The organism is Streptomyces sp. NPDC002817, assembly GCF_053592055.1.
This window is the reverse complement of the sequence record NZ_JBSFUY010000001.1, coordinates 57,672-281,916: the sequence shown is the minus strand read 5'-3', so window position 1 is coordinate 281,916 and position 224,245 is coordinate 57,672. Positions and strand designations below refer to the sequence as shown.

At 70.1% G+C, this 224,245-nt stretch carries 205 protein-coding genes, 6 tRNA genes, 1 other RNA gene, 1 pseudogene and 1 riboswitch (1 of these 214 running past the window's edge); of the genes and pseudogenes, 94 read left to right on the top strand and 119 right to left on the bottom strand.

The annotated features are described in order from the left end of the window. Window positions 1–57: 57 nt before the first annotated feature. Window positions 58–1,647: a beta-N-acetylhexosaminidase gene (locus ACWD3I_RS01295; RefSeq protein WP_451084003.1), complete on the bottom strand. Its 1,590-nt coding sequence runs from the start codon at window positions 1,645–1,647 to the stop codon at window positions 58–60. A 195-nt stretch (window positions 1,648–1,842) separates the two neighbouring features. On the opposite strand from ACWD3I_RS01295, the gene ACWD3I_RS01290 reads away from it, so the two are divergent. Together ACWD3I_RS01290 and ACWD3I_RS01285 are read left to right on the top strand one after the other, a co-directional pair. After that, window positions 1,843–3,357 (top strand): RICIN domain-containing protein, encoded by a 1,515-nt coding sequence (locus tag ACWD3I_RS01290; RefSeq protein WP_365400389.1) that lies wholly within the window; start codon window positions 1,843–1,845, stop codon window positions 3,355–3,357. A 44-nt stretch (window positions 3,358–3,401) separates the two neighbouring features. Next, a complete protein-coding gene (locus tag ACWD3I_RS01285; protein ID WP_365400386.1) occupies window positions 3,402–4,295 on the top strand; it encodes a DUF4429 domain-containing protein in 894 nt (297 codons plus the stop codon). A gap of 38 nt (window positions 4,296–4,333) precedes the next feature. Here ACWD3I_RS01285 and ACWD3I_RS01280 read toward each other — a convergent pair whose 3' ends face one another. Beyond that, the gene (locus ACWD3I_RS01280) at window positions 4,334–5,902 is read right to left on the bottom strand and encodes a purple acid phosphatase family protein (RefSeq protein ID WP_365400485.1); all 1,569 of its coding nucleotides are present in this window, start codon (window positions 5,900–5,902) and stop codon (window positions 4,334–4,336) included. Between the two features lie 174 nt (window positions 5,903–6,076). Between ACWD3I_RS01280 and ACWD3I_RS01275 the strand changes: the two genes are divergently transcribed. Further along, window positions 6,077–6,334, top strand: a complete 258-nt coding sequence (locus tag ACWD3I_RS01275) for a hypothetical protein (protein WP_365400383.1) — start codon at window positions 6,077–6,079, stop codon at window positions 6,332–6,334. Window positions 6,335–6,375: 41 nt separating this feature from the next. After that, window positions 6,376–8,193 carry a glutamine--fructose-6-phosphate transaminase (isomerizing) gene (gene glmS / locus ACWD3I_RS01270; protein ID WP_365400380.1) on the top strand — a complete coding sequence of 606 codons (1,818 nt, stop codon included), beginning with the start codon at window positions 6,376–6,378 and terminating at the stop codon, window positions 8,191–8,193. Window positions 8,194–8,346: 153 nt separating this feature from the next. Here the strand turns inward: glmS and ACWD3I_RS01265 are convergent, their stop codons facing one another. Together ACWD3I_RS01265 and ACWD3I_RS01260 are read right to left on the bottom strand one after the other, a co-directional pair. Beyond that, a complete protein-coding gene (locus tag ACWD3I_RS01265; RefSeq protein ID WP_365400377.1) occupies window positions 8,347–8,907 on the bottom strand; it encodes a GPR1/FUN34/YaaH family transporter in 561 nt (186 codons plus the stop codon). 150 nt (window positions 8,908–9,057) lie between these two features. Then, entirely contained in the window at window positions 9,058–9,585 is a 528-nt protein-coding gene (locus tag ACWD3I_RS01260) for a universal stress protein (protein ID WP_046260901.1), read from the bottom strand. 310 nt (window positions 9,586–9,895) lie between these two features. Between ACWD3I_RS01260 and ACWD3I_RS01255 the strand changes: the two genes are divergently transcribed. The 5 genes from ACWD3I_RS01255 (at window position 9,896) to ACWD3I_RS01235 (ending at window position 13,248) form a co-directional block, all read left to right on the top strand. Continuing rightward, entirely contained in the window at window positions 9,896–10,201 is a 306-nt protein-coding gene (locus ACWD3I_RS01255; RefSeq protein ID WP_365400374.1) for a hypothetical protein, read from the top strand. 377 nt (window positions 10,202–10,578) lie between these two features. Next, window positions 10,579–11,772 carry a helix-turn-helix domain-containing protein gene (locus tag ACWD3I_RS01250; protein WP_365400371.1) on the top strand — a complete coding sequence of 398 codons (1,194 nt, stop codon included), beginning with the start codon at window positions 10,579–10,581 and terminating at the stop codon, window positions 11,770–11,772. Window positions 11,773–11,891: 119 nt separating this feature from the next. After that, window positions 11,892–12,494 carry an oligoribonuclease gene (gene orn / locus ACWD3I_RS01245; RefSeq protein WP_046260903.1) on the top strand — a complete coding sequence of 201 codons (603 nt, stop codon included), beginning with the start codon at window positions 11,892–11,894 and terminating at the stop codon, window positions 12,492–12,494. Window positions 12,495–12,609: 115 nt separating this feature from the next. Further along, window positions 12,610–12,682: transfer RNA gene (locus tag ACWD3I_RS01240), tRNA-His, on the top strand. 65 nt (window positions 12,683–12,747) lie between these two features. Continuing rightward, the gene (locus tag ACWD3I_RS01235) at window positions 12,748–13,248 is read left to right on the top strand and encodes a GNAT family N-acetyltransferase (protein ID WP_365400368.1); all 501 of its coding nucleotides are present in this window, start codon (window positions 12,748–12,750) and stop codon (window positions 13,246–13,248) included. A gap of 46 nt (window positions 13,249–13,294) precedes the next feature. Here ACWD3I_RS01235 and ACWD3I_RS01230 read toward each other — a convergent pair whose 3' ends face one another. After that, window positions 13,295–14,350 (bottom strand): LacI family DNA-binding transcriptional regulator, encoded by a 1,056-nt coding sequence (locus ACWD3I_RS01230; RefSeq protein WP_365400365.1) that lies wholly within the window; start codon window positions 14,348–14,350, stop codon window positions 13,295–13,297. A gap of 392 nt (window positions 14,351–14,742) precedes the next feature. Between ACWD3I_RS01230 and ACWD3I_RS01225 the strand changes: the two genes are divergently transcribed. The 4 genes from ACWD3I_RS01225 (at window position 14,743) to ACWD3I_RS01210 (ending at window position 19,533) form a co-directional block, all read left to right on the top strand. Continuing rightward, a complete protein-coding gene (locus ACWD3I_RS01225) occupies window positions 14,743–16,065 on the top strand; it encodes an ABC transporter substrate-binding protein (protein ID WP_365400362.1) in 1,323 nt (440 codons plus the stop codon). A gap of 5 nt (window positions 16,066–16,070) precedes the next feature. Beyond that, the gene (locus ACWD3I_RS01220) at window positions 16,071–17,081 is read left to right on the top strand and encodes a carbohydrate ABC transporter permease (protein ID WP_365400359.1); all 1,011 of its coding nucleotides are present in this window, start codon (window positions 16,071–16,073) and stop codon (window positions 17,079–17,081) included. Between the two features lie 11 nt (window positions 17,082–17,092). Next, a complete protein-coding gene (locus ACWD3I_RS01215) occupies window positions 17,093–17,998 on the top strand; it encodes a carbohydrate ABC transporter permease (RefSeq protein WP_365400356.1) in 906 nt (301 codons plus the stop codon). Between the two features lie 95 nt (window positions 17,999–18,093). After that, the gene (locus tag ACWD3I_RS01210; RefSeq protein WP_365400353.1) at window positions 18,094–19,533 is read left to right on the top strand and encodes a GH1 family beta-glucosidase; all 1,440 of its coding nucleotides are present in this window, start codon (window positions 18,094–18,096) and stop codon (window positions 19,531–19,533) included. Between the two features lie 86 nt (window positions 19,534–19,619). Here ACWD3I_RS01210 and ACWD3I_RS01205 read toward each other — a convergent pair whose 3' ends face one another. The 3 genes from ACWD3I_RS01205 to ACWD3I_RS01195 form a co-directional block, all read right to left on the bottom strand. Next, on the bottom strand, window positions 19,620–21,074 hold the full coding sequence (locus ACWD3I_RS01205; protein WP_365400350.1) for a glycoside hydrolase family 18 protein: 1,455 nt from the start codon (window positions 21,072–21,074) through the stop codon (window positions 19,620–19,622). 107 nt (window positions 21,075–21,181) lie between these two features. Continuing rightward, window positions 21,182–22,588 carry a sensor histidine kinase gene (locus tag ACWD3I_RS01200; RefSeq protein ID WP_365400347.1) on the bottom strand — a complete coding sequence of 469 codons (1,407 nt, stop codon included), beginning with the start codon at window positions 22,586–22,588 and terminating at the stop codon, window positions 21,182–21,184. Continuing rightward, window positions 22,585–23,274 (bottom strand): response regulator transcription factor, encoded by a 690-nt coding sequence (locus ACWD3I_RS01195; protein WP_365400344.1) that lies wholly within the window; start codon window positions 23,272–23,274, stop codon window positions 22,585–22,587. The genes ACWD3I_RS01200 and ACWD3I_RS01195 overlap by 4 nt, the downstream gene beginning before the upstream one ends. A gap of 100 nt (window positions 23,275–23,374) precedes the next feature. Here ACWD3I_RS01195 and ACWD3I_RS01190 point away from each other — a divergent pair, with 100 nt between their 5' ends. Continuing rightward, a complete protein-coding gene (locus tag ACWD3I_RS01190; RefSeq protein WP_266891991.1) occupies window positions 23,375–23,884 on the top strand; it encodes a hypothetical protein in 510 nt (169 codons plus the stop codon). 22 nt (window positions 23,885–23,906) lie between these two features. Here ACWD3I_RS01190 and ACWD3I_RS01185 read toward each other — a convergent pair whose 3' ends face one another. Next, window positions 23,907–24,776, bottom strand: coding sequence for a spermidine synthase (locus tag ACWD3I_RS01185; RefSeq protein ID WP_365400340.1), 870 nt, complete (start codon window positions 24,774–24,776; stop codon window positions 23,907–23,909). A gap of 78 nt (window positions 24,777–24,854) precedes the next feature. After that, complete coding sequence (locus tag ACWD3I_RS01180) at window positions 24,855–25,268, bottom strand: hypothetical protein (RefSeq protein WP_451084002.1); 414 nt, start codon at window positions 25,266–25,268, stop codon at window positions 24,855–24,857. Window positions 25,269–25,556: 288 nt separating this feature from the next. On the opposite strand from ACWD3I_RS01180, the gene ACWD3I_RS01175 reads away from it, so the two are divergent. Beyond that, window positions 25,557–26,996, top strand: a complete 1,440-nt coding sequence (locus tag ACWD3I_RS01175) for an ATP-binding protein (RefSeq protein WP_365400337.1) — start codon at window positions 25,557–25,559, stop codon at window positions 26,994–26,996. On the opposite strand, the gene ACWD3I_RS01170 is transcribed toward ACWD3I_RS01175, so the two are convergent. Continuing rightward, window positions 26,993–27,589 (bottom strand): histidine phosphatase family protein, encoded by a 597-nt coding sequence (locus ACWD3I_RS01170; RefSeq protein ID WP_365400334.1) that lies wholly within the window; start codon window positions 27,587–27,589, stop codon window positions 26,993–26,995. The two genes, ACWD3I_RS01175 and ACWD3I_RS01170, sit on opposite strands and share 4 nt — an antisense overlap. Window positions 27,590–27,780: 191 nt before the next feature. Between ACWD3I_RS01170 and ACWD3I_RS01165 the strand changes: the two genes are divergently transcribed. From ACWD3I_RS01165 to ACWD3I_RS01135, 7 genes are all read left to right on the top strand, one after another. Further along, window positions 27,781–28,734 carry a phosphatase PAP2 family protein gene (locus ACWD3I_RS01165; RefSeq protein WP_365400331.1) on the top strand — a complete coding sequence of 318 codons (954 nt, stop codon included), beginning with the start codon at window positions 27,781–27,783 and terminating at the stop codon, window positions 28,732–28,734. Continuing rightward, entirely contained in the window at window positions 28,685–29,851 is a 1,167-nt protein-coding gene (locus ACWD3I_RS01160) for a hypothetical protein (RefSeq protein ID WP_365400328.1), read from the top strand. The genes ACWD3I_RS01165 and ACWD3I_RS01160 overlap by 50 nt, the downstream gene beginning before the upstream one ends. Beyond that, window positions 29,842–31,443: a hypothetical protein gene (locus tag ACWD3I_RS01155; protein ID WP_365400325.1), complete on the top strand. Its 1,602-nt coding sequence runs from the start codon at window positions 29,842–29,844 to the stop codon at window positions 31,441–31,443. The genes ACWD3I_RS01160 and ACWD3I_RS01155 overlap by 10 nt, the downstream gene beginning before the upstream one ends. Then, a complete protein-coding gene (locus ACWD3I_RS01150) occupies window positions 31,440–32,774 on the top strand; it encodes an AAA domain-containing protein (RefSeq protein WP_365400322.1) in 1,335 nt (444 codons plus the stop codon). Before ACWD3I_RS01155 ends, ACWD3I_RS01150 begins: the two co-directional genes overlap by 4 nt. 265 nt (window positions 32,775–33,039) lie before the next feature. Next, the gene (locus ACWD3I_RS01145) at window positions 33,040–33,405 is read left to right on the top strand and encodes a hypothetical protein (protein ID WP_266891973.1); all 366 of its coding nucleotides are present in this window, start codon (window positions 33,040–33,042) and stop codon (window positions 33,403–33,405) included. Window positions 33,406–33,512: 107 nt separating this feature from the next. Further along, window positions 33,513–34,109: a bifunctional DNA primase/polymerase gene (locus ACWD3I_RS01140; RefSeq protein ID WP_365400319.1), complete on the top strand. Its 597-nt coding sequence runs from the start codon at window positions 33,513–33,515 to the stop codon at window positions 34,107–34,109. Further along, window positions 34,100–34,173, top strand: a tRNA-Lys gene (locus tag ACWD3I_RS01135). Before ACWD3I_RS01140 ends, ACWD3I_RS01135 begins: the two co-directional genes overlap by 10 nt. Before the next feature lie 348 nt (window positions 34,174–34,521). Here ACWD3I_RS01135 and ACWD3I_RS01130 read toward each other — a convergent pair. Beyond that, complete coding sequence (locus ACWD3I_RS01130; protein ID WP_365411072.1) at window positions 34,522–35,787, bottom strand: M6 family metalloprotease domain-containing protein; 1,266 nt, start codon at window positions 35,785–35,787, stop codon at window positions 34,522–34,524. 312 nt (window positions 35,788–36,099) lie between these two features. Here ACWD3I_RS01130 and ACWD3I_RS01125 point away from each other — a divergent pair, with 312 nt between their 5' ends. Next, window positions 36,100–37,917 (top strand): putative bifunctional diguanylate cyclase/phosphodiesterase, encoded by a 1,818-nt coding sequence (locus tag ACWD3I_RS01125; RefSeq protein WP_365411075.1) that lies wholly within the window; start codon window positions 36,100–36,102, stop codon window positions 37,915–37,917. Here ACWD3I_RS01125 and ACWD3I_RS01120 read toward each other — a convergent pair. The 3 genes from ACWD3I_RS01120 to ACWD3I_RS01110 form a co-directional block, all read right to left on the bottom strand. Beyond that, the gene (locus ACWD3I_RS01120) at window positions 37,896–38,984 is read right to left on the bottom strand and encodes an LLM class flavin-dependent oxidoreductase (protein WP_365411078.1); all 1,089 of its coding nucleotides are present in this window, start codon (window positions 38,982–38,984) and stop codon (window positions 37,896–37,898) included. The two genes, ACWD3I_RS01125 and ACWD3I_RS01120, sit on opposite strands and share 22 nt — an antisense overlap. Before the next feature lie 277 nt (window positions 38,985–39,261). After that, window positions 39,262–39,993, bottom strand: a complete 732-nt coding sequence (locus ACWD3I_RS01115; protein ID WP_365411081.1) for a maleate cis-trans isomerase family protein — start codon at window positions 39,991–39,993, stop codon at window positions 39,262–39,264. Further along, window positions 39,990–40,790, bottom strand: coding sequence for a maleate cis-trans isomerase family protein (locus ACWD3I_RS01110; protein ID WP_365411122.1), 801 nt, complete (start codon window positions 40,788–40,790; stop codon window positions 39,990–39,992). Before ACWD3I_RS01110 ends, ACWD3I_RS01115 begins: the two co-directional genes overlap by 4 nt. Window positions 40,791–40,922: 132 nt before the next feature. Between ACWD3I_RS01110 and ACWD3I_RS01105 the strand changes: the two genes are divergently transcribed. Both ACWD3I_RS01105 and ACWD3I_RS01100 read left to right on the top strand, forming a co-directional pair. Next, complete coding sequence (locus ACWD3I_RS01105; RefSeq protein ID WP_365411083.1) at window positions 40,923–41,870, top strand: D-2-hydroxyacid dehydrogenase; 948 nt, start codon at window positions 40,923–40,925, stop codon at window positions 41,868–41,870. 34 nt (window positions 41,871–41,904) lie between these two features. Next, window positions 41,905–43,290, top strand: coding sequence for an amidase (locus tag ACWD3I_RS01100; protein WP_365411086.1), 1,386 nt, complete (start codon window positions 41,905–41,907; stop codon window positions 43,288–43,290). On the opposite strand, the gene ACWD3I_RS01095 is transcribed toward ACWD3I_RS01100, so the two are convergent. Further along, a complete protein-coding gene (locus ACWD3I_RS01095; protein ID WP_365411089.1) occupies window positions 43,271–43,765 on the bottom strand; it encodes a DUF3830 family protein in 495 nt (164 codons plus the stop codon). The two genes, ACWD3I_RS01100 and ACWD3I_RS01095, sit on opposite strands and share 20 nt — an antisense overlap. Before the next feature lie 96 nt (window positions 43,766–43,861). Here ACWD3I_RS01095 and ehuB point away from each other — a divergent pair, with 96 nt between their 5' ends. From ehuB to ACWD3I_RS01065, 6 genes are all read left to right on the top strand, one after another. Further along, window positions 43,862–44,791 (top strand): ectoine/hydroxyectoine ABC transporter substrate-binding protein EhuB, encoded by a 930-nt coding sequence (ehuB, locus tag ACWD3I_RS01090; protein ID WP_451084001.1) that lies wholly within the window; start codon window positions 43,862–43,864, stop codon window positions 44,789–44,791. After that, complete coding sequence (gene ehuC / locus ACWD3I_RS01085) at window positions 44,788–45,507, top strand: ectoine/hydroxyectoine ABC transporter permease subunit EhuC (protein WP_365411095.1); 720 nt, start codon at window positions 44,788–44,790, stop codon at window positions 45,505–45,507. Before ehuB ends, ehuC begins: the two co-directional genes overlap by 4 nt. Then, window positions 45,504–46,154, top strand: a complete 651-nt coding sequence (gene ehuD / locus ACWD3I_RS01080; protein ID WP_365411098.1) for an ectoine/hydroxyectoine ABC transporter permease subunit EhuD — start codon at window positions 45,504–45,506, stop codon at window positions 46,152–46,154. Before ehuC ends, ehuD begins: the two co-directional genes overlap by 4 nt. 19 nt (window positions 46,155–46,173) lie before the next feature. Beyond that, complete coding sequence (gene ehuA, locus ACWD3I_RS01075; protein ID WP_365411125.1) at window positions 46,174–46,935, top strand: ectoine/hydroxyectoine ABC transporter ATP-binding protein EhuA; 762 nt, start codon at window positions 46,174–46,176, stop codon at window positions 46,933–46,935. A 193-nt stretch (window positions 46,936–47,128) separates the two neighbouring features. Further along, window positions 47,129–47,887 (top strand): IclR family transcriptional regulator, encoded by a 759-nt coding sequence (locus ACWD3I_RS01070; protein ID WP_365411101.1) that lies wholly within the window; start codon window positions 47,129–47,131, stop codon window positions 47,885–47,887. A 97-nt stretch (window positions 47,888–47,984) separates the two neighbouring features. Next, a tRNA-Lys gene (locus ACWD3I_RS01065) sits at window positions 47,985–48,058 on the top strand. Here the strand turns inward: ACWD3I_RS01065 and ACWD3I_RS01060 are convergent. From ACWD3I_RS01060 to ACWD3I_RS01035, 6 genes are all read right to left on the bottom strand, one after another. After that, the gene (locus ACWD3I_RS01060; RefSeq protein WP_365411104.1) at window positions 48,024–49,673 is read right to left on the bottom strand and encodes an AMP-binding protein; all 1,650 of its coding nucleotides are present in this window, start codon (window positions 49,671–49,673) and stop codon (window positions 48,024–48,026) included. The genes ACWD3I_RS01065 and ACWD3I_RS01060 overlap by 35 nt on opposite strands. A 55-nt stretch (window positions 49,674–49,728) precedes the next feature. After that, on the bottom strand, window positions 49,729–50,244 hold the full coding sequence (locus ACWD3I_RS01055; protein ID WP_365411107.1) for a DUF3592 domain-containing protein: 516 nt from the start codon (window positions 50,242–50,244) through the stop codon (window positions 49,729–49,731). A 76-nt stretch (window positions 50,245–50,320) separates the two neighbouring features. Then, window positions 50,321–50,752, bottom strand: a complete 432-nt coding sequence (locus ACWD3I_RS01050) for a DUF3592 domain-containing protein (protein ID WP_365411110.1) — start codon at window positions 50,750–50,752, stop codon at window positions 50,321–50,323. Between the two features lie 25 nt (window positions 50,753–50,777). Then, on the bottom strand, window positions 50,778–51,383 hold the full coding sequence (locus tag ACWD3I_RS01045) for a lytic polysaccharide monooxygenase auxiliary activity family 9 protein (protein ID WP_365411113.1): 606 nt from the start codon (window positions 51,381–51,383) through the stop codon (window positions 50,778–50,780). Between the two features lie 98 nt (window positions 51,384–51,481). After that, window positions 51,482–52,621 (bottom strand): SPFH domain-containing protein, encoded by a 1,140-nt coding sequence (locus tag ACWD3I_RS01040; RefSeq protein ID WP_365411116.1) that lies wholly within the window; start codon window positions 52,619–52,621, stop codon window positions 51,482–51,484. A gap of 64 nt (window positions 52,622–52,685) precedes the next feature. Beyond that, window positions 52,686–53,960, bottom strand: a complete 1,275-nt coding sequence (locus ACWD3I_RS01035; RefSeq protein WP_365411119.1) for a peptidoglycan-binding protein — start codon at window positions 53,958–53,960, stop codon at window positions 52,686–52,688. Between the two features lie 224 nt (window positions 53,961–54,184). Between ACWD3I_RS01035 and ACWD3I_RS01030 the strand changes: the two genes are divergently transcribed. Both ACWD3I_RS01030 and ACWD3I_RS01025 read left to right on the top strand, forming a co-directional pair. Beyond that, a tRNA-Lys gene (locus ACWD3I_RS01030) sits at window positions 54,185–54,258 on the top strand. A 440-nt stretch (window positions 54,259–54,698) separates the two neighbouring features. After that, the gene (locus ACWD3I_RS01025) at window positions 54,699–57,815 is read left to right on the top strand and encodes a BTAD domain-containing putative transcriptional regulator (RefSeq protein WP_451084000.1); all 3,117 of its coding nucleotides are present in this window, start codon (window positions 54,699–54,701) and stop codon (window positions 57,813–57,815) included. Between the two features lie 65 nt (window positions 57,816–57,880). Here the strand turns inward: ACWD3I_RS01025 and ACWD3I_RS01020 are convergent, their stop codons facing one another. Continuing rightward, on the bottom strand, window positions 57,881–58,717 hold the full coding sequence (locus ACWD3I_RS01020) for an ABC transporter permease (RefSeq protein ID WP_365411895.1): 837 nt from the start codon (window positions 58,715–58,717) through the stop codon (window positions 57,881–57,883). Window positions 58,718–58,753: 36 nt separating this feature from the next. Then, on the bottom strand, window positions 58,754–59,713 hold the full coding sequence (locus tag ACWD3I_RS01015) for an ATP-binding cassette domain-containing protein (protein ID WP_365411898.1): 960 nt from the start codon (window positions 59,711–59,713) through the stop codon (window positions 58,754–58,756). 230 nt (window positions 59,714–59,943) lie between these two features. On the opposite strand from ACWD3I_RS01015, the gene ACWD3I_RS01010 reads away from it, so the two are divergent. The 3 genes from ACWD3I_RS01010 to ACWD3I_RS01000 all read left to right on the top strand — a co-directional run bounded on the left by ACWD3I_RS01010 (window position 59,944) and on the right by ACWD3I_RS01000 (window position 64,896). Next, window positions 59,944–60,660, top strand: coding sequence for a FadR/GntR family transcriptional regulator (locus ACWD3I_RS01010; RefSeq protein ID WP_365411901.1), 717 nt, complete (start codon window positions 59,944–59,946; stop codon window positions 60,658–60,660). A gap of 316 nt (window positions 60,661–60,976) precedes the next feature. Then, window positions 60,977–62,962, top strand: a complete 1,986-nt coding sequence (locus tag ACWD3I_RS01005) for a glycosyltransferase family 2 protein (RefSeq protein WP_365411904.1) — start codon at window positions 60,977–60,979, stop codon at window positions 62,960–62,962. Then, on the top strand, window positions 62,959–64,896 hold the full coding sequence (locus ACWD3I_RS01000; RefSeq protein ID WP_365411907.1) for a radical copper oxidase GlxA: 1,938 nt from the start codon (window positions 62,959–62,961) through the stop codon (window positions 64,894–64,896). Before ACWD3I_RS01005 ends, ACWD3I_RS01000 begins: the two co-directional genes overlap by 4 nt. Window positions 64,897–64,951: 55 nt before the next feature. Here ACWD3I_RS01000 and ACWD3I_RS00995 read toward each other — a convergent pair whose 3' ends face one another. After that, window positions 64,952–65,971, bottom strand: coding sequence for a glycoside hydrolase family 6 protein (locus ACWD3I_RS00995; RefSeq protein ID WP_365411910.1), 1,020 nt, complete (start codon window positions 65,969–65,971; stop codon window positions 64,952–64,954). Window positions 65,972–66,136: 165 nt separating this feature from the next. On the opposite strand from ACWD3I_RS00995, the gene ACWD3I_RS00990 reads away from it, so the two are divergent. Continuing rightward, window positions 66,137–66,907, top strand: coding sequence for a GAF and ANTAR domain-containing protein (locus ACWD3I_RS00990; protein ID WP_365411913.1), 771 nt, complete (start codon window positions 66,137–66,139; stop codon window positions 66,905–66,907). 266 nt (window positions 66,908–67,173) lie between these two features. Here ACWD3I_RS00990 and ACWD3I_RS00985 read toward each other — a convergent pair whose 3' ends face one another. The 5 genes from ACWD3I_RS00985 to ACWD3I_RS00965 all read right to left on the bottom strand — a co-directional run bounded on the left by ACWD3I_RS00985 (window position 67,174) and on the right by ACWD3I_RS00965 (window position 71,270). Further along, complete coding sequence (locus ACWD3I_RS00985) at window positions 67,174–67,827, bottom strand: class F sortase (protein WP_365411943.1); 654 nt, start codon at window positions 67,825–67,827, stop codon at window positions 67,174–67,176. Between the two features lies 1 nt (window position 67,828). Beyond that, window positions 67,829–68,353 carry a hypothetical protein gene (locus ACWD3I_RS00980; protein WP_365411916.1) on the bottom strand — a complete coding sequence of 175 codons (525 nt, stop codon included), beginning with the start codon at window positions 68,351–68,353 and terminating at the stop codon, window positions 67,829–67,831. 103 nt (window positions 68,354–68,456) lie between these two features. After that, entirely contained in the window at window positions 68,457–69,236 is a 780-nt protein-coding gene (locus ACWD3I_RS00975) for an HAD-IIA family hydrolase (RefSeq protein ID WP_365411919.1), read from the bottom strand. Between the two features lie 82 nt (window positions 69,237–69,318). Further along, window positions 69,319–70,044, bottom strand: a complete 726-nt coding sequence (locus ACWD3I_RS00970) for a hypothetical protein (RefSeq protein WP_365411922.1) — start codon at window positions 70,042–70,044, stop codon at window positions 69,319–69,321. 125 nt (window positions 70,045–70,169) lie between these two features. Then, the gene (locus ACWD3I_RS00965) at window positions 70,170–71,270 is read right to left on the bottom strand and encodes an ROK family transcriptional regulator (RefSeq protein WP_365411946.1); all 1,101 of its coding nucleotides are present in this window, start codon (window positions 71,268–71,270) and stop codon (window positions 70,170–70,172) included. Between the two features lie 68 nt (window positions 71,271–71,338). On the opposite strand from ACWD3I_RS00965, the gene ACWD3I_RS00960 reads away from it, so the two are divergent. Together ACWD3I_RS00960 and ACWD3I_RS00955 are read left to right on the top strand one after the other, a co-directional pair. After that, window positions 71,339–72,424 (top strand): Gfo/Idh/MocA family protein, encoded by a 1,086-nt coding sequence (locus ACWD3I_RS00960; protein WP_365411925.1) that lies wholly within the window; start codon window positions 71,339–71,341, stop codon window positions 72,422–72,424. Then, window positions 72,421–72,930, top strand: a complete 510-nt coding sequence (locus ACWD3I_RS00955) for a heme-degrading domain-containing protein (RefSeq protein ID WP_365411928.1) — start codon at window positions 72,421–72,423, stop codon at window positions 72,928–72,930. Before ACWD3I_RS00960 ends, ACWD3I_RS00955 begins: the two co-directional genes overlap by 4 nt. Window positions 72,931–73,028: 98 nt before the next feature. Here ACWD3I_RS00955 and ACWD3I_RS00950 read toward each other — a convergent pair whose 3' ends face one another. The 4 genes from ACWD3I_RS00950 to ACWD3I_RS00935 all read right to left on the bottom strand — a co-directional run bounded on the left by ACWD3I_RS00950 (window position 73,029) and on the right by ACWD3I_RS00935 (window position 75,764). Continuing rightward, entirely contained in the window at window positions 73,029–73,886 is an 858-nt protein-coding gene (locus ACWD3I_RS00950) for a fumarylacetoacetate hydrolase family protein (RefSeq protein ID WP_365411931.1), read from the bottom strand. 128 nt (window positions 73,887–74,014) lie between these two features. After that, the gene (locus ACWD3I_RS00945) at window positions 74,015–74,713 is read right to left on the bottom strand and encodes a YidC/Oxa1 family membrane protein insertase (protein ID WP_266891899.1); all 699 of its coding nucleotides are present in this window, start codon (window positions 74,711–74,713) and stop codon (window positions 74,015–74,017) included. A gap of 165 nt (window positions 74,714–74,878) precedes the next feature. Next, the gene (locus ACWD3I_RS00940) at window positions 74,879–75,181 is read right to left on the bottom strand and encodes a DUF6412 domain-containing protein (protein ID WP_365411934.1); all 303 of its coding nucleotides are present in this window, start codon (window positions 75,179–75,181) and stop codon (window positions 74,879–74,881) included. A gap of 55 nt (window positions 75,182–75,236) precedes the next feature. Next, complete coding sequence (locus tag ACWD3I_RS00935; RefSeq protein ID WP_365411937.1) at window positions 75,237–75,764, bottom strand: winged helix-turn-helix transcriptional regulator; 528 nt, start codon at window positions 75,762–75,764, stop codon at window positions 75,237–75,239. Window positions 75,765–75,833: 69 nt separating this feature from the next. Here ACWD3I_RS00935 and ACWD3I_RS00930 point away from each other — a divergent pair, with 69 nt between their 5' ends. Together ACWD3I_RS00930 and ACWD3I_RS00925 are read left to right on the top strand one after the other, a co-directional pair. Next, complete coding sequence (locus tag ACWD3I_RS00930; protein ID WP_365411940.1) at window positions 75,834–77,282, top strand: MFS transporter; 1,449 nt, start codon at window positions 75,834–75,836, stop codon at window positions 77,280–77,282. A 402-nt stretch (window positions 77,283–77,684) separates the two neighbouring features. Next, window positions 77,685–78,245 carry a hypothetical protein gene (locus ACWD3I_RS00925; protein ID WP_365398554.1) on the top strand — a complete coding sequence of 187 codons (561 nt, stop codon included), beginning with the start codon at window positions 77,685–77,687 and terminating at the stop codon, window positions 78,243–78,245. 22 nt (window positions 78,246–78,267) lie between these two features. Here the strand turns inward: ACWD3I_RS00925 and ACWD3I_RS00920 are convergent, their stop codons facing one another. Then, complete coding sequence (locus ACWD3I_RS00920; protein WP_365398557.1) at window positions 78,268–79,035, bottom strand: class E sortase; 768 nt, start codon at window positions 79,033–79,035, stop codon at window positions 78,268–78,270. A gap of 96 nt (window positions 79,036–79,131) precedes the next feature. Between ACWD3I_RS00920 and ACWD3I_RS00915 the strand changes: the two genes are divergently transcribed. Both ACWD3I_RS00915 and ACWD3I_RS00910 read left to right on the top strand, forming a co-directional pair. Next, window positions 79,132–79,569 carry a DUF3592 domain-containing protein gene (locus tag ACWD3I_RS00915; RefSeq protein WP_365398560.1) on the top strand — a complete coding sequence of 146 codons (438 nt, stop codon included), beginning with the start codon at window positions 79,132–79,134 and terminating at the stop codon, window positions 79,567–79,569. A gap of 231 nt (window positions 79,570–79,800) precedes the next feature. Next, on the top strand, window positions 79,801–81,273 hold the full coding sequence (locus ACWD3I_RS00910; RefSeq protein ID WP_365398563.1) for a glycoside hydrolase: 1,473 nt from the start codon (window positions 79,801–79,803) through the stop codon (window positions 81,271–81,273). A gap of 41 nt (window positions 81,274–81,314) precedes the next feature. Here the strand turns inward: ACWD3I_RS00910 and ACWD3I_RS00905 are convergent, their stop codons facing one another. Then, entirely contained in the window at window positions 81,315–82,133 is an 819-nt protein-coding gene (locus ACWD3I_RS00905) for a hypothetical protein (RefSeq protein WP_365398566.1), read from the bottom strand. Between the two features lie 162 nt (window positions 82,134–82,295). Here ACWD3I_RS00905 and ACWD3I_RS00900 point away from each other — a divergent pair, with 162 nt between their 5' ends. Then, window positions 82,296–83,312, top strand: a complete 1,017-nt coding sequence (locus ACWD3I_RS00900) for an SEC-C domain-containing protein (protein ID WP_365398568.1) — start codon at window positions 82,296–82,298, stop codon at window positions 83,310–83,312. Between the two features lie 21 nt (window positions 83,313–83,333). Further along, on the top strand, window positions 83,334–83,828 hold the full coding sequence (locus ACWD3I_RS00895) for a DUF3592 domain-containing protein (RefSeq protein ID WP_365398571.1): 495 nt from the start codon (window positions 83,334–83,336) through the stop codon (window positions 83,826–83,828). 452 nt (window positions 83,829–84,280) lie between these two features. On the opposite strand, the gene ACWD3I_RS00890 is transcribed toward ACWD3I_RS00895, so the two are convergent. The 7 genes from ACWD3I_RS00890 to ACWD3I_RS00860 all read right to left on the bottom strand — a co-directional run bounded on the left by ACWD3I_RS00890 (window position 84,281) and on the right by ACWD3I_RS00860 (window position 94,574). Then, window positions 84,281–85,633 carry a DNA cytosine methyltransferase gene (locus ACWD3I_RS00890; RefSeq protein WP_365398574.1) on the bottom strand — a complete coding sequence of 451 codons (1,353 nt, stop codon included), beginning with the start codon at window positions 85,631–85,633 and terminating at the stop codon, window positions 84,281–84,283. Window positions 85,634–85,642: 9 nt separating this feature from the next. Then, a complete protein-coding gene (locus ACWD3I_RS00885; RefSeq protein WP_365398577.1) occupies window positions 85,643–87,460 on the bottom strand; it encodes a DNA cytosine methyltransferase in 1,818 nt (605 codons plus the stop codon). Continuing rightward, window positions 87,460–88,287 (bottom strand): hypothetical protein, encoded by an 828-nt coding sequence (locus ACWD3I_RS00880; RefSeq protein WP_365398580.1) that lies wholly within the window; start codon window positions 88,285–88,287, stop codon window positions 87,460–87,462. Before ACWD3I_RS00880 ends, ACWD3I_RS00885 begins: the two co-directional genes overlap by 1 nt. 65 nt (window positions 88,288–88,352) lie before the next feature. Further along, window positions 88,353–90,326: a hypothetical protein gene (locus tag ACWD3I_RS00875; protein ID WP_365398583.1), complete on the bottom strand. Its 1,974-nt coding sequence runs from the start codon at window positions 90,324–90,326 to the stop codon at window positions 88,353–88,355. Then, complete coding sequence (locus ACWD3I_RS00870) at window positions 90,323–91,348, bottom strand: PD-(D/E)XK motif protein (protein WP_365398586.1); 1,026 nt, start codon at window positions 91,346–91,348, stop codon at window positions 90,323–90,325. Before ACWD3I_RS00870 ends, ACWD3I_RS00875 begins: the two co-directional genes overlap by 4 nt. Then, a complete protein-coding gene (locus tag ACWD3I_RS00865) occupies window positions 91,345–93,906 on the bottom strand; it encodes a Z1 domain-containing protein (RefSeq protein WP_365398589.1) in 2,562 nt (853 codons plus the stop codon). The genes ACWD3I_RS00870 and ACWD3I_RS00865 overlap by 4 nt, the downstream gene beginning before the upstream one ends. A gap of 275 nt (window positions 93,907–94,181) precedes the next feature. Further along, window positions 94,182–94,574 (bottom strand): very short patch repair endonuclease, encoded by a 393-nt coding sequence (locus ACWD3I_RS00860; protein ID WP_365398773.1) that lies wholly within the window; start codon window positions 94,572–94,574, stop codon window positions 94,182–94,184. Window positions 94,575–94,730: 156 nt separating this feature from the next. Between ACWD3I_RS00860 and ACWD3I_RS00855 the strand changes: the two are divergent. The 5 genes and pseudogenes from ACWD3I_RS00855 to ACWD3I_RS00835 all read left to right on the top strand — a co-directional run. Further along, window positions 94,731–94,915: pseudogene (locus tag ACWD3I_RS00855) on the top strand (hypothetical protein); the annotation flags it as partial. A 141-nt stretch (window positions 94,916–95,056) separates the two neighbouring features. After that, window positions 95,057–95,698 carry an HAD family hydrolase gene (locus ACWD3I_RS00850; RefSeq protein WP_365398592.1) on the top strand — a complete coding sequence of 214 codons (642 nt, stop codon included), beginning with the start codon at window positions 95,057–95,059 and terminating at the stop codon, window positions 95,696–95,698. A gap of 99 nt (window positions 95,699–95,797) precedes the next feature. After that, window positions 95,798–96,985, top strand: coding sequence for a helix-turn-helix transcriptional regulator (locus tag ACWD3I_RS00845; RefSeq protein ID WP_365398595.1), 1,188 nt, complete (start codon window positions 95,798–95,800; stop codon window positions 96,983–96,985). Window positions 96,986–97,077: 92 nt separating this feature from the next. Further along, window positions 97,078–97,536: a hypothetical protein gene (locus tag ACWD3I_RS00840; RefSeq protein ID WP_365398598.1), complete on the top strand. Its 459-nt coding sequence runs from the start codon at window positions 97,078–97,080 to the stop codon at window positions 97,534–97,536. 409 nt (window positions 97,537–97,945) lie between these two features. Then, complete coding sequence (locus tag ACWD3I_RS00835) at window positions 97,946–98,443, top strand: peptidylprolyl isomerase (RefSeq protein ID WP_266891870.1); 498 nt, start codon at window positions 97,946–97,948, stop codon at window positions 98,441–98,443. 69 nt (window positions 98,444–98,512) lie between these two features. Here ACWD3I_RS00835 and ACWD3I_RS00830 read toward each other — a convergent pair whose 3' ends face one another. After that, window positions 98,513–98,848, bottom strand: coding sequence for a hypothetical protein (locus ACWD3I_RS00830; protein ID WP_365398601.1), 336 nt, complete (start codon window positions 98,846–98,848; stop codon window positions 98,513–98,515). Window positions 98,849–99,058: 210 nt separating this feature from the next. Here ACWD3I_RS00830 and ACWD3I_RS00825 point away from each other — a divergent pair, with 210 nt between their 5' ends. After that, window positions 99,059–99,820 carry a hypothetical protein gene (locus ACWD3I_RS00825; protein WP_365398604.1) on the top strand — a complete coding sequence of 254 codons (762 nt, stop codon included), beginning with the start codon at window positions 99,059–99,061 and terminating at the stop codon, window positions 99,818–99,820. A gap of 12 nt (window positions 99,821–99,832) precedes the next feature. Here ACWD3I_RS00825 and ACWD3I_RS00820 read toward each other — a convergent pair whose 3' ends face one another. Then, window positions 99,833–100,393, bottom strand: coding sequence for a GNAT family N-acetyltransferase (locus tag ACWD3I_RS00820; RefSeq protein ID WP_365398607.1), 561 nt, complete (start codon window positions 100,391–100,393; stop codon window positions 99,833–99,835). Window positions 100,394–100,425: 32 nt separating this feature from the next. Then, window positions 100,426–101,232 carry an alpha/beta fold hydrolase gene (locus ACWD3I_RS00815; RefSeq protein ID WP_365398610.1) on the bottom strand — a complete coding sequence of 269 codons (807 nt, stop codon included), beginning with the start codon at window positions 101,230–101,232 and terminating at the stop codon, window positions 100,426–100,428. A 200-nt stretch (window positions 101,233–101,432) separates the two neighbouring features. On the opposite strand from ACWD3I_RS00815, the gene ACWD3I_RS00810 reads away from it, so the two are divergent. The 3 genes from ACWD3I_RS00810 to ACWD3I_RS00800 all read left to right on the top strand — a co-directional run bounded on the left by ACWD3I_RS00810 (window position 101,433) and on the right by ACWD3I_RS00800 (window position 103,153). Then, a complete protein-coding gene (locus ACWD3I_RS00810) occupies window positions 101,433–101,942 on the top strand; it encodes a hypothetical protein (protein WP_365398613.1) in 510 nt (169 codons plus the stop codon). A gap of 127 nt (window positions 101,943–102,069) precedes the next feature. Continuing rightward, window positions 102,070–102,372 carry a hypothetical protein gene (locus ACWD3I_RS00805; protein WP_365398616.1) on the top strand — a complete coding sequence of 101 codons (303 nt, stop codon included), beginning with the start codon at window positions 102,070–102,072 and terminating at the stop codon, window positions 102,370–102,372. Between the two features lie 109 nt (window positions 102,373–102,481). Then, window positions 102,482–103,153, top strand: a complete 672-nt coding sequence (locus ACWD3I_RS00800; RefSeq protein ID WP_365398619.1) for a hypothetical protein — start codon at window positions 102,482–102,484, stop codon at window positions 103,151–103,153. Here ACWD3I_RS00800 and ACWD3I_RS00795 read toward each other — a convergent pair. Continuing rightward, on the bottom strand, window positions 103,150–103,509 hold the full coding sequence (locus tag ACWD3I_RS00795; protein WP_365398622.1) for a VOC family protein: 360 nt from the start codon (window positions 103,507–103,509) through the stop codon (window positions 103,150–103,152). The two genes, ACWD3I_RS00800 and ACWD3I_RS00795, sit on opposite strands and share 4 nt — an antisense overlap. A 93-nt stretch (window positions 103,510–103,602) precedes the next feature. Between ACWD3I_RS00795 and ACWD3I_RS00790 the strand changes: the two genes are divergently transcribed. Continuing rightward, on the top strand, window positions 103,603–105,075 hold the full coding sequence (locus tag ACWD3I_RS00790; protein ID WP_365398625.1) for an alginate lyase family protein: 1,473 nt from the start codon (window positions 103,603–103,605) through the stop codon (window positions 105,073–105,075). A 202-nt stretch (window positions 105,076–105,277) separates the two neighbouring features. On the opposite strand, the gene ACWD3I_RS00785 is transcribed toward ACWD3I_RS00790, so the two are convergent. Together ACWD3I_RS00785 and ACWD3I_RS00780 are read right to left on the bottom strand one after the other, a co-directional pair. Next, window positions 105,278–106,762: an MFS transporter gene (locus ACWD3I_RS00785; RefSeq protein WP_365398628.1), complete on the bottom strand. Its 1,485-nt coding sequence runs from the start codon at window positions 106,760–106,762 to the stop codon at window positions 105,278–105,280. Between the two features lie 91 nt (window positions 106,763–106,853). Further along, window positions 106,854–108,230, bottom strand: coding sequence for a DUF445 domain-containing protein (locus ACWD3I_RS00780; protein WP_365398631.1), 1,377 nt, complete (start codon window positions 108,228–108,230; stop codon window positions 106,854–106,856). A 187-nt stretch (window positions 108,231–108,417) separates the two neighbouring features. Between ACWD3I_RS00780 and ACWD3I_RS00775 the strand changes: the two genes are divergently transcribed. Further along, window positions 108,418–109,755: an SGNH/GDSL hydrolase family protein gene (locus ACWD3I_RS00775; RefSeq protein ID WP_365398634.1), complete on the top strand. Its 1,338-nt coding sequence runs from the start codon at window positions 108,418–108,420 to the stop codon at window positions 109,753–109,755. Between the two features lie 65 nt (window positions 109,756–109,820). Here the strand turns inward: ACWD3I_RS00775 and ACWD3I_RS00770 are convergent, their stop codons facing one another. From ACWD3I_RS00770 to ACWD3I_RS00755, 4 genes are read right to left on the bottom strand one after another with little or no spacing between them, the layout of a single operon-like run. Further along, entirely contained in the window at window positions 109,821–110,633 is an 813-nt protein-coding gene (locus ACWD3I_RS00770) for a DUF1707 SHOCT-like domain-containing protein (protein ID WP_365398637.1), read from the bottom strand. A 33-nt stretch (window positions 110,634–110,666) separates the two neighbouring features. After that, window positions 110,667–111,632 (bottom strand): ABC transporter ATP-binding protein, encoded by a 966-nt coding sequence (locus tag ACWD3I_RS00765; RefSeq protein WP_365398776.1) that lies wholly within the window; start codon window positions 111,630–111,632, stop codon window positions 110,667–110,669. An 18-nt stretch (window positions 111,633–111,650) separates the two neighbouring features. Beyond that, window positions 111,651–112,526 (bottom strand): ABC transporter permease, encoded by an 876-nt coding sequence (locus tag ACWD3I_RS00760; RefSeq protein WP_451084019.1) that lies wholly within the window; start codon window positions 112,524–112,526, stop codon window positions 111,651–111,653. 10 nt (window positions 112,527–112,536) lie between these two features. Further along, window positions 112,537–113,337, bottom strand: a complete 801-nt coding sequence (locus ACWD3I_RS00755; protein WP_365398640.1) for an ABC transporter permease — start codon at window positions 113,335–113,337, stop codon at window positions 112,537–112,539. A gap of 213 nt (window positions 113,338–113,550) precedes the next feature. Here ACWD3I_RS00755 and ACWD3I_RS00750 point away from each other — a divergent pair, with 213 nt between their 5' ends. Then, on the top strand, window positions 113,551–115,926 hold the full coding sequence (locus ACWD3I_RS00750; RefSeq protein ID WP_365398643.1) for a transglycosylase domain-containing protein: 2,376 nt from the start codon (window positions 113,551–113,553) through the stop codon (window positions 115,924–115,926). Here the strand turns inward: ACWD3I_RS00750 and ACWD3I_RS00745 are convergent. The 3 genes from ACWD3I_RS00745 to ACWD3I_RS00735 all read right to left on the bottom strand — a co-directional run bounded on the left by ACWD3I_RS00745 (window position 115,920) and on the right by ACWD3I_RS00735 (window position 117,158). Next, window positions 115,920–116,240: a DMT family transporter gene (locus tag ACWD3I_RS00745; protein WP_046259004.1), complete on the bottom strand. Its 321-nt coding sequence runs from the start codon at window positions 116,238–116,240 to the stop codon at window positions 115,920–115,922. The genes ACWD3I_RS00750 and ACWD3I_RS00745 overlap by 7 nt on opposite strands. A gap of 33 nt (window positions 116,241–116,273) precedes the next feature. Continuing rightward, window positions 116,274–116,339, bottom strand: a riboswitch (guanidine-III (ykkC-III) riboswitch). Window positions 116,340–116,433: 94 nt separating this feature from the next. Then, window positions 116,434–116,736, bottom strand: coding sequence for a GroES family chaperonin (locus ACWD3I_RS00740; RefSeq protein ID WP_266899574.1), 303 nt, complete (start codon window positions 116,734–116,736; stop codon window positions 116,434–116,436). A gap of 92 nt (window positions 116,737–116,828) precedes the next feature. After that, window positions 116,829–117,158: a DUF3618 domain-containing protein gene (locus ACWD3I_RS00735; protein WP_307030122.1), complete on the bottom strand. Its 330-nt coding sequence runs from the start codon at window positions 117,156–117,158 to the stop codon at window positions 116,829–116,831. Window positions 117,159–117,253: 95 nt separating this feature from the next. Between ACWD3I_RS00735 and bcp the strand changes: the two genes are divergently transcribed. Beyond that, on the top strand, window positions 117,254–117,721 hold the full coding sequence (gene bcp / locus ACWD3I_RS00730; protein WP_365398647.1) for a thioredoxin-dependent thiol peroxidase: 468 nt from the start codon (window positions 117,254–117,256) through the stop codon (window positions 117,719–117,721). On the opposite strand, the gene ACWD3I_RS00725 is transcribed toward bcp, so the two are convergent. Continuing rightward, the gene (locus tag ACWD3I_RS00725) at window positions 117,718–118,245 is read right to left on the bottom strand and encodes a GNAT family N-acetyltransferase (protein ID WP_365398650.1); all 528 of its coding nucleotides are present in this window, start codon (window positions 118,243–118,245) and stop codon (window positions 117,718–117,720) included. The two genes, bcp and ACWD3I_RS00725, sit on opposite strands and share 4 nt — an antisense overlap. A gap of 162 nt (window positions 118,246–118,407) precedes the next feature. Here ACWD3I_RS00725 and ACWD3I_RS00720 point away from each other — a divergent pair, with 162 nt between their 5' ends. From ACWD3I_RS00720 to ACWD3I_RS00710, 3 genes are all read left to right on the top strand, one after another. Beyond that, a complete protein-coding gene (locus ACWD3I_RS00720; protein ID WP_365398653.1) occupies window positions 118,408–119,049 on the top strand; it encodes an HNH endonuclease signature motif containing protein in 642 nt (213 codons plus the stop codon). Then, a complete protein-coding gene (locus ACWD3I_RS00715) occupies window positions 119,046–119,711 on the top strand; it encodes an HNH endonuclease (protein ID WP_365398656.1) in 666 nt (221 codons plus the stop codon). Before ACWD3I_RS00720 ends, ACWD3I_RS00715 begins: the two co-directional genes overlap by 4 nt. Before the next feature lie 45 nt (window positions 119,712–119,756). Continuing rightward, window positions 119,757–119,840, top strand: a tRNA-Leu gene (locus tag ACWD3I_RS00710). A 48-nt stretch (window positions 119,841–119,888) separates the two neighbouring features. Here ACWD3I_RS00710 and rdgB read toward each other — a convergent pair. The 4 genes from rdgB to ACWD3I_RS00690 form a co-directional block, all read right to left on the bottom strand. Then, the gene (gene rdgB / locus ACWD3I_RS00705; RefSeq protein WP_365398659.1) at window positions 119,889–120,491 is read right to left on the bottom strand and encodes an RdgB/HAM1 family non-canonical purine NTP pyrophosphatase; all 603 of its coding nucleotides are present in this window, start codon (window positions 120,489–120,491) and stop codon (window positions 119,889–119,891) included. A 34-nt stretch (window positions 120,492–120,525) separates the two neighbouring features. Beyond that, window positions 120,526–120,924 carry a prefoldin domain-containing protein gene (locus ACWD3I_RS00700; RefSeq protein WP_266891829.1) on the bottom strand — a complete coding sequence of 133 codons (399 nt, stop codon included), beginning with the start codon at window positions 120,922–120,924 and terminating at the stop codon, window positions 120,526–120,528. 142 nt (window positions 120,925–121,066) lie between these two features. Next, window positions 121,067–121,804 carry a ribonuclease PH gene (rph, locus tag ACWD3I_RS00695; protein ID WP_365398662.1) on the bottom strand — a complete coding sequence of 246 codons (738 nt, stop codon included), beginning with the start codon at window positions 121,802–121,804 and terminating at the stop codon, window positions 121,067–121,069. 78 nt (window positions 121,805–121,882) lie between these two features. Beyond that, window positions 121,883–122,116: a glucose PTS transporter subunit EIIB gene (locus tag ACWD3I_RS00690; protein ID WP_171144364.1), complete on the bottom strand. Its 234-nt coding sequence runs from the start codon at window positions 122,114–122,116 to the stop codon at window positions 121,883–121,885. A gap of 127 nt (window positions 122,117–122,243) precedes the next feature. Here ACWD3I_RS00690 and ACWD3I_RS00685 point away from each other — a divergent pair, with 127 nt between their 5' ends. Beyond that, window positions 122,244–123,536, top strand: coding sequence for a PTS transporter subunit EIIC (locus tag ACWD3I_RS00685; RefSeq protein WP_365398667.1), 1,293 nt, complete (start codon window positions 122,244–122,246; stop codon window positions 123,534–123,536). 111 nt (window positions 123,537–123,647) lie between these two features. Next, on the top strand, window positions 123,648–124,898 hold the full coding sequence (locus ACWD3I_RS00680; protein ID WP_365398670.1) for a PTS transporter subunit EIIC: 1,251 nt from the start codon (window positions 123,648–123,650) through the stop codon (window positions 124,896–124,898). Between the two features lie 75 nt (window positions 124,899–124,973). On the opposite strand, the gene ACWD3I_RS00675 is transcribed toward ACWD3I_RS00680, so the two are convergent. Next, window positions 124,974–125,726 carry an MBL fold metallo-hydrolase gene (locus tag ACWD3I_RS00675; RefSeq protein WP_266891822.1) on the bottom strand — a complete coding sequence of 251 codons (753 nt, stop codon included), beginning with the start codon at window positions 125,724–125,726 and terminating at the stop codon, window positions 124,974–124,976. Between the two features lie 238 nt (window positions 125,727–125,964). Here ACWD3I_RS00675 and ACWD3I_RS00670 point away from each other — a divergent pair, with 238 nt between their 5' ends. Continuing rightward, window positions 125,965–126,420, top strand: coding sequence for a type II toxin-antitoxin system PemK/MazF family toxin (locus ACWD3I_RS00670; RefSeq protein WP_307030098.1), 456 nt, complete (start codon window positions 125,965–125,967; stop codon window positions 126,418–126,420). A 24-nt stretch (window positions 126,421–126,444) separates the two neighbouring features. On the opposite strand, the gene ACWD3I_RS00665 is transcribed toward ACWD3I_RS00670, so the two are convergent. The 8 genes from ACWD3I_RS00665 to clpS form a co-directional block, all read right to left on the bottom strand. Then, complete coding sequence (locus ACWD3I_RS00665; protein ID WP_365398675.1) at window positions 126,445–127,395, bottom strand: PLP-dependent cysteine synthase family protein; 951 nt, start codon at window positions 127,393–127,395, stop codon at window positions 126,445–126,447. Window positions 127,396–127,400: 5 nt separating this feature from the next. Continuing rightward, the gene (locus ACWD3I_RS00660) at window positions 127,401–127,679 is read right to left on the bottom strand and encodes a MoaD/ThiS family protein (protein WP_171144370.1); all 279 of its coding nucleotides are present in this window, start codon (window positions 127,677–127,679) and stop codon (window positions 127,401–127,403) included. Window positions 127,680–127,792: 113 nt separating this feature from the next. Then, on the bottom strand, window positions 127,793–127,888 hold the full coding sequence (locus ACWD3I_RS00655; RefSeq protein WP_310736469.1) for a putative leader peptide: 96 nt from the start codon (window positions 127,886–127,888) through the stop codon (window positions 127,793–127,795). Window positions 127,889–127,990: 102 nt separating this feature from the next. Continuing rightward, complete coding sequence (locus tag ACWD3I_RS00650) at window positions 127,991–129,013, bottom strand: LacI family DNA-binding transcriptional regulator (RefSeq protein ID WP_365398679.1); 1,023 nt, start codon at window positions 129,011–129,013, stop codon at window positions 127,991–127,993. A 40-nt stretch (window positions 129,014–129,053) separates the two neighbouring features. Then, the gene (locus tag ACWD3I_RS00645; RefSeq protein WP_365398683.1) at window positions 129,054–129,476 is read right to left on the bottom strand and encodes a M67 family metallopeptidase; all 423 of its coding nucleotides are present in this window, start codon (window positions 129,474–129,476) and stop codon (window positions 129,054–129,056) included. A gap of 195 nt (window positions 129,477–129,671) precedes the next feature. Beyond that, the gene (locus tag ACWD3I_RS00640) at window positions 129,672–131,102 is read right to left on the bottom strand and encodes an amino acid permease (protein WP_365398686.1); all 1,431 of its coding nucleotides are present in this window, start codon (window positions 131,100–131,102) and stop codon (window positions 129,672–129,674) included. Window positions 131,103–131,458: 356 nt separating this feature from the next. Next, entirely contained in the window at window positions 131,459–132,061 is a 603-nt protein-coding gene (locus tag ACWD3I_RS00635) for a DUF2017 domain-containing protein (RefSeq protein WP_365398689.1), read from the bottom strand. A gap of 14 nt (window positions 132,062–132,075) precedes the next feature. Continuing rightward, a complete protein-coding gene (clpS, locus tag ACWD3I_RS00630; RefSeq protein WP_046259019.1) occupies window positions 132,076–132,393 on the bottom strand; it encodes an ATP-dependent Clp protease adapter ClpS in 318 nt (105 codons plus the stop codon). A 57-nt stretch (window positions 132,394–132,450) separates the two neighbouring features. Between clpS and ACWD3I_RS00625 the strand changes: the two genes are divergently transcribed. Both ACWD3I_RS00625 and ACWD3I_RS00620 read left to right on the top strand, forming a co-directional pair. Beyond that, window positions 132,451–133,797 carry a nicotinate phosphoribosyltransferase gene (locus ACWD3I_RS00625; protein ID WP_365398692.1) on the top strand — a complete coding sequence of 449 codons (1,347 nt, stop codon included), beginning with the start codon at window positions 132,451–132,453 and terminating at the stop codon, window positions 133,795–133,797. 75 nt (window positions 133,798–133,872) lie between these two features. Continuing rightward, entirely contained in the window at window positions 133,873–134,466 is a 594-nt protein-coding gene (locus ACWD3I_RS00620; protein WP_365398695.1) for an isochorismatase family protein, read from the top strand. An 11-nt stretch (window positions 134,467–134,477) separates the two neighbouring features. Here the strand turns inward: ACWD3I_RS00620 and ACWD3I_RS00615 are convergent, their stop codons facing one another. The 4 genes from ACWD3I_RS00615 to ACWD3I_RS00600 all read right to left on the bottom strand — a co-directional run bounded on the left by ACWD3I_RS00615 (window position 134,478) and on the right by ACWD3I_RS00600 (window position 138,676). Further along, on the bottom strand, window positions 134,478–134,828 hold the full coding sequence (locus ACWD3I_RS00615) for a hypothetical protein (protein WP_046258982.1): 351 nt from the start codon (window positions 134,826–134,828) through the stop codon (window positions 134,478–134,480). Between the two features lie 121 nt (window positions 134,829–134,949). Then, on the bottom strand, window positions 134,950–137,289 hold the full coding sequence (locus tag ACWD3I_RS00610; RefSeq protein WP_365398699.1) for an immune inhibitor A domain-containing protein: 2,340 nt from the start codon (window positions 137,287–137,289) through the stop codon (window positions 134,950–134,952). A gap of 161 nt (window positions 137,290–137,450) precedes the next feature. Next, window positions 137,451–138,266 carry a hypothetical protein gene (locus tag ACWD3I_RS00605; RefSeq protein WP_365398702.1) on the bottom strand — a complete coding sequence of 272 codons (816 nt, stop codon included), beginning with the start codon at window positions 138,264–138,266 and terminating at the stop codon, window positions 137,451–137,453. Window positions 138,267–138,298: 32 nt separating this feature from the next. After that, window positions 138,299–138,676: a zinc metalloprotease gene (locus ACWD3I_RS00600; RefSeq protein ID WP_365398704.1), complete on the bottom strand. Its 378-nt coding sequence runs from the start codon at window positions 138,674–138,676 to the stop codon at window positions 138,299–138,301. 46 nt (window positions 138,677–138,722) lie between these two features. Here ACWD3I_RS00600 and ACWD3I_RS00595 point away from each other — a divergent pair, with 46 nt between their 5' ends. Next, window positions 138,723–138,848, top strand: coding sequence for a hypothetical protein (locus ACWD3I_RS00595; RefSeq protein ID WP_365398707.1), 126 nt, complete (start codon window positions 138,723–138,725; stop codon window positions 138,846–138,848). Window positions 138,849–139,133: 285 nt separating this feature from the next. After that, a complete protein-coding gene (locus tag ACWD3I_RS00590; RefSeq protein WP_365398710.1) occupies window positions 139,134–139,424 on the top strand; it encodes a hypothetical protein in 291 nt (96 codons plus the stop codon). A 21-nt stretch (window positions 139,425–139,445) separates the two neighbouring features. On the opposite strand, the gene ACWD3I_RS00585 is transcribed toward ACWD3I_RS00590, so the two are convergent. After that, on the bottom strand, window positions 139,446–140,126 hold the full coding sequence (locus ACWD3I_RS00585; RefSeq protein ID WP_365398713.1) for an RDD family protein: 681 nt from the start codon (window positions 140,124–140,126) through the stop codon (window positions 139,446–139,448). Between the two features lie 89 nt (window positions 140,127–140,215). Beyond that, entirely contained in the window at window positions 140,216–141,847 is a 1,632-nt protein-coding gene (locus ACWD3I_RS00580) for an RDD family protein (protein ID WP_365398716.1), read from the bottom strand. 211 nt (window positions 141,848–142,058) lie between these two features. On the opposite strand from ACWD3I_RS00580, the gene ACWD3I_RS00575 reads away from it, so the two are divergent. Further along, window positions 142,059–142,532 (top strand): SsgA family sporulation/cell division regulator, encoded by a 474-nt coding sequence (locus ACWD3I_RS00575; RefSeq protein WP_266891794.1) that lies wholly within the window; start codon window positions 142,059–142,061, stop codon window positions 142,530–142,532. Between the two features lie 13 nt (window positions 142,533–142,545). On the opposite strand, the gene ACWD3I_RS00570 is transcribed toward ACWD3I_RS00575, so the two are convergent. Next, window positions 142,546–143,952 (bottom strand): FAD-binding oxidoreductase, encoded by a 1,407-nt coding sequence (locus ACWD3I_RS00570; protein ID WP_365398720.1) that lies wholly within the window; start codon window positions 143,950–143,952, stop codon window positions 142,546–142,548. 92 nt (window positions 143,953–144,044) lie between these two features. On the opposite strand from ACWD3I_RS00570, the gene ACWD3I_RS00565 reads away from it, so the two are divergent. Next, window positions 144,045–145,484, top strand: a complete 1,440-nt coding sequence (locus ACWD3I_RS00565) for a tetratricopeptide repeat protein (protein ID WP_365398723.1) — start codon at window positions 144,045–144,047, stop codon at window positions 145,482–145,484. Here ACWD3I_RS00565 and nthA read toward each other — a convergent pair. The 5 genes from nthA to hppD all read right to left on the bottom strand — a co-directional run bounded on the left by nthA (window position 145,481) and on the right by hppD (window position 148,768). After that, window positions 145,481–146,065 carry a nitrile hydratase subunit alpha gene (gene nthA / locus ACWD3I_RS00560; protein WP_365398726.1) on the bottom strand — a complete coding sequence of 195 codons (585 nt, stop codon included), beginning with the start codon at window positions 146,063–146,065 and terminating at the stop codon, window positions 145,481–145,483. The genes ACWD3I_RS00565 and nthA overlap by 4 nt on opposite strands. Continuing rightward, window positions 146,055–146,342, bottom strand: a complete 288-nt coding sequence (locus ACWD3I_RS00555) for an SH3-like domain-containing protein (RefSeq protein ID WP_266891786.1) — start codon at window positions 146,340–146,342, stop codon at window positions 146,055–146,057. Before ACWD3I_RS00555 ends, nthA begins: the two co-directional genes overlap by 11 nt. Continuing rightward, window positions 146,335–146,616: an SH3-like domain-containing protein gene (locus ACWD3I_RS00550; protein WP_046258974.1), complete on the bottom strand. Its 282-nt coding sequence runs from the start codon at window positions 146,614–146,616 to the stop codon at window positions 146,335–146,337. The genes ACWD3I_RS00555 and ACWD3I_RS00550 overlap by 8 nt, the downstream gene beginning before the upstream one ends. A 20-nt stretch (window positions 146,617–146,636) precedes the next feature. Continuing rightward, window positions 146,637–147,491, bottom strand: coding sequence for a phage baseplate protein (locus tag ACWD3I_RS00545; RefSeq protein WP_365398731.1), 855 nt, complete (start codon window positions 147,489–147,491; stop codon window positions 146,637–146,639). 131 nt (window positions 147,492–147,622) lie between these two features. After that, complete coding sequence (gene hppD / locus ACWD3I_RS00540; RefSeq protein ID WP_365398734.1) at window positions 147,623–148,768, bottom strand: 4-hydroxyphenylpyruvate dioxygenase; 1,146 nt, start codon at window positions 148,766–148,768, stop codon at window positions 147,623–147,625. 126 nt (window positions 148,769–148,894) lie between these two features. Here hppD and ACWD3I_RS00535 point away from each other — a divergent pair, with 126 nt between their 5' ends. Genes ACWD3I_RS00535 through ACWD3I_RS00515 form a run of 5 tightly spaced genes read left to right on the top strand, consistent with a single transcriptional unit; the run spans window position 148,895 to window position 153,049 of the window. Then, window positions 148,895–149,374, top strand: coding sequence for an Lrp/AsnC family transcriptional regulator (locus ACWD3I_RS00535; protein ID WP_365398737.1), 480 nt, complete (start codon window positions 148,895–148,897; stop codon window positions 149,372–149,374). Window positions 149,375–149,408: 34 nt separating this feature from the next. Next, window positions 149,409–150,056 (top strand): ABC transporter permease, encoded by a 648-nt coding sequence (locus ACWD3I_RS00530; RefSeq protein WP_365398740.1) that lies wholly within the window; start codon window positions 149,409–149,411, stop codon window positions 150,054–150,056. After that, on the top strand, window positions 150,049–151,281 hold the full coding sequence (locus tag ACWD3I_RS00525; protein ID WP_365398743.1) for a betaine/proline/choline family ABC transporter ATP-binding protein: 1,233 nt from the start codon (window positions 150,049–150,051) through the stop codon (window positions 151,279–151,281). The genes ACWD3I_RS00530 and ACWD3I_RS00525 overlap by 8 nt, the downstream gene beginning before the upstream one ends. Continuing rightward, window positions 151,278–152,087 carry an ABC transporter permease gene (locus tag ACWD3I_RS00520; protein ID WP_365398746.1) on the top strand — a complete coding sequence of 270 codons (810 nt, stop codon included), beginning with the start codon at window positions 151,278–151,280 and terminating at the stop codon, window positions 152,085–152,087. Before ACWD3I_RS00525 ends, ACWD3I_RS00520 begins: the two co-directional genes overlap by 4 nt. Beyond that, window positions 152,084–153,049: a glycine betaine ABC transporter substrate-binding protein gene (locus tag ACWD3I_RS00515; RefSeq protein ID WP_365398749.1), complete on the top strand. Its 966-nt coding sequence runs from the start codon at window positions 152,084–152,086 to the stop codon at window positions 153,047–153,049. Before ACWD3I_RS00520 ends, ACWD3I_RS00515 begins: the two co-directional genes overlap by 4 nt. Before the next feature lie 16 nt (window positions 153,050–153,065). On the opposite strand, the gene ACWD3I_RS00510 is transcribed toward ACWD3I_RS00515, so the two are convergent. The 5 genes from ACWD3I_RS00510 to ACWD3I_RS00490 form a co-directional block, all read right to left on the bottom strand. Next, the gene (locus ACWD3I_RS00510; protein ID WP_365398752.1) at window positions 153,066–153,857 is read right to left on the bottom strand and encodes a YlbL family protein; all 792 of its coding nucleotides are present in this window, start codon (window positions 153,855–153,857) and stop codon (window positions 153,066–153,068) included. Between the two features lie 9 nt (window positions 153,858–153,866). Further along, on the bottom strand, window positions 153,867–154,013 hold the full coding sequence (locus ACWD3I_RS00505) for a hypothetical protein (RefSeq protein ID WP_365398755.1): 147 nt from the start codon (window positions 154,011–154,013) through the stop codon (window positions 153,867–153,869). A gap of 69 nt (window positions 154,014–154,082) precedes the next feature. Next, window positions 154,083–154,724 carry an IclR family transcriptional regulator gene (locus tag ACWD3I_RS00500; protein ID WP_046259016.1) on the bottom strand — a complete coding sequence of 214 codons (642 nt, stop codon included), beginning with the start codon at window positions 154,722–154,724 and terminating at the stop codon, window positions 154,083–154,085. Between the two features lie 330 nt (window positions 154,725–155,054). Further along, entirely contained in the window at window positions 155,055–156,845 is a 1,791-nt protein-coding gene (locus ACWD3I_RS00495) for a DEAD/DEAH box helicase (RefSeq protein ID WP_365398758.1), read from the bottom strand. A 151-nt stretch (window positions 156,846–156,996) separates the two neighbouring features. Next, the gene (locus ACWD3I_RS00490) at window positions 156,997–157,917 is read right to left on the bottom strand and encodes a LuxR C-terminal-related transcriptional regulator (RefSeq protein ID WP_365398761.1); all 921 of its coding nucleotides are present in this window, start codon (window positions 157,915–157,917) and stop codon (window positions 156,997–156,999) included. A 232-nt stretch (window positions 157,918–158,149) separates the two neighbouring features. On the opposite strand from ACWD3I_RS00490, the gene ACWD3I_RS00485 reads away from it, so the two are divergent. The 6 genes from ACWD3I_RS00485 to ACWD3I_RS00460 are packed head-to-tail and all read left to right on the top strand — an operon-like array spanning window position 158,150 to window position 172,904. After that, entirely contained in the window at window positions 158,150–159,460 is a 1,311-nt protein-coding gene (locus tag ACWD3I_RS00485; protein ID WP_365398764.1) for an MFS transporter, read from the top strand. Between the two features lie 50 nt (window positions 159,461–159,510). Then, a complete protein-coding gene (locus tag ACWD3I_RS00480; RefSeq protein ID WP_365398767.1) occupies window positions 159,511–162,672 on the top strand; it encodes a type I polyketide synthase in 3,162 nt (1,053 codons plus the stop codon). Then, complete coding sequence (locus ACWD3I_RS00475) at window positions 162,669–168,998, top strand: MupA/Atu3671 family FMN-dependent luciferase-like monooxygenase (protein WP_451083999.1); 6,330 nt, start codon at window positions 162,669–162,671, stop codon at window positions 168,996–168,998. The genes ACWD3I_RS00480 and ACWD3I_RS00475 overlap by 4 nt, the downstream gene beginning before the upstream one ends. A gap of 4 nt (window positions 168,999–169,002) precedes the next feature. Beyond that, on the top strand, window positions 169,003–170,295 hold the full coding sequence (locus tag ACWD3I_RS00470) for a M18 family aminopeptidase (RefSeq protein ID WP_365406710.1): 1,293 nt from the start codon (window positions 169,003–169,005) through the stop codon (window positions 170,293–170,295). A 42-nt stretch (window positions 170,296–170,337) separates the two neighbouring features. Continuing rightward, window positions 170,338–171,078 (top strand): thioesterase II family protein, encoded by a 741-nt coding sequence (locus ACWD3I_RS00465; protein ID WP_365406707.1) that lies wholly within the window; start codon window positions 170,338–170,340, stop codon window positions 171,076–171,078. Beyond that, window positions 171,075–172,904, top strand: coding sequence for a non-ribosomal peptide synthetase (locus ACWD3I_RS00460; protein ID WP_365406704.1), 1,830 nt, complete (start codon window positions 171,075–171,077; stop codon window positions 172,902–172,904). Before ACWD3I_RS00465 ends, ACWD3I_RS00460 begins: the two co-directional genes overlap by 4 nt. Window positions 172,905–172,913: 9 nt before the next feature. Here the strand turns inward: ACWD3I_RS00460 and ACWD3I_RS00455 are convergent, their stop codons facing one another. Next, on the bottom strand, window positions 172,914–174,368 hold the full coding sequence (locus ACWD3I_RS00455) for an MFS transporter (protein WP_365406700.1): 1,455 nt from the start codon (window positions 174,366–174,368) through the stop codon (window positions 172,914–172,916). Window positions 174,369–174,583: 215 nt separating this feature from the next. Between ACWD3I_RS00455 and ACWD3I_RS00450 the strand changes: the two genes are divergently transcribed. Continuing rightward, a tRNA-Cys gene (locus tag ACWD3I_RS00450) sits at window positions 174,584–174,658 on the top strand. Between the two features lie 104 nt (window positions 174,659–174,762). Here ACWD3I_RS00450 and ACWD3I_RS00445 read toward each other — a convergent pair. From ACWD3I_RS00445 to ACWD3I_RS00390, 12 genes are all read right to left on the bottom strand, one after another. After that, window positions 174,763–175,926: an SUKH-4 family immunity protein gene (locus tag ACWD3I_RS00445; protein ID WP_365406697.1), complete on the bottom strand. Its 1,164-nt coding sequence runs from the start codon at window positions 175,924–175,926 to the stop codon at window positions 174,763–174,765. 167 nt (window positions 175,927–176,093) lie between these two features. After that, window positions 176,094–176,624: an AAA family ATPase gene (locus tag ACWD3I_RS00440; RefSeq protein WP_365406694.1), complete on the bottom strand. Its 531-nt coding sequence runs from the start codon at window positions 176,622–176,624 to the stop codon at window positions 176,094–176,096. After that, window positions 176,624–176,746 (bottom strand): hypothetical protein, encoded by a 123-nt coding sequence (locus ACWD3I_RS00435; protein ID WP_365406691.1) that lies wholly within the window; start codon window positions 176,744–176,746, stop codon window positions 176,624–176,626. Before ACWD3I_RS00435 ends, ACWD3I_RS00440 begins: the two co-directional genes overlap by 1 nt. After that, window positions 176,743–179,052: a xanthine dehydrogenase family protein molybdopterin-binding subunit gene (locus ACWD3I_RS00430; protein WP_365406688.1), complete on the bottom strand. Its 2,310-nt coding sequence runs from the start codon at window positions 179,050–179,052 to the stop codon at window positions 176,743–176,745. The genes ACWD3I_RS00435 and ACWD3I_RS00430 overlap by 4 nt, the downstream gene beginning before the upstream one ends. Then, the gene (locus tag ACWD3I_RS00425; RefSeq protein ID WP_365406685.1) at window positions 179,049–180,620 is read right to left on the bottom strand and encodes a 2Fe-2S iron-sulfur cluster-binding protein; all 1,572 of its coding nucleotides are present in this window, start codon (window positions 180,618–180,620) and stop codon (window positions 179,049–179,051) included. Before ACWD3I_RS00425 ends, ACWD3I_RS00430 begins: the two co-directional genes overlap by 4 nt. Continuing rightward, on the bottom strand, window positions 180,617–181,510 hold the full coding sequence (locus tag ACWD3I_RS00420) for an FAD binding domain-containing protein (protein WP_046258932.1): 894 nt from the start codon (window positions 181,508–181,510) through the stop codon (window positions 180,617–180,619). The genes ACWD3I_RS00425 and ACWD3I_RS00420 overlap by 4 nt, the downstream gene beginning before the upstream one ends. A 252-nt stretch (window positions 181,511–181,762) precedes the next feature. Beyond that, window positions 181,763–183,382, bottom strand: coding sequence for a beta-N-acetylhexosaminidase (locus ACWD3I_RS00415; protein ID WP_365406682.1), 1,620 nt, complete (start codon window positions 183,380–183,382; stop codon window positions 181,763–181,765). 1 nt (window position 183,383) lies between these two features. Then, window positions 183,384–184,157, bottom strand: a complete 774-nt coding sequence (locus ACWD3I_RS00410) for a carbohydrate ABC transporter permease (RefSeq protein WP_365406715.1) — start codon at window positions 184,155–184,157, stop codon at window positions 183,384–183,386. Window positions 184,158–184,237: 80 nt separating this feature from the next. Continuing rightward, a complete protein-coding gene (locus ACWD3I_RS00405; RefSeq protein WP_365406679.1) occupies window positions 184,238–185,239 on the bottom strand; it encodes a carbohydrate ABC transporter permease in 1,002 nt (333 codons plus the stop codon). Next, on the bottom strand, window positions 185,236–186,537 hold the full coding sequence (locus tag ACWD3I_RS00400; RefSeq protein ID WP_365406676.1) for an extracellular solute-binding protein: 1,302 nt from the start codon (window positions 186,535–186,537) through the stop codon (window positions 185,236–185,238). Before ACWD3I_RS00400 ends, ACWD3I_RS00405 begins: the two co-directional genes overlap by 4 nt. A gap of 205 nt (window positions 186,538–186,742) precedes the next feature. Beyond that, window positions 186,743–187,042 carry a DUF3039 domain-containing protein gene (locus ACWD3I_RS00395; protein WP_046259009.1) on the bottom strand — a complete coding sequence of 100 codons (300 nt, stop codon included), beginning with the start codon at window positions 187,040–187,042 and terminating at the stop codon, window positions 186,743–186,745. A gap of 29 nt (window positions 187,043–187,071) precedes the next feature. Next, window positions 187,072–187,644 carry a YqgE/AlgH family protein gene (locus ACWD3I_RS00390; protein ID WP_046258927.1) on the bottom strand — a complete coding sequence of 191 codons (573 nt, stop codon included), beginning with the start codon at window positions 187,642–187,644 and terminating at the stop codon, window positions 187,072–187,074. A 253-nt stretch (window positions 187,645–187,897) separates the two neighbouring features. Between ACWD3I_RS00390 and murA the strand changes: the two genes are divergently transcribed. After that, the gene (gene murA / locus ACWD3I_RS00385) at window positions 187,898–189,244 is read left to right on the top strand and encodes a UDP-N-acetylglucosamine 1-carboxyvinyltransferase (RefSeq protein ID WP_046258926.1); all 1,347 of its coding nucleotides are present in this window, start codon (window positions 187,898–187,900) and stop codon (window positions 189,242–189,244) included. Window positions 189,245–189,340: 96 nt separating this feature from the next. Here murA and ACWD3I_RS00380 read toward each other — a convergent pair whose 3' ends face one another. The 6 genes from ACWD3I_RS00380 to ACWD3I_RS00355 all read right to left on the bottom strand — a co-directional run bounded on the left by ACWD3I_RS00380 (window position 189,341) and on the right by ACWD3I_RS00355 (window position 196,452). Then, a complete protein-coding gene (locus ACWD3I_RS00380) occupies window positions 189,341–189,622 on the bottom strand; it encodes an HU family DNA-binding protein (RefSeq protein ID WP_007382399.1) in 282 nt (93 codons plus the stop codon). A 332-nt stretch (window positions 189,623–189,954) separates the two neighbouring features. Then, window positions 189,955–191,367, bottom strand: a complete 1,413-nt coding sequence (locus ACWD3I_RS00375) for an NAD-dependent malic enzyme (RefSeq protein WP_365406670.1) — start codon at window positions 191,365–191,367, stop codon at window positions 189,955–189,957. Window positions 191,368–191,665: 298 nt separating this feature from the next. Further along, the gene (locus ACWD3I_RS00370; RefSeq protein ID WP_365406667.1) at window positions 191,666–194,119 is read right to left on the bottom strand and encodes a HelD family protein; all 2,454 of its coding nucleotides are present in this window, start codon (window positions 194,117–194,119) and stop codon (window positions 191,666–191,668) included. 69 nt (window positions 194,120–194,188) lie between these two features. Beyond that, on the bottom strand, window positions 194,189–195,016 hold the full coding sequence (locus tag ACWD3I_RS00365; protein WP_365406664.1) for a zf-HC2 domain-containing protein: 828 nt from the start codon (window positions 195,014–195,016) through the stop codon (window positions 194,189–194,191). Continuing rightward, the gene (locus ACWD3I_RS00360; RefSeq protein ID WP_010039908.1) at window positions 195,016–195,537 is read right to left on the bottom strand and encodes a sigma-70 family RNA polymerase sigma factor; all 522 of its coding nucleotides are present in this window, start codon (window positions 195,535–195,537) and stop codon (window positions 195,016–195,018) included. Before ACWD3I_RS00360 ends, ACWD3I_RS00365 begins: the two co-directional genes overlap by 1 nt. A 318-nt stretch (window positions 195,538–195,855) precedes the next feature. Further along, window positions 195,856–196,452, bottom strand: coding sequence for a CGNR zinc finger domain-containing protein (locus ACWD3I_RS00355; protein ID WP_365406660.1), 597 nt, complete (start codon window positions 196,450–196,452; stop codon window positions 195,856–195,858). A 195-nt stretch (window positions 196,453–196,647) separates the two neighbouring features. On the opposite strand from ACWD3I_RS00355, the gene ACWD3I_RS00350 reads away from it, so the two are divergent. Next, window positions 196,648–197,130 (top strand): anthrone oxygenase family protein, encoded by a 483-nt coding sequence (locus ACWD3I_RS00350; protein WP_365406657.1) that lies wholly within the window; start codon window positions 196,648–196,650, stop codon window positions 197,128–197,130. 233 nt (window positions 197,131–197,363) lie between these two features. Here ACWD3I_RS00350 and ACWD3I_RS00345 read toward each other — a convergent pair whose 3' ends face one another. The 3 genes from ACWD3I_RS00345 to ACWD3I_RS00335 all read right to left on the bottom strand — a co-directional run bounded on the left by ACWD3I_RS00345 (window position 197,364) and on the right by ACWD3I_RS00335 (window position 201,165). Continuing rightward, window positions 197,364–198,518 carry a uroporphyrinogen-III synthase gene (locus ACWD3I_RS00345; protein ID WP_365406654.1) on the bottom strand — a complete coding sequence of 385 codons (1,155 nt, stop codon included), beginning with the start codon at window positions 198,516–198,518 and terminating at the stop codon, window positions 197,364–197,366. Window positions 198,519–198,641: 123 nt separating this feature from the next. Further along, a complete protein-coding gene (locus tag ACWD3I_RS00340; protein ID WP_365406651.1) occupies window positions 198,642–200,027 on the bottom strand; it encodes a nitrate/nitrite transporter in 1,386 nt (461 codons plus the stop codon). 217 nt (window positions 200,028–200,244) lie between these two features. Continuing rightward, window positions 200,245–201,165 (bottom strand): hypothetical protein, encoded by a 921-nt coding sequence (locus ACWD3I_RS00335; protein WP_365406648.1) that lies wholly within the window; start codon window positions 201,163–201,165, stop codon window positions 200,245–200,247. Window positions 201,166–201,318: 153 nt separating this feature from the next. On the opposite strand from ACWD3I_RS00335, the gene ACWD3I_RS00330 reads away from it, so the two are divergent. The 3 genes from ACWD3I_RS00330 to ACWD3I_RS00320 all read left to right on the top strand — a co-directional run bounded on the left by ACWD3I_RS00330 (window position 201,319) and on the right by ACWD3I_RS00320 (window position 202,964). Beyond that, complete coding sequence (locus ACWD3I_RS00330) at window positions 201,319–202,017, top strand: hypothetical protein (protein WP_365406645.1); 699 nt, start codon at window positions 201,319–201,321, stop codon at window positions 202,015–202,017. Between the two features lie 87 nt (window positions 202,018–202,104). Then, on the top strand, window positions 202,105–202,728 hold the full coding sequence (locus ACWD3I_RS00325) for a hypothetical protein (RefSeq protein ID WP_365406642.1): 624 nt from the start codon (window positions 202,105–202,107) through the stop codon (window positions 202,726–202,728). Next, a complete protein-coding gene (locus tag ACWD3I_RS00320; protein ID WP_365406639.1) occupies window positions 202,728–202,964 on the top strand; it encodes a helix-turn-helix domain-containing protein in 237 nt (78 codons plus the stop codon). The genes ACWD3I_RS00325 and ACWD3I_RS00320 overlap by 1 nt, the downstream gene beginning before the upstream one ends. 149 nt (window positions 202,965–203,113) lie before the next feature. On the opposite strand, the gene ACWD3I_RS00315 is transcribed toward ACWD3I_RS00320, so the two are convergent. The 4 genes from ACWD3I_RS00315 to ACWD3I_RS00300 form a co-directional block, all read right to left on the bottom strand. Further along, on the bottom strand, window positions 203,114–204,343 hold the full coding sequence (locus tag ACWD3I_RS00315; protein ID WP_365406637.1) for an acyltransferase family protein: 1,230 nt from the start codon (window positions 204,341–204,343) through the stop codon (window positions 203,114–203,116). A 17-nt stretch (window positions 204,344–204,360) separates the two neighbouring features. Beyond that, on the bottom strand, window positions 204,361–206,556 hold the full coding sequence (locus ACWD3I_RS00310) for a glycosyltransferase (RefSeq protein ID WP_365406635.1): 2,196 nt from the start codon (window positions 206,554–206,556) through the stop codon (window positions 204,361–204,363). Beyond that, window positions 206,556–207,293: a hypothetical protein gene (locus tag ACWD3I_RS00305; RefSeq protein ID WP_365406632.1), complete on the bottom strand. Its 738-nt coding sequence runs from the start codon at window positions 207,291–207,293 to the stop codon at window positions 206,556–206,558. The genes ACWD3I_RS00310 and ACWD3I_RS00305 overlap by 1 nt, the downstream gene beginning before the upstream one ends. A 311-nt stretch (window positions 207,294–207,604) precedes the next feature. After that, window positions 207,605–208,576, bottom strand: a complete 972-nt coding sequence (locus ACWD3I_RS00300; protein ID WP_365406629.1) for a LysR family transcriptional regulator — start codon at window positions 208,574–208,576, stop codon at window positions 207,605–207,607. A 127-nt stretch (window positions 208,577–208,703) separates the two neighbouring features. Here ACWD3I_RS00300 and ACWD3I_RS00295 point away from each other — a divergent pair, with 127 nt between their 5' ends. From ACWD3I_RS00295 to ACWD3I_RS00265, 7 genes are all read left to right on the top strand, one after another. Beyond that, window positions 208,704–209,960: an MFS transporter gene (locus ACWD3I_RS00295; protein WP_365406626.1), complete on the top strand. Its 1,257-nt coding sequence runs from the start codon at window positions 208,704–208,706 to the stop codon at window positions 209,958–209,960. A 384-nt stretch (window positions 209,961–210,344) separates the two neighbouring features. After that, entirely contained in the window at window positions 210,345–211,616 is a 1,272-nt protein-coding gene (locus tag ACWD3I_RS00290) for an ABC transporter substrate-binding protein (protein WP_365401919.1), read from the top strand. Continuing rightward, window positions 211,613–212,557: a carbohydrate ABC transporter permease gene (locus tag ACWD3I_RS00285; RefSeq protein WP_365401922.1), complete on the top strand. Its 945-nt coding sequence runs from the start codon at window positions 211,613–211,615 to the stop codon at window positions 212,555–212,557. The genes ACWD3I_RS00290 and ACWD3I_RS00285 overlap by 4 nt, the downstream gene beginning before the upstream one ends. After that, complete coding sequence (locus tag ACWD3I_RS00280) at window positions 212,554–213,378, top strand: carbohydrate ABC transporter permease (RefSeq protein WP_365401926.1); 825 nt, start codon at window positions 212,554–212,556, stop codon at window positions 213,376–213,378. The genes ACWD3I_RS00285 and ACWD3I_RS00280 overlap by 4 nt, the downstream gene beginning before the upstream one ends. Before the next feature lie 11 nt (window positions 213,379–213,389). Further along, window positions 213,390–215,639 carry an alpha-xylosidase gene (yicI, locus tag ACWD3I_RS00275; RefSeq protein ID WP_365401929.1) on the top strand — a complete coding sequence of 750 codons (2,250 nt, stop codon included), beginning with the start codon at window positions 213,390–213,392 and terminating at the stop codon, window positions 215,637–215,639. Further along, complete coding sequence (locus tag ACWD3I_RS00270) at window positions 215,639–216,649, top strand: LacI family DNA-binding transcriptional regulator (protein ID WP_365401932.1); 1,011 nt, start codon at window positions 215,639–215,641, stop codon at window positions 216,647–216,649. Before yicI ends, ACWD3I_RS00270 begins: the two co-directional genes overlap by 1 nt. A 59-nt stretch (window positions 216,650–216,708) precedes the next feature. Next, the gene (locus tag ACWD3I_RS00265; RefSeq protein WP_365401935.1) at window positions 216,709–219,615 is read left to right on the top strand and encodes a glycoside hydrolase family 3 protein; all 2,907 of its coding nucleotides are present in this window, start codon (window positions 216,709–216,711) and stop codon (window positions 219,613–219,615) included. A 25-nt stretch (window positions 219,616–219,640) separates the two neighbouring features. Here the strand turns inward: ACWD3I_RS00265 and dacB are convergent, their stop codons facing one another. From dacB to ACWD3I_RS00235, 6 genes are all read right to left on the bottom strand, one after another. Beyond that, window positions 219,641–221,197, bottom strand: coding sequence for a D-alanyl-D-alanine carboxypeptidase/D-alanyl-D-alanine endopeptidase (dacB, locus tag ACWD3I_RS00260; RefSeq protein ID WP_365401938.1), 1,557 nt, complete (start codon window positions 221,195–221,197; stop codon window positions 219,641–219,643). Window positions 221,198–221,243: 46 nt separating this feature from the next. Continuing rightward, the gene (locus ACWD3I_RS00255) at window positions 221,244–222,209 is read right to left on the bottom strand and encodes an extracellular catalytic domain type 1 short-chain-length polyhydroxyalkanoate depolymerase (protein WP_365401941.1); all 966 of its coding nucleotides are present in this window, start codon (window positions 222,207–222,209) and stop codon (window positions 221,244–221,246) included. A 99-nt stretch (window positions 222,210–222,308) separates the two neighbouring features. Further along, a complete protein-coding gene (locus ACWD3I_RS00250) occupies window positions 222,309–222,857 on the bottom strand; it encodes a hypothetical protein (RefSeq protein WP_365401944.1) in 549 nt (182 codons plus the stop codon). Window positions 222,858–222,931: 74 nt separating this feature from the next. Next, window positions 222,932–223,319: a transfer-messenger RNA gene (gene ssrA / locus ACWD3I_RS00245) on the bottom strand. 98 nt (window positions 223,320–223,417) lie between these two features. Continuing rightward, window positions 223,418–223,960, bottom strand: a complete 543-nt coding sequence (smpB, locus tag ACWD3I_RS00240) for an SsrA-binding protein SmpB (RefSeq protein WP_365402056.1) — start codon at window positions 223,958–223,960, stop codon at window positions 223,418–223,420. A 58-nt stretch (window positions 223,961–224,018) separates the two neighbouring features. Next, window positions 224,019–224,245, bottom strand: the final stretch of a protein-coding gene (locus ACWD3I_RS00235) for a S41 family peptidase (RefSeq protein ID WP_365401947.1). 943 nt of this gene lie beyond the right edge of the window; the window shows 227 of its 1,170 coding nt (coding positions 944–1,170); the start codon falls outside the window, past its right edge; it ends in the stop codon at window positions 224,019–224,021.

Sequence of the window (224,245 nt, the reverse complement as noted above, 5' to 3'; positions counted from 1 at the left end):
CGCCCCTTCAGGGGCGCGGGGAACTGCGCGACCAGCCCCCACCGGCCCGCAGATCAATCACCGGCTCTCAGCGGAGCGCCAGGGCACCTGCGGCGACCGGTAGTAGCTGATCCCCAGTGCCTCCCACCGCTCCCCCTGCGCCGCGAGCCGCACCTTGTACCGGTCCCAGTCGTGCGTGGCCGCCGGCGACCACCCCAGCTCCGCGGCGCCCGCCAGCCTCGGGAAGGCCATGTACTCGATGTCCGCGGACTTCGTGAGCGTCTCCGTCCACATCGGCGCCTCGACCCCGCGGATCGCCGACGCGGGCACGCCCGGAAGGTAGGTGCCGGGATCCCAGTCGTACGACCGCTTGACCTCGACCAGACCGGCCCAGTCCAGCCCCAGCGGAGTGTCCGCCGTGTACTTCATGTCGAGGTAGATCCGGTCGGCGGGCGACAGCACGATCCCGGTCCCGTTGCGCGCGGCCGCCGCGACCCGCTCCTTCTCCTCGGCACTCGTGTCATCGAGCCCCCAGTACTGAGCCACCGCCCCCTTCGCGGGCGTCGCCCCGGTCAGCTGATGCCAACCCACCACGGTTTTCCCGTACTTGGCGACGACCGGCTGCACCCGGTCCATGAACTTCACATAGTCCTCGTGACTCGTGGAGTGCGCCTCGTCCCCGCCGATGTGCAGATACCGGCCCGGCGTGAGCGCGGCGAGCTCCCGGATCACGTCGTCCACGAAGTCGTACGTGATCTCCTTCGACACACACAACGAGCTGAAGCCGACCTCGGTGCCGGTGTACAACGGCGGCGCCACGCCGTCGCAGTTGAGCTCGGCGTAGGAGGCGAGGGCCGCGTTGGTGTGGCCCGGCATGTCGATCTCGGGGACGACCTCCAGATAGCGGGAGGCGGCGTACCGGACGATCTCCTGGTAGTCGGCCTTGGTGTAGTGGCCGCCGGGGCCGCCACCGACCTGTGTGGAGCCGCCGTACGAGGCGAGGCGCGGCCAGGAGTCGAAGGCGATCCGCCAGCCCTGGTCGTCGCTCAGGTGCAGATGCAGCTTGTTGACCTTGTACAGGGCGAGTTGGTCGACGTACCGCTTGACCTGGTCGACGGTGAAGAAGTGCCGGGACACGTCCAGCATCGCGCCGCGCCAGCCGTAGCGCGGGGTGTCCTTGATCGTGCCGCCGGCGACCAGCCACGGGCCCGGCTGCACCGAGTCCTTCTCGACGGCGGCCGGCAGGAGCTGGCGCAGGGTCTGGACGCCGTGGAAGAGGCCCGCGGGCTGGGCGGCGGTGATGGTGACACCCTTGGCACCACTGTCGAGGCGGTAGCCCTCGGCTCCGAACGGCCCCTTGGCCAGGCGCAGTTGGATGCCTCCCTTGCCCCGGGAGGTGACCGGCAGCGGATAGCCCGTCGAGGGGCGCAGGACGTCCGCGACGTACTCGCCGATACGGCGGACCGCACGGGAGTCGTCGACGCGGATGCGGGTGGCGCGGGTGATGCGGTACGGCGATCCGCCCGGCTCGACCGAGGCGGGCGCCGGAACGACCTCACCGAGCCGCCGTGTGCCGGCCTCGGACTCCGAAGGCGGCGCGGGGGTCGCCCCCACGGCGAAGGAACCGGCCGCCGCGACCAGCAGCAGCGAGCCGAGCAGTCGGGTCACACGGGGAGTCGGTCTGTGGTGCGGTCTCACATCTAGCTCCCTCCAGCCCTGAAATTGGTAGAGACCACTCTGCGGTGGCGGTGGCACGGGAGTCCACCCCTCTGCCCCGCTGGTCACACAGGCACACAGGTCCGTCACAGGGAGTACCACTACGGTCCACACCTTGCCGTGCCCGCTCCATCGGGAGAGACGAAGATGTCCGAGCACATCGCACAGCAAGACAGCACCGCCCCCACCCTCGCACCGGGGATCGCACCGGCGATCCCCCCGGAGGACGTCACAGCGGTGCGCGCCTACGCGGGCGCGTTCTGCGGTAAGCAGCAGGCCGCCGCCGAACTGGCCGCCGAGGTCCTCTCCCGCGCGGCGCGACAGCAGACGCCCGTCGGCCGCCTCGCCCTGCTGACCGGCGTACGGCGGACCGCCGACGCCTGGGTCCGCGACGAACGGGCCGGGCGGGTGCGCCCGGGGTTCCGGTCCTGGGCCCGGCGCGCGACCGACAGCTTCGGCCCCACGGACACACTGCGGCGGGTCGAGCACAGCTCGCTGCTCCTGGCCGCCTTCCGGGAGCTCGCCGAACAGCCGCAGACCGCCCTCTGGCTCTGTCTGGCCGAGCACGACACGGCCGCTGCCGCCCAAGCCCTGGGCACGTCCGAGGAGTTCGCCGCGTCCATGGCGGAGACGGCGAAGGGCCGCCTGGCCGACGCGTTCCTGCGGCTGCGGGCCGAGCGCACCGCCGAGGCCCGGTGTGTGCACTACGGCACCATGCTCGGCGCGATGACCCGCGGCACCCACCGCGACATCCCCGACGACCTCCAACAGCACCTGGACACCTGCAAGTTGTGCACGCACGACTTCGCGCTGCTGCGGGCGCTCACCGCGGGCGGCCCCGAGGAGCTGCGCGCCATGCTCGTCGACCAGATCCTGGTGTGGGGCGGTCCCGCCTACCGGGAGGCGGGAGGGGCCCGGCCGGACGGCCGGGCGGAGCCGGCACGGGACCAGGCGGCCGGCCCGGCCCGGAGCGCCACCGCCCCCGCGCCCGACCCTGGGCCCGAGACCGCGGCTCCCCTCCCGCGGAAGCCCCGCCGTCGCCGGCCCGTGTTCGCCGTGGCGGTGGCGGTCGTCCTCACCGCCGCGGCCACCACCGGCGTCCTGAACTGGACGGGCGAGGAGGAACCGGCCCAGGCGGCGAGCGCCGTCTCCCCCACCGTGACGGCCGCCCCCTCCCCGGTTCCGACCCCGTCCGCCACCGCGGACGGCGCCCTCGCCACCGTCGTACTGGAGAACACCGGCAGCGGACGCTGCCTCACGGCCGACGCCGGCGAGTCCCCGGACAACGTCCCCGAGCCCACCGTCTGCGCGACCGGCGAGACCCAGCGGTGGCGGGTCGTCGCCACCGGGAAGAGCGCCTACGCCCTGGTGCACGCCGCCTCGGGGTTCTGTCTCGACATCGCCGGCGACCGCATCCAGGGCGACCCCATGCAACTCCGCCCCTGCGCCTACCGGCAGGGCGACGACGCCCCCTACCCGGAGGACCAGGCGTTCCTGCTCAGGGCCCGCACCGACGGCACCTTCACGGTGGTCTGCCAGGAGAACCCACGGATCGCGGTGGGGGTGCGCTCGGGCGAGGTGAGGATGCTGTCGGCCACCGGCGCCGCCAAGGCGATCCGCTTCGTCCTCGACGACGGGCTGGCGAAGGCGCTGGGCAACTGAGCCCGGGCACTGGGCAACCGGGTCTGGAATGCCAGACTTTACCCATGGCGGAAATCATCCAGAAGGACGGCACCTGGACCTTCGACGGCGACGCCCTGCGGCTGACCCCGGGGCGCGACAAGAACGTCAGCCTGTTCCGCAAGACCTTGGGTGAACTGGTCGTCCCGCTGGGCGCGTTGGCGGGCGTCTCGTTCGAGCAGGGCCGCAAGGCCGGGCGGCTCAGGTTACGGCTGCGCGACGGCGCCGACCCGCTGCTGCACGCCACCGGCGGCCGGCTGACCGAGCCCAACGACCCGTACCAGCTGTTCGTGGAGTCCGACCGCTACGGCGTCGCCGAGTACTTCGTGGACGAGGTCAGGAACGCCCTGCTGCTCGACCAGGTCCCGTCCGCGCCGGTCGCCGAGTATCTGCTGCCGGGCCCGGCCGTCCCGCTGTCCGTGTCCGCCGGGGACGGCACCGCCGGCTTCGACGGCGAGCGGGTCCGGCTGGAGTGGAACTGGAAGACGGAGGACGCCAAGGCCGCCGCCGGCATCCGCACCCTCGCCGTCACCGACCTCGACGCCGTGGAGTGGCACCCGGCGGTCGGCCTGGAGAACGGCTGTCTCCGCTTCAGCGTGAGGAACGCGCCCACCAAGGCGCCCCCGAAGTACGACCCCAACTCGGTGGAGCTGTGGGGTTTCAAGAAGGACCCGCTGATGGCCCTGATCGCGGCGGCCGTCCAGGCCCGGCTTCCTCACCCGGCCAGGGCGGCCGCCACGGACGTACGGGACACACGCGAGGGACGACCGGAACTGCCCTCCGCTCCGGTCGCGTCCACCGAGGACGACCACGACGCCCTCCTGCGCCGTCTGCGCGAGCTCGGCGAGCTGCGCCGCACGGGTGTGCTGACGGACGAGGAGTTCACGCTGGCCAAACAGGCGGTCCTCAAGCGGATGTGATCCCCACGGGCCCCTCGGGCTCCACGGCCCCCTCGGGGCTACTTGGCCTTGCGGGCCACCGTGAAGCGGTCGACCTCCTCGCCCGTCTCGGCGATGCCGCGCACCGTCAGCGTGGCCGTCCGGCCCTTGGCCGCGGGCGTGACGTCGACCCGCAGGAACGAGTAGTCGAGGTAGCGCACCCGGGACCAGGTGACGGTCTCGTTCTGCTTGCCGTCCTTGGTGTTGATGAACGAGGCGACGGAATCGACCTCGTTCTCATGCCCCTCGTAGGACTCCGCCGCGCTGAACGCGTACAGGCTGCGGCCCGCCGCACCCGCCGTCACGTACACCACGCCCTCGCTCTCGGGGTACGCCGTGCCGCCGATCGGCAGCTTCTTGGCGACCTCGCCCGCCTTGATGACGTCGGTGCGCTCGTACTGGTGGTTGTGGCCGTTGATGACCAGGTCCACCGTGTACTTCTCGAACAGCGGCACCCACTCCTGGCGCACGCCCCCCTCCGAGGCGTGCGCGGTGGAGGTGCAGTAGGCGCAGTGGTGGAAGAAGACCACGACGAAGTCGATGTCGTGCGCCGCCCGGAACTTCTTGAGCTGCGCCTCCAGCCACGTGGTCTGGGTGCCGCCGGAGAGGCCGAGGTTGGCCGGGATCTCGTACGAGATGTCGTTGGCGTCGAGCGAGATGACCGCGGTGTTGCCGTAGACGAAGGAGTAGACGCCCGGGAGGTTCTTGGCGTCGGGTCCGTTGGCGGGGAGGTTCCAGCGGGCCTCCTCGCCGCCGTAGCCGTTGGGCGAGTACCAGGCCTCCATGTCGTGGTTGCCGTAAGCCGGCATCCACGGCACGGACTTGGCGACGGACTCGGTCTGAGCCAGGAACTGGTCCCACACGCGCGAGTCGAAGCCGGTGTCGGCGGTCTTGCCCTGGCCCGCCGGGTCGGCGTACGCGATGTCGCCGGCGTGGAGGTGGAAGGCCGGGTTCTGGCCGAGGAGCAGGCTGTTGTTGGCGAGGCCGTGGTAGCCGACGCCCTCGTCGCCGAAGGCGGTGAAGGTGAACGGCTTCTTGTGCGCGGGGGCGGTGGTGAAGGTGCCGAGGGTGCCCAGGAGGTGCGGCTCGGCGGGGTCGAAGCCCTGGTGGCCGACGCCGTAGTAGTACGTCCTGCCGGGCTTGAGCCGGCTCAGCTCGGCGTGCACGTAGTACTGCGTGTGGTCGCCGCTCGCGCCGACGCCGGCCGGTGTGTAGAGCGTGCGGACCTCGGCCTCGATCTTGCGGGAGAGGTCCCAGGGGTGGACGCCGATGCGGAGGAAGGGCTTCTTGACAGCGACCGGGACCTGCCAGGAGACGGTGAGCTCGGTGCGCGGGTCGGCGCCGAAGGCGAGGTGGCGGCCGAAGGGGGCGACGAGGGAGCCGTCGACCGTCTCGGTGCGCGGCGTGGCCGAAGGGGTGGCCAGGGGTGTCGCCTGTGCGGTGGCGCCCGGCACGAACACGCCGCCCGCGACGGCGCCCAGTGTGACGGCGCCGCCTCTGATCATCGTGCGCCGGGAGAATCTGGCGTGCAGGTACTCGTGCTGCTCGGCCATGCTCATGCGCTCGGCGAGCTGCTCGGGTACGCCCATACGAGGAATGTCCATGGCTCCACAAGCTGCTGGTCGGACACATCGGCCCGGGGAACAGCCGGCCAACGGACTCCCATGGGCAACCCATAAGTGTTCTAAGTGCCCGAACAGCCTCCTGCCCGAAATCGGGCAGGATTCTTGCGAAAGCCGTGCCCGTCCTTCAGGATCTACCGGGTGCACGACGAACTTGTTGATCATCTGACACGCTCCACGCCCCTCCAGCGGGGCGAGGCACTGCGGGTGATCCAGGACGTGCTCGCCTACTTCGACGAGACGACCGAGGACTACGTCCGTCGCCGCCACCGCGAACTCCAGGCCCAGGGCCTGGTGAACGCGCAGATCTTCGAACGGGTCGGGGCGGATCTGAAATACCGGGCGGTCGCGCCGCCGGAGCTTACGCTCAGGCAGCTGCGCCGCATCGTCTACGGCTGAGACGGCTGAGTCGCAACGGCCGAGGAACGGAATACATATATATGTGCGGAATCGTCGGATACATCGGGAAGCGTGATGTGGCCCCCCTCCTTCTGGAGGGCCTCCAGCGCCTGGAGTACCGCGGCTACGACTCGGCGGGCATCGTCGTCACGTCCCCGAAGACGGCGGGCCTGAAGATGGTCAAGGCCAAGGGCCGGGTCCGTGACCTGGAGGCCAAGGTCCCGGCGCGTTTCAAGGGCACGACCGGTATCGCCCACACTCGCTGGGCCACCCACGGCGCCCCCTCCGATGTGAACGCCCACCCGCACATGTCGGCCGACCTCAAGGTCGCCGTGGTCCACAACGGGATCATCGACAACGCCTCCGACCTGCGCCGCAAGCTGGAGGCGGACGGCGTCGAGTTCCTCTCCGAGACCGACACCGAGGTCCTCGTCCACCTCATCGCCCGCTCCCAGGCCGAGAAGCTCGAGGACAAGGTCCGCGAGACGCTGCGCGTCATCGAGGGCACGTACGGCATCGCGGTGATGCACGCCGACTTCAACGACCGCATCGTCGTGGCCCGCAACGGCTCCCCGGTCGTCCTCGGCATCGGCGAGAAGGAGATGTTCGTCGCCTCGGACATCGCCGCCCTGGTCGCCCACACGCGGCAGATAGTGACTCTCGACGACGGCGAGATGGCCACCCTCAAGGCCGACGACTTCCGCACGTACACGACGGAGGGCACCCGTACGACGTCGGAGCCCACCACCGTCGAGTGGGAGGCCGCCTCCTACGACATGGGCGGCCACGACACGTACATGCACAAGGAGATCTTCGAGCAGGCCGACGCCGTGGACCGCGCCCTGCGCGGCCGCATCGACGACCGCTTCTCCACCGTGCACCTCGGCGGCCTCAACCTGGACGCCCGTGAGGCCCGCCAGATCCGTCGCGTGAAGATCCTCGGCTGCGGCACCTCGTACCACGCGGGCCAGATCGGCGCCCAGATGATCGAGGAGCTGGCCCGCATCCCCGCGGACGCCGAGCCGGCCTCCGAGTTCCGCTACCGCAACGCGGTCGTGGACCCCGAGACGCTGTACGTGGCGGTCTCCCAGTCGGGCGAGACGTACGACGTCCTCGCCGCGGTCCAGGAGCTGAAGCGCAAGGGCGCGCGGGTCTTCGGCGTCGTGAACGTGGTCGGCTCGGCGATCGCCCGCGAGGCGGACGCCGGCATCTACGTCCACGCGGGCCCCGAGGTCTGCGTGGTCTCCACGAAGTGCTTCACCAACACCACGGTCGCCTTCGCCCTCCTGGCGCTCCACCTGGGCCGCACCCGCGACCTCTCGGTCCGCGACGGCAAGCGCATCATCGAGGGCCTGCGCAAGCTGCCGGAGCAGATCACCGAGATCCTCGACAACGAGGCGGAGATCAAGAAGCTGGCCGAGCAGTACGCCGACGCCCGCTCGATGCTCTTCATCGGCCGCGTCCGGGGCTACCCGGTGGCCCGTGAGGCCTCCCTGAAGCTCAAGGAGGTCTCGTACATCCACGCCGAGGCCTACCCGGCCTCCGAGCTCAAGCACGGCCCGCTGGCCCTGATCGAGCCCGCCCTCCCCACGGTCGCGATCGTCCCCGACGACGACCTCCTGGAGAAGAACCGCGCCGCCATGGAGGAGATCAAGGCCCGCAGCGGCAAGATCCTCGCGGTCGCCCATCAGGACCAGGAGAAGGCCGACCACACGATCGTCGTCCCGAAGAACGAGGACGAGCTGGACCCGATCCTCCTGGGCATCCCGCTCCAACTCCTGGCGTACCACACGGCGTTGGTACTCGGCCGCGACATCGACAAGCCGAGGAACCTCGCCAAGTCCGTGACGGTGGAGTAGGACGCGCCCCATAGGGGCGCGGGGAACCGCACGAGCAACCACCACGCTCCCGCACGGGCCCGACAACGGAACGGGCCCCCACGTGTGCCACTTGCACGTGGGGGCCCGTTCTGATGCGCCGGGGCCGCCCAATACCCCGGCGTCGGCTGCCCGTTAGCCGGTGGCCGTCACCCCCCGGCCGGCAGCACGCTTCGGAAGTACCGTCGGCCAGTGAGCCATCGCGGCGGTCGCCGCATACCAGGCCACCGCACCCGCGGCGACGGCGAACCATCCACCCACCTTGGTGAGCCCGTCGTTGTCGGCGAACTGGGCGATGGCCATGAGTACCAGCGCCACGAAGAACAACCCATAGGCGCCCTGCCCGAGTTGGTCCCCGCCCGCGAGGGTGAGAGACAGTGCCACGAGGGCGAAGAGCAGCAGGAACAGCCCGGCCGCGTTGGCGGAACCGGCGTCCGAGACGGCCCACGTGAACCACAGCGCACCCAGCGCCGCGAAGGCCGTGCCGTTGGCGGTGTCACGGTCACGGAAGGCCATGAGACCCGCGACGAAGAGGGCGATTCCGCCCACGTACTGGGCAATTGACACCGCGTCAGCGGCTGTCACGCCGTCGATCACGTCGGTGTGGCCGAGGCCGAACGCCAGGAGGGTGATCCCGAGGGCGAGTCGGCCGACGATGGTGGTGGTGGTTGCTCCCGCGGAGACGTCATTGTCCACGGCGGGCTCCCTTCATGCTGTGCAGTTGTGCGGTGTGCGATATATGCCCTTCACAAGCGCACAAACACCTCTACGCGCCAGTAGATTTACGCACTGCACAAGGGGCGCCCGGCCCTTCCCAGGCGGCATCTCACCTGGGACAACGGCGAGTTACGGAATCACAACGACAGGGCGCTTCGCCCGCTTGGCGAGCCGCCCCGCGACGGACCCGAAGATCCGCCCGACGAGTCCGTGCGTGGAACCGACGACGATCGCGTCCGCCTCGTACTCCCGCCCGACCTCTTCGAGTTCATGGCAGATGTCGCCGCCGCGCTCGACGAGGATCCACGGCACCTCGGCGAGATAGTCCGCGCAGGCGAGCTCGAGTCCGAGCACCTCGGTGCGATGGTCCGGCACATCCACGAAGACCGGTGGCTCGCAGCCGGCCCACACGGTCGTGGGCAGCCGGTTGGCGACGTGGACGATGATCAGGCCCGAGCCGGAGCGGTGGGCCATGCCGATGGAGTACGCGAGCGCGCGCTCACTGGATGTGGAGCCGTCGAAGCCGACCACTACGCCGTGCTTGAAGGCGGGGTCGCAGGAATGGCGTGGCTCTTCCGCCGCCAGGGGCTCGGCCGCCGTGGGGTCGGCGACGGGCCGCTTGCGGTCCGCGGGTTCAAAGAATTCGTGACCGGCCATGGCTGTCTCGGCGTTGTGATCCTTTTTGGGAGGGACGACAGTGTGCGGCGGAGCTGTGTCCGGGAATCATCTTCCCAACCCCATACCCCCAAGGGTACGGCGGCACGCCTCCTTAGCCCAGATCCCGCGCACGGTCGGTGGGGGTTCCAGGGAGCATGCACGAGGGTGCGCCCGTAACGCAATGGTTGCTGCGCTGTACAGGCGGTTTGCACAGGATTCACGCCACCGTACGGTCCTGACGGCCGTACGCGCAGTGACCGACCGCTCGAACACGCGTTGAACCCGGCAGTCACGCCCCAGGGAGCAACAGATGTCCGGACACCGACCCCCCTCCGAGGACTCCGCCACGGACGTGGTCCGCTGGGCGGTGTTCAGCTGCGTCCTCGTCCCCGTGGTCCTTCTCTGGTACGGCACCTCGCTCGCCGGCGCGGCGGGCACGGCCCTCGGCCTGGCCGCCGTCACGGCCGTCTGCCGGGTGCTGCTGCGCCAGTCGGAGCGCGGTGCGGCCCGGCTGCTCGCCGAGGAGAGCGCGCCCCATCGTGGCCGTCATCACAGGACCGGAACCGGGGCTCATCGAGGCGGTCGTCACACTGGGGGAAACTCACCGGTCGCTTGACCGGTTTCCGCGCACGGACCCGTATCTTTTCAGCCAACTTCCGGCTACCGCGCATCCGTTGCCCCCACCACCCCCCACCCCCCGTTCGACCTGCACGGAAAGGGTCTCCGAGGCCCCTCGCACCCTACGTGGATTGGCCACTACGACGAGGCGCACTTCCCTGCACGGCCCACGAGTGCAACGCTTCGTGATCGAATGCTTCACGCCAAGTTGCCATGTCGACAATGTGCCGGTTGCCGAACTGGTCACCCCGGCACCACTGGACACAGTAGATTCGATCTTGACGTCTTACGGCGGGGGACTCGTGCAGGACCGAGGGGAAACGTGCAGGAGCGACACAACCGAGGAGCCGCGACCACCGAGGGGGGCTTAGCAGTATGAGCCACGACTCCACTGCCGCGCCGGAAGCCGCGGCCCGGAAACTTTCCGGGCGACGCCGCAAGGAGATCGTCGCGGTGCTGCTGTTCAGCGGCGGCCCCATCTTCGAGAGTTCCATACCGCTGTCGGTGTTCGGGATCGACCGCCAGGACGCCGGCGTGCCGCGCTACCGCCTACTGGTGTGCGGCGGCGAGGAAGGCCCACTGCGGACCACAGGGGGCCTGGAACTCACCGCGCCACATGGCCTGGAGGCGATCTCACGGGCAGGCACGGTCGTCGTGCCGGCCTGGCGTTCGATCACCTCGCCACCACCGGAGGACGCGCTCGACGCACTGCGCCGGGCGCACGAAGAGGGCGCCCGCATCGTCGGGTTGTGCACCGGCGCCTTCGTCCTGGCCGCGGCGGGGCTGCTGGACGGCCGTCCCGCGACGACACACTGGATGTACGCACCGACGCTGGCCAAGCGCTATCCGTCGGTACACGTGGATCCACGCGAACTGTTCGTCGACGACGGCGACGTACTGACATCGGCCGGTACCGCGGCCGGAATCGATCTCTGCCTCCACATCGTGCGGACGGACCACGGCAACGAGGCGGCGGGCGCGCTGGCCCGGCGTCTGGTGGTCCCCCCGCGCCGCTCCGGCGGTCAGGAGCGCTATCTCGACAGGTCTTTACCAGAGGAGATCGGCGCCGACCCGCTCGCCGAGGTCGTCGCCTGGGCGCTGGAGCACCTCCACGAGCAGTTCGACGTGGAGACGCTCGCCGCGCGCGCCTACATGAGCCGTCGCACGTTCGACCGCCGCTTCCGCTCGCTCACCGGCAGCGCGCCGCTGCAGTGGCTGATCACCCAGCGGGTGCTCCAGGCGCAGCGGCTGCTCGAGACGTCGGACTACTCGGTGGACGAGGTCGCGGGGCGCTGCGGCTTCCGTTCGCCGGTGGCGCTGCGCGGGCACTTCCGCCGTCAGCTGGGCTCGTCGCCGGCGGCGTACCGCGCGGCGTACCGGGCGCGGCGTCCGCAGAGCGACAGGCCGACCGAGAGCGACGGAGCCACGGGCCCGGTGGGCCCGACACCCGTCCTCCATCCGGAGGGCGGCCCGGTCCCGCTCCAGACCCGGCGTACGGCGGCGGCGAGCTCGATGGGCCCGGCGACCCAGCTGTCGGCGAGCCTGCCGGGACAGCGCAGCGGATCGTAACGACGTACCCGAACGCCGGACGGGATGACCGACTCATCCCGTCCGGCGTTCGGGCGTGCGCTCAGGTCCGCCGCACCGCCGGGCCTCCCAAAAGGCGACGTCAGCTTTAGGGTGGTCGCATGAACGATCGCATGGTGTGGATCGACTGCGAGATGACCGGCCTCTCGCTGTCCGACGACGCGCTCATCGAGGTTGCCGCCCTCGTCACCGACTCCGAGCTGAACGTACTCGGCGAAGGAGTGGACATCGTCATCCGACCGCCGGATCAGGCGCTGGAGACGATGCCGGAGGTGGTGCGTCAGATGCACACCGCGTCCGGGCTCCTCGACGAGCTCGCCGGCGGCACGACGCTGGCCGCCGCCGAGGAGCAGGTCCTCTCCTACATCCGGGAACACGTCAAGGAGGCCGGCAAGGCCCCCCTGTGCGGCAACTCCGTGGGCACCGACCGCGGCTTCCTGCTCCGGGACATGCCGACGCTGGAGGACTACCTCCACTACCGGATCGTCGACGTCTCCTCGGTGAAGGAGCTGGCCCGGCGCTGGTACCCGCGGGCCTACTTCAACAGCCCCGAGAAGAACGGCAACCACCGCGCCCTCGCCGACATCCGCGAATCCATCGCGGAGCTGCGCTACTACCGCGAGGCCGTGTTCGTGCCGCAGCCCGGCCCCGACTCGGACACCGCGAAGACGATCGCCGCGAAGTACGTCCTGCCTGCTCAATAGGTGCGTCAGGGTCCGCCGAAGGGGCGCCGTAAAAGCCGTGCACGAGCACCCCCTCGGACCCTGTACACTTTTTCTCGGCCGGTCAGGGAAACCTGAAGCAGTAAATCCGGTCGTGGTGGGTGTAGCTCAGCTGGTAGAGCACCTGGTTGTGGTCCAGGAAGTCGCGGGTTCAAGTCCCGTCACTCACCCTTAGTGATCAGCCGGTGACCTTGATACAGAGGTCACCGGCTGATTCGTTTTCCCGGGAGCCCACGTGCACACCGAACTCATCCGCACGGCCCGTCTCGACCTCCTCCCCCTGCGCGTGGACCACGCCGAGGAGATGTCGGCCGTACTCGCCGACCCGGCCCTGCACACCTTCATCGGCGGAACGCCCCTGACCGTCGAGCAGCTACGAACGCGCTACGGACGTCTGGTCACCGGCTCCCCCGACCCGGCCGTCTCCTGGCTCAACTGGGTCCTGCGCCGGCACGCGGACGAAACCCTCATCGGCACCGTCCAGGCCACGGTCACGGGTAAGCACCGGGCGGAGATCGCCTGGATCATCGGCACCCCCTGGCAGGGCCAGGGCCTGGCCTCGGAGGCGGCCCGGGGGCTGGTGACCTGGCTGGTCCGCCATTACGTCCGGACCGTCACGGCGCACATCCACCCGGACCACACCGCGTCAGCGGCGGTCGCCACCGCCGCGGGCCTGCTCCCCACCGACGAACAACACGACGGCGAGACGCTCTGGCGCCTGTCGCTGGGCGCCTGAAGCGGACCACCAACCGCCTTGCGCTCCTGCGGGGTTGGCGGCCGCCCTACGACGACGTACGCTCCACCAGCTCCGTGGCCAGCACCACCTGCCGCCTCTCCAACCCCCGCGACACCGCCGGGCGGCGGTCCGCGATCTCGGTGAGGAGAAGGTCGATCATGTGGCGGCCCATCTCGGCGATGGGCTGGCGGACGCTGGTGAGGGGCGGGTCCATGTGGCGGGCGATGGCGGAGTCGTCGTAGCCGACGAGGGCGACGTCGTCGGGGATGCGGCGGCCCGCCTCGCGGAGCGCCTGGCGGGCACCGGCCGCCGTGACGTCCGAGGCGGCGAAGACCGCGTCCAGGTCGGGAACGCGGGCCAGCAGCGCGGCCATCGCGCGGGTGCCGCCCTCCTCCGAGAAGTCACCCGCTTCGATCAGGTTCTCGTTCGCCTCCAGGCCCGCCTCGCGCAGCGCGTCCCGGTAACCGTCGATACGGCGCTGGGCACCGTACACATCGAGGCGTCCCGTGATGTGCGCTATGCGGGTGCGACCACGGGACAGCAGGTGCTCCACCGCCTGCCGGGCGCCGCCGTAGTTGTCCGAGTCCACCGAGGGAAGCGTTTCCGCCGCCGAGCGCGGACCGCTGATCACCGACGGTATCTCCAGCTGGGCCAGCAGATCCGGCAGCGGGTCGTCCGCGTGCACCGAGACCAGCAGCACCCCGTCCACGCGATGCGCCGCCAAGTACTGGGCCAGCCGCTGCCTTTCACGGTCGTTGCCCGCGAAAATCAGCAGCAGCTGCATCTCCGTGTCGGAGAGCTCGGCCGCGACGCCCTTCAGCATGTCCGAGAAGTACGGCTCGGCGAAGAACCGGGTCTCCGGCTCGGGGACGACCAACGCGATCGCGTCCGTCCGGTTGGCCGCCAGCGCACGCGCCGCCGTGTTCGGGACGTAGCCGAGCTCCGCGACCGCCGCCTCCACCGCCGCGCGGGTCGCGTCACTGACCCGGGGCGAGCCGTTGATCACCCGGGAGACCGTGCCGCGGCCGACTCCGGCACGCGCGGCCACCTCTTCGAGGGTCGGCCGGCCACCGCTCCGGCCCCGCGCTCCGTGGGTTGCCATGGGCTCCGCCTTCCCGCCGTATGTTGACGCTGGCCTGGAATGTAACAGTCCTGTCCATCACAGCGAGCGTCCCTGGGGGCTGCCGTCCCCAGACCTCCGAGTCGGCCCGAAGGGCCTCGTCCTCACATGCCGGACAGGCCGAAAAGGATCGGCCGGTGTCCGACCCCCGAGTTAGTTAACAGGCCGATAACTGAAGACATATCTCCTCGCCGACTCCCTTGACACCCCCGCCAAGACCGACGACTCTTCAACTCATCACTGATGGGAGCGCTCCCACAGTACCTGACACATACACATCCCGCACGTTCCCCGCCCGAGCCGCCGCGAGAACTAACGGGCCCAACACTGCAGTTGGCCGGGGGGTCGGCACGTCAGGGCAACAGGAGGACTCAATGCGAGCACGTACCCGAACCGCCCGTCGCAGGGTGGTGGTCCTCGCGGCCGTCGCGTCGCTGGGCGCCGGGCTGCTGGCCGGCTGTGCCGACGACGGTAAAGACGACGACGGAGGCTCGTCGTCGGAGGGCGGCGGCGGCAAGACCAAGATCACTCTCGGCCTCTTCGGCACCGCCGGCTTCGAGGAGTCCGGCCTGTACAAGGAGTACGAGAAGCTCCACCCGGACATCGACATCCAGCAGACCGTCGTCGAGCGCAACGAGAACTACTACCCGGCGCTGATCAACCACCTCACCACCAACAGTGGTCTCCAGGACATCCAGATGGTCGAGGTCGGCAACATCGCCGAGATCGTCGGGACCCAGTCCGACAAGCTGCTCGACCTGTCGAAGTACGGCAAGAAGAGCGACTACCTGGAATGGAAGTGGGAGCAGGCCACCACCAAGGACGGCGCGACCATCGGTGTCGGCACCGACATCGGCCCGATGGCCATCTGCTACCGCACGGACCTGTTCAAGGCGGCCGGTCTGCCCACCGACCGCGAGGAGGTCGGCAAGCTGTGGGCCGGCGACTGGAACAAGCTCATCGACGTCGGCAAGCAGTACAAGGCGAAGGCACCCAAGGGCACCACGTTCCTGGACTCCCCCGGTGGTCTGATCCAGTCGATCCTCAGTGGTGAGAAGGACCGGTTCTACGACGCCTCCGGCAAGGTCATCTACAAGACGAACCCGGCCGTCAAGGACGCCTTCGACCTCACCGCGCAGGCAGCCGAGGACGGACTGATCGGCAACCAGACCCAGTTCCAGCCGGCCTGGGACACCACGATCGCCAACAGCAAGTTCGCCGCGATGTCCTGCCCGCCGTGGATGCTCGGCTACATCAAGGGCAAGTCGAAGCCCGAGGCGGCCGGCAAGTGGGACATCGCCCAGGCGCCGAAGTCCGGCAACTGGGGCGGGTCCTTCCTGACCGTGCCCAAGTCCGGTAAGAACACCGAGGAGGCCGCGAAGCTGGCCGCCTGGCTGACCGCACCCGAGCAGCAGGCCAAGCTCTTCGGCGTCCAGGGCAGCTTCCCGAGCACCCCGGCCGCGTACGACTCGACCGAGGTGAAGAGCGCGAAGAACGACATGACCGGTGACGCGCCGATCGGCACGATCTTCGCCGAGGCCGCCAAGAACATCCCTGTCCAGACGATCGGCCCGAAGGACCAGATCATCCAGCAGGGTCTGACCGACAACGGCGTCATCCTGGTGACCCAGGGCAAGTCCGCCAAGGACGCCTGGGACAACGCCGTGAAGACCATCGACAACAACCTGGACCAGTGACCCGTATGACCACTGGGCACGAAACCGCTGCCGCGCCCCCCACCAAGGAGGGGGGCGCGGCCCCGGCCCGCCCGCCCGCGGGGCCCTCCGACGACGAGCGCCGCCGGGCCCGGCTGTCCCGCCGCTGGCAGCGGGACATGCGCTGGAGCCCGTACGCCTTCGTCTCGCCGTTCTTCCTGCTGTTCCTCGCGTTCGGCCTGTTCCCGCTGATCTACACCGGCTGGGCCTCGCTGCACCAGGTGGAGCTGACCGCGCCCACCGACATGAACTGGGTGGGCTTCAAGAACTACACCCGGATCTTCGACGACGACTTCTTCTGGAACGCGGCGAAGAACACGCTGACCATCGGGATCATCTCGACGGTGCCGCAGCTGCTGATGGCGATGGGCCTCGCGCACATCCTCAACTACAAGCTGCGCGCCTCGACCTTCTACCGGGTCGCGATGCTCGCCCCGTACGCGACGTCGATCGCCGCCGCCTCGCTCGTCTTCGTCCTGCTCTTCGGCCGTGACTACGGCATGATCAACTGGGCGCTGAACCAGGTCGGCATAGACAACATCGACTGGCAGAACGACAAGTGGCCCTCGCAGATCGCGGTCTCCACCATCGTCATCTGGCGGTGGACCGGGTACAACGCGCTGATCTACCTGGCGGCGATGCAGGCGATCCCGCAGGACCTGTACGAGTCCGCCGCCCTGGACGGGGCCAGCCGCTGGAAGCAGTTCCTGCATGTGACGCTGCCCGCGCTGCGGCCGACGATCCTGTTCACGGTGGTCGTCTCCACCATCGGCGCGTCCCAACTCTTCGGCGAGCCGCTGCTGTTCGACGCCAGCAAGGGGGCCTCCGGCGGATCCCAGCACCAGTTCCAGACGCTCGGCCTGTATCTGTACGAGCAGGGCTGGGTCAACCACCACCTGGGCCGTGCCTCCGCGATCGCCTGGACGATGTTCCTGATCCTCATCGTCATCGGGATCGTCAACTACGTCATCTCGCGCCGGCTGCGCGCCAGTAGTTAGGAGAACCGGCCGTGACGACGACACTGACTCCGCCCACCGACACGCCCCCGCAGAAGACCAAGCGGGTACGGCGTCCCAAGGCCGCCCGGGCGGGCGGCACCCTGCACGGCGGACCGATCGCGTATCTGATCCTGATCGTGTTCACGCTCGTCTCGCTGTTCCCGCTGGTGTGGACGGCGATCGCCGCTTCCCGCGACAACCAGCGGCTCGCCGAGAACCCGCCGCCGTTCTGGTTCGGTTCGGGACTCTTCGACAAGCTCGAACTCGCCTGGACCGACGCCAACCTGGGCGAGGCGTTCATCAACACCACGTTCGTGGCGGGGGTTTCGGCGATCACCATCGTGATCCTGTCGACGATCGCCGGGTTCGCCTTCGCCAAGCTGCGGTTCAAGGGCCGTAACGCCCTGATGCTGATCGTGATCGGCACCATGATGGTGCCGCCGCAGCTGAGCGTGATCCCGCTGTACATGATGGTCGCCAAGCTCCAATGGGCCGACCAGCTGCAGGCGGTGATCCTGCCCTCGCTGGTCAGCGCGTTCGGCGTGTTCTTCATGCGGCAGTACCTGCTCCAGGCGCTGCCCGACGAGATCATCGAGGCGGCCCGGGTGGACGGCGCGAGCAGCTGGCGGGTGATCTGGCACGTGGTGTTCCCGGCCGCCCGGCCCGCGATGGCCGTGCTCGGCATGCTGATGTTCGTGCAGACCTGGAACGACTTCCTGTGGCCGTTCCTGGTGCTCACCCAGAACGGCAGTCCGACCGTGCAGGTCGCGGTCGCGGGCCTGGGCCGCAGCTACACGCCCGACACTGCCCTGATCATGGCCGGCGCGCTGCTCGGCACGCTGCCGCTGCTGGTCGTCTTCGCGATCTTCGGCAAGCAGATCGTCGGCGGCATCATGCAGGGCGCCGTCAAGGGCTGACCTCTGCTTCCGGGGGCCGGGTCATCGCCGCCTCGGCCCCTTTACTTCCCCCCATCTACCCGTCGGTCTCCACGACCTCCAATGGGAGCGCTTCCATGCCTGAGCCCGCTACGCCGGCGACCCCGGTGACCTTTCCCCCCGCCTTCCTCTGGGGCGCCGCCACCTCGGCGTACCAGATCGAGGGGGCGGTGCGGGAGGGCGGCCGTACGCCCTCGATCTGGGACACCTTCAGTCATACGCCCGGCAAGACCGCCGGCGGCGAGCACGGTGACATCGCTGTCGACCACTACCACCGCTACCGCGACGACGTGGCGATGATGGCGGACCTCGGCCTGAACGCGTACCGCTTCTCGATCTCCTGGTCCCGGGTGCAGCCGACGGGCCGGGGCCCGGCGGTCCAGGTCGGTCTGGACTTCTACCGGCGTCTGGTGGACGAGCTGCTCGCGGCCGGCATCAAGCCGGCCGTCACCCTGTACCACTGGGATCTGCCGCAGGAACTGGAGGACGCGGGCGGCTGGCCGGAGCGTGACACGGCCTACCGTTTCGCCGAGTACGCGCAGATCGTCGGCGAGGCGCTCGGCGACCGGGTGGAGCAGTGGATCACCCTCAACGAGCCCTGGTGCAGCGCCTTCCTGGGCTACGCGTCCGGGGTGCACGCGCCCGGCCGCACCGACCCGGCGGCCTCGCTGAAGGCGGCCCATCACCTGAACCTGGCGCACGGGCTGGCCACTTCGGCCCTGCGGTCGGCGATGCCGGCCCGCAACTCGGTGGCGCTGAGCCTCAACTCCTCGGTGGTGCGGCCGGTTTCGCAGGACCCGGCGGACCTGGCCGCGGCCCGGAAGATCGACGACCTGGCCAACGGGGTCTTCCACGGTCCGATACTGCACGGGGCGTACCCGGATTCGCTGTTCGCGGCGACGGAGCTGATCACGGACTGGTCCTACGTCGAGGACGGCGACCTGCGGGCGATCAACCAGCCGCTGGACGCGCTGGGCCTCAACTACTACACGCCGGCGCTGGTGTCGGCGGCGGACAACGATCTGAGCGGTCCACGCGCGGACGGCCACGGGGCGAGCGAGTTCTCCCCGTGGCCGGGCGCGGACGACGTCGCCTTCCACCAGACTCCGGGCGAGCGCACGGAGATGGGCTGGTCGATCGACCCGACGGGCCTGCACGAGCTGATCATGCGCTACACACGCGAGGCCCCGGGCCTGCCGCTGTACATCACGGAGAACGGCGCGGCCTACGACGACAAGCCCGACCCCGACGGCCGGGTCCACGACCCGGAGCGCATCTCCTACCTCCACGGCCACCTCGCCGCGGTCCGCCGCGCGGTCTCGGACGGCGCGGACGTGCGCGGCTACTACCTGTGGTCGCTGATGGACAACTTCGAGTGGGCGTACGGCTACGAGAAGCGGTTCGGCGCGGTCTACGTCGACTACGCGACCCTCGCGCGTACGCCGAAGTCCAGTGCGCTCTGGTACGGGCAGGCGGCCCGCACCGGAACGCTTCCGCCGGTGGCGGTGGCCGAGTAGGGGCGGCCCCACCACCATCTCGGGGGGAAACCGGGGGAGGGGCGCGGCATCCGAGGGGGATGCCGCGCCCCGGCCCGTGGGGGGCGTCAGTTGTAGGCCGCGAACGCCTTCGAGAACGCGTGCTGGTCCTGGACGATCGAGCTGCAGGTGGCGTCGGCGTAGTTCTTCGCGCCGCCGGGGCACTGCTTGTCGCGGGTGGCCGACCACATGGACAGCCGGCCGAGGCCCTTGGACTGGGCGAAGTTCACCAGCTGGGTGGCGTCGTCGACCTTGAAGATCTCGGTGGTGACGTCGTTGACGCCGATCATCGGGGTGACGGCCACGGCCTTCCAGGCGGCGCTGTCGGAGAGACCGAGGACGCTCTTGACCTGGGCCTGGGTGGCGGTGGCGGCCTGTTCGGCGTAGGTGCCCATGTCGCCGCTGTAGGCCGGGCCGTAGTCCATCGCCATGATGTTGACGGTGGTGATGTCGACACCGTTCTTCCTGGCGTCGGCGAGCAGGTCCACGCCCGCCTGGGTCAGGCCCTCCGGCATCACCGGGATGGTGAAGGAGACATCCAGGTCCGGGTGGTTCTTCTGGAGTTCGGCTATGGCCTGGGCGCGGCGCGTGTTCGCCGCGGTGTCGGGCAGCGCGCCGCCCTCGACGTCGAAGTCGACCTGGGTGAGGTCGTAGGCGGCCACGGCCTTCTCGTACGCCGCCGCCAGTGCGGCCGCCGACGAGCACGTCGTCGCCAGCTCCGAGCCCGCCGCGCCGCCGAACGACACCCGGACGTCGCCGCCCTTGGCCCGCAGCTCGCCGATCTGGGCGGCCACGGCGTCGCTCGCGAGGTCGGTCACACCGCCCCACTTCGGGGTGCAGCCGCCGCCGTCGGTGACGAAGGCGAGGTTGTAGTCCTTGACGCCGGTGGCCTCGGCGGTGGCAACCAGGTCGAACGCCGGGTAGAGGGAGGTGTCGACGTAGGGGGCGAAGCCGGCGCTCGTCGTGGTGCCGGTGCCGCTGCTGGTCGAGGGGGATGCGGTGGCCGTGGGGGTGCCGGTCGCCGTCGGGGCCGGGGTGGCCGTCGGGGTCGGGGTCGCCGTCTCGGTCGGGCGGCCGCTGGGCTCCGGCGTGGCACCGTCGTCGGCGGAGCACGTGGCATCGTCGATGAGACAACCGGCCGGGTCGCCGGTGCCGTTGACCACGAAGCCGACGGTGACGGACTTGCCGGGTGCCAGGCCTTCGGTGTCCCACTTGGCCGGCCGCACGGTGACGTGCTGCCCGCTGACGCTCGACTCGGCGTTCCAGAGCGAGCTCAGCCCGGACCCGGACGGCAGGTCGAACTCCAGCGTCCAGTCCTTCTCGGTCTCCCCGCTGTTGTTCGTCACGACGTACTGGGCGGTGTAGCCGGTCGACCAGTCACTGGTCCTGGTGTACGCGGCGCCGACCCCGGCCGCCTGAGCCGTACCGGTGAGCAGGATCGCGCCGCCGCCGACCACGGCCGCGGCGACAGCCCCGGCGATCACCTTGTTTCTGCCGCTCACCTTGCGCCGGTGCGTGCTCATGACGTGCCTGCCTTTGTTGTTCGGGGGTGGGGTGCGGCAGCACGCTAGCGAGCTCGAATCGGGCAAACGGCCTGTTCGGGACGGGGGTTGAGGATCTTAGGGTGCGCTTAAGGAAGGGATCGGGACCGATTAAAGGTCGAGACCAATCTGCCGCGCCGACGGCGTCGTACGCCTCCTCGGTGCCCCCGCCCGGGTGTGCGCTCGCGCCCGGCCGGCTGGATCCAGATCCGCACCTCGGTGCCGCCCAGCACCGACGCACCGATCCGCACGTCCCCGCCGGTCTCCTCCGCGAGCCGGCGCACGATGTCCAGGCCGAGCCCGGTCGACCCCGCGCTCCCGGACCCACGCCCACGGGCCATCGCCGCCTCGGGATCGCGTATGCCGGGCCCCGCGTCCGAGACCAGCACGATCACCGCGTCCTCGCCGTTGTGCACGTCGACCGCGAAGGCGGTGCCCTCGGGGGTGTGCCGGAAGACGTTGCCGAGCAGGGCGTCCAGCGCGGCCGCGAGGTCGGCGCGGGCCACGGGTATGCGCACCGGCCGCTCCACACCGGCCACCCGCACCTTGCGCCCCTCGTCCTCGGCGAGCGCCGACCAGAACGCCATCCGCTCCCGGACCACCTCGGCGGCATCGCATCCGGCGCCGGGCCCGGCGGCCGCGGTCTGCGGCTTGGCCTCCCTCGCCGTCCGGATGATCGTGTCGACCTCGCGCTCCAGCTGGGCCACCGCGGCCCGGGTCTGCTCGGCGGCGGGCCCGTCACCGAGCGAGGCCGTGTTGAGCCGCAGCACGGTCAGGGGTGTACGCAGCCGATGGGAAAGGTCGGCCGCCAGCTCCCGCTCGTTCGCCAGCAGTTGTACGACCTGGTCGGCCATGGAGTTGAACGCCGCCGCCGCGAGCCGCAGTTCGGTCGGCCCCTCCTCGGGCACCCGGGAGCCCAGCTTTCCCTCCCCCAGTTCGTGCGCGCCCTCGACGAGCCGCTGGGCGGGCTGCACCATCCGTACGCCCAGCCGGTCCGCGACCGCGACCGAGCCGACGATCAGCGCGACGCCGACACCGGCGAGCACCGCCCATGCCGTGGCGACGCCGTTGCTGACCTCGGACTCCGGGACGTAGACCTCGACGACCGCGATCTCGCCGGAGCTGAGCGCGACCGGCTGGAGCAGCGTGGAGCCGCCGTCCACCTCGCTGGTGGAGGCACGGCCCAGCTTCCGTACGGTCGCGATGTCCCCGTCGGCGGCGCGCTGTCGCCCGATGTCGACGGCCTGGGCGCCGCCGCCCGCCGGTATGTGCACGGCCATCTCGGCCTCCGAGCCGGCGGAGGCGACGACCCGCTCCAGCTGGTCCCGGTCGGTGGTGATGGACAGGGCGGGCGCGACGGCCGCGGCCTCGCGCTCGGCGTTGGAGAAGGCGCGGTCCCGGGCCATCTCCTTGATGACCAGGCCGAGGGGGACTGCGAAGGCGACCACGACCATGGTGGTGACCGCGAGGCAGACCTTGACGAGTGCCCATCTCACAGCGGCGGCTCCAGCTTCACGCCGACACCCCGCAGGGTGTGCAGATAGCGCGGGCGCGCGGCGGTCTCTCCCAACTTCCGGCGCAGCCAGGACAGGTGGACGTCGATGGTCTGGTCGTCGCCGTACGACTGCTGCCACACCTCGGCGAGGAGTTCCTTGCGGGGGACGACGACGCCGGGGCGGCCGGCGAGGAAGGCGAGCAGGTCGAACTCGCGGCGGGTGAGGTCGAGGCGGGCACCGTCCAGTTCGGCCTGGCGGCGCAGCGGGTCGACGACGAGGCCGCCGACCCGGATCACGGACTCCGGCTGCGCCTCACCGACGCCGGCCCGGGACCGCCGCAGGACGGCGGCCATCCGCGCGGACAGGTGCTCGACGGAGAACGGCTTGGTCAGGTAGTCGTCCGCGCCCGCGTTCAGCAGCCGGACGATCTCCGCCTCGTCGTCCCTCGCGGTGGCGATGATCACGGGGACGTCGGTGATGCCGCGCAGCATCTTCAGTGCCTCGGATCCGTCCAGGTCGGGCAGACCGAGGTCGAGGATGACCACGTCGAAACGGAGATGGGCGACCTCGCGCAGCGCCTCCAGTGCCGTACCGACACTGCGCACCGTGTGTGCGGCGTCGGTGAGATGCCGGATCAGCGCCGAGCGTACGAACTGGTCGTCCTCGACCACGAGCACACTTGCCATGCGCCGCACCGTACGCCATGCGGGGGAGGCCCATCCGGCGCCTGTGGATAACTCTCACCTGTGGACAACGCATGGGACAGGTGAGGCAGTATGGCCCGCGATGCGCAGAGGACTCATACACGTACTGGCGTGGTCGCTCGCCACGGGCGCGGCGGTCACGCTGTCGTGGTGGGGCGTCCACACGGTGATGGCGGGCACGGCCTACGACCCCCCGCGCGCACTGCCGATCACGGCGGCCGACGCGACGACGCAGGAGTCCAAACCGCTGGCGTCGTCGACGGCGCGGGCGACACCGTCGACGAGCCCGTCGCGCACACCCTCCCGCACCCCGACACCGTCCCCCTCGAAGACGCCGACGAAGACCCCCAGCCCCTCCCCCTCCACATCGGGCCAGGTCAAGAGCTACGACACCGAGGGCGGCCGCGCGGTCTTCGACCTCGGCAAGACCTCCGCGACCCTGGTGTCGGCGACTCCGGGCGCGGGCTGGTCGATGCAGGTCTGGAAGACGGAGACGTGGATCCGGGTGGAGTTCGCCTCCGGCGCGGACCGGGTGTCGGTGTTCTGCACCTGGCACGACAGCGCGCCCCGGGTCGAGGTGGGGACGTACTAGCGGGGACCTGTTCCGGGGCCGGCTAGCGGAAGACCGACGCCGGCGGCGCGGGTGACGCGACCGCCGCCGCGTCCGTCACCGGTGCGGCACCTCCCGTGAAGTCGGTGAGGGGCTTGCCGTGTTCGAGGCGGCCGGGGTGGGGGTCGGAGGCGGCCCGGCGGGTGAGTTCGGGGACGGGGAGCGGGGCGTCGGAGGCGACCAGGACCGCGTTGCCGAAGCGTTTGCCGCGCAGGACCGTCGGGTCGGCGATCAGGGCGAGGTGCTCGAAGCGGGCGGCGGCCGTGGCGATCTGGCCGCGCAGATGGGCGAGCGGGGGACCGTCGGCGAGGTTGGCGGCGTAGACGGCGTTGGGCTTGAGGGCCCTGCGGACCTCGTCGAGGAACTCCGTCGAGGTCAGATGGGCCGGCGTGCGGGCCCCGCTGAACACATCCGCGATGACGAGATCGGCCCAGCCGTCGGGCACTTTGGCGAGCCCGTCGCGGGCGTCCGTCGAGCGCACCCTGATCCGGGCGTTCGGATCCAACGGCAGTTCGCGGCGGACCAGTTGGACGAGGGCCGCGTCGCGCTCCACGACCTGCTGGGTGGAGCGGGGACGGGTGGCGGCGACGTACCGGGCGAGGGTGAACGCCCCGCCGCCGAGGTGCACGGCGTGGACGGGCTTCCCGGGCGGGGCGACCAGGTCGATGACGTGCCCGAGGCGGCGCTGGTACTCGAAGGAGAGGTACGCCGGGTCGTCCAGGTCGACGTGCGACTGCGGCGCCCCGTCGATCAGCAGCGTCCAGGCACGCGCGCGCTCCCGGTCGGGTATGAGCTCGGCGAGACCGCCGTCGACGGCTTCTACGACGGCTTCGGCGACCGCTTGGCCGCGTCGGCCGCTCCTGGACTTTCCCATGGGGGCATTGTCGCAAGCGGCAGGCGGTCGTGCCGCCGGGGCGGCTTCTGGCCCGCACCGGCGCCGGGCCCCATCACGTCACCGGCAGTTGTCCGCCGCCTCGATCAACCGTGCCGCCTCCCCCAGCGCCGCCCGCAGCACCGCCGGGTCCGTCGCCAGGTCGGCCTCACCCGGTGGCAGGAGCCAGTCCGAGCCCTCCACCGGAGGCTCGGGGTTCAGCCGCAGACCCCGCCCGTCGGTCTCCGTACAGGTGCTGCCCGGTACGTCCCACGCGGCGGCCGTGCCCGGCGGGACCACGAAGCCGAGGGTGTCGCCACCGTCGTCATGGAGGACCGGCCCCACCGCGTCCCCCGCCCCGCGCCGCAGGATGTCGACCGCCTCCAGGCCCTGCCTGGTCGGCACCGTGACGAGGTCGCACCCGGCCTCCGGGACCGGTGGTTCGCGGCGCCCCGTCAGCGGCGCACGCATCTCGATGCTCTGCCTGGTCTCCATCCCGGCCTCCACCACGGAACCCCTCCTCGTAACGAGCGGGTCGGGAGTCGGGCGGCTCCCGGTCCTGTGGAGTTCAACGCCCGACGGCGTCAACGGCTACGGCGCAAGTCAGCCGCAAAGGATGGCAGTTCATGGCAGATCCCGGATGAGATATCCGGTTTGTAGCCAAACCCTGCGTGGCGGGTCCGGCACAGCGGGTACGTTCATGCCCGCTGGAAACAGGGTGTCACACGCACAACTCACCCCGAATCCGGCATGGTTCGACGGTTCGCACGAGAGGACCCGGCCATGGCGTCGTCAACGATGACCTCGTCCCAGTACCCCAGGCCACCACGGCCGAACCTCGCGTTCCGGGAGCTGCGCGGACAGCGCTCCCCGGCCGAGTTCGCCGCGGCGGTGCGACGGGCCGCCCGCGAGATCGGCGAGCGGGTCAGCTGTGACGCGCGCTATGTGGGCCGGGTCGAGGCGGGCGAGATCCGCTGCCCCAACTACGCGTACGAGCGGGTGTTCCTGCACATGTTCCCCGGCCGCACGCTCACCGACCTGGGGTTCGCCCCCCGCTCGTCCGTACGCGGACGCGGGGCGCGCACCACCGAGGTCGCGCCCCCGGTATGCGTCTCGACCCCCGTGCACGCCACGGGTGAGACGTGGGGGGCGTACGAGCCGTATGACACGCAGGACCCCTACGAGACGTACGACAACGAGGAGAGCGACGTGCTGCGTCGCGCATTCATGACCAGCGGGGGCGCCACGGTGGCCGCCGCCTCAATGAGCCCCATCGGGCTCGCCCAAGACGCCGCGGCCGCGGGACGCCCCGTCCGCCGCGTGGGGGCGGGCGAGGTGGACGCCCTGGACGAAGCGGTCCGCAGGATCCGGCTGCTGGACGACCGGCACGGCGCGGACGGACTGTACCGGCGCGCGGCGACGCCGCTGCGCGCCGCGTACGCGCTGCTGGACGCCGGCGCCACCCGGCAGACGACCGCCGACCGCCTGCACTCGGGCGCGGGAGAGCTCGCCATCTCGGTGGGCTGGCTGGCGCACGACTCGGGGCGGTACGACGACGCGCGCTCGCACTACGCGGAGGCGCTCGCGACCGCCCGGATGACCGGTGACGCCGCCCTGGAGTCGCACGCCTTCTGCAACACGGCGTTCCTCGCGCGCGACGCGGGGCGCCCGCGGGAGGCGCTGCGCGCCGCGCAGGCCGCGCAGCGCGTCGGACGCCCGCTGGGCTCCGCACGGCTGATGTCGCTGCTCGCGCTGCGCGAGGCGGGCGGCTGGGCGGGGCTCGCCGACCGCACGGGCTGCGAGCAGGCGCTGGCCCGCGCCCAGGCCCTCTTCGATCGTGGCCCCTCGGACGCCGACCCCGAGTGGATGAGCTTCTACGGCGAGGCCGAACTGGAGGGCCTGGAGGCGCAGTGCTGGTCGACGCTGGGCGACTGGCCGCGCGCGGCCCGCCACGCGCACCGCGCGGCCGAACTGCAGGACCCCCACTTCAGCCGGAACATCGCCCTGTACACGGCCGAACTGGCGGACGACCTGGCCCGCGGCGGCCGGCCCGACGAGGCCGCGGCGGCGGGGATGCGTGTCCTGGACCTGCTGGGTCAGGTGCAGTCGTCACGGATCCAGTCGATGCTGGCCGGGACGGCGCGAGTGCTGCTGCCGCACCGCAGGGCATCGGGGGTCTCCACGTTCCTGGAGCGGCACACGAGCGTGCCGAGATCGGCCTAGCCCGCCAGATGCCCCAGGTCGTTCCAGCTCTCGATCGCCGGCTCGCCGTAGGCCCAGCCCAGGACCGACAGCGACGTCGGGTTCAGCCGGATCCGCGCGGCGAAGTCGAGCGGCAGGCCCAGCCAGCGTGCGCCTATGGACCGCAGGATGTGCCCGTGCGCGAAGACCAGGACGTCCCGGTCCGCCGCGCGGGCCCAGGCGACCACCTCGTCCGCGCGGGCCGTCACCTCGGCGAGCGTCTCGCCCTCGGGCACCCCGTCGCGCCAGATGAGCCAGCCGGGGCGGACGGCGTGGATGTCGGCCGGGGTCATGCCCTCGTACGCGCCGTAGTCCCATTCGAGGAGCGTGTCCCACTCGCTCGCGCGCTCCTTGAAGCCCGCGATCTCGCACGTCTCACGCGCGCGTGACAGCGGGCTGGTGCGCACCTCGACACCGGGCAGACCGTCGAGCGGCGCGCGGAGCAGACGCTCACCGAGTAGTTTGGCGCCTCGGCGTCCCTCCTCCAGGAGCGGCACATCGGTCCTGCCGGTATGTTTCCCGGCCAGCGACCATTCGGTCTGTCCGTGCCGGGCCAGCAGGATGCGCGGTGCCATGAGCGGAAGGACCTTTCGAGGAAAAATGCGGGCGGGCCGCATCCATCATCCCGCACCCTGTGCGGGGGCAACCCGTCGGGCGATCTCTGCGTCCTAGAGGGCCGGGGGCCCTCAACAGGGCCGAACACATACACCGTAAAGTGGTAAGACCGGGCAACCGGACGCCGCGACAAGAAGGGGGAGGCGATCGGATGCCGCACGCCGAGACACCAGGCATCGAGGCTGCCTCGCAAACCCGTCTGCGCTGGTGGACGGAGCTGCCGCTGATCCTCCTGGTGTACGCCTGCTACTCGGCGGGCCGACTCCTCGCGCGGGGCGACGTCACGCACGCCGTCGACCACGGTCTGGCGATCCTGAAGATCGAGAAGTTCCTCCACATCAACGCGGAGCACCCGCTCAACCGCCTGTTCACCCGCGAGACCTGGATCGGTGTACCGGCCGACTTCTGGTACGCGTCGCTGCACTACCTGGTCACCCCGGTGATCCTGGTCTGGCTGTTCCGCTCCCGCACGGTGCAGTACCGCGCGGCCCGCACCTGGCTGATGACCTCGACGTTCATCGGCCTGATCGGCTTCACCCTGCTGCCGACCTGCCCGCCCCGGCTGCTGTCGGAGAGCCACGGCTTCGTCGACACGATGGCCCAGTACAGCTCGTACGGCTGGTGGGGCGGCGAGGCGAGCGCGCCCCGGGGCATGGGCGGCATGACGAACCAGTACGCGGCCATGCCGAGCCTGCACGTGGGCTGGGCCCTGTGGTGCGGGGTCATGCTGTGGCGCTACGGCGGCACGCGTACGACGAAGGCTCTGGGTGTCGCCTACCCGCTGATCACCACGATCGTGGTCATGGGCACCGCCAATCACTACTTCCTCGACGCGGTCGCGGGCGCCGCCGTCATGGGTGTCGGGCTGCTGCTGGCGCCGTTGGTGCTGCGCGGCGCGGACCGGTTCAAGGCGCGCGCGGCCGTGGTCCTCGCGCCTGCCGCGGCGAGCACTCCCGGCGCACAGGCCTCAATTGTCAGTGCCGGATGCCAGACTTCCGCGGGTGAGCGAATTCCACGGCAGCGCGAGTCCCGGGTCCCAGCCGGAACCGAGCCGAGTGCCTCCCCCTCGGAAGCGGGGGACGGCGCTCCGGCAACAGCTCGCTGAGCTGCGCGGCCCCGACGTACCGGCCAAGGCGCTGGATGCCCGCGCCCTGGCCGCCCTCGCCGCGAACCCGGGCTGCAGACGGCGCGCAATCCTGGACGGCGCCGGGGTGAACAAGGCGGCGCTGGCGGGCGCGCTCGGCTCGCCGTCGGCGTTCGGTCAGTCGCAGTTCGCGCTCACCCGGGGCAACGCGTTCGAGGCGAAGGTCAAGGCGGACGGCGGCGCGGAGCTGCTGCGGCTGGTCCACGAGAGGCTGGACCGGTCCGCCGAGCCGCCCTCCCAGGCGCGGGTGCCCGAGCTGACCGCGATCGGCCCCGAGGGGCGCACGGCCCGGACGGCGCTGGCGCTGCGCGAGGCCACCGAGGCGGCCGGCGAGTGGACCCTGCTCGACCACCCGATGCTCGTACTGGACGTCGCGGGCTCCCCCGCCTTCCTGGAGCCGGACGCGGTGGTCGTGCACCCGGACGGCACGTGGACGGTCGTGGAGATCAAGTCCTTCCCGATGCTGGACGGTTCGGCGGACCCGGCGAAGGTGGGCGCGGCGGCGCGGCAGGCGGCGGTGTACGTGCTGGCGCTGGAGCAGGTCGCGGCGCGTCTCACCCAGGAAAGCGCCCCCGCTCCCGAGGTGCGCGACCGGGTACTCCTCGTCTGCCCCAAGGACTTCTCCAACCTGCCCACCGCCTCCGCCGTGGACATCCGCAAGCAGCGGGCGGTGACCGGCCGCCAGCTGGCCCGTCTCACCCGTGTCCAGGACATCGCCGAGACGCTTCCCGAGGGCACCTGCTTCGACCCCGCCCGGCCCGCCGAGGAGCTGACGGCGGCCGTCGAGTCGGTCCCGGCGACGTACGCGCCCGAGTGCCTGGCCGCGTGCGAGCTGGCCTTCCACTGCCGTGACCGCTCCCGCGCGGCCGGCGCGGTGACGTCGCTCGGCCGGTCCGTGCGGGCCGAGCTCGGCGGCCTGACCACCGTGACGGACGTCCTGGCCGCGGCCCGCGGAGAGGCCGGGGACGCCGCGGACCCGGCGGTGGCCGCGCTGCGCAGAGCGGCGGAACTGCGAGCCGAGGCGCTGAGCGCCATGGCACCGGGGGCGACCGCGCCGGAGGCACCCGCATGTCACTGATCGCCACCCTCGCCCGCCTGGAAGCCGTCACCAGCGGCCGCGCCCAGCCCTCCGCCACGGTCCGCCACCGGCACCTCTGCGACCGGCCCCTCGTCCTCGTGCCGCTCACCACCGCCGGTGAGGCCGGCGCCCCGCTCGGCGCGCTCGTCGGCACCGACCGGGACGCCCCGCGCCTCCTCGTCGTACCGCAGCCGCGCGACCGCGATCTGCGGTTCGCGTTCCTGGCCGAGCTGGCGGACATCGTGCTGCCTCACGTCGACACGTACGCGGCGGCCGTCGAGGCGGCCGAGCGCAACGAGACCGATCCGGAGACCGGCAAGCGGGTCAAGGTCGAGGTCGAGCTGTGCGCGGACGCCCCGCAGCTGATCGTGCCGAGCCGCGCGGGTATCGACCTCGTCCGGCTGCTGGGGCGCTCGACGCGTTTCCGGCGTACGGCCGAGCAGGACCCCGAGTCCCCGCATCCGGCACCGCCGCGCGTGCCGTTGCTGGGCCGGTGGCTGACCCACTTCGGAGAGCGGGCCCGGGTCCCCGGCTCCTCCCTGCTGCTCGCCGCGACGGAGGTCCTGTCCCGGCACTGGGCGACCGGCCAGTCCACCCTGGAGGACCAGCACCTGGGCGCGCTGCTCGCCTGGATCGACCCGCCGGAGGGCACGACCGGCGCCGAGGCCGCCCTGGAGGCCGAACTCGGCCGGGACGCGAAGGGCCAGCTGCTGCACCCGCCGGCCGGTCCCGCCACCGACCCGGCGTTCGACAACAAACTGCTCGCCCCGGCCATCGAGCGCTACGACCGCGCGCGTACCGCCCTCGGCGCCGCCCAGGACGGTCTGGAGGCGGACGACCGGCTCGGTGAACTCACCACCGCCGAGCGGGAGATCAGGAAGCTGGTCGAGAGCCGGACCCGGCCCACCTGGGACGCCGTCTGGCGCGGCCTCGACCTCCTCCGGGAACTGCCCGAGGGCGCGCGCGTCGAGGAGCGCTGGACCCGCGACCGCTGGTCCTTCACCAGCCACCGCGACCGTGTCCTCGCCGGCGAACCCCCGCAGCCGCGCCGCGACGACGCGGTCACCGCCGCCAACAAGCTCGCCACACGCGAGCGCGAGCAGGCCCGTCTGGAGGCGCAGGAGGCCCTGGACGACCCGCTGGTGATGGCGGGGCGGCGACTGTCCGGGGAGGCGTTCGCGGGTGAGGTCACGGATGTCGTGATGACGTACAGCGAGGGCAGGCGGCCCAGCCCGCGCCCGCTCGTCACGGTCCGCACGGACGACCGGCCGCACCTCGGGGAGCGCGTGAAGGTGTACCGCTCACTGGGCGGCAAGCCGCAGACGGCCGAGTTCGTGGGATACGAGAGCGACGGGGAGGAGGCCGCCCTGATCGTCCTGCGGATCCTCGACAAGATGGGCCGCGGCAAGGAGCCCGAGACCGGGTCCGTGCCGGAGAAGGGCGACCGGCTCTGCTTCACCCTCTTCGAGCACGAGCAGCGCGGCGGTGCGAAGCTGCCCGACCCGGAGGCCACGCCCTGGACGCACGGCGGGCCGCCCGGCGAGGCGGTCCAGGAGGCCGCCGACCGCATGACCGAGGAGGATGTTCTGTGACCACGGTCTTCGACCCGGGTACGGCCGCCGCGCAGGCCACCGACGCGATCCTCCACAACACCCTGCACAGCGACAAGCGGGGTGTCGTCGTCGACTCCCCGCCCGGCGCCGGGAAGTCCACGCTCGTCGTCCGCGCGGCACTCGAACTGGCCGAGGCGGGGCGCCCGCTGATGGTCGTCGCGCAGACCAACGCCCAGGTCGACGACCTGGTGCTGCGGCTCGCGGAGAAGAACCCGGAGCTGCCGGTCGGCCGGCTGCACAGCAGCGACACGGACGCGTACGACAAGGCGCTGGACGAGCTGGCGAACGTACGGAAGTCGGCGAAACCGGCGGACCTGGCAGGTCTCCCGGTCACCCTCTCCACCGCCGCGAAGTGGGCGCACGTCAAGGTCGACGAGCCGTGGCAGCACGCGATCGTCGACGAGGCCTACCAGATGCGCTCGGACTCGCTGCTGGCCGTGGCCGGGCTGTTCGAGCGGGCACTGTTCGTGGGCGACCCGGGGCAGCTGGACCCCTTCGCGATCGTGGGCAGCGAGCAGTGGGCGGGGCTGTCGTACGACCCGTCGGCGTCGGCGGTGACGACTCTGCTGGCCCACAATCCGGAGCTGCCGCAGCACCGCCTCCCGGTGTCCTGGCGGCTCCCGGCGTCGGCGGCCCAGCTGGTCTCCGACGCGTTCTACCCGTTCACGCCCTTCCGCAGCGGCACGGACCACGGCGACCGGAGCCTCGCCTTCGCGGTCGCGTCGGACGGCTCCGGTCCCGACCGGGTGATCGATGAGGCGGCCCAGTCGGGCTGGGGCCTGCTGGAGCTGCCCGCGCGGCACACTCCGCGCACCGATCCGGAGGCGGTGCGGGCGGTGGCGACGGTCGTGCGCCGGCTGCTGGACCGGGGTGGCGCGGCGACCTCGGAGCGCTCACCGGACCCGGCCCCCCTCACCGCCGACCGCGTCGCCGTCGGCACGGCCCACCGCGACCAGGCGGCGGCCGTCCGCGCGGCCCTGACCGAGCTGGGCGTCACGGAGGTGACGGTCGACACGGCGAACCGTCTCCAGGGCCGCGAGTACGACGTCACGGTCGTCCTGCACCCGCTCTCCGGCCGCCCCGACGCCACCGCCTTCCACCTGGAGACAGGCCGCCTCTGCGTCCTCGCCTCCCGCCACCGGCACGCGTGCATCGTGGTCTGCCGGGCGGGGGTGGGCGAGCTGCTGGACGACTATCCGTCGACGGAGCCGGTGCAGCTGGGGACGGTGGTGAAGTTCCCTGACGGCTGGGAGGCGAACCACGCGGTGCTGGCGCGACTCGCGGAACACCGAGTCGGGTGGCGTCCTTGAGCTGCCGCTACAGCACACGTGCAGCAGGCGACGAGAGCACTGCCGCCCCTCACCGGACGGAGTCCGGCATGCCGCCGGAGGCGGCTGATGAACGCAGCCCTGACAGGTGGGAGGCGAACCACGCGGTGCCGGCACGTCTGGCGGAGCACAAGGTGACCTGGAGACCGTGAGCTGCCTTTACTGCGCCCTTGCGCGGCCACGAGAGAATGGACGACGGCCCACTCCCGACAGGGGGGTCATCGGCAACGTACGAGGAGGAGAAGACATGGCGGAGCCCACGCCGCGTCGGCATGAACAGCGGCTACGCCCCGCGCCCCTGCTCTTCGAGCCCGCGGAGGTGGCCTCCGATCCGGAGCACTTCTTCGACCTGGAGTCCATCGACGACCCGAAGGCGCTGCTGGCCCGGGCGACGGAGCTGACGCACGCCTTCCGCGCGGCGACGGACCGTGCCGTGGAGTTCCAGGCGCTCGCGGCGGCCCAGCTGGCGGACCCGCGGCGGTTCGACCGGCTGACGCCGGCGGACATCGCGGAACGGGCCGAGTGGACCGAGGACTATGCCAAGAAGATGATCGAGTTCGGCCGGGACCTGATGCGGGGCGCCGAGGGCAAGGGCACCATCGACCCTGCGTAAAGCTCTGGCATATGCCAGGCGGGCAAGATACTCCCCCGCACTCTCCCCTGTCCCGGTTTCCGGCAACCCTCCGAAACGGAACGCTCACGCCCGGTACACCTTGAGGCATGAGCGACACACGCAAGGAGCTCTTCGCCGACCGTTCCGACGTCTACGGCGTCACCACGGACGGGGCGGAGTGGCTCGCCTCGGCAGGAACGTATCCGCGGAGCACGCTGGCCCTGTGGAAGGACCGGCCGGACGCGCCGGTCGTACTGCCCTGCGGTACCGCCTTCGACGTCGTCAGCGTCCCCGCGATCTTCGGGCGCCGGATGCTCGACCGGCTGTGGGGCGAGGGTCCGGGCTCGGGGCCGGTCGCGGTGTTCCGCGGGCGGACGCTGCTGTTCGCCGCGCCGGGCACGGCCCATCGGCTGCCCTCGCTGCTGCGGTGGGAGGAGTTCGGCCGTACGGGAGGGGTTCCGCCACTGCTGTGCCATGGCGCCGGAGACGCGGTGACCGTCCCCGCCCCGAGGCCGACGGATGCCGCCCCGACCCCGTTCGACAGCCGCTGGCTCGTCGCCCCCGACACCCGTCATCCCTGGCTGCCGGGCCCCGAGATCCTGCTGTGGGCGGCCGTACGGGCGGCCCGCGCTGCCGTGCGGATATCGATTTTTCCTCCCGCCGATCAGGATGCTAAGGTCTACGACGTCAGCAGGCGCCGCTAGCTCAGTTGGTTAGAGCAGCTGACTCTTAATCAGCGGGTCCGGGGTTCGAGTCCCTGGCGGCGCACCGACAACGAAAGCCCCTCGCGAGTGCGGGGGGCTTTCGTCATGGGCGGGCGAGATCTCTCCGGCGCGGCAGAGGCGGCCGGGGGTCCGGGGGTTGCCCCCCGGGGGATGCAGCATCAGCGGGTCCGGGGTTCGAGTCCCTGGCCGCGCACAGACAACGAAAGCCCCTCGCGAGTGCGGGGGGCTTTCGTCATGGGCGGGCGAGGTCTCTCCGGCGCGGCAGAGGCGGCCGGGGGTCCGGGGGTTGTCCCCCGGGGGATGCAGCATCAGCGGGTCCGGGGTTCGAGTCCCTGGCGGCGCACAGACAACGAAGGCCCCTCACTCAGGTGAGGGGCCTTCGCCGTGTCCGCTACGCGCTGGGCGTGATCTGCACCGTCCAGGTTCCCGAAGGCGTCCGGCCCTCCACGTCCACCCGTACGCCCGTGCCCGGCACCGTGAAGCTTTCGCCGAGGGAGACGGGGGCGTCCGCGAGGGGCGGGTACACCGAGCCCTCCCAGCAGGCCTCGGTGCGCGGGTGGGCGTCGATCACCTGGACGGGGCCGCCGCCGGACGGGGAGCCGGCGTTCACCCGGTAGACGAGCACCCCCTCGCGGCAGGTCGACGTGTCGTTGCCGACCGCACCGCGCGCCTCGAAGCCGAGGGCGCTGTCGGGCCCGGTCCGGACCACCGCGAGCTTGGTGCCGCGCCCCAGCCCGAAGGAAGCCGCCCCGGCCGCACCCGCCGCAACCACACGGGCACCCGCACCCGCACCGAGCGGCTCCAGCGTCAGCCGCGTCGAACCCTGCACACACGCCACCTGCCGCGGCTCCAGCCAGCCCAGCTTCCACTTGTGCCAGGCGAACAGGTCAGGCGACAGCCCGAACTGGCTGCCCATCAGGTCCCAGTCGCCGACGAACGTGTCCCAGTCGCCCTTGCCGTCCACCGGACGGTGGTAGAGATCGGGCAGGTCGAAGACATGACCGGTCTCGTGGGCGAGAACCAGCCGGTCCGGCGGATGCTGCTCGAAGACCGTGACGACCCGGCGGATGTCCGTGCCGTCGGCCCGCAGCGGGACGTCCATGTTGACGACCTTCGTCGCGTCGGAGTCCACACCGGGCGCGTCCGGATCGGCGACGAAGTAGACGACGTCGTACCGGGAGAAATCCACCAGATCGTCCACCGCGGTCAGCGCGTCGCGCAGATAGGCGGCACGGTGGGACGCGCTCCAGTCACGCTGTATGGCGTACGCCGTGGACGGCTGCGGCATCCGGATCCAGTGCCGCAGCGGATGCGGGCGCAGCGTGAACTTGCCGTAGGAGGCCTGCTCGAAGAAGCGACTGGTGGCCGGGAAGTGGTCGGCGGCCAGCTCGTCGGGCGTGGTGCGCGGGGTCGCGTCCGGGAAGGACAGGAACACCATCACCGCGTCCAGGGCACGGGCCGGGCGCGGATAGGCGGTGTTCCAGGTGTCCAGACCCTCGGAGTGGTGCGCCTGGGTGCGGGTCAGGGCACAGGGTTCGGCCGAGAAGGGTTCGGCGGCCGACGGACCGGTGATGAGAGAGGTGGCGGCCAATGCCGACATGGTGGTGAACAAGGCCGCGGTGCTGCGCAGTCGGGGGCGCGGGAAAGGGCGCGGCACAGAGACCTCCGGGTGCGGTTCGCGGGACACCGCACCCAGCCTGTGTGAGATTGTCGTACTACGCCCTGTTTGTCTGCACCAGACGAGTGAGTACGGCGAAGAACCGTCAGAAGCGACACCCCGAATCGCTCACGGAACGTCACACCTGGTCGGGCGCCCCAACAAGCCGTCCAGGTGCGGGCAGAAACGATCTGTCAGAAGGGCCGGTTGTTCCGGGACACTGGACGGTGGCTGGAAGGGGTGGGGGCCAGCCTCTATGATCGGCACACTTTCCTGCACGGACAGAGATCGAGTGCACTGCGGGAGCGAACGGTGAGCGGAACCTCCGAAGGGCCGGCGCCCGCGGCAGATCTCGACCGGGCGGTCGTCACGGACAGTGACTTCAGTGCGTCTCCTCGTACGGCGCCCCCGACGTACCAATCGGCGTTCGCGGCCGCGCCGCTGGCCATGGCCGTCGTGGACCGCGAGGGTCTGGTCGTCGGCGCCAACGAGACGCTGGGCGAACTCCTCGGCAGCGCGCCCGAGGCGCTGGCCGGGCAGGTCGCCGCCGAGCTGGTGGATCTGGCCTCGGACGCGCGTACCTGGCACGCGTACCAGGAAGTGCTGCGCGGCCGGCAGGCCAGGCTGCGGTGCAGCCGCCGGCTCAAGCACCCCGACGGCCAGTCCGTGTGGGTGCAGGTGACGGTCGCGCCGCTGGGCACGGGTGAGCCCGGTGTGCTGCTGTCCCTCGCCGACATCAGCTCCCAGCGCGAACTCCAGGCGCGGCTGCGGCACTTGCAGATGCACGACCCGGTGACCCGGCTGCCCAACCGGACCCTGTTCTTCGAGCGCCTGTCGGCCGCCCTGGAGGTGGAGTCGTACGCCCAGGGCGGCACCGGGCGGATCGGGCTCTGCTATCTCGACCTCGACGGCTTCAAGGCGATCAACGACACCCTCGGCCACCGTGTCGGCGACCGGCTGCTGGCGGCGGTGGCGGAACGTCTGACCCGCTGTGCCGACGAGGCGGGCCTCACCCGGGGCAGCGCGCCGCTGGTGGCCAGACTCGGCGGCGACGAATTCGCCCTGCTCGTCGAGGACTCCACCGGCACCGACCAGTTGGCGGACCTCGCGGAGGCCGTACTGAAGGCGATCCAGGCGCCCTTCGACATCTCCGGGCGCCGGCTTTCGGTCTCCGCCTCGATCGGCGTCGTGGAACGGCACGCGGCCGGCACCACCCCCACCGCCCTCGTCCAGGCCGCCGACACGACGCTCTACTGGGCGAAGGCCGACGGCAAGGCCCGCTGGACACTCTTCGACCCGGAGCGCAACGCCCACCGGATGACCCGCCAGGCGCTCGCCTCCACGCTCCGGCCGGCCATCGAGCGCGGTGAGTTCACGCTCGAGTACCAGCCGCTGGTCGGCATGGGGGACGGCCGTCTGCGGGGCGTCGAGGCGCTGGTCCGCTGGAACCATCCGCAGTTCGGCATGCTGACGCCGAATCGGTTCATCGGATTGGCCGAGGAGGACGGTTCGATCGTTCAGCTCGGCCGCTGGGTGCTGGCCACCGCCTGCCGCCAGGCGCGGCAGTGGCAGCTGGACCACCCAGGCGAGCCGCCGATCTTCGTCAGCGTGAACGTCGCGGTCCGCCAGGTCTGGGACTCCGACCTGGTCGAGGACGTCGCCGAGATCCTCGCGGAGACGGGCCTGGCGCCGGGCCTTCTGCAGCTGGAGCTGACGGAGTCGGCGGTCATGGGCTCCGCCGGCCGCCCCCTCCAGGCGCTGCAGGCCCTCAGCGACATGGGCGTCCACATCGCCATCGACGACTTCGGTACCGGCTACTCCAACCTCGCCTACCTCAGCCGTCTCCCCGTCGCGGTCCTGAAGCTGGACGGCTCCTTCGTGAGGGGCTTCCAGTACGAGGGCACGGGCGCCTCGCCCAACCCGGCCGACGAGGTCGTCGTGGAGGCGATGATCCAGCTGGCCCACCGGCTGGGGCTGACCGTCACCGCGGAGTGCGTCGAGACCTCGGCCCAGGCCTCCCGGCTGCGCCGCATCGGCTGCGACACCGGCCAGGGGTGGCTGTACTCGCGGCCGGTGGCGCCGGATCGTATCTCCGAGTTGATGAGCGGTCAGGCCGTCGGCAAGCCGTAGGCGTCGGCGATCAGTTCGTAGCTGCGCAGACGCAGCTCCGCGCTGTGGGCGTGAGAGGTGAGCATGAGCTCGTCGGCGCCGGTGCGCTTGTGGAGGTCGTCCAGGCCGGCGCGGACCTCGTCCACCGAGCCGTGGATGACATTGGAGTTCCAGGACGTGATGAAGTCGCGTTCCATGGGGCTGAAGTCGTAGGCCTCGGCCTCTTCGGGGGTGGGGACGAGGCCGGGGCGGCCGGTGCGCAGACGGACCATGTTGAGGCTCGCGGCGAGGACCTGGCGGCGGGCCTCCTTCTCGTCGTCCGTGGCGAGGGCGGAGACGCCGATGAGGGCGTACGGCTCCTTCAGGACCGCGCTCGGGCGGAAGGACTCGCGGTAGAGGTCCAGGGCCGGGACGGTGTTCTGCGCCGAGAAGTGGTGGGCGAAGGCGAACGGCAGGCCGAGGGTGGCGGCGAGGCGGGCACTGAAGCCGGAGGAGCCGAGGAGCCAGATCGGGGGGCGGTGCGGGGACTGGACGCCGCCGGGGGACGTCGACTGGATGGGGCCGGGGACCGCGTGGATACGGCGGTAGGGGTGGCCGTCGGGGAAGTCGTCGTCCAGGAAGCGGGTCAGCTCGACGAGCTGCTCGGGGAAGTCGTCGGCGCCCTCGTTGAGGCGCTCGCTGCGGCGCAGGGCCGCTGCCGTGGCGCCGTCGGTGCCGGGGGCGCGGCCGAGGCCCAGGTCGACGCGGCCCGGGGCCATCGCCTCCAGGGTGCCGAACTGCTCCGCGATGACCAGCGGGGCGTGGTTGGGCAGCATGACGCCGCCCGAGCCCAGGCGGATGCGGTCGGTGTGGGCGGCGAGGTGGGCGAGGATCACGGCGGGGGACGACGAGGCGACGCCCGGCATGGAGTGGTGCTCGGCGACCCAGTAGCGGTGAAAGCCACGGGACTCCGTCAGCTTGGCCAGGTCGACGCTGGTGCGCAGCGCGTCCGTGGCGGTCCGGCCGGCACCGACGGTGACCAGGTCCAGTACGGAGAGGGGGACGGGGGCGGTGCCGTGGATCGTTCCCCGAATCTCGTCTGCCGTCACTGTGGTGCCTCCTGTGGTGGGTGCCGTGCGCTGTCCTTGGACGGGTAACAGGAGGGTGGCTCCGCTTATTCCTTCGCCCCCGCCGCCCTTACCCGTCCCATCCCTGGGGGCTGCGCCCCCAGACCCCCGCTTCGGCCCCGAAAGGGCCTCGTCCCCAAACGCCGGACGGGCTGAAAAAACAAGACACGGACCGGCGTCAGCAAATCCAACCGGGTCGAAGGGGCGGCACGCCCCTGGGGAGGGGAACGGGTAAGGGCGGCGGGGGCGAAGAACGGTCCTACACCTGGACGATCGGCTCCTTCGTGAACAGTGCCCCCAGCCTCGGTGCGTTCACCCTGCGGTCGGCCAGGCGCAGGCCCTCCCAGACCGAGACCTGGTTGGCGGTGAGGACCGGTTTGCCGAGTTCCTTCTCCAGGGCGGGGAGGTGGGCGGCGGTGTGCAGGGCCGTGTCCGGGAGGAGGATCACGTCCGCGTCGGGGGTGTCGGCCGACCTCGCCAGGGCGAAGACCTCCTTCTCGCCCCAGGTGCCGACCTCGGCCGCCGTGATGATCCCGGCGCCCTGCACACCGGTGACCTCCAGGCCGCCCGCTCGCAGGAACTCCGCGAACAGTGCCGCCACGTCGTCCGGATAGGTCGCCCCGACCGCGACCCGGCGCGCACCGAGCTCCTGGGCCGCGTGCACGAAGGCGAAGGAGGTGGAGGAGGCCGGCAGGCCGGCCGTACGGGCGAGGCTGCGCACCTGCTCGTGGGCGCCCTCCCAGCCGTAGACGAAACTGCCGCTGGTGCAGGCCCACACCACGGAGTCGGCGCCCGCCATGCGCAGCTCCTCGACACCCGCCGCGAGCCGTTCGGCGGAGCCCATGCGGCGCAGGGCGTCGGGGCGGTGGGCGTCCTCGCCGATGTCGGTGTGGACCACGTCGAGGCGGACGTCGCTGCCCAGAAGCTGCTCGATGCGCGGATAGTCGTCCTCGGCGGAGTGGCCCGGGTAGAGAAATCCGAGTGCGGTCATGACCAGCCTTCCTGCTGCTCTTCTTTCGGCTGCTTCTCTTGAGGGAACACGGGGCCGGACCGTGCCGCCGGATCGACCAGTGCCTGGTACGGCCCTACCGCCCGGGTACCCAGTCGGCGCAGCGCCGCCCACATCGTCACCTGGTTGGCCGAGATCACCGGGATGCGCAGTTCCGCCTCCAGTTGCGGGATGACGTCGTACGTCGGGAGGTTGGTACAGCTGATGAACAGCGCGTCGGCACTGTGCCGGACGGCCTTGTGGGCCATGCCCACGACCTCCCGGTACGGGACCTTCCAGATGTGCCTGGTCAGGCCCATGAAGGCGCAGCCGGTGACCGCGATGCCCGCCTCCGCGACGTACTCCTCCAGGGCCCGGGTGACCGACACGGTGTACGGCGTCACCAGGGCCACCCGGCGTACGCCGAGGTCGATCAGCGCTTCCAGAAGTGCGCCGGAGGTCGTCACGGACGGGACCGCGCCCGCCCTCGTCATCGCCTCGCACATCGCCCGCTCCCCCGCGACCCCGCCGACGAAGCTGCCGGAGGTGCAGGCGTAGGCGACGACCTCGGGGGCGATGGCGTTCAGGGTGCGTACCGCGTCGTGCAGCGTCTCGTGCTCGCTGACGAGACGGGCCAGGTCGAGGCTGACCTCGACGGGGACGTACGGCGTGCGGGTCAGATGGAGCGACACCTCGTCCGGGACCCAGCGCCACAACTCACGGTCCAGCGCGAAGTCGAAGGGGGCGACGACACCTACACCGCGCTGGGGGCGCGGTCCACCAAGAAAAGAGAGGTCCATGGCAGGCACCGGCCTCACGGTGAGAGACGGGGGGACAACGGACCGTACGCACGCCCGTGTTGACGAAGGTAGGTTCGGGTGCGAGCGTGGTCAATCCGCGCATGTCAGACGCCTGTGAAGGAACGGCTTCGGATGACCGCCCCCACCCTTCTCGTCCTGGACGCCGATCCCCTCCCCCGCCTCGGCAGTCTCACCGGCCGCGCCCGCGTCGAGCACACGGACGCCTCGACGCTGGCGGAACGGCTGCCGTACGCCGACGTCCTGCTGGTCTGGGACTTCACCTCCCACGCGGTGCGCGCGGCCTGGCCCGGCGAGGGGCCGCGGCCGCGCTGGGTACATACGGCGAGTGCGGGCGTGGACCATCTGATGTGTCCCGAACTCGCCGTGTCCGACACGGTGGTGACCAACGCGCGTGGCGTCTTCGACCAGCCCATCGGGGAGTACGTCGCCGCTCTCGTCCTCGCGATGGCGAAGGATCTGCCGCGGACGCTGGACCTGCAGCGGGAGGGCGTGTGGCGGCACCGGGAGTCGCGGCGGGTGGCCGGGACACGGGCGGTGATCGTGGGCTCGGGGCCCATCGGGCGGACGATCGCCCGCACTCTCAAGGCACTTGAGATCACCACGGCCGTCGTCGGCCGTACCCCGCGCACCGGCATCCACGGCCCGGGCGACCTCGACCGGCTGATCGCCCGCGCGGACTGGGTGATCGCGGCGGCGCCGCTGACCGAGCAGACGTACGGGATGTTCGACGCCCGGCGGTTCGGAGTGATGCAGCCGTCGGCGCGGTTCGTGAACGTCGGGCGCGGCCAGCTCGTCGTCGAGGACGACCTGGCGGACGCGCTGCGCAAGCGGTGGATCGCGGGTGCGGCGCTGGATGTCTTCGAACACGAACCCCTGGGCCCCGACAGCCCGTTGTGGCAGGTCCCCGATCTGATCGTGTCCCCGCACATGAGCGGCGACACGATCGGCTGGCGGGAGGAACTCGGCTCGCAGTTCCTGGAGCTGTACGACCGCTGGGCGGCGGGCAAGCCGATGCTGAACGTGGTCGACAAGAAGCGCGGGTACGTACCGGGGCACTGACGGCGCCATTTTTCACAGAGAGCCGGAGGGGCGGATGACGGAGCTCACCGAACTGACCGCAGTACAGCTCGTCGACGGTTACCGCAAGGGCGAGTTCAGCCCCGTAGAGGTGACCCGGGCGGCCCTGGAGCGGGCCGAGCGGATCCAGCCGGAGGTGAACGCGTTCGTGCGGATCACCGCACAGGAGGCGCTCGCGCAGGCCCGGGAGTCGGCGGACCGCTGGCGGCGCGGTGAGCCCGCGGGGCTGGTCGACGGGGTGCCGGTCACGGTGAAGGACATCCTGCTGATGCGGGGCGCTCCGACCCTGAAGGGCTCCAAGGCGCTGTCGGAGAGGGGGCGTTGGGACGAGGACGCGCCCTCCGTGGCCCGGCTGCGTGAGCACGGCGCGGTGTTCCTGGGCAAGACGACGACCCCGGAGTTCGGCTGGAAGGGTGTCACGGACTCGCCGCTGTCCGGGGTCACCCGCAACCCGCACGACCCGTCACGCACCGCGGGCGGTTCCAGCGGTGGCGCGGCGGCGGCCGTGGCGCTCGGCGCGGGGCCGCTGGCGCTGGGCACGGACGGGGGCGGCAGTGTGCGCATCCCGGCGGCCTTCTGCGGGATCTTCGCGCTGAAGCCGACGTACGGGCGGGTGCCGCTGTATCCGGCGAGCGCGTTCGGCACGTTGGCGCATGTGGGGCCGATGGCACGGGACGCGGCCGACGCGGCGCTGATGCTGGACGTCATCGGGGCGCCGGACACGCGGGACTGGTCGGGGCTGGGGCCGAGTGCCGTTTCCCACCGGGGTGTTCTCCGGGAAGGCGTACGGGGTCTGCGGATCGCCTACTCCCCTTCCCTCGGCGGCCAGGTGCGGGTCCAGCCGGGGGTCTCGGCGGCGGTGCGGCGGGCGGTGGAACGGCTGGCCCGGCTCGGCGCGTACGTCGAGGAGACCGACCCCGACCTCACCGACCCGGTGGACGCCTTCCACACCCTGTGGTTCAGCGGGGCGGCTCGGGTGACCCAGCGTTTCGGGCCGTATCAGCGGGAGTTGCTGGATCCGGGGCTGCGGGAGATCTGCGGGCCGGGGGCGCGGTACAGCGCGCTGGACTATCTCGCCGCCGTCGACGTCCGTATGGACCTCGGGCGCCGGATGGGCCGTTTCCACGAGTCGTACGACCTGCTGGTGACGCCCACGGTGCCGATCACGGCTTTCGAGGCGGGCGCGGAGGTGCCGAAGGGCTCGGGGCATCGGCGGTGGACGGGGTGGACGCCGTTCACGTACCCCTTCAACATGACCCAGCAGCCGGCCGCGTCCGTCCCGGTGGGCGTGGACGGCGACGGACTGCCGGTGGGACTGCAGATCGTGGCCGCCCGGCACCGGGACGATCTGGTGTTGCGGGCGGCTCATGCGCTGGACGGGGTCACACCCTCCGGAAGCTGAGCGTCTCCCCCGACGCCCCCGACCGCCAGAGGTCGTTGCACCCCTCGGCCAGCTCCGCCAGGCCCTCCACCACCTGCCCCCAGACGATGCCGGGCACCCAGCCCACGTCGCCGTTGAGGAGCAGGTTGTTGCGCTCGTAGAAGAGGGCCAGGTCGACCACTGTCGTGCCCGGGCGGACCTCGCGGTCGTAGCCGTAGGACTTGGTGCCCAGTTCCGTACCCGCGAAGGAGAAATAGCAGAGATCTCCCGGGATGGGGGTGACTGTCGGATTTTCCAGGGGTGGCTCCGATTTCGCGAAAGGCGGGAAAAGGGCGTAGATCTCGTTGCGGGCGTATTTCGCGTGATAGACGTCGCCGGCGAGCGGGAGGGAATCCCAGACGGCCGCGCAGGTGATCGGCGCACGATCGTCCAGCAGCTTCGCCGTACCGGTGATCCCCCGCTTGACCAGCGAGACTTCGATGTAGCGGTCAGCCATACGTTCCATGGTCCCCCGCCGGTCAAGAGCGCCTCGGTCGGGATCGGGCTCAAATCGACCGGCATAAGTCGCATCCGGTCGGGTAGCCGCGCCGCCATGGCTCCACCGATACGAAACGACATTCGAAACGACGTTCGGACCGACAGAAGCATCCCCGGAACCACCCGCCGATCGCTGCTCGCGGGGGTGGCGGCGCTCGGTGCGCTGGGGGCCGCGGGCTGCTCGCGGGTGGCCACGGTTTCGACGACGGACGGCGGTGATCTGCTCGAACGCCTCAGGGCGGCAGGTGTCGTACGGCTGGGCATAGCCGGCGAGATCCCCTTCGGCTACATCGACAAGGACGGCGAGCTGACCGGCGAGGCGCCCGAGCTCGCGAAGGCCATCTTCAAGCGGCTGGGCGTCGACCGCGTACAGCCCGTGCCCACCGAGTTCGGGTCGCTCATCCCCGGACTGAACTCACAGCAGTTCGATGTGGTCGCCGCCGGGATGTACGTGAATCCGGAGCGCTGTGAGCAGGTCATCTTCGCCGACCCGGACTATCAGATGCTCGATTCGTTCATCGTGCGCAAGGGCAATCCCAAAGGGCTGCACGACTACAAGGACGTCGTCGGGAAGAAGGCCAGGTTCGCCACCGGGACCGGGTATGCCGAGATCCAGTACGCCGTCGACGCGGGGTACAAGGAGAGCGACATCCTGATCGTCCCGGACCAGGTCGCGGGGCTGAACGCCGTCGAGGCCGGGCGGGCCGATGTCTTCGCCGGTACGGCGCTCACCACCCGCGAGGTCGTCAAGAAGTCCGCCAAGACCGAGGCCACCAAGGCCTTCGCGCCCCTCGTGGACGGCAAGCCGCACGTCGACGGGGGCGCGTTCGCGTTCCGGCCGACCGAGACGAAGCTGCGGGACGCCTTCAACGTGGAGCTGCGGAAGCTGAAGAAGAGCGGGGAGCTGTTCCGGATCCTGCGGCCCTTCGGGTTCACGGAGGCCGAGATGACCGACCTCACCGCGAAGGAGCTGTGCGGCGGATGACCTCCGGACTGTGGGAACTCGTACTCAAGGGCGTGTGGACGACCGTCCAACTGCTCGTCTTCAGCGCGCTGCTGGCGGCCGCCGTCTCGTTCGTCGCCGGTGTCGCGCGCACCCATCGACTGTGGATCGTGCGCTTCCTCGCCGGCTTCTACACCGAGGTGTTCCGCGGGACCTCGGCGCTCATCATGATCTTCTGGGTGTACTTCGTGCTGCCGATCTCCTTCGGCTGGCAGCTGGTACCGATGTGGGCGGGCACGCTGGCCCTCGGGCTCACGTACGGCGCGTACGGCTCGGAGATCGTGCGCGGCGCCCTGAACGCGGTCGACCCGGCGCAGAAGGAGGGCGGTATCGCGCTCAGCTTCACGCCCTGGCAGCGGCTCAGGCTGATCCTGCTGCCGCAGGCGGTGCCGGAGATGATCCCGTCGTTCTCCAACCTGCTGATCGAGCTGCTCAAGGGCACCGCGCTGGTGTCGATCATCGGCATGGGCGACCTGGCGTTCAGCGGCAACCTGGTGCGCCTCGCGCTTCAGGAGAGCCAGGAGATCTACACGTATCTGCTGGTCATCTACTTCGTGATCGCCTTCGCTCTCACCCGGCTGATGCGCGGCCTGGAGAAGAAGCTGAAGTCGGGGGTCGGCAAGGAACCGGAGCGCGGGGTGACCGCACGCGAGCTGAAGCGGGCCGAGACGACGGGCGTCGGAGGTGGTGTCGCATGAAGTGGGACTGGGGAGCGGTCGGCGACTTCATGCCGCAGTTCTGGGACGGTCTGCTGGTCACCCTGCAGGCGCTGGCGCTGGGCTCGGTGATCTCCTTCGCGCTGGGCCTGGTGTGGGCGCTGCTGATGCGGGCGCCGACCCGGTGGGTGACCTGGCCGGTGGGCGCGGTCACCGAGTTCATCCGGAACACCCCGCTGCTGGTGCAGCTGTTCTTCCTCTTCTACGTGCTGCCCGAGTGGGGCCTGGCGTTCTCGGCGCTGACCACCGGCGTCTTCGCGATCGGCCTGCACTACTCGACGTACACGATGCAGGTCTACCGGGCCGGCATCGAGGCGGTGCCCGTCGGCCAGTGGGAGGCCGCGACGGCACTGAACCTGCCGGTGACCAGGACGTGGCGGGTGGTGATCCTGCCGCAGGCGATCCGCCGGGTCGTCCCCGCGCTGGGCAACTACGTCATCGCCATGCTCAAGGACACGCCGCTGCTGATGGCGATCACCGTCCTCGACATGCTCGGTCAGGCGCGGCTCTTCTCCCAGGAGCACTTCCAGTTCACCGAGCCTCTGACCGTGATCGGCGTGGCCTTCATCCTCATCGCCTATCTGGCCTCCCTCCTCGTGCGAGCCCTGGAGCGTCGTCTTGTCCACTGACATCGAGCAGACCCCCGACATGAACCCCGCCGACAAGCGGCCCGACGGCGAGCTGATCCGCCTGGAGCAGGTCACCAAGCGGTTCGGGGACAACACCGTCCTGGACCATCTGGACTTCTCCGTCGAGGCCGGCAAGCACGTCACCCTCATCGGGCCGTCCGGGTCGGGCAAGACCACGATCCTGCGGCTTCTGATGACGCTGACCAAGCCCGACGAGGGGATCATCACCGTCGACGGGCAGCAGCTGTTCCCGGCGCCGGAGAAGCAGGTCCGCGAGGTCCGCAAGCAGATCGGGATGGTGTTCCAGCAGTTCAACCTGTTCCCGAACATGTCGGCGCTCAGGAACATCACCGAGGCGCCCGTCACCGTGCTCGGCATGTCCAAGGACGAGGCGGAGGAGCGCGCCCGGGACCTCCTCGACCTGGTGGGCCTGGCCGACAAGTACGACGCCCGTCCCTCCCAGCTCTCCGGCGGGCAGCAGCAGCGGGTGGCGATCGCGCGGGCGCTGGCGATGCGGCCGAAGGTGCTGCTGCTGGACGAGGTGACCTCCGCGCTGGACCCGGAGCTGGTCGCGGGCGTCCTGGACGTGCTCCGGGACATCGCCCGCACCACCGACATCACGATGCTCTGTGTGACCCACGAGATGAATTTCGCCCGGGACATCTCGGACCAGGTCCTGATGTTCGACTCCGGGCGGATCATCGAGTCAGGTCCGCCGGAGAAGATCTTCAGCGAGCCGTCGAAGGACCGGACGCGGGAATTTCTCAGCGCGGTGCTCTGACTACAAGAAGTGAAGGGCCCGATGTGCGAGGTCCAACAGCTGGGTCATGACTTTGGCATATGCCAACGGGTCAGCGTCCCTGCTGAGAGGGATGAAATCTCGTCAACAGGCCCTCACTTCAAGCCTCTTGCCCGTTATCGTAGAGAGGATTCGCTGTCCGGATTACGGCCCAGTAGAGCGCAGGGGGAACACCGTGGCGCTGAAGCACGAGCCGACCGCGCCGTACCACTCGGCCCAGGACGCCCTTCGGGTCCTGGAGGCCGTGGCGCGGCACACCACCGGAGTCACCGACACCGAGCTCGCCAAGCAGACCGCCATCGACCCGGAGCGCCTGACCACGCTCCTGCTGATGCTGCGCCGCGAGGGCTACGTCGAGCAGGTCGCCGACGGCGCGTACGTCACGGGGGACGCGCTGACCCGCCTCGGCTCCGCGCACGACCGCGAGCAGGCCCTTCGCGAGACACTCCAGCGCACGCTGGACCGACTGCGCGACTCGGTCGGCGCGGCCGTCTATCTCAGCCGTTACGTGGACGGCGAGGTCACCATCACCCAGTACGCGGACGGGCCCACGACCCCGGTGGTCAACGAGTGGGTCGACTTCCGCTACTCCGCCCACGCCACCGCGCTCGGCAAGAGTCTGCTGGGCCAGCTGGACAACAACAGCCGCCGCGACCACCTCTCCCGGCACAAGATGGCCCGCCTCACCTCGCGGACCATCACCAGCGACAAGCTGCTGCTGTCCCGTCTGGAGTCCCAGCCGCCGACGGTGCCCCACCTCGACCTCCAGGAGTACGCGGTGGGCACGGTCTGCGCGGCCGTCCCGGTCACGGCGGGCTCATCGGTGGGCTGTCTGGCCCTCTCACTCCCGGTCGAGCACGCCCACCGGCTCCGCCAGGCGGCGGACGCCCTGAACAGGAACGCGGCGCCGGTACTGCTCAGCCTCGCCATCTGAGCACCACCCACCGGTGGTCAAAAGCACGCCTCAGGACCGGGTAGTATTTTCTTCGTCGCCAGCCGCGAAGCAAGAAAATGCAGCTGGCGAGAGTCATGCGCCGCTAGCTCAGTTGGTTAGAGCAGCTGACTCTTAATCAGCGGGTCCGGGGTTCGAGTCCCTGGCGGCGCACTTCAGAAGGGCCTCTCGTGGGAGCGAGGGGTCCTTCGATGTCTTTGGGGGTCAGCTTGCGGTAGGCCCGCTCGCCGGGCGGGCGCCACCAGACCGGATCGGTGCACCGGAAGCCCTCTCTCCGCAGCAGTGCCCGGTGGATCTTGTTCGTCGCCGTGACCGGCATCCGCTCCACGACCCGGAGGAACCGGGGCGCCATCTTCGTCCCGAGGTCGGGCTGCGCGGCCAGGAACGCGGCGAACCCCTCCGGTTCGAAGTTCCCCGAGACCGCCGCCATCACCTGGTCCCCGGTCACCGGATCCGGCACCGCGTACACGGCTACGGCGCCGGCGCCCTCGTATCGCGCCAGGATGTTCTCGATCATCGCGGCGGCCAGGTTCTCGCTGTCGACGCGCAGCCGGTCGTCCGTACGGCCCGCGAAATAGAGGTAGCCGTCGGAGTCCCGGCAGAACAGGTCCCCCGTCCAGTACCAGCCGTCCCGCCGCCGCTCCCCCTCCGCCTCCGGATTCCGCCAGTACCCCTCGAAGGGGTTCGGCCCCTGGTTGACCAGCTCCCCGATCGCCTCGTCCCCGTTGAGCAGCTGCCCGGCCGCGTCGAACAGGGCCGCCGGACACTCCTTGCACGACTCCGGATCGAGTACGACGAGCCCGGGCCCCGCCCGTCCGACCGCACCGGACGGCGTGCCGGGCGACCACTGCACGGCCGCCCCGCCCTCCGACGACCCGTACCCCTCCACCAACCGCACCCCGAACCGCCGCTCGAAGGCCGCGGCGTCCACGGCCCCGGCCTCGGTGCCGAAGCCCGTGCGGAGCGGGTTGTCCCGGTCGTCGTCGCGCTCCGGGGTGGCGAGGAGGTACTGCACGGCCCGGCCCACATACGTGAAGTACGTCGCCCGGTAGCGCCGTACGTCCGCCAGGAACCCCGACGCCGAGAACCGCCGCCGCAGCGCGACCCCCGCCCCGGCCGCGACCGCGGGCGCCCAGTCGGCGATCACCGCGTTGCCGTGGAACATCGGCATGCAGATGTAGTGGACGTCGTCGGGCCGGACCCCGAACTGGTCGGCCAGCGAGCGCCCCGCCGCGGCCAGTCGGCCCTGTGTGCAGATCGCGGCCTTGGGGGCGCCGGTGGAGCCCGAGGTGAAGTAGAGGAGGAGGCGGTCGCTCGGGGCGGCGGCGGAGGCGTCCGGCCGGGCGTCCGCGTACGGCGCGAGCAGGGCGTCGTACTCCTCGGTGCCGGTCACCAGCAGCTGGACACCCGGTAGTTCGAGGTCCTCCAGCAGAGGCAGCTGGGCCGGCTCGGTGACCAGGACGCGGCATTCGGTGTGCAGGATGTCGCGGGCCAGTTCGGGGCCGCGACGGGTGGGGTTGATGCCGGCGACGGCGGCGCGGGCGAGGGCGGCCGCGCTCAACCAGAGGGGGTATTCAGGGGTGTTGTCGAGGAGGACGCCGATATGGGCGCCCGGCGGCAGCAGGTCGGTCAGCAGCGCCGCCCGGGCCGCGGCGGCGGCCGCGACCTGGTGATGGGTGAGCGTCCGTTCCTCGAACCACAGCCCCGGCCGGTGGTCGTCCCACCGGGCGGCGACGAGTTCCGCGACCGTGTGCCTGTTGGACTCCATGGCGGCGCACGGTAGTTGATGGACCGTCAGATGTGGATAGCCACGGGGACACGGGTCACGGGGTCAGCGTCACGCCGTCCACGACGACGGTGTTGCTGGTGTCGTCGCCGTCGTCGCCGAAGCCGAACCCGTCGGACATCGCGTGAAACGTGACCATGAAGCCGACGCAGAACACCACGAACACCCCGAGGAACGCCAGGATGCCCACGGTGGACGCCGCCAGCCTGCCACGCTGCGGCGGCTTGGCCGTGGCGACCACGTTCTGGCCCTCGGCGTAGTGGATGGTGACGAAGTCGCCCTCGAGGTTGGTCGCCGGCCCGTTCTCCTCCTCGAAGCGGATCGTGCGGCCGTCGCGGGCGGTGAACTCGTAGACATGGTGCAGCGTGGTGCTCACGGACGAGTCACCACCGCCGCCGTGCATCGTCGTGAACACCCGCAGACAGCGCCCCTCGGCCGTCAGCCCGCTGTTCCAGGCGCTGCGGATCTGCAGCGAGCGCCGCAGCACCCGGTAGGACAGGTAGAGGACCCCGGCCAGCATGAGGCTGGGTACGAGGTAGAAGAGGACGTCCATGGTGCTTCCCCCGGTCAGAGTGCTGATCGTGGAGGGAACGTACCCGCCCGGAGTGCCGGACTGTCTCAAGTAAGGCTCAGAGTTCCGGCACGGTCGTCCAGGCGTACAGGATCGCGATGACGGCCGCCCCGATGAAGAACAGTCCGAACACCATGCCCGCCGTGTCCTTGCCGGGCTGCGGCTCGGACGCGGTGGCCTTCTCGGGGTCGGCGGGGGTGTAGTACACGAGGACCTCCTCGCCGCTGTCGCGGTCCCGGGGGCCGCCGCTCTCCTTGAAGCGGACCGCGAGGCCGTCGCCGGTGGTGTAGTCGTACTCGTGCCACTGCACGCGCCGGGCCACGTCGTTGACCATCTGGGTCGTGGCCCAGGCGCGCACCACCCTCGCCCGGGCGGTCAGTCCGCTCTCCCAGGCGGCTCGCCGCTCCCTGGTCCGGCGTACGAGTGCGTACCCGCCCCAGACCAGGAGGGCGATCATCAGGGGCATCACTATGTTGAAGTAGGGATTCACGGAACGCGGACCCTACCGGAGTCGATCAGAAGGTGACGTCCGAGCAGGCGTAGAACGCGTTGCCGGTGTCCGCGATCGTCCATACCGCGAGGATCACGTGGTGGCCGCTCAGGCCCGACGGCAGGGTGCCGCTGTGCGAGAGGGTGGCCGGGGGCTGCTGGCTGTTGTACGGGACCGTGAGGAACGGGGTCAGGTTGAGGTCGGAGCGGGCCAGGTTGTGGTTCTGGTTCCAGCCCGCCTTCGTGACGTAGTACTTGAAGTCCGTGGTGGCGTGGCGTGCGGTGAACTGCCAGCGGAACGTGTAGCTCTGACCGCCCGTCACCCTGGTGGTGGGCCAGGCGCCGCCCGAGGGGGTCTTCGGCGAGCTGAGCTGGCTGAACCGGCTCAGGCCGCCGCCGCATATCGTCCCGTCGGCCGGGCCGGACCCGGGGAAGCCCTTGGTGCCCTCGACGCTCTGCGGCTCCCACTGGATGTCGCCGCAGTTGGTCACGGTGCCGTTCTGACAGAGCTTCTGCCGGCTGATGGGGAGGTCGGTGTAGCCGTGTCCGCTCGCGCCGCCGGAGGAGAGCACGAGGGCTCCGGCCGTGCTGAGGCCCAGCACGGCGGCGTACCACTTGGTCTTTTTGCGCATGCTGCCGCTCCCTGGAGAACGTGGGGGAAGTTCAGTGAGCCGTGCAGGTCTAGACCAAGTCCCAGATTATTGCCGTTACTTGAGCATGTCCAGACCAATCACTGCCCCGTCTCCCCGCGCCCCGCGCAGAACGCCACCGTCAAGTCCTTGACCAGCGCCTTGCGTTCGTAGTCGTCCAGTTCCACCAGGCCCCGCATGGTCAGCCGGGTCACCGTGTCCTCCACCGAGTCCACGACCGACGTCAGCACGCTCGACCGGTGCTGGGCGTCCAGCGCGGCGATCCGGCGGCGGTGCATCGCGGGGGCGACCTCGGGGGCGTACTCGACGCGCACCGGCTGCACCGAGAACACCTCCAGGCCGACCGGCCCCGCGTCCGCCGCAACCAGCCGGGTCAGCGCGTCCGTCGCCGAGTCCACCGATGCCCTGGCCGAGCCCGGCGGCTCCACCGGCACCCGCGCCAGCGCCGCCTCCACGCACTCGCGCAGATACGTCTCGTGGTCCTCGACCCCCAGCGTGGCCCGCGCGGTGTCCCGCACCCGCCACACCACGAGGACGACCACCCGCAGCGCGACCCCGTTGCCGTCGGCGGCCGGCATCGGCTCACTGCGCCAGTGCCGCAGCCGGACATCGACCCGGCGGCGCAGCAGCAGCGGGTTGACCCACATCAGGCCGGTGCGCCGGACCGTGCCCCGGTAGCGGCCGAAGAGGCCGAGCACCCAGGCCCGCCCGGTCCGCCCGCGCGCCAGCCCGCCGAAGCCGAACAGGCTCAGGGCACCGGCCCCGGCGTACGCGGCCCACTGGACGGGACCGAGCCCGGCCCCGGCGTACTCCGGCAGCCGCAGCGCCTCCACCGCGAGCGGCGGGAGCACGCCCGCCCACCACGAGGTGGCCACGCACCCGGCCATACCGCAGGTCCCGGCGAGCACCCCCGCCGAGCCGGGCAGCACCCGCGCGGGCCGCTCCACGAGGTCCGGGTCGACCTGGGCCGCGGGGCGCGGCTTGGCCGATACCGGGCGCCGGAAGCGCGGCTGTTCGCCGGTGCCCTGCCGGCGCCCCACGACCGCGGGGCCCAGCGGCAGCGGTGCCGGGTCCGGGTCGTCGCGGAACAGCAGATGGACGGGGATCTCGGTGGTCACCTCGTTCTGGATGAGCCGGACGGGCCGGGACGCGGTGGTCGTCTCGGCAGGCCCTTCGGGTTCCGGTGTCGATGAGGGGGTGTGGGAAGTGGTCGTGCTCATGCGTGCCTCCAGCCTCCGCGCCAGAAACGTCATGACAGTGGATGGGTTGTTGCGGGACAGCGGCCTATGCGAACAGCCGCCGCCAGGTCTCCGGCCCCGGATAGCCGTCCGCCGCGCCGCCCCGCCAGCCCTGGGTGCGCTGGAAGGCCTCCACGGCCCGGCGGTCCGCCTCGCCCCAGCGCGGACCGGGGCCGGTCGTGTAGTACTTGCCGAACCCCTTCTTCACCAGCTGCTTTCCGAGCAGGGTGACGTATTTGTTGCTGACGCCGGGCCGGAACATCGCCCGCCCCGGATAGCCGGACACCCCGTGCGAGGAGGGTGGCCCCGGTGCGGCGGGCGCGGTCGCCCCGGTCTTGATGTCCTTGCCCTGGCCCGTCGCCAGCAGTGTCCAGGTCTGCGACCCCGGCAGCCCGTCCGCGTCCCGGCCCTGCCAGCCCTGTGCCTGCTGGAAGGCCTGGGTGGCACGGCGGTCGGTGTCCGTCCAGCGGGGACCCGGGCCCGAGGTGTAGTAGCGCCCGGCACCGCGCTCCACGAGCATGCGGCCCAGCTCGGTGACGTACTTGTTGTTCGCTCCGGGGCCGAAGTAGGCGGCGCCGGGATACGGGGCGGCCTCCGTCGCCGACGGCTCGCTCGGCTTGTCGCTGCCCGCCGTGCCCGCCATCAGCCCCTTGTAGCGGTAGGCGGTGTAGCGGGCCGAGTTGCTCCAGTACGCGTACGGGGTGGCCTGCTTGCGGGCGCGCGGGCGAGTCTCCTCGTAGGCGATGTAGTAGGTGTGCGTGTAGTCCGTCCAGCCGCCGAAGATGACCACGTGCGAGCCCTTCTCGGGGTCCGCCGGATTGTGGAACAGCAGGATGTCGCCGGGCTGGAGGTCGTCCTTGGGAATCTTCACCCCGTACTGGTCGAGGCTGCCCGTCCACTCGTTGCCCGGCAGGTTCCAGGCCATCGAGACGAAGCCCGAGCAGTCCTGCCGGTAACCGTCGGACCAGTACTCCGACATGCTGTACGGGACCTGCGCGGCGACCCAGTTCTTGGCCCGCGTGATGATCTCGGCGCGGGTGGTGGCCGGTGTCTTGATCACCGCCGGTTTGCCGCCCGGGCCGTGCAGCGGGGTCTTGCCGCCCTGCGGAGTGTCGGGCTCGTCACCTGCGGGAACGCCGGGACGGGCGGGGTGGCTGGGGGCGTGCGGGGCGGCGAGGGCGGGGGCCGCGTGGCCGACGAGGACGGTGGAGGCGGCCGCGGCGAGAACGACCGCGCGGTGGGCCGCCGGGTGGTTGCCGGTGCGGGAATGCGGCAGTACGCGCCTCCAGTGAACGCATCCGGGGCAGTCGCAGTCGCTCATGGGATCGAATTCCTCGAATACCGGTTCCTTGAATCCCGGAGCCTCCATGCGATTCCCCTCACACTCCAGATGGAAATGTCCGCGACTGTGCACATTCATCAGTTTCTCAACTGTCTTCCCGACGCGCATGTTGACGGTCCGAATGATGTACGGCGACCGCTCCGCCCCAGGTGAGGCGGTCCGGGGCACTCCTAAACATCGGGTAGAGTTCTCCGGGTCAGCAGGCGCCGCTAGCTCAGTTGGTTAGAGCAGCTGACTCTTAATCAGCGGGTCCGGGGTTCGAGTCCCTGGCGGCGCACCGACAACGAAGGCCTCCCGCAAGCACGGGGGGCCTTCGTCATGGGCGGGCGAGATCTCTCCGGTGGCGCAGAGACGGCCGGGGGTCCGGGGGTTGCCCCCCGGGGGATGCAGCATCAGCGGGTCCGGGGTTCGAGTCCCTGGCGGCGCACCGACAACGAAGGCCTCCCGCAAGCACGGGGGGCCTTCGTCATGAGCGGGCGAGATCTCTCCGGTGGCGCAGAGGCGGCCGGGGGTCCGGGGGTTGCCCCCCGGGGGATGCAGCATCAGCGGGTCCGGGGTTCGAGTCCCTGGCGGCGCACCGACAACGAAGGCCTCTCACTCAGGTGGGGGGCCTTTCGTGTTGCGGGGGGCCGGGCGGGGGTTTACCGGGGCGGTCAAGTGGGTGATCCTTAGCGCGCGTTGGGGTCGAGGGGCGGCTCAGCGGGTGGGGGAATTGGCATGTTCAGGGTGGATCTGTTGGGCTCGGTGCGGGCGTACGGCGGGGGCGGTCCCGTCGACATCGGCGGCGCGCGGCTGCGGATGCTGCTCGCCCGGCTCGCTCTCGAAGCCGGCCGCCCGGTCTCCGTGGACTCCCTGGTGGACGGCCTGTGGGGCGAGCAGCCCCCGGCCGACGCGGCCAACGCGCTGCAGGCCCTGGTGTCCCGGCTGCGCAAGGCCCTGCGCGGCACCGGCACGGTGGACGCGGTTGCGGGCGGCTACCGGCTCTCCGTACAGGAAGAGGACGTGGACACGTACCGCTTCGAGGACCTGGCGGGCCGGGGCAGACACGCCCTCGCGGCAGGCCGGACCGAGGAGGCGGCACGGACGCTCACGGCCGCGCTGGGCCTGTGGCGGGGCGCGGCCCTCGCGGATGTGCTGGAGGCCCCGTTCGCGGGCGCGGCCGCCACCCGCCTCGACGAACTGCGGGCCGCGGCCGTCGAGGACCGCTTCGACGCCGAGCTGCGGGCAGGGCGGTACGCCGACGTCCTGGCCGACCTCGAGGCGGCGGGCGCCCGACGGCCGTTGAGCGAGCGCCTCGCGGGCCTGCGGATGCGTGCGCTGTCGGCGGCGGGCCGCCAGTCCGATGCCCTCGCCGTCTACGAGGACCTGCGCGGCAGGCTGGGCGACGAGCTCGGCGTCGACCCGTCGGCCGAGGTACGGGAGATCCATCTCGCGCTGCTGCGCGGCGAGTTGGAGCGTCCGGCGGCACGGCCCACGAACGCCCCGAGCCGGCTGCCGGCCCGGCTGACGAGCTTCGTCGGCCGCGACGGCGAACTGGACCGGCTCGCGGATCTGATGGGTTCGGCCCGTCTGGTGACCCTGGTCGGCCCGGGCGGCGCGGGCAAGACGCGGCTGTCCCTGGAGGCCGCGACGAGGGACACCGCACACGCCCGGGACCGCGTCCGCTTCGTGCCCCTCGCGGGTGTGAGCCGCCTCGACCAGTTGGCCGACGTGGTGCTCGGTGCGCTCAGTTCCACCGACGGCCGCCTGTACGAGGGCGGCGGGGCCCAGCAGGCCTCCGCGGTGGAGCGGACGGCGGAGCTCCTCGGCAGCGGCGACACCCTGCTCCTGATCGACAACTGCGAGCACGTCGTCGAGGCGGTCGCCGAGCTCGCCGATCAACTCCTCCTACGACTCCCCGAGTTGCGCATCCTCGCCACCAGCCGCGAACCTCTCGCCATCAACGGCGAGTCGCTGTTCCACCTCGGGCCCCTGGACGTCCCCACGGGGTCGCCCGAGCCGGCCGAGGCGATGGCGGCGGCCGCGGTCCGGCTGTTCGTGGACCGGGCCGCCGGGATCCGGCAGGAATTCGCCCTCGACGAGTCGAACCTGGACGCCGTCCTGGAGATCTGCCGCCGCCTGGACGGAATGCCGCTCGCCCTGGAGCTGGCCGCGGCCAAGCTGCGGTCGATGGGCGTGGAGCAGATCGCGCGCCGCCTCGACGACCGGTTCCGGCTGCTCTCCTCCGGCAGCCGGACGGCCCTGCCACGTCAGCGCACCCTGCTCGCGATGGTCGAGTGGAGCTGGGACCTGCTCGACGAACCGGAGCGGATCCTCGCCCGCAGACTGTCCGCCTTCCCCGGCGGGGCGACGCTCGCGGCCCTGGAAACGGTCTGCTCGGACCCGCAGCTGCCCGCCGACGACGTCCTCTACGTGCTCGGCGCACTGATCGAGAAGTCGCTGGTGCAGGAGGTCCGGGACGCCGACGGCGAGTCGCGCTACCGGATGCTGGACACCGTCCGCGCGTACGCGGCCCGGCGCCTGGCCGAGTCCGGCGACGACCTCACGGCCCGCTTCACGGCGTACCACCTGGCCCTGGCCCAGCGGCACGAACCGCTCCTGCGCACCGGCGCACAGCTGCGCGCCACCGCCGTCTTCGACAGCGAGCACGACAACCTCACGCACGCGCTGCGGCTCGTCCGGGACGCCGGGGACCGGGAGACGGCGGTGCGGTTCGGAGCCGCGATGTTCTGGTACTGGGGCATACGGGGGATGGGCAGCCGGCTCGAGACCCATCTGGCGGCCGTGGCCGACTCCGCCGCCGACCCGGCGGCCTTGGGCGGGGACTCGGCGGTGGACCGTGAGTTCCATCCCGCCGGGCTGCTCCTGCGGATGTCCCAGGTCGCCTTCGGCGGCGGTTCGCCGACGGCTGACGATCTGCTCGCCTCGTCCGATCCGTGGGTGCGGGCCAGCGCCCATCTCGCCCGGGACTTCGCGCTCACCGAGAAGGGCGACCTGGAGACCGGGGTGCCGTCGCGGATCGAGGCGCTGCGGGGCTTCGAGGCCGTGGGTGACCGGTGGGGGATCGTGCTCGCGCTGATGCCGATCGGCCGTGACCACTCCCTGCGCGGGGAGCACGACTCGGCCATCGCTACGTTCGAACGGGCCGTCGTCCTCAGCTCCGAACTGGGCACCGAGGACTACCTCTATCTCAGCAAGGCCCGCCTCGCCCGTGAGCGGCGGCGCAGCGGAGACCTCGACGGCGCGTTCCGTGATCTGCGCGCCGCACACCGCCAGGCCAGGGAGCGCGGCCAGCTGCGGCTGGAGGCCAACATCCTGGTCGGCCTCGCCAACGCGCACCGGATGTCGGGGGACGTGGACCAGGCGAACCGGACCCTGGACCACCTGGAGGCGCTGTCCCGCCGCCGCCCCGACCTCGCGGAACTCGCCCACGACCTGGTCGTCAGCACCCGCGTCGAGAACCACCTCGCCGAAGGCCGCGCCTCCGAGGCCCGGGCCCTGCTCCCCCGGGCGGCTGGCGCTCTCTTCGGTCAGGGCGCCGGGGCGGGCCTCGCCTGGGTCGCCGAACTCCTGGGCGGTCTGCGCACCCTGGAGGGCGCCCCGGCCGCCGGAGCGACCGCGTTCGGGATCAGTGAGGTCATGCGCGGCGCCTTCGACGCCGGGGAGCCGGAGCTCCAGGGGCATCGGAGGCGGATGGTCGAGGCGCTGGGCGAGGAGGGGTACCGCGCGGCGTACGGGACGGGGGCGGCCATGCCTCGGGCGGAGGCGCGGGACTGGCTGGAGCGGGAGGCGCTGGGGGTCCGGGCGGTGCGGGCTCCGGTGGGGGCGGAGTAGCACGACGACGGGGTGGGCGCCGCACGTGATGTGCGGCGCCCACCCCGTCGGGCACGGTCACCGGGTCAGCCGTTGTTCTTGCGGTAGGCGCGCATCGCCAGGGGCAGGAAGACCACGACCATGCCGGCCATCCACGCCAGGCTGCCCGCCAGGGGTGAGGCGACCGCGCCGTCGCCGAGGAGGCCTCGGGTGGTGTCGGCCATGAGGGAGACGGGGTTGACGTCGGACCAGGCGCGGAGCCAGCCGGACATGTCGTCGGCGGGGACGAAGACGTTGCTGGCGAAGGTGAGGGGCAGCACCAGGATGGTCATCAGGCCCTGCACGGAACCGGGGGTCTTGGCCACCATGCCGAGCCACACCGACATCCAGGAGAAGGACATCGCGAAGGCGATGAGCAGACCGAGGGCGGCGAGCGCGGCCGGCACGGTGGTGTCGGGGCGGTATCCCATGATCAGCGCGAGGACGACCAGGGTGCCCAGGCACACGGCGTAGCGGACGAAGTCGGCGAGCACGGCGCCGATCAACGGGGCCGAGCGGGCGATCGGCATGGAACGGAACCGGTCGAAGATCCCGGTGCTCGCGTCCGCGTTGAGGGAGACCCCGATGCCGATGCTGGCCTGGAACACGGTCATCACCATGACGCCGGGGACGATCAGCTGCACGTAGGCGTCCTGGTCGCCGCCGGAGATCGCCTTGCCGAAGAGGTAGACGAACATCAGCAGGGAGATGACCGGGGTCAGGACCACGTCGACCAGTTGGAGCGGGGAGCGCAGGAACTTGGTGGCGCCCCGCCCGGCCAGGGCCAGGCTGTGGTGGAGCGTGGGCACGAGACCGATCCGGGCCGGCTTGGCGGGGGCGGACAGCGCGGCGGTGTCGGGAGTGGTGAGGATGTCGGTGGCCATGACGGTGGAGTCCTTCCGGGTGGGGAGAGGCGGGGGTCAGACGGCGGCCGGTTCGGTGGCGGCCACGGCGGGTGCGTGGCCGGTCAGGGCGAGGAACACCTCGTCCAGGCTGGGCAGCCGCAGCCCGAGCTCGTCGGCCGAGATGCCGGCGCCGTCGAGCCGGCGGGCGACCGCGGAGACCAGCAGCGGCTCGTCGGCCGGCACGGTCAGCACGCCCGACTCCTCGGCCGCGGCATGCCCGGACAGCTCGGCCAGGATCGCGGCCACCTGGGGGACGTCGGCCGGCACGGTCGGGCGGACCTGAAGGATCTGTCCGCCGACACGGCGCTTGAGCTCCCCGGGCCGGCCCTCGGCGACCTTGCGGCCCTTGTCGAACACCGTGATGGAGTCGGCGAGCTGGTCGGCCTCCTCCAGGTACTGCGTGGTGAGCAGGACCGTGGAGCCGTCCGCGACCAGCCCCTTGACCACGTCCCAGACCTCCTGGCGGGCGTGCGGGTCGAGTCCGGTGGTGGGCTCGTCCAGGAAGAGGATCCGAGGCCGGCCCACCAGGCTCGCGGCCAGATCGAGCCGGCGGCGCATACCGCCGGAGAAGGTGGCGATGGGGCGCTTGGCGGCTTCGGTGAGCGAGAAGTTCTCCAGGAGCGCCGCGGCCCTGGTCCTCGCGTCCCGCCGGGACAGACCGAGCAGCCGGCCGATCAGGACCAGGTTCTCGGCGCCGGACAGCGTCTCGTCCACCGAGGCGTACTGGCCGGTCAGCCCGATCAGCTGCCGTACCCGCACCGGGTCCTTGGCGATGTCGTGCCCGCCGATGGTCGCGTGGCCCGCGTCGGGCCGCAGCAGCGTGGCCAGGATGCGCACGGTGGTGGTCTTGCCTGCACCGTTGGGGCCAAGGACGCCGACGACCTTGCCGGCCGGGACCTCCAGGTCCACCCCGTCCAGGGCGGTGAAGTCCCCGTACTTCTTGACCAGCCCCTCGGCGCGGATCGCGTAGGACATCTCAACTCCTCGTCAGCTGTCTGCCGTTCTCGATGAGCAGGACTCTGCAGGGCGGCGCTGACAGACCGCGGACATCCCGCTGACAGAGCCGGCGGGCGCGCTGACAGGACGTGCGGGGGCTGTCAGGACCGACGGGAGGTGTCGGCGGAGGGGCAGGAAACCCCAGGTCACAAAAGTCCCTCGGGCGAACGGGGCGCTTCCTGGCCGTTTGGCCGGATACCCTCTCGCCCATGGCAGCTCGTGACCTCCAGGAGCGGATCAAGCGGCTCATCCTCGACGAGCGGCCGGCCTCGGGAGCGCCGCTGCCCACCGAGCCCGAGCTGATGGAGTACCTGGGGGCGAGCCGGAACTCGGTGCGCGAGGCGCTCACGGCGTTGCAGGCGCTGGGGATCGTGGAGATCCGGCACGGGTTCGGGACGTTTGTCGGACCGATGTCCCTGGCGCCGACGGTCGAGGGGCTCGTGTTCCGTACGGTCGCCGGGCATTACCGGGGCGAGGACTCGCTGCTGCAGTTGCTGGAGCTCCGGGAGGCGGTGGAGACGGGGCTCGTACCGCGGCTCGCGGGACGGCTGCCGCCGGCCGATCTCGTTGAACTGGACGGGCTCGTGAGCCGTATGGAACAACAGGCCGCGCAGGGAGACGACGGTCTGGCCGACACCGACCGAGCGTTTCACGCCACCTTGTACCGGGGTTTGGACAACGTGTTGTTGAGCGAGGTGCTGGAGGCGTTCCGGGACGCCTTCCACCGCGTACACACGGATCTCGGGGGTGTGCCGCGGGATCCGTGGATCACCTGCGGGCAGCACCGGGAGATCTTGGATGCGGTACGGTCCGGGGATGCGATACGGGCAGAGGGGGCTATACGGGAGCACTTCGGCAACATCCGTGCCCGACTGTCCACAACCTCCCCACAAGGCCCCCACAGGGGCCACAATGAACGCGTATGACCGGTAAACACCGCGTTTCGCATCTTGCGATCATGCCTGACACCGTAGAAACCTGGTTTTCAAGATGCTGCGGATACGCGGCACTTGGGGGGCACGGAGCCGGTTGCCGGTGATGGCGGGGAGAGGGGGCCCCGTTCATAGGACGATGCCGAGGGGGGCATCATGCAACCGGAAGGTCGCAGTTCCATGTCTATTGGTGTGGAGAATGTGGTGACTGCGGCCCACCACTGATACGTCTGTGAAGAGTCGAGGGGGACTCGAGCAGACGTAAGGAACCGACAAAGCACGCGATGACTCGCGTGTGGGGGGATGACTCATGACGTCGACGCCGACGGGCGCCCGGCAGAACTTCGACCCGTCTGAGACCACTCAGCTCAGGGTGGCTTCACAGACCCGGACGGGCACGTTCCGCCGGATCAAGAAGACCCTGCCGAAGTACGACTACGAGCACTACAGCCGGTTGGCCGGACCCCTCACACAGCCCGATCCGTCGAAGCCTTACAAGGTGGAGTACCGATCGCTGATCTCGCAGGAGACGCACCGCATCAGAGTCGCCCTGATGCTGGCCGCCGCGCCCGTGCTCTCCCTGGTCCTGCTGTTCTGGCTGCTCCAGCCAGAACACTGGACCGAGCGCGACTACGTGGACTTCAAGTGGCTGCCCGCGCTCGACATAGTGATGCTCGTCTCGATCGGCCTGATCGAGTTCTTCCGCTGCATGAACGTGCTGTCGAACGCGCACGCCACGCTGGTCGCCCGCGACCCGGTCCCGGTGGTGCCCGAGACCGGCACGAGAGTGGCCTTCCTGACCTCCTTCGTGCCCGGGAAGGAGCCCCTGGAGATGGTCACGAAGACCCTGGAGGCGGCGGTCAAGCTGCGCCACCGGGGCCTTCTGCATGTGTGGCTGCTCGACGAGGGTGACGACCCCGAGGTCAAGGAGGTCTGCGCCCGGCTCGGCGTGCACCACTTCTCCCGCAAGGGCATCGCGAAGTGGAACCAGGCCAAGGGCCCGCACCGCGCCAAGACCAAGCACGGCAACTACAACGCCTGGCTGGACGCCCACGGCGACGGCTACGACTACTTCGCCTCGGTCGACACCGACCACGTGCCGCTGCCCAACTACCTGGAGCGGATGCTCGGCTTCTTCCGCGACCCGGACGTCGGCTTCGTCATCGGCCCGCAGGTCTACGGCAACTACGACAACTTCGTCACCAAGGCCGCCGAGTCGCAGCAGTTCCTCTTCCACGCCCTCATCCAGCGCGCCGGCAACTACTACGGCGCCCCGATGTTCGTGGGCACGTCCAACGCCGTGCGGATCAGGGCGCTCCAGCAGATCGGCGGCCTGTACGACTCGATCACCGAGGACATGGCCACCGGCTTCGAGATCCACCGCCACAAGAACCCGGCGACGGGGAGAAAGTGGCGCTCGGTCTACACCCCGGACGTGCTCGCGGTCGGCGAGGGCCCCAGCGCCTGGACGGACTTCTTCACCCAGCAGATGCGCTGGTCGCGAGGGACGTACGAGACGATCCTCAAGCAGTACTGGAAGGGCTGGTACTCCCTGCCCCCGGGCAAGCTCTTCAACTACACGATGATGATCATCTTCTACCCGATGTCCGCCCTCAACTGGATCCTCGCGGCGCTGAGTTGCGCGCTGTTCCTGGGCCTGGGCGCCTCTGGTGTGAACATCGACCCCACCGTGTGGCTGATGCTCTACGGCAACGCCTCCGCCCTGCAGATCGGCCTCTACGTCTGGAACCGCAGGCACAACGTCTCCCCGCACGAGCCCGAGGGCTCCGGCGGTGTGGCCGGCATGGTGATGTCCGCGCTGTCCGCGCCGCTCTACGCCAAGGCCCTGATCGACTCCGCGCTGCGCCGCAAGAGCAAGTTCGTCGTCACCCCCAAGGGCGACTCGGCCAGCCCCGACCGCTGGTTCGGGACCTTCCGCTACCACTGGTACTTCATCGCGATCTTCGGCGCCTCGATCGCCGCCGGTTTCGTCTACGGCCACTCGCACCCGGCGATGATCATCTGGGCGATCTTCGCCATGCTGATCACCGCGACGCCGATCTTCGTCTGGCGGCACATGCTGCGCCAGGAGAAGAAGAAGCCCGCCGAGGAGCCGCAGGGCCCGGTGGTCCCGGCGCAGCAGCAGTACCAGCCGCAGCCCCTGCCGGCCCAGCACGCGCCCGCCCAGAAGCCGAGCTGGGCCGCCTCTCAGCCGGGCGGCGGAGGCGGAGACAGCGGGGGCAACGACCAGACCATGCAAATCGCCCTGGGTGGACTTGGGGGACGTAAGGAATGAACGACCGTGCCGGACGCCGTCGTGCCCGTCGCCTAGCGATAGGTACGGCGGTGGTACTCGCACTGGCCGGGATGAACGGGCCGTGGCTCTACCGCTTCGGGACCGAGAAATACCACCAGTACCAGATCAACAAACCGGAGTACAAAGCCGACAACGGCAAGTGGGAAGTCGTCGATTTTCCGGAGGAGTTCAGACAGAACACGATCCACGCGGCGCTGCTGCGCACCGGCAAGGTGCTGCTCGTCGCGGGGTCGGGGAACAACCAGGAGAACTTCGACGCCAAGAAGTTCGACACCCGTATCTGGGACCCGGTCAAGGGCACCATCAAGAAGGTGCCCACACCCAGCGACCTGTTCTGCACGGGCCACACCCAGCTGTCCAACGGCAATCTGCTGATCGCGGGCGGTACGAAGCGGTACGAGAAGCTCAAAGGTGACGTCACCAAGGCCGGCGGCCTGATGATCGTCCACAACGAGAACCCGGACAAGCCGATCACCCTGCCGGCGGGCACCAAGTTCACCGGCAAGGAGAACGGCAAGACGTTCGTGTCGAAGGACCCGGTCGTCGTGGAGCGTGCCGAGAAGGTCTTCGACAAGAAGACCGGTGTGTTCCTGCGCAACGACCCGGGGCTCGGCCGTATCTACGTCGAGGCGCAGAAGTCCGGCCGCACGCACGAGACCGGTACGCAGGACAACTACCGCGTCCAGGGGCTGTCCGGCACCGACGCGCGCAACACCTACGGCATCGCGCAGAAGCTCGCCCTCGACAAGAAGGACTTCCAGGGGATCCGGGACGCCTACGAGTTCGACCCGGTCGCCGAGAAGTACATCAAGGTCGACCCGATGAACGAGGCCCGCTGGTACCCGACGCTCACCACCCTGAGCGACGGCAAGGTCCTCAGCGTCTCCGGTCTCGACGACATCGGGCAGCTGGTGCCGGGCAAGAACGAGGTCTTCGACCCGAAGACCAAGACCTGGACGTATCTGCCCAAGACCCGCCAGTTCCCGACGTACCCCGCGCTGTTCCTGATGCAGAACGGCAAGGTCTTCTACTCGGGGTCCAACGCGGGCTACGGGCCGGACAACGTCGGGCGTGAACCGGGCGTCTGGGACGTCGACACCAACAAGTTCACCAAGCTGTCGGGGCTCAGCGACCCCAAGCTGATGGAGACGTCCGGCACGGTGCTGCTCGCGCCGGCGCAGGACGAGAAGTACATGGTGGTCGGCGGCGGCGGGGTGGGTGAGTCCGACAAGTCCAGCGACAAGACGCGGATCATCGACCTGAAGGCGGACGACCCGAAGTTCGTGGACGGGCCGACGCTGGAGAAGGGCACGCGCTACCCGAACATCTCGGTCCTGCCGGACGACTCCATCCTGGTGTCGGGCGGCTCGGAGGACTACCGCGGGCGCGGTGACTCCAACATCCTCCAGGCCCGGATCTACCACCCCGAGACGAACACGTTCGAGCAGGTGGCCGATCCGCTGGTGGGCCGGAACTACCACTCCGGTTCGATCCTGCTGCCCGACGGACGGGTGATGTTCTTCGGCTCGGACTCGCTCTACAGCGACAAGGCCAACACCAAGCCGGGCGAGTTCGAGCAGCGCATCGAGATCTACACGCCGCCGTATCTCTACCGGGACTCACGGCCGTCGCTGTCCGGTGGTCCGCAGACCATCGAGCGCGGCGAGTCCGGGACGTTCACCTCGCAGCACGCCTCGACGATAGAGAAGGTGCGGCTGATCCGGCCCAGTGCGGCGACGCATGTCACCGACGTGGATCAGCGGTCGATCGAGCTGAAGTACAAGGTGTCCGGAGACAAGATCACGGTGACGGTGCCGAAGAACAAGAACCTGGTGCAGTCGGGGTGGTACATGCTGTTCGTCGACGACGATCAGGGGACGCCGAGCAAGGCACAGTGGGTCAAGGTTCCTTAGGCGGTAACAGTTGAGGGCGCCCTCCGTACGACGGAGGGCGCCCTTCGCTGTGCGGCTACTTACTGGCCTTCGCCAGGTTCAAGGCGTACTCCGCCCACCACTCCCCCGCCTTCGGGCCGCCCTTGCACTCGCCGTCCGACTCTCCCGGGCGCTTGACCCAGACGTACGCGTCGACCAGCGGGTCCGCGGTCTTCGTCGTCGGGGTTTCGCCCAGGGCGCGGCCGGGCGGGTTGCACCAGCGTTCGTCGGCCTTGCCCTCGTTGTAGGGACCGTTGCCGTTGCGGCTGGTGTCGATCACGAAGTGCTTGTTGCCGACCTTCGCGGAGAGCTGCTTGCCGTAGGCGATGGAGTCCTCGGTCGAGTAGAAGTTGGAGACATTGACCGCGAAGCCGTCGGCCTTGTCGACGCCCGCCCACTGGAGCGGCTCGAAGATCTGGTCCGGATGGCCCCAGCCGGCGTTGCCCGCGTCCAGGTAGACCTTGGTGTTCTTCAGGGACTTGAGCTTGGTGATGGCGCCCTGGAGGAGGTCGTAACGCTCCTCGTGGAACTCGTCCTGGGTGCAGCCGTCGACCAGGTGCAGTACGGCGTCCGGCTCCAGGATGACGGTCGCCGCGCGGTCCCCGATGCCCGCGGCCACGCCGTCGAGCCAGGTCCGGTAGGCGTTGCCGTCGGCGGCACCGCCCTGGGAGTAGTTGCCGCAGTCGCGGTGCGGGATGTTGTAGAGGACCAGCAGAGCCGTACGGCCCGCCTTGTCGGCGGCCTCGGTGAAGCCGCGCGCCTCCTGCTCGGGGTTCTCCGTGCCGATCCACTGCCCGGTGGGCTGCTCGGCGATCTTGCGGATCTGTTCGGCGTCCGCGTCCTTGCCGGACTTCTCGAACGCCGCGACCTGCTGGGCCGCGGTGCCCTCCGGATTGACCCAGAACGGGTCGGTCTCCTTGGGCTGTTGGGTGATCTTGGCGCCGGACGCGTCGTCCGGCTCGTCCTTGTCCCCGGACGAGGAGCATCCGGCGATCAGCAGTGCCGCCCCCAGCACTATCGCGGACGTCCTCATTCCGGCCCCCCTCGTGCCGTACATCCAACTCCCCCTCGGTGCTGCAGTCGAAGGCTCAATCCTGACATACGTGTCGAGGGGCACACGAGATCGCCCGAGCCTTGTCGGGGAGCTGTTACAGCACCGATGGTCGGGGGTAGGCGCGCGCTGGGACGGGGGCGGGCGGACAGCGAAGGGGAGTGGGCGAAGATGCACCACACCACCCGGGAGCTCCGGCTGGCAGCGGCGCTGGTGGAGGCGGCGGACACCCTGTCCGACGGCTTCGGCATCGAGGACTACCTCCAGCGGCTGGCGGACCACTGCGTCGACCTGCTGGCCGCGCAGGCGGCCGGGATCATGCTCATCGACGGCGGGCGTACCGTCTCACTGACGGGCAGCAGGGCGCACGAGGACATGGCGATCGATCTGCTCCAGGCCCAGCACAGCGGCGGCCCCTGCCTGGACACCTACGGCTCCGGCAGGGCGGTCCCGCCGGTCTCGATCCGGGCGGCCCGCGCGGCCTCCCGCTGGCCGGAGTTCACCGAGCGGGCGCTGCGCCACGACGTCGTCACGACCTTCGCGGTGCCCCTGCGGCAGCACGATCGGCTGTTCGGCGCGCTCAACGTCTTCGTGCCCACCCTGCTCGGGGAGCCCTCTTCCGGCCCGGAGCTGCCGATGGCCCAGATCCTCGCCGACTCCGCGTCCCTCGGGCTCCAGAACAACACCGTCCACTCCCAGTGCCGCACCCTGGCCGGACAGTTGCAGCAGGCCCTCTCCAGCCGGGTCCGTATCGAGCAGGCGAAGGGCATGCTCGCCGAGCGCTGGAACACCCGTGCCGACCATGCCTTCATGGCCCTGCGGCAGTACGCGCGCCGCCGCCGGCTGCCCCTGGACCGGGTCGCGATCGCGGTCATCGAACGGAGTGTGGACGAAACCGAGCTGCGGCGGGAGTTCGACGGCACGGCCGACGGACCCTCGTAGAACCGCGTACCACCTGGCCGTATGACGCAGAGCCACCAGATTTTGACATGGCGTCAAATGCCCCCTAGGCCTCGGGGCACATCCGTTCTAGAGTCTTCCTACAGAAGGCCCCAGCCCCCGGCCGACTGTCCAACACAGCTGGCTCACGAGCCTCCCGTGCCGGTCGCCGGGTTACTCCCGCAGCCCGTGCGCGCGCGGTCGAGGACCGGCCCGGTCGGCGGCTTCGGGGGGAGCGGGTCGCCGACCGGGCCGGGTGGCGCCGGGGCCTAGAGGCCGGTCCCCGTCAGATACGCCGACACGATCACGTTCGCCGTATAGCTGCGGCTCGCGCGGTCGAAGGTGCCGCCGCAGGTGACGAGCCGCAGTTCGGCACGGCCCTTCTCATGTGTCCCGTAGGCCTGGCGGGCGTCGAAGAGGTCGCGGGCGACGACCTGGACGTCGTCGACGGTGAACTCGGCGACCCTGCCGTCGTCGCGGATCACCCGGACCGTCTCGCCCGGCTTCAGCGCGCTGAGTCTGTAGAAGACGGCGGGCCTGGTCTCGGTGTCCACATGCCCCACCATCAGCGCGGCCCCGGCGGCCCCCGGCTTCACCCCGGCGGCATACCAGCCGACGACGCCGGCCTGGTCGTAGGGCGGTGGGTCGATCGCCCCACCCCCGTCGAGCCCGCGGGCCACCACGGGCGCCTGCACGCCGAGTCCGGGAATGTCGATGCGCTGCGGCAGCGCCGGCCTCAACGGCTCGGTGGGGGGCGGCAGTTCGACGTCGGGCGGCCGGCCGACCGCCGCCACGTCCCCGGTCGTGGGCGCGGATATCCCGTTGCGTACGTCCGTGACCTCCCGCCCCCACAGCCACAGCCCGAGCAGCAGCACCACCCAGGCCACCCCGGTGAGGAGACGGCCCGTGCCGGAGGAGCGCATGTCAGTCGGTCCCACGGCTCCGGCGGACCCTCCGCAGCACCACCACCGCCGCGGCCGCCACCCCGGCCAGCACCAGCCCGGTCACCGCCTGCGCGGTCCCGGGTCCGGCCGCGCGGGCGTCGACGGCGGCGAGGTGCGCCGTGCCGCCGCCGCCCGCGTGGACCGGGGCGACGGGGGAGGTGTGCGGGGACGGCTCCGGTACGACGGTGACGGCGGCCTTGTGGGACGTGTCCCCGCAGGTGACCTGGACGTCGTAGGAGCCCGCCCGCAGTTCGGTGCGGACCCGGGTCTCGCCGACGAGGGTGCCGTCCCCTCCGGTGAGCCGTACGTCGGCGACGAACGCCGCGGAGACGGCCGTGCCGGTTCTGTCGGCGCAGCCGCTCACGCGAAGGGCGATGTCGGTGCCGGGGGCGGGGGACGACGGGGTGACTGCGACTGCGGCGCCGTCGGCCGCGTGCGCGGCCGGGGTGGTCAGTGCGGTGACTGCCAGCAGTGCGGTGCAGAGAGTGAGGCGTAGTGAACCCATCGTGAACCTCCAGATATGTGGAGAGTCCCCCGGGGGCGGCGGCCCCGCATCCTCAGGGGGCCGCCGCTACTCCGTACGAGTCGTGTTCATGGGTCGTGGCGTTTCAGATCCGGTCCACGAGGTCCGCGATCGAGTCCACGACCTTCGAGGGGCGGTAGGGGTACCGCTCGATGTCCGCGTCCGACGTCAGACCGGTGCGGACAAGGAAGGTCACCATCCCCGCCTCCAGGCCCGCCAGGACATCCGTGTCCAACCGGTCACCAATCATCGCGCTGGACTCGGAGTGTGCCCCGATCGCGTTCAGGCCCGCCCGCATCATCAGCGGGTTCGGCTTGCCGACAAAGTACGGCTTTTTGCCGGTTGCCGCGGTGATCAGTGCCGCGACCGAACCTGTGGCCGGCAGTACCCCTTCAGGTGAAGGTCCGGTCTCGTCGGGGTTCGTCGCGATGAAGCGAGCGCCGTTGTTGATGAGCCGGACGGCCTTCGTCATCGCTTCGAAGGAATAAGTCCGGGTCTCACCAAGAATGACGAAGTCAGGATCCGTATCGGTGAGGACGTAGCCGGCGTCGTGAAGGGCCGTGGTGAGACCCGCCTCGCCGATGACATAGGCGGAACCACCTGGCCGCTGGTCCTCCAGGAACTTGGCGGTAGCCAGCGCCGAGGTCCAGATGTTCTCGACCGGGACGTCCAGGCCCATCCTCCGCAGACGGGCGTGCAGATCCCTCGCCGTGTAGATGGAGTTGTTGGTCAGGACCAGGAAGGGCTTGCCGGACTCGCGGAGCCTCTTCAAGAAGGCGTCGGCGCCGGGGATCGGTACGCCCTCGTGGATCAGCACACCGTCCATGTCGGTGAGCCACGAATCGATGGGCCTGCGGTCTGCCATGTGCGGGATCTCCTGCCGTACGCATGTACGCGGTGCTGCGTCGGCCCCAGCCTAGACAGTGGCCGGATCTTGAGGGAATGGCCTACTTCCGGTTGTTTCGGCGGGCGAGGAGGAGCGTGCCGCCGGTGGTGAGGAGGAGGGCGGCGGCGAGGAGGCGGGCGGGGGTGCTCGGGCCGGTGCGGGCGAGTTCCGCTGCCTCCTCCGCGTCGGGGAGGGCGTCCGCGGTGCTGCTCGGGTGCGGGGGGTCGTCGGTGGCGTCGGTGGCGTCGGTGGCGACGGCGAAGCGGTAGTCGTTGGACTGGCCCACCCAGTCGCCGTCGTCGTCATGACGCTGTACGACGGCGGCGTTGGCGGTGACCTCGTTCGGCACCGCGTCCGAGGTGAGGGCAAGGCGGACCTTGACGGTGCGGGTCTTGCCGGGGGCGACGGTGAGGCCCTGCCGGAACACCCCTACGAGTTCGTCCTCGTCGGTGGTCTCGAAGCGGACAGTGTGGGGGCGTCCGGCCTCGTAGAACTCCAGTTGGGGCTGGTCGGGTTCCAGGGTGTGCAACTTGTCGACGAGGACCACCACCGGGTGGATGTTCTCGCAGGTGCGGTCCGTGGTGTTGGTGAGGTCCAGGTACCAGGTGCCGTATCCGCCGCCGACCTCGTAGGCGTCGGGGCCGCCGTGGATGCGGGTGGTGAGGGGGAAGGTTCGGGCGTCGGGGGTGGCGCAGGTGGGGGTGGGGGCCGCGTGGGCCGGGGTGGTCGTGAGCAGAAGGGCGGCTGCCGCGGCGAGGGTCAGGGGGGCGGGCGTGAACAGTCGCATGAACACATGACCATGGCGGGTGCGGGGCGGGGACGGGGAGTGCCGCTCCGGGCCGGGGTGCAATGCCGCCCGATCGGCGGTGGGTGGACACCTGCGGCGGCCTGGGCCCGTCGCGCTCGGTCAGCTCATCCGTCGGCCCGGCCGAACAGCGGGGCGAGCAGCAGTTGGGCGGCGCCCTCGGCGACGCCTCGGGTTCCGCCGGGGGCGAGCCGTACGGGCACGGTGCCGGATCCCCGCATGCGGTCGTCCAGTGCTGTTTGCGCTCCTCGTACGAAGAGCTCCGGTGCCGCGGTGACCGTGCGTCCGCCGAGGAGTACGACGTCGATGTCGAGCAGCCCGACCAGGTTCGCGGCGCCTGCGCCGAGTACCCGAGCCGCTGTCTCCATGTCTCCCCGTGCCACTGCTCCCAGGCACAGGGCCTCGATGCAGCCCCGGTTTCCGCAGCCGCAGGGTGGACCGTCGAGCTGGATGACCTGGTGGCCGAACTCTCCCGCGCCCGTACGGGCACCCCGGTGCACCTTGCCGCCGATCACCAGGCCGGCGCCCAGTCCCGTACCGAGATGCAGATACGCGAAGGAGTCGGCCTCGTCTCGTACGGCCAGGCCCAGGGCGGCCGCGTTGGTGTCCTTGTCCACGGCGACCGGCATGCCGAGTCGGCGTGCCAGTGCGTCACGGAGGGGGAAGCCGTCCCACTCGGGGAAGCCGGTGACGCGGTGCAGTACGCCCCGCCCGTGGTCGAGCGGTCCCGGCAGGGCCACGCCCACACCGAGTACCGACCTCGGTCGCAGCACTGAGAGCAACGCCTCGGCGAGGTCGGCCACCCCCTCCACCACGGCGTCGGCTCCCGACCCCAGGTCCATCGCGACGCACCGCTCCCCCACCACGGTCCCGTCCAGGTCGACCAGCACCGCCCGCAGCTCGTCCCGGTCCAGGTGCACTCCCAGCGCGTGGCCGGCCTCCGGGACCAGCCGCAGTACCGTCCGGGGCTTGCCGCCCGTCGATGCCCGGTGACCCGCCTCCGTCGCGAGGTCCTCCTCACGAAGTCGGGCGGTGATCTTGCTGACGGCCTGGGGGGTGAGGCCGGTGCGGTCGGCGAGTTCCAGTCGGCTGATGCCCTCGGTTCCCGCGGTGCGCAGCAGGTCCAGCACCAGTGCGGTGTTGTGGCTGCGCAGTCCGAGCAGGTTCACTCCGGCCGTCACCGGGCGCCCGCCGCTCGCCGGCTTCATCGTCCTGTCCACGCCACCATTCTCCCTACCGCTTGCACTTTGGCAACAGCGTTGCCAAAGTGGGAGGCATGACTGGTACGGCTGATACCCCTCTCCGCGTGGGCCTCATCGGTTACGGCCTCGCGGGCTCCGTCTTCCACGCCCCGCTGATCGCCGCCACCGAGGGCCTCGTCCTCGACACCGTGGTCACCTCGAACCCCGAGCGCCAGGAGCAGGCCCGCGCCGAGTTCCCGGACGTACGCGTCGCCACCACGCCCGACGAGCTGTTCGAGCAGCGGGGCGGTGAGCTGGATCTCATCGTCATCGCCTCTCCCAACAAGACGCATGTCACGCTCGGCACCCGTGCCCTCGAGGCCGGTCTTCCGGTCGTCGTCGACAAGCCGGTCGCCGGCACCGCCGCCGAGGCGCGGAAGCTGGCCGCGCTCGCCGAGGAGCGGGGGCTGTTCCTCTCCGTCTTCCAGAACCGGCGGTGGGACAACGACTTCCTGACGCTTCGAAAGCTTCTCGCCGACGGCGAGCTGGGCGACGTATGGCGCTTCGAGTCCCGTTTCGAGCGGTGGCGGCCGCAGCCCAAGGGCGGGTGGCGCGAGTCCGGTGACCCGGCAGAGATCGGAGGTCTCCTGTACGACCTCGGCAGCCATCTCGTGGACCAGGCACTCGTCCTCTTCGGTCCCGTCACCTCGGTGTACGCCGAGTCGGACATCCGGCGCGCCGGTGCCTCGGTCGACGACGACACCTTCATCGCGCTCACCCACGCGAGCGGGGTGCGGACCCAGCTGTACGCGACGGCCACGACCGCCCAACTCGGGCCCCGCTTCCGGGTGCTGGGCTCGCAGGCCGGCTATGTGAAGTACGGCCTCGATCCCCAGGAGGCGGCCCTCAAGGACGGCGAGCGGCCGGCCGAGGGCAAGGGCTGGGGTCTGGAGCCCGAGTCGCTGTGGGGGCGGGTCGGCGCCGGTGAGTCCCCGCTGACGGGTGGCGGCCGGCCCGAACCCACCCTCGCCGGCGACTACCCCGCTTACTATGCGGCCGTGGCGAAGGCCCTGCTCGACGGCGGTCCCAACCCGGTGACCGCACTGGAGGCGGCCGCCGCCCTCGACGTGCTCGAGGCGGCCCGCCGTTCGGCCCACGACGGAGTGGTGGTGAAGCTGTGACGCACAGCGGCGAGTTGACCCCGAAGTTCCATCCGGAACTGACCCCGCCCATCGAGGAGCTGGAGGCACAGGAACGCCGTCTGGTCTTCCGCCAGTTCACGCATGACGACGCCTGGGCCCTGGGGTCCCTGCTGGTGGAGCTGGCCCGTGAGCGCCAGGCCCCCGTCGCCATCGACATCCACCGCGCCGGCCAGCAGCTCTTCCACGCCGCCCTGCCGGGCTCCGCCCCGGACAACGACGCCTGGATCAACCGCAAGCGCCGCGTCGTGGAGCGCTACGGCTCCGCCTCCTACCTGGTCGGCGCCCGCTTCCGCGCCAAGGGCTCCACCTTCGAGGAGTCCTCCCGTCTCGACGCGGACGAGTACGCGGCCCACGGCGGTTCGTTCCCGATCACCGTGGAGGGCGTGGGGGTCATCGGTTCCGTGACGGTGAGCGGTCTGCCCCAGCTCCAGGACCACAAGTTCGTGGTGGAGGCGCTGGAAGAGTTCTTGAACAAGAACGTGTAGCCGACCCGCCCAAGGGGCGCGGGGAACTGCGCGACCAGCCACGCACGGCCCGCGGCTGACGTACGAGCCGCAGTTCCCCGGCTCTCCCAGCGGAGCGTCTACGCGTCCTTGAACTCCTGGCGCTGACGTCCGAGCCCCTCGATCTCCAGCTCGACCACATCCCCGGCCCGCAGGAACGGCTTCGGCTCCGGCTGCCCCAGCGCCACCCCCGCCGGCGTCCCCGTGTTGATCACATCACCGGGGTACAGCGTCATGAACTGGCTGACGTACCGCACCACTTCCGCCACCGGGAAGATCTGCTCGGCCGTCGTCCCGTCCTGCTTCAGCTCCCCGTTGACCCAGAGCTTCAGTGACAGGTTCTGCGGGTTGGGTACCTCGTCCGTCGTGACCAGCCACGGACCCAGCGGGTTGAACGTCTCGCAGTTCTTGCCCTTGTCCCAGGTCCCGCCCCGCTCGATCTGGAACTCCCGCTCGGACACGTCGTGCGCCACCGCGTATCCGGCGACATGCGCGAGCGCCGCCTCGTCCGAGTCGAGGTAGCGGGCCGTACGTCCGATGACCACCGCCAGCTCGACCTCCCAGTCGGTCTTCTCGGACTCGCGGGGCACGAGGACGGTGTCGTGAGGGCCTACGACCGTGTCCGCGGCCTTGAAGAAGATGACGGGCTCGGAGGGCGGCTCGGCGCCGGTCTCGCGGGCGTGGTCGTGGTAGTTCAGGCCGATGCACACGATCTTGCCGATCCGGGCGAGCGGCGGTCCGACGCGCAGCCCGGTGGCGTCCAGCGCGGGCAGTTCGCCGGCCGCCGCGGCCGTGCGGATCCGCCCGAGCGCCGCGTCGTCGGCGAGCAGCGCTCCGTCGATGTCCGGGACGAGACCGCTCAGGTCCCGCAGCGTCCCGTCGGCGTCGAGCAGCGCGGGCGTCTCCGCTCCCGCCGTACCGACTCGCAGCAGCTTCATGATCACAATCTCCCTCGATCGCGGGGCGCCATCCCATGGGTGCAGCCATCGGATGACTGGTCGATCCTCCAAGGTCGGCGTCCGGTCCGCAATACCCGGTTCACGGACTGGACCGGGGCCCGGGCCGATCAGCGGTAGAGCGCCGCCCGCTCCACCGCGCTCCATGTCGTACTGGTGACGACGTACAGCGCGGCCGCGAGCGGCACCACCGCCACGGTGAAGAGCGTGAAGAAGGACATGAACGGCATGACCTTGCTCATCGCCCCCATCCCCGCCATCGGCTGCCCGTCGACCACCGGTACGGCCGGATTCGCGGCCATCATCCGCTTCGTCCGGCGGAAGTTGAAGGCGGCGACACAGGCGACCAGCGTGAACAGTCCGACGTACACGAGCCCCGCTCCCCCGAAGGCACCGCCGTCGCCGAGCGCGTCCGCCCAGTGGTTGCCGAGGGGCGCGGCGAAGAGCTGATGGGTCAGGAGCGGGTTGGTCGTGTTCGAGAACAGGTGGTAGAGGAGGAAGAACGCCGGCAGCTGGCACAGGCTCGGCAGACAGCCGGACAGCGGGGAGACCTTCTCCTCGGCGTGCAGTGCCAGTACGGCCTTCTGGAGTTTCTCGGGGTTCTTCGCGTGCTTCTTCCGCAGTTCGGCGATCTTCGGCTGGAGTTCGGTGCGGGCCTTCTGTCCGCGCGCCGCCGCGCGGGACAGGGGGTGCACGAGGAGTCGTACGAGCGCGGTGAACAGGACGATCGCGCCGGCCGCGGCGGATGCGCCGAGCAGCGGCTGGAGGAGGTCGGCGAGATGCTCGACCAGGGTGGCGAAGACGGACATGGGTGAGCCCTCCGGGGGTCTCGTCAGTGCCGGGAACCCGGATACGGCGATCCGGGAAGGGATGTGCGGCATGACGACCCGCGCGGGGTCTGCGTCACCTCTCGAAAACACCCGGGGAGTGCTCTCAGGGAGCCTCGGGGTGCTTCGGAACAGAAGGTGTGTGCCCTACGCGGCGGTCGCCAGGAGGGCGTGTCCCGGTGCGCGGGGCCTGGTGCGGCCCTTGGCATCGGGGTCGCGTTGCGACAGGAAGGCCGTGCGGCGGGCGCGGTCGCGGATGGCCGTACGGACCCGGGTGGGCGGTACGGCGGGTGCGCAGCGCGCGACGAGCAGGGAGCAGGCGGCGAAGGCGGAGCCGGCCGCGGCGGTCGCCGCGAGGGCGACGGTGGCGGAGAGGCTGCCGGTGTCGAGGAGCGCGACCTGGAGGAACAGGAGCAGCAGGGGTACGGCGGGGCGCGGACCGCGGATCATCGGCCACCCCTCCCCTCGCTCACCGGACGAGGTACGTCATTCGTACCTGTGTCGGTTATACCTGATCGGTCACCACCGGCTCCAGCAGCCGCTTGGGCTTCAGCAGAGCCCGGCCGACCGGGTCCACCGGGTCCGGATCGAGTCCGGGGCCCGGCATCATGAGGACGTCCGCGGGCGGTACGACGGTTGCGCAGGCGGGGCACTCGCCGTACGAGCCGAGTTCGGTGCCGCACTCCGTGTGCCGGAAGACGCGCAGCACCGTCCTGTCGTAGTGCTCGCGGCCCCACCGCCCGAGCGAGCGCACCACGGGCCACAGCTCGATGCCGCGGTCGGTCAGGACGTACTCGTCGCGCGGCGGCGACTCCTGGTACCGGCGCTTCTCCAGGACGCCCTCCTCGGTGAGCATCTGGAGGCGGGCGGCGAGGACGGCGCGGGGGATGCCGAGGTGGCCGAGGAAGTCGTTGTAGCGCCGTACGCCGTAGAGCGCGTCGCGGACGACGAGGAGCGTCCAGCGCTCGCCGACGATCTCCAGCGCGCGGGCGATCGAACACTGCTGTGTCACGTAGTCCTTGCCCAGTGCCATGCCGTCCACCTTAGCCACTTTGCGAGCGGTTGGTTCAGTGACCGAACTGACCCTGTTACGGTACTCCGTATGACCAGGTTCAGTGAACGAACCATCACCGAGGTGCCGGCTCCGGCACCCCTCCCAGCCGTCGGGCCCACCCTCGCCCTAACCAGCGCCGCCACCGCCGTGGCCCTGATGACGTACACCGCGCCGATGGTCACGCTCCCCGACATCGCCGCCTCCCTGCACACCTCGCTCTCCGCCCAGGCCTGGCTCCTGAACGGCACTCCGCTCGGTCTCGCCGCCCTTCTCCTGGTCGCCGGCAGCCTCGCGGACGACTACGGCCGCCGCCGGATCTTCGTCGCCGGCACCCTCGCGCTCGGCCTCACCACGGTCCTCGGCGCCTTCGCCTCCACGACCTGGCTGTTCACCCTGGCCCGCATCGCCCAGGGCGCGGCCAGCGCGGCCCTCCTCGCGAGCAGCCTCGGTCTGATCGTCCACGCCTTCCCGACACCGGCCGGGCGGCTGCGCGCGACCGGGGTGTGGGGCGCGTTCGTGAGCGGCGGGATCGCGGTGGGGCCGATCGTGACCGGTGCGATGCCGAGTTGGCGGTTGTCGTACGTCGTTCTCGGCGCCGCCGCCGTGGTCGTGGGAGCCGTGTCGTCGCGCGCGCTGCCGCATTTCGACGAGACGAGGGCGGCGCCGGACCTCGTGGCGGAGGAACGGCCGACGGTGAACGAACACGCGTCCCGCGCCCCGCGTGGCGGCCGCCCCGACCTCGGCGGAGCCGTGACCTTCGGACCGGCCCTGGTCGCGCTGGTCGCTGCCCTGACGCTGGGCCGGGACGGCTGGCTGCGGGCCCCGGTGGGGCTGTTGCTGCTGGCCTCGCTGGTACTGCTGGCCCTCTTCGTCGTGGTCGAGCGGCGCGCGGCGACCCCGATGATCGACCTGGGTCTGCTCCGCCGCCCCCGTTTCCTCGCCTCCTCCGCCGGCGGGCTCTTCACGGGGCTCGCGGTGATCGGCCTGTTCAGCTTCCTGCCGGCCCTGCTCCAGCAGACGATGGGGCTGTCGGCGATGGACACGGCCTGGCTGTTCCTGCTCTGGTCCGGCCTCTCCTTCGTGGTGGCACTCCAGGCACGCCGACTGTCCGGCCGGGTGCCCCCGCGTCTCCAACTCGCCCTCGGTTTCCTGCTCCACGCGGTCGGCGTCCTGACCATGCTGGGCTCGGTCGGCTCGGGCTCCTGGCCCCGACTGCTCCCCGGCCTCGTCGTGGCGGGGGTGGGCAGCGGTCTGCTGAACGCCGCGCTGCCACTGCTCGCCGTGGAGTCGGTGCCGGCCCAGCGGGCGGCGATGGGGTCGGGGGCACAGCAGACGTTCCGGTACATCGGGTCGTGCGCGGGGGTCGCCCTGACGATCGCCCTCGCGACCTCTTCGGGCGGCGATCCGGCCCGGGGCGCGGACGTCGCGATGGTGGTGTCGGCGGGGCTGGCCGTGGTGGCGGGGATTGTGGTGGGGGTTCTGCGGGAGCGGGCGTGAGGGCGGGGCCGGCCGTCGTCACGGGGATTGTGGCGAGGGTTCTGCGGGAGCGGGCGTGAGGGCGGGGCCGGCCGTCGTCACGGGGATTGTGGCGAGGGTTCTGCGGGAGCGGGCGTGAGGGCGGAGCCGGCCGTCGTCACGGGGATTGTGGCGAGGGTTCTGCGGGAGCGGGCGTGAGGGCGGAGCCGGCCGTCGTCACGGGGGTCGTGGCGAGGGTTCTGCGGGAGCGGGCGTGAGGGCGGAGCCGGCCGTCGTCACGGGGGTCGTGGCGAGGGTTCTGCGGGAGCCGGGGTGAGGGCGGAGCCGGGGTGGGGGGATGGGCCGGAGCCTGGCTGGTGGATCGTGCCGGTCAGCGCCGCCGATCGGGTCGGCGGCGCCTTTGTCCGACAGGAGGTGCTCGCCATGTGGCCGGACCCTTGGGCCGTGGTCGCCGAGTCCGACCGAGCGCAGTGGGACTACGTCCCGCTCGAACGGGTCGGCCCACTGCGCTTCGGCATGAGCCCGCAGGAGGCGGCCGTCGCGATGGAGGCAGGGGGCTACGCCTCCGATGCCGCCACCGAGATCACCGAGTTCGCCCGTCTCCAGCAGCTGCGCACGCGGTTCCGTGGCGTGGGTACCCCGCCGTACGGAGCGGACGTCGTCGCCTACTACGTCGACTCGATGGGACTGACCTGCGTCGCCGTCGATGCCCTGTCCGGGCCCCAGGTCACCTTCGACGGGATCCGGCTGGTCGGCCGGCCGCCCTCGGAGCTCGCGGCCGAGCTCACCGCCTATCTGGAGAAGACCGGCAGGGATCTCGAGTTCACCACCGAGGGCGATGTCGGCTCGCAGGAGCTGGGGATGAACCCACGTGCGCAGCGGGCCGGGGACGTACTGCTGACTCGGCTGGTCTTCGGCAGGCCCAACGACTGGGCCCACACCCTGTACGACTGCGTTCCGGCCGAGGAGTGGAACGTGCGTTGAGAAGTCGCACGCGGCACCCGTACTAACGGGGGCGCATCGAGACCAGCTTGCCCCAGACCACCAGGCGGTACCGGGACGTGTACTCCGGGGTGCAGGTGGTCAGGGTGATGAAGTAGCCGGGTGCGGTGTAGCCGTGGGCGGGGTGGACCGTCGAGCGGGGGATCGTTCGGAGCACTCCCGAGTCACGGGCCGAGGTCTGGGCGAGGGTCCTGTCGACTGCGTACGTGTAGACGGCGTCCTTGGTCTCGACCTGGAGGATGTCCTTGGGCGCGAGCCGGTTGATGTACCGGAAGGGCTCGCCGTGGGTGTTGCGGTGCCCGGCGAGGGCGAAGTTGCCTGCCTGGCCCGGCTGTTGGGTGCCGGGGTAGTGGCCGACGTACCCCTTGTTGAGGACGTCCTGCTTGCTGACGCCCTCGGCGACGGGGACGCGGAGGCCGAGGCGGGGGATGGTCAGGATGGCGTAGGCCTGGGACCAACTGGGTTGCCAGGAGCGGGCGGTGGACTGTTGCGGCTGCCGACGGGCGGTGCCTGTGTCGGCGTTCGGGGTGTCGGTGCTCTGTGGGCTGGGGGCGATGGCCGGCTCCTGCCCGGTGTCCCACTCCCGCTCCAGCGCCTCCACCTTCCGCTCGGCGCCCCGCCGTGCCTCCCGGTTGGTCCACCACAGCTGATGGACGACGAGCAGCAGGAGTACGACCCCTACGGTGACGAGGAGTTCGCCGCCCGTCCACAGCGCGCGCAGGCGACGGGCACGCCGACGCCGGGTGTCGTGCCCCACGACGGGAACCCGCATGCCGTACACCGCCCTTCGCCTGTGCACGCCGCCTTCACCGGGCCCGCACGATAAGCGCTGCCACCTCAAGTGACCAGCCCCATAAGCTCGTCGGCCATGAGTAAGTACTGGCTCCTCACCCTGGTCCCGTTCCTCGGCGGCCTCGTTCTCACGGCGTACGAGGCACGGGTCGCCCTCACCGAGCATGTGCTGCGGCGCATGGGCCGCCGTGCGGAGGCGGTCGTGACGGGCCACACCGCGTCCCGGGAGGGGACGTATCCCTCCCTGCATCCGGTGGTGCGCTGGACCGACGAGCACGGCGAGGAGCAGGAGCACGCGGTCGTCGCCGCGGGACCGGGCGCGCACCGGCTGTCGGAGGGCGCGGTGGTCCGCATCATCCACACTCCGGGTGCCCCCGGCACGGCGGCGCTGGACACCCCGGAGCGTTACAGGACGGCGGTGTTCGGGATGTGGTTGGGCGTGCTGCTGTGGGTGGGCGCGCTGGCGGCAGTGCTGATACGGATCGCGACGCTGCTGCCGACGTATCGCTACTGACCGCCGGTATCCACCCCGCTCACTAACCGCTACCCCTTCTGATAACCGTTGGAAAAATAGAAAGCCGGATAGAAAGAAAGCGCTGTCACGCATCTCGACAACCCCGCACACCGCACCCGATGCTTCGTGATGGCACGCGGGGGGCGCGATGGGCGAGCCACTACGTCTTCAGCCCGACCGCCCGTTCAGGGACAGGCGGTCGAGCCCCACGGAGAGGCGGACAGGACAGCCATGATCCGACGCAGAACGCTGCTGACAGCCGCAGGAGGCACCCTCCTCGGCAGCGCCCTGGCGACGGGCACCGCACGCGCGGACGCCACGATCGCCGTCACCCCCGGCACGTCGTACGGCACTTGGGAGGGCTGGGGCACGTCCCTGGCCTGGTGGGCGAATGTGTTCGGTGCGAGGGACGACTTCGCCGACCTGTTCTTCACCACCAAGTCGACGACATACAACGGCACTTCGCTCCCCGGCCTCGGTATGAACATCGCCCGCTACAACCTGGGCGCGTGCAGCTGGAACGCGGTCGGCGGGCAGTCGATGGTGGCCTCCGCCAACATCCCCGCGTTCAAGCAGATCGAGGGCTACTGGCAGGACTGGAACAACGAGGACCCCACCTCCTCCGCCTGGGACTGGACCGCGGACGCCACCCAGCGCGCGATGCTGACGAAGGCGGTGGCACGCGGCGCGACGACGGAGCTGTTCGCCAACTCACCGATGTGGTGGATGTGCGCCAACCACAACCCCTCGGGCGCCTCGGGCGGCGGCAACAACCTCCAGACCTGGAACTACCGCCAGCACGCCTCCCACCTCGCCGCCGTCGCCCTCTACGCCAAGAACAACTGGGGCGTGAACTTCGCGACGGTCGACCCCTTCAACGAGCCCTCGTCGTCCTGGTGGACCGCCACCGGCACCCAGGAGGGCTGCCACATGGACTCGGCGGTCCAGACGGCCGTACTGCCGTACATGCGCAGCGAGTTGAACAGCCGAGGGCTGTCGGGCGTGAGGATCTCGGCCTCGGACGAGACGAGCTACGACCTCGCCCGCACCACCTGGAACTCCTTCAGCTCCACGACGAAGGGGTACGTCAACCAGGTCAACGTGCACGGCTACCAGGGCTCCGGCGGCCGTAGGGACCTGCTCTACACGGACGTGGTGACGACGGCCGGCAAGAAGCTGTGGAACTCGGAGACCGGCGACAGCGACGGCACCGGCTACAACATGGCCTTCAACCTCCTGTACGACTTCCGCTGGCTGCACCCGACGGCCTGGGTCTACTGGCAGGTCATGGACCCGACCGCGGGCTGGGGCGTGATCAAGTACGACGCGAGCACTTTGCAGGCAGGCGCGATCGAGCGGAAGTACTACGTGCTGGCCCAGTTCAGCCGCCACATCCGCCCCGGCATGCGCATCCTGGACACGGGCGTGAGCTACGCGACGGCGGCGTACGACGCGACGGCGAAGCGGCTCGTCATCGTGGCCCTCAACACCTCGACCTCGGCCCAGACCCTGACCTTCAACCTCTCCAACTTCACCACGGTGACGGGCGGGACGGGCGGCCTGGTCCCGCGCTGGAACACGGTGACGACGGGCGGGGACGCGTACAAGGCGTACTCGGACACGTATCTGAGCGGGAAGTCGGTGGCGGTGCCGTTCGCGGCGAAGGCGGTGCAGACGATTCAGATCGACGGGGTGACGATCTGAGGGAGTGGGCCGGGGCGGACCACCGGGGCGGGGCCGGCTGATCAGGCCGGTTCCGTCGGCTCCGTTGAGGAGGCCTGTTCCGTCGGCTCCGTCGACGAGGGCGAGCGGTCGCGGGCCGCGGTCTGGCGCAGGTGCTGGTGGAGCTGCCAGGCCGTGACCGCGACGATCGGTACGACGACGGCGGGCACGATCCACGACGGAACGCCGATCCACACGGCCGGCAGCCCCACGCCGACACAGGCGACCGTCGTGACGATCAGCAGCGTCTTCCCCAACGGCCGCCAGGTGAACGGCTCGTGGCCCTGGGGCCGGGCGATCCGCACCGCGCCGAACCCGAGCCCCAGCGCCGCGAGCAGCCCCAGGAACGTGCCGATGGCGTACGTCATCTGGGGCTCGTCGCGGGGCGCGTCGGAGGTGTTCTGCCGTAGCTCGCCCTTGCCCACGGTCATGACCTCGCCCCGCCAGAGGGTGCCGGTGATCCGGTCGCCCGGCACGAGCCGCTCCAGCACGGGGTCGGGGTCGCCGAAGGACACGGTGCCGCTCCAGACGGGGGCGCCGTCCAAGGCCGCGGTGTAGCTGCCGCTTCTCCTGCCCGGCTCGTTCCTCGTGCGCTCGACGGTGAGGGTGATCGTGAGCAGGCAGTCCTCCGCCGTGGTTGCCGCTGCCGTTGCCGTCGATCGGTCCGGGCACGGATCGGCGGCCCGGTACTCCTGATACCGCTCGACGTCGGAGGGCAGCCAGGCGGAGAACACGAGCCAGCAGCTCACGGCCGGGACGACGGACAGCAGGACGAGCAGGACGCCCACGAGTCGCGCCCGTATCGAGGACCGCGGGTTCGTACCTGTTCCGGTCACCGTCATCACGCGCCCCCGTATCACTGTGCCGTGGTGTTGCCGTTGCCGTTGCCGTTGCCCACTATCTTCATCCACTGCGGCGGCCGACAGGGCGGGCCCGGGCTCCGCCGGGTGTCCTGGCCTGCGTATATCTCTCCTCATTAAGCCATCGGCAGTACGGTGTCCCCCATGCGCCCCGACACGCCTGCCGAGAACGTCGACCACACCGCCGAAGCGGCACGCCTGGAGCGAACCGCCGGCCTGTATCCCGAGGACGCCGAGGCCCTGCTCCTGCAGGCCGCGGCCCACCTGGAACTGGCCGGCGACCGCCCCGCGGCGACCGCCCTCTACGACAGCCTGCTGGCATCGCAGACCGCCCTGGAGAACCCCTTCCTGGTACGAGCCCTCAAGGCGTCGAACCTCTGGGAGTACGGCCATGAGGCGGAGGCCCGCGCCATCATCGAGGGCGTCCGGGCGGCGTCACCACGGGACCCGGCGCCCTGGGTGATCGTGGCGGAGGCCCTGGAGGCCCACGACGAGCTGGAGGCGGCCCAGGAGACGTTCACCGAGGGCACCCGCCTGCTCCTGGCGGACGTGCAGGAACCCCCGTACTCCACACACCCACTGCTGTTCGGCCGCCACCGGGTCCGCCGCATGCTGGGCGCGGGCCACGACGACTGGGACATGCTCGCGGACACCCTCCACACGTCCCCGGTGCCGTTGGACGAGCTGCACGACCCGAAGCGCGTCTGGTCCCTGGGCTCGGACAACCCGGCGGAACTGGCGGCGGAGATCTCCCGCCTGAGGGCGGAACTCGGCTCCTTCCGCGAGGCCCTGTCCCGCCCCTTCCCGGTGGCGGTCCTGCACTGGCCGTCGGCCGAACTGACGGAACTGGTCACGGCGTACCCGACGCTGGCGGAGGACTACCCCTCCCACGAAGAACACCTCGCGACCATAGAGGCCTCCCTGAGGGAGCTGGCCGCCTCCGGCACCCCGAACCTGGGCATCGTGACGGGCACCGTCCCCTCGTACGAGGCCTTCGCCGCGTCGGAGGGGGCTTCGCCGGGCGACGGGGCGCTGCTGCCGCAGTACGCGACGACACTCGCGGCCCGCGGGCGCGCGGTGGCCTGGCCTCCGCAGCGGGGGGCGGTTTGCTGGTGTGGGTCGGGGCGGGTCTACGGGGAGTGCCACGGCACGCAGGTATAGCCGAGCCACGGGGAGCCGGACATGTCCCAGCCAGGCCTCACGGTCGCGTTACTCTTCGCCGCCCTCTGGCTGGGCACCGGCCTGAAGATCATCCACGTAGCCGCCCATAACCGCCGAGGCCTCCGCCTCCTCGGCGTACCGGGCACCCGCACCAAGGGCGAGGTGGTCCGGGGCCCCCGCCGCGAAGGGCCCGTGGCCCACCCCGCCCAGGTCCGCTACCAAGCGGGCCCGACCGACCAGACCTACCGCCGGGCTCCGCTCAACGCGGAGTACGTGCCCGACCTTGAGGTCGGGCTGCCGGTGACGGTCCTATACGACCCGGAGGACCCGCGGCGGATGGTGGTGGGGGGCACTCGGAAGACAGCCGGGCCTATCTCCAGTCTGTGGAGTGGGGTGGGTTGTGTTTGTTCGGGCTACGGGTCGCTGTGTGGGCGTTTGTGTGATCTAGCGCTGTGCCGAGCAGGGTTCACCGGGTCTGACGCTGTGCCAGCAGGATCGCTCAGTAGCTCTATCTGAGCAGTTGGCTGAGTGGAGCGACTGGAACGCGCCGCGTTCCTCGTGGGGTCCTCTACGGGCGTTCTTCGATGAATCCAGGGCATTCACGAAGACCAAGGGGGTGTTCTGAACGGACAACCCGGTGACGAATGCCCTCCACGAGGTGCTGTTCCAGTTGGTCGCGAGGGGAGTGCTGGAGCGGCGAGACAGGCGTAGGAACGCCTTCAGGCCCGCGATAATCTCCTGGTTGTCGGTGAGACGGTTCACCGTGGGCTCGAATTCCCTGCCCACCGCGGCGATCCTGCGGCCCGTCTCCTCGCCCCGCTCGTAGGCACTCATGGCCAGCGCTTCCACGGTGCGGTGCAGTTCGACGAGGACCCGCTACTGCGTCTCCACTTTCTCCTCCAGTATGCGCGTGTGCCGCCGTCGCAGACGGCGAGCATTCATCACGCATGTCACTGCCACAGTGGGCCCTAACGCCGCAGGCAGTCGTAAATGGCCGAAGCGACTGCCATCCCCAAGGGGATCGGAACCGCGTTGCCGATCTGCTTCGCGATCTCCGTCTTCGAGCCGCACCAGCGGAATTCAGGAGGGAAGCCCTGGATTCGGGCGGCCTCGTAGTGGGTGATCGGGCGAGGTTCCGTGGGGTGGAGGTAGCGGCCTTTTTCCGGCTTGAAAAACTCTGTGCGGATGGTGACGGACGGCTCGCCGATGCGGAGCCTGCCCATGACGTCACCTGTGCCCGTCGTGTGGTTGTCCCAGCTCTTGGTCGAGAGGTACTCGACGTCGGTCTTCACGCCCGCAGGTCTCGCTACGGTGTAGAACGCGAAGGCGCCGTCTTCGTCCACCGTGTACCACTTGCCCTCCAGGTCCTTGCGATTCCCGCCCGGAGGGATGGCGAGGTAGCGCGCCACCGAGAGCTCTTTCGGTTGACGCTTGAAGTGGAGATCGTCGGTGGTGAAGATGCCGGGAACGTCCACGTCGATGTCTTCGATGTACTTCTCGCCGCTGGGGAGTTCGGTCCCCGAGAGGGGGAGTTTCGCGGACTCCTCGAAGATCCCGTCCACGGCTTTCCAATAGCTGGTTTCCGCGTCGACGCCGTCGAGCATCTGTGCAGCGGCATACGCGCCGTTCTTCGGGCGACGCCTGCGCGTCGGGACCGGGTACGACATCGCGTGACCGTTGTCGATGTCCTTGCGGACACCGATGACGATGGTGCGCCGGCGTGCTTGGACCGCGCCGTAGTCCGCCGCGTTGAGGAGATAGCGCTTGATCTTCTCCTCCTCCGTGTCGGCAGGCACGTGCCCTGGAGGATCGACCAGCCGGTACTCGGCCAACTTGCCGCCCACCCCGACCTCACTGAGCAGGTTGCGGAACTCATCCGACTTGAGGAAGCGGTCGACGTTCTCGATCACGAAGACCTTGGGGCGAACCTTCGCGACGATCCGGACATATTCCTCCCACAGGCGGTTGCGCTCTGTGCCCTTCTTGTTCCGGTTCAGGGCCGAGAAGCCCTGGCAGGGAGGCCCACCGACCACCACATCCGCGTGCAGATCATCCTCGGTCGGCTCCCACTTCTCAATGTCCCCGAGGTGCACGCGGGCGGCCGGAAGCCTCTTGTCGAGCCGCCCCCTACCGAAGTTGACCGCGTAAGTGGCGGCCGCGGCCTCGTTGTGCTCGACCGCCGCGATGCTTCGGAAGAGCGGTCCGGCGTCCTCCGCCCCCGCAGGCCGGAACTCGTGAAATCCCTGTGTAAAACCCCCGCAGCCCGAAAAAAGATCGAGAACGGTGATCATCTTGAGGTCGTCGGGGCGGTCTGCGTGCATGGGGCGATCTTAGCTTCGTAGGGCTGCTGCGATGGCGTGTCCGACAGCAGTGGCAAGTGGCGGGGGCATGGCGTGGCCGATCTGTCGATAACGGGATGTCTTACCCCCGGTGAAGATCCATTCCTCCGGGATCGACTGGATCAGTGCAGCCTGCTCGACGGTCAACTTGGGCATCTCACCCGGGGGGAAATCCGCACCAGGTGGCTCGTCGCCGAGGCTGTTGCCGTTCACGCCCAGCGCGGCCCACGCCTTCTTGCTGCCGGTGGGGCCCAAGTCGGCACCGCCCCTTCGGTCGGAGCCGCCGACGAGCGCGGGTGCGATGCGGTCGGCGCCCTTGATCCACTCCTCTGAGACCGGCCAGCCCCGCGAGGACATGGATGCGCCGAGCACCTGGCCCACGGTCGGGGTCGGCCCGCCGTCCGGCTCGGGCCAGGAGAACCGCGAGAAGTACGGCTCCGGCATGGCGACCATGAAGCTGCTCCTGCGGTTCTGCGGCACGCCGAAGCCGGCGGCGTTGAGGACCTTCCACGTCGTGCGGTACCCGGCTTCCCCGAGCCGGGCTCCCATCCATCCCCGATCGACCTCGAACTCCGGGCTCTCGGCCAGGTCCGGGACGTTCTCCAGGAGCACGGCCTTCGGTTTCACCTCGCATGCCAGCTCGATGGCGGCCCGGAGGACTCTGCGCTCCTCGGTGTCCTCGTCGCGGCCGACGGTGGCCATGGACTTGACCCGTGGAAGGCCGCCGCTGAGGAGGTCGACGCCGATGATGTCAGGGCGCTCACCGAGCGGGAAATGCGCGAGGTCGATACAGATCGTGTCCCATTCGGGCCTGTTCCGCTCGATGGTGAAGCAGGCGTCGGCCTTGCTGTCGATGAGCACCACGGGGTCGAACCCGGCCTGCTCCAGGCCGAGCGCCTGCGCGCCGCACCCGGCACAGATCTCGACGGAACGGAACCGACGGGCCTCGACCGGCGCCGGGGCGGGCTCTGGCGCCGGCGGCGTCTGCTGTGAAGTGCTGAGAAGCGATGCATTGACAACAGCGCTCTGTGTCACGTCGCTCCCGGCAGGCGACGATGCAAGGCGCTGCGCATCGACGGATTCCTGAGCGACCGCCCGCAGCTCGTCATCCAGGGCGTACTCCTCGATGCCGTCGAAGAGAACGAACGGGGCGAGTCTGAGCAACCGCTTGAGGAAGTCGCGAAGTGTCTCGCGCTCGTTCAGGCCCTGGAGATCGAGGGCCTTCCAAACACGGAGAATCGCACGGACCATGTGCGGACTACCGCCGAGCGCGGCACGGCGGGCGTAGATCTGGTCGAACGCCGCTTCGCCGAGGATCTCGAGAGCGCCGTACGGCTCCGGATCGTCGGAGGCGCGTACGAGCTGAGCGCGCCACCACAGGCGGCCGAAGACGTGCCGAGTGAGGTCGGTTCCGAGGACACGGTCCTTCGGCGGCTTGGGATAGCGCCAGAACGCGACGTCCGGGAGGACGACGAGGGCGAGGAAAGCCCAGACGTCCCGAGAGGCCGCTTCGGCAGGCACCATGCCCATCTCGCCGTGCAGCAGAGCGGCAAGCTGAAGGTCGAATTCGGCGTTGCGTGTGCGGTCGGACTCGTCAGGGAAACCGGCGCTCTTGGCAAGGTCGACGACGCCTGCACGCAACTCGCGCAGCTGGGTGGCGGAGACCCTGTCCCCGCCTGTGGCCACATACACGGCGGATTCGTGGGAGAAGCCGAAGCGACCGGCCAGTTCTGCGATCGACAAGTGCTCGTATTCGTTGAAGAGCGGTTTAGCCTGCTCTGTGAGCAGTCGGGGGTAAAGGAAGCTCATCACGACACCTCGAAAATCTTGACCGCCGCCTGCAGATCCGAGGCGAACAACGCAGGTGACTGTCGTTGACGCAGACGAATGTCGGTGATCAGCTGCTCCGGGAAGAGCCGGTCGAAGAGACTCATCATGGTCGCGCCGAGCGAACCCTCTGAGAAGTCGCTGTCGTCGATGAAGTCGTCGTTGGCCAACGCGTGCTCGATCATGATGCGGGCGGCATCCGCGTATACCGCGGAGAGGACGACCCGGTCGATCGGGCGGGGCTTGCCCGCGTTCTCGAACGCGGTGGCGGTGATGGCGTTCCGCTCGTTGACGAGCAAGAGCAGCGAGCCCATGGTGGCGCTCTCCAGGCCACCGCTGATCTGCAGGTGCCATGCGGCGTTGTCGGGGAACGACGTCAGCGAGAAGTCGATCACCGCCATGGGGAACTGCGGTGCGTCGCCCTGCAGACGCAGTTCCTCACGATCGCTCCACAACACCGAGCCGGCACGGCGAGGCGAGGACGGACGAGCGTCGGGACGGCGTTCGGCCAGGACCAGGGCGGTGTCCAGTACGAGCAGGCCTCCGAGGTCCGCGCCACGCAGGACGATGTCGAACTCCGCGGTGATCACTCCACTGTCATCCAACCGTGCATGTTCTGCAGGCCCGCTGAGGTTGGAGCCCGTGGCCGTCCACACCACGGCGAGGGTCAGCGCTGCATCGGGCGGAAGACCCGACTGGGAGCGCGCACGATCGAGATCGACGCTGATGGTCCTGCGCAGGTGCAGGTCCATCTGGTAGTCCCAGTCCGGCAATGCCTCCGGCATCGGGATCTCGCCGTCGTCGGTCACCAGCAACCACGGCTCGCTGGTGACGACGTCCATGGACGGGACTCGGTACGGGAGAACTCGGCGGGTCACGGCTCCTTCACCGCCTCGACCCTGATGCCGATCTCAGTCATGGTGTCCGGTGCCGGACGTACGAGCGCACGCCATACGGTCTCGCCACCGTCGATGACACATGCGTCGACTGTGTGGACACGGCCGTCACCGTCCTCCCAGCCGACGAGCAAGGGCATGCTCGCCCCGATCGGCGGATCGGTCTCGCGCCCGCCCGTTCCGGGGAGGGTGACGGCCAGGTCGATGCGGACTCGCTGCGGACCGTCCACGGGCAGGCGGAAGTCCTGGACGAGCAGTTCGTCGTCGCCGCGATCCTCGTAGTACGGCTCTCCCACATACTGCACGCGCGGGCGCCGCCGTACGGTGCCCGTCTCACCGTTCTCCGTTCCGTACGACGCCCCGTACGCACCGGAATCTGTCGTGCTGCCGGAGGCGTATCTCTCTTCCCGACCGGAGGCTGCACCCTTCGCGGTGGTGCTGCCTGCCGAACGACGCGAGCTCTCCTCCTGCTTCGAGGCACGCGTGGTGGTGCTGCCAGGCTTGGAATAGGCCGTGGCCCCGCCGATGCCCCAGGCTCCGCCCACCAGCCCGGAGAAGAACGAACTGGCCGCGCCCAACGCGACATTGCTCGCACCGGAGCGAACACCCCCGGTCAGGGACAGCAGATCGTTCAGCGACTCGCCGATGCGCTGGAACGTCGTCCTGACGAAGGTGCTCTGCGGCCTGTCCAGCGACTGCGGGTGCCAGGCATCGTGCGTGGGCGGCTCGGCTTTCGCGTAGACCTCGTCCATGGCCTCGTCGGCACGGAAGACCCCGGCGTAGCCCTGGTTCACACTCGGCGGCTTCGGCCCCGCGTGATAGGTGACGACAAGCTCCGCAGGCCGCATCAGGCACACATGGTGTACGAGGTCCTCGATGTCGAGCATGCGCGAGGCGCGCGTGGGCTCCAGCGACGGCATGATCCGCTTCTCCAGCCCGAGTCGCCCGAGATGCTGCCTTGGTTTGCGGCACGCCAGATCGCTGCCGTCCCGCCCCGTCATTTTCTCGTACGCGGCGACGAACATGTTCAGAGGACGGGTATGCCGGGGATCCGGCACGGGGTGATCGACGCCGTCGCAGGTCACCGAGAAGCGCATGGTCGGGCCCTTGCCCTCCACGGAGATCATCTTCGGCCAGAGGTGCCACGCGATGGTCTCGGCCAAGTAGTCGGCCGCTGCGGTCGGTTCGAGCTCATCCAGGTTGGGGTCGATGACGACGATGGTCGTCCCGGTCTCCTCCGGCCCGAACGCTCGAAGCCCCAGCTGTTGGACAGCGGTCTCCGCCGCCAGGCCGACCAGCGGTTCGACGACGTCTCCTGAGATGTCGCCCCACCAATGGCGGCCTGTGTATCGGCGCTCCCCGTCTCCCTCCTGGGCCACGTAGCTCTTCCACAGGGTGCAGCCGATGAGCCGAGTCTCATAGCCGCCCTGCGGCATGCGGCATCGGGAGTGGACGAGGACGGTTCCGGACTGCGACAGCAGGTAGAAGATGCCCTTGCCGAACCCGTACGTGCCACCGCCGAGTGCCGTGTCACGTGGCTCCCCTATGTTGCGAATGAAGGAGACGAAGTCGCGCTCGGGGCCGATGGCGTCGTCGGCGCGTGTGGGGCCGCCCAGTCCTCGGGTACCGCGGTCGGAGACCGCCAGCACTCGGGCGGGACGGCGCTTGAGCGCCTCGCGCAGCGGGAAGTGCTCCGCGCTCATGGGTGCCCCGTCCAGGAGTAGCTCACGCCACGCGCCGGCGTGTGCCGGGCCGACCGTCCACATGTCGATGCGGTAGTCGACGGGCTCGGGGCATCCCTCGATGCGGGCGTCCCAGCTGTTCTGGGCGGACTCGCGCGCCAGGATGGTGAGCAGGTCGAGCTCTGGGCGTCCGAGCTGGTTGCGGATGCCCTCAGCGGCGCTGGCGCCTTCCGGTGGATAGGGCTGGGAGAACCAACGAGGCTCTGTCACGCGGGCTCCTGGACCAGGTTCTCGATCACCAGGGACACCTGCTCGGGCTCCAACGATGCGGGGATGTCACCGGACAGGTCGATGGTGTACTCGACGTCCAGGACGGACACGGGCACGCCTGCCGTGGTGAGCGCTTCACCGGTCAATCCGGGGAAGTCCGCGTCGACTTGATACCAACGCTCCTCCGTGATCGCGAAACATACGTCCTCGTAGAGGTCGACGTCGGCGAGACGGTAACCGGCCTTCGAGAGCAGTGCGAGAAGAGCTCCCTCGTCGTCGCACAGTCGAATGGCTTCGTCCACCAACTCCACGAACCGCGTGCCCACGCCGCTCGTGGTGGTGCGACGCAGCCGGAACCAGGCCAGGTAGAGCGTTCCACCGTCAGGGGCTTCGAGCTGGTCAAGCCCGTGTACCCGCGGCCGTCGACCCTCGCTGCGAGTGCTGGCCTTCACCTCGACAGCGTTGGAATCAGCCGAGAAGTCGTGGCGGTATCCCTCGGGCCCGTGCCAGATCCGGTGTGCACTCGGGTCCTTTGCAAGGAGACGGTTCAGCACGGTCAACTCACCGAAGAGTCCGGCGAGTTCCACCGGCCCCAGAGGCGGCCCCTCGGTCCGGAACAGCGACCTCCAACGGTCAAGCACCCGGTACAGCGCCTTGACGGGATTGTCCGGCAGCTCAGCTGCCTCCTCCAACACGTCCACGCACAGCTCGGTGAACAGGTCACTGAGGTCGTCGCGCAGGCAGCCCAGATCCGCGTAGGTCTGGTAGGTCTCCGCGTCCTCCAAGGGACGCTTGCGCAGCCGGAGCACTGGTCCGTCCAAGCCGGTGCGAACCTTCATGTGCGTGTGGATCGGCACCAGGAGGTGGCGGTGTCCTTCGTGATCGACGGCCACCGCGAGCGGGCCGGTGCCGGCGGCGACCGACAGCTCCGCCACTCGAAGCCGACGCTCCCCCGTACTCTGCTCGGCCTCGAGCGCGATCCAGCGCTGCTCGACGAGGCTGCGCAGTTCGTCCTCGCTCATGCGTCCTCACCGTCGACGAGGCTGTAGTCCTCCTCCTCGATCTCGATGCGCACGTTGGACAAGTCCGCGGAGATATAGCTCTCCACGGTGCTGTCGCCGTTCCGCGGTTCGGGGAAGACCAGGCCGACGCCGATCACGTGCTCCGCCGCGTCGAGCGGCGCACGGAGTTTCTTCGACGAGTCGGGCTCGGACACCTTGTCGATCGGGTACAGGACAAGCAGACCGGAGTCAGGGAGTTGCTTGCGCCGCTCCTCCTTGATCCCCTTCTCGGTCAGTTTTCCGATGTCCCCGGCGAGGTCAACTGCCGCGTCCCTGCGGCTCATCAGCGTCTTGATGTCGGCGAAGTCGGGGTCGGGGTTGGACAGGAGAAGGCGGGCACGGTTGTTCAGCCCGACGGTCACGTGAGGCGCGAAGGTGAAGTCCTGCCCCTTCCCCGCAGGGTTGCCCACGATGGCGACATTCCAGCGTCCAAGCGAGCCGGCGCTGGTGACCCGCTTGCGGATGTAGTCGCTGATCAGCGTGACGTCGTTCTCCGTGGACTTCTTGTGGAACTGGTAGTTCGACAGGAAATCGAGCACGAAGTCATGCGGCACGTCGCGGAAGACGTAGCGTCCGTCCGCAGCACGCGCCTCCACGCGGTGTGTGTTGGAGACAGCGGCGGCGACCAGCGTGCGCGCCGCGTCGATGTTCCCGCGCAACCACTCCCCGTCCGTGTGGAAGTACCGGGTCTGGACCCGCTTGCCGCCGTACGAGGAAGCTGCCACGACGGCGTCGCGCATCTTGGCAGCCGCAGTCACACGAAGGGCGGGATGTGTTCGCAGGCGCACAGCGAAGGTGAGCGGGTCCTCGTCCTCGGTCATGTAGATGTCGATGTCGCGGCGCATCTCGGTCTCGACCGTGGCCAGGTGCCGGAACCACTCGGCGAGTTCGTCGGTCATCCAGGTCCTCGGCAGGTCGGCGTACCCGTTGCGGAATCCGAACCAGCGCCCCATCTGGAGCAGGGTGTCGTACGCCGAGACCGAACGGACGAAGTAGCTGACGGACAGCCCTTCGAGGGTGAGTCCTCGCGAGAGGGTGTTGCCGCCCACGGCGATCGCGACGACCGGGCCGTTCTCGTAGTCGAGCCGCTGCTCACTGCTGGAGTTGTCCATGATGACGCGACAGCTGTCGAGCACCCCGGGCAGCTGCGGAACCAGCTCCTCGAACGGCACCTTCGTCTCGCCGAAGTCCTCGGCCGGGACGCGTTCGGTCTCCGTGTCCCACAAGACGCGCAGCCCAGAGAGGTAGTCGGGGCTCCCCAACGACTGCGCGGCCCGCTTGCTCAGAAATTCCAGGGGCCTCCTGAAACTGTTCTGGACCGCGGTGTTGACGCTGGTGTGGATCAGCATGGTGTTGTGCGAGTTGCCGGTGCCGCGCACGCGCCGGGCGGCGGTGACCAGCCAGAAGTACTCCACGGCCCGTTGCAGGGTGTCGGTGATGACGGGCTCGAAGCCTTCGACGTCGGCCCTGGTCCGGGGGCGTACGGCGGGAATGTCGTCCTTGGGTACCGAGCGGATCATGTCGTGTCCGTCGTCGACCTGCTCCGGGTCCTCACCGTCGAGGGCGTAGCGGCCGAAGAGGACTTCGGTGCCGAAGTGCCCGGCAGGCTGGGGCAGGTTGACGACGAAGTCCTTGGGATACAGGTCCTCGGCATTCGGGTCGATCAGCAGGTTCGCGAACGGGGACGCCGTGTAGCCGACGTACGCCGACCTGGGCAGGTGGCTCATGATGCTCAAGATCAGCGGATTGATCGAATTCGTGGCCACGGTGGCCTGGTCGGCCTCGTCGTCGATGATCAGCGCGGGGCAGTCCTCGAGGTAGGTCGAAGCCTGCTCGAGCCACTTGGCGAGTTTGCGCAGAACCGCAGCGTTCTTTTTCACCACGCACAGCACGTGGGTCTTGTTGCTCTTGCCGAAATACGAGGCCGGGTTCTCTTGCGGGGTGAAGTCCTTCTCCAGTCCGGTCAGTTGCGACCACAGCGAGGGATTCGGCTCCACAAGCTGCTGCACGAGGCGCGCCTGGGTCTGGCGGCGAAGCCCATTGTGGATACCGGCCAGGACAATGAAGAGCTTGTAGCCGCGATCCGCAGCCTTCGCCATGACGGACGTGAAGTTGGTCGTCTTCCCAGACTGGACGTAGCCCACCACAAGTCCACGTGTGGAGAACGACTTCTCCTTCGGGTGGTTCAGCAGGGAGACCACGCGAGTCGAGGAGTCGTCGAGGCTCTGGATCGCCTCCTTGGGCCAAACGTCCCTGCGCAGCTGGTCCGTGACTGCTGGCCAGCACTTGTCCTTGGCCTGTGGCCCCGTGTACCAGGTGTCACGGTTGCCCAGGATCACCGCGTGCGGTTCCTCGAGCTCCTTGATGCGGATCGTCTGTTGCTCGTGCCGCTCGCGGATCTGCTGCACGACTTCCGGGGCGATGCCGAACTGCTCCAGCCGCTTGACCGCCTCCGCCGGGGGAAACGAATCGAGCAGGGCCTTGAACGTGTCGTACATTCCGTCGAGTTCGTCGGTCATGGGAGTCGACCGTTCCCCGTTTCTGTTCGCTGGAGACAATCGGACTGCGAGGCACTGCGCCTCGCAGGTCAGCCCATCCGCGACGCAGACGCCTCGAAGCGCGCCGGGACGCGCCCCGCGCACACAACATCTACACGATATTGCGTGAGACGCGTCCTGATACTCAGAATCATGATCTCAATCCGGTGTGGGACCCCAGGTTTCACGAAGCCCACGCGGAAGCAGCAAATCGCGAGGATCGGGAACAACTCGCTGCCCGATACGGACAGCGCGGATCAGGAACCGCCTGAAGCCGATCTACGGGACAGCACTACGGCCTCGATCCGGTGGGCGACGTCATCGACCGGCTCGTGCTCCCAGAACCTCAGCACCGCCCAGCCGGCGGCAGTCAGGTGGTCGGTCGTCTCGCGATCACGCGCCATGTTCCGGTCGAGCTTCGTGCGCCACCATTCCGCATTGGCCCGCGGATGCGTGGCATGGTCCGGGCAGCCATGCCAGTAGCAGCCGTCGAGGAACACGGCGATCCGCAACTTACTGAAGGCTATGTCCATGCTCCGCCGCGGCATACCCGGGACGGGGTAGTGCACCCGATACCGCAGGCCATCCGCGTGCAGTAGTCGGCGTACGGCCAGTTCCGGCTGAGTGTCACGGGACACCTGACGACTCATACGCGCGGAGACCGACGGGGACGATGCGGTCGGGGACATGGCACCAGTCTCCCGTGTAAACGTCACCGCGCAAGCCACACCTCACGCGCACCAGGAGAACGACCTGCGCCGAGCACGCGCCAGCGATGTCTCCACCAGCAGGCCCACTGATGGCGTGACACGCTCTGCGTCGAATCCAAGCATCCAGCATCAGCGGAACCGACCTCGCCGCCTGTCACGCCTGCGCGATGCTGCCCGAGACGAGCTGCGAGCACAACAACATCCTGCTCGACCGTGCACTGCTAGTCGGTACGCCGCACGATCTGCACCTCGGGTTCTTCGCGAACGAACTGGAGCCGTGATGTGCTGGGATTGGCGCGGCATTGAGGCCCGTTGCCAGTCCCAGCCGGTCCAGAGCATCGACACGCAGGCGGATCACCCGACAGCTGACAAGTCGATCAGCATTCCTTCTGTCGATGGGATGGCCCCGTAGGCTGCCCAAGATGATTGAGACCATCATCCTCGACATCGGCGAGACCCTCACCCGCGACGACCGCTTCTGGCACTCCTGGGCGGACTGGCTAGGCATCCCCCGCCACACCCTCTCCGCCCTCGTGGGAGCCGTCGTCGCTCAGGGCCGTGACAACGCGGACGCCCTACGGCTGGCTCGCCCCGGCATCGACGTGGCAGCCGAGTACCACGCCCGTGAGGCGGCCGGCCGGGGCGAGTTCCTCGACGAGACGGATCTGTACGACGATGTGCGTCCGGCCCTGTCCGGACTCCGCAAGCTCGGTGTCCGTGTCATCGTCGCCGGGAACCAGACCTCTCGCGCCGGAGAGTTGTTGCGCGACCTCGATCTGCCCGTCGACCTCGTGGTCACGTCCGGGGACTGGGGCGTGGCGAAGCCGCGTCCGGAGTTCTTCGAGCGCGTTCTGGAAGTGGCCCAGGCCGCACCGAGCGAGACGGTGTACGTCGGTGATCACCCGGCCAATGACATCTTCCCCGCGAAGGCCGCCGGGCTACGGGCGGCGCACATCCGTCGCGGACCGTGGGGCCATCTATGGGCAGACGACCCGGAGTTGAGGGCGGCGGCCGACTGGCGGATCGAACACCTCGCTCAGCTCACCACGATCGTCGCGGGCTGAGGAGTACGGGCACCGATCAGGACCAGCGAAGCCATTCGCGAACACACCGCGTATCCACACGAGTACGGTTCGAAGCAGACGACTCGTACTGGAGCCTGTATGTCCGCACACGCCGACGGTGGGGTAGGCAGGCGACTCGCCTACTACCGCAGCGTCATGCGCCCGAAGATGACGCAGCAGCAGCTCGCGGACGCCGCGTGCGTCGCCCTCGGCACCATCCGCAAGATCGAGCGAGGAGAACGTGGCGTCACCGATGTCACGCTGGAAGCCCTCGCGGCGGCTCTCGGTGTCGATCCGAGCCGTCTGCGCGTCGACCGCGGTCCTGTACACACCCGGGTTCGCGAAGCGCTGCCCGCCCTCTCCGCGGCGATCGCCGCCTACGACGTCCCGGACGACGGTCCGGTCCGCCCCCTCGGCGAGCTTCGCGCTGCCGTCGCCGAGGCCTCTCGCTGGCGCCTTGCAGCCCAGTACACGCGCATCGTCCGCGAAGTCCCCGACCTGCTCGCCGAACTTGCTCACGCCTATCACGGGTCGGCCGCCCACGAGCGACGCGAGCCGGCCGCGCTCTTGGTCACGGCCTACCGTGCGGCGGACGCCGTGGCTTTCAAGTTCGGTGCGCATGACCTGTCCGCGCGTCTCGTCGAACTGATGCGTTGGGCCGCCCCCGACGCCGACGATCCCCTCCTGGCCGCAACCGTCGCCTACGTGCGTACGGAGATCTTCTTCGCCGCACACGCTCATGCTCCCGGGCTGCGCACGCTCGAGGATGCCATCGACTCGGCGCCCGTCCCGAGCACCGTGCCTGCCATCGCTGCGAGGGGAGCTCTCCACATGAGGGCCGCGGTCATCGCCGGGCGGGCACGGGACGCCACGGCCTCGGCAACTCACCTCGCCGAAGCTCGGGCGCTCGCGGACCATGTGCCCGAGTCCGTCTACCGCGGGACGGCATTCGGACCCGACACCGTCCGCATTCATGAAGTGTCCGTGGCCGTCAGCCTCGGAGACGACCACGTCGATCGTGCTCTCACAGCCGCACACGACTGGAAACCACCCGCCGAACTACCGGCTGAACGACGCTCGGGCTTCTACATCGAACTGGCCCGAGCGCAACTTTGGGCCGGGCTCGCGGATCACGCGTTCGAGTCCCTGAAACTGGCCCGTCGGATCGCCCCGCAGCACACCCGAGAACACCCCTGGGTCCGTGAAGACGCCTCCACGCTGCGTCGCTTGAAGCGGACCGATTCGGAGGCGCTCACGGGCTTCGCCGAGTGGTGTGCAGCAAACTGATCTCCCCGTAGTACCCCTCGCCGGGGTACTTGTGCCCCTTGCAGGCCGTGAGCATCTGTCCGACACGTCGGGACCAGCAGATGGGAACAGGGATGTCTGAGGCGATCCCGTTCGCGCCGCCCACCCTCATCAAGGGTGGCGTGAGCATCGCTCGACCGCACGGGAATCTGCCATGGCTGCCGCCCCTAGGAACGATCCGGCACGTCGAGGCAGGTACGCACTTCGAGGCGATTCGAGCCGGCCAGACTCTTGGGCGAGCCGTGCTGACCCTGCTCGGTGAGGCGTCGGGGGCGGTGATCTGCGATCCGTGGAGCCGCATTCACTACTTCCTGACCAAGCCGTCATCGACGACCGGGTGGAACGTACGAGAGACAACTGTGTGCGGAACTGCCACTTACGTCGTCGTTCCACCGCTCGACGCCAAGGAAATGCACCTGCACTGGGCGGTGCCGCCACCTCCTGATCGTCCGTTCACACCGGTGGACCAGTTGCGTCAGGCGTTCCACGCAGCGGTCGAAGCGCACTACGGCCCGCGGACGGAGCGACGCTGATGGGTGCGGAACCGGCCCATGAGGTTGTCGATGCATTTGACGCCCTGGTCGGTCACTGCCTCGGCTGCCACCGCTGCCGCAAAGCCCCGGATCAGATGTGTCCGGCAGCCCGGCCGTTGCACGACAGCTGGAAAGCGGCCTGGAAGAGGGGGCGTCACGGTGATCTGCGGACGATGTGACCGAGCAATCGTGGCCGGTGAGACCTACGACGAACACGACAAGGTCTCGTCCTCCGCCGGTGGAATCACGATCTACCTGCACAAGCGGTGCCCGTCGATGTCTTCGCGCAGTAGGCGCCAGGGGCGTGACAGGCCGCTTGCGGGACCAGCCTGAGGTCAGCCACCCCGCACCACGACGCACCCGCCCCCACGATTACGGCAGCTCAAGCACGAGGGTGCAGGATAGGACCATGACAACCAAGGTCTACTTCGACATCACCATCAACGACGAGCCCGCCGGCCGTATCAACTTCAACCTCTTCGAGGACGTCGTCCCGAAGACCGCGGAGAACTTCCGCGCGCTGGCCACCGGCGAGAAGGGCTTCGGTTTCGCCGGGTCGTCCTTCCACCGGGTCATCCCGGACTTCATGCTCCAGGGTGGCGACTTCACCCGGGGCAACGGCACGGGTGGCAAGAGCATCTACGGTGAGAAGTTCGCCGACGAGAACTTCAAGCTCAAGCACGACCGTCCGGGCCTGCTGTCGATGGCCAACGCGGGCCCGAACAGCAACGGCTCGCAGTTCTTCATCACGACGATCGTGACGGGCTGGCTGGATGGCAAGCACGTGGTGTTCGGCGAGGTCGCCGACGAGGCCAGCATGGCGGTCGTCAAGAAGATCGAGTCGCTCGGCTCGGGCAACGGCGCGACCTCGGCGAAGATCACCATCGCCGAGTCCGGTCAGCTCTGACACCTGCGGTCTCCGCGGACGGCCGGTGCGGTATCCATCGCCCCGGCCGTCGCGTACTGGTCAGGTCGGTCAGGGGATCAGCAAGTACACCTTGCAGTCCGCGCACCCCTTGTGCTCGCTCAGCTCGGTGTTCCCGGCGCCGTTCTCGATGGTCATCTTTCCGGAGGCGTGCTTCCAGCCCTGCCACTTCCCGTCGACCTTGATACGGACCCAGGCGTCACCCGCGCAGTCGCCACCCGAGTACTTCTTGGTCCATGAGGTGTACTCGTCGGAGAAGGCGTAGTACTTGGAGCCGCAGCTACGCGTCCAGAACTCGTCGTCGGCGGCCGCCGGTGATCCCACGGCGATGACCGCGCCGAACGCCGCGGCGAGGGCTACAGCGCCGGACTTCAGTCGATTACGCATGTGTTGTTCCCCCATGTCGTCGAGATGCCCGGATGGCGCGGGCTCTGGTCCGTGTCGCCCGTGCCGGGTCGTTGTCCAGCGTGGTCCATGTCGACTTCGGGGGGTACCTACAAAGTTGCAGGGTGCCCCGGGGTGAGGCGCCTCTTTCCCTGGCCCGCTTTGAGTAGGAGTACTCATGCCCGGCTTGTCGATCAGGCACAGACTTCGGGCATGAGACGACGACTTGCCGGACCCGCCAGGACGAACAGCGTTTTCGGCCGTACGACGCTTTCGGCACTGTCGGCGCTGTGTGTGCTGGGACTTGCCGCCTGCGGGACCGAGCGGGCGGAAGACAAGGGGGCGTCCGCCCGAGCCGAGGGCCGGGTCGCCGCCTCCCCTGCTTCCCCCGCCACCCCTGCCGCCACCCCCGCCTCCGCCCCCTCCTCCGAGGAGACCGAGGGCGCCGACTTCCTCCCGTTCATGGAACTGCTCCTCGACATCGCCGAGCCGTGCCTGCCGTCGGATCTCCCGACCGCACCTCCGCCGGAGGAGTTGGCGGAGCAGGAGAAGGTGGAGGCGAGAGAGCTCGGCGCCACGGTCCCGCCCGAGGAGCCCCTGCCCGTGCCCGTGCCGGACGACGCGGTGCCCACCAGCGAGCCCAGGGATCCCGAGGACGCCAGGAAGGAGACGGAACTGAGCTCCGTGGAGAAGTGCGAGGCCCCTCTCCACGTCGACCGCATCACCAAGGCCCTCGAGAAGACCCCCGACCCGACCGCGACCCAGGTGACCAAGGCGCTGCACGACCTCGGCTACATCGCAGAGCGCGTCCACACGCCCCCGCGCGCCGCCGGCCACGTCGAGTTCACCCTCGACCTGCGCGTGATGGACGGCCGGCTGTGCCTGTCGGGAAGCACCACCGGCACGAGGACGACCATCGAGGCGTACGGCGGCTCCCCCGAGGTCGAGTGCCAGGACGTGCGGCGCACGAGCTGACCGCCGAGGGCCTCACCGTCCCCAGTCGGCCCGCGTCAACTCGTACTCGACCTCCCCGTGCTCGGACCCCTCGATCGCCTCCGGCCACTCACTGCTGAACCCCCGTACGAAGGTCAGCCCCGCCTTCTCCATCACCCGTCGGGACCCCGTGTTGACCGTCATCGTGTTCGCGGTGACGCGTTCCACGCCCAGCTCGCCGAACCCCTTGTCGATCAGCGCCCGACAGCCCTCGGTGGCGTAACCCCGGCCCCAGGCGGCCTTGTTCAGCCGGTAGCCCAGCTCCACGACCTCGGCACTGTGTTCCTCCAGTGGCCGGAACTCGAACCATCCCAGGAAGACACCCGTCGTCTTCTCCTCGGCGGCCCAGAAGCCGCGGGTGCCGAGGCAGGGGTAGTCGTGGAGGAGGTGCGGGAGGGAACGGGTGCGGATGGCGTCGAGGGACGTCGGTCTGCCGCCGTTGAGGTAGCGCATGACGTCGGGGTCGTTGTCCAGCGCGAACAGGACCGCGACGTCGGCGTCGGCCTCGGTGAAGGCGCGCAGCCGCAGCCGTTCGGTGGTCAGGAAGACATCCATGGCGCGATCCTCGTCATCGTCCGGCGAACACGTCAGCGGCGGTTCGAGTCGTATCCCAGCGACCTCGTGAACTCCTCGACGGCCTCCGCCAGTTGTTCCGGCTCTTCGAGGTGTACGTCGTGACCGGCTCCCGCCACCACCGTCACCCGCGTGTCCGGGCGCAGCTCCCGCATGTCGGTGGCCTCCGTCGGACGCATCGTGCCGTTCTCGCCCTGGACCACGAGTGTCGGGCAGGTGATGCGCGACCACTCCTGCCAGTAGGCGTTCTCGGCCAGTTCGGCCAGTGAGTCGACCATGCGGTCCCGGTCGAAGCGCGGGTGCCAGCCGTCCGCGCGTTCCTCCAGCCCCCTCGCCCACCCCTCGTGACCGAGGAAGTCCGCGGCCTCGGCGAAGGACCGGAACGGCGTCGGCCAGCCGTCCAGCCATCCCCTGATCTGCGCCGGTACGTCCGGACTCGGACCGGCCGGACCGGCCTCTACGAGGACCAGCGCGTCCACCAGTTCCGGGCGGGCGGACGCCAGCAGCATCGCCGTATGCCCGCCGAGGGACTGGCCGATGAGGGTTACGGGTGCCAGTGCGAGTTCCTCGATCAGGGTCGCCGCGTCGTCGACGTAGGCCGCGCGGGTCACTTCGGGCGGGCGGCGGGTGCTGGCGCCGTGGGCGCGGGCGTCGTACGACACCACGCGGAAGCCGAAGGTGAGGAGGCGCGGGATCAGGGCGTCCCACTCCCCCATGTGGCCGGCCAGGCCGTGCAGGAGGAGGGCGGTGCGGGGCGCGCCGGGGCGGGGGTGGTCGCGGTGGGCGATGCGGGTGCCGTCGGACATGGTGACGTGGCTCAAGGGTGCCCCCGGTTCTCTGTGACGGCCCGTTTCCGCGGCAGGCGCCAGGCAGCCCGTCTCCTGTGACTGGCCGCCCGTCTTCTATGACTGGTTGCCCGTCATCTGTGACCGCCCTGTTGCCGGAACTGTGGGCTCCGTCACAGCCGTAGAGATCGAGCGCTGTTGGACTCGGCGTTCAGGAGATCACACCAGGGGGCACGATGGCTTGGCTGAGCTTGCTGTTGCTCGTGATCGCGGCGATCACGGCCGTCGCGCTCACCGGGCAGGGCTTCGGCCGCCTGGCCGACCGTGGCATACGGCGATCCGGCCTCCCGGTGATACTCCGCAGCGTCGCCGCGCTCGCCGGTGCCGCCGCGGTCGCCTTCTACGCCCTCGGGCTGCTGGGGGTCATCGGCGCGATCATGACGGCACAGGACGGGGGCACGGACTCGGCCCCGCCGCAGTCCTGCCGTACGGCGGGCTGGTGGGAGCGGCACGAACAGGGCATCGAGATCGTCGACTGGTCGGTGAGCTACCTGCCGCTCGGGTTCGTGTGCGAGACCAGCGACGGCGGGAGCTACGACAACGGTGACGTGCCGGGGTACGTCAATCCCGCCGCCCTGGGCCTCGCTCTCACCGCCGCCGGGTGCGCCGTCGGCTCGGGATACGCGACGGAGCTCCGCACCCGCAGGCGCGAGGCTCGGCAGGAGGGCCTGGAGGAGGGCCGGTAGGAGTGTCTTCCAGGGGCGGCGTTAGCCTCGGGACATATCGAACGTGATCGCCAGGAGTCGCACGAGCGGTACGACCAGTGCGAGCAGTACGGGTAGCGCGCGTCACGTCAGTTCTCAGGAGGCAGGCATGGCGAAGGTTCCCAGCGCGGTGGTCGCGGCGGGCGGGCTCGTCGGTGGGTACGGCGTGGCCCGTTGGACCAAGAAGCGACAGCTGGGCGGGGTCGTGCTGACGGTCGCCGGGGCCGCGGCCGCGCAGCAGTGGCGGCAGCAGGCGGGCGGGAAGGCCGCGGGTGCGCTGACGGCCGCGTATGTCGCCGCCTTCGCGGGGTCGCATCCGCTGGCCAAGAAGGTGGGCGCCTGGCCCGCGGTGTTCGGGGTGGCGGGGGCGGTGGCCCTGGCGTCGTGGGCGGTGGCGGACCGGCAGGGCTGAGGGGCGCCCGTCGCCACCTCTCCGGCAGAGGCCGCCCGGCCCTTATATCGCGCGCCGCGAACGGGTCCTCGCCGGTACCGTCTCGTCCGACGCGAGGGGAATGGGCAGGATGAAGCTGGGGATCACGGAGCATCGGGTGCGGCTCGGTCCGGAGGAGTACCGGGTGTTGCGTACGACCGGGCTGCGCCGTGCGCTGTGCGGTGACACCGGGCACTGGCTGGACTTCTGGGTGGACCGGGAGGCCGCCGCGGAGCTGGCCGCGGCCTGGCTGCTGGCCGCACGCTCGCCCCGCTCGCTGGTGCACGTGCCGCTGCGGAAGCGTGACGAACGGCCCGTGGGGCCCCATCCGCCCGCGCCGCATCAGGCCCGTGACCTGCTGCTGGTGCATCACTCCCGGCAGTTCCCGGCCTCCCGCTGGAAGGCGGTCCGGGCCCGGCTGGGGCAGGGCAGCCCACACACGGTCGAATTCCGCCGGGCCGACTTCCCCGCCGGCGAGGACCGCCCCGTCACCGGTGCCCATCACGCCGAGTTCCGCGACCGGGTCCGGCTGACCACCGCCGCCGACACCCTCGTGCTGAGCGGCAGCGCCCTGCCCTTCGCGGACGCCGCCGCGGACTTCCTCGACCTGGCCGACACGGGGCCCGGCTGGGACATCCGGTGCCGGTCCGACGGGCACGCGTGCGCCGAACTGCACCCGACCTCCGGTCTGCTGGACCATTCGGTGCCCCTGGTGCATGTCGAGTACTGCCCGGACTGGGAGCCCGCACCGGCAGGCGGCTAGTCCCGGTGCGTCAGCACGTTCACCACCTGCCCGTTCGGGTCCCGCACGAAGAAGCGCCGTACGCCCCACTCCTCGTCCCGCAACTCCCGTACGACGTCCGCGCCCGCGGCCACCACCTGCGCGTACACCGCGTCCACGTCCTCGACCTCCACGCTGAGGTCGGGCACGACGGGGGCCGTGCGTTCGTCGGTGAAGAAGCTGATCTGGGCAGTGGGGTTGGCGGGTGAGGCGAGGGTGACCACCCATCCCATGTCCATCACCTCGCGGAAGCCGAGGAGGCCGTAGAAGTCACGGCTGGCCTTCATCGCCTCCTCCGACTCGACCTGGAAGTCGGGCATGATCCGGCGCACGGTCATGGGTACGTCTCCTCGCAGTCGCCGTCGGCTTTCTGTTATCGCCGCTCCCACCCTCGCGTCTCCTGACCGTCCCCAGCCACAGGCACGCGAGGAATGACACCCGTGACTTCGACTTCACTGATCAGTCGCCGCACCATGCTCAAGGCAACCGGAGCCGTCGGTACCGTCGGAGCCTTCGGTGTCGGTACGACCCTGGCGGCGCCGCCCGCCTCGGCCGCCGGCTCCGGGTACGCGCACCCGGGTCTGCTGCACACCGGCACGGACCTGGCCCGTATGAAGTCCAAGGTGAGAGCGGGTGCCACGCCCTACACCGCCGGATACGCCCGGCTGACGGCCAACCGGCATGCGCAGAGCGGCTGGACGCCCAACCCGCAGGCGACCATCACCCGCGGCGGCTCCGGCCAGAACTACGCGATCCTCTACAACGACATCCACGCCGCGTACCAGAACGGCCTGCGCCACCACGTCAGCGGTGACAGCGCCCACGCCGACACCGCCGTGGCGATCCTCAACGCCTGGTCCGCCAAGCTCACCACGCTCGCCGGAAACGCGGACCGGTTCCTCGCCGCCGGGCTGTACGGCTACCAGATCGCCAACGCCGCCGAACTCGTCCGTGACCACCCGGACTTCGAGCTCGACCGCTTCAAGGAGTTGCTGTCCGGGGTCTTCGCGCCGCTCAGCGACAGCTTCCTCGTCAAGCACAACGACGCGGTGGTCTCCAACTACTGGACCAACTGGGACCTCGCCGCCATGGCCTGCGTGCTGGCCACCGGCATCTTCTGCGACGACAAGGCCCAAGTCGGCCGCGCGGTCGACTACTTCAAGCACGGCGAGGGGCTCGGCTCGATCAAGAACGCGATACCTGTGGTCCACGACGACGGGCTCGCCGAGTGGTTGGAGGCGGGGCGTGATCAGGGGCACGCGCTGCTCGGGGTCGGGCTGATGGGCACGTTCTGCGAGATGGCGTGGAACCAGGGCGTCGATCTGTACGGCTATGACGACAGCCGCTTCCTCAAGGGGGCCCAGTACGTGGCGAAGTGGAGCATGGGTGGGGAGGTGCCGTTCACCGCGAACACGCGCGCCAAGGGGGCCGTCAACGGCTGGTCGGGGTCGGAGACGGTGACCGGGGCCGCGGGTGTCGATCCCGCCATGACCCGGCCCATCTGGGCGATGATCGCCGGCCACTACACCAAGCGGCGGGGGTTGTCCGCCTCGTACCTCACCCGGATCGCCGCGAAGTCCGGGCCGGAGGGCGGAGGTGGGGACTACGGGCCCAACAGCGGTGGGTACGACCAACTGGGCTTCGGGACGCTGGCGTTCACGCGGGACAGGTCGACGACGTCCGCGAGCCCCTCCGCCACGGCGTCCGGTGCGGCACCGGACCCTCGCCCGCAGACCGGCTCCTCCGCGACCGCGTCCGCGACGCCGGCTTCCGGTAAGGACCTTGCGGCCACCGGGTCCACCGACGTCGTCGCCTGGAGCGCCACCGCGGGAATCACTGCCGTCGCGGGAGGCCTGCTCCTGCTCCGCCGCCGGGACAAGACCCGCCGCGGGACCGCCGAGTAGGTTCTCGCCCCCGCCGCCCCTACCCGTCCCATCCCCAGGGGCGGCCGCCCTTTCGATCCCGCCCCTTCGACCCCGCCCCAGGGGGCTCCGCCCCCTGGACCCCATCGGCCCCGAAAGGCCTCGTCCTCAAACGCCGGACGGGCTCAAAGACACGACGCGAACCCCCACCGAAGCCGCACAGGCCGCCGCAGGCATCCCCCACTCACGCCGCAGCCGACCGCGCCCCCGGAGCCACCGCCGTCAGCGGGCGTGCGACGTCCTCCAGCGACCGCCGCTCCGCATTCACCGCCAACACCGCCGCCACCAGGCCCGCGACGCACATCAGGGCCGCGCCGATCTGGAAGGCGAGGACGGTGTCGCCGACGTGGCCCGTGCCGGTCAGGTCGGCGAACAGCAGGGGGCCGCTGATGCCGCCCGCTGCCGTGCCGAGGGCGTAGAAGAAGGCGATCGACATGGCCCGCGTCTCCATCGGGAAGATCTCCGACACCGTGAGGTACGCACTCGACGCGCCCGCCGACGCGAAGAACAGCACCGCGCACCAGCAGGCGGTCAGCGTCGTCGCGTCCAGCGCGCCGCGGTCGAACAGCCAGGCCGTGCCGAAGAGCAGCAGCCCCGACAGCAGATACGTCGACGAGATCATCACCCGGCGACCGACCGTGTCGAACAGCTTGCCGAGCAGCAGCGGGCCCATGAAGTTGCCGATCGCGATCACCGCGAAGTAGTAGCCGGTGCTCCCGGTCGGGACGTCGTAGAACGTCGTCAGGATCGCCCCGAAGCCGAAGGTGATCGCGTTGTAGAGGAACGCCTGTCCGATGAAGAGAGCGAAACCGAGGACCGCCCGCCGCCGGTACTTCGAGAACACCGTCCGGCCGATCTCGACGAACGTCACGCTGCGCCGCTGATGGATCGTGAGCTCGGCGTCAGGGGACGGCGGCGGCAACGGCTCGCCCCGATCCGCCTCCACCCGCTCCTCGATCGAGGACACGATCCGTTCCGCCTCCTCGTCCCGCCCGTGGATCAGCAACCACCTCGGACTCTCCGGGACATGACGCCGTACCAGCAGGATCACCAGCGCCAGCACCGCGCCCAGCGCGAACGTCAGCCGCCACCCCACGTCCTTCGCGAACACGGACGTGTCCAGCGCGACGATCGACAGCAGCGAACCTCCCACCGCGCCCAGCCAGAAGCTTCCGTTGATCATGAGGTCGACCCGCCCCCGGTACTCCGCCGGGATCAGCTCGTCGATGGCCGAGTTGATCGCCGCGTACTCGCCCCCGATCCCGAACCCCGTCAGGAACCGGAACGCGAAGAACCACCAGGTGGAGAAGGAGATCGCGGTCAGCGCGGTCGCCGCGAGATACACCGCCAGCGTGATCATGAACAGCTTCTTGCGGCCCCATTTGTCCGTCAGCCGGCCCCAGAAGAGTGCCCCCGCGCACGCCCCCGCCACATACAGGGCCGCCGCCATCCCGGTCACCTGGCCGGAGGAGATCGGCAGCCCGCTCCCCGGTTCCGACAACCTCCCCGCAATGTTGCCGACGACGGTCACCTCCAGGCCGTCGAGGATCCACACGGTGCCCAGCCCGATGACGATCGTCCAGTGCCAGCGTGACCATGGCAGCCGGTCGAGTCTCGCGGGGATGTTCGACGTCACGGTCCGGCCGGTCTCGGCCTCGGCAGTGGTCATGGGCACCCTCCTCCTCATCGAGTGAGAACCCCGGCCGAGTGCCCAGAAGGGGCCCGCCCTACGCCCGTCAGAGCCCCGACCCGCGCCTGCCCTACGCCCCCAGCGCCCGCGACACCGTATAGATCAGCAGCCCCGCCAACGAACCCACCACCGTGCCGTTGATCCGGATGAACTGCAGATCCCGTCCGATATGAGCCTCGATCTTCCTCGTCGTGTGCTCGGCGTCCCAGCCCGCCACCGTGTCCGTGATGAGCAGGGTGATCTCCCGGCGGTACGTCGTCACCACGTACACCGCAGCCCCCTCGACCCACCCGTCGACCTTGGCCTGCAACCGGGGCTCCACCGCCATCCGCGCCCCCAGCGACAGCAGCGACGCCCGCACCCGCAGCCGTAGCTCACTGCGCTCGTCCTCGGCGGCGGAGACGATCATCGACCGTACGGCGGTCCAGGCGGACGCGATCAGGTCCTGGACCTCGCCGCGTCCGAGGACCTCCCCCTTGAGCCGCTCGACACGCGCCCGCGTGTCCGTGTCGGACTGCAGATCCGAGGCGAAGTCCGTCAGGAAGCGGTCCAGCGCGCCCCGCGCCGGATGCGAGGGCATGTCCCGCATCTCCGTCACGAACCGCAGCAGTTCCTTGTAGACCCGCTCGCCGACCCTCTTGTCGACGAAACGGGGGGTCCAGCCGGGCGCGCCGCCCTGCACCGCGTCCATGACCTGTTCGTCGTGGAGGACCAGCCAGTCGTGTGCCCGCGTCACCACCAGGTCCACGACCCGCCGGTGCCCGCCGTCCGCGACGATCTTGTCCAGCATCTTCCCGATGCCCGGCGCGATCTCCTGCGCGTCGGCCCGCCGGGTGATCGCCTCCCCCACGACCGCCTGCACATCGGAGTCCCGCAGCACGGTCAGCGCCCCGCGCAGTGCCGCCGAGAGCTCCGCCGTCACCCGGTCGGCATGATCGGGCTCCGCCAGCCACGCGCCCAGCCGGCTGCCGATGCCCACCGCCCGCAGCCGTTGGCGTACGACGTCCTCGGAGAGGAAGTTCTCGCCGACGAACTCGCCCAGGGAGACGCCGAGCTGGTCCTTCTTGTTCGGGATGATCGCGGTGTGCGGGATGGGCAGACCGAGCGGGTGACGGAAGAGGGCCGTGACCGCGAACCAGTCCGCCATCGCACCCACCATCCCCGCCTCGGCGGCCGCGGCGACATAGCCCGCCCAGGCACCCGCCCCCTGCCCGGAGGCGACCTTGGCGAGCACGTACACGACCGCCACGAACAGCAGCAGCCCGGCCGCCGTGAGCTTCATCCGGCGCACGCCGCGCTGCTTCTCCTCGTCGGCGGCGCTGAACGCGGTCATCGCGCGGTTACCGGCGGCGACCGGGCGGGCATGCTGCTCTACGTCAGCGGTATCCGATTCGTCTGGTTTCGTGCGTTCCATCCACTCCACCCGTTCGTGATCCCCGGGACACATTGTCCCTTCCTGACCGACTCCTGGAACGGAACAGGAGTTCCCGGCGTCTGTCAGGAAGGGGGAGCTCACTCCTGAACTCCGGTGGCCCAATGGGGGGTCTGTTCAAACACCCCTCACCGCATGACGCATCATGAGGTGATCACATCGGAGCCTCGGGCTCCCGTCTGCCCGAGGAGATACGCACCGCATGACCAGACGTAGTGGTTATGCCCTGCTTTCCGCGATGATCGCCCTGATCGTGGCGCTCTCCGCCGTCATATACGTCGGTGTCGCCGCCGACGACGGCAGCACCGACCAGCGCAACACCGTCGCCCAGGGCGCCGCCCCGCACAACCCCGCCGCCCCCGCCTCCACCGGCACCTGGGTCGGCGCATGGTCCACCTCCCCGGCGGGCGCCGAGCCCGGCACCGAGGCCGAGGGCATGGCGGGCCGCTCGGTGCGCAATGTCGTGCACGCCTCCATAGGCGGTACGAGTGCCCGCATCACGCTCTCCAACCTCTACGGCCAGTCGCCGCTGACCATCACCCACGCGTCGATCGCCGTCGCCGCGGGCAGCGACACCGCCGCCGCGACCGCGCAGACGATGCGGCGCCTCACCTTCGGCGGCAACACCACGGTCGTCGTCCCGGCCGGCGGCCAGGTCATGAGCGACGCGGTCCGCATCGCCATCGCGTACGGCAGTGACGTCCTGGTCACCACCTACTCCCCCACGCGGTCCGGGCCGGTCACCTACCACCCGCACGCCCGCCAGATCTCCTACGTCGCCGCCGGTGACCTCACCGAGGACGTGACGGGGACGGCGTACACCGAACAGACCCCGTACTGGCGCTACCTGACCGCGCTGGACGTGCTGAGCAACGAGTCCGACGGCACGGTCGTCGTCCTCGGCGACTCGCTGACCGACGGCATCACCTCCACCGAGGGCGCCGACCGCCGCTGGACCGACGTCCTTTCGGACCGGCTGCGCACCGCGATCGAGGCCGGCCGCGACCTGCCCCGCTACAGCGTCGTCAACCAGGGCATCAGCGGCAACCAGGTCCTCGCCAACGGCCTCGGCCGCCCCGCCGACAACCAGAGCGGCCTGGGCCGCTTCGGCCGGGACGTGCTCGGCCGTACGAACGTGAAGGTCGTCGTCATCGACCTCGGCGTCAACGACATCCTCCGCAACCCGAGCCTCGCCGACCCCGACAAGATCCTCGACGGCCTGCGCACGATGGTCCGCCAGGCCCACGCCCGCGGCATCAAGGTCGTCGGCGCGACCCTGATGCCCTTCCAGGGCCACCGCGGATACACGGGGGCCAGGGAGGACGTCCGGCAGCGGATCAACGCCGCGATCCGCGACGGCAAGGTCTACGACGCGGTCGTGGACTTCGACGAGGCGCTCAGGGACCCGTACAACCCGAGGAGACTGCGGTCCGACTACGACTCGGGGGACCGTCTCCACCCGAGCGACAAGGGGTACGCGCGAATGGCGGAGGCCTTCGACCTGGAGGATCTGAAGGGCTCGGCGCCGGCGGAGCTGTAGGGCGGGGAGGGGCCGGGCGTCAGCCTCGTACGGTCCTGGGCGTCAGCCTCGTACCGCCTCGGCCGTCAGTCCTCGTACCGCCGCCGGTCCCGCCTCTCCCGGCGCAGCTCTCGGTGCTCCTCCATCGCCTCGCGGACCTGATCCATGGCGTCACGGTGGACATCGTGGAGGTCGAGCGGATCGTGACGGGAAGAGCCCAGCTCCCGGCGCGCGTTCTTCCGCTCCAGCCGCTCCAGCCGCCGCTCCTCCTTGAGCCGCTGCCGCTCCGCCCTGGGCAGCTTCCGGTACACCTCGACGCCACCCATCAGCGCGAGCCCGGTGACGATCACCCGCGGGGCCTGTGGATCGTCCGGCTCCTCGTGCGCGCGCTCGTCGAAGCCGCCCATGATCCCGAGCCCGCGTACGACGACCTCGACACCCGGCGGCACGATCACCTCGATACCGCCCATGATCGCCACGCAGTTGATCTCGACCTCACGGTCCGCGAAGTTCGCCTCCCGCAGATCGATCTCGCCGCCGCCCCAGAAGGCGAAGCCGGTGAACCGCTTCGGCACGGTCCAGCGCCCCTTGCGCTGGAACCCGGCCATGACGGCGACACCCCACGTCGACGAGCCCTCGCCGCCCGTGATCCGCGAGGCCCAACTCCCGTCCGCGACCGGCTCCTTGAACAGGTTCACCGCCGGGCCCGGCGCGGTCGGCAGATCCCGCGTGATCGGTGTCAGCTCGCCGTAGGTCCGCGCCTTGTACGTCGCGTCCAGCCGCTCCTCGAACTCCTCCATGTCGAGGCGGCCCTCCGCGAGGGCGTCCCGCAGGATCTCGGCCACTCGCTCACGGTCGGCGTCGGAGGCGCGAAGGTCCGGGAGTTCGTCGTCCGTCATACACAGAAGCCTACGAGTTCGAACGTTCCCGCACTATGCGGTCGCCCGCTCGGCATACATCTTGGCGATGACCGCCTCGATGTCCGGCTCCCGCACCGACAGGTCCGCCAGCGGATACTCCGCCGCGATCCGCGCCACCAACGGCGCCGCAGACTCCCCCGCCGGGAACGCCAGCCACTGCCGCGGCCCCTCCACCTTCACCACCCGGGCGGGCGCCGCCTCGATCGGCGGCAGCTCCCGCTCCAGGTCCACCACCAGGATCCGCTCGCTCTCCCCCGCCTCGTGCAGACCGGCGAGCGGGCCGTCGTACATCAGACGACCATGGTCGATCACCATCACCCGTGAGCAGAGCTGCTCGATGTCCTGGAGATCATGCGTGGTCAGCAGCACGGTCGTGCCGTTCTCGGAGTTCAGCTCCCGCAGAAAACCACGCACCTTGGCCTTGGAGATGACGTCGAGGCCGATCGTCGGCTCGTCCAGGTACAACACCTCGGGGTCGTGCAGCAGCGCCGCCGCGATGTCGCCGCGCATCCGCTGGCCCAGCGAGAGCTGGCGCACGGGTACGTCCAGCAGGTCCGCCAGTTCGAGGAGTTCGACACAGCGGTCGAGGTTCTCGCGATACCGGGCGTCCGGGATCCGGTACATGCGGTGCATCAGCTTGTACGAGTCGATCAGCGGCAGATCCCACCACAGCGTCGTCCGCTGCCCGAACACCACCCCGATCCGGTGCGCGAGCCGCGACCGCTCCCGGGACGGATCGATGCCCGCCACCCGCAGCCGGCCCCCGCTCGGCGTCAGGATGCCCGTCAGCATCTTGATCGTGGTCGACTTCCCGGCACCGTTCGGCCCGATGTACCCGACCATCTCACCCCGCGCCACCCGGAAGGAGATCGAGTCGACGGCCCGCACCTCACGCCGCTCCCGCTTCATGAACCCGGTCTTCTTGCGCACGTCGAAGACCTTCTCGACGCGGTCCAGCTCGATGAAAGCCTCGCCCATGACCTCGCCCACGACCCCTCAGTTCCCTGTGCTCTGATACGTCCGCAACCCGGCCCGCCACGCCAGCCCAGCCAGCACACAACACGCCACCGCCACCAGCGGCGACAGGAACGCCACCCACTGGGGCAGCCCGAGCGGCAGCGGCACGCCCAGCACATACGTCGCCGGCAGCCAGTTGACGAAGGCCAGCGGGAACACGAACGTCACCCCGCGCACCAGCTCCGTCGCGAACACCGTCGGCGGGTACTGCAACATCGTCGTACCGCCGTACGTGAACGCGTTCTGCACCTCGGAGGCGTCCTTCGCCACGAACTGGAAGGCCGCGCCCGCGATGAACACCGCGCCGAAGATCCCGGCGCCGCTCAGGATCATCACCGGCATCAGCAGCAGCTTCAGCGGCGTCCAGTCGATGTCGACCGTGGCCAGCCCGTAGACCAGCACCATCACACCCTGCGTGATCCGGCCCAGGCGCCGCAACCCGAACTGGTCCGCCGCCATCTGCGCGAGCACCGGCGCCGGACGCACCAACAGCGTGTCCAGCGTGCCGTCACGCACCCGCCGGCCCAGCTTCTCCATCGAGCCGAGCAGCAGATCGGCGAGACCGAACGCGGTGCTGGACAGCCCGTACAGGAAGGCGACTTGGGGCAGCGCATAGCCGCCGAGCGCGTCGACACGGGAGAACATCAGCATGATCGCGACGAAGTCGAGCGCGGTCGCCGTGAAGTTGCCCAGCGTGGTCATGAGGAAGGAGGCCCGGTAGGCCATCGTGGAGCGGATCCACATCGCGGAGATCATCCGATAGGCACGCAGCCCGTCGACGACCCTGCCGCTCTCGGCCACCCTGCTGTTCTCGGTCGCCCTGCTGTTCTCGGTCGCCCTGCCGCTCTCCGCCACCCCGCCGGTGTCAACCACCCTGCACCACCACCCGCCGCGTCGCCGCCCCCTGCACCATCCGCCCGGCCGCCAGCAGCACCACCGCCCACATCGCCTGGAAGGCATAGGTGCCCAGCGGATCGGCATGTCCCATCAGCACATCCGCGGGCGCCTGGAGCAACGATGACCACGGCAGGGCCCGTACTACCTCGCCGAGCGTGCCCGGGAAGACGTTCAGCGGCAGGATCATCCCCGAGCAGAACCACCCGACGAACATCACCATCTGCGCCACCCCGGTGCCGTCGAGCAGCCAGAACGCGCTGAGCGCCACCAGATACCGGATCCCGAAACTGACCAGCATCGCCAGCAGCACCGCACCGAAGAACGCCACCCACGACGACACGTCCGTCGGCAGCGCGAGGTCGAAGACCAGCGCACCGAACACGAAGGGGATCACCCCGCGCCCCAGCAGCTCGAACCCCGCCCGGCCCAAGTCGGCGGCCAGCCACCACAGTTGGAGATCGGCCGGCCGGTACAGGTCGATCGCGATGTCACCCGTACGGATACGCTCCATGAGCTCGCTCTCGACGCCCCCGCCCCCGTTGGCGAGCGTCTTGAACAGCGACTGGCCGATCCATACATAGGTGACGGCCTGCGCCAGGTCGTACCCGCCCAGGTGCGGCTTCTCGTCCCACAGCGCGGTGTAGGTGTAGACGAGAATCAACCCGAACACCGTGTTGGTGAACACCCCGGCCGCGGTGGCCGCCCGATAGGTCGCGTACCGTCTGAATCCGCCCGCCGCGACGGCCAGGTACAACCGTCCCGAACCCATCAGTCCCAGCCCTCCTCGGCCCGTCCGGACACCGAAGCGCAGGAGCCTAGCCCGCTGGTGGTGACGCATGCCACCCAATTTCCGGGCGGACGCGCGCCGCTCATCGGGAACGGAACGCATGGTGCGACAGTCTTCATCCAGGGGCGCAGAAGACGTACGAGGGCGTACGGCGACGTACGACGTAAAAGCGTGAAACAGGAGTCCGTGCACGACATGAGCGACGAGCCGCAGCAGCCGAACCAGGGCTGGGCACCCAGAGAACCTCAGGCGGCTGAAGAGCCCGGCGGGAAGAAGCCGAAGCGGCCCAAGCGGACCGGATGGCGACGGATCATCCCCACCTGGCGCATGGTGCTCGGCACCTTCGTCCTCGGGATACTGCTGCTGATCGGCCTGTTCTTCCTCGGCTACTCGCTGGTGAAGATCCCGCCCGCCAACGCCCTCGCCACCAAGCAGTCCAACGTCTACCTCTACGCGGACGGCAGCCAACTCGCCCGCGACGGCGAGGTCAACCGCGAGAGCGTCAGACTCGCCCAGGTCTCCAAGGCCGCCCAGCACGCCGTACTCGCCGCCGAGGACCGCGACTTCTACTCCGAGTCGGCGATCGACCCCAAGGCGATGGTGCGCGCCGGCTGGAACACCGCCACCGGCAAGGGCACCCAGTCCGGCTCCACGATCACCCAGCAGTACGTGAAGAACTACTACCTGGCGCAGGAGCAGACCGTCACGCGCAAGGTGAAGGAGTTCTTCATCTCGATCAAGCTGGACCGGGAGAAGTCCAAGGCCGAGATCCTCGAGGGCTACCTCAACACCAGCTACTTCGGCCGCAATTCCTATGGCATCCAGGCCGCCGCCCAGGCGTACTACGGCAAGGACGCCACCGACCTCAGCGCGGCCCAGGGCGCCTATCTCGCCGCCCTGCTCAACGCGCCCAGCGAGTACGACGTCGTCGCCCACCCCGAGAACAAGTCGGCCGCCGTGGCCCGCTGGAACTACGTCCTCGACGGCATGGTCAAGGAGGGCTGGCTGGAGCAGTCCGAGCGCACCGGCCTGAAGTTCCCGATGCCGAAGGAGGCCACCGTCTCCACCGGCATGTCCGGGCAGCGCGGCTACCTCGTCAACGCCGTCAACGACTATCTGAGCGACAACAAGATCCTCACCGCCGACGAGCTCGACGTCGGCGGTTACCGCATCACCACCACCATCCAGAAGAGCAAGCAGGACGCCTTCGTCGACGCCGTCAACGACAAGCTGATGGACAAGCTCGACAAGAAGAACCGCAAGGTCGACACCTACGTCCGCGCGGGCGGCGCCGCCGTCGATCCCAAGACCGGGCAGGTCGTCGCCATGTACGGCGGCATCGACTACGTCAAGCAGTACACGAACAACGCCACCCGCCGGGACTTCCAGGTCGGCTCCACCTTCAAGCCCTTCGTGTTCACCTCGGCCGTCCAGAACGAGTCCACCACGCAGGACGGCCGCACCATCACCCCGAACACCGTCTACGACGGCACCAACAAGCGCCCCGTCCAGGGCTGGACCGGCGGCAGCTACGACCCGGCCAACGAGGACGACGTGTCGTACGGCGACATCACCGTGCGCACCGCCACCGACAAGTCGGTGAACTCGGTGTATGCGCAGATGGCCGTGGACGTGGGCTCCGACAAGGTCAAGGACACCGCGGTCGCCCTCGGCATCCCCTCCGACACCCCCGACCTGACCGCCTCGCCGTCCATCGCGCTCGGCGTGAACACCGCCAGCGTCCTCGACATGGCGGAGTCGTACGCCACGCTCGCCAACCACGGCAAGCACGGCGCGTACACGTTGATCAAGACCATCACCAGGGACGGCAAGGACGTCGTGGAGCTGCCGGACCACAAGAGCTCCCAGGTCGTCACCCGCCAGGCCGCCGACACCACGACGTCGATCCTGCAGAGCGTCGTGGAGAACGGCACCGCCACCGCCGCCCAGGCCGCGAGCCGCCCGGCGGCCGGCAAGACCGGCACGGCCGAGGAGGACCAGGCCGCCTGGTTCGCCGGCTACACCCCCGACCTCGCCACCGTCGTCGCGGTGATGGGCCAGGACCCGGTCACCGCCAAGCACAAGTCCCTGTACGGCGTGATGGGCCTGCAGCGCATCAACGGCGGCGGGGCGCCCACCGAGATCTGGGCCCAGTTCACCAAGGCCGCCCTGAAGGGCAAGCCCGCCAGTGAGTTCGACCTCGAACTCCAGGAGGGTGCCGACGTGGTCGAGACGCCGACGGAGGAACCGAGCTTCGTCCCCCCGGAGGACACGGAGGGCCAGGACAACGGCGGCACGACCGACGGGGGCCAGGACACGGGCGGCCAGACCGACGGCGGCACGACCGGTGACACCACGACGACCGGCGGGACGACGGGCGACACCACCACGGGCGGTACGACGGGAGACACGACCACCACGGGCGGGACGACCGGCGACACCACCACGACGGGTGGCACCACGGGGGATACGACCACGACGGGCGGCACCACGGGAGACACCACCGGCGGCACGACGACCGGTACGACAGGCGGCACGACGGCGGGCGGAGGCCCACCGACAACTCAGTGACCGGACGTCGCCTTCAGCCCGACGACAGCGACGAGCAGCAGGCACACGAAGAAGATCCGGGCGGCGGTCGCCGGCTCCCCCAGCACCACCATGCCGAGCACCGCCGCCCCGGCGGCCCCGATACCCACCCACACGCCGTAGGCGGTACCGATGGGAAGGGTCTTCGCGGCGTGGGACAGCAGAACCATGCTGGCCACGATGCCCGCCCCGGTGAGCAGGCTGGGGACCAGCCGGGTGAAACCGTCGGTGTACTTCATCCCGATCGACCAGCCGACCTCGAGCAGACCGGCGACGACGAGCAGAACCCAGGCCATGACAGGCACCTCCGAGACGCGGATTTCTTCACGGGTGCGTCGTCTTTGCTTTACAGCCCGGTACGGCGCGTCTCGTCGGGTCGTCCTTCAAAGGTAGCAAAAGGGCAGCGAAAGGGGCCGGTGACGATGGTCACCGGCCCCTTTCGGCTTGGATCCACAGGTCGGATCCACAGGTTCGATCTACAGGTTCGATCTACAGGTACAGCCCAGTCGAGTCCTCGGACCCCTCGAACCGGTCCGCGGCCACCGCATGCAGATCACGCTCGCGCATGAGCACATAGGCGACACCCCGCACCTCGACCTCGGCACGGTCCTCGGGGTCGTACAGAACCCGGTCGCCCGGCTCGACGGTCCGTACGTTCTGCCCGACCGCGACGACATCCGCCCACGCCAGCCGCCGGCCCACGGCCGCGGTGGCGGGGATCAGGATGCCGCCCCCGGAACGCCGCTCGCCCTCGCCGGCGTCCTGCCGAACGAGTACCCGGTCATGCAGCATCCGGATGGGCAGCTTGTCGTCCTGGGTGCTGTTTCTGTTGGCGCTCACGGCTGAGAACCTACCTGCCTGAGGGGCATTCGTACGCGCCCGGGTCAGCCCTTACGACGCCGGGTCCCCAGGGCGAGCAGCCCCACGAGTCCGACGGCGACGAGCGCGACGGGAACGATGCGCTCGAGGCGCGGGGCGCCGTCACCGTCGACGAACTGGGCCTTGGTGTTGCTGACGGCCCGATTGACGCCGACGTAGGCCCGCCCGAGCGTGTGGTCGATGTTCGACACGACCTTGGCCTTGGCGTCGCCGACGATCGTCTTCGGGTGCACCCGCACCCCGATCTCGTCGAGCGTCTCGGCCAGGTTCTCGCGGCGGCGCTTGATGTCCGCCTCGATCTGCGCCGGGGATCTGGTGTCCGACGTGTCCGCCACCGTACGGCCTCCGAGGTGTCTGCTGATGCTGTTCTGGACAGTCTGTCAGTTCGCCGGGCGGCCGCACTGTCAGCACCCCCGGTTAGGCTGGTCCGATGAGCGAGCGACTCCAGCCCGGGGACGTGGCCCCCGCCTTCACCCTCCCCGACGCCGACGGCAATGACGTGTCCCTCTCGGACCACAAAGGCCGCAAGGTCATCGTCTACTTCTACCCCGCGGCCCTGACCCCCGGCTGCACGAAGCAGGCGTGCGACTTCACGGACAACCTGGAGGTGCTGGCCGGCGCGGGTTACGACGTCATCGGCATCTCCCCGGACAAGCCGGAGAAGCTGGCGAAGTTCCGCGACAAGGAATCCCTGAGGATCACCCTCCTCGCGGACGAGGACAAGCAGGTCCTCGACGCCTACGCCGCCTTCGGCGAGAAGAAGAACTACGGCAAGACCTACATGGGCGTCATCCGCTCCACGATCGTCGTGGACGAGGAGGGCAAAGTCGAACGGGCCCTCTACAACGTCCGGGCGACGGGCCATGTGGCAAAGATCATCAAGGACCTGGGCATCTAGGTCCCGGGATACCGGAACGAGACCCACACATCAGGAGCCAGGCCGGCCCGCTCGGGCACCGGCCTGCGCTCCTCTTTCCATTCCCCGGGCGCAAGGTCTTCGGCAACGCGCCGCCAGAACCGGACGGCGGCGGGGTTGTCGTCCTGAAACGCGACGGTCCACTCCCCGGGATGCCGGGCGACGACGTGCCGTACGGCCCGCAACCCGATCCCGGAGCGCCGAGCCCCTCGCACGACGAAGAAGCTGTTGAGCACACGCGTGGGTTCGCTGAGCGCCCGCACGAAGGCGAACCCGACGGGATGCGCGCCGAGGCTGAACAGATACGGCGCCCAGTCCCCGGAGCCACTGAAGGCCACCTCCAGCCGCTCACTCCGGAACGCCCCGTCGGCGTTGGGCAGTTGCCCTCCGAACTCGGACAGGTCGTGCCGGAAGAGGAGCCAGAGTCTCTCGACGGTGGGGCGGTCGGTGGGGGTGGCTGGGCGGACGGTGAGGTCGTGTTCGGAGTTCCCGCTGTTCTCGATCATGAAAAAAGCCTCCCGAGCGGACAAGGGGTCCGGGCTTGGGAGGCGTTCGTGTGTGAGTTGCAGGATATCAACCCCCTTCACCTTTCAGGCGTGACTGTCTGATTAGCGGTTCGTTGATCCGTACGGGCCACGAACGTGTGGCCGGGAACGGAGGGGAACGGTATGGGGGCCAGCGCGTATCCGAGGGAGCGGCTTGAGGAGGCGGCTCGGGGGGCTCGGACGTTGTCGGAGGCGTGCCAGAGGTTGGGGGTGGATCCGAAGAGCTCGACGCGGCGGTACGTGCTTGGGCGGATGAAGAGACTTGGAGTGGATGTCTCGCACTTCGAGCGGGAGGGGGTGAAGTGGACGCGGGAGCTCCTTCAGGAGGCGGTCTCGGCATCGACGAACATGTGCGAGGTGCTGCGGCGTCTCGGGCTGGAGGTGGTCGGCGGTCATCACACTCACATCAGCCGCCGGATCAGGGCGTACGGCATCGATGTCTCGCACTTCCAGGTGCCGACGCAGCGGGGAAAGATCTGGCGTCCCCGAACGCCGGAGGCTCTGCTCGTCGAGCAGCCGGTCGGCCAGGCGCGGCGCATCCCGAGTGACCGTCTCAGGTGGGCGATCACGGCCACGGGCATGCCGGAGCGCTGCGCCATGTGCGGGATGGACGCGGTCTGGCGGGGTCACCCACTCCCCCTGGAGGTCGACCACATCGACGGCAACTGGCGCGACAACCGCATCGAGAACCTGCGGTTCCTGTGTCCCAACTGCCACTCGACGACGGACAGCTACCGGGGGCGCGGAAAAGGCAGGGCTTCATGAGCAGCGGCGTGCAGTACACCCGGGAACGGCTGGCCGAGGCCGCCGCGCAGTGTTCCGACATCGACGAGGTCATCGCGTTCTTCGGCACCCGGCCGTACGGTCAACTGCGTCGCCATCTGTTCCGGCGCTTCGAGCACTTCGGGATCGACGTCTCACACATGCCCCGTCAGAGACACGTGATGGCAGCACCCGCGAGACCGACCGCTGACGAGCTGCGCCGAGCGGTCGAGAGAGCAGCCTCCATCGCGGAAACGCTCCGAGTCCTGGGAATGGAGCCCTACAACTGCAGACTGCGCGCCCAGCTGCGCCGTTGGGTGGCCGAGGACGGTCTCGACACCTCGCACTTCCTTGGGCAGGCGCACCGACGCGGCGGACCCGGCACCACACCGGTCAGGCGCGCCGGGGACATCCTGGTCCAACACGACGGCACACGCCGGACCAGGACCCATCTGCTCCGTCGAGCGCTCTTGGAAGTGGGTGTGCCCGAGGAGTGCGCCGAGTGCGGCACCGCCCCGGAGTGGCTCGGCAAGCCCATGACGCTGGAGGTCGATCACATCAACGGGGACTGGAGCGACGACCGGCGAAAGAACTTGCGGTTGCTGTGTCGCAACTGCCACGCGATCACGGCCACCTGGTGCCGAGGCGGACGCAGAGCCCGCTAGGTGCTCGAATACGAGGCCGCCTCGCCGGGTAGCATGAGCGCGCGGGCGGCCGTGGCGGAACTGGCCTACGCGCAGCACTTAGGATGCTGTGGGAGAAATCCCTTGAGGGTTCGAGTCCCTCCGGCCGCACACCTTTGATTCGAAGGTCCACCCGTACCGGGTGGACCTTCGCCGCTGTCAGCCCAACAGCTCCCGTACCACCGGCACCAACGCCCGGAACGCCTGCCCCCGATGGCTGATCGCGTTCTTCTCCTCGGCGGTCAGTTCGGCGCAAGTCCGCGACTCCCCCTCCGGCTGGAGGATCGGGTCGTAGCCGAAGCCGTTCGTGCCTGCCGGAGTGTGGCGGAGCAGTCCTCGTAGGCGGCCCTCGACCACTCGTTCCGTGCCGTCCGGCAACGCAAGGGCCGCCGCACAGGCGAAGTGGGCGCCGCGGTGTTCGCCGGCGATGTCCGACAGCTGGGCCAGCAAGAGCTCCAGGTTGGCCCTGTCGTCCCCGTGCTTCCCCGCCCAGCGGGCCGAGAAGATGCCCGGGGCGCCGTTCAGGACGTCGACGCAGAGGCCCGAGTCGTCGGCGACGGCCGGCAGTCCCGTTGCCTGGGCCAGCGCGTGGGCCTTGAGCAGGGCGTTCTCGGCGAACGTCACCCCCGTCTCCTTGACGTCGGGGATGTCCGGGTACGCGTCCGCGCCGACCAGGTCGTGAGGCAGGCCTGCGTCGGCGAGGATGGCGTGGAGTTCGGTGATTTTCCCGGCGTTGCGGGTGGCGAGGATCAGGCGGGTCATGGGGTCCAGTATCCCGGCCCCATCCCCCGCTCACCTACGACGTGCAGACCTTCGTCAACTCGCCCGCCGCGTCCGTGATGGGGCTGAGGTCGGGCGTCTCGTCGCCGTTCTTCACTGCCGTACGGACGTTGTTGACCGCCTCGTTGAGGTTGTCGACCGCCTTGTTGACGTCGGCGTTGTCGGTCTTGTCGCCGATCTCGTCGAGGTTCTTGTCGATGGAGCCGAGGGACTCCTCGATCTGGGTCGGGTCGTTGGACGCGTTCTCGACGGCCTGCTGGAGGTCGGTCACGCTGTCGGCGACGGCTTCGGCGGTCTGGACGCAGTCCAGGGCCTTGTTGACCGCGTCGCAGCCGGTCGTGAGTCCCACCGTCAATCCAACGGCCGCCACTACTGCGGCGATGGCGGTACCTCGACGGCGTCGGCTCTCGGCCATGGTGATGGTCCTCCCTTGCTCAGCCCCAAGGGCCCCCGTGTACTGGCCGGGCGTACGGTGGTGTGCCGTACGCCCGTACCCGTAGTGACGCGAGCGCGGCCGGCCGGGTTGCCCGTTCCGACCGCTTTTCTTGGTGCGTCCTTTACTTTTCGAGGACGGTATCAAGGGCCTTGCGCTGGAGGACAGCGAGTTCCGTGCAGCCCGAAACCGCCAGGTCGAGCAGGGAGTTGAGTTCGTCGCGGGCGAAGGGCTCGGCCTCCGCGGTGCCCTGGACCTCGACGAAGCGGCCGTCGCCGGTGCAGACGACGTTCATGTCGGTCTCGGCGCGGACGTCTTCCTCGTAGCAGAGGTCCAGCAGCGGCACCCCTCCCACGATGCCGACCGAGACGGCGCTCACGGTGCCGGTCAGGGGCTGGCGACCGGCCTTGATCAGCTTCTTGCCCTGGGCCCAGGACACGGCGTCCGCGAGTGCCACGTACGCGCCGGTGATGGCCGCGGTGCGGGTGCCGCCGTCGGCCTGGAGGACATCGCAGTCGAGGACGATGGTGTTCTCGCCGAGCGCCTTGTAGTCGATGACCGCGCGCAGGGAGCGGCCGATGAGGCGGGAGATCTCGTGGGTGCGGCCGCCGATCTTGCCGCGGACGGACTCGCGGTCGCCGCGGGTGTTGGTGGCGCGGGGGAGCATGGAGTATTCGGCGGTCACCCAGCCCTCGCCGCTGCCCTTGCGCCAGCGGGGGACGCCTTCGGTGACGGAGGCGGTGCAGAAGACCTTCGTGTCGCCGAAGGAGACGAGGACGGAGCCCTCGGCGTGCTTGCTCCAGCCACGTTCGATGGTGACGGGGCGGAGCTGTTCGGGGGTGCGGCCGTCGATTCGAGACATGGCGCTGAGCCTAGCGGCACATACGGAAGGGGCTCCTCCCGCGGTGGGAGGAGCCCCTTCCGGGGTGGGCTCAGAGGCTCACATCATGTCTTCGATCTCCGCGGCGATGGGGTCGGCGTCGGTGCCGATGACGACCTGGATCGCGGTGCCCATCTTGACGACTCCGTGGGCGCCGGCGGCCTTCAGGGCGGCTTCGTCGACGAGTGCTGCGTTGTGGACCTCGGTGCGGAGGCGGGTGATGCAGCCCTCGACCTCTTCGATGTTGTCGATGCCGCCGAGCCCGGCAACGATCTTCTCAGCTTTGGTGGCCATGTCGGTCTCCTCATGCACAGTTGGCCCAACTTCGCGAGCGATTGCGCTGTACGTACCGAAAGATGACGTCACAGCAACCCAATCGTCCGTAACTGGTCTACACCACCTGACAGGCGGTCGCCAACTCATGAGTTCCGACACCGAGATCTCTTCCGCACGCCGACGGTGGCAGTCGGTGTTCCAGGGCCTGCAGAAGATGGGCCGCAGCCTTCAGCTCCCCATCGCCGTCCTGCCGGCCGCGGGCATCCTCAACCGGCTCGGGCAGCCGGACGTGTTCGGGGACGACGGGCTGGGCTGGACGAACGTGGCCAAGGTGATGGCGGGGGCGGGCGGCGCGCTGCTCGACGGCCAGCTGGGGCTGCCCCTGCTGTTCTGCATCGGCGTGGCGATCGGCATGGCGAAGAAGTCGGACGGTTCGACGGCACTGGCCGCGGTGGCGGGCTTCCTCGTCTACTACTCGGTGCTGCGCCAGTTCCCGGAGGACTGTCCCGACGAGACAAAGGCGGTGACCGGCATCGGTTGCCAGGCCTCGGTGGACGGCACGGTGACGGCGTTCACGTTCCAGAACCCGGGTGTCTTCGGCGGCATCGTGATGGGTCTGCTGACGGCGTTCTTCTGGGCGCGTTACCACCGTACGAAGCTGGTGGACTGGCTCGGCTTCTTCAACGGGCGTCGGCTGGTGCCGATCATCATGGCGTTCGTGGCGATCGTGTTCGCGGCGCTGTGTCTGTGGATCTGGCCGCCGATCGGCAGCGGACTGGAGAACTTCAGCGACTGGCTGAGCGACGCGGGCGCCTGGGGCGCGGGCATCTTCGGTATCGCGAACCGGGCTCTGCTGGTGATCGGGTTGCACCAGTTCCTCAACGTGCCCATCTGGTTCCAGTTCGGCACGTACACCAAGCCGGACGGCACCGAGGTGCACGGTGACATCAGCATGTTCCTGGCGGGCGACCCGAACGCGGGTCAGTTCACGTCCGGGTTCTTCCCCATCATGATGTTCGCCCTGCCGGCCGCGGCCCTGGCGATCACTCACTGCGCCAAGCCGAGCCGCCGGAAGGAGGTCGGCGGTCTCATGCTCTCCGTCGCCCTGACGTCGTTCGTCACGGGGATCACCGAGCCGATCGAGTACTCGTTCCTCTTCATCGCACCGCTGCTGTACGCGGTCCACGCGCTGCTGACGGGTGTGTCGATGGCGGTGACGTGGGGGCTCGGGGTGCACGACGGGTTCAGTTTCTCCGCCGGGTTGATCGACTACATCATCAACTGGAATCTGGCGACGAAACCGTGGGCGATCATTCCGATCGGCCTGTGCTTCGCCGTCGTCTATTACGTGATCTTCCGTTTCGCGATCACGAAGTTCGATCTGAAAACTCCGGGCAGGGAGCCGGAGGACGAGGTCGAGGACGTCACCAAGGTCTGACCGTACGTAGCCCTCCGGTTGCGGAATTGACGGGTTCCTTATATCGACCTCCATCGTGTACAACAGGTCTACACCACTGAGTGGTGTAGACCACCACCCGATGGAGGACGTATGAGCACCGCCACCGACACGGCGGCCCCCGCGAAGAAGCGGGGATCCGGTCTTTTCCAGGGCCTTCAGAAGGTCGGCCGCAGTCTGCAGCTTCCGATCGCCGTGTTGCCGGCGGCGGGCCTGATGGTCCGGCTCGGCCAGCCCGACGTGTTCGGGGCCGACGGCCTCGGCTGGGACAAGGTCGCCCTGGTCTTCGACAAGGCAGGCGGTGCGATCACCGGCAGCCTCCCCCTGCTCTTCTGCATCGGCGTCGCCATCGGCTTCGCCAAGAAGTCCGACGGCTCGACCGCCCTCGCCGCGCTGGTGGGCTTCCTGGTCTACAGCAAGGTCCTGGAAGCCTTCCCGGTCACCGAGGCCAAGGTCCAGGCGGGTGCGGACATAGCCGCGACCTACAACAACCCCGGTGTCCTCGGCGGCATCATCATGGGTCTGCTCTCCGCTGTCCTGTGGCAGCGGTACCACCGCAAGAAGCTCGTGGACTGGCTCGGCTTCTTCAACGGCCGCCGTCTCGTCCCGATCATCATGGCCTTCGTCGGCGTCTTCGTCGGTGTCTTCTTCGGGCTGGTCTGGGAGCCGATCGGCGAGGGCATCGGCAACTTCGGCGAGTGGATGACCGGTCTGGGCTCGTTCGGTGCCGCCCTCTTCGGCCTGATCAACCGCGCCCTGATCCCCATCGGCATGCACCAGTTCGTGAACACGGTGGCCTGGTTCCAGCTCGGCGACTTCACCAACGCGGCGGGCGAGGTCGTCCACGGCGACTACAGCCGCTTCCTGGCCGGCGACCCGACCGCCGGAATGTTCATGTCCGGCTTCTTCCCGATCATGATGTTCGGTCTGCCCGCCGCCGCGCTCGCCATCGCTCACACGGCTCGCCCCGAGCGCCGCAAGGCCGTGCTGGGCATGATGATCTCGCTCGCGCTGACCTCGTTCGTGACCGGTGTGACCGAGCCGATCGAGTTCTCGTTCATGTTCATCGCCCCGGTCCTCTACGCCATCCACGCGGTGCTCACCGCCATATCCATGGCCGTCACCTGGGGGCTGGGAGTCCACGCCGGCTTCAACTTCTCCGCCGGTTTCATCGACTACGCCCTGAACTGGAACCTGGCCACGAAGCCGTGGTTGATCATTCCGATCGGCCTGGTCTTCGGAGCGATCTACTACTTCGGCTTCCGCTTCGCCATCACCAGGTGGAACCTCCCCACCCCGGGCCGCGAGCCCGAGGAGGAGGTCGAGGACCTCACCAAGGCGTGAGTCGCGACCGCCGTACGGCATGACGAAGGCCCCGGGACCGGGAAGGTTCCGGGGCCTTCGTGTGTGTACGAGGAGTCAGATGTCGTACGACACCCTCGGCGTCGCCAGCTCCACCGGGCCGTCGTAGACCGCGCGGGCGTCGGTGAGGTTGACCTGCGGGTCGGTCCACGGGGGGATGTGGGTGAGGACCAGGCGGCGGGCGCCTGCCCGGGCCGCCGTCTCACCCGCCTCGCGGCCGTTGAGATGCAGGTCGGGGATGTCTTCCTTGCCGTGCGTGAAGGCGGCCTCGCACAGGAACAGGTCGGTGTCCCGGGCGAGTTCGTCCAGCGCCGGGGTGATACCGGTGTCACCGGAGTACGTGAGCGACTTGCCGCCGTGTTCGACGCGGATGCCGTACGCCTCCACGGGATGCGCCACGCGCTCGGTGTGCACGGTGAAGGGGCCGACCTCGAAAGTGGACGGCTTGACCGTGTGGAAGTCGAAGACCTCGCTCATGGAGGAGGCGGTCGGAGTGTCCGCGTAGGCGGTGGTCAGCCGGTGTTCCGTGCCCTCGGGTCCGTAGACCGGGATCGGATCGCAGCGGCCGCCGTCATGGCGGTAGTAGCGTGCGACGAAGTACGCGCACATGTCGATGCAGTGGTCGGCGTGCAGATGGCTGAGGAAGATCGCGTCGAGGTCGTAGAGACCGCAGTGGCGCTGCAACTCGCCAAGGGCACCGTTGCCCATGTCGAGAAGCAGCCGGAAGCCGTCGGCCTCTACGAGGTAGCTCGAGCAGGCCGATTCCGCGGACGGGAACGACCCCGAGCAGCCGACGACGGTGAGCTTCATAAAGCAGAAACCTCCGCTGGCGGTAATCCAGGAGATCCAGGAATCCAGAAGATCGGGAAAGGGGACTCGGGGGTCTTGCGGTCCGTCGAGCGTAAGGCGCAAAACCCCTTGTCGCTCCTCCGCCAAGGGCTGTTGTGGGCGAACTCACCTGTGCTGTCACCGGTTCGGCTGGACCAGGGGCGCGTAAGGCTTGGAAGAAGGCGCGCGATGCGGATCGTGCGCCGGTAACGTCGTCCGTATGGACACGTCCTGGTGGCTGGCGCTCGCGGCGGTGGTACTGCTGGCGCTGGTCGCCACGCTCGTGGACGGGTGGGGACGGGGCCGCAGACCGGAGGGTCGCAGGACGCGGCCGCCGGGGCGTCCCGGGCCGCGGACCGGCACCGCGCGTCCACGGCCTGCGGAGATCTGGTGGGCGAACGTGCCCTTCGAGGACGGGCCGGGGGCCAAGGACCGGCCGTGTCTGGTGCTCGCGGTGCGCGGGAGGCGCGCGGTCGTCGCGAAGATCACCAGCAAGTACCACGACGAGCGGGCCGGGGTGATCCCGTTGCCGCCGGGTTCGGTGGGCGATGCCCACGGCCGCGCGAGCTTCCTGGAGACGGACGAGCTGCGCGAGGTGGCGGTGTGGGACTTCCGGCGCAGGGTGGGGGTGGTGGACCCGGTCCTGTGGGACCAGGTCCGTCACCTGGCGACGTAGAGCCTCAAGGAGCGTGACGAGGGCTTACGCCCAGAGCTGGCCCTGCAGCGTCTCGATCGCTTCCTCCGTCGTCGCCGCCGTGTAGACACCCGTCGACAGGTACTTCCAGCCGCCGTCCGCGACGACGAACGCGATGTCGGCGCTCTCCCCCGCCTTCAGCGCCTTGTGGCCGACGCCGATCGCGGCGTGCAGGGCGGCGCCCGTGGAGACGCCCGCGAAGATGCCCTCCTGCTGGAGGAGTTCGCGGGTGCGGGTGACCGCGTCCGCGGAGCCGACCGAGAAGCGGGTCGTCAGGACCGAGGCGTCGTAGAGCTCGGGCACGAAGCCCTCGTCGAGGTTGCGCAGGCCGTACACGAGGTCGTCGTAGCGCGGCTCGGCGGCGACGATCTTGACGTCCGGCTTGTGCTCGCGCAGGTAGCGGCCGACGCCCATCAGGGTGCCGGTGGTGCCGAGGCCCGCCACGAAGTGGGTGATGGAGGGGAGGTCGGTGAGGATCTCCGGGCCGGTCGTGGCGTAGTGGGCGCCCGCGTTGTCCGGGTTGCCGTACTGGTAGAGCATCACCCAGTCGGGGTGCTCGGCGGACAGTTCCTTGGCGACGCGTACGGCCGTGTTGGAGCCGCCCGCGGCGGGCGACGGGATGATCTCCGCGCCCCACATGGCGAGCAGCTCCCGGCGCTCCTGCGAGGTGTTCTCGGGCATCACGCAGACCATGCGGTAGCCCTTGAGCTTGGCGGCCATGGCCAGGGAGATGCCGGTGTTGCCGCTGGTGGGCTCCAGGATGGTGCAGCCCGGGGTGAGGCGGCCGTCCTTCTCCGCCTGCTCGATCATGTGCAGGGCCGGGCGGTCCTTGACCGAGCCGGTGGGGTTGCGGTCCTCCAGCTTGGCCCAGATGCGGACGTCGTCGGACGGCGACAGCCGCGGCAGGCGCACCAGAGGGGTGTTGCCCACCGCGGCCAGCGGGGAGTCGTAGCGCATCGGGATCAGGCCATGCCGCCGGCGACGGCCGGCAGGATCGTGACGTTGTCGCCGTCCGACAGCTTCGTGGTGATGCCGTCGAGGAAGCGGACGTCCTCGTCGTTGAGGTAGACGTTGACGAAGCGGCGCAGCTCGCCGCCGTCCACGATGCGGGCCTGGACGCCCGGGTGCCGGGTCTCGAGGTCGGCGAAGAGCTCGGCGAGGGTGTCCCCGTTGCCCTCCACCGCCTTCTGGCCGTCGGTGTAGGTGCGGAGGATGGTGGGGATACGGACCTCGATGGCCATGGTTGCGGGCTCCTGTCGGAAGTGTCTGGTCGGTGGGCGCGCGGCAGCGCATTTCAGCAGGTCGTGCGTGTGACGCGCCGCGGCTCACGGCCGTACGGCGGCAGGGGGCAGCGTCAACAGATGGCGCTGGCGAGCCTGCACAGGTCGACGTGCAGCCGCGCCACGAGCAGCATGCCCGGCGTCTTTTCGCTCACGTCGTCAAAAACCATGGGCTCATCGTATCGATTCCCGTCCCGGGTCCCGGAATGTGATCCCACATTCCGGACGGATCGCGGCCGGGGAGTGAGATGGCGCTGTTGGGACCGTCACGCTCAGGCGGACGCGCGCAGGACGAGTCGGGTGGGTACGACGACCGACGGGAGCTCCGAGGGACGGTCGAACAGCAGCCGGGCCATCAGTCGCCCCATCTCCCCCACGTCCTGGTGGACCGTGGTCAGCGGCGGGTCGGTCGCCTCGGCGATCTCGGCGAGGTCGTCGAACCCTACGACGGCCACGTCCTCGGGGACGCGGCGCCCCCGTGCCCGCAATGCCTCCAGGGCGCCTTGGGCCATCAGGTCCGAGGCGACGAAGACGGCGTCCAGGTCGGGGCGGCGGTCGAGCAGTGCGGCCATGGCGTCGGCGCCGCCCTGGCGGGTGTAGTCGGCGCGTTCGATCAGCTCCGGCGGGGCGTCGGGCAGGACATCGCGGTAGCCGGCGAGACGCTCGGCGGCGGAGTTCTCCTGGTCGTGGGGGCCGGTGACGGTCGCGATGCGACGGCGGCCCAGGGAGACCAGGTGCCGGGCGGCCTGCCGCGCTCCGCCGCGGTTGTCGCCGTCGACATAGGCGTGGGCGCGCACGGTGTCGCCGTCGCGCAGCAGGGGGCGGCCGCCGAAGACCGCGGGGATGTCGAGGCGGCCGATCATCTCGTGCAGCCGGCCGCCGGGGTGCAGGGAGAACAGGACGGCCGCGTCGACATGGCCGCCGCCGAGGTAGTCGGCCACGCGCGCGTGGTCGTCCGGCTCGTCCAGGAAGAGGAGGACGGCCTGGGAGCCGTGGAGTGCGAGCTCCCTGCGGATGCCGCGCAGGAGGCAGTCGAAGTAGGGGTCGAGGAAGAGCCGGTTGTCCGGCTGGTCCGCGACGACGGCGACGGCGTTCGTGCGGTGGGTGACCAGTTGCCGGGCGGCCTGGTTGGGGACGTAGCCCAGCTCGGCGATGACCTGCCGGACCTGTTCGACGACCTCGGCGCGGACCTTGGGCTCGCCGTTGATCACCCGTGAGACCGTGGATCTCGACACCCCCGACCGACGTGCGACATCCACGATCGTGGGGCGCTGTCCATGTGGCCGTCGCGTCAACACCGTCTCCGATAGGGCGAGTTGGTCGGGCGTACGGTGATCAGTATGCCTCTACGACCGTGACCTCTTCCTCCGTGATCTCGCCGTCCACGATCCGGAACGAGCGGAACTGGAAGTCGCCGAGGCCGTCGGTGTCCGCGGTGGAGACGAGAACGTAGTGCGCGCCGGGCTCGTTGGCGTAGCTCACGTCGGTGCGGGACGGGTAGGCCTCGGTGGCGGTGTGGGAGTGGTAGATGACCACCGGCTCCTCGTCGCGGTCGTCCATCTCGCGGTAGAGCTTGAGGAGGTCGCCGGAGTCGAACTCGTAGAACGTGGGCGACATGGCCGCGTTCAGCATCGGGATGTAGCGCTCGGGACGGTCCGAGCCGGCCGGACCCGCGACGACGCCGCATGCCTCGTCGGGGTGGTCCTTGCGCGCGTGCGCGACGATCTGGTCGACGAGGGCCTGGGTGATGGTCAGCATGCTGGCCAGGATAAGCAGACGGGCCACCCCGTACCGACAGGCGGTACGGGACGGCCCATATGCCGGACGCCTGAGCGGCAGCGACAGGGGGTTCCACGAAAACTCCCGGTCACTGGACGTCCCTAAGGGGCGCGGGGAACTGCGCGATCAGCCACAGCGAAGCCGCAGACGAACGACGGTCTCCCTGCCGTGGATCTAGCCGACCTTCTCGAACTCCGGCTCGCGGCGTTCCGCAATCTCCGGGTTACGACTCTTGAGCACGGCCCAGCCGATCCCGAGCGCCACGGCCCAGCCCGCCATCACGTACAGACAGACCCGGGACTCGGAGTCGTACGCGATCAGCCCGGTCACGAAGAGCAGGAACACGATGGCGACGTACGAGCCCTTCGAACCACCCGGCGCCGGGAAGGACGACGCCGGCAGGCGCCCCGCCTCGACCGCGCGGCGGTAGCGCACATGGCTGATCAGGATCATCAGCCACGTCCAGATGCCCGCCGCGGTGGCGACGGAGACGACGTAGCCGAAGGCCTTCTCCGGAACGATGTAGTTCAGAACCACGCCGATGCCCATGAACAGCACCGACACCGTGATGGCCAGCGCCGGCGTCTTCGTCACCGACAGCTTGTTGAAGACCTTGGGGGCCTCGCCGCTGTCCGCGAGGGTGCGCAGCATGCGGCCCGTGGAGTACATGCCGGAGTTGCAGGAGGACAGGGCCGCGGTCAGCACGACGAAGTTGACGATGCCCGCGCCCGCCGGGATGCCGATCATCGCGAAGGCCTTCACGAAGGGGCTGACACCGGGCGCGAACTCGGTCCACTTGACCACGCAGAGGATGACGGTGAGGGCACCGACGTAGAACAGGCCGATGCGCCAGGGCAGGGTGTTGATCGCCTTGGGGAGGGTCTTCTCCGGGTTCTCCGACTCACCGGCGGTGACGCCGACCAGCTCGACGGCGAGGTAGGCGAACATGACGCCCTGCAGGGTCATCAGGGACGAGCCGATGCCCTTGGGGAAGAAGCCGTCGAAGGCCCAGAGGTTGGAGACGGCGGCCGTGTCGCCGGCGGCGCTGAAGCCGAAGGTGAGGACGCCGAGGCCGATCACGATCATGCCGATGAGGGCGGTGACCTTGATCATCGAGAACCAGAACTCGATCTCGCCGAACAGCTTCACCGAGATCAGGTTGGCCACGAACAGCACGACCAGGAAGCCGAGCGCCGAGGCCCACTGCGGGACGTCCGGGAACCAGTAGTGGATGTAGATCGCGGCGGCGGTCAGTTCCGCCATGCCGGTGACGACCCACAGCAGCCAGTACGTCCAGCCGGTGAAATAGCCGAAGAACGGGCCGAGGAACTCGCGGGAGTACTCCGCGAACGAGCCCGAGACAGGGCGGTAGAGCAGGAGTTCACCGAGCGCGCGCATGATGAAGAAGATGATGACGCCGGCGACGGCGTACATCAGGATGAGACTGGGGCCCGCCTTGGCGATGTTCGCCCCGGCGTTGAGGAAGAGACCGACGCCGATGGCGCCGCCGATCGCGATCATCTGGACCTGGCGACTGCCGAGGCCACGCTCGTAACCCTCTTCGGAGGTGTTCTCCGAGCCTTTTTCGACCTGAGCGGAGGTCATATGTGTGGTGCGCCTTTCTCCATACCGAACCGGGCCTCTCGTCGGCCTCGGATCGGTTCTCGATCCCCCCGGATGATGGAGTTGGGCGAGCTTGCAAGGCCCGCCCCTGCCTGGCCGGCGGTTACCGGCTCGGTGGCGCACCCGACCGAACATACGGGTGGTGTTCGTCGGGCGGTCGTGAAGATTTATCACGGCCGCAACATTGATCACCTGTGCGAGATGTGGCGCAGGGCACAGGAAGAAGCGGACAAACAAATGCCGGAGTGGGCATACGCCATCAGCACGGTGACGCGATCGTTATCCGGATTTGAGCGTCCGCTGAGCGAACACAAAAAAGTCACAAACTACGGCAGAAGTTACGGAAGTAGCGTCGTTACGAGGGTTTCCTGGAGCCCGCCCAGCCACAGATACGCCATCACCATCGGCTTGCGGGGATCCTCGTCCGGCAGCCGGTAGAGAAGGTCGGTGTCCTCCTCGTCGGCGATCTCCAGCCGGGAGCCGATCGCGAGGCGCAGGTCGTTGAGGGCCCCGAGCCACTGCCGCGACTCCTCCGGCGACAGCTTGAGCACCGCCCCGCCGTCGTCCACCGGGCTCAGCGCGTCCAGGGAGCGGATCACCGCGAGGGCGCTGTCCCGCTTGCCGGCCCGCAGGTCGTTCTCGGTGTAGCGGCGGAACTCCGAGGAGTACGCCTTCTGCTCGTCGGCCTCCCTGGGTCCAGGGGTGCCCTCGGGGTCGCTGTAGGCGTCCGGGAACAGTCGCTTGAGCACCGGGTCGGAGGGCGGCTCGCTCGGGCCGTCGGTGAACAGCTCGGCGAGGGGGTCGTCGGAGGCGTCCTCGGCGGGCCCCGGCCCGATGAGCTCCAGGAGCTGTACGGCCAGCGAGCGGATGATGGAGATCTCGACGTCGTCGAGCGCGACGGCCGCGCCGCCGCCGGGGAGCGGTTCGAAGTGTCCAGGCATGAAGGTCAGTTCAGCTACTTCCGGTCCTGCTGCAGGGTGGCCCACAGACCGTAGCCGTGCATCGCCTGCACGTCGCGCTCCATCTCCTCGCGACTACCGCTGGAGACGACCGCCCGGCCTTTGTGGTGGACGTCCATCATGAGCTTGGTGGCCTTGTCCTTCGTGTACCCGAAGTACGTCTGGAACACATAGGTCACGTAGCTCATGAGGTTGACCGGGTCGTTGTGGACGATGGTGACCCAGGGGACGTCCGGCTCAGGGACGGCGAAGACCTCTTCCGCCGACTCGGTGCGTTCGATCTCTACGGGAGCGGGTGACGTCACATGGCCCATGCTGCCACGCATCACAGAAATCGTCACACCGACGAGAAGGGAGTACTATCCCGTCCTATGAACACAGCGGACCTTGGGCTGCCGGTGGATGTTCCCTCGACGGCGCTCTTCACTGATCAGTACGAGCTCACGATGTTGCAGGCCGCGCTGAAGGCCGGTACCGCCGAGCGGCACAGCGTCTTCGAGGTCTTCACCCGGCGACTGCCGAACGGGCGTCGGTACGGCGTCGTCGCGGGCACCGGGCGCGTCCTGGACGCCGTCGAGAACTTCCGATTCGACGCGGACGTCCTGCGCTTCCTGGGTGAACGGAACATCGTCGACGCGGAGACCCTGGACTGGCTCGCCTCGTACCGGTTCTCCGGTGACATCTGGGGCTATCCGGAGGGCGAGGTCTACTTCCCGGGCTCGCCGATCATGCGGGTGGAGGGCTCCTTCGCCGAGTGCGTGCTGCTGGAGACCGTGATCCTCTCGATCCTCAACCACGACTCCGCGATCGCCGCGGCCGCCTCCCGGATGTCCTCGGCCGCCGGGGGCCGCCCGCTGATCGAGATGGGCGCCCGCCGCACCCACGAGCTCGCCGCCGTCGCCGCCTCCCGCGCCGCCTACCTCGGCGGCTTCGCCTCCACCTCCGACCTCGCGGCCGGCTTCCGCTACAACATCCCGACCGTCGGCACCTCCGCCCACGCCTTCACCCTCCTGCACGACCAGGAGCGCGACGCCTTCCAGGCCCAGGTGAACTCGCTGGGCCGCAACACCACGCTGCTCGTGGACACCTACGACGTGACGGAAGCCGTCCGTACGGCGGTGGAGGTCGCCGGACCGGAGCTGGGCGCGGTCCGCATCGACTCGGGCGACCTGCTTCTCGTGGCCCACCGGGTGCGGCAGCAGCTGGACGAGCTGGGCGCCCGGGACACGAAGATCATCGTGACCTCGGACCTCGACGAGTACGCCATCGCCTCGCTCGCGGCGGCCCCCGTGGACGCGTACGGCGTCGGCACCCAGCTGGTGACCGGCTCCGGGCACCCGACCTGCTCGATGGTCTACAAGCTGGTCGCCCGCGCCGAGTCCGCCGACGTGAAGGCGCCGCTGGTGCCGGTCGCGAAGAAGTCCTCCGGCGGCAAGACCTCCATCGGCGGCCGCAAGTGGGCGGCCCGGCGGCTGGACGCGGACGGGATCGCGGAGGCCGAGGTCGTCGGCACCGGGGCCGTCCCGGCCGACCTCGTGGACCGGCAGCTCCTCGTCGAACTGGTCAAGAGCGGCGACGTCGTGGCGCGCGAGCCGCTGGACGTCGTACGGGACCGGCACACGGCCGCGCGCGACGGGCTGCCGCTGTCGGCGACCCAGCTGTCGCGCGGGGAACCCGTCATTCCGACGGAGTACGTACACGGGCGCTCGGGTAGCTAAAACTGGTGCGCCCTCCCGCAGCGCCGTCGAAGTCTCTAGGCTCTTAAGTTCACTCTTAGTCGAAGGACACCCACCATGCGCCGCGCCTTGATCGTCGTCGACGTACAGAACGACTTCTGCGAGGGGGGCAGTCTCGCGGTGGCCGGGGGTGCCGATGTGGCCGCCGCCGTCACCGAGCTGATCGGACAGGCGGCCGGCGGCTCCGGCTACCAGCATGTGGTGGCCACCCGCGATCACCACATCGCGCCCGGCGGCCACTTCGCCGACAACCCCGACTACGCCCACTCCTGGCCCGCGCACTGCGTCGCCGGTACCGAGGGTGTCGGCTTCCACCCGAACTTCGCCCCCGCCGTCGCCTCCGGCGCGATCGACGCCGTCTTCGACAAGGGGGCGTACTCGGCGGCCTACAGCGGTTTCGAGGGCGCCGACGAGAACGGCGTCGCGCTGGCCGACTGGCTGCGGGCGCGGGAGGTCGTCGAGGTGGACGTGGTGGGCATCGCCACGGACCACTGCGTACGGGCCACCGCGCTGGACGCCGTACGGGAGGGTTTCCGTACGCAGGTGCTCCTCGACCTCACCGCGGGAGTGGCCGAGGAGACCACCGACCGGGCCCTGGAGGAGCTGCGCCAGGCCGGGGTGGAACTCTCCGGGAAGCCGGTCGTCGCGTAGGCGTCAGGCGCCTACGCCGGTGCCGCCGGCCTTCTGATCAGGGCCCTGATCGGGTGCCACAGCTCCTGGGCCAGCTCCGGTCCCGGCACCGCCGCGACAGCGTTGTCAGGGGCCGTGCGCCATATCAGGCCGTCCGGATGATGGAGGACGGCCGTCACCTCGTCCGGGGTCGGCGGGGCCGCGTTGCCCCGCAGGTAGACCGCCCGCAGCCCCAGGTTGCGCAGCCTGGTCAGGGCTCGTGCGCGGTTGCGGGCGTGGACGAGGACACGGACGCAGCCCGTGCCGTCGGTGGCGGGTCTGGGCAGGTTCAGCGCCACCACCACGCTGCCTGTCGGCAGTTTGCAGAAACCTCCTGCGGCCATGCAGTCACACCCCCGTGTGCACCGGTGTCAATAAGAAAGCCATCAGGACGCACCTAAACACGATCGGCGGCGACCCGCCAGGGGTCACCGCCGATTCGCTTCTGACCTGCGCAAATGCCGACTACTTCACCGCGCGGCCGACTTCGATCTTGATCGTCGAGCCGTTCAGGGCCTCCTGGACAATCTTGATCTTGGTGTTGGTGTCAGTGAGCTTCACACCCGCGAACGGGGTCGTCGCGTCGTAGTACGTGCTGGTGTGGTCGTTGAAGACCGACACCCCCTTCGCCGACGGGATCCTCTTCGCGACGTCCGCGTTGTGCAGCGTGATGCCGTCCGTGCGGAACAGGCTGAAGGGCGAGTCGTACGCCTGGATGCGGCTGCGCATCGCGGTGCCGTCGGACCACTTCAGCGCCGTCGGGTGCGAGTCGACCGGCAGAAGCAGACCGACTCCGGGGTGCGCGCTGGTGTTGTTGTCCGCCTGGGAGGTGTCCCACTTCCAGATCAACAGGCCGTTCTGGTACGGGAAGTGCTCCACCCAGCTCGGACGGGTCGTGGAGAAGCCGAAGTTGTACGGGCCGACCTTCAACGTCTTGTCGTACGACACGTACTGACGGTTCTCGGCGATGTAGTACTGCGCGTAGTCGTCCGCGACGGTCGCGCCGACACGGGTGAAGCCGCTCGCCGTCCAGGCCGCGTCCGCGGTCTCGGCGTCGTCGGCGAACAGGGCCGCGCCGTCGGCCGTCACGGTGATCCGGTCCGCCGCGAAGCCCTTCTCGGCCACGCCGCCGTCGGTGGAGTAGCGGAAGCGCAGGTCGATCTTCTGGCCCGCGTAGGCGTCGAGCGGGAACGACAGCTTCTTGTACGTCTCCGAGAAACCGGTGAGCGTCGGCTGGCCGCTGGCGTCGCGCGGGAGGGCCGCGCCGTCCGCGGTGCCGTCGATCGGCGTCCAGGTGGTGCCGCCGTCGGTGGAGACCTCGGTGTAGACGTAGTCGTAGTTCGCCTCGGCGGCCCACCAGCCGTCGAGGGTCAGCAGCGCCGCGGACCTGCCGGTGAGGTCGACGGAACGCGTCAGCGTGTTCTTGAGGTTGTTGCCGCTGCCGCTCCACCACTGGGTGGCGCCCTGGGCGGGGGTCACGATCTCGGTGGTGACCGCCTTCTCGGGCAGTTCGACGACGAGAGCCTGCTTGTTCTTGGTGTTGTACTCGGCGACACCCAGCTTGTGCGTCGACTTGGTCGCGGCCTTCGCCACGTCGTAGTCCAGCCAGCCCAGTTGGAGCTTGTCCCAGGCGGTCATGTCGCCGGGCAGGTCACCGATGGTGTCCTTGCCGGTGCCGAGCCAGGAGCCGGAGGACATCAACGTCCAGAAGCCGGTGGAGTTCTCGCCGTCACCGGAGGTGTCGTAGTGGTCCGGCAGACCCAGGTCGTGGCCGTACTCGTGGGCGAAGACGCCGAGTCCGCCGTTCTCCGGCTGGATGGTGTAGTCGCCGACCCAGATGCCGGTGTCACCGATCTGGGCGCCGCCGAGCAGGTTGCCCTCGGGGCCGGTCGCACCCTGGTCGGTGCCGAAGGCGTACCAGCGGTGCGCCCAGATGGCGTCCTCGCCCTGCGCGCCGCCGCCCGCGGACTCGTCCTCGCCGGCGTGCACGATCTGGAAGTGGTCGATGTAGCCGTCGGACTCGTTGAAGTCGCCGTCGCCGTCGAAGTCGTAGCGGTCCCACTGGTCGAACTCGGCGATGTCCGCCTTGATCTCGGCCTCGGTGCGCCCCGCCGCCTTCTGCTGGGCGACCCATGCCGTGACGCCGTCCTGGACCGCGTTCCAGGCGCAGGTGTCGCAGGAGTTGGAGCCGTAACGGGCCTCGTTGTAGGGGACCTTGACCCAGTCGGTGACCTCACCCTCGACCGAGTAGCGGCCCGAGGACTGCTTCTCGTAGTAGGTCTTCATCGAGGCGGTGCCGTCGCCGAAGTAGAGGTCCTCGAAGTGGGCCTTGTTGTAGTCCGCCTGCCAGGCCGTGCTGTTGTCCTGGGCACGGTCCGGCTCGGCTATCTCGTTGTGCGCGGGGCCGGGCGTGCCGCCGTAGCGGGGGTCCGTCCGGTCGCCGAACTCGACGAGGATCGTGAAGATCTTGTCGGTCTGCTCGCGGCCCAGCTCGACGTACTTGCTGTCGCCCTTGCGGCTCTTGAGCTCGACGACCTTGGAGCCGTCACGGTTCTTGACCGTGGCGGCGCCGGATATGACCTGCTTCAGCGCCTCTTCGCGCTGCGCCTCCTGGGTCTGGGAGAGCGGGCCGTCGAAGTCGTGCTCCTGCGTGGTCTTCGCCGGCTGCGGATCGGTGCGGTTCGCCGCGGCCGGTGCCGCGGTGGTGTCGGCCTGCGCGACGGCGAAGGTGGAGATGGTCGCCGTCGCGGCGGCCAGTGCGACGGTGGTCGCGGCCGCTCTGAACGTCCAGGATCTGCTGGGCACCTGAGTCTTCCTCCCCTAGTCAAGTGACGGCATTTGACTAGAGGTTCAGAAGAAAAGACAGATCTTGACTTGGACAGGACAACTGCACTATGCGGATCTGACGTCCGCTTTACGAACGCGAGGGGGGCCGCCCGCGCACGGGAGACCCCCATCACGACATGTCACTTCTTCTTCGACTTGGCCGCCTTGGCGGCACTGCTCGCCTTCGACGCGCTCAGCTTCGAGACCTTGCGCAGCGCCTCGACCGTGGTCGTGAACTTCTTGGCCGGTGTCGCGCCGCCGGCCGTGATCTTCTGAGCCTCCGCGGACGTCAGGGCGACGATGTTGGCCGACGCGGGCGTCACCGTGCCCTTGCCCTGGAGGAAGATGCCCTGGTTGCCGCCGACCGGGATCCAGAACGACCCGACGCCGGAGACACCCGGGGCGTCGCCCTCCCCGATGTTGTCGAGATAGAGGACGTACGTCTTGCCCACCACCAGTTCGGTGGCACCCTCCATCGTCACGGCGTCGAGGTCGATGTTGCCGACGATGATCTGGTCGTCGACATTGATGTTGAACCCGGTGTTCTTCATGATCCCCGCGACCCGGACCTTCATGAAGACCATGGGAAGGCAGTCCTCGGTGCCCGAGCCGCCCGCCACCTCCGTGGGGGTGACGCTGGGCACCGGCTCGTCCGTGGCCGAGGCATCAGGGCTCGGGTCGCCCTCGTCCGCCGCGGTGGGGCTCACGGTCACTTCCCCGGCGGGGTCGCCGCCCTCGTCGCACTCACGGAACGAAAGACTCAGGACAGCGCCCAGGATCCCGACGTCCGACGCGGAACTGACGTCCGACGCGCTCGTGTAGGTCGCGTAGTCCGCCTCGATGTACGGCTTCCCGTCGGCACCGACGGACTCGCCGGAGTTGCCGGGGGTACAGGCCGCGAGCGACGCGACCAGCAGACCGGCGGCCAGGGCGCGGATGCGCCGAGTCGTCTTCAACCGCACTCCTCGTCTGTCGGCCGACTCACGGCTCAGTACTTCGACTTGACGCCGTGGACGTCGTCGTACCAGGGGCCGTCACTACCGCAGGAGAACTTGCCCTCACCCTGCCGCACGACCGCGGGTCCCGGGTTGGAGCAGGTGTAGGTGGTGTGCGACAGACCATAGGCGTGGCCCAGCTCGTGCTCGGCCGCGATCTTCTTCTCACGGGCCGAAAGGCCGCCCATCGTCCGTGAGTTGAAGTTGATCCGGACCTCGTTGCAGGCCCAGTAGCCGAGCGGGCAGCCGTCCCACGACGTGCGCGCCCAGTCGTCCCACGCGTACGAGGCGTCCCGCACCTCGACCATGGGGTCGCCGTTGTTCTTCTCGTAGCGGAAGAACCCCGTCGCGGAGGTGTCGTCCCAGCGCATTACAGCGTCACAGCCAGGGCAGCACCCGGATCGCCCGGGTTTTCAGGTGTTCGTCCTGTGCGCCGCGTCTCTCTCGACGGGCCTGGTGTCCTCGCCGCCCGCGCAGGCGTATGTGACCAACTGCGGTTCGTTCTGGGGCATCGACGGCAACGACCCGATCTCGTACCGTTAAAGAAGTAGATCTTGATCTACTCGGGACAACTGGGCTATGAGACCCCCGTGTCGGCCCTGCGGGACGGCATCTGGAGCCGCCCTCGACCGGCGCTCGCGCGTGTCCACTTCGTGGACGGTATGACTCCGTGCGCCCCCCATGCACCGGTACTGTTGGTTAGGTCACGCTTACCGTTCGTTCCGCTCGGGCATGCACGCGATTAGAGTCATTCGGCGGAACGCCCCAAAACGGCGGAAAGCCAGGCCGACACCCCCGTGGACCCCCACTTCCGAGGACACGATTGCCATGCCTCGTCCGACTGCCGCACAGCTCGCCTACGGTTCGTTCACCGTGATCTTCTCGACGCTCGCCATGCTGCTGCTGTCACAGACGAGTTCGGGTCTGGGGATCGCGGTCATCGCCGTCGCGGCGCTCGCCCTCGGGCTGCTCGTCGCCATGACGGTCCCCATCCCCAAGGCCCGCGTGGTCGCGGTGCGCAAGCCCGCCACCGAGACAGCGGAGACGGCACAGACGCCCGTACCGGCGTCGGTCACCGTACTGGCGACCGAGCCGGTGCACGAGCGCGCCGCCTCCTGATGAACCGACGGTCCCCGGTGGTCAGTTGGTGCTGACCACCACCGTCTTCGCCGCCTTGTCGTGCAGGCCCTGCTTGTAGGGCTTGTCGAAGAAGCTCCAGCCGCCCGAGATCGCGGTCCAGACACAGGCGCAGCAGAACGCGAACGGGATCCACAGCACCGCCGAACGCGTCAGCGTGGTCTGCACGGAGGGCGTTGAGCCGTTCTCGAGGTTCGCCACTCGCATCCCGAGCCACTTCTTGCCGAGCGTCTGGCCGGAGCGGCTGATCATGACGGTGTCGTACGCGATGTAGAGCACGGCCGTGATGAGCGACTGTGTGAAGGACTTGCCGTACTCGACCTTGTCGGGGTCCACGTCGTACTCGTTGACGCCGAAGCCCCAGGTGAGCAGCCAGACCACGATGAGGACGAGGATCATGTCGATGATCCGGGCGAGCGTGCGCTTGCCGCTGTCGGCGAGCGGGGGCATGCCGGCGAGCGGGTCGTTCGGGAACGAGCCGCCGCCGTACGGGTCGCCGCCGCCGTAGGGACTGCCGCCCCCGTACGGCGGAGGCTGACTGCCGTACGACGAGCCTGCGTCCCCTGACGGCGGGGGCTGACTGCCGTACGGGGAACCCTCGCCGCCCGAGGGCGGGGGCTGCTTCCTGAACGGGTCGTCTTCCGGCGGCTGCTGGCCGGAGCCGGGGGGCGGTTCGCTGCTCATGGCCCGAGTCGACCGCGATCCCCACGGCTCCGCATCCGGCGAGCGGCCGTCCGGGGTACGGAATCCGGTGGCCCTTGTGCCGTACGCGGCTATCCCGCTACGAACGTATGTGCGGCCTTGTCGTGCCAGCACTGGCGCCACGGCTTGTCGAACAGGCCCCATACGACGCCCACGACACCGATCGCGAGCAGAACGGGGACGCTGTAGACGAGCCAGCGGCGCAGGGCCGCGCCGAACGTCGGGGGCTCGCCGCCCTCGATGTCCCGCACCTCCAGTCCGAGCAGCTTCTTGCCGAGGGTGCGGCCCCACTTGGCGGTGGGCAGCGCCTCGTAGAGGACGCCGAAGACGAGGAGGACGGCGAGGACGATGCCGAGGTAGGCGGAGGTCGTGCCGTCCAGGAGCCAGACGGTGACGGTCTCGCCGGAGAGCTTGGCCGCGTCGATCTTCTCGTTGACGTGGTCCAGCGCCCTGGTGCCGAGCGGGACGGCGGCCGCGCCGGTGACGCCGACGAGGACGACGGTGTCCAGCAGCCGGGCCGTCAGCCGCTTGCCGAGGCCCGCGGGGCGGGCGGAGGCCTGACGCCGGGCGGCGGCCTGGAAGACGTCCTCCACGGGCGGCTTCCAGGGCGTGACGGGCTCGTCCTCGCCAGGGGTGGCGGCGAGGCGGTGCACCTGCTGGGCCCAGGAGGACTGACCGCCACCGGCGCCGCCGGCCATGGGGGTGGACTGCTGGGGGACGGAGGCGGGCGGGGTCCGCGGAGCCGCCTGCTGCGGGCCCGCGGCCTGTCCGACGGCGCCCTGGACACCGGCCTGCGCGGAGACGGCACGCTCGGCGGCGGCCTTGCCCGCGCCGAAGCCGGGGGTGGCCGCGGGCGGGGCTCCGAAGCCGCCCGCCGCCGCACCGTCGGACCGTGCGCCGCCCGTGCCTCCGCCCTGCGCCCCACCCTGCTGGGCCGTGCGCGGGGAGAGCGCCCGGAAGGTCATGGTGCCCTCGTCGGCGACGGGGCCACCGGGGGCGGGAACGCCGGGAGTTGCGGCACCGGAGGACCCCGCGGCACCGAAGGCGGGGCCGCCGGAGGCACCCGAGCCACCCGTGCCCGGACCGCTGAAGGCCGGGCCGCCGGAAACACCGGCACCGGAGGGACCGTGGGAGCCTGCCGCACCCGAGCCACCCGAGCCGGGGCCGCCGAACGCCGGGCCGCCGGAGGCGCTCGCCCCGCTGCCGGACTGCGGTGCCGTGCCCGGGCCGGACGGCGCCGCTGCCCCGGGCGTCGGCCTGCGGAAGACGAACGTGTTGCCCTGGGCCGCGCTGTCGGACTCCGCGGGCGGGATCGTGGCCGTGCCGTCGCCGCTCGTCGTGTCCGACGGGACGCGGGGGTCGGTGCCCGCCGCCGCGCCCCAGGAGACCCGGCGGTCCTGGTCGCCGCCGAAGCCGGACTGACGGGAGCGGTCGGCGCCCCAGGCGGACGCGGGTTCGGGACGGCTGCCGTACTGGGCGTCGGACGGGTTGGGCGCGGGCTGCGGGTCCTCGTCGAAGAAGTGCGGGCCCGTCTCCTCCACCGACACGGGGGCCGGGGCCGCACCGTCCGACGGGGCCGGCCGGCTCGTGCCCGGTACCCAGGCGGCACCGTTCCAGTACCGGACGTATCCAGGAATGGACGGGTCCGGGTAATACCCTTCGCGGGGCCTGTCGTCACCGGGTGCCGGGGTTGGGGCGCTCATGTCCGTCGTCCCGTATCTGCTCGGGGGTGAATATGGGGGGCTCCACATCTATCAGACCGGCGCAACCCCCACCGCCAGTCCCACCGGACCCACTCCTTTTGAGCAACGTCGTGAACCCCCGGGAAAAAAGTTTTCCGAACCCGCGTAATGGTTCCGGCCGCACCGCCTCTCTCCACTCGTACGAGACAGACACGAGAGGGGAACACACGACATGCACACCGTGGTAGAGCGCGAGCTCGAGCTCAAACTCATTCTGTCGCCCGAGCGCAGCATCCCGGTCCCCGCCCGGCTCAGCTATCGCTCCGACGACCCGTACGCCGTCCACGTCGCCTTCCACATCGGCTCCGACCACCCGGTGAACTGGACGTTCGCCCGCGAGCTCCTGGTGGAGGGGGTGTTCAGGCCGTGCGGGCACGGGGACGTGCGGGTGTGGCCGACGAAGGTGGACGGCCGCAGCGTCGTCCTGATGGCACTGAGTTCGCCCGACGGGGACGCCCTCCTGGAGGCGCCCGCGGCCCAGGTGTCGGCCTGGCTGGAGCGGACGCTGCGGGTGGTGCCCCCGGGGTCTGAGGGCGAGCAGCTCGGTATCGACGAGGCCCTGGCGGACCTGCTCGCCCCGACGCCCGCCGACGACCTGTGGCTGCGCGACCCGTGGCCGAGCGACGAGTCGAAGGACGGGGAGTGATCGCGTACGGACGTCAGAAGAGCTTGCCGGGATTCAGGATCCCCAACGGGTCGAAGACCTGCTTGATCTGCCGCTGCATCTCCACCCCCACCGGGCCGATCTCGCGCGCCAGCCACTCCTTCTTCAGTACGCCCACGCCGTGCTCGCCGGTGATCGTGCCGCCGAGCTCCAGGCCGAGGGCCATGATCTCGTCGAAGGACTCGCGGGCGCGCCGGGACTCGTCGGGGTCGGCCGCGTCGAAGCAGACGGTGGGGTGGGTGTTGCCGTCTCCGGCGTGCGCGACGACGCCGATGGTGAGCTGGTACTTCTCGGCGATCCGCTCGGTGCCTTCGAGCATCTCGCCGAGCCGGGAGCGGGGCACGCACACGTCGTCGATCATCGTGGTGCCCTTGACGGCTTCGAGGGCGGTGAGCGACAGCCGGCGGGCCTGGAGAAGGAGTTCGGACTCGGCGACGTCGTCGGCGGGCACGACCTGCGTGGCGCCGGCCGCCTCGCACAGCGCGCCGAGGGCGGCGAGGTCGGCGGCCGGGTCGGTGGTGTCGAAAGCGGCGAGCAGCAGGGCCTCGGTGGTCTCCGGGAGTCCCATGTGGGCGAGGTCGTTGACGGCCTTGACCGTCGTACGGTCCATCAGTTCGAGGAGGGACGGCACATGCCCGCCCTCCATGATCCGGCACACCGCGTCGCAGGCGGCCGCGCCGGACGCGAACTCGGCGGCCAGCACCAGCTGCTCGGGCGGCTGCGGGCGCAGTGCCAGGGTCGCCTGGACGACGATGCCGAGGGAGCCTTCCGAGCCGACGAACAGGCGGGTCAGGTCGTATCCGGCGACGCCCTTCGCGGTCCGCCGGCCGGTGGACATCAGGCGGCCGTCCGCCAAGACCACGTCCAGTCCGAGGACGTACTCCGCCGTCACCCCGTACTTCACACAGCACAGCCCGCCGGAGGCGGTGCCGATGTTGCCGCCGATGGTGCACATCTCCCAGCTGGAGGGATCCGGCGGGTAGTAGAGGCCGTGCTCGTTGACCGCGCGGGAGAGGGTGGCGTTGATGACGCCGGGCTCGACCACCGCGATGCGGTCGACGGGGTTGATCTCGAGGATACGGTCCATCTTCGTCAGGGACAGCACGATGCAGCCGTCGGAGGCGTTGGCGCCGCCGGACAGGCCCGTGCGGGCGCCCTGCGGGACGACGGGGACGCGCAGTTCGGTGGCGATGCGCATGACGTGTTGCACCTGCTCGACCGTGCGGGGCAGTACGACCACTGCGGGGACGCCGGCCGGGCAGAAGCTGGCCATGTCGTTGGCGTAGGAGGCCGTGACGTCCGGGTCGGTCAGGACGGCCTCGGCGGGCAGACCGCTCAGGAGACGGTCGACCAGGTTCCCTGTCTGTTCGTCGCGAGGCGCTTCGATACGGCTCATGATCACAGCGTCGCACCTGGGTCCATCGGTGTGAACCCCGTCTGCGGCAACCGTCGCCTGCTCGGGTGTGGTCGTCGTATTGACGCACAGTGATCGCCATGGAGAACCATGAGGAGGCGGCCCCCCGGCGTTCGCGCATCGCACGGCGGGTTCTGATCGCGGCCGTCACCGGGTGTCTGGTGCTCGGCGGGACGCTGATGGTGCTGCCCTGGCAGCCGCCGGACACGGGGGCGCCCGCGCCGCCGGCCCCGGGGGCACAGGCACGGGCGGCGGTCACCACGGGGGTGGCGGCCGCGCTGCCGGACCTGGCGGCGCTGATCGCTGAGCGGGAGACGCATCTGCGGAGGCATCCGCGGGACGCCGAGTCGTGGGCGGTGCTCGGGGCGGCGTATCTGGAGCAGGGGCGGCGGACGGCGGAGCCGGCGTACTACCCGAGGGCCGACCACGCGTTGCGTATGTCGCTGAGGGTGCGGGCCAGGGGGAACGCCGAGGCGCTCGGCGGGCTCGCCGCGCTGGCGAACGCGCGGCGGGACTTCCGGGCGGCGAAGCGATGGGGCGAGGCCGCGCTGAAGCTGGATCCGAAGCGCTGGACGACGTATCCGCCGCTGCTCGACGCCTACACCGGCCTCGGCGACTGGAAGGCCACGCAGCGGACCCTCGAGCGGCTGCAGGGGCTGCGCGGCGGGCCGGCCGTGATGGCGCGGGCCGGGGCCGTGTTCCGGGACCGGGGCTGGCGCGAGGACGCGATGGCGCAGCTCTCCGACGCGGCGGCGGGCGCTCGGGCGCCCGCCGAACGGGCCGCGTATCTGGAGCGGGTGGGGCAGCTGGCCTGGGAGCGCGGCGATCGTGAGCCGGCGCTGCGGCACTTCCAGGAGGCGGTGCGCATCGACCCCGACCAGCGGGCCGCGCAGGCCGGGCAGGGGCGGGTGCTGGCGGCGCTGGGGCGGACCTCGGAGGCGCTGAGCGCGTACCGGATGGCGCTGGCCAAGCAGCCGCATCCGCAGTACGCCCTGGAGCTGGGCGAGTTGTACGAGTCGCTGGGGATGCGGCAGGCGGCCCAGGTCCAGTACGACCTGTTGCGGGCGCGGGTCCGTGGTGCCGCGGCGGGCGGGGCCGACGAGGAGCTGGTGCTCGGGGTGTTCGAGGCGGACCACGGGGATCCGCAGGCGGCCGTACGGCGGCTGCGGGCGGAGTGGCGACGCCAGCCCGGGATCGCGGTGGCCGACGCGCTGGGGTGGGCGCTGCACCGGGCCGGTCAGGACGAGGAGGCGCTGCGGTACGCGGTGCGGGCGACGGACAAGGTGCACGGCGGCGGGGTGCGCAGTGCGCTGCACGCGTATCACCGGGGCATGATCGAGCGGGAGTTGGAGAAGTACGGGCCGGCCCGGCGCCACCTCCAGGAGGCGTTGCGGATCAACCCGTACTTCTCGCCTGTGCACGTGCGGACGGCTCGGGAGGCGTTGACGGCGTTGGGTGAGCCGTCGGTGGAGGAGCTGCCGGTGATGGACGCGAAGGCGGAGACGGAGACGGAGTCCTAGACCTCGGCGGTGCCGATCAGTGCGTTGCGTGTGACCAGCGCCGCCAGTTCGTCCTCTCCCAGTCCTGCGGTCCCCTCGGGCCTGCGGGGCAGCACCATGTAGCGCGACTCGGCGCTGGAGTCCCACACCGTGACGTCCACGGCGGCGGGCAGTTCGAGCCCGAACTCCCGCAGCACCTCGCGGGGTTCACGGACCACGCGGGAGCGGTAGGCCTCGGACTTGTACCAGCTCGGGGACGGGCCGAGGAGGCGCAGGGGGTAGCAGGAGCAGAGGGTGCAGACGATGACGTTGTGGGTCGTCGCCGTGTTCTCGACGACGCGCAGGCGCTGGTAGGAGCCGTCCATGTGGCCCAGCTCCTGCACGGCGGCGGTCCCGTCGGCCAGCAGCCGCGCCTTGTACGCCTCGTCGGTCCAGGCGCGGGCGACGACCTTCGCCCCGTTCGCCGGTGACGAGGCGGCGAGGAAGGCGTCGATCGCCTCGTCCACCTTCTCGCCGGTGATCACGCCCTTCTCCTCCAGCAGGGTCTCCAGCCGGCGGACCCGGCGGGCGATCGTCGCATCGGGGTGGTGGTCACCGCTCATCGGCACGGTCCTCTTCCAGATAGCTTTCCCACAGATCCAGTACGACGTGATGGTCGCCCTCGCCCCACAGGTCACGGGCCTCGAAGCGGACCGCGTAGATCTGCTCGACCGGCGCGTCCCCGCGCCCCTGTGCGCTGATGTCGGGCAGCTCGTCCGGACCCTCCGGCTCGACGATCACGCCCCGCTTGCCGCGCGCGTACCGGGGCAGCCGGGTGTGGTGCGGCGGGTCGTGCGGGAAGGTGCGCACCCGGGTGCCGGGCGGGAAACGGTCAGTCATCCAGCTCACCCGGCCCGATCACGCCCTTGCGTTCCAGCAGCGCGCAGATCGCGGTGAACCAGCGCTCGTAGTACGACGCCGCCAGGTACTCGGCCGGCGGCATCGACTCGATCGCGTCGCGGAACTCGTTGGTGTTGAAGAGCCCTTGACCGCGCAGGGTGTTGAAGAGGCCGACGACCCGCGCCTCCCAGTCCGCGTGGAAGGGCTCGGTGTCGTCGGTGGTGTCGATGGCGCCGAAGCCCTGGGTGCCGCCGACGTCGTTGATCCTGGCCATGCGGCCAGCGTACGTTCGCCCTACTGCTTCGGCTTGTAGTAGAGGGAGAACCTGCGTTCCCCGGCCGTCCCGGAGGCGAGGCCCAGATACAGCCGCGTGCCGCCCTTGCGGCGGACGGCGAGGCCCTCCGGCTCGCGGTGGGTGAGGGAGCGGCCGGCCTCGGTGCGCAGCCGCTGGACCAGCTCACCGGTGGTGATGTCGACGCAGGAGAGGTAGGCGTTGCCGTGCTCGGCGCGCGGGTTGGTCCCGGCGTCGTAGGCCGTCCCGGCGAGCTGGTAGAGGTGGTCGTGGTGCAGGGCATAGCCCTGGAAGGGGATCTTCTTGTCGGGGTGCGCGGCGGGCTGGGCGATGTCGGCGACGGGGTGGTCGTACTCGCGGGCGACGAAGGCGTCGAGGTCCCAGATCCGGTAGCGCGGCTTGCCCTTGACGCGGTAGCGGACGGCGATGCGCTTCGAGGCCATGCAGACCGAGGGCTGGTTGTTGGTGGACCCCGGTATCGGCTTGCGTATCTTGACGTCCTCGCCGGTGCGGGTGGCGCCGTTCCTGAACTGGAAGCGGGTGACGCCCTGGCCGTAGCCGCCCTTGGCGTCGGCCTCGGTCCAGATCCAGACCTTGCCGTCGGCGGCGTTCTGCACACCGATGCTGACGCCGTGCCCGAAGCCCTGGAGGTTCATGCTGCCGAGCAGCTTGCCTTCGTGGTCGAGCTTGTTGAGGCACAGGTTGCCGGCGCCGATGCCACCGCGCCGCACCTGGAGGACGTACAGGTGCTGGTGCACCTCGTCGAAGGCGAAGGACTGCAGGACCGTGCCCTCCTTGAGGGCCTTCTCCTTCAGCCAGCGGGTCGCCGGTACGTCGAGGTCGATGCGGTCGGTCACGTTCGGTGTCCCCAGGGTCCTGCGGACGTCCCGATGACGTCCACAGGACCAGAGAGTGTCAACTCCCGTTCACTGGTTTCAAGGTTCTACGAAAGCGCTTGTGGATTCACGTCAGATTCACAGGTTTCCGTTCACAGGTTGCCGCGCCGCTCCTGCTCCCGCTCGATCGCCTCGAAGAGGGCCTTGAAGTTGCCCTTGCCGAAGCCCATCGAGCCGTGCCGCTCGATGAGTTCGAAGAACACGGTCGGCTTGTCCTGGACCGGCTTGGTGAAGATCTGCAGCAGATAGCCGTCCTCGTCGCGGTCGGCGAGGATCTTCAGCTCGCGCAGGGTGTCGACGGGCACGCGGGTGTCGCCGACCCACTCGCCGAGGGTGTCGTAGTAGGAGTCCGGGGTGTCGAGGAACTGGACTCCGGCCGCCCGCATGGTCCGTACGGTCTCGACGATGTCGTTGGTGTTGAGCGCGATGTGCTGGACGCCCGCGCCGCCGTAGAACTCCAGGTACTCGTCGATCTGGGACTTCTTCTTGGCGATGGCGGGCTCGTTGATCGGGAACTTGACCTTGAGCGTGCCGTCCGCGACGACCTTCGACATCAGCGCGCTGTACTCGGTGGCGATGTCGTCGCCCACGAACTCCTTCATGTTCGTGAAGCCCATGACCTTGTTGTAGAAGCCGACCCACTCGTTCATCCGGCCGAGCTCGACGTTGCCGACGCAGTGGTCGATGGCCTGGAAGGTGCGGTGGGCGGGCGGCTGGACGAGCGGGGCCACCGCGGTGAAGCCGGGGAGGTAGGGGCCGTCGTAGCCGGAGCGGTCGACGAGGGTGTGGCGGGTCTCGCCGTAGGTGGCGATCGCGGCGAGTACGACGGTGCCGTGCTCGTCCTTCAGCTCGTACGGCTCGGCGACCGAGCGGGCGCCGTGCTCCAGCGCGTAGGCGTACGCGGCGCGGGCGTCCGGGACCTCGATGGCGAGGTCGATCACGCCGTCGCCGTGCTCGGCCACGTGCTGGGCGAGGAAGTGGCCCCAGGTGGTGGCGGGCTTGATCACCGAGGTGAGCACGAAACGGGCGGAGCCGTTCTCCAGGACGTAGCTCGCGGTCTCACGGCTGCCGTTCTCCGGTCCGGAGTAGGCGACCAGCTTCATGCCGAAGGCGGTGGAGTAGTAGTGCGCCGCCTGCTTGGCGTTGCCCACGGCGAAGACGACCGCGTCCATTCCCTTGACCGGGAAGGGGTCGGCCTGCCGGGCGGTGTCGGGAGTGTGGTGAGTGGTCTGCGTCATGCTCGCAGCCTTCTCCGCGGGGGCAAGGTGCGCAATAGTTTGCGTTTCTGGTGTGCAATATGACCAGTGAAGGGTCCGTTCTTACGAGCTCTCTGTACAGGATGACCACCGGGAAAGGCGGCTCTCGTGGGGATCGACGGACTGGACGGACGGATCATCGTGCTGCTGGCGCGGGAGCCGCGGATCGGGGTGCTGGAGATGTCCCGGCGGCTGGGGGTGGCGCGCGGGACCGTGCAGGCGCGTCTGGACCGGCTTCAGTCGAATGGCGTCATCCGGGGATTCGGCCCGCAGGTGGACCCTGCCGCGCTCGGCTATCCGGTGACCGCGTTCGCCACGCTGGAGATCCGGCAGGGACAAGGGGCGGACGTACGGGCGCACTTGGCGACCGTGCCGGAGGTCCTGGAGCTGCACACCACGACCGGAAGCGGGGACATGCTGTGCCGGCTCGTCGCCCGGTCGAACGCCGATCTCCAGCGGGTGATCGACCTGGTTGTCGGTTTTGATGGCATTGTCCGGGCCGCCACGGCGATCGTGATGGAGAACCCCGTTCCGCTGCGGATCATCCCGCTGGTGGAGCAGGCGGCGGAGGACGAGGACAGGACTTAGCCGACTGGGCCTAGCTGCCATGAGGTGACCGCGTGTGAACTTCTGGGAGTACCTGGGCAACCGCCATCAGCAGCTGCTCTCGGATGCCTACCAACACGCGAGCGTCGTCTTCCAGTGCATGGTCGTGGCGACGGCGATCGGGGTCCTGATCGGCGTGGTCACCTATCGCAGCGACTGGGGCGGCAACCTCGCCACGACGGCCACCTCGACCATCCTGACCATCCCGTCGCTCGCCATGATCGGTCTGCTCATCCCGATCGTCGGCCTGGGCGTGCCGCCCACGGTGATCGCGCTGACCCTGTACGGCCTGCTGCCGATCGTGCGCAACTCGATCGTCGGCCTGCGCGGCGTCGACCCGGCGCTGGTGGACGCGGCGCAGGGCATCGGGATGTCCCGGCTGATGCGGCTCGTGCGGGTCGAGCTGCCGCTGGCCTGGCCGCCGATCCTGACCGGCATCCGGGTCTCCACGCAGATGCTGATGGGCATCGCCGCCATCGCCGCCTACGCCTCCGGGCCCGGCCTCGGCAACGAGATCTTCCGCGGCATCGCCTCCCTGGGCAGCAAGAACGCCCTCAACCAGGTGCTCGCGGGCACGCTCGGGATCATCGTCCTGGCCCTGCTGTTCGACGCCGCGTACGTCCTGATCGGACGGCTGACCATTCCCAGGGGGATCCGTGTCTGAAGCCTCCGGCGCCTCCATCGAGTTGGAGAACCTGACCAAGAGGTATCCCGGCAATCCACAGCCCTCCGTCGACAACGTCAACATGGAGATCAAGGCGGGCGAGATCGTCATCTTCGTCGGCCCCTCCGGCTGCGGTAAGTCGACCACGCTCAAGATGATCAACCGGCTGATCGAGCCGACCGGCGGCCGGATCCGCATCGGCGGCGAGGACGTCACCGACATCGATCCGGTGAAGCTGCGCCGCAAGGTGGGCTATGCGATCCAGTCGGCCGGGCTGTTCCCGCACATGACGGTCGCGCAGAACATCGCGCTGGTGCCGAAGATGGTCGGCTGGGGCAAGAACCGGATCAAGGACCGCGTCGAGGAGCTCCTCGACCTGGTGGGGCTCGACCCCGGCGAGTTCCACGGCCGCTATCCCCGTCAGCTCTCCGGCGGTCAGCAACAACGCGTGGGCGTCGCAAGGGCGTTGGCGGCGGACCCGCCCGTCCTGCTGATGGACGAGCCGTTCGGCGCGGTCGACCCGATCACCCGTGACCATCTCCAGGACGAGCTGATCAGACTCCAGCACGAGCTGCACAAGACGATCGTCTTCGTCACGCACGACTTCGACGAGGCGATCAAGCTCGGTGACCGGATCGCCGTGCTGCGCGAACGCTCGCACATCGCGCAGTTCGACACCCCGGAGGCGATCCTCACCAACCCGGCGGACGACTTCGTGTCCGGGTTCGTCGGCGCCGGGGCGGCTCTCAAACGGCTCAACCTCACCCGCGTACGGGACGTGGAGATCACCGACTATCCGACGGTCACCGTCGACGACCCGCTCCAGGACATCTTCAACAGGCTCCGGGACAGCGGTACCAACGAGATCCTGCTGCTCGACAAGCGGGGACGGCCCTACAAGTGGCTCAGGCGCGGGGACCTGATGCGGGCGAAGGGCTCGCTGGCCCGGGCCGGGACGCTGGTGCACGACACGGTGACCCGGGACGCGACCCTGCGGGACGCCCTCGAAGCCGTGCTCACCGACAACGCGGGGCGGGTCGCGGTCACCGGGCGGCGCGGTGAGTACACCGGCGTCGTGGACATGGAGACGCTCATGAACTCCGTGCACGAGCTGCTGGAGGCCGACCGGCTGGACGCCGTGGAGCACCAGCACGAGCTGGAGGAGACGCGCGCCGACCAGACGCACGCCGAGCAGGAGGGCGACGGAGGGGAGAAGAAGGCGTGAGCATCCCCGAGCTGGAGGAGGACGCGCCGGCGGAGCAGGAGGCGCCGCCACCGCCGGTCGCCGCCCGGCGACGGGTCACCTGGCAGAAGCTGACCCTTCTGCCCGCCGTGCTGGTGGCGGTGCTGCTGGCGACCTGGCTGTGGTTCCAGCAGGCGCACCTGGACCCGATCTCCGAGAACGCCCTGTCGAACGGGCAGGTCTCGAAGGCCCTTTGGCAGCACGTGCAGCTGACGGTGATCTCGACGTTCTTCGTGCTGATCATCGCGATCCCGCTGGGCATCCTGCTGACCCGCAGGGTGTTCCGTCCGGTGACCCCGGTGGCGATGGCGTTGGCCAACATGGGGCAGGCGACACCGGCGATCGGTCTGCTGGCCCTGCTGGTGATCTGGCTGGGCACGGGCACGAAGGCGGCGCTGATCGGCATCATCATCTACGCCGTGCTGCCCGTGCTCGCGAACACCGTCGCGGGCCTGAAGGCCAACGACCCGACCCTGCTGGAGGCGGCGCGGGGCATCGGCATGTCCCCGCTGGGGGTGCTCGCCCGCGTCGAACTGCCGCTGGCGGTCCCGCTGATCCTGGCGGGCGTCCGGACGGCGCTGGTGCTGAACGTCGGGACGGCGACGCTGGCGACCTTCGGCGGCGGCGGGGGCCTGGGCGTCCTGATCACGACCGGCATCACCAACCAGCGCATGCCGGTGCTGATGCTGGGCTCGATCCTCACGGTCACCCTCGCCCTGCTGGTGGACTGGCTGGCGTCGCTCGCCGAACTGTTCCTCAGACCACGGGGGTTGGAGGTGGGGACATGAAGCGCGCGGGCGTGCTGGCGACGGCGGGCGTACTGGTCCTGGCCTCCGCCTGCGGCCTCACCAGCGGTTCGCCGATGGTCGACGACGTGACACCCGGCTCCATCGGCAAGGGTCTGCCGCTCAAGGGCGCCGACCTCACCGTCACGTCCAAGGAGTTCACCGAGCAGCTGATCCTCGGCGCGATCATGGGGATCGCCTTCCAGGCGGCCGGAGCGGACGTCCTGGACCGGACGGGCATCCAGGGTTCGATCGGGGCCCGGGAGGCGGTCAAGTCCGGTGACGCGGACGGGATGTACGAGTACACGGGCACCGCCTGGATCACGTACCAGGGCAACAGCGAGCCGATCGCCGATCCGCGGGAGCAGTGGGAGGCGGTACGGAAGGCCGACCTGAAGAACGGGCTGACGTGGCTGGCGCCGGCGTCCCTCAACAACACGTACGCGCTCGCGATAAACCAGGCCAACTTCAAGAAGTACGGCACGAGGACGCTGTCGGCCGTGGCGGCGCTGTCGAAGTCGGACCCCGGGGCCGTGACCCTGTGCGTGGAGAGCGAGTTCGCCAACCGCGCGGACGGGCTGCCGGGTATGGAGAAGGCGTACGGGATGAGCGTCCCGGCGAAGAACATCACGCAGATGGACACCGGGATCATCTACACCCAGGTGAAGAAGGGCAGTTGCACCTACGGCGAGGTCTTCACCACCGACGGCCGCATCAAGTCCATGAACCTCGTGGTGATGGCCGACGACAGGAAGTTCTTCCCCAACTACAACGCGGCCCCCGCGATCAACTCCGAGGCGCTGAAGAAGTGGCCGGCGATCGCGGAGGTCCTCGACCCGGTCACGAAGAAGCTGGACAACACGGTCGCGCAGGAGCTGAACGCCAAGGTGGACGTGGACGGGCAGGATCCGCACCAGGTCGCGCTGGACTGGATGAAGAAGGAGGGGTTCGTGAAGGAGAAGTAGTGCCGCCGGACAGGCCCTAGCAGCTCGGCACGGAGCCCTTCCCCGTCTCCAGCGCCACCAGCGCACTCACCGCGCCCTTCAGCGTGGTCACCGGAACGAGCCGCAGCCCCTTCGGCAGCTCCGCCTCCGCGTCCGAGCACTCGTCCTTCGGGACCAGGAACACCGTCGCCCCGTCCCGCTTCGCGGCCTGCGTCTTCAGGGGCACGCCCCCGACCGCACCCACCGTGCCGTCGGCGTCGATCGTGCCGGTCCCGGCGACGGTGCGGCCGCCGGTGAGGTCGCCGCCGCTGCCGTCGCCGTCCAGCTTGTCGACGATGCCCAGGGAGAACAGCAGGCCCGCGCTGGGGCCGCCGACGTCCGCCAGCTTCAGTGAGACCTTGATGTCGTCGTCCTCGAGGTCCAGGTAGTTCAGCGCCGCCTGCGTCGCCGCGTCCTGGGACTCCTTCATCTGCGCGGTGTTGTGCCGCTCGATCTCCTTGGTGGACTGCCCGCTCGGATAGACCGAGTCGCGCGGCATGACCGCCCGGTCCGTGTCGAACCACGCGTCGAGCACATCGCCGAGCGAGACCCGGGTGTCCGGATTGGTCGCCTCGATGGTCGTCATCCGGAGCTGTCCGCTGGTGTCCCGGGTCGGCGCGCCCGAGATCGTGATCACCGGGGTGCCCTTGTTCTCACCGAGGACGTTCGCCGTCATACCGGGCTGTGCCAGCGAGAACGGCAGCGGTGCGAAGGCCGCCGTGGCGAGCAGGGCCACGACGGGCAGGGCACAGACGGCTACGGCCTGGGGGCGTGTGAGGCGAGAGAGCACGGGATCAATCTAACGCGACGACCACTTCCGGCCGGGGCCCGGTCGCCCGGCGTACGGATCCTCCCGGCGGCGGGCGAGGCGCCGCGGCGCGTCCGGGAGCGGCTCGATGCCGATGCCGGGCGCGACGGACACGCCGGTGCCGGGGGTGGCGCTCACGCGAGCGGCGTGGGCCGGCCCACCCCCGTGGTCCGCCCCGCCGTCATGGCTCGCGGATCCGGCGAACGGTCAGCGCAATGCCTCCGCGACCTCCTTCGCCGCGTCCACGACCCGTGGCCCCACGCGTTCCGGCACCGCGTCGGCCAGCATCACGACTCCGACGCTGCCCTCGACGCCCGTGACGCCGAGCAGTGGTGCGGCGGCGCCGCTCGCGCCCGCTTCCAGCTCCCCGTGCGTCAGGGTGTACCCGGGGTCCCGGAGCGGCTGGGTGCGGGCGGAGAGGATCGCTCGGCCTGCGGCCCCGCGGTCCAGTGGGTGACGGAATCCGGCCCGGTACGCCACGTGGTAGTCCGTCCACGTCGGCTCGACCACGGCGACGGCGAGCGCCTCCGCCCCGTCGACCAGGGTGAGATGGGCGGTGGCTCCTATGTCCTCGGCCAGTGAGCGCAGGGCCGGCAGTGCCGCCTCGCGCACCAGCGGGTGCACCTGACGGCCAAGGCGCAGCACCCCGAGCCCGACCCGGGCACGTCCGCCCAGGTCACGCCGTACGAGGGCATGTTGTTCCAGTGTGGCGAGCAACCGGTACACCACGGTCCGGTTGACGCCCAGTTTGTTGGATAGCTCGGTGACGGTCAGCCCGTGGTCCGTATCGGCCAGCAGCTTGAGGACACGTAGTCCTCGGTCGAGCGTCTGAGAGGTCTCCGCGGTCACGACGCCCACTCCTCCAGTGGTGAGGTCGGCGGCCCTGTCGCGGGGATGCGTCATCGAGTCCCGTCGGTGACGCGCTTCAGAGGCCGCCGATCGGCCGGCGGCCCGGAGCGGTTTCCGGACCGCGTCGCTTCACGGCTGCGCTCCGCGGCGGCGCTGCCACGGGGCGTGTGCGTAGCGGGACTGTAGCGATGCCGGTTCGCTGAGCGGAAGGCTCCGTCCAGAATCCGGGCAGTGGCTGGTACGGAGCACTCCGATTTGTCCTGCTATGTACGGCGCTCGGTGACCGAAGCGCGCCCTACCGTGCCCGGGGTCACCCCACGGTGCCCGGGGTCACTTCATCCGGGTCGCCCACTCCTGCACCTTGGCGATCCGCTGCCGCAGCTGCCCGGCCGTCGCCTCGGCGCTCGGCGGTCCCCCGCACAGCCGCCGCAGCTCGGTGTGGATGACGCCGTGCGGCTTGCCGCTCTGGTGGACGTACGCGCTGACCATGGTGTTGAGCTGCTTGCGGAGCTCCATCATCTCCTTGTGCGAGACGACGGGCCGCCGCTCGGCGGGCAGCTCGAGGAGGTCCGCCTCGGAGTCCGGCTTCTTGCGGCTGTGCGCGATCTGCCGGGCCTGCCGCTTCTGGAGCAGCAGCTGCACCTGGTCGGGTTCGAGGAGCCCCGGGATACCGAGGTAGTCCTGCTCCTCCTCGCTCCCCGGATGGGCCTGCATGCCGAACTCGGCGCCGTCGTACAGCACCCGGTCGAAGACGGCCTCGGACTCCAGCGCCTCGAAGGAGAACTGCTCCTGCTCACCGGTGTCCTCGTCCTGCTCCTTGTTCGCCTCCTCCATCTCCTTCTCGGACTCGGCGTACGGGTCCTCCTCGCCCTCCTTCTTCGGCTTGTCGAGGGCGTGGTCCCGTTCCACCTCCATCTCGTTGGCGAAGGTGAGCAGGTCGGGGACGGTCGGCAGGAAGACGGAGGCGGTCTCGCCGCGGCGCCGGGAACGCACGAAACGGCCGACGGCCTGGGCGAAGAAAAGGGGCGTGGAGATGGTGGTGGCGTAGACGCCCACCGCCAGCCGCGGAACGTCGACGCCTTCGGACACCATGCGGACGGCGACCATCCAGCGGTCGTTGCTCGCGCTGAAGTCGTCGATGCGCTTGGACGCGGCGGCTTCGTCGGAGAGCACGAGGGTCGCCTTGGTCCCCGTGATCTCGCGGATCAGCTTGGCGTAGGCGCGGGCGGAGTCCTGGTCGGAGGCGATGACGAGGGCACCGGCGTCCGGGATGGCCTTGCGGACCTCGGTGAGCCGCTGGTCGGCGGCGCGCAGCACGCTCGGCATCCACTCACCGCGGGCATCCAGCGCCGTACGCCAGGCCTGGCTGATCGCGTCCTTGGTCATGGGTTCGCCGAGCCGGGCGGCGATCTCGTCGCCCGCCTTGGTGCGCCAGCGCATGTTGCCGCTGTAGCTCAGGAAGATGACCGGCCGGACGACATGGTCGGCGAGCGCGTTGCCGTAGCCGTAGGTGTAGTCGGCGGCGGAGCGGCGGATGCCGGCGTTGTCCTCCTCGTACGTCACGAAGGGGATGGGGTTGGTGTCCGACCGGAACGGCGTACCGGTGAGGGCGAGCCGGCGGGTGGCGGGCTCGAAGGCCTCCAGGCACGCCTCGCCCCAGGACTTGGAGTCACCTGCGTGGTGGATCTCGTCGAGGATGACGAGCGTCTTGCGCTGCTCGACACGGTTGCGGTGCAGCATGGGGCGCACACCGACACCGGCGTACGTCACGGCGACCCCGTGGTAGTCCTTGCCGATCGGACCGGCGCTGTACTCCGGGTCCAGCTTGATCCCTATCCGCGCGGCCGCTTCCGCCCACTGCTTCTTCAGGTGCTCGGTCGGCGCGACCACGGTCACCTGCTGCACGACGTGGTGGTGCAGCAGCCAGGAGGCGAGGGTCAGCGCGAACGTCGTCTTGCCGGCGCCAGGGGTGGCCACGGCGAGGAAGTCACGCGGCTGCTCCTGGACGTACTTCTCCATCGCCCCTTGCTGCCAGGCGCGCAACTTGCTGGCGGTGCCCCAGGGGGCGCGGCCGGGGAAGGCGGGAGAGAGGTGATGGGAGGAGGCGGCGGTGGTAGTCACGGTCTCCGTTGGGGGGTCGAGCGGCTCGGCGGACGGGTCGGCTACGTATGACAACCGGGCCACCCTACCGGCGGCCCGGCGGGGTCAACGTGCGGACAGGCCCGGGTCCCCCGTGGGTGGGACCGAGGTCACACGGGCACCGCGCGTACCGTCACCCGCCGTCGTCCTCCAGCAACCCCGACGTGGCCACCAGGTACCCGAGCTGGGCCCTGCTCCCGCTGCCGAGCCGTACGGACACCTTCCTGATGTGTTCCGCGACGCTTCTGCGGCTCATGCCGAGGCGGCGGGCGATGGAGTCGTCGGTCTCGCCGGCGACGACCGCGCGCAGGATCGTCTGCTGGAGGTCGGAGGTGACGGCGGGGTTGCGGCGCTCGGCGGGGGCCGCCGGGAGCACGGGGGTGGAGCGTTCCCAGGTCTGCTCGAAGACGCGGGCCAGGAAGCGGACCAGGGCGGGGTCCCGGATCTGCAGGGCGCCGTCCGCGCTGTCCTGCGACAGCGGCACGAAGGCGACCGAACGGTCACAGACGATCAGCCGCTCGACGACCTCGGCCAGGGTGCGGACCTCGGCCCCCGCCTCGGTGACCCGCTCGATGTACGCCATCGTCGGCCGGTGCGCGTGCACGGTGTGCTGGTACAGGGTGCGCTGGCGGACCCCGCGCCGCAGCGCCCGCAGATCGCGGCCGAGCGCCTCGCGCAGCGTCGCCTCCGCGCGGCCGCCGCCCGGCTGGGCGGTGAGCAGTTCGTGCCGGCAGTCCCCCACCGCCGCCTCCAGGGCCGCGCTGATCACCGCCTTCTCGGTCAGCCGGACCAGGGCGGGCAGGGCCGAGCGCTGCTCGCGCGCGTACAGCGACTCGAAGGCGGTGAGCCGTGCGGACGCCGACCGCAGGGCCCGGCGCTGCTCGGTCAGCCGGTCCTCCATCGTGGACAGCACGGCGAAGCGCGCGGCGTCCGGCGCCACCGGCAGACACCAGCCGGGCGGGTCCGCGTCGGCGACGACGAGTCCGAGTTCCGTCAGACAGCGCGGCACCTCGTCGGCCGGCACCCGCCCCTCGCGCAGCGCGAGGCGGTACACCGCCAGCGCTCGCGGGCAAGGGCGGGTCGGCCGCGTTTCATGGCAATCACACGTGCGTGGGTCGAAATGATCACGCTTCACAAGTGTGCAGATTACATTCATGCGCCCGTGTCCCCCGGGCCTAACTCCGCACCACCTGACTAGTGTTCGACAGGTTCTGTTCGACGGGTTCCGCCCCTGCGGCCGCCCTGCCCGCACCTCGCCCTGCTGCCGTCCGCGAAGGAAGTCGAGAATGCCGGAACCCGTCACGGCCTCGGTGCGGGAACGCCGGTACCGCATCCTGGTCGCGGGCTACGCCCTGTCGTCGTACGGCAGTTATCTCAACGTCGTCGCGCTCAATCTGTACGTCTACGCCGTCACCGACCGCGCGCTCGCCGTCGGCGCCTTCATGGCCGTACGCCTCGCCGCGGGCATCGTCGCGGGCCTGCTGGCCGCGCCGATCCTGGCCCGGTGGTCGGCGCGGTCCGTCATGTTCTGGGTGAACGTGGTGCAGGCGGCGGTGCTGGCGGTCCTGGTGGCGGCGCCCGACACGCTGCGCACGCCCGTGCTGTTCGTGGTCTCGGCGGTGGGCGGGATCACCGGCACGGTCTTCCTGGTCGCGCTGCGCAGCTCGGTCATCCCGGAGACGGTGGCCGAGGACCGCCGGGCCTGGGCCAACTCGCTGATGGTGAGCGGGCGTTCGCTGGCGATGGTCGCCGGGTTCGCGTCGGCCGGTGTGGTCGTCTCCCTGCTCGGCTACACGGCGGCCTTCCTGCTGGACATGGCCACGTTCCTGGTGTGCGCGGTGGCGGTGGCCCAACTGCCCGGCACCCGGCGGCCGAAGCCGGACGCCGCGGAGGACTCGGCGGAGGCGGCGAGTCCGGCCGGGGCCGGGAAGAAGCGCCGCCGACTGCCCGCCGCGGTGATGGTCCTGGCCGGCGCGCCCGTGCTCGGCCTGATGGTGCTGCTGCGGGGCGTCGACGCGCTCGGCTCCTCCTCGCACAACGCGGCGCTGCCCGTGTACTCGACGGAACTGGACGCCGACAGCCCGGCCACGTTCGTCAGCGTGTTCTGGTGTGTGTGGGCGTTCGGCAACATCGTGGCCCAGCAGGTGATCCAGCGACTGCCGCGGCGCTCGGAACAGGCCCTGGGCGCCCTGGGCTTCGGGCTCGGCACCATCGTGATGTCCGGCGCCTTCATCCTGGCCTTCGCCGGGCTGCCCTGGACCGCGACCGTGCTGATCGCACTGGTCGCGGGGGCGGCCGACGGACTGACCGAGGTGTCCTACACCCAGCATCTGCAGACCCTGCCGGACCGTCTGCGCACCCATGCCTTCGGGCTGTCGGCGACCGTGGAGAGCTTCGGCTTCGGCGCCGGGATGATCGCGGTCGGCGCCGCGCTCGACGTGTTCTCGCCGCTCTCGGTCGTCGCGGTCGCCCACGGGGTGGCCATCGTGATCGCCGTGCTCTTCGTGGCCCTGGTGCTGCGCCGCCGTTCGACGGCTCCGGCCGGCACCGAGGCGGAGGGCAAGGGCACGGGGGCGGAGGCGCGCGCGGAGGTGTGAAGCGGAGCCGGACGTCGAACCATCGAGCCGGAGCGGAAGGGGGAGAAAGGTTGCCGGACGACCGACGCGTGGCGGTCATCGGGATGGCGCTGAGGTTCCCGGGAGCGGGGACCGCCGAGCAGTACTGGCGTGACATCGAGGCGGGCGTCTCACACGTACGACGGTTCGACCGGGCCGAGTTACGGTCCGCGGGAGCCTCCGAGGACCTCCTCGACGACCCGGACCTCGTCGGCGCCAGTGCACTGCTGGACGGGGTCGACGGCTTCGACGCCGCGTTCTTCGGGATGACCGGGCGCGAGGCGGAGGTGACCGACCCGCAGCAGCGGCTGCTCCTGGAGTGCTGCCACCACGCCCTGGAGGACGGCGGCTACGCCGGCTCCGACGCCCGCATCGGGGTGTACGGCAGTGTCGGGTACCGGCTGTACTCGCTGCACAGCTATCTCGCCAACAACCTCGCGGACCTGCCGGGCGACGACTGGATCGCCCAGAAGCAGGTCCAGGTCGGCAACTATCCCGACTTCGCCGCCAACCGGGCCGCCTTCCGGCTCGGGCTGCGCGGCCCGGCGGTCAATGTCGCCACCGCCTGCTCCAGCGCCCTCGTCTCGGTCCATCTGGCCTGTCAGGCGCTCCTGGCGGGCGACGCCGAGCTGATGCTGGTGGGCTCGGCGGCCCTGCACCTCCCGCAGATCACCGGGCACCGGCACGTCAAGGGCTCCACGATCTCCCGGAGCGGCACGGTACGGGCCTTCGACGCGGACGCCGACGGCACGGTCGGCGGCAACGGGGTCGCGGCGGTCCTGCTGAAGCCGCTGGCCCGGGCGCTGGCCGACGGCGACACCGTGCACGCCGTCATCCTCGGCTCGGCTGTCACCAACGACGGTGACGACAAAGGGGGGTTCGCCGCACCCGGCGTCGCGGGCCAGCGGGACGCGGTACTCGGCGCGCTGTCACGGGCGCGCGTACCGGCCGACTCCCTCGGCTATCTGGAGGCGCACGGCACCGGCACGTTCAAGGGCGACCCGATCGAGTTCGCCGCGCTCACCGAGGCGTTCAGAGCGCACACGGACGGCACGGCCTTCTGCGCGCTGGGCTCCACCAAGCCCGCGATCGGTCACCTGGACAGCGCGGCGGGTCTGGCGGGGCTGATCAAGACGATCCTGGTGCTGCGGCACGGGGTGATACCGCCCCTGGTGAACTTCACCCGCGCCAATCCCCTCCTTGCGCTGGAGACCAGCCCGTTCGTCGTACCGACCCGGGCGACACCGTGGCCGAACGCCGGGGTCCGGCGAGCCGGGGTGCACTCCATCGGGATGGGCGGGACGAACGCGCACGTGATCGTCGAGGAGGCGCCGGGCAGGGTGCCCGAGCCGGTACGTGGTGAGCGGGCCGGGCCCGTGCTGCTGCCGCTGTCGGCGCGGACGCCGGGGGCGCTGACGGCGTATGCCCGGGCCTTCCGGGACGAGTTGGTCCGGCGCCCGGATCTCGCCCCCGCCGATCTGCTGACGACGACCGCGCTCGGCCGGCGTCATCTGCCCCACCGGCTGGTCGTCACCGCGCCCTTCGTCGAGGGGCTGGACGCGTTCCTCGCCGGGGCGCCGGGCACCCTGACCGGGACGGCCGACCGGACCGTCGACCCGGCCTTCCTCTTCAGCGGCCAGGGCACGGGCGGCCCCGGCATGGCCGCCGCGCTCGCCGCCCGCTTCCCGGTCGTCGCCGAGGTGCTGCGGGAGTGCGCGCGGATCCACGAGGAGGAGACGGGCGAGACCGACTTCCTCGCACGGCTGACCGGCGAGGGGGCGTCATCGGGCGGCCACGAAGTCCCCGCACCCCCCGTCCCCTGGGACACCGCCTTCGCGCAACCCGCGATCTTCGCCCTGCAGGTCGCTCAGCTCCGGCTGTGGCGAAGCTGGGGAGTGCGGCCCGGGTCGGTCGCCGGGCACAGTGTCGGGGAGTTCGCGGCGCTGTGTGCCGCCGGGGCCCTGTCCCTGGCGGACGGCATGCGGCTGCTGTGCCGACGGGGCCGGCTGATGCAGGACACGGCGCCCGGCGCGATGCTCGCCGTCTTCGCCGATCGGGACCGGGTCCGGGCACTCGCCGCCGAGGCCGGGCGCGTGGAGCTCGCCGTGTCCAACGGGCCCGAACACCAGGTGCTGGCCGGGCCGCCCGAGGCCATCGCCGAAGCGCACCGCCGACTGACCGAGCAGGGCCTGACCGGCGTACCGCTGCCGGTGGACCGCGCCTTCCACAGCGCCCTCCTCGACCCGGTCCTCGACGAACTGCGCGCGGCCGTCGAGAAGGCCGAACTGCGGCCCGTCGAGATCGAGTTCGTCAGCGGTCTGGACGGTGACGCCCACCCCCCGGGCTGGCTGCCCGACGCCGAGCACCTCGTCCGCCAGGCCCGGCACACCGCCGACTTCCACGCCGTACTGCGCACTCTGGCCCCCGTGGACGCCCTGCTGGAACTCGGCCCGGACGCCACCCTGACCCGGCTGGCCCGGCGGGCGGTCCCGGACACCCTCTGCGTGCCCACGGGCGGCACCCCGGACGAGGTGTGGCGGGCCGTGGCCCGGCTGCACTGCGCCGGGGCGCCCCTCGACTGGGCCGCCCTGCTCGAAGGGTGCGGAGGCCGGCGTATCCCGTTGCCCACCTACCCCTTCGAGCACCGGTCGTACTGGATCGGCCCACCACCGCCACCCACCACGGCCGCACCCGCGCACGAACCCGCGAGAGAACCCGATGGGGAGAACGACGTGACCGACCAGGCAGTACTCAAGCGTGTACTCGAACTGACCGCACAGCACCTGGGATACGACCAGGACGGGATGCGCGCCGGGGAGACCTACGTGGGGCTGGGCGCGGACTCCCTGCAACTGATCGGCATGCTGCGGCAGTTGGAGGGCGAGTTCGGGGTACGGCTGGCAGTGCGGGAACTGCTGGAGGACGCGGGGTCACCGGAGCTGACGGCACGGCTCATCGCGGAGCGCGCGGCACGGCCGGTTCCGGAGCCGCGGGCCGAGATCATCGACGTACGGCAGATACCGGAACCTCGGAAGCCGGCACCCGAGGCACCCGGGCAGGCGGAGTACGCCAGCCGCAGCGAAGTCGCCGAACTGCGGCGGCAGATCGACCTGCTGGCCGAGACCCAGGCATCGTTGATCACCCAGCTCTCCGACGCCGTCGCCCTGCTCACCGCCGAGCGGGCCGCCCGATGAGCCCGGGCACGGCGGCGGACCGGGCCGCGGCGCTGTCCCGCCGACTGGACGAGCAGCTCGCGCGGGCACGGCAGGGCGCGGCGAATCCCGCACCCCCGGCACCCGCACCCCCCGCACCCGCCGTCCACGGCCCCCGCGTCACCCTCCCCCACGACTCCGGCATGGCCGGTGCCGGCGCCACCGACACCCAGCGCACGCACGCCGCCGGCCTCGCCCGGCGGCTCACGGAACGCACCCGGACCTCCAAGGAGCTGGCGCAGTCACGGCGTTCGGTGCTCGCGGACAGCCGGGCCGTGGTCGGGTTCCGGCGTTCGACGAAGGAGACGCTGTACCCGCTCGCGGCCCGTGGCGCACGCGGCGCGCACCTGACTGACATCGACGGGAACACCTACACCGACATCACGATGGGCTTCGGGTCCCTGCTCCTCGGCCATGAGCCGCAGTGCGTGACCGAGGCCGTGCGGGCGCACCTGGACGGCGGGCTGCGGTTCGGGCCGCGTCCGGTCGAGGCGGGTGAGGTCGCCGAGCTGCTCGCCGGGTTCACCGGCATGGAACGCGTCGCGTTCGCGGCCTCCGGCACCGAGGCCAACTCCGCCGCGATCCGGCTCGCCCGCGCCGCCACCGGACGCGACCGGATCGTCATGTTCCGCGGCTCCTACCACGGCCACATCGACACCGTGCTCGGCCGCCCCGGACCGGGCGACGGCGCCGTCCCCGTCTCGCGCGGCATCCCCGACAGCGCCGTCGCCGAGCTGATCGTCCTGGAGTACGGCAGCGAGGAGGCCCTCACCACCATCGACTCCCTGGGCGACCGCATCGCCGCCGTCCTCGTCGAGCCCGTCCAGTGCCGCAACCCCGCCCTGCGCCCGGTCGCCTTCCTGCGCGAGCTGCGCGAACTGACCCGGCGGCGCGGCATCGTGCTGCTCTTCGACGAGATGCTCACCGGTCTGCGCCCGCATCCGCGCGGCGCCCAGCACCACTTCGGTGTCGTGCCCGACCTGGCCACCTACGGCAAAGCGCTCGGCAGCGGCTTCCCCGTCGGGGCGATCGCGGGCCGGGCCGACATCATGGACGGCGTCGACGGCGGATTCTGGCGGTACGGCGACGAGAGCCGCCCCACCGCCGAGACCACCTTCTTCGGCGGGACCTACCTTCAGCACCCGCTGTCCATGGCGGCGGCGAAGGCTGTCCTCACCCATCTCGCCACCGAGGGGCCCGGGCTCCAGGCGCGGCTCAACGCCCGTACGGACGCCCTCGCCGACGACCTCAACCGGTTCTTCACCGATGAGGAATTCCCCCTGGAACTCGCCCACTTCGGGTCGATGTTCCGTTTCGTCCACCGCGCGGACATGGAACTGCTCTACCAGCACCTGCTGTTGCGTGGCATCTACGTCTGGGAGTGGCGCAGCTTCTATCTCTCCACCGCTCACACCGACGCCGACACCGAGCGGGTCGCGGACGCGGTGAAAGGGTCCCTGCGGGAGCTGCGGGAGGCGGGCTTCTTCCCGGCCTCCCGGCCCATCGCCGGCCGGGCGCGGCCCGAACCCCGCACGAAGCAGCCCGACTTCGGGGTGTACTTCTTCGGCGACTACCCCGACGCCGACAGCACCTCCGCCTACGACCGGCTCGTCGACACCGCCCGCTTCGCCGACGAACGCGGCTTCAGCTCCCTGTGGCTGCCCGAGCGGCACTTCCACTCCTTCGGCGGACTCTTCCCCAACCCGGCGGTACTGGCCGCCTCGCTGGCCCGCGAGACCAGCCGAATCCGGCTCAACGCCGGGTCGGTGGTGCTGCCGCTGCACGATCCGGTGCGGATCGCGGAGGAGTGGTCGGTCGTCGACAACCTCTCCGGCGGCCGGGTCGGCCTCGGCTGCGCCACCGGCTGGCACGCCCAGGACTTCGCGCTCCACCCCGACCGTTTCGAGCGCCGCAAGGAGATCGCCTTCGCCCACCTCGACGACGTGACGACGCTGTGGCGCGGCGGTGCGGTACGGCGCACCACCGGCGAGGGCGAGCCCGTCGACGTGACGATCCACCCACGTCCGGTGCAGGAGCTGCCGCCGATGTTCCTCGCCACCTCCGGGCGGCGTGCCTCCTACGAGGAGGCGGGTCGGCGCGGACTCGGGATCGTCACCAACCTCATGGGGCAGACCGTCGCCGAACTCGCCGACAACATCCGCCACTTCCGCAAGGCCCGCGAACAGCACGGCCTCGACCCCGACACCGGCCGGGTCACCGTCCTGCTCCACACCTACCTCGGCACGGACCACACCACGGCCCGCGCGGAGGCGCTGGAGCCGATGAGCCGCTATCTGCGTTCCTCCCTCCAGATGCGGTCGGCGGCGAGCGCGGTGGGCGCCGGGCCCGAGGACGTGGCGACGGCGAGCGAGGACGACCTCGACTACCTCTTCCGCCGCGCCTACGACCGCTACTGCGACGAACGCGCCCTGATCGGCACGCCCGACAGCGTCGCTCCTCTGGTGGACACCCTGCGCGAGGCCGGGATCGACGAGATCGCCGCCCTGGTGGACTTCGGGATGCCGGCGGAGCGGATGCGGGCGGGCCTGGAGCACCTGGACACGCTGCGGCGGCGCACGCTGGGGGCGGTGCCGGGGGGCGTGGGGGCGGAGGGGGCTTTGCGGCCGGGCGCGGGGGCGGTGGAGGCTGCGCCGCCGGGCGCGGGCACGGTGGAGTCGGTGCCCGCAGGCGTGAGGGCGGTGGAAGCTGTCCTGCCGGGCCGGAGCACGGACAAGGCGGTGCCGCCGGGCGCGGGCACGGTGGAGTCGGTGCCCGCAGGCGTGAGCGCGGTGGAAGCTGTCCTGCCGGGCCGGAGCACGGACAAGGCGGTGCCGCCCGGCGCGGGCACCGTGGAGTCGGTGCCCGCAGGCGTGAGGGCGGTGGAAGCTGTCCTGCCGGGCCGGAGCACGGACAAGGCGGTGCCGCCCGGCGCGGGCACCGTGGAGTCGGTGCCCGCAGGCGTGAGGTCGGTGGAGGTCGGCCCTGACTCCGCGGGTGTGTACCGCCGGGGCTCCGCGGAAGAGCTCGGTGGGCTCGCGACCGGCGGCCCGCTGGGGACGACGGTCCGCCGCGGGCCCGCGACCGACGCCCAGCGTCGGCTCTGGCTCGCCGCCCGGCTGATCGCCGATCCGGCCGCGTACAACGAGATCCAGTCCGTACGGCTGCGCGGCCCCCTCTCCGAGCGGGCGCTGCGCACTGCCGTGGCGGGACTCGTCGAGCGGCACGCGGGGCTGCGGACGGTCTTCCGCGCGGCGGGCGACACGGTCGAGCAGGTCGTACGACCCGACCTGCGACCGGAGTTGACGGTGACCGACGTCGACGGGACGGAGGCGGTGGCCGCCGTCCTGCGCGAGGAGAGCGGACGGCCGTACGACCTCGCCGAGGGCCCCCTGTTCACACCCCGGCTGCTGCGCCTCGCGGCGGACGACCATGTGCTGGTCCTCGGCCTGCACCACATCATCACGGACGCCCACTCGGCGGGGCTGCTCGCCGCGGACCTGGAGGAGCTGTACCGGGCGGCGGTGGAGGACCGGGACCCGGTGTTCGCGGCACCGGCGGGGACCACCCTGGACGAGCCGCGGACCGCTCACGCCCCTGCCCGCCTGGATGAACCGGCGTTCACCACACCCACGGGAACCTCCCCGACCGGAGCACGGGCCGCTCGCACCGCTGCCCACCCGAACGGACCGCAGCCCGGCCACCACCCCACCGCCCCGGGGCAGCCACACCGGACGGCCTCGGATCACCGAGAACCGGCGTTCGCCACGCCCACCGGCACCACCCCGACCGGACCACGGGCCGCTCACACCCCTGCCCGCCCGAACGGACCGCAGCCCGGCCGCCACCTCACCGCCCCGGACACGTCGTCGACCGGCTATGACCCCGCCGACCTGGAGTGGTGGCGCGGGTATCTCGACCCCCTGCCGCCCGCCCCCGCCCTCCCCACGGACCGGCCGCGCGGACGTCGGGTCGCCGGGCGGGGCGCGGCCGAGGAGGTTTTCTGGGGCGCGGGTCGGGCCGGGCGGTTGCGGGAGTGGAGCGGGCGGCAGGGTGTGACGTTGTTCGCGACGCTGCTCACCGCCTGGCAGCTGGTGCTGCGGGAGCGGTCCGGGCAGGACGAGTTCGTGGTCGGATCGACCTTCGGGAGGCGCCGCCCCGGTACCGAGCACACCGTCGGCTTCCATGTCGCCGTACTCCCGCTGAAGGCGTCGCTCACCGGCACGACCGGGCTGCGGGAGGCCGTACGGGTCACTCGGGACGCGCTGTTCGCCGCCGACGCGCACCAACACGTGGACGTGGACGCCCTGTTGGCCGCCGTCAACCCCGACCCTGGGCACCCGCGCCCCCTGGTGACGGTGTCGGCGGATCTGGACGGCGCGCCCCTGTCCCGGCTCCGGCTGCCCGGAATCACCGCGGAGCAGATCCCCGGCGGCACCGAATCGGCCCCGCTGGAACTGGCGTTGGCGGCCCTGGACACCCGCGACGGGCTACGGCTGCGGATCCGCTACGACGCCGATCTGTACGACGCGTCGACCGTACGGGGGCTGCTGGCCGACCTGGACCGGGTGCTGGAGGCCATGGCGGACGGACGGGCCGTGACGGTGGCGGACACCGGACCCGCCGCCGCCCCGACGGTGAGCGACTCGGGCACGCCCACCGCGACGGCGAGCGACGTGCAAGCCGCCTCCGCGACGGCGAGCCACCCGGAAGCGCCCGCCCCGCGCGCGACCGAAACCCTGCGGGCCCTGTGGTCCTCCGTCCTCGCTACCGACGACGTCTCCGACACCGCCGACTTCTTCGATCTGGGCGGCAGTTCGATCGCCGCGATCCGGTTGCACAACCGGGTCCGGGACGCCCTCGGCGTCGAGTTCTCACTGGCGGACTTCTTCGCCGAACCGACGCTCGGCGCGCTGATCCGGTCGCTGACGGGAAGCGGGCCCGCCGGAGTCGCCGAGGACGTCGTGGACCGTGCCCCGGTCACCGACCAGCAGGCCCGGATGCTGGCCGCCCAGCCCGCCCTGCCCCGGCCGCAGGTCTACAACGTGCCGACACGCATCCGCCTCACCGGCCCCGTCGACACGGACGCCCTGCGCACGGCCCTGAACGAGCTGGTGCGGCGCCACCACTCGCTGCGCACCCGATACACCCAGGACGGCGAGGGCGCCTGGTGGCAGGAGGTCGTGGACGTCGCCCCGCCGCCCCTGCGGATCGTCGACTACAGCCGGCTCCCCGCCGAACGAGCCGCGCGGCGCGCGGACCAGGCCTGCCGGACGGCGGCCGACGAGCCCTTCGACCTGACCCGCCCGACCCTGCCCCGGCTGCGGCTGCTGCGGGTCGCGCCGGACGAGTGGGTGCTGATGTTCGTGGTGCACCACATCTGCACCGACGGCTGGTCCCACGGCGTACTCCTCGCCGAGCTGGCCGCCCTGTACACCGCCGCCGCGACCGGCACCGCCGCCCCCCTGTCCGCGCCCTCGGCCCAGCCCGCCGACCACGCCCGCCGTCAGCTCGAACGCCGGGGCGGGACCGAACGGCCCCGGCGGGCCGCGCACTTCGTCGACCACCTCACCGGCGTACCCACCCGCCTCGAGGTGCCCACGGACCGGCCCCGCTCCGGACATCTCAGCGGCGACGGCGACACCGTCCGCGCCCACGCCCCGGCCGAACTGCGGGGCAGGGTCGAGAGGTTCGCCGCGGCCCACCGGGTGACACCGTTCGCGGTGGCGGCCGCCGCGCTCGGCGTCACCGTGGCCCGGCTCTCCGGACAGCGGGACCTGCTGGTGGGGGTGCCGTACGCCAACCGGGACGGCAGCGAGACCGAGACGCTGGTGTCGCTGGTCTCCACGAACATGCCGGTGCGGATACGGGTCGGGCCCGAGGAGACCTGCGCCGAACTGGTCGCCCGCACCGGCGCGGAGACGCTGGCCACCATGGCGAACGTGCTGCCGACGGCCGAGGTGTGGCAGGCGCTGCGGGAGGCGGGCGTGCGCGAGGTGCCCGAGGTGGTGTCGTGTCTGCTGGTCTTCCAGAACACCGACGACGTGGAGATCGAGATCCCCGGACTCGGGGTGGAGGTGGACGACGTGGCGCCGCCGGCGGCGCGCACGGAGCTGACGTTCGGGCTGACGCCGCGCCGTGATCCGGCGCTGGGTTACCGGGCGTATGTCGAATACTCGGCGGACCTGTGGGACAGGAAGTCGGCGGAGCGAATCCTCGACTCCTACCTGTCCGTCCTCGACGACCTGTGCACCGACCCCGGCCGCGCGGTCGGCGAGCTGCTCGCCCCCACCACCTCCGGAGAGGCATAAGCGCATGACCAAGGCCATCGATCCCCTGCACAACGAGGACCTGCTCGCCTTCCTGGAAGCCGCCTCCTCGCCCTACCACGCGGTGGCGCAGGCCGTGCAGCGCCTGGAGAAGGCCGGCTTCGAAGAGCTGCGGGAGACCGAGGAGTGGACCGGCCACAGCGGTGGCCGGTTCGTCGTACGGGGCGGCGCGCTGCTCGCCTGGTACGTCCCCGAGGGGGCGCCCGCGCACACCCCGTTCCGGATCATCGGCGCGCACACCGACTCCCCCAACCTGCGGGTGAAGCCGACCCCGGACACCGGCTCGGCCGGCTGGCGCCAGGTCGCCGTGGAGATCTACGGCGGGGTCCCGCTGAACACCTGGCTCGACCGCGACCTCGGTGTCTCCGGTCGGCTGACCCTGCGCGACGGCACGGCGAAGCTGGTCAAGATCGACGAACCCCTGCTGCGGGTACCGCAGTTGGCGATCCACCTCGACCGTACGGTGAACGAGGGCCTGTCCCTCGACCGGCAGCGCCAGCTCCAGCCCGTGTGGGCGCTGGGCCGGCCGGAGCCGGGTGCGCTGCTGCGCCGGATCGCGGCCGGCGCCGGGCTCGACCCGGGCGAGGTACTCGGCTGGGACCTGATGCTGCACGATGTGCAGAAGCCCGGACTGCTGGGCGCCGACCGGGAGTTCCTGGTCTCTGCGCGGCTGGACAACCTCGTCTCCGTGCACGCGGGCGCCGCCACGCTGGCCACCGTCGGGCAGTCCTGGCCGGCGGCCGCCGAACGCATCCCGGTCCTCGCCGCGTTCGACCACGAGGAGGTCGGATCCGGCTCCGAGACCGGGGCGCAGGGCCCGCTCCTGGAACGCGTCCTGGGCCGGGTGGTGACCGCGCGGGGCGGGGGCGCCGAGGACTGGGCGCGGGCACTGGCGGGCACGATCTGCGCCTCGGCCGACATGTCGCACGCGGTGCACCCCAACTACAGCGAGCGGCACGACCCGGACAACCATCCGCTGCCCAACGGCGGCCCGGTGATCAAGGTCAACGTCAATCAGCGGTACGCCACCGACGGCACCGGGTTCGCCGCGTTCGCCGCCGCCGCGGACCGGGCCGAGGTGCCCTGGCAGCGGTTCGTGTCCAACAACGCCATGCCGTGCGGTACGTCCATCGGGCCGATCACCGCGGCCCGGCTGGGGGTGACGACGGTGGACGTGGGCGTGCCCGGACTGTCCATGCACTCCTCGCGCGAGCTGTGCGGGGCGGACGACCCCGGGTATCTGACCCGGGCGCTGACGGAGTTCGTCTCGGCAGGCTGAGCCGACCGACAAGAGGGCGGGCAGAAGGTGTCATCGAGGAATGTGACCCTGGCGGGGGCCGACCCCGAGCGGGCCGTACTGCGGGTGCTGATCGTGCCGCACGCCGGGGCGGGCGGGGCGAGCGGGCAGCCGTTCGCCGCGCACGCGCCGGACGACTGGCTGGTGGCGACGGCCCGGCTGCCCGGCCGCGAGTCCCGCGTCCGGGAGGCCGGGCGCGACCTCGACGCCCTCACCGCGGACGTCACCGCCACGATCCGGGACCTGCCGGGTTCGGCGCCCCTGCTCGTGCTCGGCGTGTGCTCGGGCGCCGTGATCGCGCTGGAGGCGCTGCGGCGTTCGGGGTCCGCCGGCGTCTCGGGCCTCGTCGTGGTGTCCCAGTGGGCGGTGAACGAGAAGCCCGACCCCGGCCGCCGTCTGCTGCGCGACGTCGACCCCGGCCGCGACCGTGCCGAAGTCCTGGACATCCTGCGGGACTTCGGCGGCGTACCGGACGCACTCGCCGCGAACGCGGAGATGCTCGGCCTGCTGCTGCCGGCGATCGTGGCGGACATCAGGGCCGTCGAGGACTACGTCTGCGAACCCTTCGACCCCGGCATCCCCCTCCTGACCGTGTTCGGCGACGAGGACGAGCTCTGCTCGGAGGAACGCACCGACGGCTGGTCCCTCTTCGGCCCTCACACCCGCACGGTCTGGCTACCGGGCCGCCACCTGCTGCTGGTGGACGAACCGGAGGCACTGGCCACGGCGGTGGCGGAGAACCTGGATCACTGGGGTCTTGTATGACGAGTTCGACGGACACGAGCGATACGGGTACGGCCCCCGGCGCGGGCGCCGCCCACCGGATCGACGCCCTGCTGCTGGAGCGTCTGGGACGCGATCCCGGCCGGACCGCGCTGGTCTGTGCCGACGGCACGGTGGTGAGTGCCGGGGAGTTGCGGGAGCGGGTGCTGGCGGTGGCGGCCGCGCTGGGGGCCCGGGGACTGGGGCCCGGCGACCGGGTCGCGGTCTATCACGAGCGGTCGGTCGAGTTCGTGGCCGCGGTGCTGGGCGTGGCCTGCGCGGGGGCCGCGCACGCGGCGTTCGACGTGGCCGATCCGCCCGCCCGCACGCTCGGCATGCTGGAGGACTGCGCGCCGCGCGCGGTGCTGACGAGCCGGGCCCTGCGCGACCGCCTTGACGGCTGCGGGGTCCCGATGCTCACGGACGACGAGTACCGCGAGGGTCAGCCGGCACCGGTGAGCGGCTCCCCGGACGATCCCGTCGCGCTGATCTTCACCTCCGGCTCGACCGGCCGCCCCAAGGCGTCCCTGATCAGCCACCGCGCCCTGGTCTCCCGCATGAACGCGCTGCAGACCACGCACCCCATGACCGAGGACGACCGGCTCGTCCACCACACCACGTGCACCTTCGACATGTATCTCGCCGAGATCTACTGGCCGTTGCTCTCCGGCGCCACGCTCGTGCTCTCCGCCCCCGGCGGACAGCGCGACGCCGACCACCTGGCGGCGCTGATCCACGACCACCGCGTCACGACGATGTACTTCGGGGTGTCGCTGCTGGAACTGTTCCTGCTGGCCCGCGACGAGACCGAGCGCTACGACGGTCTGCGCCAGGTCCTGACCGGCGGCGAGCCGCTCCCCGCCGACCTGGTGCACCGCTTCCACGCCCGCTCCACGGCCTCCCTGACCAACCTCTACGGCCCCAGCGAGTGCACGATCCACTGCACCGCCTGGACGTGCCCGCGCGACCCCGCCCTCGACACGGTCCTCATCGGCTCCGCGGTCCCCGACACCGAGCTGTGGGTCCTCGACGACGACGGCCGCCCGGTGCCCGAGGGCGAACCCGGCGAGCTGTACATCGGCGGCGCGGGCCTGGCCCTGGGCTATCTCGACCGGCCCGAACTGACCGCGGAACGCTTCCTCCGGTCGCCCCCCGTGGCACCGGGCCGGCGGCTCTACCGCTCCGGCGACCTCGTACGGGCCCGGCCCGGCGGCGCGTTGGAGTTCCTCGGCCGCGTCGACCGGCAGGTGAAGATCCGCGGTGTCCGGATCGAGCTCGGCGAGATCGAGTCGACGGCCCGGCGCTGCGCGGGGGTGCGTCAGGCGGTCGTGGTGGCGCACGGCACGGGCCTGGAGAAGGCGCTGGCCGCGTTCGTGGTGCCCGAGGTGCCGTCCGCGCCGGCCGCGGAGCTGACGGCGTCGGTCCGCGAGTCCCTGCGCGGCTGGCTTCCGCCCACCATGGTCCCGGCGACGGTCGACCTCCTGGACGCCCTCCCGTTCACACCGAACGGCAAGGTGGACCGCCTGCTGCTGGAGTCCCGGGCGGCCCGCACCACACCGTCGCGCCCGGCGCCCGCGGCGGACGCGGGGGTCGAGGAGCTGGGGGTCGAGGAGCTGGTGGCCGCCGTCTGGTGCGAGGCCCTCGGGCTGGACTCCGTGAAGCCCGATGACGACTTCTTCGACCTGGGCGGCAACTCGTACAAGGTGGTCGAGACCGTCACCCGGCTCAGGGAGCGCCTGGGCGCGGAGATCCCGCTGGCGGCCCTGCTGGAGGAGCCGACCGTACGAGGGTTCGCCGAGGAGATACGGCGGGTCACGGGGCGTGCCTGACGATCGGGCTCAGGGTGTGGTCGGCCGTTCCCTGAGCCGGGTCGTCACCCACGCCCCGACCAGGGCCACCGCCGCCATCGGCAGGAACACCGCGGCGAACGCGGCCGGGTGGGAGCCGGTGGCCTCCGTCGCCGTATGACTCAGCGTGCCACCGCCCAGGGCCGCGAACGCGGCGCCGCCCGTCGCCAGCAGGACGACGTTGGACAGGGCGTCGGAGATCTGCAGGGAGGCGGAGTTGGTGCCCGCCTGGGCCGGGGCGGAGAGCTGGAGCAGCAGCACACTCGTGGAGGCGATCACCAGGCCCATGCCGAAGCAGCCGAGCCCCCAGACCACGGCCAGCGTCCAGACGGGCACCGCGGCGATCAGCACGCTCGGTGCGGCGGCGATCGAGGCGGCGACCAGGACCATGCCCAGCGTCATCAGGCGCTGCCGGTAGGGCTCGACCCGTGGCCGTGACTGCACCCACGAGCCCAGCGCCCAGGTGACGCCGCCCGCGGCGAGGGAGAACCCTGCGAGCGTCGGGGACAGTCCCCGCTGGGTGACCAGCATCAGCGGTACGAAGGACTCGGCGGCGATGAAGGAGCCCGCGGCGACACCGCGCAGCAGCACCACGGAGGGCAGTCCGCGCGCCGCCCGGTAGGTGCCGGGCGGGAGCAGCCCGAGGACGGCAGGCACCAGCAGCGCGGCGCCTGCGCCGCCGGGGACGAGGGAGAGCCAGCGCAGGTCCTGGGCGGCGTACTGGAGGAGTCCGGCGCCTAGCGAGATGGCGAGGGCGAGCCGGATACGGCGGCGGTCGAAACCCCCGGCTCCCGTGCCGTCGACCGGTCCGGCGGCCAGCCGCCGTATCTGCGGCAGGGCAAGGGCGAGCGGGAACACGACCAGCACCGGAATACCCACGAACACCCAGCGCCATCCCAGATGTTCGGTCACCGCGCCCGAGGCGAGCGGCCCGACGATCGACGGCACGATCCAGCCCGCCGCGAAGGCCGCCATGATCGCCGGCCGCAGCCGCTCGGGATAGGCCCGCCCGACGACGACGTAGAGGGCGACGATCACCAGCCCGCCACCCAGGCCCTGCACGGCCCGGCCGAGGATGAAGAGCCACATGGCGCCCGCGGTCCCGGACAGCATCAGCCCCGCGGCGAACGCCCCGATCCCGCCGGTCAACGGCCCGAGCGGCCCTCTTCGGTCGGACCACTGTCCGGCGAGCACCATCCCGAACAGGCTCGTCGTGAAGTACCCGGAGAACGCGAACGCGTAGAGCGAGACCCCGTCCAGCTCCCGCGCCGCGACCGGCATCGCCGTCCCCACGGCGGTCGCCTCGAACGCGATCAGCAGCACCACGGACACGATCCCGATGCTGAGCGCCCGGTACGGCCGGCTCAGCACCCCCTCCTCGACGACAGTGGCCAGGTCGGGGGCGGTGTCCGCGGCATCGGTGCCGCGCGGTTCGAGGGCTGTCATGGTCGCCAGCGTAAGGGCCACGACCCGCCTTGGCTCCTGTCGGGAGGCGGTCCGACACCAGGACGTTGGTCGTACGACCAGCGACGGACTCCCCCATTCATGAACGGCGTGTGGCAGTCCCGTTGCAGCCCCCGCGATTCCCTTGAGCCCCGTCCCGACGCCGCCGTACGGTCGTACCACCGAGTTCGGCACGGAGCACCACGCTCCACCGACCCGGCCGTGTGCCCGAGTGGTTTAGGGACTCGCCTGCAAAGCGAGTTACGTGGGTTCGATTCCCGCCACGGCCTCCACCTGCCTGACCAGGCAGAACTCAAGGGCGGCACCCCGGAAGGGGTGTCGCCCTTCTGGACGGTCCCCATCATTCCGATCCGCCGGTCGGCGAGGTCCCGGCGCTTCAGCCGGCGCAGAGCACCCCGCCCGCCTCGTCCTGGAACGCCTCCGTCCAGTAGTGCCAACCGGCGTCCGTGACGGTGCCGGTCGGGTCCACGGCCGACAGGACCTGGACCATGGTGGCCGCCAGCTGGGCATAGGGCCCCTCGGACAGCCCGTGTTCCGGGTCCTCGTCGATCGCGCGCTCGCGGTGCAGCAGCCAGAGGGTGAAGGCGAGCGTGGAGACGTCGGTGTTGAGCGGGTGGAGCCTGGCCTCGGGCTCGCTCCAGTGCAGGACCGCGCCCGTTCTGCCGTCGAGGACCAGGCTGTTGTCCTCGACGAGATAGCCGAGGCGGATCAAGTGGTCGGCCCCGTCGGGGAGTTCCGCTCCGGGGGCGTCGGCGTGGTGCTCGGCGAGGGTCGGCAGCGGGACGTCCGTGTCCAGCTGGAAGAGCACGGCGTCCTCGGGCAGGCCGGTGTCGCGCAGGAAGCGCCGGGTCGGTTCGTGGGTGAGCGTGGCGGGGAAGTCGACGTCCTCGAAGCGCCAGACGCCGCCCTGCCCGAACTCCTGGTCCAGGAGACGGGCGGGAAGGTCCAGGACCGACCCGGTCGGCGTGCCCGGACCCGCGACGAGGGACAGCGGGCGGATCAGCGCCGCCATCCGCCAGTACGGCGGCACCTCACCGTCCGCACCCTCCTCGAAGACCGCGAGCAGCTGACGCGAGGCCTCCGCCGCCACCTGCGGTCCGAAGCGGCCGGCGTAGGAGGCGAACTGTCCGCGCAGCTCGGCCAGTTCCTCCGCAGCCGTCGCGAAACGCACCAGCTTCTCCAGCGAGGGGGCCAGCGGGCGGCGCTCCATGAGTTCCGGGGTGTCGTACCAGAAGTCGGTCGTGGACACCTCGCCCGTCGCGCCGTCGAGCAGGACCGGTTCCGTCTCCTGCCCCTCGATGTCGAGCAGTCCGCCTATGACCAGCTGATCCCGCAGCTCTTCGGCCAGCCGCCCCTCGGGGTCGCCGGTCGCGTCGGTCACCGTCCGCAGGCCCTCGCGCTCCAGTTCCGTGAAGCTCAACAGGCCGATCTCGGAAGGCAGTCCGGGCCCCGCCAGCCAGCGGCGCGTCGAGGCGTGCGTGACGAAGCGTTCCAGGTCGTCGTCGGTCAGTGTGATCACCGCGGTGGCGGTCGTGCTCATCGTTCCCCCGTGCGTGCAAGTTCGCAGTCCCAGGCAGTCCCGGGGCAGTTCGCAGGCAGTTCCCCGAGCAGGGCAGGACGGGCCGAGCAGTGCAGGTCTCGCCGCCGTTCCCCACTGACAGGAACACTACGCGGCACCACTGACAACGCCCCTTGGCTCAGAAGACGTCAGGCGACCCTCGCGCGTTCCCTCTCCGCCAGAATCGCCTCCACCGTCTCCCCCACCGACAGCTCCGAGGTGTCCAGCCACAGACCGATCCGCGGTGTCCCGGCCCGCAGCACCCGGTCCAGCTCCGTGACCGACCAGTGCGCCCCGTACCCCGTCTTGCCCCGCCCGGCTTCCCGGGCGGCCACGGCCTCGGGGCTCGGCGCCAGGACGACGACGTACAGCGGGCGGGTGCGGATCAGGCGTACGTACGCGGCCAGTTCCTCCCCCAGCACCACGTCCTGCACCACCGCCGTGAACCCGGCCTCGGCGTACGCGTCCGCCGTCGCCGCCGACAGCCGGTACCGCAACCGGAGCTGGGACTCCCCTTCGCCGCCGGCGCCACCGTCGTAGTCCTGGCGCCCGGAGACGATCATCCGCCGGAAGAGGTCCCCTCGGACGTGTGCGGCACGGGGCAGCCGTTCGGCAAGTGCCTGCGCGACCGTCGACTTCCCGGACGCCATCACACCGGTCACGAGGACCACCCCGGGCATCACGTCAGATACACGCCGCCCAGCACGACCACGATCGCCGCCAGCGCGAACACCAGGATCCACACCAGCAGCTTCCCCACACTGGGCGGAGGTTCGTAGCGCTGCGGATCCTGCCGGCTCACTGTGCCGTCACCACCGCGGCCTGCGGCCGGATCGGCAGCCGGTTCACCGGGCGCCCGGTGGCGGCCCGTACGGCGGAGGCGATGGCCGCCGGTGATGTCACCACCGGCACCGCGCTGACCGCTTTCGCGCCGAAGGGGGCGACCACGTCCCGCTCCTCGACCAGCTTCACGATCCGGATGTCCGGCGCGTCGAGGGCCGTCGGCAGCGCGTAGCCCGTGAGGTCGGGGTGGCGGATCAGCCCGCGCGCGGTGCGCAGGTTCTCCGTCAGCGCTATGCCCACGCCCTGGGTGACGCCCGCCTCGATGCGCGCGGCGAGCTGGGCCGGGTTCAGGATCCGTCCCACGTCCTGGGCGACGGCGAGTTCGACGACCCGGACGGAGCCGAGCTCGATGTCGACGTCCACCACCGCGCGGATCGCGCAGAAGGCCATGCCCACGAAGGCGTCGCCCTGGCCGGACTCGTCCAGGGGTTCCGTGGGGTGCGGGCGGCACTGTGCCGTCGCCCACAGCTCCTTGCCGTCCATCGCCTCGGTGACGGTGGTCGACAGGACGCCGTCGTACGAGGTGATCTTGCCGTCGGTGATCTGGAGCAGTTCGGTGGACATCCCGAACTTGTGCGCCAGCGGCTGGAGCAGTTGCGTACGGACCATCTTCGCGGCCCGTTCCACCGCGCCGCCCGAGACCCAGGTGTGGCGGCCCCGGCAGCCCGGGCCCGCCGGGGGCTGGTCGGTGTCCACGGGCGCGACGTGCACCTCGTCGATGCCGAGGGTCTCCTGGACGATCTGGCGGGCCAGCGTCGTGAAGCCCTGGCCGGACTCGACGGCCGCGCACAGGACCGTGGCCACACCGTCGTGGACCTTCACCGTGGCGGTGGAGACCTCGTCGGCGCCCTCGGCGCCGAGCATGTGCACCATGCCGAGGCCGTAGCCCACGCCGCGTCGGATCGCGTCCGGCTCGCCCGCGCCCTCGGGGCCGCCGGGCAGCAGCCACTCGTCCTCGGGGGTGTCCTTGGGCAGCGCGGGCAGCGGGAAGTCCCGAACGGCCTGAAGGAGTTCGGCGACCGGTGCCGGGCAGGTCACCGTCTGGCCGGTCGGGAGCACGTCCCCGGTGGCGAGCGCGTTGCGCAGGCGCAGTTCCGCCGGGTCGACGCCGAGCTTCTTGGCCAGCTTGTCCATCTGCGCCTCGTAGGCGGCGCAGACCTGCATGGCGCCCTCGCCGCGTACATGGCCGGAGGGCGGGTTGTTGGTGCGCACGGCCCAGCCCTCGATGAAGGCGTTCGGGACGACGTACGGGCCGCAGGCGAAGCCCACGGCGGCCGCGAGGGCCTCGGCGGAGGTGTCGGCGTAGGCGCCCGCGTCGAGCAGGATCTGTGCCTCGACCTTCACCAGCCTGCCCTCGGCGTCCGCGTGGTGGCGGTACCTGAGGAGCGTCGGGTGGCGGTGCGCGTGGCCGAGGAAGGACTCCTCGCGCGTGGCGGTGAGTTTGACCGGGCAGCCGGTCCTGAGCGCCAGCAGGCCGAGCGGGAGCTGGACGCCCTGGTCCTCGCGGTCGGCGGTGGCGCCGGGGACACCGGTGACGACGATCTTGACGCGCTCGGGTTCCAGGCCGTAGCAGGCGGCGGCGGTGTCCCGGTCGGTGTGCGGGTCGGTGGAGGCCAGGTACAGCTCGACGCCGCCGTCGGGACGCGGCACGGCGAGGCCGGCCTCGGCACCGATGGGGGCGGGGTCCTGGCGGCCGATGCGGTACTGGCCCTCGACGACGATCTCGCCGTTCACGGACGGGTCGCCGTGGTGCAGCGGGATGTGCCGGATCAGGTTGCCGTCGGCGTGCAGCGGCTCGGCCTCGAAGGCCTGCTCCGGGTCGGTCACCGGGTCGAGCACCTCGTACTCGACGATGACGGCCGCGGCGGCCATCCGCGCGGTGTCGGGGTGGTCGGCGGCGACGGCCGCGATGGGCTCGCCGTGGTGGCGTACGACCTCGGAGGCGAAGACCGGGCGGTCGGCCTTGCCACGGCCGTAGACCGGGCTGCCGGGCACGTCCTCGTGCGTGACGACGGCGCGTACGCCGGGCATCTCGCGCGCGTGGGACGTGTCGATGGACACGATGCGCGCGTGCGCGTGCGGTGAGCGCAGCACGGCCGCCCACAGCAGGCCTTCGGCCCACAGGTCGGCCGCGTACGGGAAGGTGCCCTCGGTCTTGGCACGGGCGTCGGCGGCCGGCAGGGAGACGCCGATGCCGTGCGGGATCGGCTCGGGGGCGGGGGCTGCCTCCGCGGGCGTGGTCGCGGTGGCGGCTTCGTTGCTCACGCCTGGCCTCCGTCCTGTCCGTATGCCTGGTCACGGCGGGGCTCGAAGGCCGACGGGTTGACGCCGCCGGCTCCGGGGCCCGCCTGATGCGGGATACGTGCCTCGTCCGTGTCCGACTCAGATTCCGCCGCGGCGTGCGCCTCGCGTTCCGCGACGACCGCCTGGACGGCGTCCACGACTCCCCGGTAGCCGGAGCAGCGGCACAGGTTGCCGCACAGTGCCTGGCGGGTCTCCAGCTCGGACGGCGCCGGGTTGCCCTCCAGGAGGTCGTGCACGGTCATCGCCATGCCGGGCACGCAGAATCCGCACTGCACCGCGCCGCACTTGGCGAGCGCGCGCTGCACGTCGGAGGGCCGCCCGTCCTCGGCGAGGCCCTCGACGGTACGGACCTCGCTGCCGGCGGCGGTGACGGCGGGCACCAGGCAGGAGGCGACGAGGCGTCCGTCCACCTGGACGTTGCACGCCCCGCACTCGCCCTGCGAGCAGCCGTCCTTGGCGCCCGCGAGGCCGAGGCGCTCGCGCAGCACGTAGAGCAGCGACTCACCGATCCAGGCGTCGGCGACGGGGCGTTCGACGCCGTTGACGCGCAGGACGTAGGAGGCGAGGGGGTGTTCCTCGCCGGAGGACGCGGGGGCGGGCTCGTCCGGGGTGGCGGACTCGTCGGCGGTCTCGGGGTCGGCGGTGTGCTCTTCCGCGGTCCGCGTCGCGGCTTCATCGTCGCCGTCGGCCGGGGTGTGCTCCGCGTGCGGCTCGGCGGCCGCCTCAGCGGTCTCCACGGCCCCTCGGGCGTCTTCGGGCACATCGGCCGCCGCCGCGGCCTCACCGGGGCCTTGAGCGGGCTGTGAGGCGTCGGGGGCGGGGGTGTCCACGGAGGGCTCGGCGGGGGCGGGTGCGGCGCTCGTCTCCACGCGTGCGTGGGCGTCCGGCACGGCGTGGTCCGGAGCGTCGGCGACCGCGTGGCCGCCGGTGTGCCCGACGGTCGGCACGTGCGCGTGCTCGTCGCCCGGCGGCTCGGAGTCCCACGGCTGGCCCGTCGGCGTCGCCCACGGCGCGGACGCGCCGCCGGGCAGTGTGGCCGGCGGTGTGCCGCCCCACTGCTCGACCAGGGACGACGTGGTGAACTCGCCCGATTCGTCCGGAAGGTCGCCACCGGCGACGGGGATCGACCACTGCCCGGTCACATCGTGACCCGGCGCGGGAGCGATCTCCGAAGCCTCCGTGTGCTCCTGGAAGTTCCACTGCCCGGTCGCGCCCGGGTTGTACGCGAACCGGTCGTCCACGCCGCCCTGCGGCACGGCGTTCGGGTCGGGCCACCGGGTGCCGTCGGCGGGCACGGCCCAGGTGCCGGTGGCCGCCGGGTCGGTGCCGTCGGGGGCCACCGTTATCTGCGGCGGCACATAGCCGTGGCCGGGCGCGGCGAGCGGAGTGTCGGAGGCCAGCAGGGCCTCGATGCCGCCTTCGGGAAGCTTCACGAAGGCGGTCGCGCCGTCGTCGTAGTCGCCCTGGGGCAGCGGGTCCCAGCGGCCGCCGCTCTGGGGCGTGGCCTCTCCGTGCCGGTCGTCGGTCACGACAGCGCCCTCCCCAGTGCTCGTCGGGCCAGCGCGGCGACGGTGCGCCGCAGATGCAGTACGCCGGGCGGAAGCTGTGGCACGGAGCCGTCCCCCTCCGGGGCCGGGTCGGGGATGCAGGCCGCGGCGACGTACTCGCCGAAGGCCTGCAGCGCCTCCGGGACGAGCGCGCGGTTGTTGTCCCAGTCGATCAGCCGGCCGACCCACAGCTCGGCGTCCAGGGGCCGCAGCGGCATCGGCGCTATGGCTCCGACGGCGCACCGCACTCCGCGCCGGGCGGGGTCGAGGACGAGCGCGACGGAGGCCATCGCACGTCCGGGGCCGGTGCGGCCGGTGGCCTTGAGGAAGACCTGCGGGGCGTGCAGCAGCGGCACGCGCACGAAGCCGATGAGTTCGCCGGCGCGCAGCATCTCCATGCCGGCCAGCAGGTGCGACACCGGGATCTCCCGGCGGGCTCCGCCCGGGCCCGCGATGATCAGCGTCGCTTCGAGAGCGGCGAGGACCGGGAGCGCGTCACCGGTCGGGGACGCCGTGGCGATGTTGCCGCCCAGGGTGCCCGCGTTGCGGATCTGCGGCGGGCCCGCCGCGCGTGCCGAGGCGGCGAGCGCGGGGATGAGGGCGGCGAAGTCGGGCCGGCCCATCCGCGCGTGGGTGAGTCCGGCGCCGAGCAGGGCGTGCCCGTCCTGGTACTGCCAGCCGCGGATCTCGCTGATGCGGCCGAGGCCCACCAGGGCGGCGGGCCTGAGCTGGCCGGAGTTGACGGCGGCCATGAGGTCGGTGCCGCCCGCGACGGGCACGGCTGCGGGCATGGCGGTGAGAGCCGTCACTGCCTCGTCCAGCGTCGTGGGCAGCGTGACGGCCTGCGCCGCCTGCGGTGCGTGCGTGGTCAAACCGGCTGCCCCTTCCCGCTGCCCCACCTGGTCCCAGCTGGTCCCACCTGTTGCTGCCGTACGGTACGTGCTGACAGGGCGGACGTGGCAACTCTGGCACATCTTCGCCGGGGCCGAAGACAGGGGTCCGCTAGGAGGCATTCGCCCACGTCGTCGGGGAGATGGTCCGTTTTCGCATGGCATCACCGGTGCGTACGGATTGACACTCTTCGGTGATGCTTGCGGGCTTTATCCGTAACCTGTTCGGGAGCCCTACCTGTTCGGTGGCGGCCCTTCGATCGGGCGGCCGAGCACTCCTGGGCGCCGCTGCCAGGGCAGCGGTCCGGCGGGCGGCCGGTAGGAGACGCCCAGGGCGTCAAGTCGCTCGTAGTGCTGGACCATTCGCCGCTCGAAGCCGGCGAAGTCGCGCTCGGCCGGGGCGGGCAGATCGCTCCAGGCGACCTCGGCGAAGGCCGAAAGCCTGGGGAACGCCTGGTAGTCCACGCGCGCCCGGTCCTCCATCACCTCGGTCCACAGGTTGGCCTGCGTGCCGAGGACATGCGCCGCCTCCGCCGAGGTCAGCTCGGGTGGAACGGGTTCGAAGCGATACACGTCCTCCAGCGTGCGGACGTAACCGATGGGGACCGGCTCGTCCGCGCCCTCGTGCTGACGGTGGTCCAAGTACACCTGCTGTTCAGGACACATGACGACGTCGTGGCCCGCGCGCGCGGCCGTGATGCCGCCCTCGTACCCGCGCCACGAGGACACGGCCGCGCCCCGGGCGAGACCGCCCTCCAGGATCTCGTCCCAGCCGATGAGCCGACGGCCGCGCGCGGTGAGCCACTTGTCGAAGTGACCGATGAACCACGACTGCAGCCCGTCCTCGTCGCCGACCCCGAGTTCCTTGATCCGGGCCTGTGCGGTGGGTGAGGCCCGCCACTGGTCCTTGAGGCATTCGTCGCCGCCGACGTGAATGAACTCACTCGGGAACAGTTCCAGGAGTTCCTCGAAGACGCCCTCGTAGAAGCGCAGGGTGTTGTCAGTGGGGGCGAGTACGTTCGGAGAGATACCCCAGGTGTCCCAGACGGAGAGGGAGGTGTCGGTGTTGCCGAGTTCCGGATACGCGGCGAGGGCGGCCTGCGAGTGTCCCGGTACGTCGATTTCGGGGACGACGGTGATATGCCGCTCGGCGGCGTAGGCCACGATCTCCCGGATGTCGTCCTGCGTGTAGTAGCCACCGTGCGGCTTCTCCTCCCACAACGGCGAGGCCCGGTGGCCGAATTTGGTACGCGCCCGCCATGAGCCGACCTCGGTCAGCCGGGGGTACCTCTCGATCTCGATCCGCCAGCCCTGGTCGTCCGTCAAGTGGAAGTGGAAGACGTTGAGTTTGTGGGCGGCCATCAGGTCGAGGTAGCGCAGGACACCGTCCTTGGGCATGAAGTGCCGGGCGACGTCGAGCATGAGGCCGCGCCAGCGGAAGCGGGGGGCGTCCTCGATGATCTGATGCGGGATTCCGCGCGTGATGTCCGGTCGCACGGGGGCCTTGCGGAAGGCTTCGGGGCCGAGGAGCTGACGCAGCGTCTGGGCACCCCAGAAGACACCGGCCGCGTCGCCGCCCCGGATCTCGACGCCCCAGTTGGCGATGACGGAGAGCTTGTACGCCTCCGGCTCCAGGCTGTCGTCGACGCACAGCCGTACCGAGTCACGGGCGTCCTGCGGCCCCGGCCGCAGCGGCAGGCCCAGCGCCGGGCCGAGCGTGGAGCGCAGCCAGCGCTCCGTGGTGCCGGTGCCCGGTCCGGCCCACAGGGTGGTGCCCTCGTCCAGCGGGACACCGCAGCGCATCGGCCCCTCGATGGCGCGGGGCACGGGAATGAGATCCGTCGGAGAAGTCACGTCAGTCCTTTACCGCTCCGCCCAGCCCCGAGACCAGCCGTCGCTGTACGAGTACGAAGAACACCAGCACCGGAACCGTCATCACCGTCGACGCCGCCATCACGCCGCCCCAGTCCGGCTCGTCCGGCTTGTAGAAGACCAGCAGGGCCATCGGCAGCGTCGACTGGGACGTGTCGCTGATGATGAACGACTTGGCGAACAGGAAGTCGTTCCAGGCCGAGATGAAGGAAAACACGCTCGTGGCCACCAACCCGGGGAACACGAGCGGGAAAAGGATCTGCCACAGGAATCGCGACCGGCTCGCCCCGTCGATGTACGCGGCCTCCTCCAGCGCCTCGGGCACCGCTTTCACGAACCCCCGCAGCATCCAGATCGCGAAGGGCAGCGAGAAGGCGATGTGCGGCAGGATCAGCGAACCCAGCGTGTTCAGCTGGCCGAAGTCCCGCATGAGGAAGAAGAGGGGGATGGTGAGTGCCTCCACCGGCACCATCTGCGCCACCAGAAACATGATCAGCAGCGTGGTCCGGAAGCGGAAGCGGAATCGTGTCACCGCGGTCGCCGCGAGAAACGCGATCAGTGCGGAGGCGATCACCACAGTGCACGCCACGACAAGGCTGTTGACGAAATACCGACCGAAATCCTGCTGGCCGAACACGCGCCGGAAGGAATCCAGGGAGGGCGAAAGCGTCCAGGGCCGCGGCTCGGTCGACTCGATCTCCCCGGCCGGTTTGAAGGCGCTCAGCACCATCCAGTAGAGGGGGAAGGCGACCACCATCGCGATCAGCAGCGCGGACGCCTCGGCGGCCAACCGCCACGGACGCCTCACAAAAGGCCGCGCTCCGGCTCGTACAAGATTCACAGTTCCTCCCCCTGCCTGCGGAGCAGCCGCAGATACACCAGCGTCACGGCGAGCAGGATCAGCAGCATCACGATCCCGATCGCCGAGCCGAGGCCGTACTGCGAGGAAGCGAACGCCTGCTGGTAGGCGTAGACGTTCAGGACGAGGTTCTGGCCCGCGATGCCGCCGCCGTTCGTCATGACGTAGATCTGCGTGAAGACCTTGAAGTCCCAGATGACCGACTGGATGGTGACGACCACCAGGATCGGCCGCAGCATCGGTGCCAGCACGGACCGCCAGATCCGCCAGTGCGAGGCACCGTCGAGGGCCGCGGCCTCCAGCACCTCGCCCGGGACGGCGCGGATACCGGCGTAGACCGTGACCATCACGAAGGGGAAGGAGCACCACACCACTTCGAGCAGTACGAGGAAGAAGGCGCTGAAACGCCCGTACGTCCACGAGTAGTCACCGAGGCCCAGGACCCTGTTCACCGGCCCGAAGTCCGCGTCGAACAGAAACAGCCACACCGTCGAGCCCGTGACGGCCGGGGTCGCCCAGGCCCCCAGCCCGGCCAGCATCAACGCCAGCCGCGGCACGGCCCGCACCCGCGTGAGCAGCACGGCGAGGGCACACCCGACACCAAGGGTGGACACGACACAGGCCGCGGCGAAGACGACGGTGGCGAGCAGTACTTGCCAGAACTGGTCGTCGGAGAAGACCTCCGCGTAGTTCCCGAACCCCTCGAAGGTGGTGGGTTCACCACCACTGACCTGGGCCTGGGTGTACTTGAAGAGGGAGATCAGCCCAAGCTGATAGATGGGGTAGACGAGCAGTCCACCAAGAACGACGAGGGCCGGGGCGAGATAGAGCCAGGGAGCCTTTTGCCGCCGGGCCCTCTGACGCCGCCAGGGGCGCGGGGCTGTGTTGAATTTGCGGCTACCGCCGCGTGGGCGCGACGAGCCACGAACGACCCGCACCCGCACCCGTTCCGCAGCCCCCGAGCCGGTAGGCGCACTCATCCGGCGGAGCCGAACGCCTCGTCCATCTTCGCGGCCGCTTCCTCGGACGCCGCGGCCACATCCTTCTTACCGCTGATGACCTCCTGCAACATCGTCGGCAACACCAGCGACGAGTCGATCTGCGACCATCCCGGCGACGCCGGCACGAACTTCGTCCCCGCTCCCAGCGTCTGCGCGAACGGCTTCACATACGGCTTCTCCGCCGCCACCTGCTGCCGCACATCGGTGAACGTCGGCAGAAAGCCCATCGCGTCGAACATCGAGGCCTGCGTCTTCTTCGACGAAAGCTGCTCCATCAGCTCGACGGCCAGCGTCCGATGCGACGTGCTCTTCAGTACGCCGATGTTGTTGCCGCCCGCGAAGGCCGGAGCGATCGAGCCGGACGCGACGCCCGGCAGCGGGACGACCGCGTACTTGCCCTTGACCTTCCCCGCCTCGACCGCCGTGTGGCTGAAGTCGCCGCCGATCGCCATGCCCGCCTTGCCGGCCGCGAACGCGGTGATCGTGTCGTTGCCGCCGAAGCCCGCGCACTTGGCGGCGGGGCAGTTGTCGTCCGAGAACAGGGACGTGTACGCCTCGATGCCCTTCCGGGCCGCCGCGCTGTCGATCGCGGACGTGTACGAGCCCGCCGTGCCGGTGGCGAGTTCGCCGCCGTTGGCCCACACGAACGGCATCGCGCCGTAGGTGTAGGCGCCGCCGACGACCAGACCGTACAACTCGGGCTCGGCGGCACGGATCCTGCGGGCCGTGGAAGCCAGCTCGGCCATCGACTTCGGCACGTCGAGGCCGAGCTTCTTGAAGACGTCCGTGCGGTAGTACAGGGCACGCACGCCGACGTAGAACGGCGCCCCGTACACCTTGCCGTCCACCGTGACCGACTGCTTCGCCGTCGGGTCGGTGTCCTTCGCCTCGCGCCAGGCGCCGAACTCCTCGGTGACGTCGAGGAGTCCGCCGTCCTTCACATAGCCGGCGGTGTCGGTGTTGCCGTACTCCATGACGTCGGGCGCGGACTTCGGGTCGTTGAAGGCGGCCTTGACGCGCTGGGCGCGGGTGTCGATCGGGATGTACTCGACGTCGACCTTCGTGTCCTTGTGAGCCTTCTGGAAGGCGGTCACGACCGAGTCGACGACCTTCTCCTTGGGCTTGTTGCCGACCTCCTGGAAGAGCCAGACGCGCAGGGTGCCGGTCTTCTCGTCCTTGTCGGAGGAGGAGTTGGTGGAGGTCTGCGGGGCGCAGGCGGTGACGACGAGGGCCGTGAGCAGGACGGCCAGGCGGGGGGATCGGGGGGAGCGCTTCATGGAGTGGGGCCTCCGAGCATGCGTTGCAACATATGCAATGACAGTTTCGCTCTGCACAACGGAGGCTAGGGACTACATGAACATGCCCACAAGAGGTCTCAACCACTTCGTGACATGCGAGGGCATGCGAAAGGCCCCCGGAGCGCGCAAAAACGCGCCCCGGGGGCCTCGCGAAGCTCAGTCGGGCAGCGGGCCCGACAGCGGCCTACTTGTCGCCGCCGCCCTTGCCGTCGCCGTCCCCGCCGGCACCCATGGACTCGTAGATCTCCTTGCACATGGGACACACGGGGTACTTCTTCGGGTCGCGGCCCGGCACCCAGACCTTGCCGCACAGCGCCACGACGGGGGTCCCGTCGAGGGCGCTCGCCATGATCTTGTCCTTCTGGACATAGTGGGCGAAGCGCTCGTGGTCACCGTCGCCGTGGGACACCTGCGGCGTCGGCTCTACGAGGGTCCCCGTACCAGTCCCGCGCTGCGGCTGGGTCTCAGGCTCAAGAGTGCTCATAAAGGCAAGCGTACTGAAGCTCACAGACATCAGTTGAGCGAAGGGTCGTCCGGATACGTGGCCACCATCGCGAGCTCGTTGCGCTGGCGGCGCAGAACCTCGCGCCAGAGTCTTTCCGGGGACGGGGAGGAGACGTCGCCGGGTTCGGACTCGACGACGTACCAGGCGCCCTCGACCAGCTCGTCCTCCAGCTGACCGGGCCCCCAGCCGGCGTATCCGGCGAAGATCCTCAGCGACCCCAGGGCCGAGGCGAGAAGTTCCGGTGGTGCCTCCAGGTCGACCAGTCCGATCGCGCCGTGCACCCGCCGCCAGCCCAGCGGGGCGCGCTCGCCGGACGCGCCGCCCGGGATGACGGCCACGCCGAGCGCGGAGTCGAGAGAGACCGGGCCGCCCTGGAAGACGACGCCGGGCTCACCGGTGAGGTCCGCCCAGCCCTCCAGGATGTCGCCCACGTCCACCGGGGTGGGCCGGTTGAGGACGACACCGAGGGAGCCCTCCTCGTCGTGGTCGAGAAGGAGCACCACCGCACGGTCGAAGTTCGGGTCCGCCAGGGCGGGCGTTGCCACGAGCAACCGCCCTGTGAGCGAGGACACCTCGGTCATGCCAGACATGATCCCGCATCTTCCCCGCGAGCGGGGAGGCAATGCCGGTACGGCCGTGAATGCAGCTCAGAGCGCAACCACGCGCCCCACGCGCACAACTGCCCCCGTGACCCCATGTGCCCGGGAACGCACGGCACGTGTTGTGACACAGCTATGACGTGGCTGGGCGGCACTTGGGCTTACGGAAGGGGGGTGGGCGGCGATTACCCTTTCCCTTCTGGCCACCTGCCCCACCAATCGGAACGCGAGATACATGACCGTCAACGGCTCTGACGACGTACTGCTTGTCCACGGCGGCACCCCGCTGGAGGGCGAGATCCGTGTTCGCGGTGCGAAGAACCTCGTACCGAAGGCCATGGTCGCCGCCCTGCTGGGCAGCGGACCGAGTCGACTGCGCAACGTTCCGGACATCCGTGACGTGCGGGTCGTACGCGGTCTCCTGCAACTGCACGGGGTGACGGTCCGTCCGGGTGAGGAGCCGGGCGAGTTGGTGATGGACCCCACGCACGTCGAGAGCGCGAACGTCGCTGACATCGATGCCCACGCGGGTTCCAGCCGTATCCCGATCCTGCTGTGCGGCCCGCTGCTGCACCGCCTCGGGCACGCCTTCATCCCCGGTCTCGGCGGCTGCGACATCGGCGGCCGGCCCATCGACTTCCACTTCGAGGTGCTGCGGCAGTTCGGCGCGACGATCGAGAAGCGGGCGGACGGGCAGTTCCTGGAGGCGCCGCGGCGTCTTCGCGGTACGAAGATCCGGCTGCCGTACCCGTCGGTGGGCGCGACCGAGCAGGTGCTGCTCACGGCCGTCCTCGCCGAAGGTGTCACCGAGCTCTCCAACGCCGCGGTGGAACCGGAGATCGAGGACCTCATCTGCGTTCTGCAGAAGATGGGCGCCATCATCGCGATGGACACCGACCGCACGATCCGTGTCACCGGTGTGGACCAGCTCGGCGGCTACAACCACGCCGCCCTCCCGGACCGCCTGGAGGCCGCCTCGTGGGCTTCCGCGGCGCTGGCGACCGAAGGCAACATCTACGTCCGCGGCGCCCAGCAGCGCTCGATGATGACGTTCCTGAACACCTACCGGAAGGTGGGCGGCGCCTTCGAGATCGACGACGAGGGCATCCGCTTCTGGCACCCCGGCGGCCAGTTGAAGTCCATCGCGCTCGAAACCGACGTGCACCCGGGCTTCCAGACGGACTGGCAGCAGCCGCTGGTCGTGGCGCTCACCCAGGCCACGGGCCTGTCGATCATCCACGAGACGGTCTACGAGTCCCGCCTCGGATTCACCTCCGCGCTCAACCAGATGGGTGCTCACATCCAGCTGTACCGCGAGTGCCTGGGCGGCAGCGACTGCCGCTTCGGCCAGCGCAACTTCCTCCACTCGGCCGTCGTGTCGGGCCCGACGAAGCTCCAGGGCGCCGACCTGGTCATCCCCGACCTCCGCGGCGGCTTCTCCTACCTGATCGCCGCCCTCGCGGCCCAGGGGACCTCACGGGTCCACGGCATCGACCTCATCAACCGCGGCTACGAGAACTTCATGGAGAAGTTGGTCGAGCTGGGCGCGAAGGTCGAACTGCCGGGCAAGGCCCTCGGATAGCCCAGTCCTGAGTACGACGATGGGGCGGCCCCCGGAAAAGGGGCCGCCCCATTGGCGTTACTGCCTCGTACGTCGTACCGGACGTACCGTCAGGCCTTACTTGCCCTTGGCGGCTTCCTTGAGCTTGCTGCCCGCGGAGACCTTGACGCTGTAACCGGCGGGGATCTGGATCGGGTCGCCGGTCTGCGGGTTGCGCGCGGTGCGAGCGGCACGGTGGGTGCGCTCGAAGGTCAGGAAGCCGGGGATGGTGACCTTCTCGTCGCCCTTGGCGACGATCTCGCCGACGGTCTCGGCGAACGCGGCCAGCACGGCGTCGGCGTCCTTGCGGGTCACCTCGGCGCGGTCGGCCAGGGCGGCCACCAGCTCACTGCGGTTCATGTTGTTACTCCCGTGTTCTTTTGCCGTTGGGGCGTGCCACGCGGCGTAGCCGCACATTCGGCACAGCGATGCCGATGCTGCCAGGGTTCTCGGTAAGGCCCCGGACCCGGGTCCGTCGTCAGACCCTCGCGCCCAGAGACGCATCCTGCCCCCACCTGCGGCGCGAAAGCCAATCCGGCACCCGTAGGAATCGTGAGAACACCCTTGGGTGTCACACGAAGAGAGGCCCCGAGCCTGGCCGACACGATAAACGGCGGCCAGGAGCCCCGGGTTCCACGACGCGCCGATGCAAGGCCTTGCCGTGGTGATCCTCACAGCCCGAGCACATCGTCCTACGAGGACGCCGCCGCCTTCGCCGCCTCGCGAACCGCTCCGGCGACCGCGCCCGCGACCTTGTCGTTGAAGACGCTGGGGATGATGTAGTTCGGGTTCAGCTCGTCCTCGGTCACCACGTCCGACAGGGCGGTCGCGGCGGCCAGCATCATGTCCGTGTTCACCGTGCGGGACTGCGCGTCCAGCAGACCGCGGAAGACACCCGGGAAGACCAGCACGTTGTTGATCTGGTTCGGGAAGTCGGAGCGGCCGGTGGCCACGACCGCCGCCGTCTGGCGGGCGATCGCCGGGTCCACCTCGGGGTCGGGGTTCGCGAGCGCGAACACGATGGCGCCCTCGGCCATGGCGGCCACGTCGTCGCCGTCCAGGACGTTCGGGGCGGAGACGCCGATGAAGACGTCCGCGCCGCGCACGGCCTCCTTCAGCGTGCCCGTGAGGCTCTCGGGGTTGGTGTTGTCGGCGATCCAGCGCAGCGGCGAGTCCGCGGCGGCGGACACCAGGTCCTCGCGGCCCGCGTGCACGACACCGTGGATGTCGGCGACGACGGCGTTCTTGACACCCGCGGCGATCAGCAGCTTGAGGATGGCCGTACCGGCCGCGCCCGCACCGGACATGACGACGCGAATGTTCTCGATCGCCTTGCCGGTGACCCGAAGCGCGTTCTTCAGCGCGGCGAGCACGACGATCGCGGTGCCGTGCTGGTCGTCGTGGAAGACGGGGATGTCGAGGGCCTCGCGCAGCCGGGCCTCGATCTCGAAGCAGCGGGGCGCGGAGATGTCCTCGAGGTTGATGCCGGCGAAGCCCGGGGCGATCGCCTTGACGATCGCGACGATCTCGTCGGTGTCCTGGGTGTCCAGGCACAGCGGCCAGGCGTCGATGTCGGCGAAGCGCTTGAACAGGGCCGCCTTGCCCTCCATGACCGGCATGGCGGCCATCGGGCCGATGTTGCCGAGGCCCAGGACGGCGGAGCCGTCCGTCACGACCGCAACGGTGTTGCGCTTGATGGTCAGCCGGCGGGCGTCCTCGGGGTTCTCGGCGATCGCCATGCAGACACGGGCCACACCCGGTGTGTAGATCATCGAGAGATCGTCACGGTTGCGGATGGGGTGCTTGGACTGCATCTCGATCTTGCCGCCGAGGTGCATCAGGAACGTACGGTCGGAGACCTTGCCGAGCGTGACGTCCTCGATGCCGCGCAGCTGCTCGACGATCTCCTCGGCGTGGGCCGTGGAGGTCGCCGCGATGGTGACGTCGATGCGGAGCTTCTCGTGGCCGGAAGCGGTCACGTCGAGGCCGGTCACCGAGCCTCCGTGGGACTCCACGGCCGTGGTGATCTGGGAGACCGCGGTTCCGCTCGCGGGCACCTCCAGACGGACCGTGATCGAGTAGGAGACGCTGGGCGCCGTTGCCATGGCCGACTTCCTCTGCTTTTTCCTGTGACGCTGTATGCCGTCCGATCGTCGCACCTACTGTCGAGTAGGCGTTAGCCGCGTTGGATTGCGAACGTTTTGTTCACAACGAGAGAGGCCCACGTCCGTGGACGTGGGCCTCTCTCGTTGTCAGTGACACCGACCCGCCATGCTCGCCTCGCGGCAAGTGGTCCCTCTGAGGGACGAAGGTTGGGCCCGGGGGCTTGGATCGGGCCGGTGTCACACCCAGGCTAACAAACGGATCCCGTAAGGCCATTCCCGTCTCGACAGTTCATATCGATCAATCTCTGAGAAGGTCGGGCACCCCGGTCGCGTCGGGCTGGTCGCGCTCCCCCGACACGACGGTCAGCTGCTGGGTCGCCCGGGTGAGGGCCACGTACAGCACCCGCAGGCCGGCCGGGGACTCGTCGGCGATCTCGGCCGGGGAGACGACGACCGTCGCGTCGTACTCCAGACCCTTGGCCTCCAGGCTGCCCAGGGCCACCACCCGGTCGCCGAGCCCGGCGAGCCAGCGGGCGGCCTCCTCGCGGCGCTGCATGGCGACGACCACGCCGATCGTGCCGTCGACCCGGTCGAGGAGACGGGCGGCCTCCTCGCGGACGGCGCTCGCGAGGGACTCCCGTACGACGGCGAAGCGGGGTTCGACACCGGTGGACCGTACGGCCCTCGGGGACTCGGAGCCGGGCATCGCGAGGGCCAGCACCCTGGAGGCGAGCTCGGCGATCTCCGAGGGGTTGCGGTAGTTCACGGTGAGCTGGAAGCGCCGGCGCGGACGCGTGCCCAGGGCCTCGTCCCTGGCCTCGGCGGCCTCGTCGGGGTCGGACCAGGAGGACTGGGCCGGGTCGCCGACGACCGTCCAGGTGGCGTGCCGGCCACGGCGGCCGACCATGCGCCACTGCATCGGCGTGAGGTCCTGGGCCTCGTCGACGATGACGTGGGCGTACTCGGTGCGCTCCTCGGCGAGCCGCTCGGCGCGTTCGCGCTGGGTCTCCTCGCGGACCGGCATCAGCTCCTCCAGGCCGGTCAGTTGGTCGAGCGGGTCCAGGTCGCGTCTCTTCCTGGGGCGGGCCGGGGTGCCGAGGATCGCCTGGAGCTCGTCGAGCATGGCGATGTCGTGCACGGAGTACCCGTCCCGCCGCAGCGAACGGGCGACCTTGCGAACCTCGCCGGGGTTGAGGATCCGGCGGGCCCAGCGGCCCAGGCGGCGCTCGTCGGCCATGGCGGTGAGGACGGCCTTCGGGGTGAGCTCCGGCCACCAGGCGTTCAGGAAGTCGATGAAGCTGTCCTCGGTGCTGACGTCCTCGTCGAAGGAGGAGCGCAGCTCGGCGGCGAGCTCCGGGTCGGTGTGCCGTCCGGCGGCGCCGGAGCGGGCCCACAGGGCGTCCAGGAGGAGCCTGCGGGCCCGGGGGCGCAACAGGTTCACGGGGGCGGTGCCGCTGAGCGCGGAGTGGCGGATACGTTCCAGCTCCGGCGCCTCCAGCTCCAGGCGGCGCCCGAAGGCCACCACGCGCAGACGGGAGGCCGGGCCCGCTGTGGCCTGGGCGGGGGTGTCGTCGTCGTCACCGAAGGCGAGCTGGTCCGCGTCACCGGCGCCGAAGGAGAGCTGGCCGGCCGCCTCGCCGCGACGGCGCCGCCTCCCGGAGCCGCGCTGCCCGGCCGGGGCGCCCGCGGACGCGCTGTTGCCCGAGCCGCCCTCCAGCGCCCCTCGTGCCGCCTTCCGCAGCACCTTGAGCATCCGGTACGAGCCCTTGGCGCGGGCCGTGGACGGAGAGTCGTACAGCGTGGCCTCCACGCCGTCGACGAGCGAGCCGATCGCCCGGATGGCGACCTGGCCCTCCTCGCCCAGCGAGGGGAGCACGCCCTCGGTGTACGCCACCAGGAGCGGGGTCGGCGAGACGATGAGGATGCCGCCGGAGTAGCGGCGCCGGTCCTGGTAGAGCAGGTAGGCGGCGCGGTGCAGGGCCACGGCCGTCTTGCCCGTCCCCGGGCCTCCCTCGACGTAGGTCACCGAGGCCGCGGGCGCCCGGATGACCAGGTCCTGCTCGGCCTGGATGGAGGCGACGATGTCCCGCATGGTGTGGCTGCGGGCCTGGCCGAGGGCGGCCATCAGGGCGCCGTCGCCGATGACGGCCAGCTCGTGGCCGTCGAGGAAGGCCTTGAGCTCGGGGCGCATGAGGTCGTCCTCGACACCGAGGACGCGGCGGCCCTTGGAGCGGATGACCCGTCGGCGCACCACCCGGCCGGGGTCGACCGGGGTGGAGCGGTAGAAGGGCGCCGCGGCCGGGGCCCTCCAGTCGATGACGAGCGGCGCGTACTCGGAGTCCAGGACTCCGATCCGGCCGATGTGCAGGGTCTCGGCGATGTCGGCGGTGTTGTCGTCCCGCACGGCGCCGTCGGCGGGTTCCACGGCGGTGTAGGCGCCGTCGGGCCCCTTCTTGCCGTCCTTGCCGAGGAGCAGGTCGATCCGGCCGAAGAGGAAGTCCTCGAACTCGTTGTTGAGCCGGTTGAGGTGCACCCCCGCCCGGAAAACCTGCGCGTCCCGCTCGGCGAGTGCGCCGGGGGTGCCGACCTGGCCACGCTTGGCCGCGTCGTTCATCAGGAACTCCGCCTCGTGGATCTTCTCCTCGAGACGCCGGTACACCCGGTCAAGGTGTTCCTGTTCGACGCTGATCTCCCGATCCCGAACCGAGTCGTGAATCGAGTCGACCGCAGTCTGTTGAGCCTGAGCGGCCACCGGGCCCCCTTCTGACGTGCTGGGCAGCCGTCAACCGTACGCGAAGGGGACCCGATGCAGCTACGTCAGCTACGCGTCGACTTCGACGAGTCGCTTGCCGCCGAAGGTCATGACCTCGAAGTGGTCGATGTCGTTCAGGTCGAAAGCGGCGCCGCCGTGGACGTAGAGCGGCTCCTTGGCCTGCTCGGTCTTGGCGTTGGCGATGCCATAACCCCAGGTCGGGACGGACCAGGAGGTGACCGTCTCACGCTCGCCGTTCTTGCCGACGGCGATGAGGGAGCACTTCTCCGGGCCCTTGACGTTCTTCAGCTGGAGGACGGCGTGGGTGCCCCAGGCCTTCTCCTCCACGGCGACGGTCGCACTGACGTCCGTGCTGGGGTCGGTCGCCGTCAGCTTGTCGTCGATGGCGTCGAAGGCTTCCTTGGCGGGGCTGCTGCTCGTCGTGTGCGCGGAGACGTTTCCGCCGGAGTCGTCGCCGGTCGCCCCTACGGCTACCAGGGGACCGCCGATGATCAGGGCGGCCGCCGCGGCCACCATGTAGAAGGCGCGCCGGCGCTTCTGGGCTCGGCGTTCGGAGACCTCGTCGACGAGCTTGTTCACCAGCCGCGGACTGGGCTTGGCGGACAGGGACTCGCCGATCGCGGGGGTGCCGGAGCCGGGCAGGTCCGCGAGTGCGGCCAGCATCGGTTCCATCCCGGCTAGCTCGTCGAGCTGCTGGGCGCACCACTCGCAGGTCGCGAGGTGCATCTCGAAAGCGGTTGCCTCGGTGTCGTCGAGAATCCCGAGGGCGTAGGCGCCGACGGTCTCGTGCTCGTTCGGCACCGGAGAACCCTGCATGGAGCCAGACATACCCGAACCACCACTACCGAATCCCTGGTTTCCCCCGTAAACACTCATCACGCCGTCACCCCCCGCTCCTCCAGTGCCAGCTTCATCGACCGCAGGGCATAGAAGACCCTTGAGCGAACGGTGCCGCTGGGTATCCCGAGCGTCTCGGCCGCCTCATTGACGGTACGCCCCTTGAAGTACGTCTCGACGAGCACCTCCCGGTGCGCGGGAGTCAGGTCGTCGAGCGCGTCCGACAGCGTCATCAACCACAGCGCCTTGTCGATCTCGTCCTCCGCGGGGATGACCTCCAGCGGCGACGGATCGACCTCCTGCGGCCGGGCCTGCCGGCTTCGGTGGCCGTCGATGACGATGCGCCGGGCGACCGTCACCAGCCAGGGGCGTACAGATCCGGTCGCTCGATTGAGCTGACCGGCGTTCTTCCAGGCACGGATCAGCGTCTCCTGCACGACGTCCTCTGCTCTTTGGCGGTCTCCGGCGACCAGCCGCAGCACATAGGCGAGCAGGGGTCCTGCGTGCTCTCTGTACAGAGCACGCATGAGCTCCTCATCAGGTTCCGAGGGCTGGGACATGCGATGTCGGGCCCTCGATCCACGTTCATTGGCCACGACGGAATCCTTGCGCACGCCCACCTCCGATGTCCGGGGGTTCCCCCAGCCGGTCGCTCAACACGGGGTACGGACGCGAGCCGTTGAGTGTTCAAAGTGACATGACAGTTTTCTTCTGGATGCCGAGACTAGGGGGACATGGGTGCACATACCCACCCCTCGATCTTTACATTTCCGCCACATTGGCTCGAACGCCGTGACTGCCCGTGAGCCGCCGCGAGTAAACGGCATGTAATCGAAATCACTTCGACACCCGTTCCACAGAAGGGACATAACGCCCCCTCAGGCGCGTGCGAGTGCGGCCCGACGCCGGTGCCGGGCCACCCTTTCGCGGTTCCCGCAGACCTCACTGGAGCACCAGCGCCTCCTGCGACCCCGGGACGTATCGAGATAAACGATCGGGCAGTTGTCGCCGGCGCACTGCCGCAGACACGCCCGTGCGACGGGGTCGGTGAGCAGTTCGACCGCGTCCCGGGCGATCGCACCGAGCAGCGCGGCGAGTTCGGGAGGGCTCGCCAACTCCCTGACGAGGGTGCCGTCCTCCCCCTGCACGGCACGCGGTGCCGGAGGCGCGGTGCGGGCCAGGTCGTTGACGCGGGCGAGCGCGCGGTCGTAGGACGGCCAGGGCTCGGGGACGAGTCTTGCGCGTACCAATTGGCTTGTCTGCCCACGAAGTTCGCGAAACCCTACGAGCCAGGACGCATCGGCGTGTGCCAACGGGGTGTCCGGTGGTACGAGCCCGGCTCCGGTGACCCAGGCGAACAATGCCTCGGTCGAGTCGAGCCGTTCGACGGGGTGGGTGGTCGCGAGGAGATCGAGGCAGATCCGCCCCGCGTCGAACCGCAGCTCGTACGGGGCCGTGGCCGTACCCAGTGCCATGTGCCTGTCACCGCCTAGAGGTGCCCTGCGCGTGAGGGGCCGGTGAGAAGGGGCTGGGAGAAAAAGCTCCCTCTCACAGTGCCTTCCCGCTCTCGCCGTCGGAACCCCTCGTACCGGGGAGGCGTGGACGTGTGCGTATGGGGATGCGCCTTTGGACCATGTTCCGGGGGATGTGCCGGCCGTTGACTGGAGGGCATGACGACGAAGAAGAGCGCGGGAACCGTACTGGGGGCGGCCACGGTCGCGATGGGCCTGATCGCCGGGGCCTTCTACGTCTTCGCCTGCGCGGTGATGCCGGGGCTGGCGCGCAGCGACGACGCGGTCTACGTCGAGGTGATGCGGAACATCAACGACGTGATCCAGAACCCGGTGTTCATGCTCGGCTTCCTCGGGGCGCTGGTGCTCACGGGGGTGGCGGCGTGGCAGGCGCGGGGTGCGGGGTACCGCCGGTGGGTGTGGGCGGGCCTGGTGGCCTACGCCCTCGCCTTCCTGGTGACGGTCGCCTTCAACATCCCGCTGAACGACGCCCTCGACCGTGCGACGGACTCCGCTGCGGCCCGGGAGGAGTTCGAGGACGCGTGGGTGGCGTGGAACGTGGTGCGGGCGCTGCTGTCGACGGTGGCGCTGGGCTGCCTGGCCCGGGCGCTGGTGCGGTACGCCCGCCTGACGTCCCCTTGATCTCGCCCCCGCCGCCCCTACCCGTTCCCGCCCCCCTGGACCCCGCTCCTCAAACGCCGGAGGGGCTGAATTGTGTGGATCGGCACTGGATTCTCTGACGCCGGTCCAGGCATCTCAGGCCGTCCGGCGTTTGAGGACAAGGCCCCTTCGGGGCCGACAGCGGGGGTCTGGGGGCGCAGCCCCCAGCGATGGGACGGGTAGGGGCGGCGAGGGCGAGGAAAAAAGCCCGGGGCTTACGCGTCCGAGTACTTCGCGTCGGCCGCCGGGTCCAGGGCCAGGCGGTAGCCGCGCTTCACGACCGTCTGGATGAGCTTCGGCGCGCCGAGCGCCGTGCGGAGGCGAGCCATCGCCGTCTCCACCGCGTGTTCGTCGCGACCCGCACCCGGGAGCGCGCGCAGCAGCTCCGCCCTCGCCACCACCCAGCCTGGACGGCGGGACAGGGCACGCAACAACGACATACCGGCCGGCGGCACCGGACGAAGGACACCGTCGACGAGGACCGCATGGCCACGGATCTCGACCCGGTGACCGGCGATGGGGAGGGAACGGGCCCTGGCCGGGAGCTCCTGGCAGAGGAGCTGGACCAGGGGACCGAGGCGGAAGCGGTCGGGCGAGACCGTGTCGACGCCCCGGGCCTGGAGCGGCAGCGCGGTGACCGGGCCGACACAGGCAGGCAGGACGTCATGGTTCAGGGCGGCCAGCAGCTCCGGCAGCAAGCCGCGCTCCTCCGCCCGGTTCAGCAAGGACGCCGCGGCAGGCGCGCTCGTGAAGGTCAGCGCGTCCAGACCACGGGAGACCGTCGCGTCGAGAAGCCGGTCCACGGGCCCGATGTCCTCCGGCGGCATCCACCGGTAGACAGGGATCCCGAGCACCTCCGCTCCCCCGGCCCGCAGCGCCTCCACGAACCCGGGCAGCGGCTCGCCGTGCAGCTGGATGGCGATACGGCGGCCCTCGACGCCCTCCTCCAGCAGCCGGTCGAGCACCTCGGCCATCGACTCGGACTCCGGCGACCAGTCCTCGGTCAGCCCGGCGGCCCGTACCGCGCCTTTGACCTTCGGCCCGCGTGCGAGCAGCTCGATACCGCGCAGCCGCTCCAGCAGGTCCTCGCCCAGACCCCACCCGTCGGCGGCCTCGACCCAGCCCCGGAAGCCGATGGCCGTCGTGGCGATCACGACATCCGGTACCTCGTCGATGACCCCCTTGGTCGCGGCGAGCAGCTCGCTGTCGTCGGCGAGCTGCACGATCCGCAGGGCAGGTGCATGCAGGACGGCGGCTCCCCGTCGCTGCAGCAGTGCGCCCAGTTCGTCGGCCCGGCGCGCGGCTGTCACGCCTACCGTGAAACCGGCCAGGGGGCCGTGTTGTTCTGGTCGCTGCTGTTCGTCGTACATATAACTCTCGTCCCGCACTCGAGTCGTTTGCACCTACACGGGGTGTGATGGCACCTGCATGCCGAGCGAGCCTGCCAATGGTGCGTGACAGGCTCGGTTCGACTTGATGTCGCCAGTGTTACGTCACACCTCGGCGTAGCTGAGCTGCGACTTCGCTTCGGAGGTGGCCGAGGAGGCCTGAATCCGGGAGGCCGAGCGGCGAAGGTATACGGCCCAGGTGACCACGAAGCAGGCGGCGTAGAAGGCGAGGAAGACGACGAAGGCGCCGGTGCCGGAGCCGTTGGAGATGAAGGACTGGCGGAAGGCCAGGTTGATGCCGACGCCGCCCAGCGCGCCCACCGCTCCGATCAGTCCCATGGAGGCACCGGAGAGGCGACGGCCGTAGGCGGCGGCCTCTTCTCCCTGCAGCCCCTTGGCGAGGGCCTTGGCCTGGAAGATGCCGGGGATCATCTTGAAGGTCGACCCGTTGCCCAGGCCGGTCAGGACGAAGAGGATCACGAACGCGGTGACGAACAGCGGCAGCGACTTCTCCATGCTGGCGAAGATCAGGACCGCGGTCGCCACACCCATGGCGACGTAGTTGTAGAGGCTGATCCGGGCGCCGCCGTACTTGTCGGCGAGCCAGCCGCCCAGCGGGCGGATCAGGGAGCCGAGCAGCGGACCGATGAAGGTGACGTAGGCGGCCTCCAGCGGCGTACGGCCGAACTGGACCTGGAGGACCTGGCCGAAGGCGAAGGCGTAGCCGATGAAGGAGCCGAAGGTGCCGATGTAGAGGAAGGACATGATCCAGGTGTGGGCGTCCCGCGCGGCGTCCTTGGCGGCACCGGTGTCGTTCTTCACGGAGGCCAGGTTGTCCATGAAGAGGGCGGCCAGGACTGCTGCGATCACGATCAGCGGGATGTAGATGCCCAGCAGGACGCGCGGGCCGCCGCTGGCGCCGATGACGGCGAGCGCGATCAGCTGGATCACCGGCACCCCGATGTTGCCGCCGCCGGCGTTGAGCCCGAGGGCCCACCCCTTCTTCCGGAGCGGGAAGAAGGCGTTGATGTTGGTCATGGAGGAGGCGAAGTTGCCACCGCCGATACCGGCCAGCAGGCCGACCAGGAGGAAGGTGTTGAACGAGGTGCCTGGCTCCATCACCGTGAACGCGGCGACGGTCGGAATGATGAGGAGGCCGGCCGAGACGATCGTCCAGTTCCGGCCACCGAAGATGGCCACGGCGAAGGTGTAGGGGACCCGGACGACGGCGCCGACCAGCGTGACCATCGAGGTCAGCAGGAACTTGTCCGCCGGGGTCAGCCCGTACTCCGGGCCCATGAAGAGGACGAGCACGGACCACATGGTCCAGATCGAGAACCCGATGTGCTCGGAGAGGACGGAGAAGAGAAGGTTGCGGCGGGCGATCTTCTCCCCGCCCTCGTTCCAGAAGGTCTCGTCCTCAGGATCCCACTGCTGGATCCAGCGGCCGCCCCTGGTCGGCGGTGCGGGGACGGTGCTAGGGGCTGTCATTGCGCCTCCACGGGGCTCCGGGGCTCGCTGGTGCGTTCGTGCTGAGCGGTGATGTCCCGAAGGTAGGGAGGGCGCGTTTCCTGACTGTGGCACCCGGTGACCGGAAAGGAACTTTGCTCTCACCCCGCGCGAACACGGGATGAGAGGTTCTGTCGCCTTACGTTACGAACAGCTCCCACCGGGCCGGTCACCGGTCGCGGAAGCCTTGCCCCGGAGGTCAGTGCTGAGGGGACTGCCAGTTCGGGTTCTGCTGGGGGTAGGGCTGCTGCGGCAGGTACGGCTGCTGCTGCTGGGGGTACGGCGGCTGGGCGGCGTACGGGCCGGGGGCCGGGGGCTGCTGGGGGTACGGCTGCTGGGGCGGGTAGGGGGCGGCCGCGGGCTGCGCGCCGTAGGGCTGCGGCTGCTGCTGCGGGTACGCCTGCGGCTGCTGCTGGGGGTACGGCTGCTGGCCGTACCCCGGGGCGGGCGGTGCCGCCGGAGCGTTGCCGTACGGGCCGGCGGCGTACTGGCCGGCGGCGAAGGGGTTGGCCTGCTGCCCGGGGTACTGCGCCCCCGGCGGCAGATACCGCACCCGCCCGCTCTCGTCACTGACGGGCATGAACCCGGCGGCGTGCAGCCGGGCCGCGAACTTGGCGTTGCGCCTGCGGGTGACGAGGAGGCCGATCCCGAAGATCGCCATGAAGACGACCCAGGTGACGGCCGCCGCGATGAAGTCGCCGGGGCCCCCGCCGAGCCGGAACGCGAGGATCACGCATCCGATGGTGACGCCGAGGGCGCCGTACCCCATGCGCTTCTCGGCGTTCTTACCGGTGAGGTCGAAGTTGATGCGGGCCTTGAGCAGTTCGAAGGCGTCCGGCACGAGCGGCGGCACGGAGACCCCGTCGCTCGCGTTCGGATACTGGGCCCAGTTCTGGGCGGCACGGGTACGGGCCTGCGGGCCGGGGTCCGGGACGAGCAGCATGACGAGCGCGCCGTTGCGTCCGGAGCTCTGCCGTACGTCGGCGTACTCGTACCCGAACTGCTGGGCGATGAAGGCGAGCCGGCCGAGCTTCTTCACGGAGGCCATGGCGCTGGTGAGCTCCACGGGCTCCCCGCTCGCCATCAACCGGAGCATCTTCTGCACTTGCCGCTTGCTCATAGCCGTCCGCTCCCCACCGGGCCACCCCGTTCACTTCCGCAACCGACGCAGTCTCGCACGCCCGTACGCCCCTCGGAAACCGCTCTCCCCCCGGTTTACGCGATCTTGGCGCACCTGACAGACTCCGGACCAGGACCGTAACCAGGGGGGCCTGTGCGAACGAGATCGACCGCTGCGGCAGCTGCGCTGACCTGTCTGCTGACGGGTTCCGCCCTGAGCGGCTGCGCGGAGGACGGAGACCCACAGAAGGAGGTCTCCGCCCAGGAGTTGCTCGACGACGCGAACAAGGCGATGGGCGAGCTGAAGTCCGTGACCATCGATGCGGACACCACCAAGGTCGGCAGTTCCTCCGGCTTCTCCAGCCGACTGACGACCGACCTCGACAGCAAGTGCACGTCCAAGGTGACCTGGGGCGCCACCGGCGCCGTCCTCGAACAGATCCGTATCGCCGAGACGGACTACGTCCGCCCCAACCGCGCCTATATCGAGAACTGGTCGGGCAAGCCCATGGCCGGTGCCCAGAACATCTGGATCAAGACCCCCGCGAGCAGCGCCCAGCCAGGAGACGGCCTCTCCGCCTGCCCCCGGGACTTCAGCTCCTTCGGCACGGCGAAGAAGGGCGACCCGGCCGAGGTCGGCGGCACCCCGGCGATCGCACTGCGGGTGACCGACAAGTCGGTCAAGGAAGGCGCGTACACCTTCTACGTCGCCACCGAGGGCGAGCCGTACATCCTCAAGGTCGTCTACAAGGGCACCGACTACCGCACCACCACGACCTACAGCGGCTTCGACAAGCCTTTGGACGTGCGGGCACCGGCGAAGGCCCTGGACGCGAGCAAGCTGGGCAACTGACATAAAACAGACAGGGCTTGCTTCCCGCATCCCTCACCCTTATCGTTTCTCGATAACATCGATAAACGATAAACAAGCGGGGGAGCCATGACTGAAGTGACCGAGGACCGCAAGATGCTCGAGCCCATGGCCACGGTCGTGTCCATAGCGCTGCGCCTCCTGGTCGGCCTCGCGACGGCGGGGCTCATCCTCTCCGTGGTCCGCGGCAGCTGGGGCAGCGACAGCGTCTGCATCACCGACGAGTCCACCACCAGCTCGGTCGCCCCCGGCGGCTTCGCGCCCGAGCCCGGGGCGCAGATCGCCTCGGTCCCCTACTACTGCGCCGAGAACCCCGACGCCGGCCTGCGCCTCCTGGACGAACTGGGCACGACAGCCTCGACCCTGCTGCTGATCAGCAGTCTGTTCCTGTTGCACCGGCTCCTCCAGGGAGCGGGACGCGACGGCATCCACACGACCCTGACGGCATCCCGGCTCCGCCTGCTCGGCTGGTGGCTGCTCGCCGGAAGCCTGGTCGTCGAACTCGTCCAGGCGAACACCCAGGCGGCCGTGCTCGCGGAACTGTCCAAGGAAGCGGACTTCTCGGTCGGCTCCTGGCTGCAGATGTGGGACTTCCCCTACCTCGCCGTGCTGACCGGCCTCGGCCTGCTGACCTTCGCCCGTATCACCCGCGCGGGCACGGCCATGCGCGAGGACCTCGAAGGAGTCGTCTGATGGCCGGCACGGACGACGACCACGAGGACCACCACATCGAGGTCCACCTCGACAGGCTCCTCAGCGATCGCGGCATGACCGTCACCGAACTCGCCCAGCGCGTGGGCGTCACCAACGTCAACCTCTCGGTTCTCAAGAACGGCCGCGCCAAGGCGATCCGCTTCACCACCCTCACCCGCATCTGCGAAGTCCTGCAGTGCCAGCCGGGCGACCTGCTCAGCTACCGCAAGCCCTGAAGGAGACCGACATGTTCAGCACCATGGACCCCGCCACCGCCACCGCCGTCGCGATCTTCGCCATCGCCCCGATCGCCCTGCTGGTCGCAGCGGCCATGTGGCTCAAGCGCCGCTGAGCCCCCGGACCGGCGTGGCAGGGCGCGCCCGGGTCAGGCCCGGTGCCCCGCCCGTGCCCGCTTCTTCGCCCCGTTCGGCCACAACCGCGGCTTCCGCTGGGCCGCGAGGTCCTCGATCCAGCCCACACCGAGGATCGCCAGCGCTATCAACGGCCAGACCAGGAAGAACATCCAGATCATGTACGTCGAGTCCAGCGCGGACACCGCACGGTCGCCCTGCATGAACGGCAGCTCGTAGAGCCGGTCGAGGATCGGGACCGTGGCCATGATCAGCATGTTGTGCCAGAGGTAGATCGTGACCGCGCGGTTGTTGGAGAGCGTGACCAGCTTGTCCCACTTCGCCAGCCGGCCCGGCAGTTCCTGCCAGGACGGGGAGTACTGGAGCAGGATCACCACGAAACCGAAGGACCAGGTCGCCTGGGCCAGCGGGATGTCGTTGAGGTCCCAGCCGTCGGGGCCCAGATGACCCGACGCCCACCACAGACCGAACGCCATCAGCAGCACCGCGCAGGAGACCGCGAGATAGCGCGGGACCTTGGCCAGCAGACCCTCGTGATGGGCGAAGCCCAGGACCCAGCAGCCGCCGTAGACCGCGAAGTCGGTGACCGCGTTGCCGGTCTCGCCCGGGATGGAGACAAGCCCCGTGCCCACGACTGCCGTCAGCCCCAGCGGGGCGAGCAGGGTGGGCCACGGCGCCCGGCGGAACGCCCACAGCAGGAGGGGGGAGGCGACGACGAACCAGAGGTAGGCCCGCAGATACCAGAGCGGTCCCGCCGCCTGTACGGCCCAGGTGTTCTCCAGCAGCCCGGACTCGGAGCCGATGCTCCACGGGAAGGGCGGGGCGCCGAACGGGATGACGTAGTTGACCATCTCGACCAGGCCCCAGGCCCCGCCGTGGTCCGGATCCTTCGACAGGTCCCAGCCGCCCGCGAACAGCAGCACCAGCACCACCGCGCTGAACGCCCACAGCGGCGGGAGCAGCCTCCTGATCCGGCCCCGGATCACTCCCCACGCCGGACGCTTCAGCGAGCGCGCCATCAGCGAGCCCGCGAGCGCGAACATCACGCCCATGGAGGGGAACAGGACCGTCAGCCAGGCCCAGCCGAACAGGTGGTAGGCGACCACGCGGACCAGGGCGATCGAGCGCAGCAGATCCAGGTAGCGGTCGCGGCCCGGCTTCTTCGGGGCGGCCGCGGCAGGTGCGGGCACCGCCGGCGCGGGCGTGGCGGGTACGTCGTACGACTGTGTGTGTCCGTGGGTCATCCCACTGGCTCCCTGGGTCATCCCACCGGCTTCCGGTCGCTCCCGCTGCCCGTCCGCTGACGCGGTACCGCGCCGCCGGGTGCCTCGACGACACCGGTGCGCCGCAGCTTCTGCCAGCGCAGCCGGCCGCCGGTCAGGGCGGTGATCCAGGACTGGAGGAGGACGACGTACATGAGCTGGCGGTACAGGATCTGCTGGAGCGGCAGCGAGATGAGGTGGGTCATGCGTTCGCGGTCGAGGCGGAAGGCGTAGGCCGCGCAGACCAGCTGGATCGCCAGGACGCCCAGCCAGGCCACGACCGTCTTCTGCGTGGGGCCGAAGACCAGGCCGTAGATCAGGAACACGTCGATCAGCGGGGCCAGCAGCGGCGCCAGGACCATGAAGAGCGAGACCAGCGGCAGGCCGACCCGGCCGAAGCGGCCCGACGGTCCCCGTTCCACCAGCGCCCTGCGGTGCTTCCAGATCGCCTGCATGGTGCCGTACGACCAGCGGTAGCGCTGCGACCACAGCTGCTGGACGGTCTCCGGCGCCTCGGTCCAGGCCCGCGCCTTCTCGGCGTAGACGACCCGCCAGCCGTCGCGGTGCATCGCCATGGTGATGTCGGTGTCCTCGGCCAGCGTGTCGTCGCTCATGCCGCCGACCCGCTCCAGAGCCGACCTCCGGAAGGCCCCGACGGCGCCCGGGATGGTCGGCATGCAGCGCAGGATGTCGTACATACGGCGGTCCAGGTTGAAGCCCATCACGTACTCGATGTGCTGCCAGGCGCCGATGAGCGAGTCCCGGTTGCCGACCTTGGCGTTGCCTGCCACGGCTCCGACGCGCGGGTCGCCGAAGGGCTGGACCAGTTCGCGGACGGTGGACGGCTCGAAGACGGTGTCGCCGTCCATCATCACGATGATGTCGTAACGGGCGTTGGCCAGACCTCGGTTGAGCGCGGCGGGCTTGCCCGCGTTCAGCTGGCGGACCACCCGCACGTTCGGCAGGCCCATCGCCTCCACGATCCGCGCGGTGCCGTCACTGGAGCCGTCGTCGATGACGATGACCTCGATGGGGTGTTCGCTCGCCATCAGGGAACGGACGGTGTTCTCGATGCACTTGGCCTCGTTGTACGCCGGCACCAGCACCGACACCGGTTCGAAGACCGGGTTCCCCCAGCGGAAGCCGCGGCGCCGCACCCGGCGGGCGTGGACGCCGGACAGGAGGAGCATCAGGACGAAGCGGCTGATGACGAGGAAGCCGATGATCGCGAGGGCGACCACCAGTACGGCGGTGATGTTGTCGGAGGCGCCGACCAGGAAGACCCACGCCTTGCCCTTCCACAGCTCGGCTCCGGTGACCTGGGTGTGCGCGCTGGGGGCGCCGAGGGCCTCGGTGAGGCTGTCGAACTCGTAGCCGTCGTCCTTCAGCTGGGGCAGCAGCCGGTCGAGCGCCTGCACGGTCTGGTGGCGGTCGCCGCCGGAGTCGTGCATCAGGACGATCGCGCCCTTGCCGCCCTTGGGCGTGGCGTTGCGGATGATCTCCTCGACGCCGGGCTTGCGCCAGTCCTCGCTGTCGGTGTTGTTGACGATGGTGATGTAGCCGCGGGTGCCGATGTACTCGGTGACCGGCCAGGACTTGTTGTCCATGGCGTCGGCGAAGGAGGAGTACGGCGGGCGGAAGAGCGAGGTGCGGATGCCGGCGGCGCCGGTGATCGCGAGCTGGTTCTGGGACAGCTCCCAGTCGACCCGCTTCTTCGACTGGTAGGACAGGTCGGGGTGGTTGAAGGTGTGCAGGCCGACCTCGTGGCCCTCTTCGACCATGCGCCGCACCAGGTCCGGATGGCGCGAGGCCATGGTGCCGGTGACGAAGAAGACCGCGTGGGCGTCGTGCTCCTTCAGCACGTCCAGGACCTTCGGGGTCCACTCCGGGTCCGGGCCGTCGTCGAAGGTGAGGACGAGGTGGTGGTCCTTGAGGCTCAGGCTCTGGGTGCGGCCGCTGCGGGTGTCGATGACCGGCCCGCCCTCGAGGATCTCCTCGGGGACCTTGTCGGAGGCGGCGGGGGCCTGGACGCGGTGGTCGGCGAGGATCTCGCTGTGTACGTAGCCGCGCAGCATCAGCATCGCCATCATGGCGACGAGGATCAGGCAAGGCAGCAGCAGGCGCATGGGCAGGCGGCGCCGAGAGCCGTCGCGGGCTCGGGACGCGGCCCCGGGACGGCGGGTGCGGGTTGCCATCAGACGGTGCTCTCCGGGGGCGGTGTCGTGGAGCTGAGGGGCGCGGGTCCGTTCGCGCTGTCGGCCACCGTGTCGGTGCCGGTGCCCCCGTTGTCGCCGACCGGTGTCTCCGTCGGGTCGGGCGTGGGCTCCTCGGTGGGCGTCGGCTCGGGCGGACTGCTCGTCGCCGGGTCGGTCGGTTCGGGGTTCGAGGTGGGGTTGCTGCCGGTGCCCGAGGTGGTCTTCGTCGCCGTCGGCTCCGGGTCCGCCGTGGTGCCCGGGTCCTGGGCGGTCGCGGTGGCGCCGGGCGCGGTGGCGCCGGCGCTCGGCGACGCTGTCGTGGTGTCGCTCGGGGACGGTGAGGCGCCGGGCGAGAGACTGCCGCCGTCGGTGGGCAGGACCGTCTCCCCGGGCAGCGGGGAGTTGTCGACCTGGCCGGCCTCCTTGCCCTCGCCCTGGCCCGGCACGGGCAGCCAGGGGGCGTTGGAGTTGCCGGACAGCAGGGTCGTGACGATGACCACGGCGTAGATCGCGCAGGCGAGGCCGACGAAGATGCCGATACGGCGGTATCTGCGGCTTCTGCGGCCCGACTCGTCGACGAAGACCGGGCCGTCGGAGCCCTCCGCGGTGTCGCCGCCGGCCTGGCCGACCAGGCGGTTGTCGGCCCGCAGGGCGACCGCGTCCAGCTGGACGGTCACCTCGTGCGGGTCGTGGGTGTTGCTCCACGGGTCGACGAAGGCCGCCCCCTCGGGGCTCACCCTGGGAAGCACCTCGGTCTGGTCCGCAGACGCGAGGACATCCGCTCCTCTTGTCTCCGGAAAAGCCTGGGTGCCGTTCCCCGGCGCGGGGAACCCCCTGGTCCCGGCGGCCACTGAGGGCCATTCCGGTTGGGCGTCTTCTCGCCAATTCTCGCGCACGCACATCCCCCCACGGGACAGTTCTGGGTGCGCATACGACGCCGAGCACTCGTCGACCGAACCGAGCCCCCACCCGGCCCGAGCGCCCCCTTTACCACAGCGTGCTCAGGCCACGAATGTAGCGCACCGGGGGCTGATGTGTTTGCCGTGTGTCAGTTGTGGACATTGATGATCTTCATGTCAATGGCCGGAATCCATGCCCCGGCAGGCCGGTGAAGCCATTTTTCAGCCGCCGAAAGTTCGGCCGCCGCCCGACGCAGCGCGTCGATTCCGGGGTGCACCAGCCCCTTGCGCCACACCAGTGACACGGGTGACAGCGGCACCGGGTCGACGAGCGGACGCAGCACGGCGTTCGGCATGGCCGGAAAGTCCACTACCGCGAGGACCGGGTTGCGTGTTCTGGCCATGACACGCCGGAACTCCTCGTGACCGACCGCGAGCGGCGCGGGCGAGGCGACCTCGATCCCCCGTCCGTCGAACAGCCGACGCGCGAGATCGGTCCATTCCGGCGTACGGGGATTTCCGGCCCCCGCGTACACCTCCTCCCCCGCGAGCTCGGCCAGCGGCACCTCCGCCGAGGCCGCCAGCCGGTGGTCCTCGGGCAGCACGACCGCCATGGGCTCGAAGCGGACGATCTGGTGGTCGAGGCCCGCCCGCAACGCCGGAGCCAGCCCCGCGTACCGGCCGAAGGAGGCGTCGAGGCGGCCCGCGAGCACCTCGGCCGCCGCACCGGTCAGACCGCTCTCGTAGCGGGCCATCAGCTCGATGTCGGGAGCGAGTTCACGGGCCCGGTGCAGCACCCGGTTGCCGGTGCCCAGGCCCGGTGAGTTGATGTCGACCAGCAGTGGCCGGACCGGTCCGAAGGCGGCGAGCAGCGCGTCCTGCGCGTCCAGCACCCGGCGGGCGTGCGGCACCAGCCGCTCCCCGTCGGCGGTCAGCGTCACCTGCCGGGTGGTCCGCACGAAGAGCTCGGCGCCCAGCTCCCGCTCCAGCCGCCGTACGTCCCGGCTGAGCGCCTGCTGAGCGACGTAGAGCCGGGCCGCGGCACGGGTGAAGTGCAGTTCCTCGGCGACGGCGAGGAAGGCGCGCAGAAGGCGGGCGTCGAGGTGGGGCAGGGCGGGCATCCGGCGAAGCTACAACGGAGGTGCCTGGATCGGCACCAGGAATTCCGGCGGATTCACAACCGGGATGCCTGAATGCCCACCGATCAGGTGTTGGACCCCTTGATCGCTCCCGGGCGACGGTGGACGCATGCCGCACCCCATGTTCACGACGACCGCGGACACGCTCGTCGCCGTCGACTTCACCCCCCGGACCCGTCACCGGGAACCCGGCCCCTACCGCCGTCTCTTCACCCACCCCGGCACCCGCGCCTTCACCGTCGGAAACCTCCTCGCCCGCCTGCCCATGGGCATGTTCAGCGTGAGCGCGGTCATCATGATCGTCGCCGCGCGGGACTCGTACGCCCTCGCCGGCGCCGTCACCGCGACCGGCCTGGCGGCGACCGCGCTGGTCGCGCCCTGGACGGCACGGCTCGTCGATCGGTACGGGCAGGCCCGGGTCGCCGTACCGGCCACGCTGCTCGCGGCGCTGGGCTCGCTCGCCCTGGTGCTGTGCGTCCACCGGGGCGCCCCGGACTGGACGTTGTTCGCCGCGTACGCCGCCACCGCCACCACCCCCAACACCGGCGGCATGTCCCGGGCCCGCTGGGCCCATCTGCTCAGGGGCGACGACAAGGCCCTGCACACCGCGAACTCCTTCGAACAGGCCGCGGACGAACTGTGCTTCATGCTGGGCCCGGTGCTGGCGGTCCTGCTGTGCGGTTCGTTCTTCCCGGAGGCGGGGACGCTCGTCGGGGTGGCCCTGCTGGTGACCGGGATCCTGGTGTTCGCGGCACAGCGGTCGACGGAGCCCCCGCCGGCCGGGGCGCTCCAGAGGACCAAGGCACCGCTCCGCGCCCCCGGTATCCCTCCGCTCCTCGTCGTCTGCCTCGCGATGGGCGCGGTGTTCGGGTCCATGGAGGTCGTCACCATCGCGTTCGCGGACGTCCAGGGGCACCCCTCGGCGGCCGGTGTCGTCCTGGCTCTCCAGGCGGCCGGTTCCTGCGCGGCCGGTCTGCTGTACGGCGCGTGGAAGCCGTCCGGTCCGGCCGAGGACCGCTACCCGTGGTGCGTGGCCGCGATGACCGCACTGATGACCCTGCCGCTGCTCGCCGCGTCCCTGACCGGCTCCCTGCTCGTCCTCGCGGCCGCACTGCTGATCGCCGGGATGGCGACGGCGCCGACGATGGTCACGGGGCTGACACTCGTCCAGGAACGCACCCCCGAGGGCCGCCTCAACGAGGGCATGACCCTCGCGGTGACCGGCCTGCTCGGCGGGATCGCCGGGGGCAGTGCGCTCGGCGGCTGGATGGCCGAACACGTCTCGGCGACGGCGGGCTTCGGCGTACCGGTGGCTGCGGCCGCGGCGGCCCTGCTGATCACGCTGGGACGGGCGGTACGTCGCTGAGCAACGGGCTGGTTTCGCCCCCGCCGCCCTTACCCGTTCCCATCCCCAGGGGCGCTGCCCCCTGGACCCCCGTTCAGGGCCGACAGCGGGGGTCTGGGGGCGGCAGCCCCCAGGGATGGGACGGGTAGGGGCGGCGGGGGCGAAACACCCCGGCGTCCACCACCACGCGGCTTGATCGACCCGTCGAACCCTCGCCCCAATTCGCGCGCACCCCATTGACGCCCTCACAGCTCGCACATACCTTCGCCCGTCGAAGCGCTTCGACGTCACGCATCGAATCGATTCGACAACCCCTGTCGATCCGAACCGTGTGACGCCGCCCCGAGAACCATCCGGCTCCGACTTCCCTGGAGGCACGGGATGTTGACGGCACGAAGGCGTGTGATGGCGACGGCGGTGGCCCTGACCGGGTCACTGCTCCTGGCCTCCTGCGGAGACTCGGACAATGGGTCCTCCGAGGACGGCAAGACGCTCAAACTGTGGCACTACGAGGCCCCCAACAGCGCGATGGGGCAGGCCTGGGACGAGGCGATCAAGGAGTTCAAGGCCAAGCACCCGGGCGTGAAGGTGGAGTTCGAGGCGAAGGGCTTCGAACAGATCCAGAAGACCGCCCCGATGGTCCTCAACTCCTCCGACGCACCCGATGTCATGGAGTACAACAAGGGCAACGCGACGGCGGGCCTCCTGTCCAAGCAGGGGCTCCTCACCGATCTCACCCAAGAGGCGACCACCCGCGGCTGGGACAAGAAGCTCAGCGCGAGCGTCCGCACCACCAGCGTGTACGACACCAACGGCGTGATGGGCTCCGGCAAGTGGTACGGCGTCCCCAACTACGCCGAGTACACGATGGTCTTCTACAACAAGGACCTCTTCGCGAAGTACGGCATCGCCGAACCGAAGACGTTCGACGAACTGACCGCCGCGATGGACAAGTTCGTCCAGAACAAGGTCACCCCGCTCGCCAACGCCGGCGCCGAGTACATCGCCCAGCAGTACCTCTACCAGCTCGCCCTGTCGAAGGCCGACCGCTCCTGGGTCGACTCGTACGAGCTCTACAAGGGCAGGACCGACTTCCACGACACCGCCTGGAGCTACGCCGCCGACACCTTCGCGGAGTGGGTGAGGAAGGGCTACATCGCCAAGACCACCAGCAGCGCCAAGGCCGAGGACGCGGGCGTCTCCTTCATCCAGGGCAAGTCGCCGATCCTGTTCTCCGGCAGCTGGTGGTACGGCCGCTTCGTCGACGAGGCGAAGTTCGACTGGGGCACCTTCCTGTGGCCCGACTCGAACCTCACCCTCGGCTCCGGCGGCAACCTCTGGGTCGTCCCCAAGGGCGCCAAGAACAAGAAGCTGGCCTACGACTTCATCGACATCACCATGTCGAAGAAGATCCAGAACCTGCTCGGCAACAAGGGCGGTGTCCCGGTCGCGGCCGACGCGAGCGCCATCACCGACGCGAAGTCGAAGGCGCTCATCGACAACTTCAACGTCCTCTCCCAACGTGACGGCCTGGCCTTCTACCCCGACTGGCCGGTCCCCGGCTACTACGACGTCCTCGTCTCCGAGACCCAGAAGCTGATCACGAACAGCGAGAAGCCGGAGGGCTATCTCGACGCCTTGCAGGAGGCGTACGACAAGGGCGCGCCGAAGCAATGACGGTGACCGTCGAGAAGAGGGTGACCGGCAAAGAGACCCACGCCGGTCACCCTCGCCGCCCGCGCGACTCCTACGCCCTCTTCCTCCTCCCCGGCGTCCTCGCCTTCCTCGCCGTCATCGTCGTCCCGTTCCTGATGAACACGGGCGTCAGCTTCACCGACTGGCAGGGCGTGGGCTCCCCCAGCTGGACCGGCCTCGCCAACTACCGCGAGCTGATGGACGACTCGGAGTTCTGGGAGTCGTTCCGGCACAGCCTGTTCATGGTCGTCGCCATGGCGGCCGTACCCACGGCGGTCGGACTGGTCCTGGCCGCCGCGCTGTTCGACTACATCGGCAAGCACTTCGGGTCGAGGATCGTCGCGGTACTGCGGGCCTGCTTCTACCTCCCCCAGGTCCTGCCGATCGCGGTCGCGGGCATCGTCTGGAGCTGGATCCTGGCTCCCACCGACGGCTCCCTCAACGAACTGCTCAAGGCCATAGGACTGTCGAGCTGGCAGCAGGACTGGCTCGGCGACCCCGACATCGCGCTCTACAGCGTCATGGGCGTGATGGTCTGGGTCCAACTCGGCTTCCCGCTCGTCATCTTCATGGCGGGCCTGCAACGCGTGGACCCGCAGCTGCACGAGGCGGCCGAACTGGACGGCGCCGGCTGGTGGCGCCGGTTCTGGCACATCACGCTGCCCCAGATCCGCCCGGAGATCTACGTCGTCCTGACCTGGTGCACGATCGCCGCGCTGAAGGTCTTCGGAGCGGTGTACGTCCTGACGAAGGGCGGACCGGGCGGTGCCACGAACGTCCCGTCCTACTTCTCCTTCACCACGTTCTTCGAGAAGACGCAGGTCGGCTACGGCGCCGCCATCTCCACCGTTCTCACGGTGATCATCCTGGCCCTGTCCCTGATCGGCCTGAAGCTCCAGACCCGCGCGGAGGGGAAAGCATGAGGACCGCGCTACGCCGTTACCCCGTCCTCGTCGCCCTGTGCGTCGCGGCCCTCTTCATGGTCGTGCCCTTCCTGATCGTCGCGATCAACGCGGTCAAGTCCCCCACCGAGTACTCCCAGAACGGCCCCCTGAGCCTCCCCGACGGCCTCTATCTGGACGGTCTGAAGGATTTCTGGGAGCGCGTCGACTACAGCCAGAAGCTCTTCAACTCCCTGCTGATCAGCGGCGGAGTCGCGATCTTCGCGGTGATCCTGTCCGTCCTCAACGCGTACGCGATCGGCATCGGCCGCATCAAGGGCCGCACCTGGGTGCTGGCCTTCTTCGTCCTGGCGAACATGCTGCCGCAGGAGGCGCTGGTCTACCCGATCTACTACCTGAGCAAGGAAGCCGGGCTCTACGACACCAGGCTCAGCGTGATCATCGTGTTCACGGTGATCCAGGCGGCGTTCGGCACCTATCTCCTCTCCTCCGTCCTGGGCCAGTTCCCCCGCGAGATCATCGAGGCCGCGAGGATCGACGGCGCCGACAAGTGGCAGATCCTGTGGCGGATCGTCGTCCCGGTGAGCCGCCCCACCATCGGCGTGCTGCTGGTCTTCTTCTTCATCTGGACCTGGAACGAGTTCCTGCTCCCCCTGGTGATGCTGATCTCCAACGACAACCAGACGGTGTCGGTGGCCCTCGGTGTCCTCCAGGGCCAGCGCCTCATGGACGCCACGATGACCAACGCCGCAGCGCTCCTGGGCGTCCTCCCGGCCATCGTCTTCTTCCTTCTGTTCCAGCGGACCCTCACCCGCGGCATCGCCGTGGGTGCCGTCAAATAAGGACCCCCCACATGAAGTTCACCGACGGTTACTGGCTGCTGCGCGAGGGCGTCACGGCGGACCACCCCGCGCAAGTCCTCGACGTCACCCCCACCGAGTCCGGCCTGGAGATCCACGCACCCTCCCGGCCCATCCGCAGCCGCGGCGACCTGATGACGGGACCGGTCATGACGATCAACGCCCACACGCCGATGCCGGACGTCGTAGGCGTGACGTTCACCCACTTCGAGGGCGAGCAGCCCAGCGGCCCCGAGTTCGAGCTCAGCACGGACAACCCCGCCGCACAGATCTCGTACGACGACGACCACGCGACCCTGACCTCCGGCGACCTCTCGGTCCGCTTCGCCACCGAGGGCCCCTGGCACCTCGACTTCCGCGCCCACGGCCGTGTCCTGACCAGCAGCGGCCACAAGAGCATGGGCATCATGCGGGACGCGGCCGGCGGCCACTACCTGCGCGAGCAGCTCAACCTCACGGTCGGCACCAGCGTCTACGGCCTCGGCGAGAGATTCGGCCCACTGGTCAAGAACGGCCAGGTCGTCGACATCTGGAACGCCGACGGCGGCACGACCACCGAACAGGCCTACAAGAACGTCCCGTTCTATCTGACGGACGCGGGCTACGGCGTCTTCGTCGACCACCCGGGCAAGGTCTCCTTCGAGGTCGCCTCGGAGGCGGTCTCCCGGGTGCAGTTCAGCGCGGAGACCCAGGAGTTGACGTACTACGTCATCTACGGCCCCACCCCGAAGGACATCCTCCGCAAGTACACGGCCCTGACCGGCCGCCCGGCCCTCCCGCCCGTCTGGTCCTTCGGCCTGTGGCTCTCGACCTCCTTCACCACCTCCTACGACGAGGAGACGGTGACCTCCTTCATCGAGGGCATGCGGGAACGCGAACTCCCGCTGTCCGTCTTCCACTTCGACTGCTTCTGGATGCGCGAGCACAACTGGTGCGACTTCGAGTGGGACCCACGGGTCTTCCCGGACCCCGAGGGCATGCTCAAGCGGCTCAAGGAGCGAGGGCTGCGGGTCTGTGTCTGGATCAACCCGTACATCGCCCAGCGCTCCCCTCTCTTCGCGGAGGGCAAGGCGCTCGGGCATCTGCTGAAGCGGCCGGACGGCAGGATCTGGCAGTGGGACCTCTGGCAGCCGGGGATGGCGATCGTGGACTTCACCAGCCCGGCGGCGCGCGAGTGGTACGCGTCCAAGCTGGCGGGGCTGCTGGCGCAGGGCGTCGACTGCTTCAAGACCGACTTCGGCGAGCGGGTGCCGCTGGATGTGGAGTGGTCCGACGGCTCGGACCCGGAGCGGATGCACAACTACTACACGTACCTCTACAACCGCACCGTCTTCGACTTGCTGCGCGAGCACCGGGGCGAGGAGGAGGCCGTCGTCTTCGCCCGGTCGGCGACGGCGGGCAGCCAGAAGTTCCCGGTCCACTGGGGCGGCGACTGCGAGGCGACCTACGAGTCGATGGCGGAGTCACTGCGCGGCGGACTCTCGCTGGGGCTCTCCGGGTTCGGGTTCTGGAGCCATGACATCGGCGGCTTCGAGGGCACGCCGACGCCCGAACTCTTCAAGCGGTGGCTGGCGTTCGGGCTGCTGTCCTCCCACAGCCGGCTGCACGGCAGCTCGTCGTATCGCGTCCCGTGGCTCTTCGACGAGGAATCGGTCGACGTGCTGCGGCACTTCACCCGGCTCAAGCTCCGGCTCATGCCGTATCTGTACGAGGCCGCCCGCACCGCCCACACCGAGGGCGTACCGGTCATGCGGGCGATGGTGCTGGAGTTCCCGGACGACCCCGGGTGCGCGCATCTGGAGCGGCAGTACATGCTCGGCCCCGATCTGCTGGTGGCGCCGGTGTTCAGCGACTCCGACGACGTCTCGTACTACGTCCCCGAAGGCACCTGGACCCACTTCGTCAGCGGGCAGACGGTCACCGGCCCGCGCTGGGTCCGCGAGCGGCACGACTTCCTCAGCGTGCCGCTGCTCGTGCGGCCGGGTGCGGTGATCCCGGTCGGCGCGGTGGCCGACCGGCCCGACTACGACCACGCCGACGGGGTGACGCTGCGGGCCTACGGCCTGGAGCGGGGCGCCCAGGTGACGGTACGGGTCGGGGACGTGGCCTACACCGTCGTACGCGAAGGGGACACGCTGCGGGCGTCGTGCGGCGACCCCTCCGCGCCGTGGGCGCTGGCGGCCGGGGAGCGGGTCGGGCGGGCGCAGGCCGGGACCGGGTTTCTCACGGTGGAGCTGGGCTGATGGTGAAGATCACTGATGTGGCCCGGCACGCCGGCGTCTCCCCCAGCACCGTCTCCTACGCGCTCAGCGGCAAGCGCCCGATCTCCGAGGAGACCCGGCAGCGCGTCGAGGCGTCCATCCGCGAACTGGGCTACCGGCCGCACGCGGGCGCCCGGGCACTGGCCAGCAGCCGATCGAACGTGCTGGCGCTGGTGGTGCCCTTACGCACCGGCATCCACGTCCCGGTGGTGATGCAGTTCGCGGTGTCGGTGGTGACGACGGCACGGCGCTACGACCATGACGTGCTGTTGCTGACGCAGGAGGAGGGCGAGGACGGGCTGCGCCGGGTCGCCGACACGGCACTGGTGGACGCGATGATCGTCATGGACGTCCAGCTCGACGACCCCCGGCTGCCGTTGCTGCGCTCGCTGGAGCGCCCGTCGGTGATGATCGGGTTCCCGGCCGAGGCGGAGGGTCTGACCTGTATCGACCTCGACTTCAAGGCGGCCGGCGAGGCGTGCGTGGAGCATCTGGCGCGGCTCGGGCACCGGGTGGTCGCGCTGGTCGGTTCGCCGCCGGAGGTGTACGTCCGCCAGACCGCGTTCGCCCAGCGTGTGGTCCAGGGTTTCACCGCCGCCGCGGACCGGGGCCGGCTCTCCTCCTCGGTCCACCCGTGCGAGGCCTCGCCCGCCGCCGCCCGCGAGGTCGCCGAGCAACTGCTGCGCGAGCAGCCCGCGCTGACCGGGGTCGTCGTCCACAACGAGGCGATCCTCGAACCCCTCATCGACGCCTTCGAGCAGCTCGGCCTGCGCGTCCCCGCCGACCTCTCCGTCACCGCCATCTGCCCCGACGAACTCGCCGGGAACCTCCGCGTCCCCGTCACCTCGGTCGCCCTGCCCTCCGCCGAGGTCGGCACCCGGGCCGTGGAGCTGCTGATGAAGAAGCTCGACCACAAGACGGTGCCCGAGGCCACGCTGCTGCCGCCCCGGATGACGGAACGCGCGAGCACGGCGCCGAGGAACGCCCCCTGAACCCCACAGATGCCCCTGTACGCCCGTAAATGCAAGGCCCTACTTGAAGGAGCCGTGACATGAAAGGCAGCAAGAGACGTAGATCCACACTCGTGGTGGCGCTGGCCCTGATCGCAGGGCTCGGCGCCACTGTTCCCTCCCACGCCGATACGCCGTATCCCTTCCGCGACCCCTCCCTCACCGTGGACCGGCGCGTCGACGACCTGCTGGACCGGCTCACCCTCGACGAGAAGATCTCCCTTCTCCACCAGTACCAGCCCGCCATCCCCCGCCTCGGCATCGAGGCCTTCCGCACCGGCACCGAGGCCCTGCACGGCGTCGCCTGGCTCGGCGAGACCACCGTCTTCCCCCAGGCCGTCGGGCTCGCCTCCACCTGGGACCCGGCCCTGATGGAACAGGTCGGCTCGGCGGTCGGCGACGAGGCACGCGGCTTCCAGCAGGAACGCCCGGCCGGCTGGGGCCTCAACCTCTGGGCGCCCGTGGTGAACCTGCTCCGCGACCCGCGCTGGGGCCGCAACGAGGAGGGCTACAGCGAGGACCCCGAGCTGACCGGCGCGCTGTCGACGGCGTACGGCGAGGGCCTGACCGGTGGCGACCCCGACCACCTGAAGACCGCGCCCACCCTCAAGCACTACCTCGCCAACAACAACGAGTGGCACCGCACGACCACCTCCTCCGACCTGCGCCCGCGCGTCGCGAAGGAGTACGACGAGGCGGCCTTCAAACCGGCCGTCGAGGCGAACGCGGTGACGGGGGTCATGTCCTCGTACAACCTGGTCAACGGCCGCCCCGCGACGGTGAATCCGGACCTGGACGACGTCGTACGGAAGTGGACCTCCTACGACCTCCTGAACGTCACCGACGCCTTCGCCCCGGGCAACCTCCCCGGCGACCAGCAGTACTACCCGAGCGTGACGGAGGGCGACGCCGCGGCCATGAAGGCCGGCATCGACAGCTTCACCGACAACAACGCGGACTCCTCGGTGACGACCGGAGCGATCAAATCCGCCTTGCAACAAGGCCTGTTGAAGGAGTCGGACGTCGAGGAGGCGGCCGGGCACATCCTGTCCGTGCGCGTCCGGCTCGGCGAGTTCGACCCGGGCGGCGGCAAGTACGGCTCGATCGACAAGTCCGTCATCAACAGCCCCGCCCACCAGAAGCTGGCGCGCAAGGCGGCCACCGAAGGTGCCGTGCTGCTGAAGAACCAGGCGGGCACCCTGCCGCTGAAGAAGTCCGCGAAGGACGTCGCCGTCGTCGGCCCGCTCGCCGACACCCTCTACACCGACTGGTACTCGGGCACGCTCCCGTACGCGGTCACCCCGGCCGAGGGCATCGCGGCCAAGCTCGGCACCGCCGTCACGACCCATGAGGGCGTCGACCGGATCGCGCTGAAGAACACGGAGACGGGCCGTTACGTCACAGCGGGCACGGACGCGGACGGCGAGCCGCTCAAGGAGACGTCGGCCTCGGACGCGAGCGCCCAGTTCGACGTCTTCGACTGGGGCGCGGGCATCGTCACCCTGCGCTCCGCCGCCAACGGCAAGTACGTCGGCTACAACTGGGCGAACTTCGTCAACGACCAGGTGCAGCCGAACGGTTGGTACGTCCAGCAGCAGTTCGAGCTGGAGGAGCAGACGGACGGCACCTACCTCCTGCGCTACGCCGGCTACGAGACCGAGGAGCCCTGGTGGGGCAACCCCGTCTACCTCGGCCCGACCGGTGCGGACGGCACGCTCGGCCTGGTCGCGAAGGACGCCGCCGCGCACTACACGAAGGACGTCGTCCGCAGCGGTGTCGACGAGGCCGTGGCCGCGGTCAAGGGCAAGGACAACGCGGTGGTCGTGGTCGGCTCCAACCCGTCGATCAACGGCCGCGAGGCCCACGACCGCACCGACATGGGCCTGGCCCCGGCGCAGGAAGCCCTGGTCAGGGCGGTCAAAGCGGCCAACCCCCGGGTCGTGGTGATCGTCGAGAACAGCTACCCGACCACCCTCGGCGCCCTCCAGAAGGAGGTCCCGGCCGTCCTGTGGACCTCTCACGCGGGCCAGGAGACCGGCAACGCCCTCGCCGACCTCCTCTACGGCGACGCCAACCCGTCGGGCCGCCTCACCCAGACCTGGTACCGCTCGGAGTCGGACCTCCCGTCGATCCTCGACTACGACATCATCAAGTCCGACCGCACCTATCAGTACTTCAAGGGCAGCCCGCTCTATCCCTTCGGCCACGGGCTCTCCTACACGTCCTTCCGCTACGGCTCGCCGCACAAGACCGACAGCGGCTACGAGGTGAAGGTCACCAACACCGGCAGCCGCACCGGCGACGAGGTCGTCCAGCTCTACGCCCACCAGCGCGTCTCCCGTGACAAGCAGCCCCTGAAGCAGCTGGAGGCCTTCCAGCGGGTGACGCTGAAGCCGGGCGAGACGAAGACGGTCAGGCTGAAGCTGACGAAGAAGGACCTCGCGCACTGGGACGTCACCCGCTCCAGGTGGGTGGTGGAACAGGGCACCTACGACGTGCTCGTCGGCTCCTCCTCCGCCGACATCCGCACACGCACGACCTGGCAGGTGTCCGGCGAGACGATCCCGGCCCGCGACCTCTCCCGCACGACCCGCGCCGAGAACTTCGACGACTACGACGGCACGCGTCTCGTCGACGAGTCGAAGGAGCGCGGTACGGCGGTGGGGGTGACGGCCGACCGGGCGTGGCTGAAGTACGGGGACGCCCGACTCGGCTCGGGCGCCTCGACGTTCACGGCTCGGGTGGCCGGCGCGTCCGGCACGCTCGAGGTCCGGCTGGGCTCCCCGACCGGCACCCTCGTCGGTACGGCGGCCTTCGCCGGCAGCTCGTCGCCGTACGCCTACGAGACGGTGACCGCCGACCTCTCACGGGCGGCGAAGGGCCGTACCGACGTCTACCTGGTGCTGAAGGGAGAGGGCCTGCGCCTGGCGACGTTCGGTCTGCGCTGAGACCGGGTGGCGCAGGCCCTTCGCCTCAGCAGAGGACGGGCTTGCGCCACGCGCACTCGAGGTCGCCGCCCCGTGCCGTCCTCGGCTCGACCAGCGTGGCGGCCTCCTCCGTCGACTTCGCGAGCGTGACCACGATGGCGTCCTCCAACGGCTTCACGGAGGACGCCAGATAGTTGTTCAGGACGATGCTGAAGACCAGCTCGCGTCCGTCGGCGTCCGTGACATAGCCGGAGAGGGCCGACGCCCCCGTCAACGACCCGGTCTTCGCCCGTGCGTTGAGCGCGGCGGCCGTCCCGCACATCCGCGTCCGCAGCGTGCCACCGACGAACCGGTCCGGATCGCAGGCGACCGGCAGCGAGCGCTTCCAGTCCGCGTACCAGGGCTCGGCACGCACGGCGAGCAGCAGCTCGGCGAGCTGTCCGGCGGGGAAGTTGTCCATCCGCGACAGCCCCGAGCCGTCCACCTGCCGCACCTTGGCGGTGTCGACGCCGATGCCCTTGAGATATCCGGCGATCGCGGCGAGCCCGGCGCTCCAACTGCCCTGCTTCGACACCTCGTAGCCCATGGCCTTGGTGAGGATCTCGGCGTGCATGTTGTTGGACAGCTTCATGAAGGGGATGAGCAGGTCCTTCAGCGCCATGGATTCGTGCGCCGCCAACCGCCGTGCGCCGGCCGGCGTCTGACGTCCGAGCCGGTTCGGTCCGGTGACCTTGACCCCGTGGTCGGCGAGCGCGTCACGGAAGACGTCGGCCGCGTATCCGGTGGGCTCCCAGACGGTCATCCACTCCTTGGCACCCGCGCCGCCCACGGGTGTCGTACCGCTGACGACGATGTCGTTCGTACCGTGCTCCCGCTCGACGGTGAGGGCGTTCGCACCACCGGCGGCGACGGTCGTGGCCCGCACCTCGATGTCGACGTAGTCGGTGTCGGGTGTGACGGTGACGACCGGCTCGTCCCCCGCCGCCGCCCCCGGGGCGACCGTCACGATCACGGTCCCGGTGTCGTAGTCGGTGTCCGGGGCCACGCTCAGCGCGCTGATCTGCGCCGCGTAGTAGTACGACTCGTCGTCCCAGGCCCAGTCTCGCCCGAGCCGCTGTGCGTCGAACCGGGTGTCGTCGGCGATCAGCCGCCCGTCGACGCGGGTGACGCCGGACGCGGCGACCTGGGCGGCGAGCCTGTCGTAGTCGGCGGCGAGCAGGGTCGGATCGCCGGTGCCGCGGAGGTAGAGGTCGCCGCGGAGCACGGAGCCCGACCGTCGCCCGTCGGCCAGTACGTCCGTGGTGAACCGGTGGCCGGGGCCGAGGATCTCCATCGCGGCGGCCGAGGTGGACAGCTTGGTGTTGGAGGCGGGCATCAGCCGGGTGGTGGGCTGATGCTGGTACAGCAGCTCACCGCTGGCGGCATCGGCGACGACGACACTCGCCACCCCGCCCTCCATACGTGCGTCGCCCAGGACGGTGTCGATGGCCTCGGGAAGGCCGGAGCGGTCCGAGTCCGCTCCGGCCTGCGCGCCGGGGCCGAGGACGGCGGCGACGAGCGCCACGGTGACGGCCCAAGTCCACTTGCCTCTATGGGGGTTCATGCCAGCCGAGCATTCCGGATCCAGGCGCTCGTCACCAGAACACCTCTCAGCCGTTCAGCCCCCACGCGGCACCCATCCGGTAGGCGGCACACAGGTTCACGTCGAGGATGTACGCCCCGGCGGTCCCGCACTGCGCGCTCCCGCTACCGGGGTCGACGGGCTGCCCGTGCCCCATGCCGGTGATGCTGTACGTCTCGACGACGGTGCCGCCGCCCGCGCCCGTGTACGTCCGATGCGGATACCCGGCGACGGTGTCGCTCACGTCAGCGACCTGGTCGCCGCCCTGCACATCGGTCCACTGCTCGACGAGGTCGGTCATGTTCACGGGCTTCACGGTGTAGTCGCCGGTTCCCTGGAACGCGACCAGCGTCGGCCAGGGCCCGGCGTACCCGGGCCGCGCGGCCCGCACCCGGTCGCCCCACTGGTCCGGCGTCTGCGTGGCCCCGACGTACATGCACACATACGGCGACCCGGCGGCCTGCGCACACCCGTACGGCAGCCCGGCGACGATCCCGCCCGCCGCGAACTTCTCGGGATACGCCGCCATCATCACGGCGGCGAGCCCGCCCCCGGCGGACAGCCCGGTGACATGCACCGGCCCCCCGGAGACATCGCCGACCTGCCACTCCACCATCTGCGCGACGGACGCGGCCTCGCCCTGGCCGCGTGTCATGTCGCCGCTCTGGAACCAGTTGAAGCAGAGCGAGGCGTTGTTGGCGGACTGCTGCTGCGGCAGCACCACGGAGAAGCCCCACCGGTCGGCGAGCTGCGTCCACCCGCTGCCGGCGCCGTATCCGGAGGCGTTCTGGGTGCACCCGTGCAGCGCGACGACGACCGGCCGCCCGGCGGGCAGCCCGTCGGGGACGTACCGGAACATCCGCAGCGCGCCGGGATTGGTCCCGAACCCGGTGACCTCCTGGACGGAAGCGGCGGAGGCGGGCGTCGGGGTCAGGAGGACGGCGAGGAGCGCCGTCAGGACGGTGAGCAGGGTCGCGGCTCTGGTCTGTGTCATGGGGAGGGACCGTAGAAGCGTGAACGAGCCCCCGATATGGGGTCGCGCACCACAACGGGCGGGGCGCGCATGGGGTCTTCGGCCCGATGCCCTCGACTGTCAGACCCCGCCGTACGCCACCGTCCGCCCCGGCCCCACCTCATGGGCGACCCGCTCGGTCAACTCCCGGCCCGCATCCCTCAGTCGGTCGTGGGCCGCGGTGAGCGCGGCGTCGTCCCGGTCCGTCACCCAGATGTCCATGGCGGCGTCGACTGCCTGCGCCCACGCGTACAGGTCGTCCACCAGGGCCTCGGAGAGGCCGAGGGCGGCGGCGGGGTCGTCGGGGGCGAAGTCGTCGAAGCCCTCGGCGCGCAGCGGGTACCACTTGTACTCGCCCTCGACGACGATGTGCGACGGAGACGGCGGGGTGTCGTGCGGATCGGCGGCCCAGTGCAGCCGCGGGCACCCCCAGCACACGGACTTCGTGGTGTTGTGCCGCTCGTCCTGGTACCGCACCGACCAGCTCGGACCGAGGTGCTTCGCCAGCGCCTGCGCGGCTTCCAGGTCGGGCTCACGGAGCCGGAGGGCGAGGTCTGCGGGCAGCTTGAACCCGCCGAGGTACATGCCGGCGCGCAGCAGCAGTCGCCGGGGGCGGTCCGGGGGCGTCATGGGGCACTTCCGTGGGTCATGGCACGACAGAGCCCCACCGCTCGAAAGCGACGGGGCTCTGTCGTACATGGGATGAGTGGAGATGGCGGGAATCGAACCCGCGTCCAACGGTGCAGAATCAGGGCTTCTCCGTGTGCAGTTCGCTGTGATTTTCTCGGCCCCGGCAATCACGCGAACAAGTCGCCGACGGGCCCAGTCACTGTTTGATTTCCCATCGAACCCCGTGACCGGGCTCGATGGTTTAGTTCCCTAAATTATGCCAGGATCCGGGTCGGGAACACTCCCGGGCTGACACCCGTTATGGGCCTCCACTCACTGCTTATTAGGCAGCGAGGGCGAAGGCGCGGGAATCGCTCTTGTTAGTGGCGATTATTGGTTGCGACATATGGTTTACGAGATCATTGCCGCTTCCTCGACACGCTTCCCCTGCTTCGACATCCGCTGTCGAAACCGATCATCCCCATGTTGTTTTTTCAATCCCCTCCGGAGAGGGGGGCGCACCTTCGCTGAGGTGCAGTGCCCATCGTACGTGACCGACGCACCGGGGTGCCAGCCTATTCCTACTGGCCCCGCTGCTTCCGCTTCGCCGCCGCGATCGCCCGGTCCGACTCCCGCCGGTCCTGCTGCTCGCGCAGGGTCTGCCGCTTGTCGTACTCCTTCTTTCCTCGCGCGAGCGCGATCTCGGCCTTGGCCCGGCCGTCCTTGAAGTACAGGGCGAGGGGCACGATCGTGTGACCCGTCTCCTGGGCCTTCGACTCCAGCTTGTCGATCTCCTCGCGGTGCAGGAGCAGCTTGCGCTTGCGGCGCACGGAGTGGTTGGTCCAGGTGCCCTGGTGATACTCGGGGATGTGGGCGTTGTGCAGCCACGCCTCCCCTTGGTCGATCTGGACGAAGCCGTCGGTCAGCGAGGTCCGTCCTTCGCGCAGCGACTTGACCTCGGTACCGGTCAGCACGATGCCGGCCTCGTAGGTGTCGATGATCGCGTAGTCGTGCCGGGCCTTCTTGTTCTGGGCGACGATCTTGCGCTTGCCGCCCTTCTCGCCGTCCCGGCCCTTGGCGGCCGTCCCGCCCTGCTTGGGCTGGGACTCCTTCGGTACGTACATTCCCTTGCTCATAGTGCCGCCCATTTTCGCACTACGGAGGGGGTGTACGGGAAGTCGTTTACGACGGGGGGCCCAGCCCGCCCAGGACCGTCTCCGCGCGCTCGATCACCTGCTGGTCGGCGTCCAGGTCGGGGGTGATGCCCTTGCCGTCGACACCGCGCCCGGACGGCGTCCGGTAGTGCCCCACGGTCAGCTCGGCCACCGACCCGTCGGGGAGCCGGCTGGGCATCTGCACCGAGCCCTTCCCGAAGGTGCGGGACCCCACGACCACCGCGCGCCCCCGGT

Bases quoted from the DNA above. Each gene is read 5' to 3' on its own strand.
- ACWD3I_RS00715 (WP_365398656.1), top strand. From the start codon at position 119,046: ATGAGCAGCGGCGTGCAGTACACCCGGGAACGGCTGGCCGAGGCCGCC.
- ACWD3I_RS00670 (WP_307030098.1), top strand. From the start codon at position 125,965: ATGGACACGTCCTGGTGGCTGGCGCTCGCGGCGGTGGTACTGCTGGCG.
- ACWD3I_RS00865 (WP_365398589.1), bottom strand. From the start codon at position 93,906: ATGACCGACGAACTCGACGGAATGTACGACACGTTCAAGGCCCTGCTC.
- ACWD3I_RS00295 (WP_365406626.1), top strand. From the start codon at position 208,704: ATGCCGCACCCCATGTTCACGACGACCGCGGACACGCTCGTCGCCGTC.
- ACWD3I_RS00665 (WP_365398675.1), bottom strand. From the start codon at position 127,395: ATGCGCTACGACTCCCCGCTGGCCGCGGTGGGCAACACCCCTCTGGTG.
- ACWD3I_RS00905 (WP_365398566.1), bottom strand. From the start codon at position 82,133: ATGACGGTGACCGGAACAGGTACGAACCCGCGGTCCTCGATACGGGCG.
- ACWD3I_RS00985 (WP_365411943.1), bottom strand. From the start codon at position 67,827: ATGCGCTCCTCCGGCACGGGCCGTCTCCTCACCGGGGTGGCCTGGGTG.
- ACWD3I_RS00360 (WP_010039908.1), bottom strand. From the start codon at position 195,537: ATGTCCCAGCCCTCGGAACCTGATGAGGAGCTCATGCGTGCTCTGTAC.
- ACWD3I_RS00785 (WP_365398628.1), bottom strand. From the start codon at position 106,762: ATGACCACTGCCGAGGCCGAGACCGGCCGGACCGTGACGTCGAACATC.
- ACWD3I_RS00915 (WP_365398560.1), top strand. From the start codon at position 79,132: ATGAGTAAGTACTGGCTCCTCACCCTGGTCCCGTTCCTCGGCGGCCTC.
- ACWD3I_RS00870 (WP_365398586.1), bottom strand. From the start codon at position 91,348: ATGAGCGAGGACGAACTGCGCAGCCTCGTCGAGCAGCGCTGGATCGCG.
- ehuA (WP_365411125.1), top strand. From the start codon at position 46,174: ATGAACCCCGCCGACAAGCGGCCCGACGGCGAGCTGATCCGCCTGGAG.
- ACWD3I_RS01045 (WP_365411113.1), bottom strand. From the start codon at position 51,383: ATGCGCAAAAAGACCAAGTGGTACGCCGCCGTGCTGGGCCTCAGCACG.
- ACWD3I_RS00745 (WP_046259004.1), bottom strand. From the start codon at position 116,240: ATGGCCTGGGTTCTGCTCGTCGTCGCCGGTCTGCTCGAGGTCGGCTGG.
- ACWD3I_RS00265 (WP_365401935.1), top strand. From the start codon at position 216,709: ATGAAAGGCAGCAAGAGACGTAGATCCACACTCGTGGTGGCGCTGGCC.
- ACWD3I_RS00640 (WP_365398686.1), bottom strand. From the start codon at position 131,102: ATGACCTCCGCTCAGGTCGAAAAAGGCTCGGAGAACACCTCCGAAGAG.
- ACWD3I_RS00380 (WP_007382399.1), bottom strand. From the start codon at position 189,622: ATGAACCGCAGTGAGCTGGTGGCCGCCCTGGCCGACCGCGCCGAGGTG.
- ACWD3I_RS00775 (WP_365398634.1), top strand. From the start codon at position 108,418: ATGACCAGACGTAGTGGTTATGCCCTGCTTTCCGCGATGATCGCCCTG.
- ACWD3I_RS00460 (WP_365406704.1), top strand. From the start codon at position 171,075: ATGACGAGTTCGACGGACACGAGCGATACGGGTACGGCCCCCGGCGCG.
- ACWD3I_RS00970 (WP_365411922.1), bottom strand. From the start codon at position 70,044: ATGCGACTGTTCACGCCCGCCCCCCTGACCCTCGCCGCGGCAGCCGCC.
- ACWD3I_RS00720 (WP_365398653.1), top strand. From the start codon at position 118,408: ATGGGGGCCAGCGCGTATCCGAGGGAGCGGCTTGAGGAGGCGGCTCGG.
- ACWD3I_RS01220 (WP_365400359.1), top strand. From the start codon at position 16,071: ATGACCACTGGGCACGAAACCGCTGCCGCGCCCCCCACCAAGGAGGGG.
- ACWD3I_RS01025 (WP_451084000.1), top strand. From the start codon at position 54,699: ATGTTCAGGGTGGATCTGTTGGGCTCGGTGCGGGCGTACGGCGGGGGC.
- ACWD3I_RS00635 (WP_365398689.1), bottom strand. From the start codon at position 132,061: ATGCCTGGACACTTCGAACCGCTCCCCGGCGGCGGCGCGGCCGTCGCG.
- ACWD3I_RS00790 (WP_365398625.1), top strand. From the start codon at position 103,603: ATGACACCCGTGACTTCGACTTCACTGATCAGTCGCCGCACCATGCTC.
- ACWD3I_RS00795 (WP_365398622.1), bottom strand. From the start codon at position 103,509: ATGACCGTGCGCCGGATCATGCCCGACTTCCAGGTCGAGTCGGAGGAG.
- ACWD3I_RS00750 (WP_365398643.1), top strand. From the start codon at position 113,551: ATGAGCGACGAGCCGCAGCAGCCGAACCAGGGCTGGGCACCCAGAGAA.
- ACWD3I_RS00390 (WP_046258927.1), bottom strand. From the start codon at position 187,644: ATGACCGAGGTGTCCTCGCTCACAGGGCGGTTGCTCGTGGCAACGCCC.
- glmS (WP_365400380.1), top strand. From the start codon at position 6,376: ATGTGCGGAATCGTCGGATACATCGGGAAGCGTGATGTGGCCCCCCTC.
- ACWD3I_RS01175 (WP_365400337.1), top strand. From the start codon at position 25,557: ATGGCGTCGTCAACGATGACCTCGTCCCAGTACCCCAGGCCACCACGG.
- ACWD3I_RS01055 (WP_365411107.1), bottom strand. From the start codon at position 50,244: ATGGACGTCCTCTTCTACCTCGTACCCAGCCTCATGCTGGCCGGGGTC.
- ACWD3I_RS00950 (WP_365411931.1), bottom strand. From the start codon at position 73,886: ATGAAGCTGCTGCGAGTCGGTACGGCGGGAGCGGAGACGCCCGCGCTG.
- smpB (WP_365402056.1), bottom strand. From the start codon at position 223,960: ATGTACGTACCGAAGGAGTCCCAGCCCAAGCAGGGCGGGACGGCCGCC.
- ACWD3I_RS00660 (WP_171144370.1), bottom strand. From the start codon at position 127,679: ATGGCCATCGAGGTCCGTATCCCCACCATCCTCCGCACCTACACCGAC.
- ACWD3I_RS01290 (WP_365400389.1), top strand. From the start codon at position 1,843: ATGTCCGAGCACATCGCACAGCAAGACAGCACCGCCCCCACCCTCGCA.
- ACWD3I_RS00455 (WP_365406700.1), bottom strand. From the start codon at position 174,368: ATGACAGCCCTCGAACCGCGCGGCACCGATGCCGCGGACACCGCCCCC.
- murA (WP_046258926.1), top strand. From the start codon at position 187,898: ATGACCGTCAACGGCTCTGACGACGTACTGCTTGTCCACGGCGGCACC.
- ACWD3I_RS00645 (WP_365398683.1), bottom strand. From the start codon at position 129,476: ATGCTGACCATCACCCAGGCCCTCGTCGACCAGATCGTCGCGCACGCG.
- ACWD3I_RS00300 (WP_365406629.1), bottom strand. From the start codon at position 208,576: ATGCCCGCCCTGCCCCACCTCGACGCCCGCCTTCTGCGCGCCTTCCTC.
- ACWD3I_RS00395 (WP_046259009.1), bottom strand. From the start codon at position 187,042: ATGAGCACTCTTGAGCCTGAGACCCAGCCGCAGCGCGGGACTGGTACG.
- clpS (WP_046259019.1), bottom strand. From the start codon at position 132,393: ATGGGCCATGTGACGTCACCCGCTCCCGTAGAGATCGAACGCACCGAG.
- ACWD3I_RS00325 (WP_365406642.1), top strand. From the start codon at position 202,105: ATGACTGAAGTGACCGAGGACCGCAAGATGCTCGAGCCCATGGCCACG.
- ACWD3I_RS00960 (WP_365411925.1), top strand. From the start codon at position 71,339: ATGACTGGTACGGCTGATACCCCTCTCCGCGTGGGCCTCATCGGTTAC.
- ACWD3I_RS00835 (WP_266891870.1), top strand. From the start codon at position 97,946: ATGACAACCAAGGTCTACTTCGACATCACCATCAACGACGAGCCCGCC.
- ACWD3I_RS00975 (WP_365411919.1), bottom strand. From the start codon at position 69,236: ATGGCAGACCGCAGGCCCATCGATTCGTGGCTCACCGACATGGACGGT.
- ACWD3I_RS01040 (WP_365411116.1), bottom strand. From the start codon at position 52,621: ATGAGCACGACCACTTCCCACACCCCCTCATCGACACCGGAACCCGAA.
- ACWD3I_RS00250 (WP_365401944.1), bottom strand. From the start codon at position 222,857: ATGACGCCCCCGGACCGCCCCCGGCGACTGCTGCTGCGCGCCGGCATG.
- ACWD3I_RS01185 (WP_365400340.1), bottom strand. From the start codon at position 24,776: ATGGGAAAGTCCAGGAGCGGCCGACGCGGCCAAGCGGTCGCCGAAGCC.
- rdgB (WP_365398659.1), bottom strand. From the start codon at position 120,491: ATGACCCGCCTGATCCTCGCCACCCGCAACGCCGGGAAAATCACCGAA.
- ACWD3I_RS00690 (WP_171144364.1), bottom strand. From the start codon at position 122,116: ATGGCCACCAAAGCTGAGAAGATCGTTGCCGGGCTCGGCGGCATCGAC.
- ACWD3I_RS00485 (WP_365398764.1), top strand. From the start codon at position 158,150: ATGCCGGAACCCGTCACGGCCTCGGTGCGGGAACGCCGGTACCGCATC.
- ACWD3I_RS00400 (WP_365406676.1), bottom strand. From the start codon at position 186,537: ATGAAGCGCTCCCCCCGATCCCCCCGCCTGGCCGTCCTGCTCACGGCC.
- ACWD3I_RS00830 (WP_365398601.1), bottom strand. From the start codon at position 98,848: ATGCGTAATCGACTGAAGTCCGGCGCTGTAGCCCTCGCCGCGGCGTTC.
- ACWD3I_RS00940 (WP_365411934.1), bottom strand. From the start codon at position 75,181: ATGATCCGCGGTCCGCGCCCCGCCGTACCCCTGCTGCTCCTGTTCCTC.
- ACWD3I_RS00255 (WP_365401941.1), bottom strand. From the start codon at position 222,209: ATGACACAGACCAGAGCCGCGACCCTGCTCACCGTCCTGACGGCGCTC.
- ACWD3I_RS00625 (WP_365398692.1), top strand. From the start codon at position 132,451: ATGAACACAGCGGACCTTGGGCTGCCGGTGGATGTTCCCTCGACGGCG.
- ACWD3I_RS01280 (WP_365400485.1), bottom strand. From the start codon at position 5,902: ATGGGCGTACCCGAGCAGCTCGCCGAGCGCATGAGCATGGCCGAGCAG.
- ACWD3I_RS00345 (WP_365406654.1), bottom strand. From the start codon at position 198,518: ATGTACGACGAACAGCAGCGACCAGAACAACACGGCCCCCTGGCCGGT.
- ACWD3I_RS01165 (WP_365400331.1), top strand. From the start codon at position 27,781: ATGCCGCACGCCGAGACACCAGGCATCGAGGCTGCCTCGCAAACCCGT.
- ACWD3I_RS00825 (WP_365398604.1), top strand. From the start codon at position 99,059: ATGAGACGACGACTTGCCGGACCCGCCAGGACGAACAGCGTTTTCGGC.
- ACWD3I_RS00850 (WP_365398592.1), top strand. From the start codon at position 95,057: ATGATTGAGACCATCATCCTCGACATCGGCGAGACCCTCACCCGCGAC.
- yicI (WP_365401929.1), top strand. From the start codon at position 213,390: ATGAAGTTCACCGACGGTTACTGGCTGCTGCGCGAGGGCGTCACGGCG.
- ACWD3I_RS00685 (WP_365398667.1), top strand. From the start codon at position 122,244: ATGAGTTCCGACACCGAGATCTCTTCCGCACGCCGACGGTGGCAGTCG.
- ACWD3I_RS00600 (WP_365398704.1), bottom strand. From the start codon at position 138,676: ATGCGCTGGGACGACACCTCCGCGACGGGGTTCTTCCGCTACGAGAAG.
- ehuB (WP_451084001.1), top strand. From the start codon at position 43,862: ATGGCTCCACCGATACGAAACGACATTCGAAACGACGTTCGGACCGAC.
- ACWD3I_RS00935 (WP_365411937.1), bottom strand. From the start codon at position 75,764: ATGGCACTGGGCAAGGACTACGTGACACAGCAGTGTTCGATCGCCCGC.
- ACWD3I_RS00280 (WP_365401926.1), top strand. From the start codon at position 212,554: ATGAGGACCGCGCTACGCCGTTACCCCGTCCTCGTCGCCCTGTGCGTC.
- ACWD3I_RS00800 (WP_365398619.1), top strand. From the start codon at position 102,482: ATGAAGCTGGGGATCACGGAGCATCGGGTGCGGCTCGGTCCGGAGGAG.
- ACWD3I_RS00885 (WP_365398577.1), bottom strand. From the start codon at position 87,460: ATGAGCTTCCTTTACCCCCGACTGCTCACAGAGCAGGCTAAACCGCTC.
- ACWD3I_RS00995 (WP_365411910.1), bottom strand. From the start codon at position 65,971: ATGTACGGCACGAGGGGGGCCGGAATGAGGACGTCCGCGATAGTGCTG.
- ACWD3I_RS01250 (WP_365400371.1), top strand. From the start codon at position 10,579: ATGAGCCACGACTCCACTGCCGCGCCGGAAGCCGCGGCCCGGAAACTT.
- nthA (WP_365398726.1), bottom strand. From the start codon at position 146,065: ATGAGCGGTGACCACCACCCCGATGCGACGATCGCCCGCCGGGTCCGC.
- ehuD (WP_365411098.1), top strand. From the start codon at position 45,504: ATGAAGTGGGACTGGGGAGCGGTCGGCGACTTCATGCCGCAGTTCTGG.
- ACWD3I_RS01140 (WP_365400319.1), top strand. From the start codon at position 33,513: ATGAGCGACACACGCAAGGAGCTCTTCGCCGACCGTTCCGACGTCTAC.
- ACWD3I_RS00845 (WP_365398595.1), top strand. From the start codon at position 95,798: ATGTCCGCACACGCCGACGGTGGGGTAGGCAGGCGACTCGCCTACTAC.
- ACWD3I_RS01225 (WP_365400362.1), top strand. From the start codon at position 14,743: ATGCGAGCACGTACCCGAACCGCCCGTCGCAGGGTGGTGGTCCTCGCG.
- ACWD3I_RS00755 (WP_365398640.1), bottom strand. From the start codon at position 113,337: ATGGGTTCGGGACGGTTGTACCTGGCCGTCGCGGCGGGCGGATTCAGA.
- ACWD3I_RS00365 (WP_365406664.1), bottom strand. From the start codon at position 195,016: ATGAGTGTTTACGGGGGAAACCAGGGATTCGGTAGTGGTGGTTCGGGT.
- ACWD3I_RS01010 (WP_365411901.1), top strand. From the start codon at position 59,944: ATGGCAGCTCGTGACCTCCAGGAGCGGATCAAGCGGCTCATCCTCGAC.
- ACWD3I_RS00590 (WP_365398710.1), top strand. From the start codon at position 139,134: ATGCCTCGTCCGACTGCCGCACAGCTCGCCTACGGTTCGTTCACCGTG.
- ACWD3I_RS00470 (WP_365406710.1), top strand. From the start codon at position 169,003: ATGACCAAGGCCATCGATCCCCTGCACAACGAGGACCTGCTCGCCTTC.
- ACWD3I_RS01035 (WP_365411119.1), bottom strand. From the start codon at position 53,960: ATGAGCGACTGCGACTGCCCCGGATGCGTTCACTGGAGGCGCGTACTG.
- ACWD3I_RS00585 (WP_365398713.1), bottom strand. From the start codon at position 140,126: ATGAGCAGCGAACCGCCCCCCGGCTCCGGCCAGCAGCCGCCGGAAGAC.
- ACWD3I_RS00375 (WP_365406670.1), bottom strand. From the start codon at position 191,367: ATGGCAACGGCGCCCAGCGTCTCCTACTCGATCACGGTCCGTCTGGAG.
- ACWD3I_RS01210 (WP_365400353.1), top strand. From the start codon at position 18,094: ATGCCTGAGCCCGCTACGCCGGCGACCCCGGTGACCTTTCCCCCCGCC.
- ACWD3I_RS00680 (WP_365398670.1), top strand. From the start codon at position 123,648: ATGAGCACCGCCACCGACACGGCGGCCCCCGCGAAGAAGCGGGGATCC.
- ACWD3I_RS00930 (WP_365411940.1), top strand. From the start codon at position 75,834: ATGACCAGGTTCAGTGAACGAACCATCACCGAGGTGCCGGCTCCGGCA.
- ACWD3I_RS00565 (WP_365398723.1), top strand. From the start codon at position 144,045: ATGGAGAACCATGAGGAGGCGGCCCCCCGGCGTTCGCGCATCGCACGG.
- ACWD3I_RS01015 (WP_365411898.1), bottom strand. From the start codon at position 59,713: ATGTCCTACGCGATCCGCGCCGAGGGGCTGGTCAAGAAGTACGGGGAC.
- ACWD3I_RS00900 (WP_365398568.1), top strand. From the start codon at position 82,296: ATGCGCCCCGACACGCCTGCCGAGAACGTCGACCACACCGCCGAAGCG.
- ACWD3I_RS01260 (WP_046260901.1), bottom strand. From the start codon at position 9,585: ATGGCCGGTCACGAATTCTTTGAACCCGCGGACCGCAAGCGGCCCGTC.
- ACWD3I_RS00355 (WP_365406660.1), bottom strand. From the start codon at position 196,452: ATGGCACTGGGTACGGCCACGGCCCCGTACGAGCTGCGGTTCGACGCG.
- ACWD3I_RS00920 (WP_365398557.1), bottom strand. From the start codon at position 79,035: ATGCGGGTTCCCGTCGTGGGGCACGACACCCGGCGTCGGCGTGCCCGT.
- ACWD3I_RS01155 (WP_365400325.1), top strand. From the start codon at position 29,842: ATGTCACTGATCGCCACCCTCGCCCGCCTGGAAGCCGTCACCAGCGGC.
- ACWD3I_RS00860 (WP_365398773.1), bottom strand. From the start codon at position 94,574: ATGAGTCGTCAGGTGTCCCGTGACACTCAGCCGGAACTGGCCGTACGC.
- ACWD3I_RS01020 (WP_365411895.1), bottom strand. From the start codon at position 58,717: ATGGCCACCGACATCCTCACCACTCCCGACACCGCCGCGCTGTCCGCC.
- ACWD3I_RS00945 (WP_266891899.1), bottom strand. From the start codon at position 74,713: ATGTCCGTCTTCGCCACCCTGGTCGAGCATCTCGCCGACCTCCTCCAG.
- ACWD3I_RS01285 (WP_365400386.1), top strand. From the start codon at position 3,402: ATGGCGGAAATCATCCAGAAGGACGGCACCTGGACCTTCGACGGCGAC.
- ACWD3I_RS00910 (WP_365398563.1), top strand. From the start codon at position 79,801: ATGATCCGACGCAGAACGCTGCTGACAGCCGCAGGAGGCACCCTCCTC.
- ACWD3I_RS00580 (WP_365398716.1), bottom strand. From the start codon at position 141,847: ATGAGCGCCCCAACCCCGGCACCCGGTGACGACAGGCCCCGCGAAGGG.
- orn (WP_046260903.1), top strand. From the start codon at position 11,892: ATGAACGATCGCATGGTGTGGATCGACTGCGAGATGACCGGCCTCTCG.
- ACWD3I_RS01115 (WP_365411081.1), bottom strand. From the start codon at position 39,993: ATGACCGCACTCGGATTTCTCTACCCGGGCCACTCCGCCGAGGACGAC.
- ACWD3I_RS00895 (WP_365398571.1), top strand. From the start codon at position 83,334: ATGTCCCAGCCAGGCCTCACGGTCGCGTTACTCTTCGCCGCCCTCTGG.
- ACWD3I_RS00925 (WP_365398554.1), top strand. From the start codon at position 77,685: ATGTGGCCGGACCCTTGGGCCGTGGTCGCCGAGTCCGACCGAGCGCAG.
- ACWD3I_RS01195 (WP_365400344.1), bottom strand. From the start codon at position 23,274: ATGGCAAGTGTGCTCGTGGTCGAGGACGACCAGTTCGTACGCTCGGCG.
- ACWD3I_RS00890 (WP_365398574.1), bottom strand. From the start codon at position 85,633: ATGCACGCAGACCGCCCCGACGACCTCAAGATGATCACCGTTCTCGAT.
- ACWD3I_RS00980 (WP_365411916.1), bottom strand. From the start codon at position 68,353: ATGGGTTCACTACGCCTCACTCTCTGCACCGCACTGCTGGCAGTCACC.
- ACWD3I_RS01255 (WP_365400374.1), top strand. From the start codon at position 9,896: ATGTCCGGACACCGACCCCCCTCCGAGGACTCCGCCACGGACGTGGTC.
- ACWD3I_RS00475 (WP_451083999.1), top strand. From the start codon at position 162,669: ATGAGCCCGGGCACGGCGGCGGACCGGGCCGCGGCGCTGTCCCGCCGA.
- ACWD3I_RS01000 (WP_365411907.1), top strand. From the start codon at position 62,959: ATGAACGACCGTGCCGGACGCCGTCGTGCCCGTCGCCTAGCGATAGGT.
- ACWD3I_RS00550 (WP_046258974.1), bottom strand. From the start codon at position 146,616: ATGGCCAGGATCAACGACGTCGGCGGCACCCAGGGCTTCGGCGCCATC.
- ehuC (WP_365411095.1), top strand. From the start codon at position 44,788: ATGACCTCCGGACTGTGGGAACTCGTACTCAAGGGCGTGTGGACGACC.
- dacB (WP_365401938.1), bottom strand. From the start codon at position 221,197: ATGAACCCCCATAGAGGCAAGTGGACTTGGGCCGTCACCGTGGCGCTC.
- ACWD3I_RS00620 (WP_365398695.1), top strand. From the start codon at position 133,873: ATGCGCCGCGCCTTGATCGTCGTCGACGTACAGAACGACTTCTGCGAG.
- ACWD3I_RS00310 (WP_365406635.1), bottom strand. From the start codon at position 206,556: ATGGCAACCCGCACCCGCCGTCCCGGGGCCGCGTCCCGAGCCCGCGAC.
- ACWD3I_RS00515 (WP_365398749.1), top strand. From the start codon at position 152,084: ATGAAGCGCGCGGGCGTGCTGGCGACGGCGGGCGTACTGGTCCTGGCC.
- ACWD3I_RS01230 (WP_365400365.1), bottom strand. From the start codon at position 14,350: ATGGCAACCCACGGAGCGCGGGGCCGGAGCGGTGGCCGGCCGACCCTC.
- ACWD3I_RS00285 (WP_365401922.1), top strand. From the start codon at position 211,613: ATGACGGTGACCGTCGAGAAGAGGGTGACCGGCAAAGAGACCCACGCC.
- ACWD3I_RS01060 (WP_365411104.1), bottom strand. From the start codon at position 49,673: ATGGAGTCCAACAGGCACACGGTCGCGGAACTCGTCGCCGCCCGGTGG.
- ACWD3I_RS00655 (WP_310736469.1), bottom strand. From the start codon at position 127,888: ATGGTTTTTGACGACGTGAGCGAAAAGACGCCGGGCATGCTGCTCGTG.
- ACWD3I_RS00405 (WP_365406679.1), bottom strand. From the start codon at position 185,239: ATGAGTGCGCCTACCGGCTCGGGGGCTGCGGAACGGGTGCGGGTGCGG.
- ACWD3I_RS00350 (WP_365406657.1), top strand. From the start codon at position 196,648: ATGACGACGAAGAAGAGCGCGGGAACCGTACTGGGGGCGGCCACGGTC.
- ACWD3I_RS00290 (WP_365401919.1), top strand. From the start codon at position 210,345: ATGGCGACGGCGGTGGCCCTGACCGGGTCACTGCTCCTGGCCTCCTGC.
- ACWD3I_RS01205 (WP_365400350.1), bottom strand. From the start codon at position 21,074: ATGAGCACGCACCGGCGCAAGGTGAGCGGCAGAAACAAGGTGATCGCC.
- ACWD3I_RS00840 (WP_365398598.1), top strand. From the start codon at position 97,078: ATGTCTGAGGCGATCCCGTTCGCGCCGCCCACCCTCATCAAGGGTGGC.
- ACWD3I_RS00410 (WP_365406715.1), bottom strand. From the start codon at position 184,157: ATGGTGGTCGCCTTCCCCCTCTACTGGATGGTGCTGAGCGCCTTCAAA.
- ACWD3I_RS01145 (WP_266891973.1), top strand. From the start codon at position 33,040: ATGGCGGAGCCCACGCCGCGTCGGCATGAACAGCGGCTACGCCCCGCG.
- ACWD3I_RS01190 (WP_266891991.1), top strand. From the start codon at position 23,375: ATGCGCAGAGGACTCATACACGTACTGGCGTGGTCGCTCGCCACGGGC.
- ACWD3I_RS00725 (WP_365398650.1), bottom strand. From the start codon at position 118,245: ATGATCGAGAACAGCGGGAACTCCGAACACGACCTCACCGTCCGCCCA.
- ACWD3I_RS00335 (WP_365406648.1), bottom strand. From the start codon at position 201,165: ATGAGCAAGCGGCAAGTGCAGAAGATGCTCCGGTTGATGGCGAGCGGG.
- ACWD3I_RS01105 (WP_365411083.1), top strand. From the start codon at position 40,923: ATGACCGCCCCCACCCTTCTCGTCCTGGACGCCGATCCCCTCCCCCGC.
- rph (WP_365398662.1), bottom strand. From the start codon at position 121,804: ATGTCTCGAATCGACGGCCGCACCCCCGAACAGCTCCGCCCCGTCACC.
- ACWD3I_RS00700 (WP_266891829.1), bottom strand. From the start codon at position 120,924: ATGGCCGAGAGCCGACGCCGTCGAGGTACCGCCATCGCCGCAGTAGTG.
- bcp (WP_365398647.1), top strand. From the start codon at position 117,254: ATGAGCGAGCGACTCCAGCCCGGGGACGTGGCCCCCGCCTTCACCCTC.
- ACWD3I_RS01005 (WP_365411904.1), top strand. From the start codon at position 60,977: ATGACGTCGACGCCGACGGGCGCCCGGCAGAACTTCGACCCGTCTGAG.
- ACWD3I_RS00780 (WP_365398631.1), bottom strand. From the start codon at position 108,230: ATGTGTCCCGGGGATCACGAACGGGTGGAGTGGATGGAACGCACGAAA.
- ACWD3I_RS00990 (WP_365411913.1), top strand. From the start codon at position 66,137: ATGCACCACACCACCCGGGAGCTCCGGCTGGCAGCGGCGCTGGTGGAG.
- ACWD3I_RS01095 (WP_365411089.1), bottom strand. From the start codon at position 43,765: ATGGCTGACCGCTACATCGAAGTCTCGCTGGTCAAGCGGGGGATCACC.
- ACWD3I_RS00810 (WP_365398613.1), top strand. From the start codon at position 101,433: ATGGCTTGGCTGAGCTTGCTGTTGCTCGTGATCGCGGCGATCACGGCC.
- ACWD3I_RS00575 (WP_266891794.1), top strand. From the start codon at position 142,059: ATGCACACCGTGGTAGAGCGCGAGCTCGAGCTCAAACTCATTCTGTCG.
- ACWD3I_RS00440 (WP_365406694.1), bottom strand. From the start codon at position 176,624: ATGCCCGGGGTGGTCCTCGTGACCGGTGTGATGGCGTCCGGGAAGTCG.
- ACWD3I_RS00315 (WP_365406637.1), bottom strand. From the start codon at position 204,343: ATGACCCACGGACACACACAGTCGTACGACGTACCCGCCACGCCCGCG.
- ACWD3I_RS00340 (WP_365406651.1), bottom strand. From the start codon at position 200,027: ATGACAGCCCCTAGCACCGTCCCCGCACCGCCGACCAGGGGCGGCCGC.
- ACWD3I_RS00555 (WP_266891786.1), bottom strand. From the start codon at position 146,342: ATGACTGACCGTTTCCCGCCCGGCACCCGGGTGCGCACCTTCCCGCAC.
- ACWD3I_RS01170 (WP_365400334.1), bottom strand. From the start codon at position 27,589: ATGGCACCGCGCATCCTGCTGGCCCGGCACGGACAGACCGAATGGTCG.
- ACWD3I_RS00740 (WP_266899574.1), bottom strand. From the start codon at position 116,736: ATGCTGCATGACCGGGTACTCGTTCGGCAGGACGCCGGCGAGGGCGAG.
- ACWD3I_RS00675 (WP_266891822.1), bottom strand. From the start codon at position 125,726: ATGAAGCTCACCGTCGTCGGCTGCTCGGGGTCGTTCCCGTCCGCGGAA.
- hppD (WP_365398734.1), bottom strand. From the start codon at position 148,768: ATGACGCAGACCACTCACCACACTCCCGACACCGCCCGGCAGGCCGAC.
- ACWD3I_RS00820 (WP_365398607.1), bottom strand. From the start codon at position 100,393: ATGGATGTCTTCCTGACCACCGAACGGCTGCGGCTGCGCGCCTTCACC.
- ACWD3I_RS00765 (WP_365398776.1), bottom strand. From the start codon at position 111,632: ATGGGCGAGGCTTTCATCGAGCTGGACCGCGTCGAGAAGGTCTTCGAC.
- ACWD3I_RS00770 (WP_365398637.1), bottom strand. From the start codon at position 110,633: ATGACGGACGACGAACTCCCGGACCTTCGCGCCTCCGACGCCGACCGT.
- ACWD3I_RS01110 (WP_365411122.1), bottom strand. From the start codon at position 40,790: ATGGACCTCTCTTTTCTTGGTGGACCGCGCCCCCAGCGCGGTGTAGGT.
- ACWD3I_RS00805 (WP_365398616.1), top strand. From the start codon at position 102,070: ATGGCGAAGGTTCCCAGCGCGGTGGTCGCGGCGGGCGGGCTCGTCGGT.
- ACWD3I_RS00270 (WP_365401932.1), top strand. From the start codon at position 215,639: ATGGTGAAGATCACTGATGTGGCCCGGCACGCCGGCGTCTCCCCCAGC.
- ACWD3I_RS00445 (WP_365406697.1), bottom strand. From the start codon at position 175,926: ATGAGCACGACCGCCACCGCGGTGATCACACTGACCGACGACGACCTG.
- ACWD3I_RS01180 (WP_451084002.1), bottom strand. From the start codon at position 25,268: ATGGAGACCAGGCAGAGCATCGAGATGCGTGCGCCGCTGACGGGGCGC.
- ACWD3I_RS00965 (WP_365411946.1), bottom strand. From the start codon at position 71,270: ATGAAGCCGGCGAGCGGCGGGCGCCCGGTGACGGCCGGAGTGAACCTG.
- ACWD3I_RS00615 (WP_046258982.1), bottom strand. From the start codon at position 134,828: ATGGCCGCAGGAGGTTTCTGCAAACTGCCGACAGGCAGCGTGGTGGTG.
- ACWD3I_RS00320 (WP_365406639.1), top strand. From the start codon at position 202,728: ATGGCCGGCACGGACGACGACCACGAGGACCACCACATCGAGGTCCAC.
- ACWD3I_RS01100 (WP_365411086.1), top strand. From the start codon at position 41,905: ATGACGGAGCTCACCGAACTGACCGCAGTACAGCTCGTCGACGGTTAC.